The sequence below is a fragment of the Pseudomonas sp. Pseu.R1 genome, assembly GCF_045764065.1.
Classification (GTDB): Bacteria; Pseudomonadota; Gammaproteobacteria; order Pseudomonadales; family Pseudomonadaceae; genus Aquipseudomonas.
This window is the reverse complement of record NZ_JBJGEE020000001.1, coordinates 1306143-1536828: the sequence shown is the minus strand read 5'-3', so window position 1 is coordinate 1536828 and position 230686 is coordinate 1306143. Positions and strand designations below refer to the sequence as shown.

General features: G+C 57.7%; 197 protein-coding genes, 3 tRNA genes and 5 pseudogenes (2 of these 205 only partly in view). 107 read left to right on the top strand and 98 right to left on the bottom strand.

What is annotated here, in order from left to right; genetic code table 11:
• Together ACI5GA_RS07220 and ACI5GA_RS07215 are read left to right on the top strand one after the other, a co-directional pair.
• Positions 1-1929 carry the 3' portion of an ATP-binding protein gene (locus tag ACI5GA_RS07220; protein ID WP_421422382.1) on the top strand. The gene continues 672 nt to the left of window position 1, outside the view, so 1929 of the gene's 2601 nt are visible here — the last part of the coding sequence; its start codon lies beyond the left edge, outside the window; the stop codon is at positions 1927-1929.
• 176 nt (positions 1930-2105) lie between these two features.
• Positions 2106-2432, top strand: a complete 327-nt coding sequence (locus ACI5GA_RS07215; RefSeq protein WP_421422381.1) for a DUF1652 domain-containing protein — start codon at positions 2106-2108, stop codon at positions 2430-2432.
• A 169-nt stretch (positions 2433-2601) separates the two neighbouring features.
• On the opposite strand, the gene ACI5GA_RS07210 is transcribed toward ACI5GA_RS07215, so the two are convergent.
• From ACI5GA_RS07210 to ACI5GA_RS07190, 5 genes are all read right to left on the bottom strand, one after another.
• Positions 2602-3045, bottom strand: coding sequence for a hypothetical protein (locus ACI5GA_RS07210; RefSeq protein WP_421422380.1), 444 nt, complete (start codon positions 3043-3045; stop codon positions 2602-2604).
• A 513-nt stretch (positions 3046-3558) separates the two neighbouring features.
• Positions 3559-3768, bottom strand: coding sequence for a hypothetical protein (locus ACI5GA_RS07205; RefSeq protein WP_421422379.1), 210 nt, complete (start codon positions 3766-3768; stop codon positions 3559-3561).
• A gap of 972 nt (positions 3769-4740) precedes the next feature.
• Positions 4741-5190 (bottom strand): carboxymuconolactone decarboxylase family protein, encoded by a 450-nt coding sequence (locus ACI5GA_RS07200; RefSeq protein WP_421422378.1) that lies wholly within the window; start codon positions 5188-5190, stop codon positions 4741-4743.
• A gap of 153 nt (positions 5191-5343) precedes the next feature.
• Positions 5344-6018: an FMN-dependent NADH-azoreductase gene (locus ACI5GA_RS07195; RefSeq protein WP_421422377.1), complete on the bottom strand. Its 675-nt coding sequence runs from the start codon at positions 6016-6018 to the stop codon at positions 5344-5346.
• Positions 6019-6046: 28 nt separating this feature from the next.
• Positions 6047-6529, bottom strand: a complete 483-nt coding sequence (locus ACI5GA_RS07190; protein WP_296179943.1) for a GNAT family N-acetyltransferase — start codon at positions 6527-6529, stop codon at positions 6047-6049.
• A gap of 89 nt (positions 6530-6618) precedes the next feature.
• On the opposite strand from ACI5GA_RS07190, the gene ACI5GA_RS07185 reads away from it, so the two are divergent.
• Entirely contained in the window at positions 6619-8055 is a 1437-nt protein-coding gene (locus ACI5GA_RS07185; RefSeq protein WP_421422376.1) for a PLP-dependent aminotransferase family protein, read from the top strand.
• On the opposite strand, the gene ACI5GA_RS07180 is transcribed toward ACI5GA_RS07185, so the two are convergent.
• Positions 8048-8527 carry a carboxymuconolactone decarboxylase family protein gene (locus ACI5GA_RS07180; protein ID WP_421422375.1) on the bottom strand — a complete coding sequence of 160 codons (480 nt, stop codon included), beginning with the start codon at positions 8525-8527 and terminating at the stop codon, positions 8048-8050. The two genes, ACI5GA_RS07185 and ACI5GA_RS07180, sit on opposite strands and share 8 nt — an antisense overlap.
• A 432-nt stretch (positions 8528-8959) precedes the next feature.
• Here ACI5GA_RS07180 and ACI5GA_RS07175 point away from each other — a divergent pair, with 432 nt between their 5' ends.
• Complete coding sequence (locus ACI5GA_RS07175) at positions 8960-9703, top strand: SDR family NAD(P)-dependent oxidoreductase (protein WP_421422374.1); 744 nt, start codon at positions 8960-8962, stop codon at positions 9701-9703.
• A gap of 62 nt (positions 9704-9765) precedes the next feature.
• On the opposite strand, the pseudogene ACI5GA_RS07170 reads toward ACI5GA_RS07175, so the two are convergent.
• Positions 9766-10038, bottom strand: a pseudogene (locus ACI5GA_RS07170) (SOS response-associated peptidase family protein); the annotation flags it as partial.
• Positions 10039-10345: 307 nt separating this feature from the next.
• Entirely contained in the window at positions 10346-11230 is an 885-nt protein-coding gene (locus ACI5GA_RS07165; RefSeq protein WP_421422373.1) for a LysR family transcriptional regulator, read from the bottom strand.
• 79 nt (positions 11231-11309) lie between these two features.
• On the opposite strand from ACI5GA_RS07165, the gene ACI5GA_RS07160 reads away from it, so the two are divergent.
• Both ACI5GA_RS07160 and ACI5GA_RS07155 read left to right on the top strand, forming a co-directional pair.
• Positions 11310-12020, top strand: coding sequence for an SDR family NAD(P)-dependent oxidoreductase (locus ACI5GA_RS07160; protein ID WP_421422372.1), 711 nt, complete (start codon positions 11310-11312; stop codon positions 12018-12020).
• 608 nt (positions 12021-12628) lie between these two features.
• Positions 12629-13450, top strand: coding sequence for an ATP-binding protein (locus ACI5GA_RS07155; RefSeq protein ID WP_421422371.1), 822 nt, complete (start codon positions 12629-12631; stop codon positions 13448-13450).
• A 259-nt stretch (positions 13451-13709) separates the two neighbouring features.
• Here the strand turns inward: ACI5GA_RS07155 and ACI5GA_RS07150 are convergent, their stop codons facing one another.
• Positions 13710-14648, bottom strand: a complete 939-nt coding sequence (locus tag ACI5GA_RS07150) for an AraC family transcriptional regulator (RefSeq protein WP_421422370.1) — start codon at positions 14646-14648, stop codon at positions 13710-13712.
• Positions 14649-14733: 85 nt separating this feature from the next.
• Here ACI5GA_RS07150 and ACI5GA_RS07145 point away from each other — a divergent pair, with 85 nt between their 5' ends.
• Together ACI5GA_RS07145 and ACI5GA_RS07140 are read left to right on the top strand one after the other, a co-directional pair.
• Positions 14734-15699 carry an oxidoreductase gene (locus ACI5GA_RS07145; RefSeq protein WP_421422369.1) on the top strand — a complete coding sequence of 322 codons (966 nt, stop codon included), beginning with the start codon at positions 14734-14736 and terminating at the stop codon, positions 15697-15699.
• 206 nt (positions 15700-15905) lie between these two features.
• A complete protein-coding gene (locus tag ACI5GA_RS07140; protein WP_421422368.1) occupies positions 15906-16142 on the top strand; it encodes a hypothetical protein in 237 nt (78 codons plus the stop codon).
• Positions 16143-16306: 164 nt separating this feature from the next.
• Here the strand turns inward: ACI5GA_RS07140 and ACI5GA_RS07135 are convergent, their stop codons facing one another.
• The gene (locus tag ACI5GA_RS07135; protein WP_421425450.1) at positions 16307-16633 is read right to left on the bottom strand and encodes a hypothetical protein; all 327 of its coding nucleotides are present in this window, start codon (positions 16631-16633) and stop codon (positions 16307-16309) included.
• Between the two features lie 37 nt (positions 16634-16670).
• Positions 16671-17381: an SOS response-associated peptidase gene (locus tag ACI5GA_RS07130; RefSeq protein ID WP_421422367.1), complete on the bottom strand. Its 711-nt coding sequence runs from the start codon at positions 17379-17381 to the stop codon at positions 16671-16673.
• Positions 17382-17480: 99 nt separating this feature from the next.
• Between ACI5GA_RS07130 and ACI5GA_RS07125 the strand changes: the two genes are divergently transcribed.
• From ACI5GA_RS07125 to ACI5GA_RS07115, 3 genes are all read left to right on the top strand, one after another.
• Entirely contained in the window at positions 17481-17912 is a 432-nt protein-coding gene (locus tag ACI5GA_RS07125; protein WP_421422366.1) for a LexA family protein, read from the top strand.
• Positions 17899-19179 carry a translesion error-prone DNA polymerase V subunit UmuC gene (gene umuC / locus ACI5GA_RS07120; protein ID WP_421422365.1) on the top strand — a complete coding sequence of 427 codons (1281 nt, stop codon included), beginning with the start codon at positions 17899-17901 and terminating at the stop codon, positions 19177-19179. Before ACI5GA_RS07125 ends, umuC begins: the two co-directional genes overlap by 14 nt.
• 149 nt (positions 19180-19328) lie before the next feature.
• Positions 19329-19835: a hypothetical protein gene (locus ACI5GA_RS07115; RefSeq protein WP_421422364.1), complete on the top strand. Its 507-nt coding sequence runs from the start codon at positions 19329-19331 to the stop codon at positions 19833-19835.
• 14 nt (positions 19836-19849) lie between these two features.
• Here ACI5GA_RS07115 and ACI5GA_RS07110 read toward each other — a convergent pair whose 3' ends face one another.
• The 16 genes and pseudogenes from ACI5GA_RS07110 to ACI5GA_RS07035 all read right to left on the bottom strand — a co-directional run bounded on the left by ACI5GA_RS07110 (position 19850) and on the right by ACI5GA_RS07035 (position 33317).
• A complete protein-coding gene (locus ACI5GA_RS07110; RefSeq protein ID WP_421422363.1) occupies positions 19850-20344 on the bottom strand; it encodes a hypothetical protein in 495 nt (164 codons plus the stop codon).
• Positions 20345-21213: 869 nt separating this feature from the next.
• A complete protein-coding gene (locus ACI5GA_RS07105; RefSeq protein ID WP_421422362.1) occupies positions 21214-21690 on the bottom strand; it encodes a hypothetical protein in 477 nt (158 codons plus the stop codon).
• Between the two features lie 771 nt (positions 21691-22461).
• Positions 22462-23478 (bottom strand): acetamidase/formamidase family protein, encoded by a 1017-nt coding sequence (locus ACI5GA_RS07100; RefSeq protein WP_421422361.1) that lies wholly within the window; start codon positions 23476-23478, stop codon positions 22462-22464.
• A gap of 116 nt (positions 23479-23594) precedes the next feature.
• Positions 23595-24206 (bottom strand): ANTAR domain-containing response regulator, encoded by a 612-nt coding sequence (locus ACI5GA_RS07095; RefSeq protein ID WP_421422360.1) that lies wholly within the window; start codon positions 24204-24206, stop codon positions 23595-23597.
• The gene (locus tag ACI5GA_RS07090; protein WP_421422359.1) at positions 24203-25396 is read right to left on the bottom strand and encodes a transporter substrate-binding domain-containing protein; all 1194 of its coding nucleotides are present in this window, start codon (positions 25394-25396) and stop codon (positions 24203-24205) included. Before ACI5GA_RS07090 ends, ACI5GA_RS07095 begins: the two co-directional genes overlap by 4 nt.
• Positions 25397-25405: 9 nt before the next feature.
• On the bottom strand, positions 25406-25936 hold the full coding sequence (locus ACI5GA_RS07085) for a DUF1097 domain-containing protein (protein ID WP_421422358.1): 531 nt from the start codon (positions 25934-25936) through the stop codon (positions 25406-25408).
• Positions 25936-26652 carry a CbtA family protein gene (locus ACI5GA_RS07080; protein WP_421422357.1) on the bottom strand — a complete coding sequence of 239 codons (717 nt, stop codon included), beginning with the start codon at positions 26650-26652 and terminating at the stop codon, positions 25936-25938. Before ACI5GA_RS07080 ends, ACI5GA_RS07085 begins: the two co-directional genes overlap by 1 nt.
• Before the next feature lie 12 nt (positions 26653-26664).
• Positions 26665-26859: a CbtB domain-containing protein gene (locus ACI5GA_RS07075; RefSeq protein ID WP_421422356.1), complete on the bottom strand. Its 195-nt coding sequence runs from the start codon at positions 26857-26859 to the stop codon at positions 26665-26667.
• Positions 26860-26914: 55 nt separating this feature from the next.
• Positions 26915-27265 (bottom strand): nitrile hydratase accessory protein, encoded by a 351-nt coding sequence (locus ACI5GA_RS07070; RefSeq protein ID WP_421422355.1) that lies wholly within the window; start codon positions 27263-27265, stop codon positions 26915-26917.
• A 2-nt stretch (positions 27266-27267) separates the two neighbouring features.
• Positions 27268-27930 carry a nitrile hydratase subunit alpha gene (nthA, locus tag ACI5GA_RS07065; RefSeq protein WP_421422354.1) on the bottom strand — a complete coding sequence of 221 codons (663 nt, stop codon included), beginning with the start codon at positions 27928-27930 and terminating at the stop codon, positions 27268-27270.
• A 52-nt stretch (positions 27931-27982) separates the two neighbouring features.
• Positions 27983-28666, bottom strand: coding sequence for a nitrile hydratase subunit beta (nthB, locus tag ACI5GA_RS07060; protein ID WP_421422352.1), 684 nt, complete (start codon positions 28664-28666; stop codon positions 27983-27985).
• Positions 28667-29295: 629 nt separating this feature from the next.
• Positions 29296-29757 (bottom strand): RidA family protein, encoded by a 462-nt coding sequence (locus ACI5GA_RS07055; protein ID WP_421422351.1) that lies wholly within the window; start codon positions 29755-29757, stop codon positions 29296-29298.
• 76 nt (positions 29758-29833) lie between these two features.
• Positions 29834-30565, bottom strand: a complete 732-nt coding sequence (locus ACI5GA_RS07050; protein ID WP_421425449.1) for a methyl-accepting chemotaxis protein — start codon at positions 30563-30565, stop codon at positions 29834-29836.
• A 126-nt stretch (positions 30566-30691) separates the two neighbouring features.
• Positions 30692-31744: pseudogene (locus ACI5GA_RS07045) on the bottom strand (methyl-accepting chemotaxis protein); the annotation flags it as partial.
• Positions 31741-32316: a chlorite dismutase family protein gene (locus ACI5GA_RS07040; RefSeq protein ID WP_421422350.1), complete on the bottom strand. Its 576-nt coding sequence runs from the start codon at positions 32314-32316 to the stop codon at positions 31741-31743. The gene ACI5GA_RS07040 and the pseudogene ACI5GA_RS07045, both read right to left, overlap by 4 nt.
• Before the next feature lie 86 nt (positions 32317-32402).
• Positions 32403-33317: an HD-GYP domain-containing protein gene (locus tag ACI5GA_RS07035; RefSeq protein WP_421422349.1), complete on the bottom strand. Its 915-nt coding sequence runs from the start codon at positions 33315-33317 to the stop codon at positions 32403-32405.
• Between the two features lie 511 nt (positions 33318-33828).
• On the opposite strand from ACI5GA_RS07035, the gene ACI5GA_RS07030 reads away from it, so the two are divergent.
• Genes ACI5GA_RS07030 through ACI5GA_RS07020 form a run of 3 tightly spaced genes read left to right on the top strand, consistent with a single transcriptional unit; the run spans position 33829 to position 36086 of the window.
• Positions 33829-34380 carry a sigma-70 family RNA polymerase sigma factor gene (locus ACI5GA_RS07030; protein ID WP_421422348.1) on the top strand — a complete coding sequence of 184 codons (552 nt, stop codon included), beginning with the start codon at positions 33829-33831 and terminating at the stop codon, positions 34378-34380.
• A gap of 32 nt (positions 34381-34412) precedes the next feature.
• Positions 34413-35063: a DUF1109 domain-containing protein gene (locus ACI5GA_RS07025; RefSeq protein WP_421422347.1), complete on the top strand. Its 651-nt coding sequence runs from the start codon at positions 34413-34415 to the stop codon at positions 35061-35063.
• 54 nt (positions 35064-35117) lie between these two features.
• Entirely contained in the window at positions 35118-36086 is a 969-nt protein-coding gene (locus ACI5GA_RS07020; protein ID WP_421422346.1) for a phosphoribosyltransferase family protein, read from the top strand.
• 227 nt (positions 36087-36313) lie between these two features.
• Here ACI5GA_RS07020 and ACI5GA_RS07015 read toward each other — a convergent pair whose 3' ends face one another.
• From ACI5GA_RS07015 to ACI5GA_RS06995, 5 genes are all read right to left on the bottom strand, one after another.
• Positions 36314-37522: an MFS transporter gene (locus ACI5GA_RS07015; protein ID WP_421422345.1), complete on the bottom strand. Its 1209-nt coding sequence runs from the start codon at positions 37520-37522 to the stop codon at positions 36314-36316.
• 50 nt (positions 37523-37572) lie between these two features.
• The gene (locus ACI5GA_RS07010; RefSeq protein WP_421422344.1) at positions 37573-38979 is read right to left on the bottom strand and encodes an aldehyde dehydrogenase family protein; all 1407 of its coding nucleotides are present in this window, start codon (positions 38977-38979) and stop codon (positions 37573-37575) included.
• Positions 38980-39060: 81 nt separating this feature from the next.
• Positions 39061-40791, bottom strand: a complete 1731-nt coding sequence (locus ACI5GA_RS07005) for a GMC family oxidoreductase (RefSeq protein WP_421422343.1) — start codon at positions 40789-40791, stop codon at positions 39061-39063.
• A 63-nt stretch (positions 40792-40854) separates the two neighbouring features.
• A complete protein-coding gene (locus tag ACI5GA_RS07000) occupies positions 40855-41544 on the bottom strand; it encodes an SDR family NAD(P)-dependent oxidoreductase (RefSeq protein ID WP_421422342.1) in 690 nt (229 codons plus the stop codon).
• Positions 41545-42483: 939 nt separating this feature from the next.
• A complete protein-coding gene (locus tag ACI5GA_RS06995) occupies positions 42484-43233 on the bottom strand; it encodes a YkgJ family cysteine cluster protein (protein ID WP_421422341.1) in 750 nt (249 codons plus the stop codon).
• Between the two features lie 273 nt (positions 43234-43506).
• Between ACI5GA_RS06995 and ACI5GA_RS06990 the strand changes: the two genes are divergently transcribed.
• Positions 43507-44412: a LysR family transcriptional regulator gene (locus ACI5GA_RS06990; protein WP_421422340.1), complete on the top strand. Its 906-nt coding sequence runs from the start codon at positions 43507-43509 to the stop codon at positions 44410-44412.
• Between the two features lie 635 nt (positions 44413-45047).
• On the opposite strand, the gene ACI5GA_RS06985 is transcribed toward ACI5GA_RS06990, so the two are convergent.
• The 8 genes from ACI5GA_RS06985 to ACI5GA_RS06950 form a co-directional block, all read right to left on the bottom strand.
• A complete protein-coding gene (locus tag ACI5GA_RS06985; RefSeq protein WP_421422339.1) occupies positions 45048-46145 on the bottom strand; it encodes an alkene reductase in 1098 nt (365 codons plus the stop codon).
• Between the two features lie 16 nt (positions 46146-46161).
• The gene (locus ACI5GA_RS06980; RefSeq protein WP_421422337.1) at positions 46162-46800 is read right to left on the bottom strand and encodes a glutathione S-transferase family protein; all 639 of its coding nucleotides are present in this window, start codon (positions 46798-46800) and stop codon (positions 46162-46164) included.
• A 788-nt stretch (positions 46801-47588) separates the two neighbouring features.
• The gene (locus tag ACI5GA_RS06975; RefSeq protein WP_421422335.1) at positions 47589-48311 is read right to left on the bottom strand and encodes an SDR family oxidoreductase; all 723 of its coding nucleotides are present in this window, start codon (positions 48309-48311) and stop codon (positions 47589-47591) included.
• A 57-nt stretch (positions 48312-48368) separates the two neighbouring features.
• Positions 48369-48923, bottom strand: coding sequence for a carboxymuconolactone decarboxylase family protein (locus ACI5GA_RS06970; protein ID WP_421422334.1), 555 nt, complete (start codon positions 48921-48923; stop codon positions 48369-48371).
• Between the two features lie 272 nt (positions 48924-49195).
• Complete coding sequence (locus tag ACI5GA_RS06965; protein WP_421422333.1) at positions 49196-49648, bottom strand: DoxX family protein; 453 nt, start codon at positions 49646-49648, stop codon at positions 49196-49198.
• Positions 49648-50415, bottom strand: a complete 768-nt coding sequence (locus ACI5GA_RS06960; RefSeq protein ID WP_421422332.1) for a DNA-binding domain-containing protein — start codon at positions 50413-50415, stop codon at positions 49648-49650. The genes ACI5GA_RS06965 and ACI5GA_RS06960 overlap by 1 nt, the downstream gene beginning before the upstream one ends.
• Positions 50412-51263, bottom strand: a complete 852-nt coding sequence (locus tag ACI5GA_RS06955) for a DUF692 domain-containing protein (RefSeq protein ID WP_421422331.1) — start codon at positions 51261-51263, stop codon at positions 50412-50414. Before ACI5GA_RS06955 ends, ACI5GA_RS06960 begins: the two co-directional genes overlap by 4 nt.
• Positions 51263-51538, bottom strand: coding sequence for a DUF2282 domain-containing protein (locus ACI5GA_RS06950; protein WP_421422330.1), 276 nt, complete (start codon positions 51536-51538; stop codon positions 51263-51265). Before ACI5GA_RS06950 ends, ACI5GA_RS06955 begins: the two co-directional genes overlap by 1 nt.
• A gap of 206 nt (positions 51539-51744) precedes the next feature.
• On the opposite strand from ACI5GA_RS06950, the gene ACI5GA_RS06945 reads away from it, so the two are divergent.
• Positions 51745-52332: a sigma-70 family RNA polymerase sigma factor gene (locus ACI5GA_RS06945; protein WP_421422329.1), complete on the top strand. Its 588-nt coding sequence runs from the start codon at positions 51745-51747 to the stop codon at positions 52330-52332.
• Positions 52319-52960 carry a DUF1109 domain-containing protein gene (locus ACI5GA_RS06940; RefSeq protein ID WP_421422328.1) on the top strand — a complete coding sequence of 214 codons (642 nt, stop codon included), beginning with the start codon at positions 52319-52321 and terminating at the stop codon, positions 52958-52960. Before ACI5GA_RS06945 ends, ACI5GA_RS06940 begins: the two co-directional genes overlap by 14 nt.
• Before the next feature lie 1126 nt (positions 52961-54086).
• Here the strand turns inward: ACI5GA_RS06940 and ACI5GA_RS06935 are convergent.
• On the bottom strand, positions 54087-55082 hold the full coding sequence (locus ACI5GA_RS06935) for an aldo/keto reductase (protein ID WP_421422327.1): 996 nt from the start codon (positions 55080-55082) through the stop codon (positions 54087-54089).
• A gap of 707 nt (positions 55083-55789) precedes the next feature.
• Between ACI5GA_RS06935 and ACI5GA_RS06930 the strand changes: the two genes are divergently transcribed.
• On the top strand, positions 55790-56158 hold the full coding sequence (locus ACI5GA_RS06930; protein WP_421422326.1) for a histone-like nucleoid-structuring protein, MvaT/MvaU family: 369 nt from the start codon (positions 55790-55792) through the stop codon (positions 56156-56158).
• A 207-nt stretch (positions 56159-56365) separates the two neighbouring features.
• Positions 56366-57613 (top strand): phospholipase D-like domain-containing protein, encoded by a 1248-nt coding sequence (locus tag ACI5GA_RS06925; protein ID WP_421422325.1) that lies wholly within the window; start codon positions 56366-56368, stop codon positions 57611-57613.
• A gap of 313 nt (positions 57614-57926) precedes the next feature.
• Here ACI5GA_RS06925 and ACI5GA_RS06920 read toward each other — a convergent pair whose 3' ends face one another.
• The 4 genes from ACI5GA_RS06920 to ACI5GA_RS06905 form a co-directional block, all read right to left on the bottom strand.
• On the bottom strand, positions 57927-58394 hold the full coding sequence (locus ACI5GA_RS06920) for a hypothetical protein (RefSeq protein ID WP_421422324.1): 468 nt from the start codon (positions 58392-58394) through the stop codon (positions 57927-57929).
• A gap of 264 nt (positions 58395-58658) precedes the next feature.
• Positions 58659-59528: a hypothetical protein gene (locus ACI5GA_RS06915; protein ID WP_421422323.1), complete on the bottom strand. Its 870-nt coding sequence runs from the start codon at positions 59526-59528 to the stop codon at positions 58659-58661.
• Positions 59529-59986: 458 nt separating this feature from the next.
• Positions 59987-60880, bottom strand: a complete 894-nt coding sequence (locus ACI5GA_RS06910; RefSeq protein ID WP_421422322.1) for an ImmA/IrrE family metallo-endopeptidase — start codon at positions 60878-60880, stop codon at positions 59987-59989.
• 1 nt (position 60881) lies between these two features.
• Positions 60882-61208: a helix-turn-helix domain-containing protein gene (locus ACI5GA_RS06905; protein WP_421422321.1), complete on the bottom strand. Its 327-nt coding sequence runs from the start codon at positions 61206-61208 to the stop codon at positions 60882-60884.
• A 180-nt stretch (positions 61209-61388) separates the two neighbouring features.
• On the opposite strand from ACI5GA_RS06905, the gene ACI5GA_RS06900 reads away from it, so the two are divergent.
• The 5 genes from ACI5GA_RS06900 to ACI5GA_RS06880 all read left to right on the top strand — a co-directional run bounded on the left by ACI5GA_RS06900 (position 61389) and on the right by ACI5GA_RS06880 (position 65642).
• Positions 61389-62354 (top strand): CBASS oligonucleotide cyclase, encoded by a 966-nt coding sequence (locus ACI5GA_RS06900; protein WP_421422320.1) that lies wholly within the window; start codon positions 61389-61391, stop codon positions 62352-62354.
• Positions 62355-62361: 7 nt separating this feature from the next.
• Positions 62362-62880 (top strand): hypothetical protein, encoded by a 519-nt coding sequence (locus ACI5GA_RS06895; protein WP_421422319.1) that lies wholly within the window; start codon positions 62362-62364, stop codon positions 62878-62880.
• Positions 62877-63809 (top strand): AAA family ATPase, encoded by a 933-nt coding sequence (locus tag ACI5GA_RS06890; RefSeq protein WP_421422318.1) that lies wholly within the window; start codon positions 62877-62879, stop codon positions 63807-63809. The genes ACI5GA_RS06895 and ACI5GA_RS06890 overlap by 4 nt, the downstream gene beginning before the upstream one ends.
• Positions 63810-63872: 63 nt before the next feature.
• A complete protein-coding gene (gene nucC / locus ACI5GA_RS06885; protein ID WP_421422317.1) occupies positions 63873-64598 on the top strand; it encodes a CBASS effector endonuclease NucC in 726 nt (241 codons plus the stop codon).
• A 447-nt stretch (positions 64599-65045) separates the two neighbouring features.
• Positions 65046-65642, top strand: a complete 597-nt coding sequence (locus tag ACI5GA_RS06880; protein WP_421422316.1) for a DUF6338 family protein — start codon at positions 65046-65048, stop codon at positions 65640-65642.
• 418 nt (positions 65643-66060) lie between these two features.
• On the opposite strand, the gene ACI5GA_RS06875 is transcribed toward ACI5GA_RS06880, so the two are convergent.
• On the bottom strand, positions 66061-66561 hold the full coding sequence (locus ACI5GA_RS06875; RefSeq protein ID WP_421422315.1) for a hypothetical protein: 501 nt from the start codon (positions 66559-66561) through the stop codon (positions 66061-66063).
• 127 nt (positions 66562-66688) lie between these two features.
• On the opposite strand from ACI5GA_RS06875, the gene ACI5GA_RS06870 reads away from it, so the two are divergent.
• Complete coding sequence (locus ACI5GA_RS06870; RefSeq protein ID WP_421422314.1) at positions 66689-67384, top strand: hypothetical protein; 696 nt, start codon at positions 66689-66691, stop codon at positions 67382-67384.
• Positions 67385-67528: 144 nt separating this feature from the next.
• Here ACI5GA_RS06870 and ACI5GA_RS06865 read toward each other — a convergent pair whose 3' ends face one another.
• Positions 67529-68185: a histidine phosphatase family protein gene (locus ACI5GA_RS06865; RefSeq protein WP_421425448.1), complete on the bottom strand. Its 657-nt coding sequence runs from the start codon at positions 68183-68185 to the stop codon at positions 67529-67531.
• Positions 68186-68326: 141 nt separating this feature from the next.
• Here ACI5GA_RS06865 and ACI5GA_RS06860 point away from each other — a divergent pair, with 141 nt between their 5' ends.
• On the top strand, positions 68327-68608 hold the full coding sequence (locus ACI5GA_RS06860) for a nucleotidyltransferase domain-containing protein (RefSeq protein ID WP_421422313.1): 282 nt from the start codon (positions 68327-68329) through the stop codon (positions 68606-68608).
• 210 nt (positions 68609-68818) lie between these two features.
• Here the strand turns inward: ACI5GA_RS06860 and ACI5GA_RS06855 are convergent, their stop codons facing one another.
• Entirely contained in the window at positions 68819-69157 is a 339-nt protein-coding gene (locus ACI5GA_RS06855) for a DUF7693 family protein (RefSeq protein ID WP_421422312.1), read from the bottom strand.
• Positions 69158-69563: 406 nt separating this feature from the next.
• On the opposite strand from ACI5GA_RS06855, the gene ACI5GA_RS06850 reads away from it, so the two are divergent.
• From ACI5GA_RS06850 to ACI5GA_RS06830, 5 genes are all read left to right on the top strand, one after another.
• A complete protein-coding gene (locus ACI5GA_RS06850; RefSeq protein ID WP_421422311.1) occupies positions 69564-69794 on the top strand; it encodes a hypothetical protein in 231 nt (76 codons plus the stop codon).
• 672 nt (positions 69795-70466) lie between these two features.
• Complete coding sequence (locus ACI5GA_RS06845) at positions 70467-71831, top strand: tyrosine-type recombinase/integrase (protein WP_421422310.1); 1365 nt, start codon at positions 70467-70469, stop codon at positions 71829-71831.
• Positions 71821-75060, top strand: a complete 3240-nt coding sequence (locus ACI5GA_RS06840) for a hypothetical protein (protein WP_421422309.1) — start codon at positions 71821-71823, stop codon at positions 75058-75060. The genes ACI5GA_RS06845 and ACI5GA_RS06840 overlap by 11 nt, the downstream gene beginning before the upstream one ends.
• Before the next feature lie 35 nt (positions 75061-75095).
• Positions 75096-75695 carry a hypothetical protein gene (locus ACI5GA_RS06835; protein ID WP_421422308.1) on the top strand — a complete coding sequence of 200 codons (600 nt, stop codon included), beginning with the start codon at positions 75096-75098 and terminating at the stop codon, positions 75693-75695.
• A 1008-nt stretch (positions 75696-76703) separates the two neighbouring features.
• Positions 76704-77198: a GNAT family N-acetyltransferase gene (locus ACI5GA_RS06830; protein ID WP_421422307.1), complete on the top strand. Its 495-nt coding sequence runs from the start codon at positions 76704-76706 to the stop codon at positions 77196-77198.
• Between the two features lie 147 nt (positions 77199-77345).
• Here the strand turns inward: ACI5GA_RS06830 and mqo are convergent, their stop codons facing one another.
• Positions 77346-78995, bottom strand: coding sequence for a malate dehydrogenase (quinone) (gene mqo, locus ACI5GA_RS06825; protein ID WP_404631325.1), 1650 nt, complete (start codon positions 78993-78995; stop codon positions 77346-77348).
• A gap of 502 nt (positions 78996-79497) precedes the next feature.
• Entirely contained in the window at positions 79498-81138 is a 1641-nt protein-coding gene (locus tag ACI5GA_RS06820; protein WP_421422306.1) for a methyl-accepting chemotaxis protein, read from the bottom strand.
• A gap of 449 nt (positions 81139-81587) precedes the next feature.
• On the opposite strand from ACI5GA_RS06820, the gene ACI5GA_RS06815 reads away from it, so the two are divergent.
• Together ACI5GA_RS06815 and ACI5GA_RS06810 are read left to right on the top strand one after the other, a co-directional pair.
• Positions 81588-83192: a response regulator gene (locus tag ACI5GA_RS06815; protein WP_421422305.1), complete on the top strand. Its 1605-nt coding sequence runs from the start codon at positions 81588-81590 to the stop codon at positions 83190-83192.
• Positions 83189-83881: a sensor histidine kinase gene (locus tag ACI5GA_RS06810; protein ID WP_404631319.1), complete on the top strand. Its 693-nt coding sequence runs from the start codon at positions 83189-83191 to the stop codon at positions 83879-83881. Before ACI5GA_RS06815 ends, ACI5GA_RS06810 begins: the two co-directional genes overlap by 4 nt.
• Before the next feature lie 136 nt (positions 83882-84017).
• On the opposite strand, the gene ACI5GA_RS06805 is transcribed toward ACI5GA_RS06810, so the two are convergent.
• The 7 genes from ACI5GA_RS06805 to ACI5GA_RS06775 all read right to left on the bottom strand — a co-directional run bounded on the left by ACI5GA_RS06805 (position 84018) and on the right by ACI5GA_RS06775 (position 94874).
• A complete protein-coding gene (locus tag ACI5GA_RS06805) occupies positions 84018-85463 on the bottom strand; it encodes an efflux transporter outer membrane subunit (RefSeq protein ID WP_421422304.1) in 1446 nt (481 codons plus the stop codon).
• A 203-nt stretch (positions 85464-85666) separates the two neighbouring features.
• Positions 85667-87826 (bottom strand): glycosyltransferase family 2 protein, encoded by a 2160-nt coding sequence (locus tag ACI5GA_RS06800; RefSeq protein ID WP_404631315.1) that lies wholly within the window; start codon positions 87824-87826, stop codon positions 85667-85669.
• A 2-nt stretch (positions 87827-87828) separates the two neighbouring features.
• A complete protein-coding gene (locus ACI5GA_RS06795; RefSeq protein WP_421422303.1) occupies positions 87829-89091 on the bottom strand; it encodes a hypothetical protein in 1263 nt (420 codons plus the stop codon).
• Positions 89088-90335, bottom strand: coding sequence for an HlyD family secretion protein (locus ACI5GA_RS06790; RefSeq protein WP_404631311.1), 1248 nt, complete (start codon positions 90333-90335; stop codon positions 89088-89090). Before ACI5GA_RS06790 ends, ACI5GA_RS06795 begins: the two co-directional genes overlap by 4 nt.
• A gap of 467 nt (positions 90336-90802) precedes the next feature.
• Positions 90803-92041 (bottom strand): alkaline phosphatase family protein, encoded by a 1239-nt coding sequence (locus ACI5GA_RS06785; RefSeq protein ID WP_421422302.1) that lies wholly within the window; start codon positions 92039-92041, stop codon positions 90803-90805.
• Positions 92042-92282: 241 nt separating this feature from the next.
• Entirely contained in the window at positions 92283-92999 is a 717-nt protein-coding gene (locus ACI5GA_RS06780; RefSeq protein ID WP_421422301.1) for a FadR/GntR family transcriptional regulator, read from the bottom strand.
• A 126-nt stretch (positions 93000-93125) separates the two neighbouring features.
• Entirely contained in the window at positions 93126-94874 is a 1749-nt protein-coding gene (locus tag ACI5GA_RS06775) for an IlvD/Edd family dehydratase (protein WP_404631305.1), read from the bottom strand.
• A 221-nt stretch (positions 94875-95095) separates the two neighbouring features.
• On the opposite strand from ACI5GA_RS06775, the gene ACI5GA_RS06770 reads away from it, so the two are divergent.
• From ACI5GA_RS06770 to ACI5GA_RS06730, 9 genes are all read left to right on the top strand, one after another.
• Positions 95096-96409 (top strand): MFS transporter, encoded by a 1314-nt coding sequence (locus ACI5GA_RS06770; RefSeq protein ID WP_421422300.1) that lies wholly within the window; start codon positions 95096-95098, stop codon positions 96407-96409.
• Between the two features lie 54 nt (positions 96410-96463).
• Complete coding sequence (araD1, locus tag ACI5GA_RS06765; protein ID WP_421422299.1) at positions 96464-97456, top strand: AraD1 family protein; 993 nt, start codon at positions 96464-96466, stop codon at positions 97454-97456.
• A 248-nt stretch (positions 97457-97704) separates the two neighbouring features.
• On the top strand, positions 97705-99285 hold the full coding sequence (locus tag ACI5GA_RS06760; RefSeq protein ID WP_421422298.1) for an aldehyde dehydrogenase (NADP(+)): 1581 nt from the start codon (positions 97705-97707) through the stop codon (positions 99283-99285).
• A gap of 166 nt (positions 99286-99451) precedes the next feature.
• A complete protein-coding gene (locus ACI5GA_RS06755; protein WP_404631297.1) occupies positions 99452-100777 on the top strand; it encodes an MFS transporter in 1326 nt (441 codons plus the stop codon).
• 89 nt (positions 100778-100866) lie between these two features.
• The gene (locus ACI5GA_RS06750; protein WP_404631295.1) at positions 100867-101157 is read left to right on the top strand and encodes a DUF5629 family protein; all 291 of its coding nucleotides are present in this window, start codon (positions 100867-100869) and stop codon (positions 101155-101157) included.
• A 254-nt stretch (positions 101158-101411) separates the two neighbouring features.
• The gene (locus tag ACI5GA_RS06745; protein WP_421422297.1) at positions 101412-102578 is read left to right on the top strand and encodes a lactonase family protein; all 1167 of its coding nucleotides are present in this window, start codon (positions 101412-101414) and stop codon (positions 102576-102578) included.
• 187 nt (positions 102579-102765) lie between these two features.
• Entirely contained in the window at positions 102766-102948 is a 183-nt protein-coding gene (locus ACI5GA_RS06740) for a hypothetical protein (RefSeq protein ID WP_404631291.1), read from the top strand.
• 429 nt (positions 102949-103377) lie between these two features.
• A complete protein-coding gene (locus ACI5GA_RS06735) occupies positions 103378-103569 on the top strand; it encodes a hypothetical protein (RefSeq protein WP_421422296.1) in 192 nt (63 codons plus the stop codon).
• Positions 103566-103796 (top strand): hypothetical protein, encoded by a 231-nt coding sequence (locus ACI5GA_RS06730; RefSeq protein ID WP_404631287.1) that lies wholly within the window; start codon positions 103566-103568, stop codon positions 103794-103796. The genes ACI5GA_RS06735 and ACI5GA_RS06730 overlap by 4 nt, the downstream gene beginning before the upstream one ends.
• A 179-nt stretch (positions 103797-103975) precedes the next feature.
• Here ACI5GA_RS06730 and ACI5GA_RS06725 read toward each other — a convergent pair whose 3' ends face one another.
• The 9 genes from ACI5GA_RS06725 to ACI5GA_RS06685 form a co-directional block, all read right to left on the bottom strand.
• Positions 103976-107617 (bottom strand): AAA family ATPase, encoded by a 3642-nt coding sequence (locus ACI5GA_RS06725; RefSeq protein WP_421422295.1) that lies wholly within the window; start codon positions 107615-107617, stop codon positions 103976-103978.
• Positions 107614-108870 (bottom strand): exonuclease SbcCD subunit D C-terminal domain-containing protein, encoded by a 1257-nt coding sequence (locus ACI5GA_RS06720; RefSeq protein ID WP_421422294.1) that lies wholly within the window; start codon positions 108868-108870, stop codon positions 107614-107616. The genes ACI5GA_RS06725 and ACI5GA_RS06720 overlap by 4 nt, the downstream gene beginning before the upstream one ends.
• 209 nt (positions 108871-109079) lie before the next feature.
• Positions 109080-110765: a BatD family protein gene (locus ACI5GA_RS06715; RefSeq protein WP_421422293.1), complete on the bottom strand. Its 1686-nt coding sequence runs from the start codon at positions 110763-110765 to the stop codon at positions 109080-109082.
• Complete coding sequence (locus tag ACI5GA_RS06710) at positions 110762-112501, bottom strand: VWA domain-containing protein (RefSeq protein ID WP_421422292.1); 1740 nt, start codon at positions 112499-112501, stop codon at positions 110762-110764. The genes ACI5GA_RS06715 and ACI5GA_RS06710 overlap by 4 nt, the downstream gene beginning before the upstream one ends.
• Positions 112498-113565, bottom strand: a complete 1068-nt coding sequence (locus ACI5GA_RS06705) for a vWA domain-containing protein (protein WP_404631277.1) — start codon at positions 113563-113565, stop codon at positions 112498-112500. The genes ACI5GA_RS06710 and ACI5GA_RS06705 overlap by 4 nt, the downstream gene beginning before the upstream one ends.
• Positions 113558-114052, bottom strand: a complete 495-nt coding sequence (locus ACI5GA_RS06700; RefSeq protein ID WP_421422291.1) for a DUF4381 domain-containing protein — start codon at positions 114050-114052, stop codon at positions 113558-113560. Before ACI5GA_RS06700 ends, ACI5GA_RS06705 begins: the two co-directional genes overlap by 8 nt.
• Complete coding sequence (locus ACI5GA_RS06695) at positions 114049-114993, bottom strand: DUF58 domain-containing protein (protein WP_404631273.1); 945 nt, start codon at positions 114991-114993, stop codon at positions 114049-114051. The genes ACI5GA_RS06700 and ACI5GA_RS06695 overlap by 4 nt, the downstream gene beginning before the upstream one ends.
• Before the next feature lie 4 nt (positions 114994-114997).
• Positions 114998-115957, bottom strand: coding sequence for an AAA family ATPase (locus ACI5GA_RS06690; protein WP_404631271.1), 960 nt, complete (start codon positions 115955-115957; stop codon positions 114998-115000).
• Between the two features lie 274 nt (positions 115958-116231).
• Positions 116232-116591: a hypothetical protein gene (locus ACI5GA_RS06685; protein ID WP_421422289.1), complete on the bottom strand. Its 360-nt coding sequence runs from the start codon at positions 116589-116591 to the stop codon at positions 116232-116234.
• Between the two features lie 470 nt (positions 116592-117061).
• Here ACI5GA_RS06685 and ACI5GA_RS06680 point away from each other — a divergent pair, with 470 nt between their 5' ends.
• From ACI5GA_RS06680 to ACI5GA_RS06660, 5 genes and pseudogenes are all read left to right on the top strand, one after another.
• Positions 117062-121918, top strand: coding sequence for an NAD-glutamate dehydrogenase (locus tag ACI5GA_RS06680; RefSeq protein ID WP_421422288.1), 4857 nt, complete (start codon positions 117062-117064; stop codon positions 121916-121918).
• Positions 121919-122190: 272 nt separating this feature from the next.
• Entirely contained in the window at positions 122191-125316 is a 3126-nt protein-coding gene (locus ACI5GA_RS06675) for an RHS repeat-associated core domain-containing protein (protein ID WP_421422287.1), read from the top strand.
• 10 nt (positions 125317-125326) lie between these two features.
• The gene (locus ACI5GA_RS06670) at positions 125327-125704 is read left to right on the top strand and encodes a hypothetical protein (RefSeq protein ID WP_421422286.1); all 378 of its coding nucleotides are present in this window, start codon (positions 125327-125329) and stop codon (positions 125702-125704) included.
• 101 nt (positions 125705-125805) lie between these two features.
• Positions 125806-126000 (top strand): annotated as a pseudogene (locus tag ACI5GA_RS06665) (RHS repeat-associated core domain-containing protein); the annotation flags it as partial.
• A 327-nt stretch (positions 126001-126327) separates the two neighbouring features.
• Positions 126328-126927 (top strand): hypothetical protein, encoded by a 600-nt coding sequence (locus ACI5GA_RS06660; RefSeq protein WP_421422285.1) that lies wholly within the window; start codon positions 126328-126330, stop codon positions 126925-126927.
• 99 nt (positions 126928-127026) lie between these two features.
• On the opposite strand, the gene acnB is transcribed toward ACI5GA_RS06660, so the two are convergent.
• Positions 127027-129627: a bifunctional aconitate hydratase 2/2-methylisocitrate dehydratase gene (gene acnB, locus ACI5GA_RS06655; protein ID WP_404631257.1), complete on the bottom strand. Its 2601-nt coding sequence runs from the start codon at positions 129625-129627 to the stop codon at positions 127027-127029.
• 396 nt (positions 129628-130023) lie between these two features.
• On the opposite strand from acnB, the gene ACI5GA_RS06650 reads away from it, so the two are divergent.
• Positions 130024-130491, top strand: coding sequence for a DUF1289 domain-containing protein (locus ACI5GA_RS06650; protein WP_421422284.1), 468 nt, complete (start codon positions 130024-130026; stop codon positions 130489-130491).
• A gap of 185 nt (positions 130492-130676) precedes the next feature.
• Here ACI5GA_RS06650 and ACI5GA_RS06645 read toward each other — a convergent pair whose 3' ends face one another.
• Complete coding sequence (locus ACI5GA_RS06645) at positions 130677-131552, bottom strand: universal stress protein (protein WP_421422283.1); 876 nt, start codon at positions 131550-131552, stop codon at positions 130677-130679.
• Between the two features lie 201 nt (positions 131553-131753).
• Between ACI5GA_RS06645 and ACI5GA_RS06640 the strand changes: the two genes are divergently transcribed.
• A complete protein-coding gene (locus ACI5GA_RS06640) occupies positions 131754-132353 on the top strand; it encodes a tRNA-(ms[2]io[6]A)-hydroxylase (RefSeq protein ID WP_404631735.1) in 600 nt (199 codons plus the stop codon).
• 51 nt (positions 132354-132404) lie between these two features.
• On the opposite strand, the gene ACI5GA_RS06635 is transcribed toward ACI5GA_RS06640, so the two are convergent.
• Positions 132405-133076 (bottom strand): class I SAM-dependent methyltransferase, encoded by a 672-nt coding sequence (locus ACI5GA_RS06635; protein WP_404631251.1) that lies wholly within the window; start codon positions 133074-133076, stop codon positions 132405-132407.
• 258 nt (positions 133077-133334) lie between these two features.
• Here ACI5GA_RS06635 and ACI5GA_RS06630 point away from each other — a divergent pair, with 258 nt between their 5' ends.
• The 4 genes from ACI5GA_RS06630 to ACI5GA_RS06615 all read left to right on the top strand — a co-directional run bounded on the left by ACI5GA_RS06630 (position 133335) and on the right by ACI5GA_RS06615 (position 138151).
• Positions 133335-133808, top strand: coding sequence for a MarR family winged helix-turn-helix transcriptional regulator (locus ACI5GA_RS06630; RefSeq protein WP_404631249.1), 474 nt, complete (start codon positions 133335-133337; stop codon positions 133806-133808).
• Positions 133805-135301, top strand: a complete 1497-nt coding sequence (locus tag ACI5GA_RS06625) for an efflux transporter outer membrane subunit (RefSeq protein WP_421422282.1) — start codon at positions 133805-133807, stop codon at positions 135299-135301. Before ACI5GA_RS06630 ends, ACI5GA_RS06625 begins: the two co-directional genes overlap by 4 nt.
• A 10-nt stretch (positions 135302-135311) precedes the next feature.
• A complete protein-coding gene (locus ACI5GA_RS06620; RefSeq protein ID WP_421422281.1) occupies positions 135312-136550 on the top strand; it encodes an HlyD family efflux transporter periplasmic adaptor subunit in 1239 nt (412 codons plus the stop codon).
• Between the two features lie 68 nt (positions 136551-136618).
• Complete coding sequence (locus ACI5GA_RS06615) at positions 136619-138151, top strand: DHA2 family efflux MFS transporter permease subunit (protein WP_421422280.1); 1533 nt, start codon at positions 136619-136621, stop codon at positions 138149-138151.
• A 54-nt stretch (positions 138152-138205) separates the two neighbouring features.
• Here ACI5GA_RS06615 and lpxH read toward each other — a convergent pair whose 3' ends face one another.
• The gene (gene lpxH / locus ACI5GA_RS06610; RefSeq protein ID WP_421422279.1) at positions 138206-138970 is read right to left on the bottom strand and encodes a UDP-2,3-diacylglucosamine diphosphatase; all 765 of its coding nucleotides are present in this window, start codon (positions 138968-138970) and stop codon (positions 138206-138208) included.
• Positions 138967-139470 carry a peptidylprolyl isomerase gene (locus ACI5GA_RS06605; protein WP_404631239.1) on the bottom strand — a complete coding sequence of 168 codons (504 nt, stop codon included), beginning with the start codon at positions 139468-139470 and terminating at the stop codon, positions 138967-138969. The genes lpxH and ACI5GA_RS06605 overlap by 4 nt, the downstream gene beginning before the upstream one ends.
• Before the next feature lie 314 nt (positions 139471-139784).
• Between ACI5GA_RS06605 and ACI5GA_RS06600 the strand changes: the two genes are divergently transcribed.
• The gene (locus tag ACI5GA_RS06600; RefSeq protein ID WP_421422278.1) at positions 139785-141482 is read left to right on the top strand and encodes a glutamine--tRNA ligase/YqeY domain fusion protein; all 1698 of its coding nucleotides are present in this window, start codon (positions 139785-139787) and stop codon (positions 141480-141482) included.
• 10 nt (positions 141483-141492) lie between these two features.
• Positions 141493-142875 carry a cysteine--tRNA ligase gene (gene cysS, locus ACI5GA_RS06595; RefSeq protein ID WP_404631235.1) on the top strand — a complete coding sequence of 461 codons (1383 nt, stop codon included), beginning with the start codon at positions 141493-141495 and terminating at the stop codon, positions 142873-142875.
• Positions 142876-143084: 209 nt separating this feature from the next.
• Here cysS and ACI5GA_RS06590 read toward each other — a convergent pair whose 3' ends face one another.
• Complete coding sequence (locus tag ACI5GA_RS06590; protein WP_421422277.1) at positions 143085-144911, bottom strand: sigma-54-dependent Fis family transcriptional regulator; 1827 nt, start codon at positions 144909-144911, stop codon at positions 143085-143087.
• 330 nt (positions 144912-145241) lie between these two features.
• Here ACI5GA_RS06590 and ACI5GA_RS06585 point away from each other — a divergent pair, with 330 nt between their 5' ends.
• Genes ACI5GA_RS06585 through ACI5GA_RS06560 form a run of 6 tightly spaced genes read left to right on the top strand, consistent with a single transcriptional unit; the run spans position 145242 to position 151272 of the window.
• Positions 145242-146336, top strand: a complete 1095-nt coding sequence (locus ACI5GA_RS06585; protein ID WP_404631231.1) for an ABC transporter ATP-binding protein — start codon at positions 145242-145244, stop codon at positions 146334-146336.
• Complete coding sequence (locus ACI5GA_RS06580) at positions 146336-147466, top strand: ABC transporter ATP-binding protein (protein ID WP_421422276.1); 1131 nt, start codon at positions 146336-146338, stop codon at positions 147464-147466. The genes ACI5GA_RS06585 and ACI5GA_RS06580 overlap by 1 nt, the downstream gene beginning before the upstream one ends.
• The gene (locus tag ACI5GA_RS06575) at positions 147459-148325 is read left to right on the top strand and encodes a carbohydrate ABC transporter permease (protein ID WP_404631227.1); all 867 of its coding nucleotides are present in this window, start codon (positions 147459-147461) and stop codon (positions 148323-148325) included. Before ACI5GA_RS06580 ends, ACI5GA_RS06575 begins: the two co-directional genes overlap by 8 nt.
• A gap of 9 nt (positions 148326-148334) precedes the next feature.
• Positions 148335-149135, top strand: coding sequence for a carbohydrate ABC transporter permease (locus tag ACI5GA_RS06570; protein ID WP_404631225.1), 801 nt, complete (start codon positions 148335-148337; stop codon positions 149133-149135).
• 12 nt (positions 149136-149147) lie between these two features.
• Positions 149148-149420 (top strand): DUF2160 domain-containing protein, encoded by a 273-nt coding sequence (locus ACI5GA_RS06565; RefSeq protein ID WP_421422274.1) that lies wholly within the window; start codon positions 149148-149150, stop codon positions 149418-149420.
• Positions 149421-149466: 46 nt separating this feature from the next.
• Positions 149467-151272, top strand: a complete 1806-nt coding sequence (locus tag ACI5GA_RS06560; RefSeq protein WP_404631221.1) for an ABC transporter substrate-binding protein — start codon at positions 149467-149469, stop codon at positions 151270-151272.
• A 240-nt stretch (positions 151273-151512) separates the two neighbouring features.
• Here the strand turns inward: ACI5GA_RS06560 and folD are convergent, their stop codons facing one another.
• A complete protein-coding gene (folD, locus tag ACI5GA_RS06555) occupies positions 151513-152367 on the bottom strand; it encodes a bifunctional methylenetetrahydrofolate dehydrogenase/methenyltetrahydrofolate cyclohydrolase FolD (protein WP_421422271.1) in 855 nt (284 codons plus the stop codon).
• A 310-nt stretch (positions 152368-152677) separates the two neighbouring features.
• On the opposite strand from folD, the gene ACI5GA_RS06550 reads away from it, so the two are divergent.
• From ACI5GA_RS06550 to ACI5GA_RS06540, 3 genes are all read left to right on the top strand, one after another.
• Positions 152678-152754, top strand: a tRNA-Arg gene (locus ACI5GA_RS06550).
• 41 nt (positions 152755-152795) lie between these two features.
• Positions 152796-152871: transfer RNA gene (locus ACI5GA_RS06545), tRNA-His, on the top strand.
• Positions 152872-152931: 60 nt separating this feature from the next.
• A tRNA-Leu gene (locus ACI5GA_RS06540) sits at positions 152932-153016 on the top strand.
• Position 153017: 1 nt separating this feature from the next.
• Here the strand turns inward: ACI5GA_RS06540 and ACI5GA_RS06535 are convergent.
• Positions 153018-153392, bottom strand: a complete 375-nt coding sequence (locus ACI5GA_RS06535) for a hypothetical protein (protein WP_404631217.1) — start codon at positions 153390-153392, stop codon at positions 153018-153020.
• Between ACI5GA_RS06535 and tig the strand changes: the two genes are divergently transcribed.
• The 6 genes from tig (at position 153391) to ACI5GA_RS06505 (ending at position 161949) form a co-directional block, all read left to right on the top strand.
• A complete protein-coding gene (tig, locus tag ACI5GA_RS06530) occupies positions 153391-154701 on the top strand; it encodes a trigger factor (protein WP_404631215.1) in 1311 nt (436 codons plus the stop codon). The two genes, ACI5GA_RS06535 and tig, sit on opposite strands and share 2 nt — an antisense overlap.
• A 91-nt stretch (positions 154702-154792) precedes the next feature.
• A complete protein-coding gene (clpP, locus tag ACI5GA_RS06525; RefSeq protein ID WP_404631213.1) occupies positions 154793-155434 on the top strand; it encodes an ATP-dependent Clp endopeptidase proteolytic subunit ClpP in 642 nt (213 codons plus the stop codon).
• Between the two features lie 115 nt (positions 155435-155549).
• On the top strand, positions 155550-156833 hold the full coding sequence (clpX, locus tag ACI5GA_RS06520) for an ATP-dependent Clp protease ATP-binding subunit ClpX (RefSeq protein WP_404631211.1): 1284 nt from the start codon (positions 155550-155552) through the stop codon (positions 156831-156833).
• 183 nt (positions 156834-157016) lie between these two features.
• Positions 157017-159413, top strand: a complete 2397-nt coding sequence (gene lon, locus ACI5GA_RS06515) for an endopeptidase La (protein WP_404631209.1) — start codon at positions 157017-157019, stop codon at positions 159411-159413.
• Between the two features lie 146 nt (positions 159414-159559).
• Positions 159560-159832 (top strand): HU family DNA-binding protein, encoded by a 273-nt coding sequence (locus ACI5GA_RS06510; protein ID WP_003183171.1) that lies wholly within the window; start codon positions 159560-159562, stop codon positions 159830-159832.
• A gap of 242 nt (positions 159833-160074) precedes the next feature.
• On the top strand, positions 160075-161949 hold the full coding sequence (locus ACI5GA_RS06505; protein ID WP_404631207.1) for a SurA N-terminal domain-containing protein: 1875 nt from the start codon (positions 160075-160077) through the stop codon (positions 161947-161949).
• 347 nt (positions 161950-162296) lie between these two features.
• Here ACI5GA_RS06505 and fabI read toward each other — a convergent pair whose 3' ends face one another.
• The 8 genes from fabI to gloB all read right to left on the bottom strand — a co-directional run bounded on the left by fabI (position 162297) and on the right by gloB (position 173230).
• Complete coding sequence (gene fabI, locus ACI5GA_RS06500; RefSeq protein ID WP_404631205.1) at positions 162297-163091, bottom strand: enoyl-ACP reductase FabI; 795 nt, start codon at positions 163089-163091, stop codon at positions 162297-162299.
• An 18-nt stretch (positions 163092-163109) separates the two neighbouring features.
• Positions 163110-164720 carry an ABC transporter ATP-binding protein gene (locus ACI5GA_RS06495; protein WP_404631203.1) on the bottom strand — a complete coding sequence of 537 codons (1611 nt, stop codon included), beginning with the start codon at positions 164718-164720 and terminating at the stop codon, positions 163110-163112.
• 1 nt (position 164721) lies between these two features.
• Positions 164722-165741 carry an ABC transporter permease gene (locus ACI5GA_RS06490; protein ID WP_404631201.1) on the bottom strand — a complete coding sequence of 340 codons (1020 nt, stop codon included), beginning with the start codon at positions 165739-165741 and terminating at the stop codon, positions 164722-164724.
• A gap of 1 nt (position 165742) precedes the next feature.
• Positions 165743-166816 carry a microcin C ABC transporter permease YejB gene (locus ACI5GA_RS06485; protein ID WP_093460355.1) on the bottom strand — a complete coding sequence of 358 codons (1074 nt, stop codon included), beginning with the start codon at positions 166814-166816 and terminating at the stop codon, positions 165743-165745.
• 1 nt (position 166817) lies between these two features.
• Positions 166818-168686: an extracellular solute-binding protein gene (locus tag ACI5GA_RS06480; RefSeq protein WP_421422263.1), complete on the bottom strand. Its 1869-nt coding sequence runs from the start codon at positions 168684-168686 to the stop codon at positions 166818-166820.
• A complete protein-coding gene (locus tag ACI5GA_RS06475; RefSeq protein ID WP_404631197.1) occupies positions 168683-170512 on the bottom strand; it encodes an extracellular solute-binding protein in 1830 nt (609 codons plus the stop codon). The genes ACI5GA_RS06480 and ACI5GA_RS06475 overlap by 4 nt, the downstream gene beginning before the upstream one ends.
• 228 nt (positions 170513-170740) lie before the next feature.
• Entirely contained in the window at positions 170741-172351 is a 1611-nt protein-coding gene (locus ACI5GA_RS06470; RefSeq protein ID WP_404631195.1) for a LysM peptidoglycan-binding domain-containing protein, read from the bottom strand.
• A 99-nt stretch (positions 172352-172450) separates the two neighbouring features.
• Positions 172451-173230 (bottom strand): hydroxyacylglutathione hydrolase, encoded by a 780-nt coding sequence (gloB, locus tag ACI5GA_RS06465; protein WP_421422260.1) that lies wholly within the window; start codon positions 173228-173230, stop codon positions 172451-172453.
• A gap of 95 nt (positions 173231-173325) precedes the next feature.
• Here gloB and ACI5GA_RS06460 point away from each other — a divergent pair, with 95 nt between their 5' ends.
• From ACI5GA_RS06460 to ACI5GA_RS06445, 4 genes are all read left to right on the top strand, one after another.
• Positions 173326-174084, top strand: coding sequence for a class I SAM-dependent methyltransferase (locus ACI5GA_RS06460; RefSeq protein ID WP_404631191.1), 759 nt, complete (start codon positions 173326-173328; stop codon positions 174082-174084).
• Positions 174085-174117: 33 nt separating this feature from the next.
• On the top strand, positions 174118-174570 hold the full coding sequence (gene rnhA / locus ACI5GA_RS06455) for a ribonuclease HI (RefSeq protein ID WP_404631189.1): 453 nt from the start codon (positions 174118-174120) through the stop codon (positions 174568-174570).
• A 176-nt stretch (positions 174571-174746) separates the two neighbouring features.
• Positions 174747-175508 carry a DNA polymerase III subunit epsilon gene (gene dnaQ / locus ACI5GA_RS06450; protein WP_421422258.1) on the top strand — a complete coding sequence of 254 codons (762 nt, stop codon included), beginning with the start codon at positions 174747-174749 and terminating at the stop codon, positions 175506-175508.
• A 59-nt stretch (positions 175509-175567) separates the two neighbouring features.
• Positions 175568-176134, top strand: coding sequence for a GNAT family N-acetyltransferase (locus tag ACI5GA_RS06445; protein ID WP_404631185.1), 567 nt, complete (start codon positions 175568-175570; stop codon positions 176132-176134).
• A 72-nt stretch (positions 176135-176206) separates the two neighbouring features.
• On the opposite strand, the gene ACI5GA_RS06440 is transcribed toward ACI5GA_RS06445, so the two are convergent.
• Positions 176207-176422: a hypothetical protein gene (locus tag ACI5GA_RS06440; RefSeq protein WP_421422256.1), complete on the bottom strand. Its 216-nt coding sequence runs from the start codon at positions 176420-176422 to the stop codon at positions 176207-176209.
• 315 nt (positions 176423-176737) lie between these two features.
• Between ACI5GA_RS06440 and ACI5GA_RS06435 the strand changes: the two genes are divergently transcribed.
• The gene (locus ACI5GA_RS06435; protein ID WP_404631181.1) at positions 176738-177301 is read left to right on the top strand and encodes an NADPH-dependent FMN reductase; all 564 of its coding nucleotides are present in this window, start codon (positions 176738-176740) and stop codon (positions 177299-177301) included.
• 33 nt (positions 177302-177334) lie between these two features.
• Positions 177335-177469: a hypothetical protein gene (locus tag ACI5GA_RS06430; protein ID WP_421422255.1), complete on the top strand. Its 135-nt coding sequence runs from the start codon at positions 177335-177337 to the stop codon at positions 177467-177469.
• A gap of 734 nt (positions 177470-178203) precedes the next feature.
• Here ACI5GA_RS06430 and ACI5GA_RS06425 read toward each other — a convergent pair.
• Positions 178204-178449 (bottom strand): hypothetical protein, encoded by a 246-nt coding sequence (locus ACI5GA_RS06425; protein WP_404631753.1) that lies wholly within the window; start codon positions 178447-178449, stop codon positions 178204-178206.
• Between ACI5GA_RS06425 and ACI5GA_RS06420 the strand changes: the two genes are divergently transcribed.
• Positions 178351-183165 carry a dermonecrotic toxin domain-containing protein gene (locus ACI5GA_RS06420; protein ID WP_421425447.1) on the top strand — a complete coding sequence of 1605 codons (4815 nt, stop codon included), beginning with the start codon at positions 178351-178353 and terminating at the stop codon, positions 183163-183165. The genes ACI5GA_RS06425 and ACI5GA_RS06420 overlap by 99 nt on opposite strands.
• A gap of 21 nt (positions 183166-183186) precedes the next feature.
• On the opposite strand, the gene ACI5GA_RS06415 is transcribed toward ACI5GA_RS06420, so the two are convergent.
• The 4 genes from ACI5GA_RS06415 to ACI5GA_RS06400 all read right to left on the bottom strand — a co-directional run bounded on the left by ACI5GA_RS06415 (position 183187) and on the right by ACI5GA_RS06400 (position 188263).
• A complete protein-coding gene (locus tag ACI5GA_RS06415; RefSeq protein ID WP_421422253.1) occupies positions 183187-184338 on the bottom strand; it encodes an acyl-CoA dehydrogenase family protein in 1152 nt (383 codons plus the stop codon).
• 3 nt (positions 184339-184341) lie between these two features.
• On the bottom strand, positions 184342-185439 hold the full coding sequence (locus tag ACI5GA_RS06410) for an enoyl-CoA hydratase/isomerase family protein (RefSeq protein ID WP_421422252.1): 1098 nt from the start codon (positions 185437-185439) through the stop codon (positions 184342-184344).
• Positions 185440-185707: 268 nt separating this feature from the next.
• Entirely contained in the window at positions 185708-187852 is a 2145-nt protein-coding gene (gene egtB, locus ACI5GA_RS06405; protein ID WP_421422250.1) for an ergothioneine biosynthesis protein EgtB, read from the bottom strand.
• 54 nt (positions 187853-187906) lie between these two features.
• Positions 187907-188263, bottom strand: a complete 357-nt coding sequence (locus ACI5GA_RS06400; protein WP_404631173.1) for a DUF427 domain-containing protein — start codon at positions 188261-188263, stop codon at positions 187907-187909.
• A gap of 262 nt (positions 188264-188525) precedes the next feature.
• On the opposite strand from ACI5GA_RS06400, the gene ACI5GA_RS06395 reads away from it, so the two are divergent.
• The 4 genes from ACI5GA_RS06395 to ACI5GA_RS06380 all read left to right on the top strand — a co-directional run bounded on the left by ACI5GA_RS06395 (position 188526) and on the right by ACI5GA_RS06380 (position 193264).
• Positions 188526-190196: an MFS transporter gene (locus ACI5GA_RS06395; protein WP_421422248.1), complete on the top strand. Its 1671-nt coding sequence runs from the start codon at positions 188526-188528 to the stop codon at positions 190194-190196.
• Positions 190197-190273: 77 nt separating this feature from the next.
• Positions 190274-191386: an HlyD family secretion protein gene (locus ACI5GA_RS06390; protein WP_404631731.1), complete on the top strand. Its 1113-nt coding sequence runs from the start codon at positions 190274-190276 to the stop codon at positions 191384-191386.
• Between the two features lie 326 nt (positions 191387-191712).
• A complete protein-coding gene (locus ACI5GA_RS06385; protein WP_421422247.1) occupies positions 191713-191973 on the top strand; it encodes a DUF2790 domain-containing protein in 261 nt (86 codons plus the stop codon).
• Between the two features lie 67 nt (positions 191974-192040).
• Positions 192041-193264, top strand: coding sequence for a cytochrome c biogenesis protein DipZ (locus ACI5GA_RS06380; protein WP_421422245.1), 1224 nt, complete (start codon positions 192041-192043; stop codon positions 193262-193264).
• On the opposite strand, the gene ACI5GA_RS06375 is transcribed toward ACI5GA_RS06380, so the two are convergent.
• Complete coding sequence (locus ACI5GA_RS06375) at positions 193261-193833, bottom strand: cytochrome b (RefSeq protein WP_421422242.1); 573 nt, start codon at positions 193831-193833, stop codon at positions 193261-193263. The two genes, ACI5GA_RS06380 and ACI5GA_RS06375, sit on opposite strands and share 4 nt — an antisense overlap.
• Before the next feature lie 498 nt (positions 193834-194331).
• Here ACI5GA_RS06375 and ACI5GA_RS06370 point away from each other — a divergent pair, with 498 nt between their 5' ends.
• From ACI5GA_RS06370 to ACI5GA_RS06335, 8 genes are all read left to right on the top strand, one after another.
• Entirely contained in the window at positions 194332-195582 is a 1251-nt protein-coding gene (locus ACI5GA_RS06370; RefSeq protein ID WP_421422240.1) for a transaldolase family protein, read from the top strand.
• Complete coding sequence (locus ACI5GA_RS06365; RefSeq protein ID WP_421422238.1) at positions 195579-196214, top strand: SDR family oxidoreductase; 636 nt, start codon at positions 195579-195581, stop codon at positions 196212-196214. Before ACI5GA_RS06370 ends, ACI5GA_RS06365 begins: the two co-directional genes overlap by 4 nt.
• 38 nt (positions 196215-196252) lie before the next feature.
• Positions 196253-197440: a hypothetical protein gene (locus ACI5GA_RS06360; protein WP_404631159.1), complete on the top strand. Its 1188-nt coding sequence runs from the start codon at positions 196253-196255 to the stop codon at positions 197438-197440.
• The gene (locus ACI5GA_RS06355) at positions 197400-198239 is read left to right on the top strand and encodes a class I SAM-dependent methyltransferase (RefSeq protein ID WP_421422236.1); all 840 of its coding nucleotides are present in this window, start codon (positions 197400-197402) and stop codon (positions 198237-198239) included. Before ACI5GA_RS06360 ends, ACI5GA_RS06355 begins: the two co-directional genes overlap by 41 nt.
• Positions 198236-198505, top strand: coding sequence for a CGNR zinc finger domain-containing protein (locus ACI5GA_RS06350; protein WP_404631729.1), 270 nt, complete (start codon positions 198236-198238; stop codon positions 198503-198505). Before ACI5GA_RS06355 ends, ACI5GA_RS06350 begins: the two co-directional genes overlap by 4 nt.
• A 165-nt stretch (positions 198506-198670) precedes the next feature.
• Entirely contained in the window at positions 198671-199384 is a 714-nt protein-coding gene (locus ACI5GA_RS06345; RefSeq protein WP_421425446.1) for an endonuclease/exonuclease/phosphatase family protein, read from the top strand.
• Complete coding sequence (clsB, locus tag ACI5GA_RS06340) at positions 199381-200631, top strand: cardiolipin synthase ClsB (protein ID WP_421422234.1); 1251 nt, start codon at positions 199381-199383, stop codon at positions 200629-200631. Before ACI5GA_RS06345 ends, clsB begins: the two co-directional genes overlap by 4 nt.
• Complete coding sequence (locus ACI5GA_RS06335) at positions 200628-201632, top strand: lysylphosphatidylglycerol synthase domain-containing protein (protein ID WP_404631153.1); 1005 nt, start codon at positions 200628-200630, stop codon at positions 201630-201632. Before clsB ends, ACI5GA_RS06335 begins: the two co-directional genes overlap by 4 nt.
• A 139-nt stretch (positions 201633-201771) precedes the next feature.
• Here the strand turns inward: ACI5GA_RS06335 and ACI5GA_RS06330 are convergent.
• The 3 genes and pseudogenes from ACI5GA_RS06330 to ACI5GA_RS06320 form a co-directional block, all read right to left on the bottom strand.
• Positions 201772-202203: pseudogene (locus tag ACI5GA_RS06330) on the bottom strand (methyl-accepting chemotaxis protein); the annotation flags it as partial.
• A 105-nt stretch (positions 202204-202308) separates the two neighbouring features.
• Positions 202309-202992 (bottom strand): annotated as a pseudogene (locus ACI5GA_RS06325) (PAS domain-containing protein); the annotation flags it as partial.
• A 290-nt stretch (positions 202993-203282) separates the two neighbouring features.
• Entirely contained in the window at positions 203283-204206 is a 924-nt protein-coding gene (locus ACI5GA_RS06320; RefSeq protein ID WP_404631151.1) for a MurR/RpiR family transcriptional regulator, read from the bottom strand.
• A 369-nt stretch (positions 204207-204575) separates the two neighbouring features.
• Between ACI5GA_RS06320 and ACI5GA_RS06315 the strand changes: the two genes are divergently transcribed.
• The 13 genes from ACI5GA_RS06315 to ACI5GA_RS06255 all read left to right on the top strand — a co-directional run bounded on the left by ACI5GA_RS06315 (position 204576) and on the right by ACI5GA_RS06255 (position 221799).
• Positions 204576-206513 carry a bifunctional 5-dehydro-2-deoxygluconokinase/5-dehydro-2-deoxyphosphogluconate aldolase gene (locus ACI5GA_RS06315; protein WP_421422232.1) on the top strand — a complete coding sequence of 646 codons (1938 nt, stop codon included), beginning with the start codon at positions 204576-204578 and terminating at the stop codon, positions 206511-206513.
• Positions 206514-206573: 60 nt separating this feature from the next.
• Positions 206574-207494 (top strand): myo-inosose-2 dehydratase, encoded by a 921-nt coding sequence (gene iolE, locus ACI5GA_RS06310; RefSeq protein WP_404631147.1) that lies wholly within the window; start codon positions 206574-206576, stop codon positions 207492-207494.
• 2 nt (positions 207495-207496) lie between these two features.
• Entirely contained in the window at positions 207497-208306 is an 810-nt protein-coding gene (iolB, locus tag ACI5GA_RS06305; RefSeq protein ID WP_421422229.1) for a 5-deoxy-glucuronate isomerase, read from the top strand.
• A 140-nt stretch (positions 208307-208446) separates the two neighbouring features.
• Positions 208447-209946 carry a CoA-acylating methylmalonate-semialdehyde dehydrogenase gene (locus ACI5GA_RS06300; protein ID WP_421422228.1) on the top strand — a complete coding sequence of 500 codons (1500 nt, stop codon included), beginning with the start codon at positions 208447-208449 and terminating at the stop codon, positions 209944-209946.
• 126 nt (positions 209947-210072) lie between these two features.
• Positions 210073-212004, top strand: a complete 1932-nt coding sequence (gene iolD / locus ACI5GA_RS06295; protein ID WP_421422227.1) for a 3D-(3,5/4)-trihydroxycyclohexane-1,2-dione acylhydrolase (decyclizing) — start codon at positions 210073-210075, stop codon at positions 212002-212004.
• 167 nt (positions 212005-212171) lie between these two features.
• The gene (locus ACI5GA_RS06290) at positions 212172-213191 is read left to right on the top strand and encodes a Gfo/Idh/MocA family protein (RefSeq protein ID WP_421422225.1); all 1020 of its coding nucleotides are present in this window, start codon (positions 212172-212174) and stop codon (positions 213189-213191) included.
• Positions 213192-213454: 263 nt separating this feature from the next.
• Entirely contained in the window at positions 213455-213676 is a 222-nt protein-coding gene (locus ACI5GA_RS06285) for a hypothetical protein (RefSeq protein WP_404631137.1), read from the top strand.
• 58 nt (positions 213677-213734) lie between these two features.
• Complete coding sequence (locus ACI5GA_RS06280) at positions 213735-214664, top strand: sugar ABC transporter substrate-binding protein (RefSeq protein ID WP_404631135.1); 930 nt, start codon at positions 213735-213737, stop codon at positions 214662-214664.
• A 72-nt stretch (positions 214665-214736) separates the two neighbouring features.
• Positions 214737-216305 carry a sugar ABC transporter ATP-binding protein gene (locus ACI5GA_RS06275; protein ID WP_404631133.1) on the top strand — a complete coding sequence of 523 codons (1569 nt, stop codon included), beginning with the start codon at positions 214737-214739 and terminating at the stop codon, positions 216303-216305.
• 73 nt (positions 216306-216378) lie between these two features.
• The gene (locus tag ACI5GA_RS06270; RefSeq protein WP_421425445.1) at positions 216379-217404 is read left to right on the top strand and encodes an ABC transporter permease; all 1026 of its coding nucleotides are present in this window, start codon (positions 216379-216381) and stop codon (positions 217402-217404) included.
• 369 nt (positions 217405-217773) lie between these two features.
• Entirely contained in the window at positions 217774-218178 is a 405-nt protein-coding gene (locus tag ACI5GA_RS06265) for a TraR/DksA family transcriptional regulator (RefSeq protein WP_404631131.1), read from the top strand.
• A 196-nt stretch (positions 218179-218374) separates the two neighbouring features.
• Positions 218375-220012, top strand: coding sequence for a methyl-accepting chemotaxis protein (locus ACI5GA_RS06260; RefSeq protein ID WP_421422222.1), 1638 nt, complete (start codon positions 218375-218377; stop codon positions 220010-220012).
• A gap of 320 nt (positions 220013-220332) precedes the next feature.
• Positions 220333-221799: a T6SS phospholipase effector Tle1-like catalytic domain-containing protein gene (locus tag ACI5GA_RS06255; protein WP_421422220.1), complete on the top strand. Its 1467-nt coding sequence runs from the start codon at positions 220333-220335 to the stop codon at positions 221797-221799.
• Between the two features lie 41 nt (positions 221800-221840).
• On the opposite strand, the gene ACI5GA_RS06250 is transcribed toward ACI5GA_RS06255, so the two are convergent.
• A complete protein-coding gene (locus ACI5GA_RS06250; RefSeq protein ID WP_404631125.1) occupies positions 221841-222083 on the bottom strand; it encodes a DUF2789 domain-containing protein in 243 nt (80 codons plus the stop codon).
• Positions 222084-222420: 337 nt separating this feature from the next.
• On the opposite strand from ACI5GA_RS06250, the gene ACI5GA_RS06245 reads away from it, so the two are divergent.
• Positions 222421-222888, top strand: coding sequence for a hypothetical protein (locus ACI5GA_RS06245; protein ID WP_404631123.1), 468 nt, complete (start codon positions 222421-222423; stop codon positions 222886-222888).
• A gap of 27 nt (positions 222889-222915) precedes the next feature.
• Here ACI5GA_RS06245 and ACI5GA_RS06240 read toward each other — a convergent pair whose 3' ends face one another.
• From ACI5GA_RS06240 to ACI5GA_RS06230, 3 genes are all read right to left on the bottom strand, one after another.
• Positions 222916-225051: a TonB-dependent receptor gene (locus ACI5GA_RS06240; protein WP_421422218.1), complete on the bottom strand. Its 2136-nt coding sequence runs from the start codon at positions 225049-225051 to the stop codon at positions 222916-222918.
• Between the two features lie 205 nt (positions 225052-225256).
• On the bottom strand, positions 225257-225643 hold the full coding sequence (locus ACI5GA_RS06235; protein WP_404631119.1) for a DUF2946 domain-containing protein: 387 nt from the start codon (positions 225641-225643) through the stop codon (positions 225257-225259).
• A gap of 174 nt (positions 225644-225817) precedes the next feature.
• A complete protein-coding gene (locus ACI5GA_RS06230; protein WP_404631117.1) occupies positions 225818-226711 on the bottom strand; it encodes a LysR family transcriptional regulator in 894 nt (297 codons plus the stop codon).
• A gap of 140 nt (positions 226712-226851) precedes the next feature.
• Between ACI5GA_RS06230 and ACI5GA_RS06225 the strand changes: the two genes are divergently transcribed.
• The 4 genes from ACI5GA_RS06225 (at position 226852) to ACI5GA_RS06210 (ending at position 230101) form a co-directional block, all read left to right on the top strand.
• Complete coding sequence (locus ACI5GA_RS06225; RefSeq protein WP_421422216.1) at positions 226852-227697, top strand: alpha/beta fold hydrolase; 846 nt, start codon at positions 226852-226854, stop codon at positions 227695-227697.
• A gap of 55 nt (positions 227698-227752) precedes the next feature.
• Complete coding sequence (locus ACI5GA_RS06220) at positions 227753-228499, top strand: SDR family NAD(P)-dependent oxidoreductase (protein ID WP_421422214.1); 747 nt, start codon at positions 227753-227755, stop codon at positions 228497-228499.
• Between the two features lie 66 nt (positions 228500-228565).
• A complete protein-coding gene (locus ACI5GA_RS06215; RefSeq protein ID WP_421422213.1) occupies positions 228566-229204 on the top strand; it encodes a glutathione S-transferase in 639 nt (212 codons plus the stop codon).
• Positions 229205-229348: 144 nt separating this feature from the next.
• Positions 229349-230101 carry a carbon-nitrogen hydrolase family protein gene (locus ACI5GA_RS06210; protein WP_404631109.1) on the top strand — a complete coding sequence of 251 codons (753 nt, stop codon included), beginning with the start codon at positions 229349-229351 and terminating at the stop codon, positions 230099-230101.
• An 18-nt stretch (positions 230102-230119) separates the two neighbouring features.
• Here the strand turns inward: ACI5GA_RS06210 and ACI5GA_RS06205 are convergent, their stop codons facing one another.
• Both ACI5GA_RS06205 and ACI5GA_RS06200 read right to left on the bottom strand, forming a co-directional pair.
• On the bottom strand, positions 230120-230443 hold the full coding sequence (locus tag ACI5GA_RS06205; protein WP_404631107.1) for a carboxymuconolactone decarboxylase family protein: 324 nt from the start codon (positions 230441-230443) through the stop codon (positions 230120-230122).
• An 81-nt stretch (positions 230444-230524) separates the two neighbouring features.
• Positions 230525-230686: the 3' portion of a LysR family transcriptional regulator gene (locus ACI5GA_RS06200; protein ID WP_404631105.1), read on the bottom strand. The gene runs 759 nt beyond the window's last position; 162 of the gene's 921 nt are visible here — the last part of the coding sequence; its start codon lies off the right edge, out of view; its stop codon occupies positions 230525-230527.

Here is a 230686-nt window from a genome sequence, read left to right as displayed (position 1 = left end):
CATTTGGAACACTGGTCAGGGCCTAGCCTTCCTGGCGCTTATAACGAAAGTGTCAAAGATATTACCCTCAAAACACGTTCGGACTCCTGTGCCGCTGACGCGTTGTTTGATCCACGCACTAATCTCCCCGAGATGTCGAGTGGGCCGCTCTGGGTCAAGCTCCACGCATTGGCCATGGAACAAGGTCTGCAAGTCTGCTGGTCAATCCCGATCCGCTCTGCGCAGGGCGCACTACTCGGTGCTTTTGTCCTGCACCACCCTGAGATGCGTGAGCCATCGCCAGCCGATACCGAGATCATCGACTTCGTCGCACAGACAGTGGCGCTCCTCGTGCATCGTGCTCGTACGGATGCCGAGATTCGCCGCAGTGAGGCTAGGCTGCGACTCGCGGTTGACCACGCCGACGTGGGGTTCTGGGACGTGGATTTCGTGCAGGACACACTGGTCTGGCCTTCGCAGACCAAAGCGATGTTCGGCATATCGGCTGACGTCCCCGTCACGCTTCAGGACTTCTATGATGGCTTGCACCCCGAGGATCATGAAGCGGCGATTGAGGCCTTTACTGCAGCTGTCGATCCTCAGCGTCGAGCGCTTTACGAAGTTGACTACCGTACGATTGGTCGGGAAGACGGCATTGTTCGCTGGGTAGCGGCAAAAGGTCGGGGTGTGTTCGATGCTGCCGGTCGCTGTCTACGGGTGACTGGCACTGCTATCGAGATCAGCGACCGCAAGGCTGCCGAGGAAGAACTGCGCGAGCTCAATGCCACCCTTGAAGGGCGGGTCTCTCAAGCCATCGCCGAGCGTGAAGAAGTCCAAAGAGCGCTGCGGCAGAGTCAGAAGATGGAGGCAATGGGTCAGCTTACTGGAGGTGTCGCCCATGACTTCAACAACTTGCTTACTCCTATTGTTGGGACGCTCGACTTGCTCCAACGACGAGGAGTCGGGGGAGACCGGGAGAAACGGCTCATCGCCGGTGCAATGCAGTCAGCCGAGCGCGCGAAGACGCTAGTGCAAAGGTTGCTTGCATTCGCCCGTCGCCAACCATTGCAACCGGTACCGGTCGACGTGGCACAATTAGTTCGCGATATGGGCGATCTTGTGGCCAGCACCACTGGCCCACAAATCAAGGTGGTCGTGGATTCACCGGATAATCTTCCGGCGGCGATTGCAGATCTGAATCAGCTAGAAATGGCGCTTCTGAATCTCTCTGTCAACGCACGCGATGCAATGGTGGAGGGAGGGACAATGCGCATCGCTGCCAGCACCGAATGGGTAGAGTCGGGGCATCGTTCTAGGCTGGCGACAGGCGAGTACTTGTGTCTGTCCGTGGCGGATACCGGCGTCGGCATGGATGCAGCAACACTCGCCCGGGCGGTTGAGCCATTCTTTTCAACCAAAGGCGTTGGCAAAGGGACTGGCTTGGGGCTTTCAATGGTGCACGGACTGGCATCACAGTTAAACGGTGCGCTGACTATCCGCAGCTCGCCAGGCCTGGGAACGAACGTGGAGTTGTGGCTTCCTCGCAGCATGACGGTGCCGACGGCGCCGTTGCGCATCATTGAAACGTCCGAGCCACGATTGACACGCGGAATCGCACTGTTGGTAGATGACGAAGAGGTGGTGCGTGCAAGCACTTCGTACATGCTGGCCGAGCTTGGTTACCGCGTGATTGAGGCCGCGTCAGGCGAGGAGGCACTGGAATTGGTTTCAACTGGGCAGCCACTGGATCTGCTCGTAACCGATCACCTCATGCCGGGTATCAGCGGCACCGTTTTGGCCAGTTTGATTCGAGACATTAGGCCTGGAGTGCCGATCCTGCTTGTTTCGGGTTATGCCGAAAGAGAGGGGCTCGATCCTAGCCTTCCGCGACTTGCCAAGCCATTCCGTAAAGACGAACTGGCATCAAGCTTGTCTCAACTCCAGAATTAGTGGGAGCTGAAGTTACGAGCGTCAGCTTTTTACTGTCAAAGGCCTCATCATGGCGTATGGTGCTGTGGAGGGCCCCGATTATCGAACCCATATCGCTAGCCGACCAACAAGTGATATGTCTAATTCAAGCGGCAGCCCCTCCATCTTCACCTAGCTGTTCTCGCGACTGATGTTACGTGGGACTGCAGAGAGCTTTCGGCCTACAATCTCATCGATCTGACTACATTGGGAGAACGCCCGTGCTCTCGGACTTAGAACTCAAACACTCACTGGAAACCGCATTTTTGCCGCAGAGATGTGTATGCACCTTGATTCCTTACGGCTCAATCAGCATCCAGATCTTTGATCATGGTTCGAGTGAGCCTCTGCTTACAATCGCAGGGATATCTCGGGTTGAGGTAACGTCGAGCCGTTCCCTAGCCAATCTTGTTGGCCAGATACGAGAGGAAATCCGCCTGAGGGAGCTTGTTGATGAGCGTAAGGTCGGCACAAGACAGAGATAGAGCGGTTTACATCGTCAGTATCCGTTTGAACAAGATTCTGTAATCGACCGGAAGCGGACTTCCAATTTCTGTCCGGGCTTGCACCAGTCCTTGCAGCAGTAAAGACAGGGGGCCGACGCCGATGGATCAGCAATATGCATTCTGGTTATAGGCCTGCTTCTGCGGCACATCATGGCCTGAACATTCCAGCAATTATCCTGGCGTCTAGCAGGGCATGGTGAGGCAGCATCGCCCCATCATTCGCAGGCGAAAGTGTCGTGGAATCGGTCGGATAATTTCGGACGTTCCTGGGCCATCGTCCGTTGTCGTAAGCGAGCTCGCAAAACAGCTCCCAGTCGTAGATAGGGGCGTCTGTGGCCACCTCGAGCTCTTCATCGAAGGTTGCCAAGAACTGGAGGAGTGCCTTCCTGGCCTCGAGTATTGGCATGGCGTACTCACCGCCCCAGAGCTGCGGCAGTACGATCTCTTTCACGAAATCACTGCAGTCATCTTCTCGCCAACCATCGAGCAATTCAACGTAGAATTCGCGACCGTTCTCCGCTACCAGTGCCAGCGATATCAGCTTCGCTGCAGATGAGAGCTGGGTAAATTCGCAATCCAGAAAGAGCCTCATGCTGTTGAAACTCCGTAATGACTAGGGCCCGTTTAAATATGGCGCATGAAGGTCAGCTGTGGGAGATGGCCCTCGAACATTTTGGCTCGGACAAACTGCTCCAAGTGGTTATAGAGATGTGGAGCCATGTCACTCCGGCCAGGTCAGTGGGGGAGCACCTGACCAACAAACAGGTTAGCCAGGATGTTCTGCTGGAAGCTTGCCAAGTTTCTATCAGATGCAGCCCCCAATTACGGACAGTGTCGACGTCCTTGCCAACTTTGTCCCGGTGAAAATCCTCGGCGGGGTGGCAACGCTCAATTGCGATCCATGCCGCACGCGCAGGTGACGTCCAAGAATCTACCCACTCGTCACATGCTCATGTTTGGTGGGCCGCTTTTGCGGACGGCTGTCGTGAACCGAGCCTACGCGTTACCGCTTTGTCTCGGCCCTGCCGGGCTTCCATCCTCCCACCTTCGGCCTGCTGGCCTGCGCGCTCCGCTTGCGCACGGCGAGGCCAGAGCACAGCCCCCGTCATCTGGGTTGCATCAGCGAGCTGATGCAGCTTCCAATGACATCTTGGTTGTTTTGGACTTTGTCTAAATGTTCTTTGACGGCACTGGCCACAAACGTCGAGCCTTGAGCTTCGGCCCAAGCCGCGAGCTCCCCTATAGCGCCAATGATCGCTGCCTGATTGCTGAGAATTGCACTAAGTAGGGTGGGGGTGACTTCAGATCGATCCATCGACTTCGCTCCTGCCAGGACGGCAAGCATGGAACTGGGCCAGATGGCTTCAGTTGGGCATGTCTCTGCACACCTAACGGTCTTATACAGAAGCCCAAAGAGCCGCCACAAGCGGTTTTGGCCAAGCCTCTGTTACCGAATGTCAGCTCTTGGATAGAGGTGGGCTTGAACACGCGTCTGGATGGGCTAGCCTGTTCATTCAGATTCAGCAAGGAGTGCTGTGGTGATGACCAGTGGAACGGTGAGCGCGTGGACTGCCACGTGGCAATTGATCGAGCATGAAATTGTTTGCGTTGGCCAAAAGTGAAGCCGAGTTTAAGCACTTCCCAGGATGTAACGCTGATTCGTTTGCTCGAAGCGATTCGGGTAGTCCAAGCCATGATGTGCGTTCAGCTAGCCGAGTGTAGTCTGCACACAGATAGCGAGCGCCTTGGCCGGGCCTCTACCTGAACGCCATTTCCAGTTTCAGTCTTTGTGGTCTGGCGGTGGGGCAATGGGCTCAACTAAATGCGGCCCCCCGATTACGCACATTGCCCACATCTTTGCCCTCCTCGTATCAATGAAATTCCGCAGTGGGGCCGGCAGTGCTGTACGGCGATCTTGTCGCTCGCTCGGGTCACGTCTGACAATCTACCCATCGCCGCGTACTTTCGGGTGCAATCACCAAAGCTTACATGCCCTGGTCGCTTGCTGCCGTGATGATGAAGAAGCCATTACGCACGGCGTGCTCAATGGTTGGTGTACCTCTGCCAGGCTAATGCTCGAACGAACATTTGACGACTATCAGGAATGCCTCTTCCACCAATTTGCGACAAACGTAAGAGAGGCCAACCCGCTAATGCCGGGTTACTGTTTGGTTGGCCCCTTTCGCGGACGACTCTCGTAAACTGAGCCTACGCTTCCACCAGCCTTGACGCATGGTCAGCAGAGGGATGTTGAAGTGCTACTTTCGAACTCATAGGATTTTCGCCATTAAGCTCTGGCAGCGGGCTTTAAACGAAAACTCACGCCCATGCGGTTGAAAGCGTTCATCGCAGCAATCGCTACTGTCAGGTCAACCAGATCCTTTTCCGCAAACACTGCCGAGGCGGCTGCGTACGCTTCGTCCGACACATGGGTCTCGCTTACGCGCGTGACCTCTTCTGCCCAAGCTAATGCCGAGCGCTCCTGATCCGAGAATAGGTGCTGTGCTTCATGCCATACCGGAACTAACACCAGCTTGTCCACCGACATGCCTTCTTTGATCAGATCTCGTGAATGCAGGTCAATACAGTGCGCGCAGCCGTTGATCTGCGACACCCTGAGAAACACCAGATGGATCAGTTGGGCTGGCAGATTGGTCGCAGTGGTCACAAAGTGATGCAAACCTCCAAGCGACTTAGCCGCACCTGGTGAAGCTTCAAACCAATTGAGGCGATTCATGATTAACTCCTTTCTGTAGGGCGGTATTGAGGGTGGGACAGTGAGGTACGCCGCTGCCGAGCCGGTCGAACGGCTTTCCCGAAATCAAAAAGCTAGGCCCAGCTCCAGGTATGGCTGCTGACCCTTGTACTTTGGCCACCTAGGACGCTGGCTTCAGGCAACTATTTCATGAGTCCTGGTTTCGATTTCCTCATGAAAGAACGCGTGCACATCGTCGTACCCAACTTTCTGCGCCGCTTTTAGCGCGTCCATCCCTTTTGCCGTGCCTTCGACGGTGAAGTAATGCACTTGATTGAGACCGATGGTTTTCAGCACTGCGCAAAGGTAGGGGCGAAGAAAGTCCGGTTGCCGTGCCCTCTCACCGCTAATGTAGCCACCGGTGGCTACGGCAACGTAGACGGGGCGCTCCGATAACGTTCCAACCTTACCTTTGGATGTGCTCAGAAAAGTTTTTCCGACGCGCACAACGTGGTCAATCCAGGCCTTGAGGGGCGCGGGCACGCTGTAGTTATGCATGGGAGTAGCGATCACCAGCACATCGCAGGCATTCAACTGGCTGATCAGTTGGTCGGAGCGACCTAATGCACCGTTCTGATCCTCGGTGGCTATTTCGCTCGGATGGGCCAAGGCATGGGCATAAGGCGCATCGACTGGCGATAATTCGTTTAGGTCTATATCCGTCAGCTCAATCCCGCGTATGCCAGCGCGTCCTGTCAGCGCGTGCAGAATCCGCTGAGACAGTTTTAAGCTTTCAGAGGCATCACCGTTTGGGCTGGCAATCAGGCGAAGGATGCGCAAAGGAGCGAGGGGCTGCTGAGACGGGTTCATGATCCTGCCTCCTTTATGGGTGATGCGGTCATGGGGTATCGAACTGTTTTTGAAAACGCAGCGCGCCGGTATAAAGGCCTTCGCGGAAGTAAAAGCGTTGAGCGCGCGCGTTGGCCAAACCCGTGTCAAGCACCAGGCGCGCGCAACCGCTGGCACGCGCCAGTCGTTCCAGGGCTCGCAATAACCGGGAGCCCCATTGGCCCCCGCGCTGGGCTTCATCGGTGACGAGGTCATCGACATACAGGAATGGGCCATAAATCAGATTCTCCTGAAGGCGGTACCCTGCAAGCGCCACCAGTGCCCCTGACTCGAAGGCTCCAACCAGGCGATAGCCGCCAGCTCGCATTCGTTCAAGGCGAGTCAAGAAATCGGCCTCGCTTATCAGGTGGGGCCGCAACTGTTGCATCACCGGGAAAGCGATTTTCAGGTCTTGGCGGCTGTCTAGAGGACGCAGGGCGGTGTCGGCCAGGTCGAGCACGCTGGGCACGTATTCTTGAAGATTGAACGTCATGAGAGAGGCCTGGATGTGTTGTGATAGTCGTATCTTGAACTACCATTGCCTCACTTCACTGAACCAAGAAGTGAGATATGAACTAGGCCATGATGACTTCCTATTCGCACCCTTTCACCGCCCTGGATGGGCAACTGGGTTCCCCTCTGTACCGTCAGATATATGACCGAGTACTCGCCGCCATCGCCGCTGAAACGCTTTGCTCTGGTGACCGATTGCCCTCGGCCAGAGCCCTCGCCAAGGAACTGGGTGTGGCTCGTGGCACCGTCGAGCTTGCCTATTCGCTGCTCACGAGCGAGGGCTACCTCTTGGCTCTGGGGCAGAAAGGCACCGTGGTCAATCCCGAATTGCAGAAGCCACCGATGTCCGGCACCACTTTACCCGTCAGCAGCGAAGTGATTGAAAACTCACCTGACGCACTCTGGCGTCCACCGCACCTGTTGCCGTTTCAGATGGGGGTGCCTGCGCTGGATGAGTTTCCACGCAAGATCTGGGCGCGCTTAGGTGCCCGCTATTTGCGTGGCATGCGTTCAGGGGATCTGGACTATCCGTCTCCACACGGCCTGCCCGCATTACGCAGTGCCATCGCCTCGTATCTGCAAGTGTCACGAGGCATCGATTGCGGCGCCCATCAGGTGTTCATCACCAGCGGCTGGCGTAGTAGTCTTTCGCTGGTCGCACATACTTTGCTGCACGCAGGGGAGCGTGCCTGGGTCGAAGATCCCGGCTATCCAACTACGCGTCAGGTGCTTCGCCAGTTCGGCATGGAGATTGAGGCAGTGCCAGTTGATGCCGAAGGGATGGATGTGGAGCAGGCCATCACCCGGCCTCATCCTGCACAGGTCGTCATGGTTACACCGGGCCATCAAAGTCCACTGTGTATGGCGCTGTCGTTGCCAAGGCGACAATTGTTACTGGATTGGGCCGCCCGGAATGGTGCCTGGGTTGTCGAGGATGATTACGACGGCGAGTATCGCTATGTCAGTCGCCCATTGCCGGCGTTGGCGAGCCTTGATCGCAATGGGCGCGTGCTGTATGCCGGGACTTTCAGTAAGGTGCTTTTTCCCGGTATCCGCCTTGCCTACTTGGTCGTGCCTCAGGGCAAAGTGGCAGCGTTTGAGCGGGTAGGTCGCGCGTTATTCTCCGCATGCTCGCCAGCGATTACTCAAGCGCTGGTTGCAGAGTTCATTGCCGAGGGGCATTTCACTCGGCACATTCAGCGCATGCGACGTCTCTACAGCGAACGACGTGATTGGACTATTCAGGCCCTGGAGCGGAGTTTGCCAAAAGGAATGCAGGTGGAACGCTCGCCAGGTGGCATGCACGTGGTACTGCGTTTGCCGGAGGGGGTAAGCGACACCGCCCTGGCTGAACAGCTTCTGGCCAAAGGCATGGCCGTGCAACCCTTGTCGCGATGGAGCGTGTCGTCGCGGCGTCAATCCGGGCTGCTGCTGAGCTTCACCAACTGCGCCTCTGCTGCCCAAGGCGAGCAGCTTGGCGCGTTGATAAACCATGCGCTCAGTTGAGGTTGGCCTTGGTCAGGCCGAACACCTCATCCGACGAACCAGGGACTGCCTGAAAAGCCACATTAAGGCGATTCCAACCATTGATGGCGACGATCAAGAACGACAAGTCCGACAAATCCTGTTCTGAAAACTGCTCACGCACATCCGCGTAGAGGCTTTCAGGAACACCATGGGATGGCAGGTGCGTTAGGGCTTCTGTCCAGGCGAGCGCCGCGCGCTCCACTGGCGAGAACAGCTGCGATTCACGCCAGACCGCAATGTGGTGGAGACGCAACTCGCGCTCGCCATGGATCTTGGCTTCCTTCACGTGCATATCCACGCAGAATGCACAGCCATTGAGTTGAGATGCCCGCAGCATGATGAGGTGGGCAAGGTCAGCCAGCAGCGGCTTCTTGCTCAGCTGCATCGTCAGCTCCACCAGCTTATTGGAAGCCTGAGGGGACAGTTTGAAGTAATCAAGACGGTTGTTCATGGCGGTCACTCGCGGTGGGTTAGGTATGTTGGAGCCACTGTAGTCACGCGTGGTCTAGCCACACAGGGCCAAGAAAAGACCTTTCAACTAAGCCATGTAGTTCTGAGTCGCGATTAGCCGTTCGCCGATGTGCCAACCCGGTTGTCCGTAAACCTGTAGAACGCAACCCGAAGCTACTGTGGCGTGTTCACGAGGAGGGGACTGGGATTCCCTTTGAGGGAATTCGGTGCGGGTCGATTTTATGTCCCGTGAGGCACTCGCAAATACCGCCACTACTGCGAGTCAAAAAAACTCTTTCCAGTCATTTTGACAAGAATTTTTATGGTCAAATTGACTCTTGGCATCTTCAATAATCTGATTTAATTGATGTTTTAGGTTGGCATGAAATGTGTCAGTGATGGGTAGATCGTTTAATACCCAAGGAGCTGAAGCATGAAGAGTGAGTTTAACAATCGTGTGGCTGTGGTAACTGGCGCGAGTTCAGGCATCGGTCTGGCAGTCGTTCAACGGTTGCTCAGCCAAGAAGCGACAGTAGTGGCGATGTCCCGTAGCCGGGGCGGCCTGGCTGAACTCAAAGAGGTTCATGGTGATCGCCTTCATATTGTCAGGGGCGATGTAACGGTAAGTTCGGATCTTGAGCAGCTTGCACACTGCGCCTCCAGAATCGGGCCTGTGGATTTTCTCGTACCGAATGCTGGCGTCGCTGTGCTTGAAGACAGCCTGGAGAGTAAAGGATTCGAGCGAAACTGGGCCATCAACGGCGCTGGTGCGCTCAACACGCTTTCAGCTTTGCGAGGCCAATTGGCGAGACCCGCGTCAGTCGTCTTTGTGGGGACTTTCCTTTCCGCATTGGCCTTTCCTGGTTTAGCCGGCTATATCGCGTCGAAAGCAGCACTGACAGCGCATGCTCGAACCTTGGCCGTCGAACTGGCCGAGGCAGGAATCAGGGTGAACGTCGTATCGCCAGGGCCAACGGCTACGCCGATCTGGCGATCACTGGGTCTGGATAATGCGACGTTGTCCTCAGTCGCCGAAACCGTCAATCAGCGCTTGCTCAAGGGCAAGTTCCTCGACCCGGAAGCGGTGGCAGATGTGGTTCTTTTCCTGCTGTCCGAGCGAGCACGTAGCATTTACGGCCAGGATATTGTGGTAGATGGTGGGTATACCTTGCGATAGTCGCTAGAAACGCAGAGAGGTCGTGGAGACATGTATCGCGTGCGGATCGTGCACTCGGCCTCTCATTTGTTCTGCTCAGACGTTACGTCGATTGACGTGATCAACTCGGGCCCTTGATTTCGAACATTTCCCACATCCTTGCCCACCTTGTACCAGTGGAAATCTGCGACGGGACGGCAGTGCTCGACGGCAATCTCCGCCGCTCGCTCTGGTGAAGTCCCAGGGTCTACGCACTCCCTCGCATGCTCAGGGGCAAGCACCAGAGGCTTACGGTCATGGATATCGACCATGCCTTGGTCATTTGCTGCTGTGATGATGACGAAGCCATCGCGCTCGTCAGCTCACCGATATGCGAATTAGAGAGGAGGGATCCACTTTCCGATATTGACCACTGTTTGGTGGGCCGCGTTTGCGGACGGCTTTCGTGAACCGAGCCTTCGCGTTACCGCTTTGTCTCGGCCCTGCCGGGCTTCCATCCTCCCACCTTCGGCCAAGGCCTGCGCGCTCCGCTTGCGCTTGTCGTCGTCACTGTATTCAGAGGTTCATTGCTAGACAGGGCTTGGCAGGCTATCAAGCCTTGCGCCAGGAGCGGGCAATACGTAGCTCCTGACAACGCACAATAGCTTTGTCCTCTTCTGAGATTCACACGAACAAATCACGTTCCTGTTCGAACATATCAGCCACTGAGTCTGCGACTACTCGGATAGACGCATTTTTTCGATCGCGACTCCGGCTAAGCAGGTAGACATCTCTACTAGAAGGAAGCGCGCCGAGATCGCAGATCTGCAGTGCCGGATCACTCCTGCCAATGTAGTGCGGAATCAAAGCCAGTCCGATGCCGGAGCGTGCAGCCAAGGATTGCAAAAACTGATCCTTGGCACGAAATGCCATGCGCGCGCGTGGGAAGTGCTTCGTCATCCATGCCGCTTGCGTCAGGTAGGCATCGGCCTCGTTGAAACCGATGAGCACGAGATCGCTCCCTGCCTCAGCCGTGCGACAGGCTTCTTCAGTGCCGTAGAAACCATAGCCAATGGTGGTCAATGGCCGCGCAATGATGTCGCCGTCTCTGGGGACATCCACGCGAATCGCGATGTCGGCCTCGTGCCGTTCCAAGCTCACCGATCGAAGCGCAGGTGCAAGGTCGATGTTCAATCTGGGGTAACGGGCGGCTAATGCTGGAAGGCGGGTGATCAGAAAGCCGTTGGATAGGCCGGGGGATGAGCTGATCCGGATGAGGCCCGAGGGCGTTCCATCGTGCTTACCATTGGTGAGCGCCTGGGCTGCGTCTTCCATTTCGCTGGCCGCCTGCAACGCGTGCGTGCCTGCCATCGTCAGGACATACCCGTCTGGGCGTCGCTCGACGAGTTTTTCTCCAAGGCTGTCCTCAAGAGAGTGGATGCGCCGGGCGACCGTTGCGTGGCTGACAGAAAGCATCCGCGCAGCTGCGGAAAGGCTGCCATGCCGAGCGAGGGCCAGGAAGACGCTGACATCTTGCCAATCGAGAGCTGTTCGTTTTTGATCAGTCATTGATCGAAGATAGGGAATTTTTGAACAGCTGACAACGCTTTATCTTCTGCTCAACCAACGAGCATTAAGGAGTCGAGCCATGTCAGATTTCAAAAAAGTAGCCATCGTTACCGGCGCATCACAAGGGATGGGCGAAGCGATCGTGCAGGCGTACCGTGCGAGAGGTTACGGAGTCGTCGCCACGTCCCGCAAGATCCAGCCATCCCATGACGCAGGCCTGGTCACAGTCGCGGGAGATATTGGGGATCCGGAAACGAGCAAGCGTCTCGTGGCGGCGGCCACGGAGAGATTTGGCCGCATCGATACGCTTGTGAACAACGCCGGCATCTTCATTGGAAAGGCGTTTACAGACTACACAGAGGAAGATTACCGCCTGAAACTGAAGACCAACCTAGACGGTTTCTATTTCGCGACCCAAGCGGTCATTCCGGTGATGCTGAAACAAGGCACTGGTCACGTCGTGCAAATCACGGCCTCCACAGCCGAGTTTGCCAGTTCACTGTCCCCTGCCTTCATTGCCATGTTAACCAAAGGCGGCATGAACTCTGCCACTAAGAGCCTGGCCATCGAGTACGCCACAAAAGGGATTCGGGTCAATGCCGTTGCCCCCGGCGTTATTCGGACGCCGATGCACGACCCTGCAACTGTCGAGCAACTGGCAGCATTCCATCCCATGAAAAAGCTGGGCGAGGTTGAGGACATCGTCCGTGCCGTTCTTTATCTGGAGGATGCTGCCTTTTCGACCGGTGAAATCCTTCACGTTGACGGCGGCCTCATCGCCGGTCGTTGATCGTTGGCGCAGAGCGGTAATCCCTCTCTGCGCATCATTTCGGAGAACGCTTATGCCCATCGTAAACACCCTGGTCACCCGGGAAGGCACCGCACCGGGTGCAAACAGAACCACCGCAGATCAGAAAGCAGCTGTCTACGAAGGCATTGCCATTTACTGTTCAACGTCATGGGCAAAGCTCGTGAAGATACGACCGTGATTTTCCGTGAGCACGAGATAGAGGACATAAGCCAAGGTGGTGTGCCGTTGGAAATCTATCGTCAGCGGCGCAAGAAGGGAGTTGGGGCGATTGACGATAGCCTTTAACGGACGGCTGAATCGCGGAATGGGTGGGGTTAGAGATAACAGGCTTGGGCGTGCGAGCGCTGAGGCGCGGGGCAGGTGCGCAAACATTATGGAACGCGGGCTGGCGAATCCCCTCCAACGATCGGAGACAGGTGCGCGCATTACAATACAGTACCCAATGATTCGCGACCTTAGCTTGTAAGCCCGAAACCTCCTGAGTAGCCGTTGATGACGACATCCTCGCATTTCCAGTCTGGCTGTGCGGCCAGCAGAAACCTAATACCATTCCGTAGCTTCTGGCCAGCCCAGGGAGTTGGTCGAAGATGAGTTTAAACTTCCACACCAGTCTCACTCAGGTGTTGCTAATCGAAGATCGAACTCAGGCGTCGTATGCGACGCGGACAGTCCGGAGTGCGGCTGAGCGGGTTGGGTTTGATGCCAGTTACTCCTGCCGCGTTGAGCTCTGTGTTAATAAGCTCACTGAGACCATCCTCTCTTGCAAAAGGGGTGGTGAGTTGCACATCCGCATTCTGCCAGGGGGCAACCCCGGCGTTGAAATTGTCGCACTTTATCTCTCCCCAGCCCCAGAACTACAAAGCCCGATGCGCGACGGCCTTGATACGCGCATTCAGGGGGAAGTGGCACATTCGATCCAGAACAGCGCCGAAGTATTCGACACATATACCGACCATCGCGGCACGGTTATTCTGACGCGCTTATACCCCCGTTCAGCCAACACGACAGACGTGCGCTTCGGGATAAGTCAGCATGCTTTGCGCGACGATCCCGCATGTGGGGACATTTGGGAGGTAGCAATACAAGGTAAACGCCTGAGTATGCTGATGATTGACGGTCTAGGGCATGGGCCGGACGCCGAATCTGCGGCGATGGCCGGAGCAAGAGGATTCAACCGAGACCCCTTTGCCGAGCCAGTTTTGCTCCTTGAGGAAATTCACAACGAGATGTACGGCACGCGTGGGGGTGTCGTGGCCGTTGCCCAATTCGATGCTGCAGAGGACAGATTGCGCTTCTTGGGGATAGGCGATATCGGCGCAGTGCTGATCGGTCATGAAAAGCCGAGGGGACTGGCATCGTACCCTGGGATCGTCGGGAACCGTTACCGGAAGGGGGGGCGCGAATATTGAAGGGTGCGCGGGGCAGCTGCTGATCTTATACAGTGATGGTTTGAAATCACGCTGGAGTCTGCACGACTACCCGGGACTTTTGCATCGTCATCCGGCGGTGATCGCTGCCGTTCTGAACCGGGACTATAGGCGGGGCACCGATGATGTGACTGTCATGGTAATGACCCTAGAAGCGGTGGAGTGAGTATCAAGCATCCAAGCACATTGGATGTGGAGTTACTGTCGGAATCGCCTCTCAGAAAAGAAATACCGTGTGTGATTACGGCGATTGAACGTATTCACGTACCGCCTCTCGCCGATACTGCCCAGGCGATTTTCCGTGAACCCGGCGAAAGGCGACTCCAAAAGCAGCATCTGACAGATAACCCAAGGAGGCCGCCACGGTCGCCACACTTTCCCGGCTCGCATATAACCTAGAGGCGGCAACTTGCATGCGCCAGCGAGTCGCGTACTCAACAGGAGAATGTCCTACCCGGTGCTTGAACAGTGCTGCAAAGCTGGATCGCGACATGCAAGCGATCTCCGCCATCTGCGCCAATGTCCAGGATTTCTCCGGGGCACCATGAATGGCGCGCATCACGTTCGCGATAGCAGGGTCGCGTAGGCCTCCCAGCCAGGCAAGGTCGGCGACATCGGCTGTGCTGATGTGATGGCGCAATCCATGGAGGAAAATCAGACGAAGCAGGTCGTTGCACATGGCGTTGGCGCCTGGTTGCGCTGACTGCCATTCCCTGTCCAGTTCATCCAGCAACCAGGCAAACGACGAGGCGGCACCCGATGCTGCACTGATGATGATCGCAGGCGGCAGCAGCGACAGAAGCTGGCCGGCGCCGGCATTGATCAGCCTCACACTGCCACCCAGTAACTCCACATCGTCACCGGCCCCCAAGGTGGCGAGTGTGCTGAACTGCGCGAAGGCATCGGACGCGTTGACCGCATCGCCTTCCGGATCGCTCGCGAGGATAAACGGGGTGCGGGAAATCATGAAGCAGTCGCCCGCCCGCAAGTGACGCGGCTGGCTGCCTTCGATGCGCAGCCAGCACTGACCACGTCGCACGACGTTGAATTTGAGTTCAATCGGTCGAAAACGCAGGGCCCATTGCCCACCTGCCTGCAGGCGTACGGAGCATGCGGCGTGAAGCCCTGCCAGCGCGAGTACGTCGGATAAGGGATCTGAAACGGGATTTTGGATGATCAAGACAGAAACCTGGATTATCTGAACTGTTTCGTCCAGGCATCTTAAAGAACAATGGGCGCTCACGCCATCTAACTGGGAGCCCATCATGACAACGCCGCAGGAACCTATTTTTTCAACTTTCACCGCTGCCACTGCTGCGACTGAAGTCATGGCCGGGGTGGATCTAGCTGGGCATCTGGCCGTTGTCACCGGTGGATATTCCGGCTTAGGGCTGGTCACCGCTAAAAGCCTGGCCCGTGCAGGTGCTCAGGTCATCGTTCCGGCCAGAAACCCTGATCGTGCGCGCAAGGCCCTGGCGGGCGAAGAGGGTATCTCTGTCCACCCGATGGATCTGATCGATCCCGACTCCATTCAAGCTTTCACCGCTCAATTCGTTCGGCGCGGACAACCGCTTTCGTTGTTGATCAATTGTGCGGGCGTCATGGCCTCGCCTTTGGCACGAGATCTCGATGGTCACGAAAGTCAGTTCGCGATCAATCATCTGGGGCACTTTCGTCTGGTGTGTGGGTTGTGGCCAGCACTTGTAGCAGCTGGCACTGCCCGGGTGGTCTCGGTGTCATCGCGAGGTCATCAGATAGCCGGTGTCGACTTTGATGACATCGACTTCATTAGTCGTCCGTATGATAAATGGGCGGCGTATGGTCAGTCGAAAACAGCCAACGCGCTGTTCGCAATGGGTCTCGACAAGCGCGGTTCTAGCCTCGGCGTACGCGCGTTTTCACTTCACCCCGGTCAAATCCTAACTGACTTGGGACGTCACCTGACTAGCGCCGAGATCGATGCGTTTGACGTCTTTGATGAGAGCGGCCAGCAAAAAATCGCACCAGAGCTCGGCCTCAAAAATCTAGATCAGGGCGCGGCAACGGGACTGTGGTGCGCGACCAGCTCGGCATTGGAAGGTAAGGGCGGTGTCTATTGCGAAGACTGCGATATCGCGCCGATCAACAACCTCGAGATAGGTCGCAAGGGAGTGGCGCGATGGGCGGCCAATCCCGAGTTTGCAGAGCAGCTCTGGCACATTTCCGAGGCGTGGACGGGAGTTTCCCTGTGAACCAGAACAGGTTCATGCATTGGGCTGAAAGTCTTTCCACGACTAACTAGAAATTGTAAAACCGTAGGGCAATGTCCCGTAGTCACCAGTCACCCCCCAACGTCTAAACAGATTGAACCGCCTACGCAAGCGCTCGCCTAATAGTTAGCTTGTGGATATCTCTGCAGGCCACCTGCCAATCTAGGCAAATTCCGAGAGGTGTTGACGTGGCTAAAGACGACAAGAAAAGCAAAGGTGATGCTTCGAAGGCTAGCAAGGAATTGAAGGATAAAAAGGCATCACCGGCTAAGAAATCAGCTGCGGCATCCGCGCTTTCCAAGTCTTCCGAAAAGAAAGATAAGAAGGCCGCTGAGCCGAAAAAGTCAGCAAAAAAAGCTGATAGCAAGCCGGACAAGGCTAAGAAATCTGAGAAGGGTGATAAGCCTGCCAAAAAGAAAAAGTGACGGCAATGATCTGCTAGGGCTTCATGCCCTAGCTTTATCAAGCATTGTCAGCGCCCGTGACTATCGATATCCGTAATCCCCTTGAGTTTTCTGAGCAGTTTGGTCTTGTATCTACAATCGTTGTTGCTGGGCGGGTAGTAGTGACAGCGCTTGACCCAGAGTCGTTATCTTTCAGCCGGTGGTTCTAGCTGATGGTACCAATCCGAATATGGCGTGTTCTCCACCATATGCCTATTCAGATCCGGCGCTCCGTCACCCCACCAAACCGGCCCTCGTTCTCCTAACGCCTCCTTGGCTGCCTGTACAGCCCCACGGGCGGTCTTCATTTTGCCAGGATCACCTGAAGCCTTGGCGGCCTTCACAGCCCGCCTGGCGTCCATCAGCTCATTCACCAATCTCTGACGTTCGTCTTCATCAAGCGCCGGATTCGAACAACGCCACAGCCGTCCTTTGACAACGAAATAGCGACCGTCTGGGGTGGTTGGATTCATCATCTGACCTCCTAAGATACGACTGAACTCAGGTGCCTTAGTCGTCGACATCCGAGGGCCCAGACAGGGGGGTAATCAAATGCGGCCCTTGATTCCGCACATTCCCCACATCCTTGCCCACCTTGTACCAATGAAACTCCTCAGTGGGCCGACAATGCTCAATGGCGATCTCAGCCGCACGCTCGGGTGACGTCTCAGGGTCTACCCACTCCCTCGCATGCTCAGGGGCAAGCACCAACGGCTTACGGTCATGGATATCGACCATGCCTTGGTCACTTGCTGCCGTGATGATGACAAAGCCATCACGCTCGTCCGGCTCAATGGCCTGGTGCACCTCGGCCAAACCCGCGAAGAACATCGGAGTCTGGTCTGTCAAGGTGATGAAGTAGGGCTGCTTTTTTTTGGGATCAACTGGATCCTTGACCCATTCATACCAGCCATTTGCGGGAGCCAGGACTCGGCCATTGGGCCAAAGCTGCTTGAAAAATTTCCCGCTCATGACGGTCTCGACCCTAGCGTTGATCGGATCAGGTCGCTTGCCCTTGGCCCAGAACGGAGCCCATCCCCAGCGCACTTTGTCTACGCTCAAGCCATCCTCGACAGGGCGGATGATTTCAACGCGAGTGGTCGGTGCGACGTTGTAGCGCTCAATCGGCCACAGGTCGTATCCATTGATCACCAACTGCTTTGGAGCAAGCTCCTTGAGGTAGTGATCCATCGATTCGTAGATCGAGTAGCGTCCGCACATGATGTCACCTGTCGAATTTTCTCTCTTACGAGATTGACCGCAAGCCGAGTAGAACGTTAACTGTATATACGTACAGTAACCCACAACAAGGCTTGCACCATGAGCATCACTATCCTCGGCCCACTGGAAAACGGCGGCGAAAAGCTGCCTCTCTACTCGTTCAAGGTGCCGGCAGGCTTCCCATCGCCTGCCGCCGACCATATTGAAAAGCATATCTCGCTGGACGAGCTGTTCGATGTCCGTGCACCTCACGTTTACCTCGTCAAGATCGAGGGAGACAGCATGCAGGGGGCGGGGATCTACAACGGTGACATGGTGATCGTTGACCGCAGTCTGTATGCGGAGCATGGGGACATCGTCATCGCGGCCCTCAACACCGAGCCGGTCTGCAAGCGCCTGGACATGCACGGTAACTCGGTGATCCTGAGATCGGAGAACCCGAAGTACCCACCTCGGCACGTGATGGAAGGCGACGAGTTGGTGATCTGGGGCGTCGTGAAATACAGCATCCGCGATCATGACAACGCCTGAGCCTGTCTTTGCCCTGATCGACTGCAACAGCTTTTACGCGAGTTGCGAGCGCGTCTTCCGGCCAGATCTTGCACGCACCCCCATTGTTGTTCTCTCCAACAACGATGGGTGTGTGATTGCCCGCTCATACGACGCCAAGCCTTTCGTGAAAATGGGCCAGCCGTACTTTCAGATCAAAGACCATCTGCGACGAAACGGCGTGGTTGCCTTCAGCAGCAACTACGCGCTGTACGGCGATATGAGCGAGCGCGTGATGACCATCATCGAGTCCATGGTGCCGGCGCTCGAGGTCTACAGCATTGATGAAGCGTTCGCAGATTTGACCGGCATTCCGGGCGACCTGACGGCCTTTGGCCGGAATATCCGCGCGACGATTTTCAAGCACACTGGCATCCCGGTAGGGGTTGGGATCGCTCGAACCAAGACCTTGGCCAAGCTTGCGAATCACACCGCAAAACGCTTGATCGATCAGACTGGCGGTGTGGTGGATCTTTGCGACCAGTTCAAATGCGATTGGACGCTGCGCAACACCCTGGTTGGGGAGGTGTGGGGTGTCGGCAAGCGGATGAAAGCGCACCTTGAAGTTATGGGCATCAAGAGCGCGATGGACTTGGCCAAGGCCGATGCTTGGACGCTCAGGCAAAAATTCAGCGTGGTGATCGAGAAGACTGCTCGTGAGCTCGCCGGCACTTCATGCCTGGAACTGGGGGAAGCTGATCCGCCCAAGCAGGAAATCTGCTGCAGCCGAATGTTCGGCACTCGTCCGACCGACATCGAGCCGATCAAAGAGGCCGTGGCCACGTATACCCAGCGGGCGGCGGAAAAGCTTCGGGCGCAGAATTCACTGTGCAAGAAGATCCGCGTCAGCATACGTACCGGCATGTTCAATCCGGAAGAAGCCAAGTACGCCAATGGAGCACTGGTCGAGTTGCCGTATCCCACCAACGATGTGCGGCTGATGACCAAGGCTGCCACCGAGGCGGTAAATCGCCTCTTCATGGCGGGCTTCAAGTACAGCAAGGCCGAAGTACTTCTCCTGGATTTACGGCAGCCAAGCGAGTACACGGACGATCTGTTCGCGCATTCGCAGCCTGCTGTGGCTGATAAAGTGATGGGGGTTCTGGATGAGATCAATGCCCGCTGGGGGAGGGGAGTGCTTCGTTTGGCCAGCGTACCCAAAGACCCAGGGTGGGCGATGCGTCGGGATCTGATGAGTCAGAGTTTCACCACAAGGTTGGATCAGCTCTGGACGGTTAAAGCCAGGTGAGATCAGTGGGCTCCAGGTGTGGTCGATGTCGAACCCTTGCACAGGCAAGCTTCGTAGCACATGACCGTGGGCGCTCACGATGAGCTGTGACTGGCGAAGACGCCGGGCGGTGAGATTACTATCCGCTGTTAACACCTAGGAGGTAGACGATGTCCCACACGCAGGCTTCAGATTGGGAAGCATCCATCGTTGCGGCCATTACGGAAGAGCTGGATCAGCTCAAGTACCTGATCGAGGATAGGAGCGGCTCGACGGAGAAAAATGACATCCACGCTCAAGTCAGCCGGTTGTGTGGCCTGACGGATCTAGCGCACAACGACGCAATCCCTTTTTCCGCGTCGATCAGGCTTCAGCTCCATGAGTTGAATGAGATGGCGATGGGGATGGTTCGGAACACGGTCGACTTCAGCCCGCCAACTGAGGATTTTGTACAGAGCGTTGAGCGCGAGGCGGCACAGGGGCTTTTCGATGCGATTGCATTCAACATCCCCTACCTAGCTCAAGGTGAGACAAGCAAATACGCGATCGCTCTGTCGATGAATGCTTTCGACCTGATGCGAACGCACATGGGCGACCATCCAGATTTCGAGATGATGGAACGACTGGTGCTGGTACAGGACTACCGGGTGATGAAGCTGGCAGGGGACAACCGCTAAAAGAGCGATCATGCTCACGAGCGAGCCCAGCGTAACCGAGCGATCGCTTTGAATTGAGCGATCCCGACCGATCCTCTCTCGTTTCGTGCTTTCGAGCCTGGCCTTGTGAGTAATGTCTCCACAGCAAGTCGTTCGGCTTCATAGATCGCGAACGCATTGAGGTCGGAATCCAAGAGAATCAGCTGCACGACGTCGAACGGCTGCTTGAGGTCGATGGCGCCTATCCGGCCCGTGATCTTCTTCGGATTGTCTATCACGCGCCCTTTGATCTGCACGTGCACAGTCATTCCGTCCCTCATTTCTGTCGCGTCGTAGCCGGCGGTTCGGGCTGCGTGTAGATCCATTCCCAAGATTGCCGCAGCCTCGCACTCGGCGATCTCACCAGTGATGCCCAGCGGCTTTCCAGTCAGTTGTCGGTACCGGACAGCCAGTCGTTTGGCCTGCTCCACCAAATCATATAGCCGAGCACGTTCATCATCGGACGGCAACGTGGTGCAGGGGCTGGTCATCGTGAACTGCTCCATATTCTGCGGTTACGTGTCTGGGTTCCTGGGTGGTCTGCACCGGGAAAATGCTGAGAGAGACGGAGGTGGCCGCGGCGCAGCAAGGCAGTGCTCTCCAGCCAAATACTGCAGCTTTATTCGGACAATGTCAGACAAAGCGACCGTTCGTCGGGTATCAGCCCCTTTTGGGGCTTTTTTTCAAGTCGCCCCCTTAAAAAATTTTAAACGCGACGGAGCATATATATTTGAGAACAAAGAAAAAGCAGCGTAGCTCTGAACACCGCTGTCCTTTCAGGTACTCCACGGTTTTGCTTTGGCTTTTAAGGGTTTTTGCTTTTGAAGGGTTTAGGGTCACCGCGTGGGACAAGGGTGGTACCACAGGCCAGGGGAGCAGAAAGAAATCGCTTTGCTTCGCAGCCGTAGGCTGCTGCCTTAGCATTTGATTACAAACGAATGGAAAAATATTGTTTTTTTTTTGCAGAACCACTATATGTTGTGCCTTTGCAATGTTCAGCATAATTCTACGAGCTGCAGACATCCCCGCCTGCCCATGTAAACTAACGTGGTCTGGCGTCGATGGGCTTCACCCGTAGGTTCCGCAATTACAGGCTTGTGCAGCGTGGCTGAGGGGAAAGGATGGTAGCTGCCCACCTGCGCCACCCTTCATGATCAGGGGACACAGGTGAGCCATTGATTAAATGCTGCTAGTTTGAGACGAGTTAGACAACGATTTAAGGCCTTGAGCTTTTCTTACGCCATACAGCACCACTGAGAAAAGCAGAATGCCAACGCCCATCAGTAGCTCCTTAGTGCCACCGTAGCCTAGGAGTTTGGTCGAGGCGATACCTACCAGGGTGATTAACCCAGTTAGCAGACTAAGTACCCATGCTACAGGAATCCAGCCTTTGGAGAGGTGAACGAGGCGTTCTAGATGCGCAGCGTCTTTTCTCAACCGCAGTAAACGCTACGTGGGCCTGCGTGTAGCTGTCTCCGTAGGGAAACAGAGCCAGCGACCAAGCGGTGAACGCTACGGCTACAAACGGCGCGAGCAGATTCGTACGTTTAAGCGCTGCTAGCCTATGCGCCGGGCTCCGCGTCCGGCTACGCGTGCGAATCCACTCTGCCGCTCGAATCGCTCCGAACACCGTCATAACCAGCGGACAATACAAAACCAGCCAGCGTGGCGCGACGGAGAGGTGAGTTCCTGCCAGCATCAAGGTGTTGGTCAGCAGGATGAAATACATCATGGTTAATTGGCGCGCCAACGCGTTGTACTGCGCCTCGACCAGTTCAGTATTGTCCTTTGGGACGGACATCAACGCTCGCAAGCTGTTTACAAATTTATTTGTCATGCGCAGCTCTATAATGAGGCCAGAAAAGGAACTGATTGGTCTTATCGGATAGGATCAAGCGTGAGTAAACGCTGTGCTCATGGATCTATTCGGCCAGAATCCGGGGTTCTGCAAGATCTACGACCAGTGGCAGTTTGATTTCGTTCTGCCATCACCTCGTGAACCCCAGTCAAGCAATCGCCGTGACGAAGCATGAGTAGTTGTTCTCCAATCTCTGCACCTCTGTAACCCGGCTTGCTGCAGCGCGTGAGAAAGCGAAAGCGAAGACTCTCACCCCAAAATGAGCTTGGGCGTGAAAAAAGTGCGGCAGATGTTCTGGAAGCGGCACCTGGACGCCAGCGGCTTATCGTTTAGCGAGCCGTATTGAATCGTGGAGAGTACCTGTCCAGCCACTAACCCAAGCCCAGACATGATGGCCTGACCCGCTTACCTTGGGTAACTTCGGACGGGATGCCCTTGCATACCTATTCATGGCTCGAAGTGCATTTTCAGAGAGGTGGAAAGTCGAGTCGATTATGTTTGCCTGCGTGACAGCCATAGAAGTCGCTTGCAAGTTACGCTCTAGGGCGTCTTTTAAGTATGGCTGAGCCACAGGTGCGATGCGGTACGCTGCTTTCTCACAAGATTTTGGGCTCAAGGTCGAGGGGTCTCGCTCTGCTTTCCACTAATTCTCTGTGGAAGCGGCTGAAGACGCATTATTCAGAGATGCAGCCCGGGTATGGGCGCAATACCGAGACTACCGCGCCCTCAACGTGCCATGGACGTTGTGAATCAGGAAAGTACTTTGCTGGAAGCTAGCACAGGCCCGAGGTATTTCTTGTCGATAGCGGCGCCAACCGAATATTTGGGATCTACAAAATTACCCAGCCGCACCTTACCGCACTGACTTAGCATCATGTAGGCGTCCCAACGGTCAAAGCCGTACTCTTTTTCCAGCCAAAGAATCAGCTCGCAGTATGCGATGCGTGTGGCATCTTCAAGTGGGCGAGCGCTGCCGATTGCCATCAGCATCGACTCAGTTTCAAGGCGCGGCCAATCGATGCTCCAGTTCTTGATCAGCTCGACATGAATGGTCGTCGTGCTTTCGAACTCGACTGCTGTGCCACAGACCTCGCCATCTCCCTGGCACGCGTGAGCATCACCGATGAAGAGGCGCCCGCCTGCGGAGCGAACGGGCAGGTAGGTGATGCTGCCTGGGCCCATGTCAGGCAGATCCATGTTGCCACCATGGTTGTCAGGGGTGAGCGAGTTGATCGAGTCGATCTCAGGAGAGAGGCTCAGCGTGCCGATGTGAGGTTGGTAGGGCAACGTCACTCGGTCGCTCCAATGGACGTGCTTCTCGTCCACATGGATCTTGCGGGTGATCTCCGGCAAGGGGTCTGTCAGCATTGCGGTGAGGTCGGTGCCGGTCAGTGCACCGAAACGAGGGATCATGCAGCAGGTACCGCGCGGGTTTTCACCTCGTGGCAGTATCGATTCGATACGCACCGCCACGACGTCCCCCTTTTCAGCGCCTGCGATCATGATGGGCCCATTCTGCGGATTGAGAAATGGCATGCGCAGCAGTTGGCTCGGGCGATCATGCTCATGCTTGATCTTGCCTTCGAACGCATCGCTTGTTTCGACGATGACCCGATCACCTGGCTGAATATGTAGGACAGGGTCGGAGTAGGGGCCCATCGTGTAATGGAATTTCCCTTGGCGTTCAGTGGTTAACTCATGGGTTTCGCCTTGTTTTCCTTGGGCGACTCCACGCGTATACATAATGGAATTTTCCAACCAGCTCATGTGTTAACTCCTTTTTTGGACAAAAGTACCCTGAGGCACAGAAAAAATTGGGTGCCTTGATGGGTTTGAAAATTTATGGTCGGCGAGTGTTTATCTGGTCGACCTTGGTGTAAGTATTATCGCCTTCGCGTTTGTAATAGTTGGGTGAGCTCTGTTTTGCTCTCGCCTTGCAAGAAAATCAGGCACATTTCCTCCATGCTTAATTGATGGGTCATGCTTAATTTTCTTAATTGATCATATGCATCGTCTTCGTCGATGTTCGCCTGGGCCATCAGCTTGACCACGGCTTTAACCACGATGCGTTTGGCTTTTACACGCTCTTGCAAAGTATCGAGTTCGGCACTTGCCAGTTTTCGGGCGGAAAACTCATAGATCGCTTGCTGCAGGGCGAGAAATGTCCCACTTGAGCGAACCGGCTTGACCAGGAACGCGCACACCCTTTGGGTCAGCGACCAGTGGATCCGCTCAGGGGTTTCGGCGCTGAACATGGCGATGAGGGGAACTTGCGGTTCGCCGTCTGCCCACGGGAAGGTGTTTTTATGCGCCTGGTTCGCGTCGAAGAAACACACATCCACATCCGACCAAGGAACATCCTGGCCTTCGATGGGTACGATAATGTTGAGCCCCAGCCTCACAAGTTGACCGCTCAGAACCTCATAGTCACGATCCTGTTTATGAAGGATCAGGACTCGGTGGTCGCGCAGATTGGGAAGCCGAGTGTTCTTCATTTGATGATCCTCAAGCCAGGGTTGAGGCGACTGCCTTGCCCGCCCATCCATCCGCCGTCAGTCACCTTGCGCATGTCGACCCAGGTCAGGTAGGGATCTGGCTTTTGCGGTTCGTTCGCCGTGGCAAGGACTTCGAAATCGCCCTGCGAGTTGGAAATGCCAAGGCGAGGCGTGAGGTAGCAGTGGTAGTTGTCAGGGTCTATCCAAACTCGGCCCTGCGGGGCGTCGAGGCAGCATTCTGCTAATGCGATTTTCACCTCGTGAACATCATCGGAGCCCGCGCGATGTATCGCTTCGGCCAGGAGCAGAACGGCGATGAAAGAGGCCTCGGCATCCGCAGACGTCACTATTTCCGAGCCGAATCGCTCCTTGATCTCGTCGACGAATTGGGAGTTTTCTGCCGATTGGATGCTCTGGAAATAGACTGAGGAGCAGATGTGGCCAGCCCGGCATTCCTCATCCACTGCCTTTAGCTCCTCCTCCGACAGCGTGCAGCTCGCCAGTGGCACCGAGCGAGGTATTCGGCCTGAGTTCAGGGCCTGTCCGTACGCTGAAGCCAGTGCTCGTCCTGATTCACCTATGAGCGAGCTGAAGACGAAATCAGGCTTCAGTCGCTCAATCTCTTGGATAACTTGCTCGACGTCCGTGCTGCCGATCGGCAGGTACCGTTCGCACAGGACATCACCTGCGTTGACCTCCAGAATCTCACGCATGACACGGTTGCTTTCCCACGGCCATACGTAGTTGGAGCCAACGCAGTAGGCGCGTTTTCCCACGGCGTTCATCAGGTAGCTGATGAGTGGAATTATGTGCTGATTGGGTGATGCGCCTACATAGATGACGTTGTCGCTGCACTCGAAACCCTCGTAGTGGGAGGGGTACCAGAGCAACCCGTCTCTGCGCTCAAACAGCGGCAGGACTTCCTTTCGGCTTGACGATGTATAGCAGCCGACCACGTGCTTGATACCACTGTCCAGAAGGCCCTGAGACAGCGCGTAATACTGCGCCAGGTCGCCGGCAGGATTCACGATGTGGGGATCCAGCGAGAAACCAAAGCGCACATCTTCAGACACCCGCTGGATACCCAGCAGGGCACCGCAGAGCATCGCTGTACCGATGCTCTGATAGGGGCCCGTGGTCGAGCACATAAGGCCAATGGGGATGCTCTTCTTTTCACGAAGATTCGACATCATGCCCCCTTAGGACGCCATCGCTGGGCGACGTTGTAGCCGTGCTGCAAACCGAGCGGAGCCAAAGGCAAAGACAGCGCCAATGATCATCGATACCGGAACTACGATCAGTGCGTTGGAGAAGCTCAAGCTGGTCAGGCTCTCTGCGCTGAACTTACCAGGGGTCTGCAGCAGGAATGCGAAGGTGCACGCGTATCCGTAGGTGACAGCAGGGATCGAGGAGAACGACTTCAACCGCGCTGCCGATATGTAGCATGCGATGCTCAGGCAGACCACGAGGCTCGGCCAAAGTGGTTCACCCAGCAACTCAGCTCCAGGCACCGTTACGATCACCACGGCAGTCACCCAGGCGGTCAGCACCCCAAAACAGTTGGAGACGATGGTCGTGCGCAGTGCCTGCAGATCACCGCCCGAATGGAAGAAGCATGCCCAGGCTGCAAACGCAGCCCAGATCAGAAGCACTCCGACAGAGAGCGTGAACCACGTGCAGAGCCCTCCCAGGAGAGCGACGCTTATCGCAAGGCTGGTCAATTCCGACATCACGCATACTCCTGGGGTGGGGAGGCGAGAGGCACAGGGCGTTCAGCCCGGCGATAGAAGAGGGCGCTCAGCAGACCAAGGGTGACCCAGAACAAGGCGTCGGACACCAGTGAGGCCGCGACGAACTCATGATAGAGATCTTCCGGAGCTAGCATCTGGGCGGAGGCGAGATGAGGTGCACCGACGAGGTGAGGGGTCGCCATGAGCACCACTGCGGCGACTTTCGTCCAAAGCATGGGACTGAATGCCAGCAAGCCCAGTCCCATCGCTGTGGTGATTGCCGTGCCCACCCACCAGAGCTGCCTGGCGTGAAGATCTGCTGCCTGCGTGCCCGGCAACTCTGGAGGCAGGCCAGTTGCCGGTGCCAATACAAACACCGCGTATCCAGCCAGGCCCCACAACGCGGCAGTGAGCGGTTTACGTGGTGGCCGCAGGCTGATTGCACCTGCCAGGATCAGGCCGAAAGCAACGCCGACTACCAGGTTGGCACCTGCAGTCGCGGTAACGCGCTGCCAGCCATCCTCGGGCGTCCACCCTTCATCATCATGATGATGCTCACCGCCCTCATGCGTGTCAGCGTGGTGAGCGCTCGCTGCTTGCTCATAGGTTTCGGCCTTGAGGATCAGTGGAGATACCCAGACGGCCTGGATAAGCGTCAACATCAGGGCTGCACCCAGCCCCGCAAAGACGGCTGTTTGGAAAATGCGCTTGATCATGGATCACGCCTCTCAGTGGCAGGGAAAGCCGATGGTGTGGCGAGTGTCGTGCGCCGTGTTGTGCAGAGCGGGCATGCTGGAGAAACCCGCGAAGTACAACAGCACCGCCCCCATGGATACCGCGAAGCAAGCGCTGAGCACGCGCCGGGTGGTTTGAGTTGCTGAGGTCGTGGAAGAGGTGGTCGATACGGTCTGGACAGTGGACATGATGGTGCCTCTCGTGTGTTCTACAGGGTCGGTATTCAGGGTTCGGGTGTGTGGATCAGATGACTTCGTCGCGACGGCGCTCTAGAAACTCTTGCGTGCGTGCGTTCAAGGCATCCTCGGTGATCAGGGCTTTATCCATCGCCAGCTTTTCGAGCGATGCCAGCCAGTGCTCGTAGTAGTGCCAGTCAGGGTCGTCCGGGCTGTGGCTTTTGTCCCAGGCGCCGATGTTCGAAATCAGCGAGGCGCGGAACTCATCCCACTGATAAGAACCTTGTTCAGCCAAGGCCAACGCCAAACCGAATGCTCGACCCTGCCATGGCTCGTCGAACACGAGCCGTTCCTGATTCTTGGGTAGCGCGCTACGGTCACCGCACAGTTGGTCAACTTGGGTTTTGAGTGCGTCCATGATCAAGCTCCTGGCTGGGGTTGGCTGACCAGTCCCAAGCCCTGCATCGCTTCGGTCGATACAAGCGCCGCCAACTGCTCTTCGGAGAAATGCTCAGTGCCTTCAGGGCGCTCAGGGATTACGAAGAAACGCACTTGGGCGCTACTGTCCCAGATGGCCACTTTCTTTGCAGTTTCGAGTTCTACGCCGAAATCCTTGAGGACTGCCCTGGGTTCGCGTACGACCCGGGCGCGGAATACCGGATCTTTGAACCAGTACGGAGGTAGGCCCAGCAGAGGCCATGGCCAGCACGAGCAAAGGGTGCAGCACACGACGTTGTGGGTGGATGGTGTGTTCTCGACGACCTTGAGGTTTTCGCCCTCTATCCCTTCGCGCAGCCCCAATTCCTTGATGGCTTTGTTGGCATCCTCAAGCAGACGCTCCTTGAATGCCGCGTCAGTCCACGCCTTGGCAACCACGCGCGCGCCGTTGAACGGCCCCATTTCGTGGTCGAAGAAATGGATGACGCGATCTACGGTGTCGGTGCCAATCAGCCCTTTCTCCCGAAATAGAGATTCAAGGGCCTTGGTGCGCGCAGCGTAGTAGCTTTCGGGGCCCCGCTCATGGTGGTGATGGTGCTCGCCGTCTGCATGTTGATGGTCGTGATCGTGGTCATGAGTACTCATTAAGTCGGTTCCTTCAGGTGTCTAGTGGGCAACGGAATGCAGGTTGGGTGCGTTACTGGTTTTGAACCGCGTCCAAATAGACTTCGAAAAAATCGTTGTACAAAACATCGCCGTGGTCAGGGATGTCTGGCCAGATATCGGTGGTTTTGAAGCGCACGTTGTAGACTGGCTGTGGGGTACCTAGGCCATCAGTTGGGCCTTTGTCCCAGTACAGGTAAGCACCGTCGTAGACAACTTCCACAACGCCGACTTTGTTACGCAGATAACCTGGTAGGCGGGTATGAATGCCCAGTGGTACGTCCTTGACGCAAACCTTGTCCCCTACCTTGAAGCGCGGGGTGGTGGCGATGTTTCGATAGGGGTTATCCCCCGTCCACAGGTATTCAATGACGCGGTCGGTGATGAGTGGATTGCCTTTCTCCGGGAGCGGCGTTTCCGGGTTATCGAGAAAGTGCTGCGTAAGCGCATCCAGCTCTTTGGCCTCGATGTAGCCTCGCTCGATCAGGAACTCCGCCATCGCGCCTTGCCACTTGATGTAGTAGCGGTATTTGAAATAGTCGAGAGGGTTCATGCCTTCGGCTTTGACCCGCAAGTCGGGCCAAGCCCAGATACTGGTACCCATCATGGTGGCGTGGACGCCAAACAGTCGTGCCTCCCAAGGCTCGACGAACACCCGCTTTTCAACGGCTACAGGGCCCAATCCTTCGATTCCTCCCAAGAATTGCTGAAGCTTCATACGCGTGCTCCTTGAAAAAAAACCAAAAAAAAACCCTCCGAGCCATGAAGGCTTGAAGGGCTTATTTGCCGTTCTGGCAGCACTGAGCTGTCAGCGATGTAATGTCGACATCACCTCAATGAAGGTATGCGATGTCCAAGCAGGGGAGAGCATAAGGTGTGCCAAAAGAATCATTATTTGGTTAATTTCTCCTAACTTCATGATTTATATACGTCTTTTAGGATCATCAAGCGTTAGGATGTTTGGCGATTGTATATGAGTCTTCTATCAGATTGCACAGGAATGGCGCACGTGCCCTTTCAGTGCGCGTGTCGTTTCGTGAAGTTGACTAACGGGCACCCGATGCCCCTGTTAAACAGCACCTGCCTCGCATGCTAAATATCGTGCAACAAAATTCTCAAATCGTCAGCGCGTTCACCTCTTTATTGCTACCGGCGCAGCTCGGTTATCAGAGCTTTAGCCCCAATACACTGCAGCCTGCGTGGGGTACCCAACAGTCTGGATGACGCGGTAGGTCGGACGGAAGCGAGTGCGGTCGTGAGGATGGGTAGGGGAGGTGCAGGAGCGCTGCGGCTGTTCCACTAAGAGCGCGCCTTTTGGCTTGAGCCGCAGAGCAAACACAGCGTCCGTTAGGGCTTGAGTTGAAAAATGCTGTCGATTTCCACAGGGATTGCGAATGGTAACGTGTAGACACCGATTGCGCTTCGTGCGGGCAGCAGGTTCTCGCCGAAGACGTCTTTGAAGACTTCACTAGCACCATCTGCAACCTCTGGATGGCGAATGAAGTTCTCTTCAGCTCTGACATACACTGTCAAGCGGGTACAGCGCAGGACATTTTGCAGACCACAGTATTCTTCGAGAGCTGCAAGGATCAGCAGCGCGGTGACTCGCGCTGCATACTTCGCCTGTGTCAAGTTGACGTCCTTACCCACGATACCGGTCAGAGGTTTTCCGTCCACGATTGGCCCGAGGCCAGAGACGTAGAGCTCGCCATGTGTTTCAACCACGGAGTGGTAAAGCCCCTTCACTGGGAGTGCCGGTGGCAATACCAGTCCTGCCGTTTTCAATCGCTCCAGAACGTTTTTATCCATCGGGTTGGCTCTACTTTCGTAAGGTGAGTGAGGGTTTCCAGAAGACGGGCACGATTGTGCGTGCCCGCTTAAAGGTTCAAGCGACCTTGAAACGTTGCAGTAAGGTCGTGAGTTCGACGCTGAGGCGCGAAAGTTCTGTACTCGCGGCAGTAATTTTCACGCTGTTTTGGGCAGACTCATCGGCAATGCCACGAGCCTGAACCAGGTTGCTGCTGATTTGTTTCGACACTTCTGTCTGCTGATCCGCGGCAGCTGCGATGTTTAAGTTCATGCTGTGGATCGAGGCGACAGAACTTCTTATCTCACTCAGTATTTGGCCGGCGGCACGTGCCAGTCCCACACTGGAGATACTCATGTGTTCGCTTTGTACCATCAGCGTTGTTGCTTCCTTGGCGCCATCCTGCAGAGATACGATCAGTTTTTCGATCTCTTGCGTAGATCGCTGCGTTCGTTTGGCCAAACCGCGAACCTCATCGGCAACTACAGCAAAACCACGTCCACTTTCACCTGCTCTTGCTGCTTCGATCGCAGCGTTCAGTGCAAGCAGATTGGTTTGCTCTGCAACCGCCCGAATGACCCCGAGCACACCATCGATCTTCTCGCTGTCGTGCCTTAACCGCGTCATGGCCGAGCTACATTGTGCGACATTGGTTAACAGAAGATCGAAATGCACCAATGCTTGGGCGATTACCTGATCTCCTTCGATCGTACGTTGCTCAGTAAGATGGGTAGCGTTGGAAGTGTCTCTGGCGTTTTGAGCGACATGGTGTGCGCTGGCAACCATCTCAGCAACGGCCTCGGCTACCATTGACGTCTGCTTTCGTTGCTCGCCAATCCCCGCATTATTTTGGGTAGTAATAACGGACAACTCTTGGGCAGCAAAGGTCAGGCGCTCAGCACCGCCGCCTATGCCGCCGATAAGCTGGCGCAGCTGCAGTGTCATCTCCTGCATGGCCTGAATCATCTGCCCAATCTCGTCGCGCGTGCTGACCACCAAGTCGCCAGTAAGATCTCCAGATGCAATCTGGCGGGCGAGGAGGAGGGCCCTGTCCAATGGGGGGATGATTTGTCGTGTGATAGTCATCGATGCACCTAGACCCAGAAGCAGCGCAAGGATCGCGGTAGTGAACAGAACACTTTGCGCTATGCGGATATCTACCTGACGCCCTTCCACGTGTTGCCGGTAGATCGTCTTACCTAATGCCTGAAGCTCTAAGGCCTGGTTGAGCATCAGTTTCTTGGCGTCTAGGCTAGTGAGGATATCCTTTCGAAACTCTGCAATTTGATCCTGATAAACCAGTACGGTGCCTAGAGCGTCAACCAGCGGTTGCTGAAGTGATTCGGACGGCAACTGCTCCCACAGATCGTTGCCTTGCTGACGAATTCTGTCGGCGCTAGTGGACAATTGTTGATGGGCTTGATCTGTAGGATTTTCCACGTAGCCAAGCACTTGGTCTTGTAGGGTTGAACTCATGGCTTGCAGCCTTACGGCATCTTGTAGAGCCGCCCCCACAAGTGAGGGGTTGCTTGGCAACGCCGCGAATAATCCAGCGGTGACCTGCTCTAGCTTGTCTTTAATCATCTCTACGACAGGGGTCATTGCGCGCTGCGCCTCCTCGGCGCGTCTCCGGGCAGCGACGAAGCCTGTGAAGGTCTCTTGGTAGTTACGGCGTACCGTTTTGATCCTATCTATAGAGGATTGTGCATCCTGGCCGGAACCGCGTTGTACTTCAGCCAAGATCTCGTCGAACCGTTTGATCTCTGTGTGAAAGGCTTCGACTGCTGTGTCCTGGGTCGCTCGATCGAACTCGCTTTCCTGAAACCGTATCTTGGCGATCTGACTGTCCAGAGAAATGCTGTCTACCAGTGATTGACTTCTAGAGGCCAACTGATTGACGTTATAAACCGCACTCCATGTAAGCAATGCGGTTAGCAGCAGCACGGCTCCAAAACCCGCTACCAATTTGCCCCTCACTGATGTCTTCATATGGTGTCAACCTGCACCATTCGGATGTCGACCTCACGCTCGACAAAATGCCATTCGACTGAGCGACGCAGGGCTGTTAATAATTCGTCGAAGGCGTTGGTGTCTTGCGGTGCAAACTCGAACCAAGTAATGAAGTCAAAGGGCTGGGCGTCAGCGAGATCGCGGCAATGGTACAGACGTCGCGCGATGGTAGGCAGATACCTCATGCCTATGGCGATGTGATTTGACTGCTCTTCCAAGATGGCCCTACGCTCGTCTTGCGTCAGTTGCCACCAGGCGGGCTGCTTTCGCAGCGCGATGAGGGCCGCACAGGTCGCAGATGAGCGTCCTAACTCAGGCTGACGAGTGGCTAAGGCAATTTTTTCAGCTCGTGTTACGTAACGATCGTTGCTAGTAATACCTTGTAATCGCCATGCCGGGACGGATTGAGTTCTCTCTCTGCGATTGGCCGTCACTTCCAGCCTTGATGCACCTGGTAATGGTGACCCCGCTACATTCGTGGTGCTTTGTATTTGCCAAGGCCCCTGCTCTCCGGCGGTAAAATTGAATACCCGTTGCGACGTCACGGTCATCAGAAATGCTCTTAGGTGCTACACGGAATTCCGTGCATCGAGTGGATGGAAGTCGTATCTATTTCCTGACTTCGCCAGGCACGTCATCAACGCTGCGGGCTTGATGTGAACTGCCCTGCGAGATCCAAAATCAAAGATTTGTCGGGTAAGGGATTCAGCTGGCTGGCTGAGCCCCTTGCGCCAGTGGCGCGGACGCCTAAAGGGGCTGCTTCTTTAGGTCGATAGAGCTCGTAGCCCATTCCACAAGCAGCACAAAACACCACATCACCGACTTTGTTGTCTCGCGATACTGTTACGGTAGGGCCGCACCCCTCGCACCGGCGCAAGGGGATACCTACATCGGTATGGCCTAGTATGTGGTTCAGCTTGCCTTCACGTCCGATACGTGCAAACAGGTGTGCATAATCGTGATCGAACTGTGTTCCTGCTCCATCCTCGACAGCTTTCAAAGCGACAGTCGGGGACATCCCCTTGCGATAAGGACGGTCACTGGTCATTGCGTCGAAGGCATCGCAAATACCGGTTATCGCAGCCATTCGAGGAATCTGATCTCCGATTAATCCTCTGGGGTACCCTCGACCATTCGGCATCTCATGGTGAGCCCACACTGCATCCATTACTCTTTCTGCAAGCGGGTGACTTTCAAGAAGCCTTCTTCCAATGTCGGGGTGGGTTTTGATGACGTCGAATTCCTCCTCGTCGAGTGGCCCAGGCTTTCGTAACACAGCATCGGGAATCCCGACTTTTCCTAAGTCATGCACAAACCCTCCCAACGCGATGAGTTGCACTTCCTCAAGAGGAAGTCCGGCTCCTTGCGCTAGAAGCGTACAGTACTGAGACACTCTCCATAGATGTCCACCGGTGTATGGATCACGCGCTTCCACAAGCCAAGCCATGGATAGAAGGCTGGAGAGTAAGCGGGGATCAATGCCGATCGACGGTGACGCAGCGGTTGCAGGAGACGCGTGAAGCCAGTCACTCAACCTTTTCGTAAGTTTCATGGGGATTTGCATCCAAAAAGGAATTAGGAATGCTGGGTTTAGTCCATCACCCGTAAATTCGCTCTTGGCCCCACGTTTGTTACAACGACACAAAAAATTATGAGTTTCCAGGGCTTCGCCGGTCGAGCTGTGCAGGTATCAGTGGAAGGGATTTGCTCATCAGCGGTAGACGAATCGTTGGCAAGCCATTCTTTAGCCTGGCACCCAGCGACAGGATGACGATGGAGAAATTATCCGTTGCCATCGAACGTTTGAGGTGCCAAGCGTCCAAGCATGCGCTCTGGTTAGGTCATTGCCCGTGTGCGAAGCCAGTTACTAGCAGAAAAATTTATCAATCAACGTGTAACCAATTCAGGAGCTGAGACGAATTAGGTGATAACGGACAGCCCGTCCCAGCATTAGTGTTGCGGTAGTGGATGTTGAGGCGGTCGATTGATGGTTTTCCACTGCGATCTTCCGAGCCTCTCCCCGAACAAATCCCACAGCCCGTTTCGAAAACTAAAGGCGGAGCATGACCGAAAGCCTCGAAGACAATTGGAGCGTCCTACTGGCTCAAGGGAACGCCGGGGACGCAAATGCTTACAGGAAGTTTCTTGAATCAGTCACCCCTTATCTACGGGGGTTGGTGCGGTTTCGCTGCAATCAGGTTGGAGCGATGGATGATGCAGAGGATGTCGTTCAGGAAATCTTACTGGCGATCCATTTGAAGCGAGGTACATGGGACGCTAAGCGTCCAGTGAGCCCTTGGATTTCGGTAATCGCACGTAACAAGCTCATTGACTCAATGCGACGTCGTGGTCGACGTGTTGAGGTGCCTCTGGACGACGTGGTTGAGAGTCTTCCCGCGGAAGATAGCTTTGACCCCACATTGAGTCCCTCGCTGGAGGTGCTTCTGCGCCAACTTTCATCTGCGCAGCGGAACATTGTTGAATTGATATCCCTCGAGGGGGCCACTGTACGAGATACAGCCCAGCAGTTGGGCATGAGCGAAGGGGCAGTCCGCGTCGCGTTGCATCGAGCCCTCAAGATGCTAGCTGATGTGTACCAGAGGGGATTGAAGTGAAGATAGCTCGTCCCGACCCCGAGACTGTAGGCATGCAGAAAATGAAAACAAAACGGCTTATTGAGTATCTTGCAGATTCAGCTACTGCCATTGATCCACATGAAATCCGCAACCGGTTTGCCTATGCCATGTCTTGCGGATTGCTTAGCTCCACTGTGCTGCTTATCACTTTGCTTGGCATCCGCGCGGATATCTCTACTGCGATTCTGACCTATACGTTCTGGGCAAAACTCTTGTTCAGCTTCTCGGTAATGGCTGGCGGGCTATTTGTGGCAAGCCGCTTGTCTCAGCCGGGTCAGTCCGTAAGAGGGGCGTGGTTTGGCATTATCGTGCCTTTGAGCTGTATTGCCGCTGCCTTAGTGATTGAGCTCTATCACTCACCGAATGGCACCTTATGGAGTTTGGTGTCTGATCGACTTTGGCGCAGCTGCCCACTCGATATCGCCGCGCTCTCCCTTCCGGGGTTGGGAGCGCTATTGCATGCCATGAAGCGTTTGGCGCCTACGCATTTAAATTTGGCCGGTGCAGTGGCGGGTCTCATCGCCGGTGCGACCGCAGCGTTTGTCTACTGCCTACATTGCCCCGAAACGGAATTGGTGTTTTGGGCTGCTCGGTACGTCCTGGGAATAGCCATCTCTGCAGCCATTGGTGCAATTCTCGGCCCTAGCTTGCTCAGATGGTGATCTGCTGCAAGGGCGCCGGATTCAGCTTCGCATTCGCTACTGAGGTGCTATTGCGTGTTTAAGGGTAGTACAGAGCGTTTGGGCAGGCCCTTGATTGAGGTCTCATACCAAAAACTGGATCAGTGGATTTCCTCTTTGCAAGGGCATCTTCGCGCCGAACGTTTTCACCAAGTTGTTGGAGTTCTGCGTGGGGGCGCACCTTTAGCCTTGATGGTTTCCCACGCCACAGGGGTAGAGGTCACTTTTTTGCGCTATGAGCGATCCACGCGCACCGTGGCGTGGGACTCATCAGTTCCCATGCCAAAAGTTGGCTCAAAAGTATTGTTATGCGAAGACATCGCAGGCGCTGGTTTTACGCTCATCGACTGTGTTCGCTTTTTGGAGCAACACGGCATAATCGTGCACACGTTAACCGGCGTCTACGATGATCTCAGTCGAATCAGGCCTCACTATGCCTTGGACAGTCGAGGCTACTACTCCATATTCCCATGGGAGCGCCAGGCGCTAACTGACGATTACCGCGCCCAGTGGCAAGAGGCTTCAGCTGGTCTCCGCATGAGCGTTGATCAAGACCATACCTTTACCTATTACGGGATTGATCTGGATGGAGTGCTGGTTCCTGATCTGCCGTTAGATGTGTACGAGGAGTGTCTAGAGTCCGCACTTGCCACGAGGGATGAGTTATTGCCATTCGATACTTTGCCAACCCTAGAGAAGGTAACTGCAATTATCACCGGTAGGCCTGAAATGGATCGACAGCGGACTCAGTTCTGGCTGGATAGACACGGGTTCCGGGGACTGAAACTCGTGATGAGAGACTCGTCTTTATTCACTGATGCCCCCGCAGATGTCGCTCGGTTCAAGGCCACTTATGCGCGGCGACTAGGGTGCACCCACTACATTGAAAGCAATCCTGTCCAGGCTCTACATATCGCCCGAACTTTTCCTTTGCTTCATACCATCTGGTGGAACGCCGAAGCGAAAGAGGGGCACTGGGTGAGTGCTCAGTCATGGTCGGGATAGACCCGTGTTAGTCGCGCCTGCGAGCAGCGATGCACGGTTAGCCCAAAAGCACGGCTATCCTCAATCCAAAGCGACGGACGCGGGTAGGTTAGACGGTGTCCTTGAAGCACAGTTGGGGTAGGGGCGCTATCCGGTTTCCATACCGCCTAGCGCCGGCGCGCGGGCAGTTCATGTGTGCCAAATTCTTGAGTCGTTAAAAAGAGTGCCTTACCGCTAAGACCACTCACTTATTTCGCGTTTTTCAAGGGCAGGAACCAGCGAAGTAGTGGAATGCAGAGCAGCAAGATTGCAGCTATGCATACGCCGGCCCAGCCGGAGCTGCGCCATGCTAGTGTCCCAGTTGCAGCGCCTATTCCACCACCACCAAAGTAAGCGGTCATGTAGGCGGTCTGAATCCGGCTCTGAGCGTGGGGAGCCAAATGCAAGATCCTGCTCTGGTTCGCGACATGAGCCAATTGAACGCCCAAGTCCATCGCAAGTACGCCTACCCCGATGCCGATCAGGCTAGTCTTCCACTCCCAGAAAATACCAAAAGACAGAATCGTCAGCATGACCATCAAGCCTGCAAATCGTCGCGCGTAGCCTCGGTCTGCGATCCTTCCGGCGATCGGACTAAGGAGCGCCGCTCCCGCCCCAAGAATGCCGTACAGACCCACTGAGTTTGGGCCGAGATTGAATGGGGCAGCAGACATCAGGTGGATCAGGCTAGACCAGAACACCATAAAAGCGCCGAACAGTGTGGCACCGAAAAGGCAGGCCTCACGCAACACTGGCTGATCACGTAGCAGGTACATGATCGTCTTCAGCAGGTCGACGTAGCGGCCTGAGTACGAAGGTTGGTTTTCAGGCAGTGCCCGATATAACGCCACGAGCAGCATCGCTTGCAGTGCGGCTGCGCCGATGTATAGATAGCGCCATCCCCATTCAGATCCAACGAATCCTGCCACTGTTCTTGAGAGCAACACGCCGGCAAATGCACCACTGAGCATCACCCCTACGGCCTGACCTCGTTTATCAGGCGCAGCAAGTTGAGCTGCCAACGGAATGAGCAATTGTGGCGTCATGTTGAACAAGCCCAGCAAAACGCTAAAGACCAGGACTGCGTGTGCGCCCGAGCTGAAGGCGGTACCGAGCAGCATAGCCGTTGCTAGAGCAGCTGCGAGGATGACCAGTTTTCTGCGTGCGATCATGTCGCCCAGAGGTACGAGAAGAAGCATTCCAATCGCATAACCGGCTTGAGTGAGTGACGGTACTAGACCGATGCTGACAGGGTCGGACTCCAAGTCCTGAGTCATCTGATTGAGCAGCGGTTGGTTGTAATACAGATTGGCAATGCCCACGCCTGCAGCCGTGGCCATCAAGAGCAGGTGTGAGCGACTCAACGCCGCTGGATGTTCGCTGAAACTGCCAGCGGCAGATTGGTTCTTTATAGACATGGAAGCTCCTGCAATCGAGTCGGCCCCGAGTCATCGGGGCTGACTGTCGATCATTTGCGGATATCGAGGACGATCATTTGGGCAAAGTCTTTCAGCCCGTCTTGTGTCAGCTCAATGCCGACGCCCGACTGTTTGGCTGGTGACAACGGGATGTGCGGAGCCAGGCGCAGATGCTGGTTAATCCAAATATTCCCGGCCTCAAGACGTGCGGCAACTTTCGCGGCGCGATCAAGATTGCTCGACCAGACCGATCCTCCCAGCGCGTACTCGGAGGCGTTCGCGCGGCGCAGTCCATCTTCCTCATCCGTGATTTTCACGATGGGAAGAACTGGGCCAAACTGTTCTTCGGTCACCAGCGGGGACGTGTCATCAATATCCCTAACGACGGTAGGACGAATGAAGAAGCCTGGACGATCCATCTTCTCGCCGCCGGCAATGACACGGCCATCGCGCTTTGCGATATCCAGGTAATGCAGTGTGGTTTCATACTGCTTGAGGTTTTGCAGTGGGCCGTATTGGGTCGCTTCGTCCATGCCATCACCCACGACCGCCGCATCCGCCAGACGAGCGATTTGATCGCAGAATTCGTCGTAGATTTTTTCCTGCGCATAAACCCGTTTGATTGCGTAGCAGACTTGGCCAGTGTTGGCGAAGCTGGTCGCGAAAATGTAGGCAGCGGCCGCTTTTACATCCACGTCATCCAGCACGATTGCAGCGTCGTTGCCGCCCAGTTCGAGCGTGACTCGGCGCAGATCTTCAAGTGCTGCTTTGGCTACCGTTTTGCCTGTTGCGGTGGAGCCGGTGAAAGCGACTTTGTTGACATCAGGATGTTGGCTCAGCGGGCCACCCAGACCGCCGTTATCGGAAATCACGTTGACTGTGCCTGGTGGTACAACGTCTGCGATTACTTCACCCAATGCCAGCGCGGACAGTGGGGTAGATGAAGCCGGTTTGATGACAACGGTATTGCCCGCCAGAAGGGCAGGGGGCAGCTTGTTCCCGATCAAACCGAGCGGGAAGTTCCAGGGAACGATTGCTGCGACGACACCGTATGGGCGGTATTGGGCTTCGACACGGTTGGTTTCAGTGTCTTCGATCACCTCTGTCTCAAGTGACATGGTGGTGAACTGACGGATCGTGGCAACCAGAAGTCCAATCTCACCACGCGAATCACGCAGTGGTTTGCCTTGTTCAAGTGTCAGTACCTGAGCAAGCTTTTCCGTCGCGGCTTCAATGCGGTCAGCCATGCGGTGCAGTACTGCGTGGCGCTCTTCAATGGTGGTGGCTGCCCAGGCGGGCTGTGCATCACGTGCGGCCTTGACGGCTTGATTCAGTTGCGAGGTGGATGCGACTGGGCGCAGCGAAAACGGCTCGCCTGTAGCAGGGTTGAACACGGGGGCTACGCCGGCGCCTTGGACAGACTGGCCGTTGATCAGCATGGTGTATTCAGTAGTCATGGTCATTTCCTCTATTTCACAGATGTACGCAGGCCTCAAGTCGTTACTCGATCAAAGGACTTTTGGCGTTGAGTTCGTGGGTTAGGCGACGCGAGCAGTACGGGCTTTTTCTGCCAGCAGTTTGTCTGCGATGCGCTCCGCCAACATCAGTGTTGGAAGATTGGTATTGGTGGTCGGCACGCTTGGCATCGCGGAGGCATCCGCAATGATCAGCCGATCAATCCCGAAAACCTTACCCTGGTTGTCTGTTACGGCCAGCGGGTCATCCGCAGTTCCCATACGGCAAGTGCAGCTAGGGTGCCAAAGGCTTACCACCGCGTTGCAGACGTAATCCGTCATCGCCGCTTCGTCGTTCAGCAGGTCGATGAGTTGCGGCCCTTCGTTGACGAAATGATCCATCAAGAACGTACGCACTCCGCTCCCGATATCCAGCAGCGAAGCTGCGAGCTTGGTGACTGCACGATTCTTCATGTTCGGGATCGACAAGTTGACAACGCGCTCGGTAAACATCGACGGGAACGGGTTGTCGATGACTTTGGATAACGAACTGTGCATCAACAACTCGGCGCTCATGCGAAAGGCGCTGACCATCCTCTGACGATCCCGAATGTCGTCCAGAAAGTTGAAGCAAACGTCCGGCTCCTGTTGCCATTCTTTCGACTTCAGGCGCACGTATCCGCGCGAGAAAGGGATGCCGATGAAGGGCACCAGTGTTGCCAGTTGTCGACCCACGGCATGCCATCCTGAACGACCTGCCGAGATCATCACCATGTCAGACTCAGGGCAGCCTTCGACGCCTGACGAATAGCGTAGATAGCTGGCAGGGCCGATGTAGTGCGGGCCGGTACGGATATCCGTCGGCATGAAGCAGGATGCATAGATGCTGGGGTGATCCTGCAGGTTCGTGCCCACACCTGGTTTGTCCAGAACTACGGGGATCCCGACTTCTGCGAGGTGCTCCTTGGGCCCGATCCCCGACAGCATCAACAGTTTTGGAGTATGAATGCCGCCAGCAGACAGGATCACATGCTCTGCATTGATCGAGATCGCTTTCCCTTTGTGCTGCGCATCGACACCTACAGCCCGCTTCCCTTCAAACCGAACACGCGTGACTTCCGTGTTGGCCAGGATTCGCAGATTGGGACGGCTGCGCACATCGTTGGGGAGATAGCTGCGGGCCGCTGACCAACGAACGTGTCCGTCGTTGGAGAATGGCACCGAGCTGAAGCCATCGCTGGCATCGCCGTTCATGTCTTTGACATACGCATGGCCTTGTTCAGCCCATACATTTCCCACGGCTTGGGTGAAAGGATCCCACTTCGCTCGGGGAACGCGACGGACAATTACCGGGCCCGTGTCACCGTGCATATGGTTTTCGAAGTCCACGTCGGTTTCGAGTTTGCGAAAAAAGGGCAGTACCGACTCCCAATCCCAGCCCTTCGCACCTTGCTCGGCCCATGTATCGAAGTCACGTGGCAGGCCCCTCAACGCGATCTGAGCGTTGATGCTGGAACCCCCACCTATTACGCGTGCTTGGTGGAAGAAAGCTGGATTCTTGCCCGCAGTGGACAGATAGTCACCGTTTCCCCGACGCGCCTTGAGTGATGGCCAGAAATAATCCATGTTGGCCATGGCTCGACCAGGGTAAGTGTCGAGGATGTCTTCTGGCGTACTGTCGGGCAGGGTGTCGGGGCCTGCCTCAAGCAGCGTCACGTTGTTGGACGGATTACGCGAAAGCCGGTTGGCGAGCACGCAACCCGCTGCCCCACCTCCAACGATCAGATATTCAGTACTTTCGATCTGCAATGTCATGGGTTCACCTGCCAGATCCGGGAGTTGCCCCCGATGGTCATTCATCGGGGGAGTTCAGACTGCTTACCAAGGCAGTTGATTACCGTGGCGGTCGGTGAAGCGCAGGCCGGGAACACCGGCGTTGCGTGCGACAACGTCAACGACCAGCGGAATGCTTTCAGAAACGTCCAGCAGCGCATCCTGAGTACCCATATCGGTACGAACCCAACCCGGAGCGACGAGCAGCAGCGCGCGGGTGTCTTGAGCGTGACGGGCGTGGAAGCTTTTCATCAGCATGTTCAAGGCGGCTTTACTGGAGCTATAAAGCTCCCAGAAGCCAGTGCTGTCCGCGATGCTGCCCAGCTCCGAGGACATGACGGCTACGACGCCATTGGCTTTGACGCGGTCATGGAACAACTCGATGACGCGCATTGGGCTAAGTGCGTTGGTGAGCAACATGTCCAGGTAGTCTTTCTCTGCGACCTGAACAGGCGTCAGCTCGTTGGCCTTGCAGATGCCAGCGTTTACGAACAGGGTGTCCAGCTCACGTGCTTCGAGGCGGCTGCGCAGACTCTTGACGGACTCAAGGTCAACGACGTCGACTTGTTCGATCTCCAACGAAACGCCGAAGCGGCGTTGCAGTTTGTTCAAACCTTCAGAGCTGCTTCGAGTGGTAGCAATGACTTGCCAGCCACGCGTCAGGTATTCCTCGGCAAGCGCCAGACCCAGTCCGCGAGAAGCGCCTATCACCAAAGCGGTCGATTTATTGCTCATGTCCAACTCTCCTGATTGAGGCCCTTACCCGGCGTGGGACTGGGCTGTAACAATTGAGGTCAGGCTAACAACCGTGGTGGTCTTGATCGACACATCAACTGTCAAATGAGTGATGACATAAAGTCACTAATGGTTTTATCGATCATGTCGAACTTTCACGAGCTGACGAGATCATCGGTACGTTTGAGTTCAGGGAAGCGACGTACCGCGCCTGTGAATACGTGTAAACGACGTTCCACAGGGAGAGAGCGAACGAATCATCGAACGCTAGCGCGGGTTGTAAATTTGGGGGAGCGTTGAAGGGGCGTGCGAGAATGGTGGGAACGTGATGAACGTCAGACGAACAGCTTGGCGCAGGTATGTTCGTTAGCTCGTAATAAAGCTCTGACAAGATGCGAATTGATCTGTGCAGAGCGACCCCGGCTTCGACTTCTGTCATTTTCACGTCGCGCGGTAAGTCGCAGATGCTTTCACCTTCAATGCAAATCGATCAAACAACTTTGTCCTGTGAGGTGCTCATCTATTCGAACATGGCGTTGTTCACGTTCAAGTCCACGACATCAAGATCTCCATATACGGAGGCGTCACGGTGAGATCTTCGAGAGATAGGTAAGTCGCTATTGTCCACTGCGAACCGAGTCAATGAACGTATTGCGAGCAACCGGTAATGTCCACGGGGCCACTGGGCGCTTCGGCTTCCCGGATCAACGGTGCGGTAAAGCGTACTATCGCCCATTTCGCTGCGTGATAAGCCGTTCATCTCGGCGTACCCATGCGTCCGCCAACCGAGGATAACTGCAGAATGGTTTCGCTGCACTGAGCGCATGACTCTGTAGCTGCAAGCGCAAGGTGTACAACGCCTTGGAGGCAGGTGTCGAACAGAGCATTGAAGGCTTCCTGGGATAACCCTCAAAAGTGCGGATAGTTACGAAGCCTGCGTTATTGAGAGCTCGTGAGCGAATAATAGTGAGCGTTTTGGGGTAGCTTGTGAGAGGTCAGGATGCCCCTCTGGGTGAGCTCACGGGCCAGATTCTCGTTTTGGCTGTAAATGGCCCACGAGTTGGAGCTGTCGGTTGAGTCATCGAGCAGAAGGGCTCGAAGAACTTCAGCGGGATCTAGGTTCCAAGACATCAATCCATCACCCTTCCACGCAGCAGCATTGAGACCAAGCGATTGACTCAGGCGCGACTTCATTGATGCATCTCGTCGATCGGAGCTGCGCGAAGACGCGATCAGCAGTCGGTCGTTTTCGTCGACAGGTGTTTCATTTTCATAGATCACATTGCCGGAGCTCCAGGCCTCGGGAGGGCAGCATTTATTTTCCGGTCTCATTTGAATGAATGGATTGATTTCCAGCGGATATATCCTACAAACATGGGGTCGATCGGCATAAATGGCGCAACCGTTGTTCTCTTCCAGGTTAGGGCATTTCGTTAACGCATCAGCGGCAAGTATCACGATCACTCGAACAGAGCGGTCGTTTGATTTGACTTCAAAAGACCTCTGTAGTTGATGTCGATACTCTTCGCCCGTGCCCACCCACTGATCTTCACTGAATGCTTCAGTTAGAACGGCGACTCTGTGACCACGCTTCAGCCACTGAATGGACTCACTTACCGTGAGCGGGATGAGTCTGTTCCGACAGCAGGTGCCACACATCGTGCATTCAAACTGAATAGGGCTTTTCACGTTGAGTCTCGTCGCGGATAAGGTGGACTTCTGGCAGGGTTGCTACGCTCGGGCTAGAGGGTTTGTTACAGACATCTGGGCTGATTTTTTTTGCAGGTTTTTGGGCAACGAATCCCGATTTCGACGATCAAGGGATAAGATCTTGATAAAGGGGACTCTGTTGAGTGGAAGACCGCGGCAGCCTTTCAGCCTCGGATAATCGTGGTGCGCGCGACACAATTTTGCGTGCGACTGCTTAAAAGGGTCTCGAGTCTCAAACCGGAGTGGATGTGAATGCCTTTTGATGAACGAATCCTCAATGGCATGGGCGTGCTGGCTGCCGTGGTCAGCAACGGCAGCTTTGCCGCTGCAGCGCAGGCCTTGGATATGACTCCTTCGGGTGTAAGCAGGTCGATCTCACGTTTTGAGAGCCGTTTAGGGATCAGAATTTTTGATCGCACCACTCGTTCGGTCTCATTGACTGACGAGGGTAAACAACTGTTCGATCACATTTCGCCACTGCTGGAGGGGCTGGAGGAGGCGGCGACTCAGGCCTTGCAGGGTAAAGGTAACGTAGGGGGTAAGCTAAGGGTCAACGTGCATCCCTTCTTTTCCCAATTAGTGTTAGGGCCTCAGTTAGATAAATTTTTACGTGCCCATCCCACCCTCAAGGTAGACTTGGTAGCGCGGGAGCAGTTGGGCGATATAGTCGCAGACGGGTTTGATCTGGCGATACGATTCGGCGATCCAAAGCCGTCGCGGCTGGTCGCAAAGAAAATCCTCGAAACCCGGATCCTCACCGTGGCATCGCCAGCTTACCTTGCGCGTTGTGGAGTTCCCCAAACTCCTAGGGAGCTAGAGGAAGGACATCACAACTGCATCCAATTCCGAGATCCAGAAACTTCACGTCCGTTTACCTGGGGATTCACAAAAGGGCGTAAACAGTTCGAGATGACCTTACCGGGCCAGCTGTTGGTTAGTGATGTGGGGACGCTTCATGCGGCTTGTCTGGCCGGCTATGGTATAGCTCAAGTGATGGCCTTAGGTGTCGAGAAATGGTTAGCCAGCGGTGAACTGATTGACATTTTTCCTGGGTGGTCGGATGAACGATTTCCCCTTTATGCTCTTTACCCATCGCGCAAGCACTTGCCTGCTAAAACACAGGCATTTATTGCATTCGTAGCATCTATTGTTGACTGACGGGAGAGACCAAGCCGAAGTACAAGCTACGGGTATGTACAGCTGAGCAAAATTTGCGTGATAAATGGGCCTACCGCCAATGCAAATAAGCCAGTATGAGTTTTAAGCCTGTACCAATGGCATGCTAACTCATCTGACTATCCAGCGGGCCGGTGAGATCGAGCAGTTGCTGCTAGGTCGGGGGGACTGACCTGATTTAGGTAGAAGAAAGTCATCATCTGACCAGCGCCGTGCATTCCACTGACTGCTCATCCGCGTCCGCTTCGCCCATCTAAGCGTGTAGAGTTTACCCGGCGCTCAGGATGTACTTTACAGGGAGAGGTCTACCTATGAAAAGTAGATCAGGTCTAGCTCCTGCCGCCTTGGGCGGTGAAACCGCCGTGTTCAATCGTTGATGCGTCAAAGCAGAGAGCACAACCTTCCGCGCAAACCGCCAGTTCAGTCTCAGACATGTGCTTCTCTGCCGTGGAAATCGACGCCGAGCTTTTCGCCGGATTTCACAGACGAAGCCGTTATAAGCGCCCGCAATATTTGCGCCTCATAGTGGCTTCAACATGATTTCGTTGTTGAAAACATCGCTATACCGATTATCAGCACCAGCCTCGGCCTCGGCTACAAGGCGTCACGTATTGGTGTCAGCTGCCAGTAAATGGGTAGTCGGTGTAGCCAGCCGCATCGCCGCCATAGAACGTATCCCGGTCATAGGTATTTAGTGCGAGGTCATCCCGCAGGCGCCTCACGAGGTCAGGATTGGCTATGAATGCGCGTCCGAACGCGACCAGGTCGGCACTACCTTCGCTAATGAGCGCCTGCGCACTTGTCCCTTGAAATCCACCTGCCGCAATGATCGGCCCTTTGAAAAGCGTGCGCAGATACCGAGCTGCAACCGGTTCTGCTCTTTCGTCGATAGTTTCATTACCTTTGATTCTTGGTTCAACAACATGTAGATAACCTAGCCCCATCTTGTCGAGCTGCTGGGCGACATAACCAAAAGTCGCCTTTGGATCGCTGTCATGCATTGAGCCATAGCTGCTCGAAGGACTAAGGCGAACGCCGACTCGGCCTTCGCCCCAGACTGAAATCGCGGCTTGTGTAATTTCCAGCAAGAATCTGGCGCGGTTTTCGATGGGGCCGCCATATATATCAGTGCGCGTGTTGGTTCCGTCCTGCAAAAATTGGTCAGGAAGGTATCCATTAGCGCCGTGTATCTCGACACCATCAAAACCTGCCTCCTTAGCCAGTTCTGCGCCCCGGCGAAACGACTCGACGACGTCTGGTATCTCCGCAAGGGCCAAAGCGCGAGGCATGCCAAAAGCCACCGGCCCTGTTTTCGCGTAAGCCTCACCCTCAGCCCTGATTGCCGATGGAGCGACTGGGTCAATATTGCCAGGCTGCAGCAGTGGGTGGGACTGCCGGCCAACATGCCACAACTGCAGAAATATCAACCCCCCTTTTTTATGTACGGCGTCAACAACTTTGCGCCATCCGGCAACCTGCGCTTGAGTAAAGATTCCTGGCGAGCCCGCGTAACCAAAGCCATAAGGTGAAACCGGCGTGGCTTCGGCAATGATTAGCCCCCCCTGAGTAGCGCGCTGTGCGTAGTACTCGGCCATCAATTCGTTGGGGACATTGCCCTCGCTAGAGCGCATCCGCGTCAAGGGCGCCATGACAACCCGGTGCTCCAGTTTAAAGGGGCCCATTTTAGTTGGGGTGAACAGTGGCTGAGTGATCATGATTTAAAATCCTTTCTCAGGCTTGAGGGATGAGGGCATTGGTGCGTTCGATTCCGCGCAACACAGCTGGACGCTGGCTAACCGTGCGAAACCAGCGTTCAACGTGCGGGCTTTCAGCGAAATCCACCCCCGCAAACTCTTTACGCCACAGCCAGCCGAAGTGAGCGATATCGGCGATTGAAAAATCTTCCCCTGCGACGTACGCGTTGTTTGCCAGTACTCCATCGAGCACAGCAAGCGTACGTTTGGCTTCGCCATGGAATCGAGCAATCGCCGCAGGGTTTGGCTCACTCGCCAATTTTTGAAAGTAGCCGGACTGCCCAAATGCCGGGCTGAGTGCACTGGCATGGAAAAACAGTTGTTCGAAGACTCTGGCGCGCGCGACCCCCTCAAAAGGCAGTAGCTGCCCATATCGTTCTGCCAAGTAGACGAGGATGGCCGCGGATTCAGTCAGGACGATCGGTTGACCGTTATCACCCACAGGATCGGTCAATACCGGCACTTTCGCATTGGCGTTTAGCGCAATAAACGCTTTGTGTTTCTGCTCTCCCTGGCGAATGTTCACCGGTAGTAGTTGATAGTCGAGCCCGAGCTCTTCGAGAGCAATAGGGACTTTGACACTGTTGGGGGTGGCAAAAGCATGAACAGTCAACATGGAACAATTCCTCAATCGACGAGAGGCCAATGCGTTGCGTAGTCAGCAACGCAACGCCCGAGCTAAGTGGCTACGATGTAGGTCAGTCTGATCGGAACCGTTGAAGCGGAGAAGACGGAGTCCAGCGATATGACTCATGCCCGGTTGGAATAAACATCCAGTGCTGCATACCTCGATTGACGGCGACCTTGCTGAACATATTTCGACTACGGGTCAGCGCTTTATTGGTGGGCGTTCGAGACCTTGATCATGAGCGTCGACGGATTGGCCCGCCAACATCGAAATCAGCTTTCAATGCATCCAGTTTGCTTGGAGAATCATGAGTACTCTTCGTTTTGCTCAGGGGCGTGCGTCGATGAATGTGCCCAAGCTTGAAAATACATGTGCGAAGGCCATTGTCGCGTAGAATGCAAGAGGCCGCGCGATTTACTGCCTGCACTACACGCTTCGAGGTCGATCTCATTGAATTCCTCAACGGGATGGTTGGCACGGTGGTAGTAGGCGGTTACCGCTTGAGTCGGAACGAGGCCGCAGCGGCCGCACGTCGAGGCACTCGTCAAGTCTGTCCGCTGGTTTTCAATATTTCGTGCTCGCCAAGCTTGGGGCGCCACGCGGCTGCGGAAAATGTTCCCGTTTGAAGCACGCTGACGAAGATCTGCGTTGCAGCCAATCGACCTATCGTTTGTCCGATCTGAAATGGCAAGAAACGCATAGCAAAAAATGAGCGAAGCATAGGCTTCGCTCATTGCGGTGCTTATCTCAACCTGGAGGTTAAAACGCAAACCTGTCTAAAACGCAGCCTTGCCAATAGAGGCACCGCCATCGACGAACAATGTTTGGCCAGTGATGAAACCGCTGCCCTCGGACAGCAGGAATGCGATGGCCGCAGCGATCTCTTGCGGCTGGCCAAAGCGGCCGACAGGAAGGCTGGACAGGTAGCGGGCCTCGCCCTCGCTGCCCGGAGGGTTGTTCGCGCGGAACAATTCCGTTTCGGTCGGCCCAGGGGCCACTGCGTTGACGGTGACACCGGTCGTGGCCAGTTCCAGCGCCCAAGAGCGGGTAAAACTGATCAGTGCGGCCTTAGCAGCGGCGTAGGCCGTGCGATGAGTGACTCCAAGCACAGTCAGGCTAGAGATGTTGACGATTCGGCCCCACTGCCGCTCGCGCATTCCAGATAGAACGGCTTGAGTGGCGAGAATTGCCGAATGCAGATTCAGACGCATGACGGCATCAAAATCGTCGAGATGCACATCGTCCAGCATTTGCGGGCGAACCAACCCGACATTATTCACCAAGCCGTCAAATGTGTACTGTTCGGCCAGCGTAGCCAAGGCCTGCTCGGTCGCTGCGCGATCTTCAAGGTCAACCGAAACCAAAGTGCCAGGAAAATCCACTTTCTCCACGTGACGGGCAATGCCCACAACGCGGTGCCCGGCATCCGATAATGCCTGAGCTAGCGCAAGGCCTATTCCTTTGCTCGCGCCGGTGATCAAAAACGTTCGCATGGTCATGTGTGCTCCTGACGCCAGCCTATGCTGGGCTGGTTGAGTGAAGGTATGCAATGGCAATCAGACCGGCTTAGTCCATTCGTTCCCTTTCATGAACGGATCAAGCTGAGTGTGTACCAGGTGGTTGGTGTAGTTGCTCATGACCTTTGTGGCGACGCCCAGCACCACTTCCAGCACGTTCCGGCGCGTGAAGCCGGCAGCGAGAAATGCCTCAATGCCGTCGTCGTTAACAAAGCCGCGATCACGTACCACCGCAGTTGTAAACACATGCAAGGCTTCCAGACGGGGATCCGGAATAACGCTACCGGCACGCAATGCGTCTATCACCTCAGGCGCCATTTCAATCATCTTGGCCAGGGTGGTATGCCCGGCCATACAGTAATGACAATTGTTTTCATAATTGGCGGTGAGGTACACAACTTGCTGCTCGTGCGGGGTCAGCGTGCTCTTGCCAAACAGATCCCAGAGTTGGCTGTAGCCGGCCAAAAGTTCCGGCGATTCAGCCATGTTGCCTTGCAGATTAGGTACAAAGCTGAACGCTTTTTGCACCGCTTCCAGAACAGGTTTGGAGGCAGCCGGGGCAGTGTCAAGGGTATAACGGGTGAATGTGGTCATTACAATATTCCTTAAGTGGGTCAGCAAGAGTGCTGACGCTATCTTGCGGTTCTGTTACCGCCTGCGGAACGTATCGGGAGGCCATATGACTCATGCCCTACAGGAATGAGCAGATTTTTAAGCAATGAGATGCGTTGCTGTAATCGTCGAAGACATGACGACATGAAGCTAGCGAGATTTCAGTGTCGAGCTTCGTAAGGGCGGCATCAGATGAATGACATCGCCTTTAAATCTGGCATTTGAAAAGGTTGTTCCACAGACCCTTACAGTAATCATCCCCAGCCGATTTTCCGATCCACCGACCACGCGCCTGCTCCTCTCCCGGCGAGTAAGAGCAGCAAGCCTGCCCAGGTCAGGTGCGTGGGCCATGCGTCGGGATACACGAAAATTTCGATTACCAATGTCATCCCAAAGAGTGCCAAGGCAGATAGGCGAGTCGCGAAGCCAAGTACCAGCAATACAGGAAAGAGGTGCTCGGCATAAGCGGCCATGTGCGCAGCAATTGCTGGAGGAATGAGTGGAAGTGCGTATTCGCTACGAAACAGCTCGTAGGTGCTGGGTGTAATTGTCAGAAGGCCCTCTACCTTGGTACGCCCTGATAAGAAGAATACCGATGCGATACCTAATCGAGCGATGAGTAACAGAAGATTGTCTCCTATGCCCTTATTGAGCAGGGCAACTATCCTCTTGGAGCGGCAATTTTCTGATGACAAGTTAGAAAGCATTAGACCGACCTCGAAAGTGGGTGGAAATTAGTGAACGCTTGTGCGGCTAGCAGCCGCCCGATTAGGTCATTTAGATCTCTAGTTGGGTGAGAGCGCTGAACCAATTCGCAGGCCTGGTCTAAAGATAGCTGCTGACTACAGGCATAGAGAAAGCACGTTTCTGATTCGCACAAAGGGTAGGAGCTTACTCCATCAACATCTCCGATCAGCAATGCCCCTTCTCCCCGCCATTCAATTGGCTCAGGGAGAGTCCGGTCGTTACGGTTGTGGTACCAGAGAGTGTAAATTGGCTGGGACTCAAACCACTGCCAGCGGGTGCTGGATCGGAGTTGTAGGACTTGGTTTCCCAAATCTTCGGGGGGAACGGTGGCGAGCGCCGAAACTTCAAGTGGTGATTGGATCTGCGCACTGAAAGATTCGATCCAGAGGCGGTCTAAGCGCGCAACCTCCGGAAGGTAGGATAATTCTTGCGCAGGTTCGAAGTTGGCTAGAAAATCGGCGAACCCGTCACCATAAAAAATTAGACGTCCGTCAGCGGGCAGTTCTTTTCTCATATATTGATAGGCGGCGCTGGTGAACCAGTCAGCACCAACCAAGCGCTCAGTGCTAGGGTAATTTGCACGCAAAGCATCAAGGCAGGCCTTGATTACGCTATTGCGATATACAGCAAACCCCGGCTGCTCAAATACGTCCCTATGGCCTGCGTTCGGACGGTGGAAGAGGGCCTCTACAAATGCATCCTGAAATGAAGCGAGGCTACCTGTCATGACTTTTCCAGATTGACATCGAGAATACTTTGCGCTCTTGAACGTTCTGCCATCAGTTGCTCAAAGGCAGGTAGCTGATCGTCGCGCTCAATTAACGTCGGACAACGACCTATACGTTTCACAAGTCCCGTATACAGGGCCCATACCGGGTCGCTGACTGGCGAACAGTGAGAATCAATCAATAAGTCGCTTGGCTGGTCGAGGCTGTGACCTGCAAGGTGTATTTCCATAATTGCGTTGACAGGGAATTCTTTAAGGTACATGTCGGCGTCGTGGTTCAGATTATGACTGCTTACATAAACATTGTTGATGTCTAGTAGCAGACCACATCCTGTACGGTCTGTCATTTGAGCAAGGAAGTCTGGTTCATGTAGCTCATGTTCCTCCATCCGCAGATAGTGGCTGGGATTCTCGACTGCTATCCGGGTTCCTAAAAAATCTTGGGTTAACTTGATGTTGTCGGATATGCGCGACAGCGCGGACTTACTCCGAGGGCAGGGGAGCAAATCGGGAAAATACCTACCTTGCCAGGCTGACCACGCTAAATGCTCAGAAATCAGCGCAGGTTTGACTGTTTCCATGAGTGATTTCAAACGACGAAGATGGGTGATGTCAGGAGGACTGTCGGCCGCTAAGGATAAGCTCACGCCGTGCAGGGAAAGCGGATGTTTTTTAGCAATCCGCTCTAGCCATGCACGGCGTACGCCGCCGACCATATAGTTCTCGGGATGGACTTCAAACCAAAGTCCTGCCGCACAAGATGTTAGCGCGTCGGTAAAGTGTTCAGGCTTGAGGCTCAGGCCTGCACCCAACCCGACGTTGCGCGGTATAGCCGACGGCACCGACATCAGACGCCTTTGGGAGTCAGCGATCCATTTCCGTTTGGTGTCTTGATGCTGGTGCAGGTGCCAGCAGGAACCTGTTTCCAGGAGTTGCCTTGGTAGTCGACCTTCGAGGTGCCCGCACAGGTTGTACCTGCCCCGGCCTTGCAGTCATTCTTACCAGCGAGGGATACGCCGTAACACTTTTCCATCGCAGCGCCTTTGGACGCATCATCTGCCATAGCCGTGCTGGTAAGTGCTGCAAGTGCGATGGCTGCGGCAGTGAGGGTGAACGATTTCATCTGGTTATCTCCTAGTGAATGAGCGGTCGCCTGTGTAGGTGACGTATAGGTAATTCGCGCAAACACTCACATCGGTTACAGCGGTTGTATTTTTTTTTGCACACGAGCGTCAGCGCAGGGTGCTTGTCGGTTGCCAAGCTCGCCTGTAGGCTTGCGGCGCTGCCCCTCCCGTTGATTTTTTTGATGCGATGTAACCAGGACGCACCATGCAACGAAGTAGTACTCACGCGTATTTTCTGGCTTTGGAACAGCAATTAAAGACGCTGCTGGTTGATGCTCAACGGGGAGATCGTGCGAGCTATCAGGAGTTTTTACGAGTTGTGTCTGTCCACCTTCGCTCGTTTGTTCGGAGAAGACTTGAGCGCCGACCTGGCGATGCAGAAGATCTCGTCCAAGAGGTGTTATTGGCCGTTCATAATGCCCACCAGACTTACGATCCAGGCCAGCGTGTGACCGCTTGGATCCACGCGATTGCCCGCTACAAGCTTGCGGATTTTTTCCGCAACGCGGCACGGAGGGGTGACCGCGACGAATTTCTTGATGAACAGTCTGATCTATTCGCCCAAACTGATGAGAATCATGTGGAGGCAAAACGGGATATCGGGCGGCTGCTACAGCAGTTACCTGCTAGGGAGCGTTTGCCTATCATCCATGTGAAGCTTGAGGGTTTGTCAGTGCAAGAAACTGCCACTCTCATCGGGCAGTCCACCTCGGCGGTGAAAGTGAACATCCATAGAGGACTGAAAGCGCTAGCGGTGTTAATCAGAGGAACGCGAGACCATGAGAACGGATGATTTGATCGCTCTGTTAGCGACAGAGACTAGCAAAGTCGATGCGCATCTGCTTGCGCGCCGACTTACCATTGCCCTCCTGGTAGGCGCGGTCGGCGCCGCTCTGCTTACAAGCGTACTGTTTGGCATTCGGCCAGACCTCTGCATCGTTGCTCATACACTGATCTTTTGGGTAAAAGTCGCGTTCCCTACTTTTCTAGGAATTGGTGCGCTCTGGTTCACGGCAAAGCTTTCCCGGCCGGGAGTGGAACCAGGGGTGACGTGGTATTTACTCGCACTACCAATTTTGTTGATTTGGCTGGGCGGAGCGATTGCACTGGTCAAGGCGCCAGTAGGAGGGCAGATGCCTTTATTGCTGGGAAACTCCTGGCGGGTATGTCCGCTCAACATTGCACTACTCTCAATACCTAGTTTCATCGCAAATTTCTGGGCACTTAAGGCGATGTGCCCAACCCGTTTTCGCTTGGCCGGTGGCGGGGCAGGCTTGCTCTCGGGGGCGATCGCAACGCTTGCATACTGTTTGCACTGTCCAGAAATGGGCATACCTTTCTGGGGGATCTGGTATCTTTCCGGTATGCTGATTCCAGCTCTGATAGGTGCGGTTTTGGGGCCACGTCTACTCAGATGGTGATCGCCCCTCGAAGTGTGATTCTCAAAGCTATCGCTCCGATCAATGTTCTATGAAGGAACATTCAGGCGGGCACTGACCCCCTTTGGGAGCTCGGACTTAAAGGCGTGTTCACATACCGGTGACAGCTAAAAAAGGGCTTACAACTTCGGATCTTCCTGGTCAAACCTACGGGGCAATAGTTGGTTTGGGGCGATGGTTTCGAATAGCTAAGCCCTGATTTCATTACGAGTTCAATATGATGGTCAGGCGCGTTGGGCTGACCGAAGAAGCCTTCAAAAATAGCGTTACCGTCGCGAAGCTCAACAGCGCTTATCCTGCTTAATCCTATTTAGCAAGCGCTGATAGCCAGTACCGGCGAATTGGCGACCGCGATCCCAATGCAGCGTCACTGACCAATCACCCTGGCATGTCAATGGCGATCCCTACCGGGCAAGTCATCAACTGCCCAATCTACGCTGTTGCGCCCTAGGAGAGGGTCGCCAACTTGCCCAACAAGTTAAGCTCTACGAACCGCACGAGTTTGTCTTCCAGATTTGCTACGTAGGTGAGTCCTTCATTCCCATTCGCTCCGATTCCTGCACAGTGAAATCTCGAGCCAAAATGGTTTTCACGTCTGCTTGACGACTAACGACGGCTGTTGCATAGCCAAGTCGTTCCAGGCGTGGCCCGCGGTAGATTCGCTCTGCCGCACCCAAGCGTGCAGTGCGGTTCACGCTCACGGCTTAGCACTGCCGGTGCTCTGAACGCACTCCGGCTATCTTAGGGAATCTCCCGAATATGCTTGATTGGGTGCGCATACTTTTGAACAAGTGGGCTTGCCTTGCGATCCGGCGGAGCGTACTAGCCACTGGCGCAAACCCTCGGGCACTGATAAAGGCTTACCAGGTACTCATTACGGCAGCGTGGGATTACCGTCTTGCGCGCCTAGCTCCTTGGCAAACCAAGCTTCAGCGTCTCTTAAAAGGTCACGTTCAGTGGTTAGTCGAGCCATTCCTGTTACAGCCGGGACAGCTACATGGACACTTATTCAGCTTGGCGTAACCCTGCTCGAAAATGTTAATGGCGAGTTTCGATATCTCTACTCATCAGAGAGCGGTCACTACCCTGATGAATAGGCACACTTGATTTAGGAAAAGCCTGTGACACCGTGCGGAACATAGGGTGCTTCCAGACGTGCAATCTCCTCCTCGCTTAGCACTAGATTCAACGCGCTTATCGCGTCGTCAAGCTGAGCAGGTTTTGATGCCCCGACGATTGGTGCGGACACACCTTTCTTCCCTAGCACCCAGGCGAGCGCTACCTGAGCCATGGGCACTCCTTTCTCTTTCGAAATCTGTTCAACGATCGAGATAACTCGGCCGTCCTCTACCTCAGTTGCTTGGAAAAATGCCCGGCCTGAAATGTCTGTTCGGGTACGTTCCGTTTGCTCGCCATATGGCCGTGTCAGCCGGCCCCGGGCCAGTGGGCTCCATGGCATCAGACCGACACCTTGGTCAAGGCACAGTGGGATCATTTCTCGCTCTTCCTCCCGGTAGAGCAGGTTGACAAAATTTTGCATAGAAACGAATTTGCTCCAACCTCTGGATGCAGCTACATGCTGGGCTTTGGCAAACTGCCAAGCGTACATTGAGGACGCTCCGATGTAACGCGCTTTCCCAGATCTGACGACGTCGTTGAGCACTTCCATTGTTTCCTCGATAGGGGTGTCGTAATCCCATCGATGAATCTGATAAAGGTCAATGTAGTCAGTACCCAGGCGGCTCAAACTGGCGTCGATATTGGCCATGATGGCTTTGCGGGACAGTCCTTTTTCGTTCGCCTTTGATGAGCCCTCCCACATATTCGACGGATAGAACACCTTCGTGGCAATCACGATTTCTTCGCGGCGAGTGTATTCCTTGAGTAGCTTGCCCAAGATGATTTCCGACGTTCCGGCCGAATAGCTGTTTGCGGTGTCAAAGAAATTGATGCCTTGCTCGACGGCATGTTTGATGATCGGGCGGCTAGCTTCCTCACCCAGTGTCCATGGATGTGTGCCTGCGTCTGGCTCACCGAAGGTCATGCATCCCAAGCATAGCCTGGAGATATCGAGACCGGTCGTTCCTAGTTTGACGTACTGCATAAAGCCTCCGCTTTGTCGGTTAGGTTGGAGCATCTATAGCGTGTTAAAAAAATTGGCCGTTCATCTGGCATCTCAGGATGACCGCATCAGGAGCCAAAGGTTGGGATCATTTCAACAAAGCGCTGATTGGAAACAAAGGGTTGTTGACCTCGGGGCAGGTTGTGCCGCTCCTCTCGAACTCATTGCGATGCGGTGGGTAGCTTCCGTTAGGTTGATGTTCGACCACCTCGTCCTCACGAATAACTACCATGCGAAGCTCCTTCTCGTTTGCGTGATAGCCAGCATAATCAGTCGTCATTTCTGGATATTTTCATCGCGTGCCGCAGCTTTGCTCTTTTGACGTTATATCGAAACAAAAAAACGGCTTTGTTGACGGAGCATCACGACGTTTCAATCGTGGACGGGCAATGGCTCCTGGTAAGGGAGTTACGGACTGAAGCATCTTCAATATCTTAGGTTAAACTTGTGCCGGAAGACTTCCCCTCAAGCGTCGCTTGCAAATCTTTCACTCCCGCTGACGAGAAGCAGGATCATGACTGCAAAGATCCCTCACTGATGTCGTCAAAACCTACGGCGCTTCGGTCTACCATGCTAGCGGTACAGAGAAAGCTTGATGTCCCTAATCACTCGTTCGTGTCAAATAAGCAATGACTCTTGATTTGAGCTAGTATAACGTCTACGCCATTTATCCATTCATGGAGCAACCAATGTCCCGCCTCGCCGAATTCCGTAAGCTCGAACAACAGCTGGCTGCGCAGTTGGCCGAGCTGGAAACCCTGAAAAACGATGATGGCCTCAAAAAGGAAATCGAGTTTGAAACCAAATTGCGCGACCTCTTGGCCCAGTATGGCTGCAGCCTGAAGGACGTGATCAATATCCTGGATCCGCACGGTGCCAGCCGTAAGGGCGCGCCTGTTGCTCCTGAAAAAGCTGTTCGCCGTGCACGCACAGTGAAGGTTTATAAGAACCCGTTCAATGGTGAGATCGTCGAGACCAAGGGCGGCAACCACAAGACACTGAAGGCCTGGAAAGCTGAGCATGGCAGCGATGAGGTTGAGTCCTGGCTTGCTCAGTGATCTTCGCATTTGAATGAAAAAAGCCGCCTCGAAGGGCGGTTTTTCATTAGGTGTGCCATGACGCAAGCTTGGGCCGGAGCCAGCGCTTTCCACCAGCGTCCTGGGGGGGGGCGCAATGGTACTGTTGTCAGAAGCGCGGGTTTAAATCGTGCTCCAACGTCGCTGCTGAGCGCGCGCCGGCTTCCCAAAGTTTTTAAGGATGGATGAATGCTCGTAAAGACTGACATGACAGGCCGTTGGTTAAGGGATGCGAATCAGGCTGAGACGCCGATCATCGTTCTGTCACCCTACATTACGGGAGATACGGTGTCCTCGTTGGCAGATAGTCCAGCGGGCGCGAATATCTACACACTTTTTAACTCTGCTGTTTTTGCATCCAACTCTTCATCGCTCGCAGCAATCACAGCGCTCGTGAAGAAGGGCAGGCAGGTTTTCATGGTTGATAATCTCCACGCCAAAGTGGTCACGGATGGTAGCAGCTTCGTGACTATCGGTAGTCAAAACCTGACATCTAGGGGACATCGGCTAAACAAGGAGGTTACAGTGCATTTGACGGGTGAAAATGCGATAGCGAGTGTAGATACGCAAATCCAGCGTTGGATCGCCAGTTCAACCCGTATCACTGTAGCGATGGTTGAGGAAATGAGGAGAAATATGGCGGCTCTGCAGGAACAATACAAGCAGATGCAGGCATTGGTTAATGTTCACAATTTGGCGTTTGATAAGCGTGTTGAACAACGCATTCGCATTGAGTCTGCGAACGATAAGCTTCGTAGCTCTCTGAAGCGCCAGAAGAAAACCGAAATGGTCAAGCACGGAAAAGTTTGTCAGCCGGGAAACTATAGGGGGACTACACTGAAATTTTTATCCGATCTGACTCAATGGGGCAGCAATAGGGAACGTCTGGATCTGAACAAGCGCTATCTGTGTATTTTGGCTGACGGTAAACTCGGGTGGGCTAGGCTCACAGGTCGGCATCTTACTTTCATCGCTAGAACAATGTTTGTCGAGAGTGACATCTTCAACGATCTACCTGGATTGAGCGTAAGGTTGAGCTTCAACCCCCGCGCGCTGATGCAAATGACAGAGGAGTGCAACCTAGTCGTTGAATTCAAAAGTGGGACAACCTTCGTAAGTCGAGTACCCATGATCTTTACCGGTAAGAAGCTCATCATGGGGGAAGCAGTCCGTGGAACTGCAAGGGAGCCTAAAGGCATCCGGCAATATGCTCACAGGAGCAGTGAAGTTGTCAGGTGGGTCGCAAGAAATGAGGTGGAATTCAAGCGCCGGATTTTGCAGGAAATCATGACACCTTTCGAATATGTCGATGGTGACAAGCTGTTTGGTATTCGCGCTGGTAGTTTTTTTGGCGGGATAGGCACGCAATGTCAGCTTAGACTGGGAACGCTGAGTGGGCATACTTATTTTGACGTTGAGGTAAGTCCTCCAATCTAGTGAGTGGGAATATGGCCAGTGAAGTTAGGGATGATTTCCCTATTCTCGTGTCATTTCGAGTGCTCGACTTGATGGTGTCCGCTTGGTGCTCAGGGATGGAGTGGAGGCTTGATATGCGCGCGCGAGGACGGAATAGAAGTTCGCATAGGTACGATACTGATGACCCGATTCGGCTTTGTCGATACTGCCTTAAGATATTTGGATGGGAGTATTGCGCGTCGATACCGTTGGTAACGCGACGTAAAGAGTAGTGAGCCCACTGATCGGACGTGGGCTCAAGTCAAATTAGTCGCAGCGCCGGGGATGCATTAAATCAAAGCTTAATTGAGATCTCGACTTGGCTGGCCGCAACACCATAAGTCCAGGCCAAACGTGTTGCGGCTTCATTGGCAGTGAGAGCGCTAAAGCTCACATCTTCACTTGCTGTTATGAGGGTGCCAACCCTGAATAACGCTTCAACATCCATCTTGGTGATTTTGGCGTGGGTAAGGCGATGATTTTGAATGTGCTTAGATACTTGTGCGAATGACTCGAATAAAGATACGAGCTTACCTAGCCTGATTGTGATGTGCTTCTTGTTGCTACCAGGGCTTATGCTGAAATGTTCAATTTTTGCAACCCAGTATGGGATGCCATGATCGCCTACGATAAGCACATGCTCAGCCTGCGTGATGTCTTGTACAGTTCCTTCCGATGGATCCAGATTGAGGCTGATTTCACGTCGTGCTCGTATGTCGATCGAGCGTTCCGAGGTGTGATTAATCGTGAGTACGTCTTTCATGGGGGCTCCATCTTTCACGGTCGGACTGTTATTAGCTATGAAAAGTGATCTGTAGTTGGCGGTGCTCAGCGGTGTCGCGCCCGAGCTGCCTATAAAAAAGCCGCGAGGTGATCCGGGCTGTTCGTGAGGAAAATCGGACGGTTGACCTAACCATATCTGAGCAGGGGCGTCTCCGAGCCTGGAGGCGCCCTCGCGCATGCTTGACCTCAACTCGCGGCACACGGTGAGCCCATACACCTCTTGAGCAGCCTGGTCATCCCAAACTCAGGATCCATTGTTGGGATTGTGGACTGTGAATTGAGCAATCACGTCTGGGTATATTTTCTGATCTTCAGTGATCTTGAGATTAAATTGTCCAAGAGTGGTGTAAGGATATGGTTTGCTTATGCCTTCAAACCAGCTGATTACCAAAGGTGTATGAATTTTTAGGCTCGAATGACTTCCATCCGATTGAGTGATGGTGGCAAAGTTGTGATGCTCCAGGATTTTCCATTGCTGGGCAGTAATATCAAGAGTGGAAACCGTGTCCTGCTGAAATCCACCTGCCGCAAGGAACAATACTGAAAGCGCCTCGGGCGTCTGCGCCAAGTCGACTCCGTAATCTTCAGACGCCGCCTGCACAATGTCGGAAATTATCGCTGCGCCTTCCGGCGTGTATTCAACGACGTCAGGTTCATACGACAGGTTGTTGAAGAGTGGGTCGTGAAGAAGCCCCATCCGGATAAGGTCATGCTTGGCGCAATACAAGGCACCTTGCGATATATCGACCATGTGATACCGCATGACGCTGGAGTCCAAGCTGTAAAGCAGCAGTCCGAGAGCAAGGCAGGAAATCTCCTGCTTTGGAGGTGGCATTTTCACTCGATCACGCAGACCAGCATTAGGAAGGCGCTCTGGAGCAACGACTGAAAGGCTGGCGATGCCGCGTGCGCTGGGTCTAAAACGCCTACTGATCTGTGCGCCCTTGAAGCCTTCCCGTTCAAAATCTTTCCGGCCGTAAAGTGTCATCTCCATCAGACCGGCTTTCACCATGAACTGGAGTTCATCACCGTAATAGGAGGTAGCCGGGCCATGAGTGAGGATGTCAATCTGCGAATCGGTGAGCGGCTGAGTTTTGATGTAATGCTTGGTCATGCGCAGGAGTCCTTTGATATCTGATCATTGCAATGCAGAAGCTTTACTTCCTTGCCGCTCGATTGTCACTGACGTGGATTGTCCTGACAAATGAATCGCGCTTAACCGTGTCGTGCTCATCCTCGGTGCACCGTGGCTTCTGGGTGGCTGCTGCGCCCGTTGCGATTGTTGAATTTGCAAGGCTGTGCGTGCTGGTCGGCAGTTCGCCGCAAACCATTTGCTCCGCTGACTCTGTGTGCGGGATGCATGGGAACAGTCGCTGTTGAGTCAAATCAACCAAAGAGCGGTCGTCGAACAGCATGGGAGATCGATTACCCAGTTGACGCGTTCGATCTGGTGCCCAATGCTGCTCTGTCCAGCTCTGAATGCATCCCATGTTGCCGCTGGGATGCAGAGGAAAAGCGAAGCTTGAATTTCAGGCCATCAGGGGGGAGGGCAGCGGCTGCTGCATGCCGTATTTAGCGATCTTGGTACCAATGATTGCTTTCGTCTTCCAGGCGTTCAAACGGCGGCCATACGGAAGCGTTACGTGCGAGGCACAAGAGAGTGATCGTGTACTCGTATCTTTCGGATTGGATTTTCATCTCGCGCAAGCTTGCGTTGCGATCCGCGTGTGGAAACCAGAGCGAGGCTGGAAGCTCTATGCCTTTACGCTCTTGCGTGATGGAGAGCGCAGCTGCCAGTGAGCCTGCGGGAATTTCCACTGCGCCTTTGCGTGTGCGGAAGAACGCCCCATTTCTGTGTGCGGTGGCACTGGAAAATGCCCACTTCATGAAGCCATCCCGAGAAAGAATGAGCACTGCGCTTTCATCAGTGCACTGAATCCATTTCAAGGCAGCCGCCGTCAGTGAGACCCCATATCGCATGGCGCAATGACGCAGCACCTCGAAGTCGACGCTTGTAGTGAGCTGCTGGCGAAAATCATTGAGGGGCATGAGCAGAAAAGACGCAAACAGATCTGCTTCGGCCTCGATGTTTTTGTCTGCCCAGGACAGCATATCGTCACTGCTGCATCTGAATTCGTCTCGTTTGAGGCGATGCAAAATGTAATGGCCCAGCTCATGGGCCTGGGTGAAGCGAATACGTCCTGGCGATTCGAGCGCATTGTTATAGAGCAGCATCCAGCGGCTTCTTGCCTCGTTTGCAAAAAGCATCCCGTCGAATCCCTCGATATCGACGGACTCTACCTTTGCAATGGGATCAGGCCATCGGAAGACTTCGGCAGTGTCCAGAGCCAGCTGAGCTACATCCACGGGAAAGCGGGGAACCCCATGCGTCTGGCTGAAAAAATCACAGATCTTGGTCAGCCGGATGGCAGCTTTTTGCGGTGTCCATACCTCGGGGTCAGCCATTTCAAAAATCCTTTTTGAATGTATCGAGAATCTTTCTTAGCTGAGCCTTTGCATCGGGTTCAAGGTTCTTGTACCCACGAAAGAACGCCTCATCAAGGTGCTTTTCTTCAGGCTCTCTTAGGTCATCTTCAAAAAAATACGCTGTTCCAACGCCTAACACATCTGCCAAGGCAGTGAGCTTCTCGGCAGAAGGGCGCTGAGATTCCCGGTTCTCAAGCTCCCATAGATAGCTTTTGCTCAACCCTGCCATGTCTGCGAGTTTTTCTAACGTTAGCCCGCGCTGCTTACGCAGTTCGCGTAGCTTCTCGCCGAGATGGGTAGCCATCATCGTGTCTCCTCTAGATGGTCAAAATGTATCACGATTCCGAACAAACCGTTTGACAATGACGGTAGCCGGGCGCAGTCTGTCACAAAGTTCGCTACTCCGAACTTTTTTTCTGGCTGAACGGCATGCCTTGAGCTCCTTGATCGGCCACTACTGCTGTATAGAGTCCCAAAGGGGGATGAGATGTCGAAAGAGCATGTCGATCACAAAGATATAGCCCGGTTTGCCGAAGAAAAAGTGAACCTGCCCAAAGAAAAGGCGAAGGAGTATCGGGAGCAGGCTGGTCGCCTTCAGGACAAGCTGGAAGGCTATCTGTCAGACCATCCAGACTTTTCACTCAAGCGCATGATGGTGTCGGGGAGCTTGGCCAAAGGTACGGCGTTGCGCTCACTGAATGACATTGACGTTGCGGTTTACATCAGCGGCTCCGACGCTCCACACGATATCCGTGAACTGCTGAACTATTTGGCGGAACGGCTGCGTAAGGCGTTTCCAAATTTCACTGCAGATCAGGTTAAGCCTCAGACCTATTCGGTAACCGTATCGTTCAAAGGCTCTGGTCTGGATGTTGATGTCGTTCCGGTTTTGTACGCGGGGCTGCCGCAGTGGCGTGGGAACTTGGTCAGTCAGGAGGACGGCTCATTTCTTGAGACGAGCATCCCGCTTCACCTTGAGTTCGCCAAGGCCCGCAAGCGCGCTTCTCCAACGCATTTTGCCCAGGTTGTGCGACTGGCCAAGTACTGGGCACGCCTGATGAAGCAGGAACGCCAAGACTTCCGGTTCAAATCTTTCATGATCGAACTGATCCTGGCCAAGCTGTGCGACAACGGCGTGGACTTCTCAAACTACCCAGAAGCGCTGCAGGCGTTCTTTACCTACTTGGTCACCAGCGAACTGCGCCAGCGCATCGTTTTTGAGGACAACTACCCGGCCTCCAGAGTGGGTGCGTTGACCGACCTGGTTCAGATCATCGACCCGGTCAACCCCGATAACAACGTGGCCCGCTTATATAACCAACGCAACGTTGACGCGATCATCGACGCGGCCATGGACGCCGGCGACGCCATTGACGCTGCGTTTTATGCGCCGACTAAACAGCTGACGGTCGGCTACTGGCAGAAAGTCTTCGGTTCTTCTTTCCAGGGGTGAACACACTATGTCTTCCTACAGCTTCTCTCTTTCTGAATCGCAGACTTTTACCGTCACGCATGCCCGCCACATGGCAGCCAAAGTCGCAACAGATTTGCGTCGCATGCAGCGCTTCTACGGTCAACCATGCGATGCATGGATCGAGGAATACGAAGCAGAGCTGATCGTTCTGCTTAAGGCTGGGTACCTCGGGGAGGTTACCTATGGCTATAAACGGGGCAATGACTGGATCGAGCCCTCCTTGCGATACACCGCTGGAGATTTGGTTGGATCAGGGACAGATGATGATCCAGGACGCGTTCGGCAGGGGAAGGATATCTCGGGTGCATCGTTCTCCAGCTATCTGACCTACAGCCCGAAATATCGCAACGACTCATCGGCGAACAGGGAGGTTGCCCTCAAAGAGTTGCCGTTCTCTCGCGATGGTGCTCCAGAGCCCGGCATCAACGGCTATCTCGATAACGACAAAACCTACTCGGCGGGCAGTCGAGCCCTCACTCGTGCAAGCGTAAGGAGCTACTCATGAACGTGAAACCCTCCCTGGATGAGCTGTTTGAGCGGCGTGTTTCCTTCCCGGATTTTGAACCCAAGGAGCGTTTGGCGCGTCTTGTGGGGCTTGATGACCAGAAGGACAGGCTGGCCAAGGTTTTAGGATTACTGGTCAATCCTTTCGGTTTGCAGGAGTGGGCTGAAAAGCATCACCCCAACGCTCGTGCAGCGATTGACACCGTTTTGCGCCGGCCACCTCTCGCGGTACTGGCGGGAGATGTTGGATCTGGAAAAACAGAACTGGCCGAGACAATTGGCGATGCTGTTGCACGGCAAGAAGGGATCGACATCACTCTGTATCCGCTGAGCCTAGCGACTCGTGGGCAGGGGCGTGTGGGGGAGATGACTCAACTCGTTTCGGCTGCGTTTGACTACACGATCGAGGCCGCTGAAAAACTCAAGAGCAGCAGTGGTAAGGCTCGGGGGGCGGTGCTGTTGCTGATTGACGAGGCTGATGCCTTGGCGCAATCCCGAGAAAATGCCCAAATGCACCATGAGGATCGGGCAGGGGTTAACGCCTTTATTCGCGGTATTGATCGAATCGCGAATCAGAAGTTACCGGCAGCGGTACTGATGTGTACGAACCGTCTCAAGGCCTTGGATCCTGCAGTGCAGCGTCGCGCGGCTGAAGTGCTGACATTTGGTCGTCCTGACGATGCGCAGCGGCGGTACCTGCTGACGACCCGACTGGATGGTTTTGGACTGAATAAGCAAGTGGTCGAAGAGCTAGTGAAACTGACGGGGCCCCGCGCCGCAGGTGCGCCAGGATTTACATTCTCCGATATCAACCAGCGTCTGATTCCAGCCATTGTGCTTTCTGCGTATCCCCGCTCTGCAGTAGATGCGAGGACTGCATTGATGACAGCCGATGCGATGGTGCCAACCCCTGCTTTTCAAGACCGCTAACCCTCTGGATCGAGCAGGAACTACACACCTGCTCAATCCGATTCCATGCTTTCCGGAGGCATTATGTCAAACTGGTCACTGTCGATACTGCTCGCATCTCTGCATGAAGATATTCAGACTCGGCTGGGCACCGCTCGGAAGGCCTTTTCACACCCAGGTGCCAAAGGCGATGCGAGCGAGGGCGTGTGGCTCGATATGCTCAACACCTATCTTCCCAAGCGCTATGAAGCGGCCAACGCGTTTGTAGTCGATAGCTTGGGCAATTTTAGCGATCAGATCGATGTGGTGGTGTTTGATCGACAGTACTCACCCTTCATTTTCAAATTTGATAACCAGATCATCGTGCCGGCGGAGAGCGTTTACGCTGTGTTCGAGGCGAAGCAAACCGCGACGGCAGAGCTCGTTGGCTATGCCCAGCGAAAAGTGACAAGCGTGCGCAAGCTTCACCGCACCAGCCTGCCGATTCCGCACGCAGGTGGGACTTATCCGGCCAAACCACTGATTCCCATCCTTGGCGGCTTGTTGACGTTTGAGAGTGACTGGAGCCCTGCGCTAGGCGCATCGTTTGATAAAGCGCTGAAGGTGGATACCGATCAGGGGCGGTTGGATCTGGGCTGTGTGGCTTCGCATGGTCACTTTTTTTATGATGGGGACGGCAAAGCCTTCAAATTCGAGACTGAAAACAAGCCGGCAACGGCGTTCCTATTCAAGCTCATCGCGCTGCTCCAATTCAGCGGCACCGTTCCGATGATTGATATCGACGCCTACGGGAAGTGGCTGGCGCAATAGTGGTATCCCTATGATAGGAGGCAGGCGGGGATGTGGGCCGCTCCGTGCTCGCCCAGCTTTATCCCGCGAGCTGCTCGTCAGCGATGATGTGCAGCGTTATGTCACGCGCTACAACACCGTAAGGCCCCACAGCTACAACGGTTATCGGCCACCGGTAGCTGTGGAGAGATTGGGGGCTTGAAAACCTAAAACTGTGTCCAGATTACTTGACCAGTTCAGGTCTTGCGCACGAGATTCTCGGGCAAACTCATGAAACGATAGAAATTTATGAGGAGGCAATCATTCTGAACCCCAAAATAGGCGTGAAGCGCCGCTTGGATGCTCTCAAAAAAAGCAAAGCCAATCGAAAATAACAGCCTGAAGGATTGAGTGAGGCAAATGGTCAGGCTCCACCAAGCTTTAGGCTATTGCCGGCCGGAAAAGGCTATACAAAGGATATTTGCATCAATGGAAAGTTTGGTTAAGGACGTGATCCCGCTTTTGCAGTACCTGATCCCGGGATTTTTCACAGCGTGGATTTTTTATTCTCTAACTGCCTTCAAGCGGCCTGACACGTTTGGGCAAATTGTCCAGGCTCTCATATTCACCTTCGTTATACATGGGCTGGTCGTACTGGTCGGGATGGTGTGCCTCATGATTGGTGCACATGGCTATGTACTTGGCACTTGGGATAAAGGTGCGGAAGCAGTGTGGTCTGGGGTGTTATCCATATTTACGGGCTTATTCTCGTGCTACCTAGCCAACAATGACAATCTGCACGGCTGGCTGCGCAACCGAAAAATAACGCAACAGACGTCCTATCCTTCGGAGTGGTTCAGCGCATTTTCAGGACACAAACGATTTGTTGTGCTTCACCTAGTCGACGAAAGAAGGGTGTACGGATGGCCTTCAGAGTGGCCGTCGGAGCCGTCATCTGGTCAATTCGTTATTCGTGATCCGAGCTGGTTGGATGACACAGGAGGCGAGCTACCTCTTGCTGCCGAGCTATTTGTCATAGATGCTGCAAAAGTGCAGTGGGTCGAATTCACTCCAAAAACATGGTGAAAATATGTCTAGCAAAGCTCCAACCCCTATGCCGCCAAGGCTGATCCGTCCTAATCATGCACCAGGTCAAGCAAACGTAAATCCGCCGAGCCCTACGAGCGTCAGACCTCCAGCACCTGCTGCGCCACCTCCCAAGAAATAACTGGTTCAGCTATTCGGAAGCACCGTCTCATCCCGGAATCTTGTTTGATTATCAGGAAGCTCCAGTGGCGGAATTCCAGCCACAGTTTACAGAACTCGGTTCTGGGGGAGGGCGCTTCCAGAAAGGGCAGCGTGCCACCCGGATGCTGCTTGTGCAGGCTAAGGTCTAGGCTCACCCATTTCTTCGATCCCAAACCCGCCATCAATTCCAGCGTAGGCTGCTTGACGCTAGAGCGAATCTTTACGCATAGGCGCGGGGCTGGTTGGTGGTTAGTCTCTACGTCGGCTGCACTTTCCGATTCCAGCCGAGGCTACTAGCGCAGGGAGCCAACCACTGGCGTAGCTGCGGATTAGAGGCCAGTGTCTCAGGCTCCAACAGGCGCGCGCCTATATCTGCATGGGGCAAGAAACTTACCTCAAGAGTGCGCTCCAGCGGCTCAACCAATTGCGGAAAGTCCATGACGCTCGCCAGGCGCGGCCACTCCAAAAGCTTTCGATATCGCAGTTGCTGAGACTCAATTCTTAGATCGTCGCCGTGACGCCATTGAGCCCGGAACAGCTTGTCATGCCTTGCCAGGTCGACCCGCCAGCCGCCCGTGGAAGGGAGGAGCAACTCGAGCTTCAGGCTCTCAGGTCTCAATTTATTGCGCTTGTAAAACCAATGCTCGATGGGCTCGTTGCTGAGCGTGATGGAGATGACGCTGTAGTGTGGAACATCGCCCAAGCCGAGCATTGCGAACCATTGGGCAGTCTCTGACGGGGTTTGCGTTTCGGGCATGCTGGATCATCCTTGATGAGTAGGTAGGGATTGGCTCAATCCGTGTATCGAAAAAATATTTTCATTTTCGCTAAAGTTTTGCCTACAGAAAAACCGTTAGGTATAGAAACCTAATGAGAGTTCTTTCATGAGAGCAGTTGCAGCACCGGCGACCGATGTCGACGTCCCACACCGCGACCATTATGCGCACAAGGCAGTGAGCAACGCTTTGGCGTTCACTGAGGATGGCAGCTCCGCAGTGATGAGGCTGGGGGAAACTGATTACTCATTGAGTGCAAGGCAGGCCGATGCTATTGCTCAAGGATTGCTGATGGCGCTTCTGCGCAAAGGTCTCGACATCGATCAGATGCCCTGGGCTGGTGGCCTTGGGAAGGTGATGCATGATGATGCTCGTCGTCCGCTGATTTTCTCGGACGATACCTGGTATGGCGCGAACCCGGCATTCGCCTTCTTCGGCGTATGCTGGCTGTACGAAGGTATTGGCGAAGACCCTGACTATCCTGCTAATGCTTTGTGCATTCAGGGGCTGCACGATGGCGCGCTTCTGTTCAATAAAGGGAATGAGACCTTCCTTCTGACATTTGAACAGGCATTCGACCTTTGCGTCAGTCTCAGCGACTCTGCGTATTCACTTGAGCAGCGTGGATGGAGGATTTGGGACAGACTTATTGAGTGGCGCAAGCCAGCTGAGCAACCGACAGGTGAGCCGACAGAAGAAGAACGCGCACTTTTCAAGCTCCTCGAGGGTTACCCGAAACGAATGAGGCGTGAAAAGCGAAGGCAGCGAAAATCATTTGATCAGTTGTATAAAGCCGGTGGTTGATCGGTTTGATAGGGCGATCGTGCAACAAGCTCTACTGACAAGCGTGAGATGTTGAGCATGTGATGACGGACTGAACGCAAGCGGAGCGCGCAGACGCGAGGGTGTCCGCCCGCAGGGCCAAGACGCCCTTAGGGGCGGCTTGGTTTACGACAGCCGTGCTCCAAGAGCCGCGCCCTGAACACCTCTTGCCATCAGCCTCCATCTGTCATGACTCTGTTCGTACATGAGTTGGTACCCGCCACAATTCGCCACGTGATTTGCGATCTCGTACTCTCGCCAATCAGTCATCGTCCGGCTGTCGATCTCCGCAGGCTGTCGCTCGATCAACCACGCTACAGCATTGATGAACTGTCCATGCGAAAACACCACAATGTCCTTCGCCGGATGTACCGCAAGTCGCCTCAGAAATGCCTGTGCCCGCGATACAAACTCAAGGAATGACTCGGCTCCATCACCGTCTACAAACGTGGGATTGGCCTGGTTCCAATACTCCCGCACCCAGTCCCGCCGCTGAGCCACTGAAGTGTTTACGCACCTTGCCGGCTCCAGGTACGTGAACTCCTGAATGGGCCAAGTCTCCATGTGGACATACGGGAATGCGCTCGCCGTGAACTGAGCGGTGGCTAGAGCGCGAGAAAAGGGCGAAGTGACGATCAAGTCTGGAGCTGTGGCGAATGAAAGGGCGACTCGGCGAGCCTGATCAACGCCGTGCTTAGTGAGGGGTATGCTTTGGTGATCCTGAGTAGGAGCTCCGGCGTTTGCTGCACTTTCACCGTGTCGTATGAGCCTGACCAACTTCATCATTTGCCATATTCTCGGAGAGGCTGGGAGCGGGCCGACCTGCGCGAAAAGTCGATTCCAGTGCTGGGCGGCAGGCTAGATCCTAACATCCTCAATGCCAATGTTGGCCGGGTGCCTCAGGGACTTACAAAGAGCAAAATCATGAAACCGGCTCACGCGATCTACGGCAAAACTAGAGAGATCAAGCTCCTCATTGAGTCTTATGGATTCGTGTCGCGGGCCATCTTTGGATCGACCGCCAGAGGAACAGACGTAGATGGCAGTGACCTCGATATCTTGGCGACCATGCCCTGCCGGCATGCGAGGCAAAATCTCACTGTTCGACATCCAGCATCTCGAAGAGGCGTTGGAAGCCCGGACTGGATTAGCTGTCGATTTCAACCTAGAGAATGCCATGCCAGATCACTTGAGGCCGTCGATTGAGCGTGAAAAGGTCATGCTGTAGTTCGATGCTTCTGTAAATTGCTACGCCATGAAGAAGGCTCTCAATGACCTCAAAACGGCACCTTAGCGCTTGAAAGAGGGCTTAATGTGCCGTTTCAGGGACATTAGACAGCTGATATACATCAGAACCAAACATGAACGATCATGGAGTCAGCCGCCCCAGACGAGCGCGCATAGAGTCTCATTGTGTCAGAGAGCGTTGAGCATTCGCTCAAGAGTTTGATGTTCCCAGGTGCTGAGCAAGGCGACTGGATCTGTTCCGTACCGGTCACCTGGATCAAAGGCCCAGCGCCTGCCATCTGGGCACAGCGCTTTCTCGCAGTAGTCCAGGGTATCGCAGTCGTTGTGGAGGGTGACGTGCCACCCCTCGACGTCGACGATAAAGTGGCACGCATACACCTCATCCCAACTATGGCCACCAACTTTGCTGATTGTGCGCCGGCCAAACGTGACCTCGCGCAGCGCCTGACAAACCTCTCTCGCGGTCAGCTCTGGCAATGGGGCGCTGTCTCCAGTCATGGAAGTCATCTAAGGTACTCATGATCGAGGGCTGGTTCGTTTCTGCGCAATGCCGATGAATCCGCCAAGCAAATGCCTGCACTCGTACTTCTGCGTTGAGCAGCCAGGTGGTTTCATTCAAGCATGAAATCAGCTGATAAATCCCGAGGGCATTGGTACGAGGCCGGGCTAAATGGTTGTGGAGCAAGAGGGCAGGATTACGCAAGCGGAGCGCGCAGGCCCCAGGCCGAAGAAACGAGGATGGAAGCCCGCAGGGCCAAGATCGGCCATTTATGGCTGAGCTTGGTCTACGACAGCCGTCCCCGACAGGGGCGTTCCCGATGTCTTTATCTGATCCTGCAGGCCTTCAAGCCCAAGCCGGTAGTGTCGTATGATCCTCATACCCACCGATACCCGCTTCTACAGGAGAGCGCCCTTGAGCCTCCTTTCCCGCCTCTGGAACACCCTCTATCCCGACCGCCGATCCGAGTGGGAGAAGAAAACTGAGCGCGAGTTCATTGAGGCCATTGGCAAGATCAAGTCATTATCGGTGACTGACCGTGGCGGGGCGTCCTTCGACCTGGAAGAGATCCGCGAAAAAGTCATAGCATCTAGGGAGCAACTTAAGCAGTTCGTCCATAGACCTGCAGCGTGGCTAGATGATTGAAGCACCGGGCTAACGGAAGAGTACAAGAAGGGCCTAGGGCCCGAATGAGCACTCATCACTTGGCGGGTAATACCCAACGGCGCATGGTGCGCTACTTTTGCATCCCACCCACTAATGTCCCCCAATTCAAAGTTGCGACAGCTGCACTATGTGCCTACGGCGCCATGAGCATGCCGCCCTAGATGGACGGCATTGAACTGGCGGGCCGCTGTGGCCAACTGACATGCCGTACCGTTCGTCGTTTTTTTTTGGTTCCGGACACGCCCCTTCGAAGGGCTTGGGTCGAGAACATGGGAAAAAGCTGGCCAAAAATTCGCTTCACCATACCTTGCGGCGCTAGTTAGTCACTAGATGGGATTGAAGGGGGAAGGCACATCGTCGCTGAAAAACAAACGACGTGGAAATGTGCCGGAGCCCTGATGAGTAAAGGGGCGCGCAAAAGCAGCGGGCGCCATTGCCCCTAATTATCTATAAATTGAACTGTCAATATATAGTAAAGTTGGAGGCAGGCACTGGGACGGGATAGGGTCTTTAATTAAAGATATATTGTTAGCGGATATAATTTTATATATATTGACAGCGATGTCGCTTTGGTCGTGTCAAGGTTTTTTTTGTGATTGACGCTGGTTGTCGATGTCGATAGTGTGCCCGATTTTTTGGGGGGGCATACAAGTGAAAAACTTCAGATACAAAAAAGAGTTGATAGTAGGCCAGTCTATCAAGGTGTTGGAGTCGCTCGCAGGAGAACCTATCGAATGTGTGCGAGAGTATGTAAGAGTTCTGTTTCAAAACAATGCGCCATTAGGCACTGTGGAAACTTATACTCCATGCGTTTGTAAATATTTGGACTTTGCAGTTGAGGCAATGAAGCTTATTGAGATGTTGCCGGGGGCAGAAGACTGCAAGACGTCAATAGTCGATATTTTTTTTCAAGCAATCAGTTTTGGATGCGAATCTGAGCTGCCAATTGTACGTTTATTAGTAGAGCGGCTAGAATGGGAAGTTTTGTCCTCAAACAGCATTAGAATTCATCGTGCAGCGCTATTCTTGTTTTTTCAGCTATCTAACAAGTACTCAGCTTCTTCAGCTGGTGATTTGGGTGAGCATTACAATAATCCTAATGCTGGTGAAAAGCTGCAAGTGCTGAATAGCTATCTTCAAGAATGCTCAGTGTTTGATTACAAAAAGAGTACTTGGGGGAATCGTCGTATCAACTCCTATTTGTCCGAGTGCATAGCTGGTGGGATTGGCGTTAAGTCCATTAATAATCTGCCAGCTTATTTTTTAGGCGTCTCTTCACGCAATCTTGGAGAGTTGCAACTGTCCCTGGCTGATGTTGAGAAGCTCGTGCACAGTGCAAGAAATTTAAGAGATAAAGTATATTACGCATTGTTAGGCGCAGGCGGGGCCCGTGTGTCAGAGACATTGCAAGTGTTGAAGTGCGATATCGATGAGAAAAAGCGAAAAGTCTATATTGTCAATCCTAAAACTAGGAAGTCATTATATAAGCGGATGGGCCTCTCAATGGCACAGATAAACTCTTTAAGGTTTAAGGGGCGTGCGAATCAAGAGCTAACTCTCATAGAGCCATTTGCATCCATATTTTGGGATAGTCTTCAGAAATTTCTTAGCTCCTCTGCAATGCCCTTTTTTGACGCCCAAGGATTGTACATTGAACATGACTTTTTATTCTGTGTAAGCCGAGGGGCAACGAAAGGGATGCCACTTTGCTTGGTGGACAACTCACCTGTCTTGCGAACCCTTAAAGAGAATTTGAAGAGGGTTGGAATTCAAGCGGGTAATCAGCACGATATTCGGCATATGTATGTGTCTCATCTTTGTAATGACATTCCGACTGCAGATGGATTTGGTATTGGCGTTGAGCAGACTTCTAAGTATGTAGGGCATATCAATATCGAAAGTACGGAAGTTTATAATCACGTAACTTCAGCTGATGCACTGGCGATTGCCGAAAATTTTTATATTGAAAATGGCTACTATGACGACGTCCTGATGGGGGTGCTTGATGGACGTTAACTTCTCAGATAAGCCAGTTTTTCTCGTAAGTGATGAGAAAGTTAACAAGTGTGTGATTGAAAGCATTCCAGTTGTTAGTAAATGTTTGGACGATATATATGGGCCGATTTCTGCTGGCTACCAGAGCATAAACTCTGGTGTGAATACGAAGATGTACACCTTTAAAAAATTTTTTATGTTTTCACCTAATTCTAAGAAGCGGGTCTATGATTCTGCTTGGGTAAATGCAGTTTATGAGTACGTCTTGTTAGGTGATTTGCGTGCATCTTCAAAGTTGATAGAAGTATTATTGGGTGATGATAGTTGTGACTATTTGCATCCTACCCAGCCATCTTTAAGAAGACCCCTGTGGTTACTGTTGGTGCTTCTTTTTAAATCAGGTTGTTTGTTGCTGACCCCATTGCTCAAGGCGGCTCAGTTCAAATATGGTTCTCAAGTACTCAGGGAGTTCGGGTTTGATTACTATCCAGAGCTCATGGCCTTCACCCTGTCGGCCAGAGATAAGGAAGGGCTTCCTGCGTTCTGGGAAAGTGTTGATCGGCGTGTCCGGGAACGCGTCGCTCAATATGGCCCGCGTTTGTTCTGGATCATCGGTGCGTGCAGGCCGGAAGATTTGACTATTAGTTCATTAGTGGCTGTTCATAAAAAATATTACTATGAGGGTGAGCGGCTAACTGCAGAGCTTCCCGTGCATACAATTTTGACGTTCGTATGCGACTATTTCGGGGAGCGGGTGGGTTTTAAATATGATGAACTCTATCATGCCTTAAACGCTTTAAGGCCTGTCAAATATAAATCTGGTACCAGGGGGGAACTTACTGCGATTGACTTTTTTCCAATTATGGATAGGTCGGAATCCAGTGAAAAGCTGATTGATTATTGCCGGCTGTTAGTTCGCACACAATTTATGCCGCATAATATCATGGAGAACGACCTTCTGAGTGATACAAGCTTTATCAATCGGCCTGCTCTAATGCGGTGGGTAGCTGTTCAAAAAACATATGGTGAGTTTAAACCAGTAGAGGCTAAAAAGAATGCCTTAGGGATGGGTTTTTTAAATATATATCTATTTGTTTATCTGGAAAAATGGTTTTCTCTATTTGGTTGCGATGCGAAATGGTCGTATCCAGCATTTATTTCGCAACTCGATCTTAAGTTTGTAGCGCCATTAGATCATAAGTTGGATGCGCCGTTGCCGCTGAAGCAGTTTATTTCGAAAATGGCAGACCATGCGCCAACCGTTAAGTCTTCTGCTTTGTTGCAGTTGCGTTCGATATTTCAGTGGATGGAATCAAAGGAATATCGTGATGAGATGGGCGTGTTTCGGAATTCGCTCGACAAAGTCGATATGTTCTCTAGTCCAGGATTACCCACATCAGATAAGAGGCCATTCAAACGCTTGGAGTACAGTATTGCCATTAATTACCTTTATTGTATTTTCAAAGCCCTGGAAGTTCTCAATGAGGATTTGTTGACCAATAGTTATTCCGACATCCTATTCGGGAATTTGGAAAAAAGGGGTTTGGCGCTTGGATGGAATAATAGGTTTTTATGTGGTGGACGGTCGTATGTGGTTTCTCATTTGCCTAAGTGTTTTTTTAAGCGCTGGTTAGTGCCGCTGCAAAATGAAGGTCATAAGACTATTTTTACTCCACATCTTATAGTGCATGTGTTATGTGCGGTAGAAAGTGGCCTCAGGCATCAGTCAGTTCAGTGGTTATCATGTAACTTTGACAAGTATGTTGTCGGGCATGTAGAACTTAATAAGGCGTACTGGCTTCATGTAGTGGTAGATAAAGTTGCGAAAAAACCAATGAGAACAATTGTCAGTGGGCAGACAATTATTGCGCTGCGCTACCAGCAGAAAATTAGAGGCCTCATTGAATGTCAGGCTTTTGATAATCTCCAAAGTTATGAGGGGCGCGAGAATAACGTACGGGATGACTTTTTGCCACTTTTTTCCAAAGATATTTCATCCGGCAAGCCTCATTCTGATGCTTTTTATTCAACTGGATATCTTGATTTTTTGGTGGCTTTCCAATTTTTTCTTAGTGAGCATGGAGTTGTGGCAAAGTTTTACGAGATTAAACCCAATGGTTTTTCGTATGGCGAAACAGTATTGGCTGGTAAGGTTAAAGTTCTTAATGTGGAATCTCCTTACTGCCCAGTACGATTGGTCACAGATATGACTCCACACCATACTCGAAATAGCACCGTCAAAGTCTGGCAGCGAATCATGAGTGATAGTGCTGTAGGGCAATTCAAAACGGGGCAGGGAGTGAGAACGGTACGCTATTATGGAACCCTCATTGATGAAGATTATGACGAGATTGTCGAGCGAGTTAGTAGTGATTTATCCAAGATTTGGGAAGGACAGCGTATAGATACGGTCTTACCGTCTTCTAACCTTCAGACTGCGTTACGGTCTGACCCCATTCAAGCATTACGCGACTTCAACTGCATCACCACTACCCATACTGCTAGCGTTGAAGGTGACAACGCACTGCGTGACCTTCGAGATAAGTACGGCGATGGTATGCGACACCATCCGACGCATATCTGCACACTTGGTGACAACTGCACTCAGGAGATCATTGCAGAAGGTTTGGAAAAGCGTTGCGGCATATGCATATTTGGAGTCAAAACTCTCGATCACCTGCCAGCGATTGATGTCAAGGTATACAATCTTTCGCTTGAGGTTGAGGAGATCCATGCATACGCAGATTCTGTACCTGAAGGAAACCTTCCTTTATTGGAGGAGATTGATCGACGCCTCGAAACAGTCATCTCTGATCTTCTGGGTTGGACATGGTGCCGTGACTATCTTGTCGAGTGTTTTCGTCGTGATTCTAACGCCCGGGGTAAACTGATTTCTATTCAGCCTCAGCTCATGAGTAATCATATGCGAGAAGTGAAAATGGAAAGTTCCTCGTTGGAGCACGTTTTTGCAATGCTCTATGAAAACAGTCTGTACCCGGAACTTCAAACAGATGTGTCTAGAGCTAAATATAATTTTCTAAAAATGTGCCTGCAGGGTGGCGGTATCGATGTGTCTCAAATTTTTAAACCGGTTAGTGTTGATCCTTTGGCGGTTGTTGTTGGGCAGGTCAAATCGCTACTCAGACTAAATGGTATCTCGGTCGATGATGTCGTTCGTATGCTTTCTGTTGACAGGTATCCTAATTTTCTTAATTACGAGCCTATTATTCTGATTGATGGTGAGGAGTAGTTTTGGTATCTAACTGTTCTAAATGGCAGCAGAGCATGGTCAAGTCTCGTAAAGAGCTTGTGCTAGACACACTGGCGTCTTTGCGACGAAAAAAGAAAGAAAAATATGAGGTGACAGAACTGGCAGAGATGATCTGCGGAGTTATCCGAGTCGTGGAGCAAAGACAGTTCGATCTGGCAGGCAAGCCGTATCGGCCTATCAACAGTTCCACACTGCTCCGGCCTAAGGGGATATATCGACCGTTGATCGATGCCTTCTTGGTGGAAGGAAAAATTAGGGCAGGTGATCTTGATGCCGCGATCAAGGATCCTGTAGCAAAGCGCGCGCTACTATCTAAGTCGCTAGAAATTGCAAATCTAGAGGCTAAGCTGATTTCAGCTCATAAAAAAATCCAAAGCCTAGGGAAATCACAAGTTTCTACTGATCTGCCCCGGATGTCTGGTCAGGTATTAGTTGATGGGTTAGGTGAGGCCGCTGGAGTCCTATTCGATGCTTTGATTCATACCGGCCTGTTTAAGTTTGATGAGCGAACTGGCGATGTTTTGGTCATCGCTCGGTCAAGAAAGGTACTCATCAATGGGCGCGAAATCGCAGCCTTTTTGAATTGGCGCTTAACTCAGGGGAGCGAGAGCTAGTGAAGCGGGGAATGGCTGATACCTCAGTGCGTTTCTTGAGTCATCCTACCGCATACGGTCGTTATCCATCCAGTTTTCAACCTTTTAAGCACGTGCTCCATCAGCAGCGCTGAACGAGCAGTTCCTACTACAATTCATGTCTGAAGAATGCGCTATAGCCGGAGCCATTGGCAATACTGATAGCTGACTATTTCGATCCTTGATCGAAGCCTCACAACAGCGCTTGAGGCTTCCCACGCTGCTTGTCATCCATCCTGCGCTTTGACCACTAGAACCGCGTCAGGCTTGTTTGTTTACCACTCAGGCTACGGTGAGGTGGATGAAAATTTAGGCCACCACCAGTGGATGTGCCATTTCCATAAAGCCTACATTAGGTAATCTCGCCGCACTACGCCTGTTTGGGCGCTGGAAGTTTAAATTCACGATTCAAGATGTCCGAAACCTTAGATTGCTCGACCGTGACCTGTTTGTAGGCATGCGATACTGATTATTTGCTGACTCTCGCCAGTTCGTATAGGAGGCTACGCTTCCAGACGGCTGTAGCCTTGGATGTGAATCTTCCGGAAACGGCCTTTGTTGGTCATCTCACACCCTATAAGGTGGGGTAAGCATTTTTGCCTAGATGAGTACGGTCTCATCTGACCACTGCAGCCTACGCAGCATGCATTAACTGCATCTTCAAGAGTCAAGAATTTCGGGGCTTCGAGCAGTAGAGTGCGGCTGTTCTGTCGGATAAAGGTTCGAACCTCGCCTGGGACACCACCCTTTCTCCTGTTGACTTCTCTCGCCCATTTTCACGCCGACACCTCTGGCCTCTGCCCTTCAGTGATTCGCTCGATGGCCCTAAGTGGTCCAACCAGTTCAGTCAAGCCCAATCGGCTGCCCATCATTCGATTCGGCGGATCTACGCTGGTGCGAGGTGTCTAGATCATGCCTTTGCCCTATCGTTTTCAGGCTTGATCGCCGATGATAGGGCACTCACACGTGCCAACACTTCAAGGAAACTCCATGGCCTCGCCGAGCATTACGATCGAACGTTATTCCCCAGGCGACGAGCAGGGCATTGTCGCGCTCATCGTGCCCATTCAGCGCGAAGAGTTCGGCATTGCGATCTCGGCGGAAGATCAGCCGGATCTCATGGACATTCCGTCTTTTTACCAGGCGGGTGCTGGCGACTTCTGGGTGGCGCGTGCGCAAGGCGAAGTGATCGGCACCATCAGCATGAAAGACATCGGCAATGGCGACGTCGCCTTGCGCAAGATGTTTGTGGGGGCCGAGTGGCGTGGCCGGGAGTTTGGCGTGGCGAAGCGTTTGCTCGAATGCCTGATCGAGGCAGCGAAGGCACGCGGGGTGCGCGCGATCTATCTGGGCACGACGGCCAAATTCCTCGCGGCCCATCGTTTCTATGAAAAGCACGGATTCGAGTTGATCGACCCCGAACACCTGCCGTCCAGTTTTCCTCTCATGAAGGTCGATACCCGCTTTTACACCCTCGCGCTTTGATTCACCTCTCGGTGCGGTAGAAAGACTTCGGCAACCGATCCGGCACCGCGTGCAGGTGGAGGGCGTAGGCGATACCGATGCTCAAAAAAAAGCCACGGGGTTTGCGCCCCGTGGCTTCGCGTTCACTGCATCATCGATGCGGCGAGATCACAGCGCCATGTCGTTTGCAGGCTTGCTTTCCAGCGGCTTGGTCGAACCGGTGTCGTTGGAGATGCTGGTGCCAACGCTCTGGTCGATGACCGGCGGTTTTTCCAGTTGCAGGACTTCAGCGGTGTAGTTCCACTCCTGCTGAACAGCGGCCGGCGAGTCGTTCAGCTTGGTGCCGTAGCTCGGGATGATCTGGTGGATTTTGGCTTGCCACTCAGGGGTCGCGACCTTGTCCTTGAAGACCTTTTCCAGCACGTTCAGCATGATCGGCGCAGCGGTTGAAGCACCTGGCGATGCGCCCAGCAGTGCAGCGATGCTGCCGTCCTGAGAAGAAACGACTTCGGTGCCCAGTTTCAGCACGCCGCCTTTCTCGGCATCACGTTTGATGATCTGTACACGCTGACCGGCTTGCCACAGGCGCCAGTCTTCTTTCTTGGCGTGCGGGAAGTATTCCTGCAACGCTTTGAAGCGGTCGTCGTCAGACAGCATCAACTGACCGGCGAGGTACTCGACCAGCGGGTACTGCTCGATGCCTACTTTGGTCATTGGCCAGAAGTTGTGGGTGGTCATGCTGCTGAACAGGTCCAGGTACGAACCTTCTTTCAGGAACTTGGTGGAGAAGGTGGCGAATGGGCCAAACAGAATCACGCGCTTGCCGTCCAGCACGCGGGTGTCCAGGTGCGGAACCGACATGGGTGGCGCGCCGGTGGACGCGATGCCGTAGGCTTTGGCCATGTGTTGCAGGGCAACGTCCTGGTTATCGGTGACCAGGAACGAACCACCGACCGGGAAGCCCGCGTAGTCACGGCCTTCCGGAATGCCGGATTTCTGCAGCAGTTTCAGCGCGCCGCCGCCTGCACCGATGAACAGGAACTTGGCGTCGGTGCCGCTGGTGGTGCCGTCTTTCAGGTTCTTGTACGAGACGTGCCAGCTGCCGTCTTCGTTACGGGTGATGTCCTCGACCTCGGTGGAGAGCTTCAGGTTGAAGTTCGGGCGGGTCTGCAGGGCGCTCACGTATTGACGAGTGACTTCACCCCAGTTGACGTCGGTGCCGATTGGCGTCCAGGTGGTGGCCAGCTTCTGGTTAGGGTCGCGGCCTTCCATCATCAGCGGGACCCACTTGGCGATCTGCGCGTGGTCCTCGGAGAACTGCATCGGGCGGAACAGCGGGCTCGCTTGCAGGGCTTCGTAACGTTTTTTCAGGAATTTGATGTTGTCATCACCCCACACGAAGCTCATGTGCGGCGTGGTGTTGATGAACGAGTGCGGGTTCTTCAGCACGTCGCTGCGAACCTGCCAGGCCAGGAACTGACGGGTGACCTGAAACGCTTCGTTGATCTCGATGGCTTTGGAGATGTTGACTTTGCCGTCTTTGTCTTCCGGCGTGTAGTTCAGCTCGGCCAGGCCCGAGTGGCCGGTACCGGCGTTGTTCCAGCCGTTGGAGCTTTCTTCGGCGACGCCGTCCAGACGCTCGATCATTTCCATCGACCAGCCCGGCTCCAGTTCATTCAGCCAGACACCCAGGGTCGAACTCATGATGCCGCCGCCGATCAGCAGCACGTCCACTTTTTTGCTTTCAGCAGCGTGTGCCTGGAGCATCCCCAAAGAAATTGCCAGGCCCAGCAGCGCCTTGCTCGTCGTTTTGATCATTGCACGCATCCAGTTGATAGAACGTTATCCGCCTGCCGCTTGGTCGAGGCGATACCCGAGGCTTCACGTCTGCTCCGACGTATGAGAAGGCCCGGTGTCGCGCCCGGCGGGCGAGGGTAGGGTTCAAGGTCGATGGAAACGGACCTTGAGTTCTGTGTCCCTCCGCGCTGGCTTCTTGTTAGATCATTGGATTCAGCAGCTTGAGTAAACAACAAATATCCCGCAGGACTCGGTCATCAGGTCCAAGTGATCTGCGAGGGGCGGCGATTGTACCTGAAATGTTATTTACGACAAAACATGTGCCAATTTAGTCAATACGCCAATGTGTCACAGGTGGCAAACAGATGGCTTGCCCGGGTTGGATTGCCGACCGCGTTGTGGGAGCCGGCTTGCTGGCGAAGGCGTTTGAACATTCACATCTATCTGTGTGGGTTGAGTGAACGCATTCGCCAGCAAGCCGGCTCCCACGGCCTTCGGCCAGAAGCCAGGCCGAGCGCCTCAACTAAAGGGTGAACTTGCCCACCATCGAATTGAACGACACCGCCAGTCGCGACAGTTCCTGGCTCGATGCGCTGGTCTGATTGGCGCCCGCAGCGGTCTGCGCCGAGAGGTCCTGAATGTTGACCAGGTTACGGTCCACTTCACGGGCCACTTGCGCCTGTTCCTCGGCCGCGCTGGCGATCACCAGGTTGCGTTCGTTGATCTGGCTGACGCCCTCGCTGATGCGCTCCAGCGCAAGCCCCGCCTCGGTGGCCAGGCTCTGGGTGTTGACGGCAATCGCCTGGCTCTTGCCCATGGCCTGCACGGCTTCGTCGGCGCCCTTGCGCACCAGGGTGATCATCGATTCGATTTCACCGGTCGATGCCTGAGTGCGCGCGGCCAGAGCACGAACTTCGTCAGCCACCACCGCAAAACCACGGCCTTGCTCACCCGCGCGGGCAGCTTCGATGGCAGCGTTGAGCGCCAACAGGTTGGTTTGTTCGGCGATGCCGCGAATCACGTCCAGCACTTTGGTGATGTCGCGAATCTGCCCCGCCAGTGCTTCGACGCGCTGGGTCGAGTCGTTGATTTCCACGGTCATGGTGTTCATCGCCGCGACAGCCTGTTGCACCTGTTGTTGCCCTTTCTGTGCGTCATTGGCGGTCTGGGTCGAGACTTGCGAAGCGCTGGCGGCGTTGCGCGCCACTTCCTCGACCGCTGCGGTCATCTCGTTGACGGCGGTCGCGGCCTGCTGGATTTCGTCGTTCTGGCGCTGCAAGCCACGGCTGCTGTCGTCGGTCACGGCGGTCAGCTCTTCGGCGGCGGAGGCCAATTGGTCTGAGGCGTTGGCAATCTGCTGCACGGTGTTCTTCAGATTGCCCTGCATGTTCGACAGGGCTTTGAGCAGTTGACCGGTTTCATCCTCGCCGCCCGCCGCGATGGCCTGAGTCAAGTCACCGCTGGCCACCCGTGCGGCGCTGTCCACCGAGAGATAGATGGGGCGGGTGATCATTCGGGTCACGATCAATCCCAGTGCGATGGCGCAGATCACCGCGATCAGCGAACCGACGATCAGTATCCACGTGACCTGCTGATCCGTTTCGATACCTGCTTGCGCGGATTCGCGAGCCTGACGGGCGTTGGATTCGATGATGATCTTCAGCTCGCCCATGGTTTTGCGGTAGGTCGGGGTGACACTGCTGGCGGCCAGTTTGCTGGCCTGTTCGAGATCGCCGCTCTGAATGACGGCGAAGGTGTTCTGCGCAGCCGAGACGTAGGCTGCCCAATCCCGTTCGAAATCATCGCCCGCCGCTTTTTCGTCTGCTTCCAGCGGCGTATTGCGATAGGCCTTGAAATCGGTGTCTGCCTGGGCCTGGTTTTCCTTGAACGACTGAATGACCGCGTTGATTTCTTCCGGGCTGGCCTTGATGGCGCTCAGGCCGATGACTTTGAAAAAGTCGCGGTTGGTGGCGATCACGTTGGCTTTGACCGAGTCGACTTTGGTGATCGAAAACATGTTGTTTTCAACCGTGTCTTGAAACAGGTCGTACAGACGCGAAATACCAGCCTGGCCTAATACACCGACCACGACCGTGATCAGCGCACACAGACAAAAAGCGGACAACAGTTTGGTCTTGAGTTTCAGATGGGAGAGCCAGGACATGGGCAGTACTCGGGCAGGAGGAGATGTCGCGACGCAGGGGCCGCTTTCCTTGCGTATCGGCGGCGCCGTGATGGACTTTACACGTTTTGAAATAACTACGATGAACGCCATCATTTAACGCGCTATTTGCGGATTTTGGATCCACGATCACTGCGCAATCATCACCCCAGTAATGGCTTTTGACCTGCAAGAGAAGGTCTCGGCAGGAATCGGTAAATCTGTGTATGAAGGTCGCTTTTTCCCGCAACCATCACCTAAGCTTTACCCCATCGCCGCCGATAACCCGGACAAGCGGCGTCTCGTCGCACCGCAAGTGGCCAAAGCTGGTATGAAATAGCTTGATGGCAAATTGATGTTGGCTATCATCTGCCCCGCCGAAACGGGCAGCATGGCTGACCCGTTTTGTAATTGCCCCTGGGCTGATTTTTTCTCCCGTGACAGGAATCTCGATGCTGGCGTGGAACCAAAAAACCTTTCTGATCGTCGATGATTTCTCCGATTTTCGTAGCTCGGTCAGGTCGATGCTGCGCGAGTTGGGCGTCAAGGAAGTAGACACCGCAGACAACGGCGAGCAGGCGATCAAGGCCTGCTCGCAGAAGCGTTACGACTTTATTCTTCACGACTTCAACCTGGGGGATGGCAAGAAGAACGGTCAGCAAGTTCTGGAAGACCTGATGACCGACCGGCTCATCAGCCACGAAAGCGTGTTCGTCATGGTCACCGCCGAAAACAGCCAGGCGATGGTCATGAGTGCGCTGGAATGGGAGCCTGACGCCTACCTGACCAAGCCGTTCAACCGCGCGAGTCTGGCCCAGCGCCTGGAAAAGATCGTGCAGCGCAAGACCCTGCTCAAACCGATTCTTCAGGCACTGGATCGCGGCAAGCCTGCTGAAGTGCTGGCCGCGTGCGTCAACCTGACCAAACAGGACCCACGTTTCGCGCCGTTGTGCCTGCGTTACAAGGCTGATGCACTGCGAGATCTTAATCAGTTCGAACCGCTGGAAGCCTTTCTCAAATCGATTCTCGCCGACCGTCCACAGCCGTGGGCCTATTCGGCGTTGGGCAAGCTGTTGCTCAAGCGTGGGCGTAATGCCGAAGCGCAAACCGTTTATGAAGACGCGATTCGTGCCTTTAACACCATGCCCGTGTTGTTCGACGGCCTGGCCGATGTGCTGATCGCCAGCGGCGACAGCCGCCGTGCGCAGAAAATGCTGGAAGAGGCGGTGCGTCTATCGCCCTACGCGGTGCGTCGCCAGCGGCTGCTGGGCAAACTGGCGCTGGAAAATCAGGACTTCGACAGTGCCTCCAAAGCCTATCGTCAGGCGGTGTCGCAAGGTCAGTTCTCTCGCTTCAAGGACCCGGAAACCAATCTGGGGTTGGCGCAGGCGTTGATCAGCAAGGGCGGCGATCGCGGTCTGGATGCGCGCGCCCGTGTCGAGATCAACCAGACCTTGGGTGAGGTTGCCAAGGAATATACGGACGACGCGGGGCTTCAGGTCCGTGCACGCCTGATGAAAGCCACCAGTGTCGCCAGTTCCGACCCGGAAATGGCCGCCAAACTCACCGAGCAGGCCATGGCCCGGCTGGAGGGCATGGAACAGTTTCTCAGCGCCGATGCCGCGCTCGCGGTGGCGTCGCAGCTCAAACAGTTGGGGCAGGAATCAGCGGGCGCGGGCATTCTGAAAAGCTGCGCAGAGATTTACGGCGACGACCCGGTGGTCATGCAGAGCATCGCCAAACAGACCGACGACCCGGAAATCCTCAGTGCAGGCAAGGCGGCCATCGACCTGAACATGCAAGGCATTCGCAGTTATCGCGCAGGCAAACTGGGCGAGGCTCAGGACCTGTTCCGTCAGGGCCTGGCATTGCAACCGAAGAACATCAGTATCGCGCTGAACATGGCGCAATCGCTGTTGCACATGGGCGTGCAGAACCTCGACGCGGCGAGCCTGCAAGAGTGCCAGAACAGCCTGAAAATGGTGGGCAAAATGCCTGAGACCGATCCTCGGTACGAGCGTTATCAGAAATTGCGGCTCAAGGCGTTCGGCGGATGACGGATCAGGAACAGGGGCTGGATTTCTCAATGGTGATCGCCTCCACCGTCCACGACATGAAAAACTCGCTGGCCTCGCTGATTCAGGCCCATGGTCAATGGGTCAGGCAATTGCCAGAGGCCCAGCGTGGCACGGCAGAACAGGGCGTGATCGACTACGAATTCGCGCACCTGAACGGCATGCTGGTGCAGTTGCTGGGGCTGTACAAACTGGGCGTGAATCAACTGCCGCTGCGCCCGGACTACCACGAATTGGACGATTTCATCGAAGCGCAACTGGCGTTCCATGAGGAAGTGCTCGCCAGCCGTGGCATCGTGGCGCGTTACGAGGTGGAAGACTTCGGTCTGCCTGGTTTCTTCGACCGCGAGCTGATTGGCTCGGTGGTGTCGAACGTATTGATCAACGCCATTCGCTATGCGCGCAAGGACGTGTTGATTTCGGCGGGGCAGGTGGGTGAGCAGTTGGTGATCAGCATCAACGACGACGGCCCGGGCTTTCCCGAGCACATGATCGAGCGCCAGACCGACTACGTGCTGGGCATCAACCAGAGCAGTGGCAGCACCGGGCTGGGGTTGTATTTCGCAGCGAACATTGCTCGGCAGCATCAGCGCAAGGGCGTGCACGGCCATATCGAAATCGCCAATGGTGGAGAGTTGGGCGGCGGGTTGTTCAAGGTTTATTTGCCGTGATTGGGCGCGGTAGTACCGGGACTTGGTAATACGATCGCTGTGGGAGCCGGCTTGGTGCGGGCGGCGTTCCGACGAAAGCAGTTGATCAGCCAACATAGAATTTCCCACAGATCTGATTCCGGTGGCCGATCAGCCTTCACTTCGCATCCGCCACCTTCATTTTCGGTGGGAACCACCCGCCGCCAAGCGCCTTGTACAGTGTGACTTGATTGACCTCCCGCGCCAGTTCCAGATTCAGCCATTCCTGCTGCGCCGCAAACAGTGAGCGTTGGGCGTCCATGGTCGAGAAATAACTGTCCAGCCCGGCCTCGAAACGCAGGCGCGACTGGCGCCAGGCTTCTTGATAATCCTCAACCAGACGCTGCTGCGCCGCCACCTGCCCGAGCATTTCCTGTCGCGCGTTCAGGGCGTCGGCGGCCTCTCGAAAGGCATTCTGAATCGTGCCTTCATAGGCAGCGGTGCGTGCGTCATAGCGGGCGTGGGCGGCGTCCACCACGGCCCGTCGCTGGCCGCCGTCGATCAGGGTCATCGAGCCTGCCGCCGCCAGTTGCCAGAACTCGGCAGGCCCGGTCAGCAGTTTTGAAAAGTCCCCGCTGAGGCTGCCCAAGGCGCCGGTCAACGACAAGGTTGGAAAATACGCGCTGCGGGCCGCCCCGATGTCGGCATTGGCGGCGCGCAACGAGGCTTCGGCGGCCATGATGTCCGGGCGTCGCTGAATCAGGCTCGATGGCAAACCGGCAGGCACGTCAGCGGTGGCCAGGGTCTTGCCCAGATCACCGACGGGCAGTAAATGATCCGGGATCGGCTGGCCCACCAATACGCGCAAGGCGTTGAGGTTCTGCGCGACTTTCATGCGGTAGGTGTTGAGTTGCACGGCGGCGGTGTTGGTCATGGCATCGCCCTGATGCACATCGATGCGCGCCGTTGAGCCTGCGTTATAGCTGCTGCGCAGTAACTCTCCGTAGTGCTTTTGGGCCTCGAAGGTGCTTTGAGCCAGGTTGAGCAGGGTCTGGTTGGCCTTCAGTGTCAGCCAGGTGCTGGCCACTTCACCGATCAGGCCCAGGCGTGCGGTCTGGTAGTCCGCTTCGCTGGCTTCGAAGCGCGCATCGGCGGCATTGCGCTGGCTACGCAGGCGCCCGAACAGGTCTAGTTCGTACGAGGTAAAACCGGCAGTGGCCTGAAAGGTGTTGTCGATACTCCCCGAGCTGACGCCCCCGCCTTGTGTGCGCACCAGTGGCGGGATGTTGCTGCGCCCGGCGTAGGTGTTGACGCCGATGGAGGGGAAGAGCGAGGCGCGAGCACCGTCGGATCCGGCGCGGGACTCCTCAACCGACGCCGCGTATTGGCGCAGGCCGCGATTGTTTTCAAGGGCCAGATCGATGACCTGACGCAGACGAGGATCGGTGATGAAGGTGTGCCAGTCTTCTTGAAACGCCTGCTTCGATTCGCTGGCGCTACCGCCTTGGGTGTTGCTTGGCCATTGTTGGTCGATGGGGGTGTCAGGGCGTTCGTAGGTGGGTTCCAGCGAGCAGCCGGTGAGCAGGAGGAAGGTGAGGCAGGTGAGGGGCAATGGGCTGTTCATCGGCGTGTTCTCGTATGCATGACATACCTGCAATCTCAACGTGTGGCGTAGCGTTCGGCATTGCACTGAGCCCCTGTGGGAGCGAATCCATTCGCGATGCGGAGTGTCAGGCCAAGGTGTTGTTTAGTGTGCTGACGCCATCGCGAATGAATTCGCTCCCACAGGGGATCATCAGTGATCCGAAAAACGGTGACCCAGAATCTCTACAACCGCATCCCGAACAACGCCCGCAATGGCGCCAGCAGCAGCGACCAAAGATCGCCCCTTGGTGCCGACATCCTGGGTGCGGGCCCGTCGGGCAGGCGCATGTTTACAGTCTTGAAGCTGGGCATGGGCCTGCGCTGTTTGCGTTGCTGACGTCCGCGACGAGCGCGCAGTGACGCAGGTGGGCGTTTCTCACCAATCAACGAGCGCCGCAACAAGCTGCTGAACGCCACGGACGGCTGTGCCCTGCCCGCAACGTTAGTGTTGGCGTCGCTGAACAGGCGACCAACCAAGCGCTGGCGCAGCTTTTCATCCAGATCGACGAATTGCAGGCCCAAGCGCCCGTCCCCGGTCTGGCGTTTGACCTCCACCGGTACGCGCCCCACCTTGTTGACCCACACCGTGCCGCGTAGCCCCGGCCGGATCCGCGCCGCATGCTCACAGGCAAATGAAGCGCCGCTGATGGAAATGTCGGTCAGCTTCCCGGCGAACATCCGCCCGGCCAGGTGCAGCCCTGCCGGTTTGACGAACGGAAAGCGCTCCTCGCCATGCAGCCGTGGCCGGTCGACGCAGGCCACCAGCGTCGCCACGTTGTAGACCAGCGCCACCACCGTCCAGCACAGGTTGAACTGCACGTTGCCATCGAAGGTATCCGCCGTGGCAATCGCCGTGAACGCGCCGATCTGGGCAAACAGCGTGAGAAAGAAAAAGAACCCGAACAGCTTCCAGTGGACCATCGCTTTAGTGCGGTCCAGCCCCTTGGCCGTGACTTTGAAGGGCCGCCCGAAAGGGCGAATCATCGCGCTGACGATGGTTGCCGTGACCGCGAGCGACGCGACGATCTGCGTGACCTCGGTGAAAATGGGCAGGGTTCGTCGATCGGTCACCCAGGTGCCGTACCCCCAGAAGGCGATCAGTGCGGGCATGCCGAAGGCCAGAAAGTCCATCGGTTTGGCGTAGAACCCTGCGATGCCGAAGTACCAGTAGAGCATCGGCGAAATCAGCATCATCAAAATGAACGGCTTGGAAAACCAGTGCAGCATGCCGTGGATGTAATGCAGGCGATCGTTGAGCGTGTAGCCGCGCCCGCGCAACGGACCCTCTTCCAGTAACGCCACCTGAATCGTGCCCAGGCACCAGCGTCCTCGCTGGTTGATGTACTCGGTCAGGCCCTCGGCGGACAGGCCTATCGACAGCCGCTCATTGAGCCAACGAGTGACATAGCCGCGTTGCAACAGGCGGTAGGTGGTGTAGATGTCCTCGCAGACAGAGCCTGTGGGAAAACCGCCGATTTCGTTGATCCGGTCGCGTCGTACTACGAAGGACGTGCCCACGCAGAAAGCAGCATCCCAGCCATCCTTGGCCGGTTGGAAAACGTCGAAGAACACCCGCTGTTCGTCCACCCAACAGGTCGACGAGCCGAGGTTGTGCTGGATCGGGTCCGGGTTGTAGTAGAACTGCGGGGTCTGTACCAGTGCGACTTTCGGGTCTTCGAACAGCCCCAAGGTGCGCATCAGAATGGGCTGCTGCGGCGCGAAGTCGGCGTCCAGCACCAGAATGTAGGGCGCGTTGGTCGAGGCTTCGGACTGGCGCAGGCCGTTGTTCAGGTTGCCCGCCTTGGCGTGGCTGTTGTCCGGGCGTCGCGCGTAGTACACGCCCATCAGCGCGCAGTAATCGCGTAGCCAGTCGCGGCGGGTGTCATCCAGCACCCAGACGTTGAAGTTGGGGTAATCCATGGCCTTGGCCGCGATGATGGTTTTCTCCAGCACATCGAGGCCTTCGTTGTAGGTGCAGATGAACACGTCCACAGCGGGTACGTGCCGACCTGCGCTGCGCAACCGATTTTCTCCGGCGTCGGCGGTGGCCGTGTGATCGCTGCGCATCAACATGACGACAATGGACACCAGCGTGTAGGTAATCGCCAGCAATTCGAAGAACAGGAAGGTGTAGGACCATAGTGTGGCGAACCCCGAGTGAATGTCCGGCAACGTTTCCCGCACCCGCCAGACCACGTAATTGATCAGCAGTAGGCCGGTCATGATTCCGAACACCGCACGGGCGGGCCATTGGTCGCGGTGGGTCAGGCTGGCGAACAGCAGCACCATGGCCAGCGTGCCCAGATTCAGTTGCCACAGTTGCAGCGAATCCAGTGCGTGCATGATCAGTTCGCCTCCTGAGCGCCCGTGAATGGGTTGACGCCGCTGGCCGCGATGGCTGCCCATGCCGTGGCGCCCAGATGGGGCAGGTGGTAGTAGAAAAAGTCGTTGCTGGTGGAGTCCGGACCGATGGCAAGGCCCGTGCTGATTTGCGCTTGCGGGGTCGCGAACAGCCAGCCGTCGGCGGATCGCTGGGCCATCAATACCGGCCACAGCGGTTTGGCCTTGTCAGTGGCGCCGGTCAACTGTGCAACGGCGGCAGCTTGTGCGGTGCCTTCGGTCCACAGGCCATCGGGATCGCGACTGAAGCCATAGCCCGCGCCAAAGCGATGGGCCTGATCGATGAAGGTGAACACCCGCGCCCAGTCGGCGGGCGGGTTGCTCACCGCGATCAACGGCCAGATCTGCGCATCGAGGCCTGAGCGCTGGTGCTCGGCGGTGCGGCCATCGGACAGGGTGCCGATCAGAAAGCGGCCTTCGGTGGCGACCCATTGGCTGTCAACGAAATCCCTCGCGATCTGCGCCTGCGCGGCGCTGTCGGCACTGGCGTTGATGCGGTCCAGCGCCGCCCACGCAGCGGCGAGGTCGACGTTGTGTTCGGTGGATTTCCAGCCCTGGCGCAAGGGGTTGGGCGGGTAGCCGTAAAAGCCGCCGATGAAGCCCGCTGGCGACTGGCTGTCGTAGGTGTTGCGTTGCGTCCACAGCAGTACTCTTTCGGCGGCTTGCAGGTAGCGCGGGGCTTGGGTCTGACGGAACGCTTCGAGCAACGCCAGCGCAGCCCAGGCCTGGTTGCCGGTGGCGCTGCTCACTTGATAGGCGTCCTGATTCCAGGCATTGCGTTCCTGACTCCAATAGCCGGGCAGCAGAATCGGGCCATGGGGTTTGACCGGTCCCGCCGCGTATGCGTTACGCAGGCGTCCGTCGTGATAGTCGGGGTCATTGTCCGTCGCGTAGGCCAGTGCGTCGGCGATACGGCTGGCTGACAGCGCTTTGCCGCAGCCAAACAGGGCGATGCTGGCCAGTGCGTTGTCGTAGGTGAACGCCACACCGCGCAAGGCGATGATCGCCGGAGGATGGCCTTCGAACGCCGGGTAACTGGCCAGCAAAACCGGGCCGTCGGCGAGGGATTGCACGGCGCGGTCGAGGGCGGCGCAGGTCACCTGCTCCAGTTGCGGGCGGCTCTGTTCGGCGTGAGCTGGGGTGATGAAAAGCATCGACAGCAGTGGCCCGGACAGCATCCCGATTCGGGCGAGAGCAGCACGTCTCATCGCGACACCTCGACGGTTACCCAGTTGCCGGGATTGCAGGTACGCGCTCGCTCGTTTTCCGACAGGTCGTCATCAAACGCACCGACGACGTACACCGAATTCTGCTCGGCGAAGGGGAAGGGCACGCTGTAATTCGACGATAGCGTGTCGCTGGGTTTGGACAGTAATTGTGTCACGTGGGCCCGAAGCGGCTGGTTCAAGCCTGCGACGTCCACGGTCAGCACGGTGTCGCGCGTGATCTTGCTGGCCATGCGTTCCGGAAACACGGCAATGACGTTGCTTTGATTGCAATGGGTGGCCCTCACCAGCGTCGAGCCTGCGCGTACCAGCGTGCCTTCGGGGGCGACCAGTTCCTGTACGGTGCCGGGGGCGTAGGCGATCACGTTGTAGGCGGCCATGAGGCTGACCCGATTCTGCTCGGTCTCGATCAGGCGATTGAGGTTGTCCAGTTCTTCCTGTTGCGTCGCCTGATGCTTGGCCTGATTGGCCAAGCTCAGTTGCAGCGTGGTCATCTGAGTCTGCAGGTCGTAAAGGCGCAACTGATCGGGGTCGAGGTACACCTGCTCGCTGGCCGCCGAGGCATCGCCGCTGTTGATGCGCAACTGCGAGCGAACCGACTCCGCCGCCCCTTGCAACGACGCCAGTTGAGCCTTGGAGGAGGCGACTGTCGCCTCGCTCACCGCGCCTTGCCGGAACAGCTCTAGATTGCGCGCCACCGTTGATTGGGCGTCCTGTAGCCGAGCATCTGCGGCCGCGCTTTCCGCCCTCAAGGCCCGCTGTGTGAACTGTTGCCGGGTGCGATAGGCCTTCTGGTATTGCTGGCTGGTTTTCTCCAGCGCGTCGTAGAACTGTTGGTCGTGTTCTGCCTGGCCTTTGAGCGAGGCGAGTTGCTGTTCCAGCGTCAGGCGCCGGGTTTGCAGGGTCAGCAAGGTTTCCTGATTGGCCCGAGGGTTTTCGATGGTGGCGATGGTCTGGCCTTTCTCGAAGCCTTCGCCGGGCTTGATCGTCAGCGAACTGACCACGCCATCGATGGGGGTGGTCAGCAGAATCACCGGCGCATTGAGGATCGCCCGCGTAGCGGTGGACGACATCAGCGGCATGAACAAGGTGGAAAACAGCAGCCAGACGATGAAAAACAGCACGCTGAAACCCACGAGACGGGGAAGCAGCGACAGCGTGAAGAATTGCGGTTTGGCGGGCACGCCCGACGTCATCGCAATCGGTTCGACCGATAGGTTGGTCATCTCCAGCACCTCAAGGCCAAGCGTGTAGAAATCGGTTCGCAACCACGCGCACAGGCGTCATGAGTGCTTCAGTTAGACGACAGCTAAACCAGGGCATACGAAAACCTCGCCCGTTCAAAGGCGATGTACGACGTTCTTGAGTGAGGCGCAGGACTGAGAAGGCTGGGCAACGTCCCGTCTTGTTGAAATACAGCAGCAGTGATCCAGGCAGGAAAAAACGATCACAGGTCTACGCTAGGCGCCAAGCCTTTTAGTGTCAATGACCTGCGAGCGCTGAGAGATTGGCGTCGGTTAATCGACACGGGATTTTGACGCGATGAGTGGTCGGCACTTCAGGGAACGAAAACTAACCTGTTCATTTTTCAGCGTTTTTGCAGAGCGATTGGCGGCTGCAGCGACTGGCTATCAAGCGTTTTAAGGTTAATTGGCCTCGTGTTAAGCAGAAAATAATATAAGCACCCGGTCCGTTATTGCGCTTCTCCGCGCTTGGTCACCGGTTCAGAGACCAGCCTCGAAACAGGAACGTCATTGAGCACGACGGTGTAGTTCAACTGGCCAATGGGCTGCGGCAGGTCGCTGTCCAGGTATTCATGGGAGGAGTCGGTGAGTTTGGCGATCAACTGACCCGAGCGGTAGATGCGCAATGGCTGTTTGCTGCCTTCGTTGACCCGCCATTGCAACAGGACGCTGCGGTTGGCGCTGTTCAGCGTGGCCGTGAGTTGCCGCACGCCGAGCGGGCCGATCAGGGGCACACCATCAATGCCATAACGATCGATGTCGCTGTTGATACCCATGTGGGCAAGAATGGTGGGCGTAATGTCGGCCACACTGGCGACGCCGTACAAGCCGTCCAGCCCCGGCGCGATGGGGTCGGGAACGGGCTGTGCCAGTTCGGCGTTGGCGGGCTTGTTGAGGGCGATGAAGGTGGTCTTTTCGCTGCGGCTTTGCTCGCCGTGGTCGAAGCCGTCCGGTGGGCGTCTGCCGTGGTCGGTGGTCAGGATCACCAGCCAGTCTTCTTCAGGATTTTCCTTCTCTCGCTGACCCAGCGCGGCGAGTATCTGCGCGACTTGCTGATCCGAGTGGACGATCGCGTCCTGATAATGCGGCCCGAAACCGTTCTCGTGCCCGGCGCTGTCGGGTTGGTCGAGGTGCACAAAAATGAAATCGAAATTGCCGGTGCGCAGTTCCTGAACGGTGCGGTCAGTGGCGCACTGATCATCACCGCCGCACTTGACCCCCAGTTCGATGAAACCGGCGCTGATGTCGTCGACGAAGTTGTCGTTGATGGGGTTCCAGCTGACGATGCTCGCGCTGTGGCGAGTCGGCGAGGACAGGCTGATCAGCTTGAACAGGCTGTCCGTTTTGTTGCGCAGGCTGCTGTCATTGCTGGAGATGCGATGACGGTTGGCCCAGGCGCCGGTCAGCACCGTGGCCCAGCCAGGGCCGCTGAGGGTGGGTTGTTGCGTCGAACTGCCGACGATCCCGCCTGTGTAACTCATCGCCGGATGGAACTGGCCGATCACCGGAGCTTTGCCCGCCTCGATGGCGTGTTTGAGTTGTTCGTATTGCACGCCGTCGATGCCGATCAGCAAGGCTTTGTGCCGGTGAAAATCGACGTCATTGCCCATCAGCATGTTTTTGAGCAGCAGCGCGGCCAACAGCCCCAAAAGCAAGCCTATGCCGCACAGCCTGGCGATCGGATACATGTTGAGCCTCATTTTTTGCACTGAGGTCGCGAGCAATAAGGCATGGATAGGCGACGGGTCCGTGTCGATTGAAGATCGGGATCTATTGGTTATAGCGGAGATTTGGCGAGGTGGGAGGGCGGCAGCACTCTCCCCTGTAGGCGTGAGCTTGCTCACGATTAGGGATTGGCCGTCACGGAGGCAGTGACTGACCCTATGCCATCGTGAGCAAGCTCACGCCCACAAGTAATGTGTCGAGCGGCTACAAACCTTTCCCCAACACCACATTCAACGCATTGCGCGCATCGTCCAGCTGCACCAGCGTCGCATGATGGGCGCCGAGAGCGTCGCGGTTTTCGATAGCGGTGAGAATCGCCTTGTGTCGGGGCAGCGCCAGTTCGTGCAGGTTCGGCCGCTGATTGGAGTGTTTCAACGCCTCACGCAGTGCCAGCGACAGCATGTTGCACAGGTGCGCGAGCAGGTCATTGTGGGTGGCGTCGGCGATGCGGCTGTGGAAATCCAGGTCGGGTTGCAGCACGTCTTCAACGGTCGGCGCAGCGGCCATGCGATCGTAGGCCTCGCCAATGGCGGCGACTTCATCCGGGGTGGCGTGCTGAGCGGCGAGGGCAGCGGCAGCGGGTTCGATGATGCTGCGCACGCTGGTGAGCAGGGCGAAGAACTCGTTTTGCGGCGAGCTTTGCATCAGCCAGTGCAGCACGTCAGGGTCCAGGATGTGCCATTCGCGGCGCGGCTTGACCACGGTGCCGACGCGAGGACGCGAATACACCAGCCCCTTGGCCACCAACACCCGCGTCGCCTCGCGAAGAACCGGGCGACTGACCGCGTATTCCTCACACAACAGTGCTTCGGCGGGGAGCTTGTCGTCAGGCTTGAAGCGGCCTGAGACGATCTGCATGCCGATGTCCTGAACGATGCGCGAATGCATGCTTTTGCGGTCTGAGGGCTTACGGTAATCCATGGGGCGCGAGGCAATCCTGAGCGATGAGTGCGGCGCATCATAGCAAGTTACGGTGAGGGTGCGTTTGCGTGATAGCGGTGATCGTTCCCACGCTCTGCGTGGGAACGATCATTATCGGGCAGGTGATCAATGCGAATGCCGCGGCACTTCCGATCCGCGTGTGCCTACCAGGAAGTCGAAATCACAACCCTGATCGGCCTGCATCACATGGTCGATGTACAACTGGCGATAGCCACCGATCAGCGTGTTCTGCGGCGCTTGCCAGTCGGCCAGACGAGCGTCGAGCTCTTCCTGCGGAATGTCCAAATGCAGTCGGCCAGTTGCGCAGTCCAGTTCGATCCAGTCGCCTTCCCGCACCACCGCCAATGGACCGCCCGCTGCGGCTTCCGGCGCGACATGCAAGACCACGGTGCCGTACGCCGTGCCGCTCATGCGCGCGTCCGAAATCCGCACCATGTCTGTCACGCCTTGAGCCAGCAGCTTGGCAGGCAGGCCCATGTTGCCCACTTCGGCCATGCCCGGATATCCCTTCGGCCCGCAGTTCTTCATCACCAGAATGCTGTTGGCATCCACGTCCAGATCCGGGTCGTTGATTCGCTCTTTATAAATATCGAAGTTGTCGAACACCACCGCACGCCCGCGATGCTGCATCAGCGCAGGCGTTGCAGCGGACGGCTTCAGCACCGCGCCCAGCGGTGCGAGGTTACCGCGCAGCACGCAGATACCACCGTCGGCCACCAGTGGATTGTCGATGGCGCGGATGACTTCGTCGTCACCGTAGATCGGCGAGTTCTGCACGTTTTCCCACAGGGTTTTGCCGTTTACGGTCAGGGCTTCGGGGTTGGGAATCAGGTTGTTCTCACCCAAGCGACGCAGTACGGCAGGCAAGCCACCGGAGTAATAGAACTCCTCCATCAGGAAGCGCCCCGACGGTTGCAGGTCGACGAGGGTCGGCGTGCCGCGCCCGATGCGGGTCCAATCGTCCAGTTCCAGGTCGACGCCGATGCGCCCGGCAATGGCCTTCAAATGGATCACCGCGTTAGTCGAACCACCGATGGCGGCGTTCACGCGGATGGCGTTTTCGAAGGCTTGTTTGGTGAGGATCTTCGACAGGCGCAGGTCTTCGTTGACCATTTGCACGGCGCGCATGCCGGACATGTGGGCCAACACGTAACGGCGCGAATCCACGGCGGGAATGGCGGCGTTGTGCGGCAGCGAAGTGCCCAGCGCTTCAGCCATGCAGGCCATGGTCGAGGCGGTGCCCATGGTGTTACAGGTGCCCGCCGAGCGCGACATGCCCGCTTCGGCAGAGAGGAATTCGTCGAGGCTGATCTGGCCTGCCTTATAGGACTCGTGCATCTGCCAGACGATGGTCCCGGCGCCGATGTCCTTGCCTTTGTGCTTGCCGTTGAGCATCGGACCGCCGGTCACGACGATGGCCGGTACGTCACAGCTTGCCGCGCCCATCAGCAGGGCGGGGGTGGTTTTGTCGCAACCGGTCAGCAGGACCACGCCGTCGATGGGGTTGCCGCGAATCGCTTCTTCCACGTCCATGCTGGCCAAGTTACGCGTCAGCATGGCGGTCGGACGCAGGTTCGATTCGCCATTGGAGAAAACAGGGAATTCCACGGGGAAACCACCGGCTTCGATGACACCACGTTTGACGTGCTCGGCGATGGTGCGGAAATGGGCGTTGCACGGGGTCAGCTCGGACCAGGTGTTGCAAATGCCGATGATGGGCTTGCCCTGGAATTGATGGTCGGCGATGCCCTGGTTCTTCATCCAGCTGCGGTACATGAAGCCGTTCTTGTCAGCGGTCCCGAACCATTGGGCTGAACGCAGGACAGGTTTTTTGTTGGACTGGGAATCAGACATAAATCAGCACTCTTATTGTAAGACTTAATTTTTATCGTGCTGACTAAAATAGGCCTAAAAACGCTTGGTGTGAAGTGTTGAAACGTTAAATAGTAATACTATATAGTCGTCTACCATCGAGGGACGACCCTGCCAGCCGCGCATTGCTATTCACCGGCACACACGAAGTCAGAGGCGATCCCCGAGCCTTCCATAACAAAAACAACGTGGAGACCGCTTGCATGAGCCAGGAACTCAGGCTTATTCGCCGCATCACCTTGAAACTCATCCCGTTTCTGATCCTGCTGTACCTGATCGCGTACGTGGACCGCTCCGCCGTGGGCTTCGCCAAACTGCACATGGGCGCAGACGTCGGCATTGGCGACGCGGCCTACGGTCTGGGCGCGGGGCTGTTCTTCATTGGCTACTTTCTGCTGGAAATCCCCAGCAACCTGATGCTCGAACGCTTCGGCGCGCGGCGCTGGTTCGCGCGGATCATGATCACGTGGGGCGCGATCACCATGGGCATGGCCTTCATTCAAGGCCCGACCAGTTTCTATGTGATGCGCTTTCTGCTCGGCGCGGCCGAAGCGGGGTTCTTTCCCGGCGTCCTTTACTACATCACCCAATGGTTCCCGGTGCGCCATCGCGGCAAGATCCTGGGTCTGTTCATCCTCTCGCAACCCATCGCCATGATGATCACAGGTCCCATTTCCGGTGGCCTGTTGGGCATGGAAGGCATCGGCGGCCTGCACGGCTGGCAGTGGCTGTTCCTGTGCATCGGCGCGCCTGCGATCCTGCTGACCTGGCCAGTATTGCGCTGGCTGCCCGATGGCCCGAAAGACGTGAAATGGATGGACCCCGTCGAGAAGGACTGGCTGGCCGGTGAGCTGCAACGCGACTTGGCAGAGTACGGTCAGACCCGCCATGGCAACCCGCTGCATGCCTTGAAAGACTCGCGGGTTTTGCTGCTGGCGCTGTTCTATCTTCCGGTGACCCTGAGCATTTACGGCCTGGGCCTGTGGTTGCCGACCTTGATCAAACAGTTTGGCGGCAGCGATCTGGTGACCGGCTTCGTTTCCGCCGTGCCTTATATCTTCGGCATCGTCGGCCTGTTGATCGTGCCGCGCAGTTCCGACCGCCTGAATGACCGTTACGGCCACCTGGCTTTCCTTTATGTGATCGGCGCGTTGGGCCTGTTCTTCAGCGCCTTCCTGAATGCCCCGGTGTTGCAACTGGCGGCGCTGTGCCTGGTGGCATTCTCGCTGTTTTCCTGCACCGCGATTTTCTGGACGCTGCCGGGCCGCTTCTTCGCCGGGGCCAGTGCTGCTGCGGGCATCGCGCTGATCAACTCGGTGGGCAACCTGGGCGGCTACATTGGGCCGTTCGTCATCGGCTGGCTGAAGGAAATCACCGGCAATCTGGCTACCGGTCTGTACTTCCTCGCGGGCGTGATGGTGTTTGGGTTGATTTTGACCGGCGTGGTGTACCGCGTGTTGGAGCGCAAGCACGTATTGCCGGAAAGCGAATTTTCGTCCAGCGCCCGTTCGCGGTAACCGTGGTCCGCGCGTTGTAGGAGCGTGGCATAGCTCATAAAGAGGAGTCTTCACATGCATTTGGTTCAATTCGAATTGGGTAACGGCCAGCGTCGTGTCGGTCTGGTCGACGGTGCGCTGGTGCGGGAAATTCAGGGCGCGACCAGCACCCGCGAGCTGGCGCTGACGGCCATCGACAAAAAGATTTCCCTGGCCGAACAGGTCGACAGCCTGGGCCTTGGCGACAGCCACGATTACTCGCAACTGCGCGCTGACCTACGCATCCTGCCGCCGCTTGACCACCCGGACCCGGCGCACCTGCTGGTCAGCGGCACCGGTTTGACCCATCTGGGCAGTGCTTCCGCACGCGACAAGATGCACCAGCACGGCACTGACGAAGCAGCCATGACCGACACCATGCGCATCTTCAAATGGGGCATCGAAGGCGGCAAACCGACAGCGGGGCAAGCGGGGGTGCAGCCGGAGTGGTTCTACAAGGGCGACGGCAGCATTGTCGTGCGCCCGGGGGAGGCCTTCCCGCAACCGCCGTTCTCAGAAGACGCTGGTGAAGAACCCGAACTGAGCGGCCTCTACGTGATCGGCAACGACGGCAAACCGTATCGACTGGGCTTCGCCATCGGCAACGAATTTTCCGACCACGTCATGGAGCGCAAAAACTACCTCTACCTCGCCCATTCGAAACTGCGCGCCTGTTCGTTCGGCCCTGAGCTGCGCGTGGGCGATCTGCCGCAACATCTGGCGGGCACCAGTCGCATCCTGCGCGACGGCCAAGTGCTGTGGGAGAAGGAGTTCCTCAGCGGCGAGGCCAACATGTGCCACAGTCTGGAAAACCTCGAATACCACCACTTCAAATACCGCCAGTTCCTGCGTCCGGGGGACGTGCACGTGCATTTCTTCGGCACCGCGACGCTGTCCTTCGCGGATGGCATCAAGACCCAGCCGGGGGATCATTTCGAAATCAGCCAGAGCGAGTTCGGTGCCCCGCTGGTGAATGGCATTGCGGCGACCGAAGCGGTGTTTGAGCCGGGTGGGATTACCCAGCTTTAACACGTATGCGCGGGACCTGTGGGAGCCGACTTGCTGGCGAATGCGGCCGGCCCGTCGCGTTGACGGTGCCTGACACACCGCCTTCGCCAGCAAGCCGGCTCCCACAAAGTTCAGCGTCGAACTGGAGATTTGGATTCGGCGTAATCCTTGTGGGAGCCGCCTTGGTGGCGAAAGCGGTTGGCCAATCAACACGGAATCTCCCACAGACCGCCGTTTGCCTGACAACCTTGCATCGCAGGACCTGACCTATGTCTAAGATTCTTGGCCACAACTTCATCAACGGCACCCGCAGCGCTGCGGGCACCATCATCGTCTACAGCGTCGACGCCAGCACCGGCGAAAACCTGCCCTACGACTTCTATCAAGCGACGGTGGAGGAGGTGGACGCCGCCGCCAAAGCCGCCGCTGCTGCCTATCCGGCCTATCGCTCGCTGAGCGCAGAAAAGCGTGCGCACTTCCTCGACGCCATCGCCGACGAAATCGACGCGCTGGACGACGATTTCATCGCCACCGTGTGCCGTGAAACCGCGCTGCCCACCGCGCGCATTCAAGGTGAACGGGGGCGGGTGACCGGGCAAATGCGCCTGTTCGCCAAGGTGCTGCGTCGGGGCGATTTCTACGGTGCGCGCATCGACTTGCCGCTGCCGGACCGCAAGCCCGCCCCACGCCCTGATTTGCGTCAATACCGCATCGGCCTCGGTCCGGTCGCGGTGTTCGGCGCCAGTAACTTTCCACTGGCATTTTCCACGGCAGGCGGCGACACCGCATCAGCGCTGGCCGCTGGATGTCCAGTCGTGTTCAAGGCCCACAGCGGCCACATGGCAACAGCGGAAATCGTTGCGGGCGCCTTGCTGCGCGCCGCCGAAAAGACCGGCATGCCCAAAGGCGTGTTCAACATGATTTACGGCAGTGGGGTTGGCGAATGGCTGGTCAAGCACCCGGCGATTCAGGCGGTTGGCTTCACCGGTTCGCTCAAGGGGGGCCGCGCGCTGTGCGACATGGCCGCCGCGCGTCCGCAACCGATCCCGGTGTTCGCGGAAATGTCGAGCATCAATCCGGTGATCGTTCTGCCCCAGGCGTTGGGCCTGCGCAGCGAACACATCGCCACGGAACTGGCCGCTTCCATCGTGCAGGGCTGCGGGCAGTTTTGCACCAACCCCGGCCTGGTGATCGGCTTGCGCTCGCCTGCGTTCAGCGACTTCCAAAAACGCCTTGCCGATCAGATCAACGATCAGCCGCCGCAAACCATGCTCAATGCAGGCACGCTGGGCAGCTACAGCCGGGGTCTGAAAGCGCTGCATGCCCACTCAGGTATCGAGCATCTGGCAGGCAGCGAACAGCAGGGCGATCAGGCCCATCCACAGTTGTTCAAGGCGGATGTCAGCCTGTTGCTCGAAGGGGATGAATTGTTGCAAGAGGAAGTCTTCGGCCCGACGTCTATCGTCGTCGAAGTGGCCGATCAGGCCCAGCTCACTGAGGCCTTGCTCGGTCTGCATGGCCAGCTCACCGCGACCTTGTTGGTGGACGGCGATGACTTGCAGCGCTTCAGTGAACTGACTGGGCTATTGGAGCAGAAGGTAGGGCGCATCCTCATCAATGGCTACCCGACGGGCGTGGAAGTGGTGGACTCGATGGTTCATGGCGGCCCGTACCCGGCGACCTCCGATGCTCGGGGTACGTCGGTCGGCACGCTTGCCATCGACCGCTATTTGCGCCCGGTGTGCTTCCAGAACTACCCTGACAACGCCTTGCCCGACGCCCTGAAAAACGCCAACCCGCTGGGGATTCAGCGGTTGGTGGATGGGGTGAATACCACCGCCGCCATCTAGCGCCGCTACATGATCGTTCCCACGCTCCGCGTGGGAATGCCGCTCAGGATGCTCCGTGTCCCGGTGACGCAATGCGTTCCCACGCGGAGCGTGGGAACGATCATCAAACGATCATCAAGCGCTTGAAACACCGACACCCGCCATAACAATAACCGAGGTGCGCCCCATGACCGCCAACGCCATCCCGCTGGAACAGCTCGACTCCGACGCCCTGGAAGACCGCATCTACCGCAAAGTCAGTTGGCGCATCGTGCCGCTGTTCATCTGCTGCTTCCTGTTCGCCTACCTGGACCGGGTCAACATCAGTTTCGCCAAGCTGCAAATGGCCAGTGATCTGGGTTTCAGCGAAACCGTTTACGGTCTGGGCGCGAGCCTGTTTTTCGTCGGCTATTTCCTCTTCGAAGTCCCCAGCAACGTGCTGCTGCACAAGATCGGCGCGCGAATCTGGATCGCCCGGATCATGGTCTCCTGGGGCATCGCATCGGCGTGCATGATGTTCGTGCAGACTGAATTCTGGTTCTACACCCTGCGTTTTCTGATCGGTGTGATGGAAGCGGGCTTCGTTCCCGGCGTGCTGTATTTCTTCACCCAGTGGTACCCCAGTACGCGCCGGGCACGGGTCAATTCCTACTTCAAAAGCTCCATTTGCCTGTGTGGGATTGTGGGAGGTCCAATTGCCGGGCTGATACTCGGTCACTTCGATGGCGTGATGGGCATGGCCGGGTGGCGCTGGTTGTTTCTGCTGGAAGGCATTCCGTCTGTGCTGCTCGGCGGCGTGGTGTTCTGGCTGGTCAAAGACCGTATTGAAGACGCACCCTGGCTCAGCGCTCAGGAAAAACAGGTCGTGCTGTCGCGCATGGCCAGCGAGCCGCAGCCTGCTGCGTCGCAGAAGGTCAAAGACATCTGGAAACACCCGACCACCTACGTCATGTCGGCGATCTACCTGTGCCTGGTCATGGCCCTGACCGGCCTGTTGTTCTGGATGCCGCAACTGATCAAGAGCGCGGGTGTGGTGGACACCATGAACATCGGCCTGCTCACGGTCATCCCCTACGTGGGCGCGGTGATCGGCAACCTGCTGATTGGCGCCAGTTCTGACCGTCATGGCGAGCGCCGCTGGCACATGGCGGGCTGCGCGACTCTCACGGCGATCGGCTATCTGGTCTGCGCGCTGGCGCCAGCGCAACTGCTGCCGTTGATGATCGGTATGACCCTGATCATGACCGGCATCATCGCCTGGATGCCGATCTTCTGGACCATCCCGCCACGCTTCCTCACGGGCATCGCCGCCGCAGCGGGCATCGCCCTGATCAACTCGCTGGGCCAGCTCGGCGGCATCATCGCGCCGTTCATGGTGGGGCGGATCAAGGACCTGACCGGCACGGCAACGCCTGCTTTGTTCGCCCTGTTTGCCGTGAGCGTGCTGGCGATTGCCTTGATCGTCTGGGGGATTCCGGCTCGGTATTACGCCAAGGAGGCTGTGCAGGGCTGATCAACCGGTCAAGGTCATCGGGCGCCGGTCGTACACGGCGGCGTCTTTTGGCCTATCATTCGCGCTTTCAACCGATGCGAACTTCTGCCATGACCACCGCCTCCCAAACCCTCCGCGCCGCCCTGCAAACAGCCTTGACCTCCCACGGCATGCTGGAAATCGACGGTCTGCACGCCTTCGAATTCACGCTGGACGAGATGTTCCAGGTCGAGAGCATGGACGGTCGCGAGCGCAAAGTCTGGCGCTTCTCGCTGGCGCAGGTAGACGCCGCCGAATTCGATAGCACCTTGCAAAGCTGGGTCATCAACGATGGCAACGCCGACCACCGCATCGTGGTACTCGAAGCGTTCTCGGCGGGGGATGACGAGGAAGACGAATAAGCATCCGCCACCATTCCTGTAGGAGCGTGGCTTGCCCACGATCGGCGACGCAGTCGTCGTAAAAGCTACGCACGCGGTGTTTCAGGCACATCGAGTTCGATGATTTTGCGACTGCTTCGCAGCCGTCCGCGGGACAAGGCACGCTCCTACAGTTCCGCTGTGCCTGAATGGCAACTACCTTGCGCCAACCGCTGTCATACCCCTGATTCCCGCGTGAACCACGCGCCAACAACTCCAACAACGAGATCACTCCCATGACTCCCAAATTCCTGCCCTGGCTGGTGCTCGCCAGCAGCCTTACCGCTCTTTCCGTTCAGGCCAATACCATGACCGATTACGACGTGCTGGTCGGCGCCTACACCGCTGGCAAAAGCGAAGGCATCTATCGCTATGGCTTCAATACCCAGACCGGCCAGCTCGACGCCACGCCGCGTCAGGTGATCAAAAGCGAAAACCCCTCCTGGCTGACCCTCTCCAAAGACCAGCGCCATCTGTTCGCCGTCAATGAAAACGGCCCCGGCCAGACCGACGTGGTGGGCAAGGTCAGCAGTTTCGCCATCGACCCGAAAACCCACGCGGTCTCCTTCATCAACCAGATCGAGAGCAAAGGCGAGGAGCCGACGCATTCCAACCTGAGCGCTGACGGTCGTTTCCTGTTCGTCGCCAACTACGCCGTTCATCCCGATCCGGGCGGTTCGCTGGCGGTAGTGCCTGTAGGCAAAGACGGCAGACTCTCGCCCGTCGTGCAAACCGCGACTCATGAAGCCAGCAAGGTCAACCCGGAGCGTCAGGCGTCGTCTCATGTTCACTCAGCGGTCCCAACGCCTGACGGCAAATACCTGATCGCCATGGACCTGGGCGCCGACAAGATGTTTGTCTTCAGCTACGACGCCAAACAGACCCAGCCCCTCAAACCTGCGAAAGTGCCTTCGGTCGACCTGCCACCGGGCAGCGGCCCGCGCCATTTGCTGTTCAGCAAAGACGGCAAGCACGCCTGGCTGACCCTGGAAATGAGCGCGCAAGTGGCCGTGTTCGATTACAAGGACGGCGTGTTCAAACGCACGCAACTGGTGGATCTGGCAAAACAGGAGGGCCAGCAATACCGCGCAGCCGGTGGCCTGCACACCTCGCCAGACGGCAAATTCCTCTACGTCGCCAACCGTGGAGAGGTCAACGAACTGTTGGCGTTCAGCATCAACGCCGGCAATGGCCAATTGAAGGAAATTCAGCGGCGTTCTGTGGAGGGCAAGGAACCACGGGAATTCGCTTTCGACCCCAGCGGCCATTTCGTGCTGATCGCCAACCAGAAAAGCAACCAGATCGTCACCGTGCGTTTCGACCCTAAAACCGGTCTTCTGGGCGATACCGTGCAGAAAATCGACGTCGATTCCCCTTCGGATTTCCGTTTTCTAAGCCATTGAACACTGCCAGTGACACATTGACGCAGGCTGCAGCCCCCGAAAATCAAGGGCTGCAGCCATGTATTAATTGGCGTGATATGGGCTAGTGCCAGAAAAGATTTTTTCTGAAAGCGTCTCGGGCGTAACTTTCATTCCACGGCCACGACGGTCAAGACTTGAAACGAAACACGACACCGAGGTACGCATCATGAACTTCAATCTCTTCTCCATCATCGCCGCGTCTGCCATCTCCGCTTCGGTTGCATTGCCTGCCAGTGCCAGCGTTGAAGTTGCAGAAAAGAAAGTTGCATCGACCCAGAGCTACACCCCGAAATACCTGCAACAAAGTGCCAACTTCTACGCGGCTCTGGATCATAAGACTTCGCAATGAATCACTCTGAACCGATGAATCCATTCCCCAGCCACGACGTACACGGCACTGGGGAATGGATTTAAGAGAACGGAAGTTTCAATCGCTGCATGTTTCATCTTGCTCGATGGTGAAAGAACGCTTTCGCGAGCAAATTCGCCTTCTACAGGTTGATGCGACCCACTGACCACTGCGTGTCAGGCCATGCATCAAATGTCGGCGAGCTTGCTCGCGAAAGCGTTGAATTCCCTCCCTTTGATCCCCGTCTGCTGAATAAGCGACGGGGATTTTTTTATGCGCGGCGTTCCCTATGGGCATCAATCTATCGGGCTAATTGAAGTGCTAAATAATCAACGCGCCTAATGTTTTGAATCGCTCCACATCGTTTTTAATTAACAGTCACTCCGGGCATTCTGGCCGCCATTAAAGAAACATCCCGGAGCACTTACCATGGCCACTGCCATTCTTCATTCACTTAAACAAGGCGCTTATACCGCCATCGCGTTGTATGTCGTTTTCATCGCAGTGGTGACTGTCGTCAGTCTGAATCCACACCTGAGCGAGCCTTCATCGGTGTCCGAGCCTTCGTCGGTCGTTGCGCTGGAGCGTGCAGCGGATCAGGCGAAAGGACGGACGTCGTGAAAGGCATCAATTTCTGGGTGATTGTGTTCTTTGCCCTGATCAACAATGGCTGCTCGTTATTGGGGCATGGCGAGGGATCGGTGGGTGGGGTGGCGCGGAGCATGGAGTTCAAAACCGAAGTAGCGCAGGACATAGAAATGTTGCGCGCACAGCGGCTGACCGCGGGCAACCCGCCACCGAAGCATGGCGAACTGTTCTCGCCGATGTTCCAGTGGTCGGTGGTTTAGTTGTTCACCCAGGACCGCTTCTGGCCGAAGGCCGTAGGAGCGCGACTTGTCCGCGATCGGCTGCGCAGCAGTCGTAAAACCCGGCGGCTCAATTTGCCTGACGCTGCGGTGTAGCTGATTTTGCTGCCGATTCCCGGCAGATCGCGGGCAAGCGCCGCTCCTACGCCCTACGGGCAGAATCAAGTCACCTCCAGCGTACTCAACCCATTGCCCTGACGACGCACCTGAATCTGCACCGGAATCCGTTCATGCATTTCCTGAACGTGGGAAATGACTCCGACCTTACGGCCCTGGGCCTGCAAGCCGTCCAGTGCATCCATCGCCAGTTGTAGCGACTCGGGATCGAGGCTGCCGAAGCCTTCGTCGATGAACAGCGATTCGATGCGCAAGGTGCTCGACGCCATGGATGCCAGACCCAACGCCAATGCCAGCGACACCAGGAAGGTTTCACCACCGGACAGCGAATGGACCGAGCGCAGTTCGTCGCCCATTTCGGTGTCCATGACCAGCAGGCCCAGCAAGCTGCCGCCGCGCTTGAGGCGGTAGCGGCGCACCAGTTGCTTGAGCTGGGCGTTGGCGTGATGCACCAGCAAATCGAGGTTGTAGGTTTGGGCGATCTTGCGGAAGGTGTCGCCGTTGGCCGACCCCACCAGTGCACTGATGCGGCCCCAACGCTGATATTCGGATGAAGCGGCGGCGATGCGTTCCTGCAACTCGCTGCTGGCGTTGCGGCGACGATCATCCTCGCTGATGTGGGCGCGCAGGTCGGCGCAGGATTGGTCATGGGTTGCTGTGAGCGACTGAGCCTCGTCCAGCGCCGTCAGCAGTTGCTCGGCATCGCTGAAGTCGCTGTGTTGGGCCTGATGCTGTTGCACCTGCGCTTCGCGTTCCTGCACCAGTGTCTTCGCTTGCTCCAGTGCCTTTTCGCTCTGTTGCAGACGCTGGCGCAACTGCGTGACGTCGTCATCGCTCAGGTTCAACAGAGCGTCGAGCGCGGCGTCATCCAGCTCGCTGTGCTGAGCGCGCCACGCTGTGATCTGACCGTCAAGATCGGCGATTTCCTGTTCCAGCGAGCGCAGACGCTGTTGTTCGCCTTCCAGTTCAGCCGTCAATTTGATCAAGCCGCTACGAGCCTGCTGCAAGGCCTCGGCAGTGGCGGTCTGAGCCTGACGCGCCTGTTCGACCGCCTGTTCCAGATGCTGCTGCCACTGCTCGGCGCTGGCGTGTTCGCCCAGGATTTCTCGCAGGCGCTGCTGCACCGCGTGCTGTTGCTGTTGGCGGCTGTCGACCCGTTGTTGCAGGTCTTGGGTGTGCTGCTGACGGCCTTGCTGCGCGAACTGCTCGCGCTCGATTGTCTGCGCTCGCTCCGCATGTTCCTGTTGCTCGTCCTTCTGTTGGTCGAGCTGCCGAATGCGCTGGGCAATGTCGTTGTCCAGTTGAATGAAACTTTCGGTGGCCGACTCGCGCCATGCCGCCAGGCTCTCGCTCGGCAACAAGGGTTCAAACTCTTGAAGCGCCGTTTCGAAGGTCTGGTTATCCAGCGAAATGCTGCGCTGCTGATCATCCAGCAGTTTCATCGCTTGCTGACTGGCTTCACGGGCGTCCTGGACCTGCTGTTGCAGGGCTTCGGCGTCACGCTGCACTTTCAACAGTCGGGCCTGGCGTTGTTCGGCGGTGAGCACGTCTTGCGCCAGTTGATGCAGACGCTCGCTCAGCCAGTCGCTGCGTTGGTGCTCGGGTTGTTCGAGCAGGCGAGGGTACAGCGCATGGGCTTGCAGGTCCGGGGTCAGCTTCTGCAACTGCTCTGCGAGTTGATCGAGCTGCGGTTTGGATTGTTTGAGCCGATTGTTCAGTTCACTCACCTCGGCCCGCAATTCGGCGAGTTGTTCGCTGAGCTGGCTGACCCTCTGGCGCGCTGCGGTTTCTTCGCTGTCGTCGTGACCCGACAACGCTTGCAGCAACGCATCGGACTGGTGATACGGATGCTCCTCACTGCCGCAAACCGGGCAGGGCTGCTGATCCACCAGTTGCTCGCGCAATTGCTCGACGCTGGCGCTGCGGGCCAGTCGCTGACGTTGCAACAGCTCGAGCGTTACCTTGAGCGCCTGTTCGGCAGCTTCATGTTCGCTTTTGAGTTGAAGCCCTTTGGCGATGCCTTGGGCGCGGCGCTCGGTGGCCTGTTGCTGCTGCGTCTGCACGTCTTGCAACCGGATGGCGATGTCCTGATGCCGTTGCCACAGGCGTTCCAGCGCGTCACTGGCGCTGTGCTGCTGGCGGCTGTCTTGCAACAGTTGCCCGAGCCGTTCGATTTCCTGGCTCACCGCGTCGGCCTTGACTTCGGCATCGTCATACAGCGCCTGCAAGGCCGTGCGGCGTTCACTCAAGGCCTGTTCGGCACGGGTCGAGGCCTGTTCCAGGGCAGGCAGTTCTTCGCGGCCTTTGTTCAGGCGGGAACTGACCCGCACGATTTGTTGCAGGCGAGGGGCGTATGCGCTCCAGGATTTACTCAGCTCATCAAGCTCTCTGCTCTTTTGCAGTTGCTCGGCGATGGCTTGCAGGCGTGCTTCGACTTGGTGCTGTTTTTCGGTCAGTTGATCGAGCGCGAGTTGACCGTCCTGACTCGCTTGCCCGGCGACACGGGCCTGCTCATTGAGCTGTTGCAGCTCGTTGTTCAGGTGATTGAGCTGAACCTGCTGCTCAAACGCCTCGCTCAGCGTCGGTCTGGCGGCCTGTTGCTGCTCCTGAGCCTGTTGCAATGCGTCTTGATCGGCAGCGACTCTGGTTTCCAATTCCGAAAGATTTGCCTGCGTGCTGGATTGTTCCTGAATGTGCGTTTGAATCTGCACAGCCAGCGGTGAGCGCTGATTGTCGAGTTTCTGCCGCTGACCGAACAGGTGACGCTGCGGCGCGAGCCGTTCCAGGTGGGCCAACTGCCGCCGTTCGGCGCTTTGTTGATCCCAGGTCTGCTGCGCGCCGACGAGCTGCTCGTTGGCGGCCTGATGGCTGTCACGCAGGCGATTCAATTCGCTCAGCCATTGCTGTTTCAACTCCAATTGACGCAGTTGCGCTTGCGCCAGCTTCAGTTGCTGTTGCGCACCGGCGAAACGCTGCTCCAGTTCCGCGCGCTGTTCAGCGTCCAGCGGTGTCAGGTTGCCCGCCTGCGCATTGAGCATTTTCAGCGCCTCTTCGGCTTCCTTGCTTTTGCTGTAGGCGCGACGGCCCAACTGGCTGTAGATCGCGGTGTCGGTAAGCTTTTCCAGCAGTTCGCTGCGCTCGCGGTCATCGGCCTTGAGAAAGGCGCTGAATTCGCTCTGTGCCAGCATCACCGCACGGGTGAACTGCTCGAAGTTCAGGCCCAATCGGGCTTCGAGCAGGGTTTTGTATTCGGTTTTGTTCTGGCTGCTGAGGATTTGGTCGCTGTCCAGATCGGTGAGGGTCTGGCGACTCAGTTGCAGCTTTTTCGTGGCGTTGTCGCGGGCGCGGTTGGTTTCCCAGCGCGCGCGATAGCGACGTTTGTCGATGCCGACGAAATCCACTTCGGCATAACCGCTCCCCGTGCCGCGACGCAGCAGATTACGCGGGTCCGCAGTGCTGATGTCGCCGTCGATTTCCGGCACCCGGGACTGGCCGACATTGTTCAATCGCGGGATCGCGCCGAACAGCGCAAGACACAAGGCGTCGAGCAAGGTGCTCTTGCCCGCGCCCGTAGGGCCGGTGATGGCGAACAGGCCCGCACTGGCCAGTGGTTCGGCGGTGAAATCCAGTACGAACGGCCCTGCCAGCGAGGCCAGATTTTTCAGGCGAATGGCGAGGATTTTCATGGCTGTTCGCCCTCCGGTTGTCCGTCTGCCAGTTGCACCTCATGCAGCAGGGTAGCGAAGTCCTGCAGGGTCTGTTCGTCCACTTCGCTGCCGTAGCTGTCGAGCCAGGCGCGACTGAACAGTTCTTGCGGGCTGAGCTGATCCAGCTCGATCAGGTCGCGCTCATCCTCATCGTTGCGCGCGCCTTTACCGGCGTACTCGGCGCCGATGCGCACCAGCCGTACGGCCTTGTTCTCCAGTGCGGATTCGATCTGGTTGCGCAGGTCAGGTTGTGGCTCGTCCAGTTTCACCCGGACCTCAAGCCACGGCTGACGATCAACGTCGGCGAGCAGGTCGATGTCCGGCAACGCCTTGAGTTGCAGCAACAGATCAGCCAGTGGCGCCGGGCCGATGCGTTGCAGGTTGACTGCACGCGGGATCCGCATCGGCGTGACGCTGGCCAGCTTGTCGCCCTCGGTCTCGATTTCGAGGATCTGGTGCTGGTAGCCGATTTCCGAAAACGACAAGGGAATCGGCGAACCGCTGTAGCGAATCCGGTTTTCGCCGTTGACCTTCTGCGGCTTGTGCAGATGGCCAAGAGCGACGTAGGTGACGCTTTTGTCGAATAGGCTGGCGGGCAGGGCTTCGGCGTTGCCGATGATCAGGCTGCGTTCGGAATCCTCCGAGACCGAGCCTCCTGCCATGTGGGCATGGCTGATGGCGATCAGGGGCTGGCCTTTCTTGCGTTTTTCCAGGGCAGCGGCGATGAGCTTTTCATGCACCTGCGCGATGCCTCGCAGGTAGTTGTCACCCAGCGTCGGACCGGTGACTTCCGCAGGGCGCAGAAACGGCAGCGCCAGGCACCAGCCCAGCACTTTGCCCTTGAGGTTGGTCAACGGCAGCAGCAACCGGTCAACGTCGAGCACGCCGTCGTCCAGCCACAGCACACGGCCCAGCGCGTGGGTGCGCAAGCGGCGCATCAGCGGGGCGGGCAGTTCGATGCGCGAGCCGGAATCGTGGTTGCCCGCGATCATCACGATGGTCAGTTGCGGGTTCTGTTCGTGGGCGCTGACGATGAAGTCGTACAGCCGCTCCTGAGCTTTGACCGGTGGGTTGACGGTATCGAAGATGTCGCCTGCGATCAGCAGCACATCGGGGCTGCGTTCGAGCAGGCGGGCCAGCAGCCATTTCAGAAAACTTTCGTGTTCGAAGTCACGCTCCTGGCCATGGAGGTTCTGGCCCAAGTGCCAGTCGGAGGTGTGGAACAGACGCATTGAATTACCTTGTATAAAGCGGTCGTCGCGATGTTGTAGGAGCGCGCTTGCCCGCGACAGGGCCGTGTCAGGTCGTATTGATGTCACAGACAGACCGCAATCGCGGGCAAGCGCGCTCTTACAAAGAGCATGCGTCGATCAGATGTTCAGATCGTTCCCACGCTCCGCGTGGGAATGCCGTGTCGGCCGCTCTGCGGCCAGTTGTTCATTCACTTCGGGTACAACGGCGGCAAACTGTCCGCGCCGTTGGCATCCACGGGTTTTTCCACGGCAGGCAGTGCCTTGACCGCTTTCCATAATTCGTCGCCCAGCCACAGTTTGCCGGTTTCGCTGTAGAGCGCGCCGTTCAAGCCGTCCAGCGCATCGGACAGCGGCACGAAACGCGCCGCCATGTCGGCCAGGGTTTCCGGTTGCTGACGCGCCCAGGCGTCGAGGGCCTGACGGGTGGCTTGCGGGTCGTTGGCCGCGCTGGCGCGTTTGAGGTCATCCAGCACCGTGCGCGGGCTGGGGCCGGGCTGCGTGGTGCGGGTCAGCGCCGGTTGCCAGCGCGCCCGCCACCAGAGGCCGAAGCCCAGCAAGGTAGTGAACGCCAGCAGCACGGTGCTCAACTGCCACGGCCACACGGGCGGGCCAATGACCGTGACACCCGCATTGTCGCTGACCGGCATGTCCACGGCCAACGCCGGATTGGTGCTGACTTGCAGAGTTCGGGCAGGCAACGAGCTGTGTTCCAGATGATCTTCCAGCGTGTTCCACCAGACCACGTCCACCGCCGGAATGTCGATGGCGCCCGGACGATTGGGCACCAACGCCTCGCGTTCTTCGCGACTGCCCACCAGCCCCCGTTCGTTCGCCTGATTGCTCAATTGCGGCTGATCAGGGTAACGGCGCAGGGCGCTGACGTCGGTGGCGGGCAGCGGCGGCAGTTGCGCGCTGGACAGTCCTTCGGCAGTGACCACCAACGTGCGGGTCAGGGAGTCGCCAATCTGGGTATGCGCCGGGTCCGGGCTCCAGCTTTCGCTCAGGCTGATGCTGCGCGCGGGTAGCCAGGGCGTGTTGGCCGGGTAGTGCGCGGGTTGCGGCTTGACCTTCAACGTCAGTGGATCGGAAGTGACGCGCATCAGTTTGCCGGGTTTGGGACTGGTCGCCACGGCAGGCTGACTGGTGGCGGCCGCCTGACTGACTTCAGGGATGTCCTGCACCATGGTGGCGCTGAAGGCTTGCGGCGGGATGGTCAGATCGCCGCTTTGCTGTGGGTACAGCGCGTAACGCATTTCGATCACGCCATGGCGAATGCCGTTGATCTGTTTTTCATAGGTGCGCGTGTCGCCAAGCTTTTCGATGCGCACATCCGGTACTTGCAGTGGGCTGAGGTTGCTGTCATCGAACAACGAGACCGAGTGATAGACGCGCACGGTCAACACCGCCTGCGCCTGCACGTAGACGGTGTCCTGATCCAGACTCGCTTCCATGAATACTGGCGCCAGCTTCTGTTCCTGCGCCTGCCCGGACGCTTCGACCTCCACCACTTGCAGGGTGATCGGTTGGCTGACCAGTTCGCCGAGTTTGAGCGGGGGAATCTCGATGGAGCCGCTGTGACGCGGCATCAGGGTGATCAGCCAGCGCGTGGTGGCGTGAACATTGCCCTCCAGCGTGGTAAGGCTGTTGAGCTGTCGGGTGTCGCGGACTTCGAAGTCGGCGTCCAGCGCGCTCATGTCAGGTTTGCCGAACAGGGTCGCGTCGTCGGATTCCAGGGTCAGTTCGACGGTTTCCCCGGTGTTGACCCGCGTGCGATCAACGCTGGCCTGCAGCGTGTCGGCAGGCGTGTCGGCGCGCGCCACAAGGGCGAGCAGGCACAACAGCCCGGCGATAACCACAGAGTGCACACGATTCATCGGGTTTTTTCCTGATGTTGCTGTTGTTCATACCAGAATTTGCGCCGCAACAATTCGCCGGGCTCATCCGGGATCTGCCGCAACCACTGTTCAAGCGCCTGACGTTGTTCGCCGCTGATGTGACTGTCGGCGGGGCGCGTCGGTGCGCGGGTCGGTTCGTCTGCATCCGGCGATGTGTCTGCGGCATCGCTGGCGCCGTTGGCGGCAGACATCGCCTGCGAGCTGTTGGCGTTGTCGTCTTCGTCGTTTTGCACCGGGGCCTGTTGACTGGACGACGTTTGCTCGGCGTTGTCCGGGTTCGGCTTGTCGGCGGTCTCGTCGGTCTCGTTCTTGCCTTTGCTGGCATCCTCGGCGGCGGCCTGTTCGTTCTGTTGCTTCATTTCTTCGATCAGGGCCTTGTTCGCCGCGGCAGCCGGGAAATCCGGCTGGCGTTCGAGTGCCTGTTCGTAGGCGTCGATGGCCGCGTCCAGCTCGCCACTTTTGGCCAGCGCGTTGCCCCGATTGTAATGGTCGGCGGCGGTATTGCCCTGGGCAAAACGCTGAGCGGCAGCCGCGTAGTCACCCGCTTCATAGAGCGCGATGCCTTGCCACTGGATGTCCTCGAAACGCTGCGCCGCTTCGGCAGGGCGATGGCGTTGCAGCAGGCGTTGGCCTTGTTGGTCGGGGCGTCGCCATAAATCCTGAAACTCGAAGGCGTAGCTGGGCTGGGGCAAAAACATCAACAGCGGCAGGCACAGGATCCAGCCGCGACGACCCGCGCAGGCCGCCAGCAGCAATAACGGCAACAACAGCCAGTAGCCCTGATCGGCCCAACTGTCGAGTTGCAGCGTCTGACCCTGACTGCGAAGGTCTTTCGGGCCGTCGAGCAGGCCCAGTTCGCGCAGGTCTTCGTCGTCCAGACGCAGCGACGTGTAACGACCGCCTTCGGACTCGGCGAAGTCTTTGAGGCTGGCGCTGTCCAGACGCGGCACGATGATCCCGCCCTGAGCGTCCTTGAGGAAGCCGCCTTTTTCCTGAGTGACCGGCGCGCCTTCTGCTGTGCCGACCCCCAGCATCAGCAGTTGAGGTGCATGGCCGGTCATGGCCTGGCGGATGCCTTGCCGCTCGGTTTCGCTCAGCGACGAGCCGATCCATAGAATGCGGCCCAGCCCCAGATCGCCCTGTTTGAGCAGGTCCAGTGCCTTGGTCACCCCCAGATCTGCACGCTGACCGGCTTCGGGCATGATCGACGGACGGATCGCGTCCAGCAGGTTTTTGCTGGTGCCCAGATCGTCTGATAGCGGCACCAGTGTGTGGGCGCTGCCCGCGTAGACGATGATCGCCGTTTGCGAATCGCTGCGGGCCTGCAACAGATCCAGCAACTTGCGCCGAGCCTGCTCCAGGCGTGACGGTGGGCTGTCGGCGGCGAGCATTTCCGGTGTCAGTTCCAGCAGCACCACCACGGGGTCCACGGGGCGTTGACTGGTTTGTTCCACCCGTTGCCAGCTCGGCCCGAGCAGGGCGAGCAACGCCAGCAACCAGCCCAGCGCCAGCGCGATCCACGGCAATTTGCTTTCTCGCCCGTTACCGCCACTGAGCAGCACTGAATGAAAGGCGCTCGGTAGAATCATCTGCCAGCGACCGACCCGCTTTTGCCGATGCCACAGGCGCCAGATCAACCAACCCAGCAAGGGCAGAATCAACAGCCAGCCGGGGCGTAGCCAGTGTGGCCAGGCGGCAAACCACGAACTGATCATCGACGCCTCCGCAGCCGCTTGAAGCGTTGACGCCATTGTGGGCCTTGATGCAGCACCGGCTGGCGGGCGAGGAAACGGTACACGGGGTTGTGCGGCCAGCGCTCGTGAATGACCAACACAATGCTCAGCAGCAAGGCGATCGCCAGTGGCCAGTGATACAGCGCCAGGGCAGGACGGGCTTGGGTCGGTTGTTGAGTCACCGGTTCGAGGGCGTCGAGGGTCTTGCCGATCTGCGCCAGTTGCGCGCCGTCCCGAGCGCGGAAATATTGCCCGCCGGTGATTTCGGCGATTTCCCGCAGCGCAGGTTCATCCAGATCCAGGCTCGCGTTCAGCCCCAGAATGCTCGTTGCGCCCTTGTCGGGGTCGGCGCCGATGCCGATCGGGTAAATTTTCACGCCTTCGCCCGCCGCCAGGCGAGCGGCGGTTGCAGGGTCGATTTGCCCGGCGTTGTTGGCGCCGTCGGTGACCAGAATCAACACGCGACTTTGCGCCGGACGCAAACGCAGGCGCTTGAGGGCCAGGCCGATGGCGTCGCCGATAGCGGTGTTCTTGCCCGCGATGCCGATGCGTGCTTCGTCCAGCCAGGTGCGTACGGTCTTGCGGTCGAAGGTCAGTGGCGCCTGCAGATAGGCCTGACTGCCGAACAGGATCAGGCCCACGCGGTCGCCTTGTCGGTGTTCGAGGAAGTCCCCCAGCAATTGCTTGACCAGCGTCAGACGACTGACTTCGTCGCTTTGCCAGACCATATCCGGGTAGTCCATCGAGCCTGAGACATCCACCGCTACCAGCAGATCGCGCCCGCTGGCCGCGACGGGCAACGGATCGCCCAGCCATTGCGGGCGGGCGGCGGCCACGAGCAGCAACAGCCACAGGATCACGAATGGCAACTGCCGACGCCAGCCGGGCAGATGAGCGCGGGCACGGCGACCCGCCAGACCTTCCAGTTCATCGATAAAACTGACCTTGAGCGCGGCTTCGCCACTGTCGGCCACTGGCAGCACGAAGCGCAGCAGCCACGGCAATGGCAGCAAGGCAAACACCCACGACCAGGCGAACTCAAACATGTTTGCGAATCCAGGTTTCGACCGACTGGGTCAGGCCGTTAATGGCCTTGTCGTCGAGTTTGCATTCGGGTTTGTAGGCGCCTTCGACGAGCACCATCCAGCGCGTGAGGCCCGCCGCCGGGCAGCGGTTGTCAAGGAATGCCAGCCACTTGCGGCCGTTCAGGGTGTGACTCTGGGCATGAGGGTAATCGTTGCGGCACAGGCGTTTGAGCAGGCCGTTGATCTGTTGCAGCCAGGCGCCTGCCGGTGCGCCGTCATAGGGTTTGGGCATCTGCGCCAGTTCCTGAAGCGCGGCCTGACGGCGCGGGTCCAGTGGCTGCTCGGCCACTTCCTTTGCGGCTTTCTTCGGCAGCCACACCCGCGCGCGCCACACGCCGTAGCCGAGCAGCGGAATCAGGATCAGTAACATCCACCAACCGGGCGCAGGGGGCCAGGCACTCACGGGGGGCGGCAGGATCATCGGTTGCAACTGGTCCAACTGGCTCATTTCTGTTTCACCGGCTGGTTCGCGTTGAGGTAATCGCGCAGTTGCTCGACCATTTCCTGCTGGGTGTTCAGGGGGATCATCAGCACCCGCAGTTTCTGTGCCAGCAATTCCCAGCGCGCCTGACGGGCTTCGCCTTGAGCACGGTAGGTCTGACGGAGGTCCGAGTTGAGGGTGTCGAGTTCCAGCCGCGCGCCGCGATCATTGAAACGCAGCAGCCCGGCAGCGGGCAGCGCGTGATCCAGTGGGTCGGACAGAGGCAACAGCAGCAGGTCGCAATGGCGTGAAAGCAGCGCCAGTTGTTGCTCGGCGGAATCGGACAGCGTGCGCTCGTCACACAGGATGAACACCAGGCTGCCCGGTCGTAGCACTTCACGCGCCCGACGCAGCGCCACGCCGAAGGTGTCGCGGTCGGCCACGGCTTCGGTGTGCAGAGACTGATTGGCTCGCACCAGCCGGTTGAGCAGCTGCAACAGGCTTTGCTTGCTGCGTCGAGGCTTGATTTCGTAATGCTGGTTGTCACCGAACACCAGGCCACCCACTCGGTCGTTATGGCCCAGCGCTGCCCAGCCGATCAACGCCGCCGCCTGTGCCGCCAGCACTGACTTGAACATCAGCCCCGAGCCGAAGAACAGCCGACGGCTCTGCTCGACCATGATGAAGATCGGCCGCTCGCGTTCTTCATGGAACAGTTTGGTGTGCGGCTCTTGCGTGCGGGCGGTCACGCGCCAGTCGATGGTGCGTACGTCGTCGCCCGCCTGATACACCCGCACCTGATCGAAGTCGACACCTCGACCCCGCAGTTTGGAGTGGTGCAGGCCGATCAGCGGACTGCGTCGACCGGGGGATGAGAACAACTGGACTTCCCGCACGCGATGACGCATCTCGATCAGCTCGGCGAGGCTGATGCGGATGCCCGGTTGGGAAATCTGATAGGGCTGCATGGGGTCAGGCGACGGCGACGACGTCAAGAATGCGCTGGATGACGCGGTCCTGATCGATGCCCGCCGCCTCTGCCTCGAACGACAGAATGATGCGGTGGCGCAGCACGTCGAAGACCATCGCCTGAATGTCTTCGGGGCTGACGAAGTCACGACCGGCCAGCCACGCATGGGCGCGGGCGCAGCGGTCCAGGGAAATCGAGCCGCGAGGGCTGGCGCCGTAGCCGATCCACTCGGCCAGCTCGGCGTCGAACTTGGCCGGGGTGCGGGTGGCCATGACCAGTTGCACGAGGTATTCCTCCACCGCATCGGCCATGTACAGCCCGAGGATTTCCTTGCGCGCGGCGAAAATGGCTTGCTGGCTGACGCGACGGTCCGGCTTGGCTTCGCCGTGCAGTGCTTCACCACGGGCCTGTTGCAGAATCTTGCGTTCGACCGTGGCGTCCGGGAAGCCGATCTTCACGTGCATCAGGAAACGGTCAAGCTGGGCTTCGGGCAGCGGGTAGGTGCCTTCCTGTTCGATAGGGTTCTGGGTCGCCATCACCAGAAACAGCGGCGACAGGTCGTAGGTGCTGCGTCCGACGCTGACCTGTCGTTCGGCCATGGCTTCCAGTAACGCCGATTGCACCTTGGCAGGCGCCCGGTTGATTTCGTCCGCCAGCACCAGATTGTGGAAGATCGGCCCCTGCTGGAAGACGAAGCTGCCGGTTTCCGGACGATAGATCTCGGTACCGGTGATGTCGGCGGGCAGCAGGTCGGGGGTGAACTGGATGCGGTGGAACTGTGCTTCGATGCCTTCGGCCAGCTCCTTGATCGCTTTGGTCTTGGCCAGACCGGGAGCGCCTTCGACCAGCATGTGGCCGTCGGCGAGCAGCGCGATCAACAGGCGCTCGACCAGCTTCTCCTGCCCCAGAATCTGAGTGGAGAGAAAGGTTCGCAGCGCGATCAACGCTTCACGATGTTCCATCGGTGACGGTTCCTGACAGGGTAGGCAGCGGCGCCAAAACGGCTTCGAAGCTGGGGGCGTTACTTTAATCCATCCGAGGGGGTGGCGACTAACGGAGGAAGGGGTTTTTTCAGGGTTTGTCGATATTTGCGGGGTAAAAACGAGAAGTGTCTGACAGGTTGCGAGAAATCCTGTCGTCTGAGGACTGTCATCCCGTAGCTGCAAGGCTTGCCGGCGGTAGCGGTTTCAATGCCGCCACTGCCGGCAAGCCGTGCTGCTGCAGCGTGACGAGTGATCAGCTCAGTTCGCTGGTGTACGTCCCCACGTCTTTGAGCAGGATCTTCAAGGTGGCGTCAAGCTCGGTCAGTTCCTCGGCGGGCGTGCTGTGGGTGATTTCAAAGGTGTGCTCGCCGCCGAAGGGCTTGGCGTCGACGGCATCGATTTCGACGATCAATTGCACCGGTGTGAGGGTCACTTTCAGGTTGGCATCGACGTGAATGGTGTCGTCGCGAAAGGTGATGTCGACTTCGTCTTCGTCCGGAAAGCGCCCCAGCAGGAACAGGTCGCCGTTGCTGGCATGGCAACAGGCCAGCGCCATGTCATCTTCTTCCTCGTCGCAGGGGTTGTAGATGAAGCTGTCGGTGGTCATGTGCATGGCGGCATTCCTGTGGTTCGGTTCGGGACAAGGCCAAATTTTGCCAGTGTTTGGGGGGATTTGCCTGCCTTGGTTGGTTCGGGGCTCTTGTTTTGATGTCCGCGATAGCCCCGAAGGGCATCAAAATGATTATTCCTGTTCGGCATGGGCTATGCCGGTTCGCATGGCGATGTCCGAATATGTCGCAGGCCTGCAAGCAGCGCCGGGCTTGCTCTCGTTAAGCTTTCCGGCAGATGAACGAAGCCGGTTTGGGCGCAAGCCCCTCGCTCGTCATTCGGCTCGAATGATGTGACGACGCACACACGACGAGCGTTAGTACTAACGCATGTGGTCACGTACTGCGCCTTGTCACGATCTGCCGACTATCATCGAACAGGCGCACACCTGGCAGACACCCCTCACACATGCAGGCACGACCCCGAAACACGCATCTCTCCTATATAAAAGCCAAGCCAAGCGGAGTACCACAGATGGCGTTCTTCACCGCAGCCAGCAAGCCCGACTTCCAGCACCAACTGCGATCGGCACTGGCCCAGCACATCAGCGAACAGGCACTGCCACAAGTGGCGCTGTTCGCCGATCAATTCTTCGGCATCATTTCCCTTGATGAACTGACCCAGCGCAGGCTGTCCGACCTTGCCGGTTGCACCTTGTCAGCCTGGCGTCTGCTCGAACGTTTCGAACATGGCGCCCCGCAGGTTCGCGTCTACAATCCTGATTACGAGCGTCATGGCTGGCAATCCACCCATACGGCCGTTGAGGTGTTGCACCACGATTTGCCGTTTCTGGTGGACTCGGTCCGCACCGAGCTGAACCGCCGCGGCTACAGCATCCACACGCTGCAAACCACCGTGTTGAGTGTGCGCCGCGATGAAAAGGGCAACCTTGTCGAACTGCTGCCCAAAGGCACGACGGGCGAGGGTGTGCTGCAAGAATCGCTGATGTATCTGGAGATCGACCGCACCGCCAACGCCGCCGAGCTGAACGTGCTGGCCCGTGAGCTGGAGCAGGTGCTGGGCGAAGTGCGCGTTGCGGTGGAAGACTTCGAACCGATGAAAGCCAAGCTGCACGAGCTGCTGGCCGGTATCGATGCCATCGAATACGCCGTGGACCCGGACGAAAAGGCTGAAGTGAAGGTGTTCCTGGAGTGGCTGGTGAACAACCACTTTACCTTCCTTGGCTACGAAGAATTTACCGTCGACGGCGGCAGCGAAGGCGGCCAGTTGACCTACGACCCGTCGTCGTTCCTGGGCCTGACCAAACTGCTGCGCGCAGGCCTGACCCCGGAAGACCTGCACATCGAAGGCTATGCGGTGAATTACCTGCATGAGCCGACGCTGTTGTCGTTCGCCAAGGCTGCCGCGCCTAGCCGCGTGCATCGCCCGGCGTACCCGGATTACGTGTCGATCCGCCAGATCGATGCCAGCGGCAAGGTCATCAAGGAATGCCGCTTCATGGGCCTGTACACCTCGTCGGTGTATGGCGAGAGCGTGCGCAATATCCCTTACATTCGTCGCAAGGTTGCCGAAGTTGAGCGCCGTTCGGGCTTCGATGCCAAGGCCCATCTGGGCAAGGAACTGGCGCAGGTGGTCGAAGTGCTGCCCCGCGATGACCTGTTCCAGACCCCGGTGGACGAGCTGTTCAGCACCGTCATGTCCATCGTGCAGATTCAGGAACGCAACAAGATCCGCGTGTTCCTGCGCAAAGACCCCTATGGCCGTTTCTGCTACTGCCTGGCCTACGTGCCGCGTGACGTCTATTCCACCGAAACCCGGCAGAAAATCCAGCAAGTGCTGATGGAGCGTCTGAAGGCCAGCGACTGCGAATTCTGGACCTTCTTCTCCGAGTCGGTGCTGGCCCGTGTGCAGTTGATCCTGCGCGTGGACCCGAAAGTCACCCTCGACATCGACCCTCAGCAACTGGAAAACGAAGTCATCCAGGCCTGCCGTTCGTGGAAGGACGATTACGCCAGCCTGGTCGTCGAAAGCTTTGGCGAAGCCCAGGGCACCAACGTCCTGGCGGACTTCCCTAAAGGCTTCCCCGCCGGTTACCGCGAGCGCTTTGCCGCGCACTCGGCCGTGGTCGACATGCAGCACCTGCTGAACCTGACCGACGCCAAGCCGCTGGTCATGAGCTTCTACCAGCCGTTGTCGGGGGACAAGGCGCAGTTGCACTGCAAGCTGTACCACGCCGACACCCCGCTGGCGCTATCGGACGTGCTGCCGATCCTGGAAAACCTCGGCCTTCGCGTGCTGGGTGAATTCCCGTACCGCCTGCGTCACACCAATGGCCGCGAGTTCTGGATACACGACTTCGCCTTCACCTATGCCGAAGGTCTGAATCTGGACCTGCAACAGCTCAATGACACGCTGCAGGACGCCTTTGTCCACATTGTGCGTGGCGAGGCCGAGAACGACGCATTCAACCGTCTGGTGCTCACCGCTGGCCTGCCATGGCGTGATGTGGCGCTGCTGCGCGCCTACGCCCGTTACCTGAAACAGATTCGTCTGGGCTTCGATCTGGGCTACATCGCCAGTACCCTGAACAACCACGCCGATATCGCTCGCGAACTGACCCGTCTGTTCAAGACCCGTTTCTACTTGGCGCGCAAGCTGTCCGGTGGTGATCTGGACGACATGCAACAGCGTTTGGAACAGGCGATTCTCTCGGCGCTGGACGACGTTCAGGTGCTCAACGAAGACCGCATCCTGCGTCGCTACCTTGACCTGATCAAGGCGACCATGCGCACCAACTTCTACCAGACCGACGCCAACGGCCAGAACAAGAGCTACTTCAGCTTCAAGTTCAACCCGCGTCTGATCCCTGAACTGCCAAAGCCGGTGCCGAAGTTCGAAATCTTCGTCTACTCGCCGCGCGTCGAAGGCGTTCACCTGCGTTTCGGCAACGTCGCGCGCGGCGGCCTGCGCTGGTCGGACCGCGAAGAAGACTTCCGCACCGAAGTGCTGGGGCTGGTGAAAGCCCAGCAGGTGAAGAACTCGGTCATCGTGCCGGTCGGTGCGAAGGGCGGCTTTCTGCCGCGTCGCCTGCCGACCACCGGCACCCGCGACGAGATTCAGGCCGAAGCGATCGCCTGCTACCGCATCTTCATTTCGGGCCTGCTGGACATTACCGACAACCTGAAAGAAGGCGCTCTGGTGCCACCGGCCAACGTCGTGCGTCACGACGACGATGACCCGTACCTGGTCGTCGCGGCGGACAAGGGCACTGCGACCTTCTCCGACATTGCCAACGGCATCGCCATTGATTACGGCTTCTGGTTGGGTGACGCCTTCGCTTCCGGTGGTTCGGCCGGTTACGACCACAAGAAAATGGGCATCACCGCCAAAGGCGCGTGGGTCGGCGTACAGCGCCACTTCCGCGAGCGCGGCATCAACGTTCAGCAAGACAGCGTCACCGTGATCGGCGTCGGCGACATGGCCGGTGACGTGTTCGGTAACGGTTTGCTGATGTCCGACAAGCTGCAATTGGTGGCGGCGTTCAACCACCTGCACATCTTCATCGACCCGAATCCGGATCCGGCCACCAGCTTCGCCGAACGCAAGCGTCTGTTCGACCTGCCGCGTTCGGCCTGGACCGACTACGACACCAGCCTCATGTCCGAAGGCGGCGGCATCTTCCCGCGCAGCCTGAAGAGCATCACCATCACCCCGCAGATGAAGGCGCGCTTTGACATCACCGCCGACAAGCTGACCCCGACCGAGCTGATGCACGCGCTGCTCAAGGCGCCGGTGGACCTGCTGTGGAACGGCGGCATCGGCACCTACGTCAAGGCCAGCTCCGAGAGCCACGCTGACGTGGGCGACAAGGCCAACGACGCCCTGCGCGTCAACGGCAACCAGTTGCGCTGCAAAGTGGTGGGCGAGGGCGGTAACCTGGGTATGACCCAACTGGGCCGCGTTGAATTCGGCCTGCTGGGTGGGGCGACCAACACCGACTTCATCGACAACGCCGGTGGTGTGGACTGCTCCGACCACGAAGTGAACATCAAGATCCTGCTCAACGAAGTGGTGCAGGCCGGTGACATGACCGAGAAGCAGCGCAATCTGTTGCTCGAAAGCATGACCGACGACGTGGGCAATCTGGTCCTCGGCAACAACTACAAGCAGACCCAGGCCCTGTCGCTGGCGGCCCGTCGCGCTTACGAGCGCATTGCTGAATACAAGCGCCTGATGAACGACCTGGAATCCCGTGGCAAGCTGGACCGCGCCATCGAATTCCTGCCTGCCGAAGATCAACTGGCCGAACGCATCGCCGAGGAGAAAGGCCTGACCCGCGCCGAGCTGTCGGTGCTGATCTCCTACAGCAAGATCGACCTCAAGGAAGCGCTGCTCGAATCCCGCGTGCCGGATGACGACTACCTGGCTCGCGACATGGAAACCGCGTTCCCGCCATCGCTGGCGTCGAAGTTCTCCGACTCCATGCGTCGCCACCGTTTGAAGCGTGAAATCGTCAGCACCCAGATCGCCAATGACCTGGTCAACCACATGGGCATCACCTTCGTGCAGCGGCTCAAAGAGTCAACCGGCATGAGCGCAGCCAACGTGGCCGGTGCCTACGTGATCGTGCGGGACATCTTCCACCTGCCGCACTGGTTCCGTCAGATCGAGGCGCTGGACTACAAGGTCCCGGCCGAAATCCAGTTGGCCTTGATGGACGAACTGATGCGTCTGGGGCGCCGTGCCACCCGGTGGTTCCTGCGCAGCCGTCGCAACGAACTGGACGCGGCACGTGACGTTGCCCACTTCGGTCCGCACCTGGCGGCATTGGGTCTGAAACTGGACGAACTGCTGGAAGGTCCACCGCGTGAAGCCTGGCAGGCGCGCTATCAGGAATACGTTGCCGCTGGTGTGCCTGAATTGCTGGCACGCATGGTCGCGGGCACCGCGCACCTCTACACGCTGCTGCCGATCATCGAAGCGTCCGACGTCACCGGCCAGAACGCGGCTGACGTGGCCAAGGTCTACTTCGCCGTCGGCAGCTCGCTGGACGTGACCTGGTACCTGCAACAGATCAGCGCCTTGCCGGTGGAAAACAACTGGCAGGCTCTGGCTCGCGAAGCGTTCCGCGACGACATCGACTGGCAGCAACGGGCGATCACTGTGTCCGTTCTGCAAATGCCGAACGGTCCTGCGGACGTCGAAGAGCGCCTGAACCTGTGGCTGGAGCAGCACATGCCAATGGTCGAGCGCTGGCGCGCCATGTTGGTCGAGTTGCGTGCGGCAAGTGGTCATGACTACGCGATGTACGCGGTGGCCAACCGTGAATTGCTGGATCTGGCCATGAGTGGGCAGGTGGCGGTGGTTTGAGGCGTTAGCTTCAAGTTGTAAGCGTCAAGCTGCAAGAAAAAGCCCTGCGTCGAGAGATGTGGGGCTTTTTTGTTGGTTTTGGCTTAATGGCCCGAAGGGCATCCATGTGGCGTCCTCACGTCATCCACATTCCCATCCAAAGTAAGACTCAAAACCAAACCCCTGTAGTCCCTTTCCGAAAATCCCGTACCCCTCTCTTTTTGTGTTTCAGCGCTCAGACAACCGCGCATTAACCCCCTAAATTCCGCGCTTTTCTCAGCGCGGATCACGGAATGTCTGACGCCCATTGGGCCGCCCGTCAGGGTGATGCCCTTGCTCATAGCTCGGTCATGGCCGATGTGTTCGGTGGCGCCCTTGAGGTGGTCGCCACCGTGGCCGCGGGTGCTGCGGTGACGGCAGCGGTCGTCGCGGCGGCTGGTGTCACGGTGGCTACCGGTGGCCTCGGCGCTTGTGTGTTGGGCGCGGTCGTTGGCGCAGCGGTGACGGTCGGCATGGAACTCACTGGCGCCGACGATGCCTTGAGCACGTTCTGTCACGACCTGGCTGGCGACCTCTTTCCGCCCACGGTGTGTGCGCACATCACCAGCGGCTCACCCGACGTGTTCATCAATGGTTTGCCCGCTGCACGCGCGGCGGGGTCGATCGCTCAGTCGCCGGTCGAGTTGCCGGAAGACGAAGCCCCAGAGGGCACCTTTCTCGACATCGCCAAGGGCTTCTTCTCTGAGCTGTGGCGGCCCACGGTGGCGACGCCAGACCCACGCGCCATGCCGCAACCGCTGGATCGGATTCTGTGCGACAAGCACCCCGGCATGCCTGGGCAATACCTGGCTGAGGGTTCGAGCACGGTCTTCATCAATGGCCAGCCCGCCGTGCGTAGCGGTGATCGCAGTGCTTGCGATGCCGTCGTGGTGGCCTCGGGAAGTATTTCTCCGAATGTGCGAATCGGTGGCGGCAAAGCGGTCGTCAGGACCATTCGCAGTGGCAAGACACCGGGCGTCGGGCTGGCCGTATCGGCGTTGCTGATGCTGCGTGGCGGTCCGGCGAAGTTTGTCAGCAACCTGCCGTGTCTGCTGTTAGGCGGCGCGAGCGCTTACGTTGCTGGTGCTGTCGGTGGCGCGTTGGCGCGGGCGGTTTCCGGCTCACCGAATCCGGTGCATGCCGCGACGGGCGCGAAAGTGTTGGGCGGTGATGAGGATCTGGACTTTGTCCTTCCGGGCGTACTGCCGATCGAATGGCAGCGTTTCTACAGCAGTCGGGATGAGCGCCCGGACGGTCTGTTTGGCGTGGGCTGGAGCGTGCCGTTTGAGGTGTGCGTGCGCATCGACAGGCTTGCCGAGGGTGGCGAGCGGTTGATCTATATCGACGAACAGGCCCGACACATCGATATGGGATCAATTGCGCCGGGCAGCGCGGTGTTCAGTGCGGGTGAAGGGCTGACTGTCAAACGGCACACTGACGGGCGAGTGCTGATCGAGAGTGAAGAGGGCACGTACCGGCTGTTTGAGCCGACGCTATTGAGCGAGTCCTGTCTGCGACTCTCACAACTGGGCGATCGCAACGACAACCGCATTCATCTGATCTACGACGCTGAAGGTCGCCTGTGCCGGTTGCACGATACGCTGGATGTCGTGCGTGTGACGTTGGTGTACTCAGCACTCTGGCCGCGTCGGGTCGAACGGATCGAGCGTCTGTTTGACGATGACACTGCTGAGACGATGGCGCGTTATACCTATGACGATTCAGGCCAACTGACCGAGGTATACGATGCCCTCGGCAAGCTTCAGCGTCAGTTCGCTTACCACCTCTCACTGCGGATGGCCGAACACCGGCTCCCCACGGGGCTGCGCTGCTTCTACGAGTGGACGCTGATCGACGAACGCGAATGGCGAGTGGTCCGACACTGGACCGATGACGGCAGCGAATATCGCTTCGAATACGATCTCACCGCAGGTATCACGACCGTCGTCGATGGATTGAATCGCCGCAGCACCCGACGTTGGAATGCTCAGCACCAGATCACTGAATACACCGACAACCTTGAGGTTTTGCGCACACAATGGCAGCACGAAACCCGCAGCGAGTACGATCGTCATCGGCGCTTGAGCGCCCGGGAGCGCATGGGGCGCCGCGCATTTGCCGAACTGCCGGTACGCAGCGTCAGAACCTACGAATACGACCTGACCGACAACCTCATCGCCCGCGTCCACTCGCTTTCCCCGGGAGAACACCGCACCCAGTTGGGTTACGACTCCACCCATCGAGTCACGTTGGCCCAAAGCAACATGAACGGGCTGGTGGAGCGTTTCGCCTATGACCCGGCTGCCAACCTCCTGAGTGGCCCGCAAACCCCAGGGCGTCAGGTCGTTCATAACAAACTGCTGAATTTTCAAGACAAACACTACCGTTACGACAGCTTCGGCCGCTTGAGCGAAAAACGCAGTGATCGACGAGGGCGACAGCGCTTCGCCTACGATGCCGAAAGCCGCCTGATCGAAGTCCGGAACCCTGAAGGTCATGTCATACGCATGACCTACGACCCGCTCGGACGCCGAGTTGGCAAAACCCTCTTCCACCCCGACGGCCATATCCTCTGCGACACCACATTCGCCTGGGATGGCTTGCGCCTGCTGCGGGAAGAACAAAACGGCTTCCCGACCCTCTACCTCTACGCCGATCACGGCTACGAGCCTCTGGCCCGAATCGACGGCCGAGACGACCAGCAGAGAATCCGCTACTACCACAACGACTCCAGCGGCGTGCCCGAACAGCTCACCGAAGCCGACGGTTACCTCATCTGGCAAACCCGGTATGAAGTCTGGGGCAACACCGTTGGAGAAGACCGCGAGCGCTACTTCGTCGAAAACCAGAACTTGCGCTTCCAAGGCCAATACCTTGATCGCGAGACGGGACTGCACTACAACACCTTCAGGTACTACGACCCCGACATAGGCCGCTTCACCACCCCGGATCCGATTGGGCTGGCGGGTGGGCTGAATTTATATCAGTACGCGCCGAATCCGATTGGGTGGGTGGATCCTTGGGGGTGGAGTTGTACTCCCAACAAGAAAAGTTCGTACCAGGGGTCTAGTCGGAGAGATGCGTTTAGGCAGGCGCGTCTGGATGCAGGCGTCCCTTTGAGTCAACAGCCTTACGCGGTTTCAAAACCCTATCTGGAAGATGGATATGGTGGGTATGTCTATAAGGATTACAAAAAGATTCAGACTCGCAGTTATCATTTCATGACTAACGATGGAAAGAAATTGATAATCCAAGATCATAGCTATGGTCATGTTAAAGCGATGCCTAAGCACGGGGCAGAGCCGCATTTTAATGTTAGACCGATTGATAAGCCACAAAATGGATCAGTTGAGGGTACTTATGGGTACTATAACTACTGAGGTTAAAGAAATGGAGTTTGTAGATTGTGTTGACAATAACATCTTTCTAAAATCAATTTTTCCCTCAGGGGTTGGCGATGTATTAGTTGGTCAGTTTGGACTGGATCAGGGGCAGTTTTCACTGAATATTCATGTTTTCAAAAAACCTTTTAAAGAAGTTGCAAAGTGGGGTGTTTGGGGAGTTAATTACGATGCGATAGTGATTAAGCTGTTGGGCGCTGGGGTGTCAGACATAAAGATTGATAATTGGAATGGCTTTGTTCCTGCTCCACTAAAATGTTGGGTGAGAGGGGATAGATTGTTTTTGAGTTGCCAGACCGAGGAACAAGTGTTCGAGATATCGTGTTTTGGTTTGGCTTTTCAATCGGGAAGTACCTATATCAATTAGTTTTACGGTTTTGTTGTCGTGGTCTGCACGGTATTTTGAATAAGCGTTTTAGATTAGTGAGGCGCTTAGAGTGATACTGTATCCACGAGTTCCATGTCGTCGAGAACCAAAACCTGCGCTTCCAAGGCCAATACCTTGATCGCGAGACGGGACTGCACTACAACACCTTCAGGTACTACGACCCCGACATAGGCCGCTTCACCACCCCGGATCCGATTGGGCTGGCGGGTGGGCTGAATTTATATCAGTACGCGCCGAATCCGATTGGGTGGGTGGATCCTTGGGGGTGGAGTTGCACCGTCGTCAAAGCGCGCACACGTCGACACGCTTACTCATTGGCAAAAGAGCACGCACAAGTACCCAGGCTTTCCAGAGGTGGGCAAAACATTGAAATTGAGAGGCTGAATTCGTCGAGCAGGGGACAGAACTGGACGGAAATGAAGAAGAGCGGAGCACAATCGCTAGGCAGAGAACGTAAGGAGGGCAGGGAGCAGTATTTCGAACACCCGGATGGACACCCTGACGCGGGTATGCCCGGAGTTCCGAAGCATCACGAGTCAGGGCACATACATGCGGTCAATGCTAAGGGTGAGAAGATTGTGTTTACGTGGTAGGGAGGCGTGATGGAGCAGATAATAGAGTTTCCAATAGCGTACGAGGATATGTTCAACGGTGCGGCAGTGGCTAGAGAGGGCTACTGTATATGTTATCAACATGGGGTTGATAATTTTGGGTATGGACCATATGGCTTCGATACGAAAAAAGCGAGTGTCTGGCTGAAGCAAACGTTTCCAGCACTCGTATATTGGCAGTCTGATCGCCAAGAATTTATAGATGTAGATGTGCCGGTTGGGCGAGGCCTTTATCTTCTTAAGGATCAACCCTATGTGAGAAAGACGAGCCAAGAACTGGCAGCTTACAAAAGAGAGCAGAAACGAAGAGCACTGAGGTTAAGGTACAAAGGGGAACTGGAGGACAGTGGTAGTGGGCCAATTCCTGCCATTTTGATGGTCTCAGGCAAGCGTCTATTTCCGACTGATTTTTTAGCCGTTTTACTGGAAGAAATGTGTTCTTTTTTTATCTATTATTCATTGATCCCTTACACGGGGCAGACAATCGTATCGTTTGATTTTGCGATGCGTGAAAAGATGAAGGAAACTGCGGCAGTTGAAGGGATTTTATACCAGAGAATCGGATCGATTGACCAAGTTAAACCGTGGTGAGCCGAGTCTAAAACGGCCATGGGGCTGGAAACTTAAAGTGGTTTTAATTCTTCAATAAAAAACCCCGCCGAAGCGGGGTTCTTTCAAAGCATCAAAACCTTACGCCTGAACCACCGGAATCTTGGCGTTAGCCGCCGATTCACGGAATTCAGCGATCTGGTCGAAGCTCAGGTAGCGGTAGACATCGGCCGACATGCTGTCGATCTTGCCTGCGTACTCCATGTACTCCTCGACGGTCGGCAGGCGACCCAGGATCGATGCAACGGACGCCAGCTCAGCCGAGGCCAGGTAGACGTTCGCGCCGTCGCCCAGACGGTTCGGGAAGTTACGGGTCGAGGTCGAAACCACGGTCGCGTTCGGGTTCACACGTGCCTGGTTACCCATGCACAGCGAGCAGCCCGGCATTTCCATGCGTGCGCCAGCCTTGCCGTAGATGCCGTAGTAGCCTTCTTCGGTCAATTGGTGAGCGTCCATTTTGGTCGGCGGCGACAGCCACAGACGGGTTGGCAGTTGACCTTTGACCTGATCCAGCAACTTACCGGCAGCGCGGAAGTGACCGATGTTGGTCATGCACGAACCGATGAACACTTCGTCGATCTTCTCGCCAGCGACGCTGGACAGCAGACGGGCGTCGTCCGGGTCGTTCGGCGCGCAGAGCACAGGCTCTTTGACGTCGGCCAGGTCGATTTCGATGACTTCGGCGTACTCGGCGTCCTTGTCGGCTTCCAGCAGCTCTGGATTGGCAATCCAGGCTTCCATCGCCTTGGCGCGACGCTCCAGGGTGCGTGGGTCGCCGTAGCCTTCCGCGATCATCCAGCGCAGCAGGGTGATGTTGGAGTTCAGGTATTCGGCGATCGACTCTTTCGACAGCTTGATGGTGCAACCGGCCGCCGAGCGTTCTGCCGAGGCGTCGGACAGTTCGAAGGCTTGTTCGACGGTCAGGGTTTCCAGACCTTCGATTTCCAGGATGCGGCCGGAGAAGGCGTTTTTCTTGCCTTTCTTCTCGACGGTCAGCAGGCCTTTCTGGATCGCGTAGTAAGGGATGGCATGAACCAGGTCACGCAGGGTGACGCCCGGTTGCAGCTTGCCTTTGAAACGGACCAAGATCGATTCCGGCATGTCCAGCGGCATGACGCCAGTGGCTGCTGCGAACGCGACCAGACCGGAACCGGCCGGGAACGAGATGCCGATCGGGAAACGGGTGTGGGAGTCACCACCGGTGCCGACGGTGTCCGGCAGCAGCATGCGGTTCAGCCAACTGTGGATGATGCCGTCGCCCGGACGCAGCGAAACGCCGCCACGGGTCATGATGAAGTCAGGCAGGGTGTGGTGAGTCTTGACGTCGATCGGCTTTGGATAAGCGGCGGTATGGCAGAAGGACTGCATCACCAGATCGGCGGAGAAGCCCAGGCACGCCAGGTCTTTCAGTTCGTCACGGGTCATTGGACCGGTGGTGTCCTGAGAACCGACGGTGGTCATCTTCGGTTCGCAGTAGGTGCCCGGACGGATGCCGTCGGTGCCACAGGCCTTGCCGACCATCTTCTGCGCCAGAGTGAAGCCCTTGGTGCTGGCGGCTGGCGCTTCAGGGGTCTTGAACAGGGTCGAAGGCGGCAGGCCCAGCTCGGCGCGCGCCTTGCCGGTCAGACCACGGCCCACGATCAGCGGGATACGGCCGCCAGCGCGGACTTCATCCAGCAGAACCGGGGTTTTCAGTTCGAAAGTGGTGATCACTTCGTCGCTGTCGTGTTTGCACACTTTGCCTTCGTACGGGTAAACGTCGATGACGTCGCCCATGTTGATGTTCGAAACATCGAATTCGATGGGCAGAGCGCCGGCGTCTTCCATGGTGTTGTAGAAGATCGGAGCGATCTTGCTGCCGAAGCAGAAGCCGCCGCCGCGCTTGTTCGGCACGTAAGGGATGTCGTCACCGAAGAACCACAGCACCGAGTTGGTGGCGGATTTACGCGAGGAACCGGTACCGACCACGTCACCGACATAGGCGATAGGGAAGCCCTGGCCGCGCATTTCTTCGATTTGCTTCATCGGGCCGATGGAGCCTTGTACGTCAGGGACGATGCCGTCACGGGCCATTTTCAGCATGGCCAGGGCGTGCAGCGGGATGTCCGGACGGGACCAGGCGTCAGGCGCAGGCGACAGGTCGTCGGTGTTGGTTTCGCCGGTCACCTTGAAGACGCGGAGGCTGATCTTGTCGGCCAGGGTCGGACGCTTCTGGAACCACTCGCCGTCAGCCCAGGATTGCAGCACGCCTTTGGCATGTGCATTGCCGTTTTTGGCTTTTTCAGCGACGTCGTGGAAGGCATCGAACATCAGCAGGGTGTGCTTCAGTTGTTCTGCGGCTACCGGGGCCAGCTCGGCGTCGTCCAGCAGGTCAACCATGGTCACGATGTTGTAGCCGCCCTGCATGGTGCCGAGCAGTTCTACCGCGCGTTTTTTGTCCAGCAGTGGGGAGGAGACTTCGCCCTTGGCCAGAGCGGACAGGAAACCGGCCTTGACGTAGGCAGCTTCGTCAACGCCTGGCGGAACGCGATTGGTGATCAGGTCAAGCAGGACAGCTTCTTCGCCAGCCGGTGGGTTTTTCAGCAGCTCGACCAGGCCTGCGGTTTGTTCGGCGTTAAGCGGCTGGGGCACGATACCCTGGGCGGCACGCTCTTCGATGTGTTTACGGTAGGCTTCAAGCACAGTATTACCCTCATCAGTGGTCCCAATATGGGTGTCCGGGACGCTCATCCAGAGAAAGTCCGCATCCGTGCCCCTTAAAGACTTCTTGGGTCTTTGGGCAGCACGCTGACGATCTCCAACAGAAGCTGTTTTCAAAGTTTTACGCCTGCATGAGCGGTTCTTGAGGGGGGGACGCAGGGCGAACCTGCGTCGTAGAACCGTACTGCCGGGTAGACCTACTGTGCTCGTGACGCTTTGAAAACAGCTTCCAACGGACATTGGCGCCTTAAAAGGCCCGGTGATTCTACGGCAAAAAATGGCGAAAGGTAAGTTAGCCCCTACATCTTCAGGGGTGTACCCCGTTAGACAAAGGGCTAACATGCAGGCCTGTTTTGTCTGTTGCCGTGTCTTTGCGCCATGCCCAATCAAGTGATCAAGACGCCCTGCGTGGGCCTGTGCTCCACCGTTTACGGGGACCTCGTGTGCCGTGGCTGCAAGCGTTTTCACCATGAAGTGATCCACTGGAACGGTTACAACGAGGATGAAAAGCGCGCGGTCTGGTTGCGTCTTGAGCATTTGTTGGTGCAGGTGATGGCGGCGAAAGTCGAGGTATTCGACCCGGCCCTGCTGCGCCAGCAACTGGAGCAGCGCAAGATTCGTTTCGTGCCACAGCAGTCGGAATATTGCTGGGCCTATCAATTGATCGCCCGAGGGGCGCGGGTGATCAATAACGTTGAGGCCTACGGGATGGTGCTGCTGCCGGAGTTCCGTGATTGGACACTCCCCGACCTGCGCGATGCCATTGATCGGGAGTTTTTCCTGTTGTCGGAGGCGCATTACGAGCGTTACATCGCGCCGGGATTCCTGAAAGACGCGATGGGTTGAGCTAGAACGCGATTAATCCTGTGGGATGCCCCACCGCACCGGCACCGCGCTGTCGTGCAGCAAACACACAACCCTGTGGGAGCGAACTTATTCACGAGAGGCCGGTACATCCGACGCATTTCCGGCAGCCTCACCACCGCATCGCGAATGAATTCGCTCCCACAAAAAAGCCAGCGTGCGGTGCTTCACGCCCGTGCCAAATGCTCTTCCAGATGCGCCAGCGCCTCTTCGCTTTTCAGCACCAGCACATCACTTTCCAGCGAGTCGAGCACCACTTCGGCGGTGTTGCCGATCAATGCCCCCGAAATCCCGGTTCTCCCCACCGTTCCAATAACCGTCACGGCTGCTTGCAGATGGTGGGCGGTGAGCGGAATCAACACATCCGCTGGCCCTTCGGCGATGTGCAGGTGGGTGTCGTCGATATTGAACTCGGTCTGAAACGCCTTGCACTGCTCGCGGTATCTCCCTTCGATGGTGGACGACAATTGGTACACCGGATCCGCCGCCGACAGCATGGGGGAGGGGTGGGCGGTGATGACATGCAGCTCGCCTTTGGCCACATCAGCAATGTTGAAGCCATGCTTCACGATGCTGTAGTGCAGGGCTGTGTGTTCGCCATCCGGGTTGCCGACGTCGACGGCCGCCAGAATCGCGCCGCCTTTCCAGGGCCGGTCGGTTTTCACCATTAACACTGGGCATGGGCAGTAACGCAGGAGTTTCCAGTCAGCGGGTGTCAGCAGGGCTTTTTTCAGGGCGCTGTCGGGGAAATGCTGCTTGATGACCAGATCGGCGCCCTGAGCCTGTTGGACCTTGACGATGGTTTGATGGGTGCTGTCTTGCCAGTCCTGTTCGGCAGTGACGGCGAAGTCTTCCGCCTGCAAGTCATGTTTGAGGGTGGTCAGCAGCTCGGAATGATCCGCTTTACGGTCGCAGATCAGAAGATGCAGAGCCGCGCCGGTGGCATTGGCGATCAGGCATGCCCGCCGCATGGCCAGGCTTTCCACCTGATCGGTTTCGGCACTGGGTTCGATGACGACCAGAATCCTGCGAATCGATGACATGAGCGGATCTCCCTGCAAAGCGGCATGAAAGCTTCGACCATCGACGGTTGTTGAGTGTTCGCTGTTTAACTATAGATGGCCTCTGTTGAACGTCGCGTTGATCGGCGTCAGCGGTTTTACGCGTCGAGAGACTGGCCCTGCGCCGACAGGCCCGTATAATGCTGCGCCTTGCCTATCAGCCAGTTGTGACCCCTCATGCAGATGTATCCAGAAGTCGACGCTTTCCTGCTTTGCCCCACACCCGACAGTTGGGTCAAGGCTGCCCTGCAGAATCTGGACATTCTGCTGATCGATCACGCCAACAATGAAAAGAAAGCCGCAGGTGCGGCGTTTCAGTTCATGTTCCAGTACAACGACAAGTTCGACCTGCAAGCCAAGATGTCACGTCTGGCCCGTGAAGAATTGCGTCATTTCGAGCAAGTGATCAGCATCATCAAGAAGCGTGGCATTCCCATGGCCAACATCAGTTCGGCCCGCTATGCCGGGGCGCTGCGCAAACTCGTACGCAATCACAACCCCTATCGCCTGACCGATGCGCTGATCGTCGGAGCAATCGTCGAGGCCCGATCCTGCGAGCGTTTTGCAGCGCTGGTGCCGCATCTGGACGCTGATTTGTCGAAGTTCTACGCCAGCCTGCTCAAGTCCGAAGCGCGGCACTTTCAGGATTACCTCAAACTCGCCTACCTCTACGGTGAGGAGGCCGACGTTGACGCCAAGATCGAAGAAATTCGTCTGGCCGAGCGTGAACTGATCGAAAGCCCCGATGAAGACTTCCGTTTTCACAGCGGTGTGCCAGCCTGACACCGATGTGCTACGCCCGATGGCGGGGCGTAGCACATCCGGGAACGCTGTTCAGCGAACGCGCTGAATCACGTAGCTGTTTTCGAAACCCCGCACACAGCCCTGCACGTGAAAGTCCTTGAAATAGCCGGTGGCCCGTAGCAAGTCGACGGCGGGGCCGACCTCCGGCGAGTGCAGGTAATCGGCATAGTCGTCGAACACGATGAACCCGCCGGGTACCACGCTTGGCGAATACAGCAGGAAGTCCAGCAGCACATTGCGCCCGGCGTGACCGCCGTCGATGTGCAGCAGCGCCACCTTGGGGTTCAGGTGGTAGAAACGCTCGGCACACAGTTCCGAGTAGCCCCGCAAAATATGCGCATTGGGCAGCATCGCATCCTTGTAGTGGCTGAACTCTTCGAACTGATTGGGCAATTCGAACGGATCGATCCCGATGACGCGGCGTTCCCGGTTGCAGACTTCGTTCATCAGCACCAGTGATTTGCCTTTCCAGACGCCAATCTCCACCACATCCCCCGGAACCCCTTCGATCAGGAGCGAGAGATAGCCCAGCAAGCGCACGTGATCGTGAAAGGACAGCTCGCGACGTGGCATTGCGCGCTCGGGAGGCAGTGTGGCCTGGGCTTGCTCGAAGTGGGCGCCGATCAGGTCCCAGACCTGTGCAACGCTGTCGTTCAATTCCGGGTTACTGATGAATTCGTTGAGGTCCTGAAGAGTAATCATCTGTCTCGACTGCTTCGGATGAGAGTGCAGACGTGCGCAAGGCACGCCGGAGAGCCAATGCGAATGGCCGACTGATGATAGGCGCCGGGTCTGGAAAGTAAAAGTACGGAAAACCCTGATGCCCTCCTGAGCCCACCCATCCGACGGAGACGTTCGACCGGAACTCTGCATCCTAAAAATTGTTTCATTGTGTGTTTGCTGCTTAGGCAGTAGTATCACCCTCAAATCACTGCCTAGGCAGATAATGGGTGACTATCAATGGCACATTTCACGCCTGAGACCTTTCAGAACAGCCTATTGGGCATGCTGATCGGTCGCGCGGATTTGCTCAAAAACCGCATTCTCGACAAACACTTGGTGCCCTATGACCTGACCGCTCAGCAGTTCAAAGTGCTGGTGATCGTGGCGCTTTATGGTGCAGAAACCCCGGCGGATCTCTGCCGTTCGCTGTGCCTGGACAGCGGTTCGATGACCCGCATGCTTGACCGGCTGGAGCAGAAGGACCTGCTGGTGCGCACCCGGTCCGAATCCGACCGTCGTCAGGTGCGGCTGGTGTTGACCGATTCGGGCAAGGCGCTTTCCGACCTGTTGCCGCAAATCGGCGCCAAGGCCATGAACGAAATGGTCGGCGTGCTGGAAGACGGCGAACTGGCCACGCTGGAGAAGCTGCTGACCAAAGTGCTGGTCGCGGCAGCCGATCCGATCACCCTTGCGCGGATTGCAGCCAAATGAACATTCCACTCAAACGCAGCACTGCCTTGCGCACGTCATTGAGCCTGGTGTTCGTCGCGTTGGTCATGGCCGGTTGCGCCAACTCCAAAGGTCTTAACACTGAAGCGGTCGGTATTGACGCCAACAGCCTGCAAGCCGGGCAAAGCCTGACCGGCGTGACCCTTTCGCCTGCGGCCTGGCCGAAGCGCGATTGGTGGACGAGCCTGGGCGATCCTCAACTCAACGGCCTGATCACCGAAGCCCTGCACGACAGTCCTGACATGCAGATCGCCGCTGCGCGGACCCATCAGGCCAGTGCCGCCGCTTATGCGGCTGACGCCGAGCGCATGCCGACTGTCGATGCCAACGCCAGCGTCAGCCGTTCGCGGCTGGCCAAGGATCAGGACCCACTGGGGCAGGGCGACCGTTACAGCACTCTGCGCAGCCTGGGCGCCAGCTTCAATTACACCTTCGACCTGTGGGGCGGCCAGCGGGCTGCCTGGGAAGCGGCGCTGGGTCAGGCTCGGGCGTACGAGGTCGACCAGCGTGCGGCGCAACTGACCCTCGCCGCTGACGTGGCGCGCGCTTACAGCGATCTCGGTCAGGCCTACATCGTGCGCGATCTGGCCGCCGAAGACCTGAAACGTACACGCCAATTGCTGGAACTGGGCGCCCGTCGTTTCAAATCCGGTATCGACAGCGAATACCAGTATCAGCAAACCGAGAGCCTGGAAGCCAGCTCCCGCGAGTCGCTGGTGGACGCCGACAAACGCCTGCGCAGTGCGAAGATTGCGCTGGCCGTATTGATGGGCAAAGGGCCGGATCGCGGCGAAGCGCTGGCGCGGCCTGAAGTGCTCAAACCCGCCGCTGTCGCGCTGCCATCGGTGGTGCCTGCCGAATTGCTCGGTCGCCGTCCGGATCTGGTAGCGGCGCGCTGGCGGGTCGAGGCTGCGAGCAAGAACATCGCGGCCAGCAAAACTACCTTCTACCCGAACCTGAATCTCAGTGCGTCGGCGGGTGTGGAGTCGTTGCTGGGCGATGCGATGCTCGGTTCGGCCAGCCGCTTCTTCAATGTGGCGCCGACTGTTTCGCTGCCGATTTTCGACGGCGGTCGTCGTCGCGCCGATCTCGATGCGCGGGATGCCGACTACGACCTCGCGGTCGCGCAGTACAACAAGAGCCTGGTCCGTGCCTTGGGCGATGTCAGCGACAACATCGGCCAGTTGCATTCGATCAGCGGCCAGATCGACGCCCGCCAACAGGCGACCGACGTCATTCAGAAGTCCTACAACACCGTGGTTCAGCGTTACTCGTCGGGGATCGGCAATTACCTCGACGTGCTGATCATCGAACAGCAATTGCTGCAGTCGCAACGCCAACTGGCTGATCTCAACGCAGAACGCATCGATCTTTCGATCCAGTTGATGCAGGCCCTCGGGGGAGGCTTCGAAGAAAGCCCATCCGGCAAAAACGCCGCCCCGGCCGTCCCGTCAACTGCTTCGCTGACTCATTAAGGTACTCGTCATGGCCACTGCCACTACTCCTGAAAACACCGCTGCAAATGAGCCCAAAGATCAGAAGGGCGCCGCCCCCGGCCAGCCTCAAAAGAACCCACGCAAGCGCAAGCTGTTGATGTTCGGCTTGTTGATTATCGTGATCCTGGCCGGGATCGGGGTCTGGGGCTGGTATGAAGTCTACGGTCAGTGGAACGAAAGCACCGACGACGCCTACGTCAATGGCAACGTGGTGGAGATCACTCCGCAAACCACGGGCACTGTCGTGAGCATTGGCGCCGATGATGGCGATCTGGTCCGTGAAGGCCAGGTGCTGGTGCAGTTCGACCCGAACGACGCCGAAGTGGCGTTGCAGAGTGCCGAGGCCAATCTGGGCAAAGTGGTGCGTCAGGTGCGCGGCTTGTACAGCAGCGTCGACGGCATCAAGGCGCAACTGGCTGCCCAGCGCGCTGAAGTGCAAAAGGCGCAGGACAACTATAACCGTCGTCGCAATCTCGCAGCAGGCGGGGCGATTTCTCAGGAAGAGCTGTCCCACGCCAAGGACGACCTGACCAGTGCTCAGAACGCCCTGAACAACATTCAGCAGCAACTGGCCACCAGCACAGCGCTGATCGACGACACCCAAGTCTCGTCGCATCCGGACGTGAAGGCTGCCGCCGCGCAATTGCGTCAGGCCTACCTGAACAGCGCCCGCAGCACCTTGATCGCGCCGGTCACAGGCTACGTCGCCAAGCGTACCGTGCAACTGGGCCAGCGCGTGCAGCCGGGCACTGCGTTGATGGCGGTGATTCCGTTGGACCAACTGTGGATCGATGCCAACTTCAAGGAAACCCAACTGGGCAAGATGCGCATCGGCCAGCCGGTGGACATCGAAGCGGATCTTTACGGCAGCGATGTGAAGTACAGCGGCACCGTCGACAGCGTCGGCGCCGGGACCGGCAGTGCGTTCGCGCTGCTGCCTGCGCAGAACGCCACGGGTAACTGGATCAAGATCGTCCAGCGTGTGCCGGTGCGGATTCACATCAACCCGGACGAACTGGCGAAGAACCCGCTGCGCATCGGCCTGTCGACTGTGGTCGATGTGAACCTGCACGACCAGAGCGGCCCGGTGCTGGCGCAACAGCCGCCCAAACAGGCCTCGTTCACCACCGACGTTTACGTTAAGCAACTGGCGGAAGCGGACACGCTGATCGCCCGTCTGATTCACGAAAACAGCGCGTCGGCTTCGGGCAAGACCGCCCAGCGCTGATTCGTCAGTCCCTACGATAAGCTCCGGCCTGCGGGCCGGGGCGTTCTTCGAGTGTCAAAGGATTCGCGATGAGTCAGAACGCTCCCGCTTCGTTCACGCCGCCCAGCCTGCTGCTGACCACCATCGGCCTGTCGCTGGCGACTTTCATGCAGGTGCTCGACACCACCATTGCCAACGTCGCGCTGCCGACCATTTCCGGCAATCTGGGGGTGAGTTCCGAGCAAGGTACGTGGGTCATCACCTCGTTTGCGGTGAGTAACGCCATCGCGTTGCCGCTGACTGGCTGGCTGAGCCGCCGGTTTGGTGAAGTGAAGCTCTTTATATGGGCCACGCTGTTGTTCGTGATGGCCTCGTTTCTGTGCGGTATTTCCACGTCGATGCCTGAGTTGGTGGGCTTTCGCGTGCTGCAGGGTGTGGTCGCCGGCCCGCTGTACCCGATGACCCAGACGCTGTTGATCGCGGTCTACCCCCCGGCGAAAAGGGGGATGGCACTGGCACTGCTGGCGATGGTGACGGTTGTCGCGCCGATTGCCGGGCCGATTCTCGGTGGCTGGATCACCGACAGTTACACCTGGCCGTGGATCTTCTTCATCAACGTGCCCATCGGCCTGTTCGCCGCGTTCGTGGTGCGCACGCAGATGGCGGCACGTCCCGTGACCACCAGTCGTCAGCCGATGGATTATATGGGCTTGATCACCTTGATTATCGGTGTGGGCGCCTTGCAGATCGTGCTCGACAAGGGCAACGATCTGGACTGGTTCTCGTCGAACTTCATCATCATCGGCACGGTGATTTCGGTGATCGGGCTGGCGGCGTTTGTGATTTGGGAGATGACTGACGCGCATCCGGTGGTCAACTTAAGGCTATTCAGCTTCCGCAATTTCCGGGTCGGGACGATTTGTCTGGTATTGGGTTATGCAGGCTTCTTCGGCATCAACCTGATTCTGCCGCAATGGTTACAGACCCAAATGGGCTATACGCCGACGTATGCGGGGCTGGCGGTGGCGCCGATTGGCATTCTGCCGGTGATCCTGTCACCGTTCGTGGGTAAATACGCACCCAAGTTCGACCTGCGCATGCTGGCCGGGTTGGCGTTTCTGGGCATTGGCATGAGCTGCTTCATGCGCTCGAACTTCACCAGCCAGGTAGATTTCGAACACATCGCGCTGGTGCAGTTGTTCATGGGGGCGGGGATTGCGTTGTTCTTCATGCCGACGTTGAGCATTCTGCTTTCGGACTTGCCACCGTCGCAGATCGCCGACGGTTCAGGGCTGGCTACCTTCTTGCGTAACCTGGGCGGTAGCTTCGCCGCGTCGCTCACTACCTGGATCTGGATTCGCCGTGCCGAGATGCACCACGCCTACCTCAGCGAAAACGTGAACGTCTATGACTCGACCACGCGGCATGCCATCGAAACGTTAGGCGGCGCGAGCAATCAGACCTACGCCCAGCTCGACAGCATGGTCACCAGCCAGGCGTACATGATGTCCACTGTGGATTATTTCTACATGATGGGCTGGCTGTTCATGGCGCTGATTCTGATCATCTGGCTGGCCAAACCGCCGTTCGTGGCCAAGGCCGGGCCTGGGGCGGGGCATTGATCGCCGTTGGCTTAAGATTGTTGATGATCGTTCCCACGCTCCGCGTGGGAACGATCAAGGCGTCTGAGGGCTGTGCGGCAACGCCAACGGCTGCTCCGGCACAAACCCGAACGAGGTCAGTTCAAAGCCCTGTTCATCGGCCTGCAACGCCCAGCCCTCGCGGTCCCAATCTCCCAATACGATGCGCTGCGCGGTGTCGTCGCCGATTTGCAGCTTGTGGATGGCGGGCCGGTGGGTGTGGCCGTGGATCAGGGTTTTGACCCCGAATTCGGACATGACCCGTGGCACTTCTTCAGGGGTGACATCAACGATGTCGTTGGCTTTCATGCGGGTCTGCGCGCGGCTTTCGTTGCGCAACTTGCGCGCCAGTTTATGGCGGGTGCTCAAGGGCAGATGGCTCAGAACCCATAACGTCAGTGGATTGCGCAGATAGCGGCGCAAACGCATGTAGGCTTCGTCGCGGGTGCACAGGCTGTCTCCGTGCATCAACAACACGGGTTCACCATTGAAGTGCACGACACTCGGGTCGCGCAGCAGGGTGCAGCCCGCCGCCTTGCAAAAGGCTTTGCCAATCAAAAAGTCGCGATTGCCGTGCATCAGGAACACCTGCGTGCCGCTGTCGCTCAAGGCGCGCAGGGCTTCGCAGATCGAGCGCTGGAACGGCGACATCGCGTCATCGCCGATCCAGACCTCGAAAAAATCCCCGAGGATATACAGCGACTCGGCGCCACGCGCCCGGTCACTCAGCAGATCCAGAAACGCCCGGGTAATGTCCGGGCGTCCTTCTTCCAGATGCAGATCGGAGATCAGCAGTATCACTCAACGATCTCGGCTTTCTCGATGATCACGTCGTCAGCCGGTACGTCCTGGTGGCCCGCTTTGGAGGTGGTGGCGACGCCTTTGATCTTGTCGACCACGTCCGAACCTTCTACCACTTCGCCGAACACTGCGTAGCCCCAGCCTTGAACGGTCTTGGCGCTGTGGTTCAGGAAGCTGTTGTCGGCGACGTTGATGAAGAACTGCGCCGAGGCCGAATGCGGCTCCATGGTACGGGCCATGGCCACCGAGTACTTCTTGTTCGGCAGGCCGTTGTCGGCTTCGTTCTGGATGCTTGGGCGCTTGTCTTTCTTCTCTTTCATGCCTGGCTCGAAACCGCCGCCCTGGATCATGAAGTTGCCGATGACGCGGTGGAATACGGTGTTGCTGTAGTGGCCGGCTTTTACGTATTCGATGAAGTTGGCGACAGTGATCGGCGCTTTTTCAGCGTTCAGTTCCAGGACGATGTCACCGTGGTTGGTGGTCAGCTTTACTTTGGACATTGTTCGGTCGCTCTATTGAAATGCGTGGTTGGACGTGTCAATCGCACAGCGCAACACAGCACAGCGTAGTGGCTGGCTGCGGGGGCCATGGGTTTCACCCAGGCGCGCAGTTTACAGAGGCCGGCCCTACAAACGAAAGTCACGATTGAGGTCGCTGCGCTGCGAGCGGTGTCACGGGGCTGAGCCAAGGGCTTTGGCGCATCTGGGCAGTTTTGTCACGCCACGCTGTCAGGGGCTTGACAGGTTCGGCTATGATAGGCGCTTTGATTTATTCGGCCTACCCTGGCCGCGACTGTCAGGTTTTCAAGGATCCTATGAGCAAGCCCACTCAAGACGCTGCTGCCAACACCAAGGCAGGCCCTGCCATTCCGACCAACTTCCTGCGCCCGATCGTGCAGGCGGATCTGGATTCCGGCAAGCACACCAAGATCGTGACCCGCTTCCCGCCGGAGCCCAACGGCTACCTGCACATCGGTCATGCCAAGTCGATCTGCGTCAACTTTGGTCTGGCTCAGGAGTTCGGCGGCGTCACGCACCTGCGTTTCGACGACACCAACCCGGCCAAGGAAGACCAGGAATACATCGACGCCATCGAGCGCGACGTCAAATGGCTGGGCTTCGAATGGTCCGGAGAAGTGCGCTACGCCTCCCAGTACTTCGACCAGCTCTACCTGTGGGCGGTCGAGCTGATCAAGTCTGGCAAGGCCTATGTTGACGACCTGACCCCCGAACAGGCTCGCGAATACCGTGGCACCCTGACCGAGCCGGGCAAGAACAGCCCGTTCCGTGACCGCTCGGTCGAGGAAAACCTGGACCTGTTCACCCGCATGAAGGACGGCGAGTTCGAAGACGGCGCTCGCGTGCTGCGCGCCAAGATCGACATGGCCTCGCCGAACATGAACCTGCGCGACCCGATCCTGTACCGTATTCGCCACGCCCATCACCACCAGACCGGTGACAAGTGGTGCATCTACCCGATCTACGATTTCACTCACGGTCAGTCGGACGCCATCGAAGGCATCACCCACTCGATCTGCACCCTGGAATTCGAAAGCCATCGTCCGCTGTACGACTGGTTCCTCGACAACCTGCCGGTGCCGTGCAAGCCGCGCCAGTACGAGTTCTCGCGTTTGAACCTGAACTACACCATCACCAGCAAGCGCAAGCTCAAGCAATTGGTCGATGAACAGCACGTCAACGGCTGGGACGACCCGCGCATGTCGACCCTGTCGGGCTTCCGGCGTCGCGGCTACACCCCGGCGTCGATCCGCAACTTCTGCGAAATGATCGGCACCAACCGCTCTGATGGTGTGGTCGATTTCGGCATGCTGGAATTCAGCATCCGTCAGGACCTGGACGCCAACGCCCCGCGCGCCATGTGCGTGCTGCGCCCGTTGAAAGTCGTGATCACCAACTACCCGGAAGACAAGGTCGATCATCTGGAACTGCCGCGTCATCCGCAGAAAGAAGAGCTGGGCGTGCGCAAACTGCCGTTCTCCCGTGAAATCTACATCGACCGCGATGACTTCATGGAGGAGCCGCCGAAGGGCTACAAGCGTCTGGAGCCAAACGGCGAAGTGCGCCTGCGTGGCAGCTACGTGATTCGCGCGGACGAGGCGATCAAGGACGCTGCCGGCAACATCGTCGAGCTGCGTTGCTCGTACGACCCGGACACCCTGGGCAAGAACCCGGAAGGCCGCAAGGTCAAAGGCGTGATCCACTGGGTGCCTGCGGCTGAAAGCATTGAGTGCGAAGTGCGTCTGTACGACCGCCTGTTCCTGTCCGCCAACCCGGAAAAGGCTGAAGAGGGCAAGACCTTCCTGGACAACATCAACCCAGGCTCCTTGCAGGTGCTGACCGGTTGTCGTGCCGAACCATCGTTGGGTGAAGCAGCGCCGGAAGACCGTTTCCAGTTCGAACGCGAAGGCTATTTCTGCGCGGATCTGAAGGACTCGAAACCGGGCAAGCCGGTATTTAACCGCACAGTGACACTGCGGGATTCCTGGACGTAAGGTAGGCAACGTGCTTTCGATCTACAACACGCTCACCAAGAGCAAAGAAATCTTCAAGCCGCTGGACGGCAACAAGGTGCGCATGTACGTCTGCGGCATGACCGTGTACGACTACTGCCACCTGGGCCATGGCCGCAGCATGGTCGCGTTCGATCTGGTCACTCGCTGGCTGCGTTTCAGCGGCTACGACCTGACCTACGTGCGCAACATCACCGACATCGACGACAAGATCATCAATCGCGCCCGTGAAAACGGCGAGTCGTTCGATGCCCTGACCGCGCGCATGATCGACGCGATGCACGAGGACGAAGCGCGCCTCAATATCCTCAAGCCGGACATGGAGCCGCGCGCCACCGATTACATCGGCGGCATGCACGACATGATCCAGCGCCTGATCGACAAGGGCTACGCCTACGCACCGGGCAACGGCGACGTGTACTACCGCGTCGGCAAGTTCCTGGGCTACGGCAAGCTGTCGCGCAAGAAGATCGAAGATCTGCGCATCGGTGCGCGGATCGAGGTCGACGAATCCAAGGACGACCCGCTGGACTTCGTGCTGTGGAAAGGCGTCAAGCCGGGCGAGCCGAGCTGGGAGTCGCCATGGGGTCCGGGCCGCCCGGGCTGGCACATCGAGTGCTCGGTGATGTCCACCTGCTGCCTGGGCGAGACCTTCGACATTCATGGCGGCGGCTCCGATCTGGAATTCCCGCACCACGAAAACGAAATCGCCCAGAGCGAAGCGGCCACCGGCAAGACCTACGCCAATGCCTGGATGCATTGCGGCATGATCCGCATCAATGGCGAGAAGATGTCCAAGTCCTTGAACAACTTCTTCACCATTCGCGACGTGCTGGATAAATACCACCCGGAAGTGGTGCGTTACCTGCTGGTGTCGAGCCACTACCGCAGCGCGATCAACTACTCCGAAGACAGCCTGAAAGAGTCCAAAGGTGCGCTGGAGCGTTTCTACCACGCGCTCAAAGGCCTGCCAGCGGCGGAGCCAGCGGGTGGAGAAGCGTTCGTTGAACGTTTCTCGGTAGCGATGGACGATGACTTCGGTACACCGGAAGCCTGTGCCGTGCTGTTCGAGATGGTGCGTGAGATCAACCGCCTGCGTGACAGCGATGTCGCGGCAGCGGCCGGTCTGGCGGCGCGTTTGAAGCAACTGGCCAGCGTGCTGGGCGTGTTGCAGCTGGAAGCCGATGACTTCCTGCGTGCCGGTGCCGAAGGGCGTGTCGATGCGGCTGAAGTGGAAGCGTTGATTGCCGCTCGCCTGCAAGCCCGCGCCGACAAGAACTGGGCCGAATCGGACCGCATCCGCGACCAGATCACCGCCATGGGCGTGGTGCTGGAAGATGGCAAGGGCGGTACGACCTGGCGTTTGGCGGATTGATATCCAGGCGGTGATAAACGCCTTTGTGAGAGCCAGCATCCTGGCGAATGCGGAGAGTCGGCCAGCACATCTGTGACTGATACACCGCGTTCGCCAGCAAGCCGGCTCCCACAGGGTTCGGCGTCGAACAAATAATCTGGATTCGGCGCGGTCATTGTGGGAGCCGGCTTGCTGGCGATGGCGTCAGGTCAAACACTGCAATTATCTAATCAAAACCCCTGCTCCCGCAGCCGCTTATATAGCGTATTCCGACTCACCCCCAACCGCTTGGCCAACTGCGAAATATTCCCTCCGGCCGCCTGCAGCAATTCGTTCAATTCCTCGGGTGTGTCCAGCGCCGCCTTGCGGTTGAACACGATCCCCGGCTCCTGGCTTTCCATTTCCAGAGCGGCCAGTTCCAAATCCGCAAAAAAGTCCTCCGGTAAATGCTCAGTAGAGATCCTCTGATCATCCGCCAACGCCAACGCCACCTGAATCACGTTGCTCAATTGACGCAAATTCCCAGGCCACGGGTGCCGTTCGAACAGTGCCAGCACCGACGACTCAAACCCTGCTGTCTGCTGCGGCTCACGATGTTGCTCCCAGATGGCTTGCACCAATTCGGCTTTGTCGGTGCGCTCTCGCAAAGGTGGCAGTTCAAGGTTCAGCCCACTGATGCGGTAATACAAATCCTGCCGGAAACGTCCGCTTTGCACCTGTTCACGCAATGAGCAGTGGGTCGCGGAGATGACCCTGATATCCACGGGGAACAACTCACTGCTGCCCAACGGCTGCACGCAACGTTCCTGCAAAACCCGCAGAAGACGCGCCTGAACAGGTAGCGGCATGTCGCCAATCTCGTCGAGAAACAACGTGCCTTTGTCAGCCTTTCGAATCAGCCCGATGCTGCCTTTGTGGTGAGCGCCGGTGAACGCTCCTTTTTCATAGCCAAACAGTTCCGCTTCCACCAACTCCGAAGGAATGGCGGCGCAGTTCACGGCAATGAAAGGTTGATCGGCCCTGGAACTTGCCTGATGCAGATTCTTGACGAACACCTCTTTGCCTGCGCCGGTCTCGCCAAGGATCAGCAGCGGCACGTTTTTCTCCAGCAAGCGCTGAGCCTGACGTGCGGCTTTGGCGACTTTTTCATCCCCGATAGCGGGTGTTTGAGGCTGCGGTCTGGGGGTCGCCACGTTGTGGAATTTCAATACCGACGCGCCGGGACGTTTGATCAGGCCATGAAAGCGGTTATGTCCCGCTGCCTGAAGCGCAAAGGGCTGGCCTTCCTGCTGATTGAGCAACTGAGCGACAGGCGCCTTGAACAGGTTCTGGATATTGGCATGCAGCAGGCTGACTCCCAGCAAACTGTCGGCCCGGCGATTGGCACACAGGATCCGCCCACTCTCATCGAACACCAGCAACCCGGCCCATTGGCTGTCCAGATTGTTCAGGCCGGTGTTGAAGGTCAGCTGAAAATAACCGTTCTGGAATTGATCGAGAATGAGCCGGTTCTCGATGGTCTGGCTCATCATCTTCACCATCCCCAAGGTGTGCGAGGGCGGCAGGAAACTGTCGCTGGACACATCGAGCACCGCGATCATACGCCGCGAGGCATCGAAGATTGGCGCCGCAGAGCCGGTCATGAAGCGATTGGCCTTGAGAAAGTGTTCATCGTGTTCAATGTGAACAGCCTGTTCACAGGCCAGTGCGGTGCCAATCGCGTTGGTGCCCACCCCTTGCTCCAGCCAACTGGCCCCGGCGACGAAACCCCGTTGCTGATCCGGCTCGACGAAGCGCTTGGTGCCCCAGGAGTTCAGCACCTGGCCTTGCTGATCGGCCAGCAGAATCAAGCAGTTCGAGTTGCTGAGGATGTTTTCGTAGAAGGGCAGGACTTGCTGATGGGTGGTCTGCACCAGTGCGTGATGGCGCTCCAGCAGTTGCGAAACCTGCCGTTCCGGTAGCCGGTTGAAAGCGGGGCGGGATTGATGATCCAGGCCAAATTCGCGGCAGCGGGCCCAGGAATCGCGAATGATCGTGTCGTGCGCTGTGGCGGCCATAGGCTGGCTCCGTCCTGATGCTTTTATTGTTGTTGGGGTAACGCTTTGGCGGAGCATCCGTGCTCGAAACGTTCAGCCATTGTTGTTCAGCTGTGTTCAAAGTCAATGTTCATTTTGTTCAGGTGTTCAGTCTTTCCTGTTCATTTATGTTCACCAACGAATGCTGTGTTCAGTGCGTTTTTGAGCTGACAGCTCTAAATCAATGGTTTTGGCGCTTAGTTCGTTTGCGAAGGTGAATTGGCACGATTGTCGCTATCCAACAAACGGTCGACGAATGTCACGACCCGAACACGTTTCACCCCGAACAAGACAAATAACAAAGGGCACGCCATGTCTCTCACGCTTGAGCACGTCAGCCGCACGGTTGACGGCCAGATCTGGATCGATGACGCCTCGCTGAGCTTCGAACCCGGCTCATTCAACGTATTGCTGGGGCGCACCTTATCAGGCAAAACCAGCCTGATGCGCTTGATGGCTGGTCTGGACAAGCCAGACAGCGGCCGAGTCCTGATGAATGGCAAAGATGTCACTCAGGTCGCGGTGCGCCATCGCAACGTTTCGATGGTTTATCAGCAGTTCATCAACTACCCGAGCATGACCGTCTTCGACAACATCGCCTCGCCGCTGCGTCAGGCCAAAATGTCGAAAGATGAAATCGAAAGCCGCGTGCGGGAAACCGCGAAAATGCTGCGTATCGAGAAGTTTCTTACGCGCTACCCCCTTGAACTCTCCGGCGGCCAGCAGCAACGCACGGCGATGGCGCGGGCGTTGGTCAAGGACGCCGAGCTGATCCTGTTCGACGAGCCGCTGGTCAACCTCGACTACAAGCTGCGCGAAGAACTGCGCCAGGAAATGCGCCAGTTGTTCGAAACCCGTAACACCATCGCCGTGTACGCCACCACTGAGCCAAACGAGGCGTTGGCCCTCGGCGGGACCACGACCATTCTTCACGAAGGTCGTCTGATCCAGAGTGGCAAGACTCCCGAGGTCTATCACCAGCCGAAAACCGTGCTGGCGGCTGAGCTGTTCTCCGAGCCGCCGATCAATCTGATGCCCGGTCGCATCGACGGCAATGAAGTCAGTTTTGCCAACTTCGTGCACTTTCCGCTCAACGTCGACCTGCGCAAGATCGGCGACGGCGACTACCGCTTTGGCGTGCGCCCCAGCCACCTGAGCCTGGTGCCGTCCAACGACGACGACCTGGAACTGGCAGTGACCGTGGAGCTGGCGGAAATCAGTGGCTCGGAAACCTTTCTGCATGTGCGCAACGAACACTTCTCGCTGGTGCTGCACCTGCCGGGGGTTCACGAATACGACGTCGATACGCCGATTCGCGTGTACATCCCCACTCATAAATTATTCGTGTTCGATCAGCAGGGCGGCCTGATTCAAGCGCCGGGCCTGCGCATGGCGAGGGTTGCCTGATGGCCGAGATCCGTTTGCAACAGCTGGCCCACAGCTACAACGCCAACCCGACAAGCCCCGAAGACTATGCCATTCGCGAGATGACCCACATCTGGGAGCAGGGCGGGGCGTACGCCTTGCTCGGGCCGTCCGGGTGTGGCAAATCGACCTTGCTCAACATTATTTCCGGCCTGCTCAGCCCCTCGGAAGGCAAAGTCATGTTCGACAGCACCGTGGTCAACGACCTGTCGCCGGAGCAGCGCAACATCGCCCAGGTTTTCCAGTTTCCGGTGGTCTACGACACCATGACGGTGTACGACAACCTCGCTTTCCCCCTGCGCAATCAGGGCATGGCCGAGGCGAAGATTCAGACCAAGGTGCAGGAAATCGCCGAGGTGCTGGATTTGCAGCCGCTGCTGAAAAAGAAAGCCAAGGGTCTGACCGCTGACGAGAAGCAGAAAGTCTCCATGGGTCGTGGGCTGGTGCGTGATGACGTGTCGGCGATCCTGTTCGACGAGCCGCTCACCGTGATCGATCCACACCTGAAGTGGAAGCTGCGGCGCAAGCTCAAGCAGATCCACGAGCAGTTCAACATCACCATGGTCTACGTCACCCACGATCAACTGGAGGCCTCGACCTTCGCCGACAAGATCGCGGTGATGTACGGCGGCCAGATCGTGCAGTTCGGCACGCCGCGTGAGCTGTTCGAAAAACCTCGTCACACCTTTGTCGGCTACTTCATTGGCAGCCCCGGCATGAACCTGATTGAGGTCAAGCCAGAGGCGGGTGGTGTGGGCTTTGGCGGTATTCATTTGCCACTGTCCGAGGCCTTGCAGCAGACGTTGGCCTCGACGAAGTGGAGCAACCTCAAAGTCGGCATTCGGCCGGAGTTCGTCCACGTCTGGGACGGCCCGTTCGATGACGCTATGTGCGCCGACGTGACCTACGTCGAAGACCTGGGGACCTACAAGATCCTCACGCTGAACCTGGCGGGCCAGTCGTTGAAAGTCCGTTTGCAGGAAGACAAGCCGGTGCCGCAAGGCCAGGCCTGGATCAGCTTCCCGGCCCAATGGCTGATGCTCTACGCCGACGAATTTCTGCTGGAGGCTACGACGGAACACGCCCCGGCCCGTGAGGTGCCCCATGAGTAAAGTGCAGAACAACAAGGCCTGGTGGCTGGTGCTGCCGGTGTTTCTGCTGGTGGCGTTCAGCGCCATCATTCCGATGATGACCGTGGTCAACTATTCGGTGCAGGACATTTTCGATCAGTCCAGCCGCTATTTCGTCGGCGCTGACTGGTTCAAGCAAGTGTTGCAGGACCCTCGCCTGCACGATTCGCTGCTGCGCCAGTTCATCTATTCGGGCTGCGTGCTGCTGATTGAAATCCCGCTGGGCATCGCCATCGCCCTGACCATGCCGACCAAAGGTCGTTGGTCGTCGGTATGCCTGATCGTCATGACCCTTCCGCTGCTGATCCCATGGAACGTGGTCGGCACCATCTGGCAGATCTTCGGCCGTGGTGACATTGGCCTGCTGGGCTGGTTTCTCAACAATGTGCTGCACATCAACTACAACTATGCCGCCAATGCTTCGGATGCCTGGGTAACGGTGCTGATCATCGACGTCTGGCACTGGACCTCGCTGGTGGCGCTACTGTGCTACTCGGGGCTGCGGGCGATTCCGGACGTGTACTATCAGGCGGCGCGTATTGATCGGGCCTCTCATTGGGCCGTTTTCCGACACATCCAGTTGCCAAAGATGAAAAGCGTGCTGCTGATCGCCGTGATGCTGCGCTTCATGGACAGCTTCATGATCTACACCGAACCCTTCGTATTGACCGGTGGCGGGCCGGGCAACTCGACCACTTTCCTCAGTCAGACCCTGACCACCATGGCGCTCGGCCAGTTTGACCTGGGGCCTGCGGCGGCATTCTCGCTGGTGTATTTCCTGATCATTCTGTTGGTGTCGTGGGTGTTCTACACCGCCATGACCCACGGCGAAAAGAACTGAGGAGCGGCCATGAATCTTCGTAAAGTCGTGCCGTTGTGGGTCTACCTGTTGTTTTTGCTGGTGCCTATCTACTGGCTGATCAACATGTCCTTCAAAACCAATACTGAAATCCTCGGCGGACTGACTTTGTGGCCGCAGGATTTCACCCTGGCCAACTACAAGGTGATCTTCACCGACGAGAGCTGGTACAGCGGCTACATCAATTCGCTGTACTACGTGTGCCTGAACACTGTGATTTCGCTGAGCGTGGCGTTGCCTGCCGCGTATGCGTTTTCCCGCTATCGGTTCCTCGGCGACAAGCACCTGTTCTTCTGGCTGCTGACCAACCGCATGGCGCCACCGGCCGTGTTTCTGCTGCCGTTCTTCCAGTTGTATTCCTCCATCGGCCTGTTCGATACCCACATTGCCGTTGCGCTGGCACATTGCCTGTTCAACGTACCGTTGGCGGTGTGGATTCTGGAAGGCTTCATGTCGGGCGTTCCGAAGGAAATTGACGAAACCGCCTACATTGATGGTTACAGCTTTCCCAAGTTCTTCGGGAAGATTTTCATCCCGTTGATTGGTTCGGGCATCGGCGTGACGGCGTTCTTCTGCTTCATGTTCTCCTGGGTCGAGCTGCTGTTGGCGCGGACCCTGACGTCGGTCAACGCCAAACCGATTGCGGCGGTCATGACCCGCACGGTGTCGGCTTCGGGTATCGACTGGGGCGTGCTGGCGGCAGCGGGGGTGTTGACCATCCTGCCGGGCATGCTGGTGATCTGGTTCGTTCGCAACCATGTGGTCAAGGGTTTTGCCCTTGGTCGTGTCTGAGGAGTCGAAAAAATGGAGTGGATGTCCTGGACACTGCCGACTGCGCTGTTTTTTGGATCGATCGCTGCCGTGCTGGTGGCAATGACGGTCTGGGAGCTGCGCTCGGCGAGCATCGAACGTCGCGGGTTTCTGCTGATGGCCACCACCCGTGGCGACCGGCTGTTCATCGGTCTTCTCGGCAGCGCCTACCTGCATTTGCTGGTCATTGGCGCGACCGACTGGAGCATCTGGGTCGCCTCCGGGCTGTCCCTGGTCTGGCTGTTGGTTGTGATGCGGTGGGGTTGAAGGTTTGAAATGTGGGAATACATAAGAATCAACACTGGAGGTGTCTATGTTCAATAAGAAAAACAAGCTGCGACATAGTGTGACGGTAGCGACGATGGTGATGCTCAGTGGCTTGAGCGTTTCGGCGTGGGCGGATCAGTACGAGGACGCCGCGAAGAAGTGGGCGGCCAGCGAGTTCAAGCCTACGACCCTGTCCGACGCTGACCAGCTCAAGGAATTGGAGTGGTTCATCAAAGCGGCCGAGCCGTTCCGTGGCATGGACATCAAAGTGGTGTCCGAGACCCTGACCACCCATGAATACGAGTCCAAAACCCTCGCCAAGGCCTTCACCGAAATCACTGGCATCAAGGTGACCCACGACCTGCTGCAAGAGGGCGACGTCATCGAGAAACTGCAAACGGCCATGCAGTCGGACAAGAGTATTTATGACGGCTGGGTCAATGACTCCGACCTTATCGGTACCCATTTCCGTTATGGCAAGGCGCTGTCTCTGACCGACCTGATGGCAAGCCCCGAAGGCGCGAAAGTCACGTCTCCTACGTTGGATATCAAGGACTTCATCGGTACCTCGTTTACCACCTCTCCAGAGGTCAAGGACGCGTCGGGCAAAGTCATCACCCCGGCCAAGCTGTACCAACTGCCTGACCAGCAGTTCGCGAACCTGTACTGGTTCCGCGCCGACTGGTTCGAGCGTCCTGATCTGAAAGAGAAGTTCAAGGCCAAATATGGCTATGAGCTGGGCGTGCCGGTTAACTGGTCGGCCTATGAAGACATCGCCAAATTCTTTAGCGAAGACGTGAAGGAAATCGACGGCAAGAAAGTCTACGGCCACATGGACTACGGCAAGAAAGACCCGTCCTTGGGCTGGCGCTTTACTGACGCCTGGTTCTCCATGGCAGGCAGTGGCGACAAAGGCCTGCCGAACGGCCTGCCGGTGGACGAGTGGGGCATTCGCGTCGAAGATTGTCATCCGGTTGGTTCCAGTATCACCCGCGGCGGCGACACCAACGGTCCGGCCGCAGTGTATGCCACCCAGAAATACATCGACTGGCTGAAAGCCTACGCGCCGCCAGAGGCTGCGGGCATGACCTTCTCCGAGTCGGGGCCGGTGCCTTCGCAGGGTAACGTTGCGCAGCAAATCTTCTGGTACACCGCGTTTACGGCTGACATGACCAAGCCAGGTCTGCCGGTGATGAACGCCGACGGCACGCCGAAATGGCGGATGGCGCCGTCGCCGAAAGGGCCGTACTGGAAGGAAGGCATGAAGCTGGGCTATCAGGACGTGGGGTCGTGGACGTTCCTGAAGTCGGCTGACGAGAAGAAGCGCCTTGCGGCCTGGCTCTATGCGCAGTTCGTGACTTCGAAGTCGGTGTCGCTGAAGAAAACCATCGTCGGCCTGACGCCGATTCGTGAGTCGGACATCAACTCCAAAGAGATGACCGCGCTGGCGCCGAAGCTGGGTGGTCTGGTGGAGTTCTACCGCAGCCCGGCCCGCGTTCAGTGGTCGCCGACCGGCACCAACGTCCCGGATTATCCGAAACTGGCGCAACTGTGGTGGAGTCACGTGGCTGAGGCCGTTACTGGCGAGAAATCTGCGCAAGCGGCACTGGACGGTCTGGCCAAGGATCAGGACGCCATCATGACCCGCATCGAACGCTCCAAGGTTCAGGACGCCAGTGGTTGTGCACCGAAGATGAACCCGGAAACCTCGGCTGAAGAGTGGTACACCAAAGCCGAGAAGAGCAACGGCGCGTTCCTCGCACCGCAACGCAAGCTGGCCAACGAGAAGCCGAAGGGTGAGACCATTGCCTATTCGGATCTGTTGAAGAGCTGGGAGGCTGCGAAGAAGTAAGGGCTCTTGATTCTTTCTGGCCGGAGGCCGTAGGAGCCTAGCTTGCTGACGATCTGTCGGGGAGCGGCAGTAAATCCGGATAACGCGGTGCGTCTGATGCTACCGGTTTGAATGGTTTCGCTGCCGCTCCGCGCCAGATCGCTTGCAAGCAAAGCTCCTACGCCTTCGGCAGAAGCAGTCAGTCTTTGGCAATAAAAAACGGCACCTCAGGGTGCCGTTTTCATGAGCGCGGTGTACCGATCAGTTGTGCAGCTCTTCCGCCGCGTACAGCGTATTCTCGAGCAGGCACGCGCGGGTCATCGGGCCAACGCCACCGGGGACTGGAGTGATCCAGCCTGCGCGGGGCAGGGCAGTCTCGTACACCACATCGCCAACCAGCTTGCCGTCTTCCTGACGGTTGATGCCAACGTCGATCACGATGGCGCCTTCCTTGATCCATTCGCCTTTGACCAGGCCCGGCTTGCCCGCCGCCACCACCACCAGATCAGCACGGCCAACATGGCCCGCCAGATCCTGGGTGAAGCGGTGAGTGACGGTCACGGTGCAACCGGCCAGCAGCAGTTCCATGGCCATCGGGCGGCCAACGATGTTGGACGCGCCGACCACCACGGCGTCTTTGCCGTACAGGTCCACGCCGGTGCTTTCCAGCAGGGTCATGATGCCTTTTGGGGTGCACGGGCGCAGCAGCGGGATGCGCTGAGCCAGGCGGCCGACGTTATAAGGATGGAAGCCGTCGACGTCCTTATCGGGACGAATGCGCTCCAGCAACGGCGAAGAATCCAGATGCTCCGGCAGCGGCAGTTGCAGCAGGATGCCGTCGATGGCCGGATCTTCATTGAGGCTGTCGATCAGATCGGTCAGTTCGGTCTGGGTGGTGGCAGCGGGCAGGTCGTAGGCCCGGGAAATGAAACCGACCTCTTCACAGTCTTTGCGTTTGTGCGAGACGTAAACCTGAGAGGCGGGGTCGCTGCCGACCAGAATCACCGCGAGGCCCGGCGTGCGCAGCCCTTGCTCGCGACGTTCGGCGACTCGTTGGGCGATCTGCTGGCGCAGGTGGGCTGCGATCGCTTTGCCGTCTATTAGTTTTGCAGTCATTACGCGTGATTAACCATCGGAAGGGAGGGAAAAAGAGCGCGCATTCTCGCATGACATGGGCCAAGGGCAAAGGCGGTTGGTCTGCTTAATAAGCTAAGCCCTTTAATTAACTGAATTTTTTAGAAAAAAGTGTTGACGCCCCTCAAGGTCGTCTATAAGATTCGTCGCACTTGTCGGGCACAACCCCACACAGGATAAGCCGGAAGCGGTGAATCAAGTCGAAAGGTTGGTAAAGTCAGGTGGAGTTTAAATCGACTCAGCGTGATTGAAAGCTCTTAATTTGCAGGTCGAAAGATTGCAGATTAACCAAGCGCCCGTAGCTCAGCTGGATAGAGCATCCGCCTTCTAAGCGGATGGTCGCAGGTTCGAGTCCTGCCGGGTGCGCCACTAAAGGCAGCTTTGGCACAAGTAGGTTACAACGCAATATGGTGGGCGTAGCTCAGTTGGTAGAGCACAGGATTGTGACTCCTGTTGTCGTGGGTTCGATCCCCATCGTCCACCCCATATTCGAAAAGGCGCCAGACTGATAATCTGGCGCCTTTGCTTTAAGAAGCGGTTCAAAACGCGGACGTGGTGGAATTGGTAGACACACTGGATTTAGGTTCCAGCGCCGCGAGGCGTAAGAGTTCGAGTCTCTTCGTCCGCACCAGTTACAACCCCTGAACAATGCCGGTTGGCTTTTCAGGGATCGAAAAAGCCGCCCAGTGCGGCTTTTTTTGTTTCAGCGTATTGGTTTCACGCTGGAACGAGCCTGTCGTGTCTTCATTGGCGGGCTTTTCCGGAGTGTTTCCAGGGATTGGATCGACATTCGGTCGTGCTTCGCTTCCTATATATAGAAGGGTGCGAAGCCCGTTCCAGACCGCTTGCGAAGGTTTGAACCTTCGTCCTTTTCCCTTTGGTTGCATTCCATCGTGTTTACCCTTCTTCAGTAGGGTGACTTCTTGAGATTGACCCACTAGAATGCTTGCCCTTGATTCTGGGGTCGGAAACGGCCGGCTAACGTCTGTGCAACGAGGAATATCCATGCAAGTTTCTGTTGAAAACACTTCCGCTCTCGAGCGCCGCATGACCATTGGCGTGCCAGCTGAGCGCATCGAGACCGAAGTCAACAAGCGTCTGCAGCAGACCGCACGTAAAGCCAAGATCCCGGGCTTCCGCCCAGGCAAAGTGCCTATGAGCGTGATCCGCCAGCGTTATGAAGACGGCGCCCGTCAGGAAGCCCTGGGCGACCTGATCCAGGCAACTTTCTACGAAGCCGTCGTAGAGCAAAAGCTGAACCCGGCCGGCGCACCTTCCGTCGAGCCAAAATCCTTCGAAAAGGGCAAGGACCTCGAATACGTCGCCACTTTCGAAGTGTTCCCTGAATTCTCCGTTGCCGGTTTCGAGTCTGTTTCTGTCGAGCGGCTGTCGGCTGACGTCGCGGACTCCGATCTGGACAACATGCTGGAAATCCTGCGCAAGCAGAACGTTCGTTACGAAGCCGCTGACCGCGCTGCTGCCAACGAAGACCAACTGACCATCGATTTCGTTGGCAAGATCGACGGCGAAGCGTTCGCTGGCGGTTCGGCCACTGGTACTCAGCTGGTGCTGGGTTCGGGTCGCATGATCCCTGGTTTCGAAGACGGTCTGGTCGGCGCCAAAGCCGGTGAAGAGCGCGTTCTGAGCCTGACTTTCCCTGAGGACTACCAGAACCTGGAACTGGCTGGCAAGGCCGCCGAGTTCACCGTCACCGTGACTTCGGTGTCGGCTCCGGTCCTGCCAGAACTGAACGAGGCGTTCTTCAATCAGTTCGGTATCAAGGAAGCGACTCTGGAAGGTTTCCGCACCGAAGTTCGCAAGAACATGGAGCGTGAACTGCGTCAGGCCATCAAGTCCAAGGTCAAGAACCAGGTCATGGACGGTCTGCTGGCGGCCAACCCGATCGAAGTGCCAAAAGCACTGCTAGAAAACGAAGTGAACCGTCTGCGTGTTCAGGCCGTTCAACAGTTCGGTGGCAATATCAAGCCTGACCAACTGCCAGCCGAGCTGTTCGAAGAGCAAGCCAAGCGCCGCGTCGAGCTGGGTCTGATCGTTGCTGAAGTGGTCAAGCAGTTCGACCTGAAGCCTGATGAAGCCCGCGTTCGTGAGCTGATCCAGGAAATGGCTTCCGCTTACCAGGAGCCAGAGCAGGTTGTGGCCTGGTACTACAAGAACGAACAGCAAATGAACGAAGTCCGTTCGGTTGTGCTGGAAGAGCAAGTTGTGGATACTGTTTTGCAGAAAGCGAGCGTGACCGATAAAGCGGTCTCGTACGAAGAAGCCGTCAAGCCGGTAGAAGCTCCAAAAGCCGACTGATTTCTTTCTCTCGTTCGAAAACACCATAAGCCAGCCTTCGTGCTGGCTTATGCGTATTCAAGACATGACTATTTGGGAGTGAATGCGAGACATGTCCCGCAATTCTTATATTCAGCAGCACTCTGACATCCAGGCCGCTGGCGGCTTGGTCCCGATGGTTATCGAGCAGTCCGCCCGTGGCGAACGCGCCTATGACATCTACTCGCGTCTGCTCAAGGAACGCGTCATTTTCCTGGTCGGCCCGGTTGAAGACTACATGGCCAACCTGATCTCGGCGCAATTGCTCTTCCTTGAAGCGGAAAACCCGGACAAGGACATCCATCTCTACATCAACTCCCCAGGCGGTTCGGTGACTGCGGGCATGGCGATCTACGACACCATGCAGTTCATCAAGCCTGACGTATCGACCACCGTCATGGGCCAGGCTTGCAGCATGGGCGCGTTCCTGCTGGCGGGCGGTGCCAAGGGCAAACGTTTCGCCCTGCCCAATTCCCGCGTGATGATTCACCAGCCACTGGGCGGTTTCCAGGGGCAGGCGTCGGACATCGACATTCACGCCAAGGAAATCCTGTACATTCGCCAACGGCTGAACGAGCTGCTGGCTCACCACACCGGCCAGTCGCTGGAAGCCATCGAGCGTGACACCAACCGCGACAACTTCATGAGCGCCGAGCGCGCTGCTGAGTACGGTCTGGTGGACTCGGTGCTCGACAAACGTCAGATGATCAAATGATTGCCTGACAGGCAGTAATCCCGGGTGGTCGGGACTTCCGTACCACCTGCGGACTTGAAAAAGCCCGCAATTGCCTTCATCTTGTGTTGCAAGCCTACCGGATTGGATCGATCGAATGACTGACACCCGCAACGGCGAGGACAACGGCAAACTGCTTTATTGCTCCTTCTGCGGCAAAAGCCAGCATGAAGTGCGCAAATTGATTGCCGGCCCCTCGGTATTTATCTGTGACGAGTGCGTCGACCTGTGCAATGACATCATCCGCGAGGAGGTGCAGGAAGCACAGGCAGAAAGCAGCGCGCATAAACTGCCATCGCCGAAAGAAATCAGCGGCATCCTTGACCAGTACGTCATTGGTCAGGAGCGTGCCAAGAAGGTTCTAGCTGTAGCGGTGTACAACCACTACAAGCGCTTGAACCAGCGTGACAAGAAAAATGACGACGTTGAACTGGGCAAGAGCAACATCCTGCTGATCGGCCCCACGGGTTCCGGCAAGACCCTGCTGGCCGAAACGTTGGCCCGTTTGCTCAACGTACCGTTCACCATCGCCGACGCCACCACCCTGACCGAAGCCGGTTATGTGGGTGAGGACGTGGAAAACATCATCCAGAAGCTGTTGCAGAAGTGCGATTACGATGTCGAAAAGGCCCAGATGGGTATCGTCTACATCGACGAAATCGACAAGATTTCCCGCAAGTCCGACAACCCTTCGATCACCCGTGACGTCTCGGGTGAGGGTGTGCAGCAGGCCTTGCTGAAGCTGATCGAGGGCACCGTGGCTTCCGTTCCGCCTCAAGGTGGCCGCAAGCACCCACAGCAGGAGTTCCTGCAGGTGGACACGCGCAATATCCTGTTCATCTGTGGCGGTGCATTCTCTGGCCTGGAAAAGGTCATCCAGAATCGCTCCACCAAGGGCGGCATCGGTTTCAACGCCGAAGTGCGCAGCAAGGAAGAAGGCAAGAAAGTGGGCGAGTCCCTGCGTGAAGTCGAGCCTGACGATCTGGTCAAGTTCGGTCTCATTCCGGAATTCGTTGGCCGTCTGCCTGTTCTGGCTACGCTGGACGAGCTGGACGAAGCTGCGCTGATGCAGATTCTGACCGAACCAAAGAACGCCCTGACCAAGCAGTACGCCAAGCTGTTCGAAATGGAAGGTGTGGACCTCGAATTCCGCGCCGACGCACTCAACTCGGTTGCTCGTCGCGCGCTGGAGCGCAAGACTGGTGCTCGTGGTTTGCGGTCCATTCTCGAAGGCATTCTGCTCGATACCATGTATGAAATCCCGTCAGAGCCTGACGTGAGCAAAGTGGTGATCGACGAGAGCGTCATTGAAGGATCGTCCAAGCCGCTGTTGATTTACGAAAACAGTGAGCCACCTGCCAAGGCGGCTCCGGACGCGTAAGCCTCGCGGCATACGCACCGGGCGACTGGAAAGCAAAAAGGGCCCTCGGGCCCTTTTTGCGTTTCAGCGGCGCTTTCGCATTAACTCAAACCGACGCTTGTTTTTTTGCAAAGCTACCCCCATCTTGGTTTTCAGCTTATTTCTATCTGTCCATGGCCTTAAGGCCGCCGTAGAGGCGAAATCATGAAGACGACCATTGAACTGCCTCTTTTGCCATTGCGCGATGTCGTGGTGTATCCGCACATGGTGATCCCACTGTTCGTGGGTCGCGAAAAATCCATCGAGGCCCTTGAGTCCGCGATGACCGGTGACAAGCAGATTTTGCTGCTTGCCCAGCGTAACCCCGCAGACGATGATCCGGGCGAAGACGCCCTTTATAGCGTGGGTACGATTGCAACCGTATTGCAGCTGCTGAAACTGCCGGACGGCACCGTCAAGGTGCTGGTTGAGGGCGAGCAGCGTGGTTCCGTCGAGCGCTTTATCGAAGTGGATGACCACTGCCGCGCCGAAGTTGCGCTGATCGATGAATCGGACGCGCCTGATCGCGAATCCGAAGTGTTCGTGCGCAGCCTGTTGGCTCAGTTCGAACAATACGTCCAGTTGGGCAAGAAAGTCCCGGCTGAAGTCCTGTCTTCGCTCAACAGCATCGATGAGCCAGGTCGTCTGGTCGACACCATGGCGGCTCACATGGCGCTGAAAATCGAGCAGAAGCAGGAAATCCTTGAAATCATTGACCTGGGTGCCCGTGTCGAACACGTGTTGGCCCTGCTGGATGCCGAAATCGATCTGTTGCAGGTCGAGAAGCGCATTCGCGGCCGCGTGAAGAAACAAATGGAGCGCAGCCAGCGCGAGTACTACCTGAATGAGCAGATGAAGGCCATTCAGAAGGAATTGGGGGACAGCGACGAAGGCCATAACGAGATCGAAGAGCTGAAAAAACGCATCGATGCCGCAGGCCTGCCGAAAGACGCCATGACCAAGGCCACGGCCGAACTGAACAAACTCAAGCAAATGTCGCCGATGTCGGCTGAAGCCACTGTCGTGCGCTCCTACATTGACTGGCTGGTTCAGGTGCCGTGGAAGGCCCAGAGCAAGGTACGTCTGGATCTGGCCCGCGCCGAGGACATTCTTGATGCCGACCACTACGGTCTGGAAGAAGTCAAAGAGCGGATCCTTGAATACCTCGCCGTGCAGAAGCGTGTGAAGAAAATCCGTGGCCCGGTGTTGTGCCTGGTCGGTCCTCCTGGTGTGGGTAAGACCTCGCTGGCGGAGTCGATTGCCCATGCGACCAACCGCAAGTTCGTGCGCATGGCCTTGGGTGGCGTGCGTGACGAGGCTGAAATCCGTGGGCACCGCCGCACCTACATCGGTTCGATGCCAGGTCGCCTGATCCAGAAGATGACCAAGGTCGGTGTGCGCAACCCGCTGTTCCTGCTCGACGAAATCGACAAGATGGGCAGCGACATGCGTGGCGATCCTGCGTCCGCGTTGCTCGAAGTGCTCGACCCCGAGCAGAACCACAACTTCAACGATCACTATCTGGAGGTCGATTACGACCTGTCGGACGTGATGTTCCTTTGCACTGCCAACTCGATGAATATTCCCGCGGCCCTGTTGGACCGTATGGAAGTCATCCGTCTGCCGGGTTACACCGAAGACGAGAAGATCAACATCGCCACCAAGTACCTCTCGCCCAAGCAGATCGCTGCCAACGGCTTGAAAAAAGGCGAAATCGAGTTCGAAGAAGAGGCCATTCGCGACATTATCCGGTACTACACGCGTGAAGCGGGTGTACGTAGCCTGGAACGGCAGATCGCCAAGGTCTGCCGCAAGGCGGTCAAGGAGCATGCGGGCGAGAAGCATTTTACCGTCAAGGTGACGGCGACGATGCTGGAAGGCTTCCTGGGTGTGCGCAAATTCCGTTACGGTCTGGCTGAGCAACAAGATCAGATCGGTCAGGTGACAGGTCTTGCGTGGACGCAAGTGGGCGGTGAGTTACTGACCATCGAAGCAGCCGTGGTGCCAGGTAAAGGGCAACTGATCAAGACCGGTTCGTTGGGTGACGTGATGGTCGAATCGATCACCGCTGCACAGACGGTAGTCCGCAGCCGCGCCAAGAGCCTGGGCATCCCTCTGGACTTCCATGAGAAGCGCGACACGCACATCCACATGCCGGAAGGGGCGACGCCCAAAGACGGCCCGAGCGCGGGTGTAGGCATGTGCACGGCACTGGTTTCAGCATTGACGCAGATTCCGGTGCGTGCCGATGTCGCCATGACCGGTGAAATTACCCTGCGCGGACAAGTGCTGGCGATTGGCGGTTTGAAGGAAAAACTGCTGGCCGCTCACCGCGGTGGAATTAAAACGGTGATCATCCCGGAAGAAAACGTACGTGATTTGAAGGAAATCCCGGACAATATCAAGGCCGATCTGCAAATCAAACCTGTTAAATGGATTGACGAAGTCCTGCAAATTGCGCTGCAATACGCGCCGGAGCCCTTGCCGGATGTGGCTCCGGAGATGGTTGCAAAGGATGAAAAACGCGAGTCTGACTCTAAGGAAAGAATTAGCACGCATTAGTCTGGGGGGCCTTCCTTGACAGCTTTTTAGAGCCCTTGTTATAAAGCGGCTCTTTCCAGCGTCAGCCAGGCCATTCAGCGTTTGTTTGGCTTCACCAGAAAACTTAGAAAATATACTCAATATAGATAGATATAAGGGGACTTAGAGTGAACAAGTCGGAACTGATTGATGCTATCGCCGCATCCGCTGACATCCCGAAAGCTGCTGCTGGCCGTGCGCTGGACGCAGTAATCGAATCCGTCACTGGCGCTCTGAAGGCTGGCGACTCCGTTGTACTGGTTGGCTTCGGTACTTTCTCTGTCACTGACCGTCCTGCCCGTACCGGCCGTAACCCACAGACCGGTAAGACTCTGGAAATTCCAGCGGCCAAGAAGCCAGGCTTCAAAGCCGGTAAAGCTCTGAAAGAAGCGGTCAACTAAGTTTCTTTGTTACCTTTGCCTACCGCCAGGGCAGCGTCAACGCTGGTCTGGTCGTAAAGCGGCAAGTGCGGTTGGTCAAGCGCTGGCCTGTCACCTCAGGGGACGCACACTCGAACCCTGTCCGCTTTGCACGTTACGAGAAGGCGCATCCTCGGATGCGCCTTTCTTCTATCCGGAATACACCCACGCTCCGCTCCGTGTGTCGCAGCTTGGTGAGTTGAGTAAAGCCCTCTGGGGGACGCATGCTGCAGAATATCAGGGACAATTCACAAGGCTGGATTGCCAAGACCATCATCGGCGTTGTCATCGCACTGATGGCCCTGACCGGTTTCGATGCCATTTTCAGGGCCACCAGCCATAGCCAGGACGCGGCGAAGGTCAACGGTGACGAAATCAGTCAAAACGATTTGAGCCAGGCCGTTGAAATGCAACGCCGCCAGCTCATGCAACAGTTGGGCAAGGATTTCGATCCGGCAATGCTCAACGAGAAAATGCTGCGCGATTCGGCACTCAAGGGCCTGATTGACCGCAAGTTGCTGCTGCAAGGGGCCGCCGATTCCAAATTCGGTTTCTCCGAAGCCGCACTGGACCAACAGATTCTGCTGACTCCTGAATTCCAGGTGGACGGCAAATTCAACGCTGACCGTTTCGATCAGGTCGTTCGCCAGTTGGGCTACACCCGCATGCAGTTCCGCCAGATTCTGGGTCAGGAAATGCTGATCGGTCAGATTCGTGCGGGCATTGGTGGTAGTGCATTCGTCACCGATGCGCAGGTTGATGCCTTCGCCCGTCTGGAGAAGCAGACCCGCGATTTCGCCACGCTCTCGCTGCCGGCTGACCCGAGTAACGTCAAAGTCAGCGACGATGAAGTCAAGGCGCACTATGACGAGCACGCCAAGGAATTCCTCAGCCCTGAGCAAGTGGTGCTGGACTACATCGAACTGAAGAAGTCCGCGTTCTTCGACAAGGTGTCGGTGAAGGACGAAGACCTTCAGGCCGCGTACCAGAAAGAGATTTCCAATCTGGCCGAGCAGCGTCGCGCTGCTCACATCCTGATCGAAGTCAACGACAAGACCACCGACGCACAGGCCAAGGCGAAGATCGAAGAGATCCAGCAGCGTCTGGCCAAGGGCGAAGACTTCGCGGCGCTGGCCAAGGAGTTCTCGCAGGATCCTGGCTCGTCGAGCAAGGGCGGTGATCTGGGTTACGCCGGCAAGGGCGTTTATGACGAAGCCTTCGAAGACGCGTTGTATGCGTTGAACAAGGATCAGGTCTCGGCACCGGTCAAAACCCAGTTTGGCTGGCACTTGATCAAGCTGCTGGGCGTGGAAGCACCGTCGGTACCGACCTTCGCCAGCCTGAAAGACAAACTGACCCACGACCTGAAATCGCAACTGGTCGAGCAGAAGTACGTCGATGCCAGCAAAAAATTGCAAGACGCCGCGTATGAAGCGTCCGACCTGACGCAACCTGCGTCGGACCTGGGCCTGAAAGTCCAGACCACCGCGCCGTTCGGTCGTGAAGGTGGCGAGGGCATCGCTGCCAACCGTGCCGTGGTTCAGGCCGCATTCAGCACTGAAGTGATGGAAGAGGGTTCCAACAGCTCGGCGCTGGAACTCGATCCGGACACCACCGTTGTGGTGCACGTGAAAGAGCACCGTCAGCCAGAGCAACTGCCGCTGGAAGCGGTTTCTGACGCGATTCGTGCGCAACTGGTGAAGAACCACGCCACCGACGCGATCAAGGCCAAGGGCGATACGCTGTTGGCGGGCCTGCGCGATGGCAAGGTGCCGTACACCGCCACCAAGCAAGAAGGTCAAAACTGGAAGGTGGTGGAAGCAGCGTCCCGTGGTCAGGAGGGTGTTGACCCTCAAGTGCTGCAGACGCTGTTCCGCATGCCGAAGCCTGAAGGCAAGGACAAGCCGGTCTATGCCAGCCTGACCGCAGCCGATGGCAGTTACGTGATTGTTCGTCTGAACGGTGTGAATCAGGCCGCTCCGGCGACCGATGCCGAGAAGACCCAGTACCGTCGCTTCCTGGCGTCGCGTGAGGGCCGTCAGGACTTCGAGTCGTATCAGGCGCAGTTGCAGTCCGCGGCGAAGATCGAGAAGTATTGATCTGCATTAAACGCTGAACACAAAAAAGCCCCGGTTCGAGAGAATCGGGGCTTTTTTGTTTTTCAGGGTTGGATTGGGAAGGGGTGTATATCCGTTGTTGCGACACCGGATATACACCTAAACCCCAAGCGCAAAAAAACGGTGAATCATTCAGCGCATGGCTGCCTGATCCACCGCCTTCGCCACCAAGGCGGCTCCCACAGTTTCTGTGTCGACCACAAATCCATGATCCGACACAAATCTGTGTGGGAGCCGCCTTGGTGGCGAAAAGACTGGCCAGCCACCCTAGAGTCTCGCATAGGGGGGCTCCTAAAGGGGCTACGCCAGTCCACAGACCAGCGAAGTCGTCAGTCCTGCAGATCACCCATCGCCGTGGTATTGAAACCACCGTCGACGTACATGATTTCACCGCTCACACCCGAAGCCAGGTCCGAGCACAGGAACGCGCCAGCGTTGCCGACTTCCTCGATGGTTACATTACGACGCAGTGGGGTCTGGGCTTCGTTGGCGTCCAGCATCTTGCGGAAGTTCTTGATACCGGAAGCGGCCAGCGTACGGATCGGGCCTGCCGATACCGCGTTGACGCGAGTGCCATCCGGGCCCAGGCTGCGCGCCAGGTAACGAACACCCGCTTCAAGGCTCGCCTTGGCCATGCCCATCACGTTGTAGTTCGGCATGGTGCGCTCTGCGCCCAGATACGACAGGGTCAGCAGGCTGCCATTGCGGCCTTTCATCATTTCGCGACCGGCTTTGGCCAGGGCCACGAAGCTGTAGGCGCTGATGTCGTGGGCGATGCGGAAACCGTCACGGGTGGTGGCTTCAGTGAAGTCGCCGTCCAATTGGTCGCCTGGGGCGAAGCCCACGGAGTGCACGATGCAGTCCAGGCCGTCCCACTTCTTGCTCAGCTCCTCGAAGACCTTGGCGATTTCTTCATCGCTGGCCACGTCGCACGGGAAGCACAATTCGGCGCTCGAACCCCAGCCTGCCGCGAACTCTTCAACGCGACCCTTGAGTTTTTCGTTCTGGTAGGTGAAAGCAAGTTCAGCGCCTTCACGGTGCATGGCGGCAGCGATACCGGATGCGATGGACAGTTTACTGGCGACACCGACGATCAGGACGCGCTTACCGGCGAGAAAACCCATGGTTTTTTCCTCTTCAGGTTAATCGACAGTTGCCGGTGCCAGAAACGCGGCCTCCAGCAACTGCTGTGTATAAGGATGTTGCGGTGCGGCGAAGATGTCTTCTGCCACACCCTGTTCGACCACTTGGCCTTGCTTGACCACCATCAACTGGTGGCTCAGCGCTTTGACTACCGCCAGGTCATGGCTGATAAACAAATACGTCAGGTTGTACTTGGCTTGCAGCGAGCGTAAAAGCTCCACCACTTGGCGCTGGACGGTCCGGTCGAGAGCCGAAGTCGGCTCGTCCAGCAAAATCAGCGCCGGTTTTAACACTAATGCCCGTGCGATGGCGATCCTTTGCCGCTGTCCGCCGGAAAACTCATGGGGGTAGCGGTGCCGGGTTTCCGGGTCCAGCCCCACCTCCTTGAGCGCTTCCACCACCGCAGCTTCCTGCTCGACCGGTGTACCGATCTTGTGAATCCGCAGGCCTTCGCCAACGATGTCACACACCGACATGCGCGGACTCAGGCTGCCAAACGGGTCCTGGAAGACCACCTGCATCTGGCGCCGCAACGGCCGCACCTGGTCCTGCTTGAGACAGGCCAGTGAATCGCCCTGAAAGCGTATCTCGCCTTCGCTACGAATCAACCTCAGAATCGCCAGGCCCAACGTCGATTTGCCTGAGCCGCTTTCACCGACGATCCCCAGCGTCTGGCCCTTGGGCAGACTGAAGTGGATGCCGTCTACGGCCTTGACGTGATCGACGGTGCGCTTGAACACGCCTTTCTTGATCGGAAACCAGACCTTGAGGTTGTTGACTTCCAGCATCGGCGCGCCGGGAACGTTGTTCGCCGGGCCGCCTTTTGGCTCGGCTGCGATCAATTCTTTGGTGTACGGATGGTGCGGCGCACGGAACAGTTGTTCGCACGATGCCTGTTCGACGATGCAACCGCGCTGCATGACACATACTCGGTTGGCAATTTGTCGAACCACGTTCAAATCATGGCTGATCAGCAGCAACGCCATGCCCAGTCGGGCCTGCAATTCCTTCAACAGTTTGAGGATTTTCAGCTGTACGGTGACGTCCAGCGCCGTGGTCGGCTCGTCGGCGATCAGCAGCTCAGGCTCGTTGGCCAGCGCCATGGCGATCATCACGCGCTGGCGTTGGCCGCCTGAGAGCTCGTGTGGCAGGGCTTTGAGGCGCTTGAGTGGCTCGGGGATGCCGACCAGTTCCAACAGTTCCAGCGTACGCCGTGTGGCGGCCTTGCCGGTCAGGCCTTTGTGCAGGCCGAGCACTTCGTTGATCTGCTTTTCCACCGATTGCAGTGGGTTCAGCGAGGTCATGGGCTCCTGGAAAATCATCGCGATGCGGTTGCCACGGATGGCGCGCATGCGTTTCTCGCTGACCGTCAGCAGTTCATTCCCTGCGTATTGAATGGTGCCGGTGGGGTGCCGTGCCAGCGGGTAGGGCAAAAGTCGCAGAATCGAGTGGGCGGTGACGGACTTGCCCGAGCCGCTTTCGCCCACCAGCGCCAGGGTCTCGCCCTTGCGAATGTCGAAGCTGATGCCTTCGACCACGCGCTGCACCTTCTGGCCGGTGACGAACTCGACGGACAGGTTGCGGATTTCGATCAGATTGTCCTGATTCATCTCATTTCCTCGGGTCGAATGCGTCACGGGCGGACTCGCCGATGAACACCAGCAAACTCAACATCAGCGCCAGCACGGCGAAGGCGCTGATGCCCAGCCACGGCGCTTGCAGGTTGGATTTGCCCTGTGCGACCAGTTCGCCCAGCGAAGGGGAACCTGCGGGCAGGCCGAAGCCCAGAAAGTCCAGCGCGGTCAGGGTGCCGATCGCGCCAGTGAGGATGAACGGCATGAAGGTCATGGTCGAGACCATGGCGTTGGGCAGGATGTGGCGAAACATGATCGCGCCATTCTGCATGCCCAGTGCGCGGGCGGCGCGCACGTATTCCAGGTTGCGGCCGCGCAGGAATTCAGCACGGACCACGTCCACCAGACTCATCCACGAGAACAGCAGCATGATGCCCAGCAGCCACCAGAAATTGGGCTGCACGAAGCTGGCGAGGATGATCAGCAGATACAGCACCGGAAGGCCCGACCAGATTTCCAGGAAGCGTTGACCCACCAGATCGACCCAGCCGCCATAGAAACCCTGCAAGGCACCTGCGATGACGCCGATGATTGAGCTGAGCACGGTCAGGGTCAGGGCGAACAGCACGGAAATGCGGAAGCCATAAATGACCCGCGCCAGCACGTCGCGGCCCTGATCATCGGTGCCGAGCAGATTGTCGCGGGAGGGCGGGGCAGGGGCCGGGACTTTCAGGTCGTAGTTGATGCTCTGGTAGCTGAACGGAATCGGCGCCCACAGGGTCCAGCCGTTTTTGGCGGCGATCAGTTCCTTGATGTACGGGCTCTTGTAGTTGGCTTCCAGCGGGAATTCGCCGCCGAAGGTAGTTTCCGGGTAGCGCTCGAAGACCGGGAAGTACCAGTGGCCGTCGTATTTGACGATCAGTGGCTTGTCGTTGGCGATCAGTTCGGCGCCCAGGCTCAGGCAGAACAAGATCAGGAACAGCCACAACGACCACCAGCCACGCTTGTTGGCTTTGAAACGTTCGAAACGGCGTCGATTGAGAGGGGACAACGTCATATCAATGATCCCTGCGGTCGAAGTCGATACGTGGGTCAACCAGCGTGTAGGTCAGGTCGCCGATCAGTTTCACCACCAGCCCCAGCAGGGTGAAGATGAACAGGGTGCCGAACACCACCGGATAGTCGCGGTTGATCGCCGCTTCGAAACTCATCAGGCCCAGGCCGTCGAGGGAGAAAATCACTTCGACCAGCAACGAGCCGGTGAAGAAGATGCCAATGAATGCGGATGGGAAACCGGCGATCACCAGCAGCATCGCGTTGCGGAACACGTGGCCGTAGAGCACGCGGCGCTGTGTCAGCCCCTTGGCTTTCGCGGTAATGACGTACTGCTTGCCGATTTCATCGAGGAAGCTGTTCTTGGTCAGCAGGGTCATGGTGGCGAAGTTGCCGATCACCAGTGCTGTGATCGGCAGTACCAGGTGCCAGAAGTAATCACCCACTTTGCCCAGCCAGCTCAGTTCGTCGAAGTTGCTGGAGGTCAGACCTCGCAGCGGGAACCAGTCGAAATAGCTGCCCCCGGCGAACACCACGATCAACAGGATGGCGAACAGGAACGCCGGAATCGCATAGCCGACGATGATCGCCGAACTGGTCCAGACGTCGAAGTGGCTGCCGTGGCGTGTGGCCTTGGCGATCCCCAGCGGGATCGACACCAGGTACATGATCAGGGTGCTCCACAGCCCCAGCGAGATCGACACCGGCATTTTCTCCACGATCAGGTCGATGACCTTGGCGTCGCGAAAGAAACTGTCGCCGAAATCCAGGCGCGCGTAATTTTTGACCATGATCCACAAGCGTTCCGGCGCCGACTTGTCGAAACCGTACATGTGCTCGATTTCCTTGATCAGCGCCGGGTCCAGGCCCTGCGCGCCGCGGTAGGTCGACCCCGCTACGGAGACTTCCGCGCCGCCCCCGGCAATGCGGCTGGTGGCGCCTTCGAAGCCTTCCAGCTTGGCGATCATTTGTTCCACCGGGCCGCCGGGCGCGGCCTGGATGATCACGAAGTTGATGAGCAGGATGCCGAACAGGGTCGGCACGATCAGCAGCAAGCGCCGCAGAATGTACGCCAGCATGTTATTGCTCCGAATCCTTGGAAGGTGCGGCTTCTGGCGCGTCGGTATCCGACGCCGGTTGCACGGAAATCGCAGGTGTAGTGTCCGGCTTGACCCACCAGGTCATGGCGCCAATGTCGTAAAGCGGCGATTTTTTTGGATGGCCCAGATGATTCCAGTAGGCCAGACGCCAGGTCTTGATGTGCCAGTTAGGGATCACGTAATAGCCCCACAGCAGTGCGCGGTCGAGGGCGCGGGTGTGGTCGATCAGGCTCTGGCGTGAGTCAGCGTTGATCAGTCCGCTGACCAGTTGATCGACCGCCGGATCCTTCAATCCGATCAGGTTGTAGCTGCCCGGTTTGTCCGCTGCTGACGATTCCCAGTATTCGCGTTGTTCATTACCCGGCGAACTGGACTGCGGAAAACTGCCGACGATCATGTCGTAATCCCGCGAACGGCGGCGAGTGATGTATTGCGACACGTCGACCCGGCGAATCTCCAGATTGATGCCGATGTCGGCCAGGTTGCGTTTGAACGGCAATAAAACGCGCTCGAACTCGGTCTGCGCCAGCAGGAATTCGATGGTCACTGGCTTGCCTTCGGCGTCGACCATTTTGTCGCCGACGATCTTCCAGCCCGCCTCTTTGAGCAGTGCGAAGGCTTTGCGTTGTTGCTCACGAATGATGCCGCTGCCATCGGTGACCGGTAGTTTGAATTCATCGGTAAACAGCGCAGGCGGCAGTTTGTCGCGCAGCGGCTCAAGGATTTTCAGCTCAGCCTCGGACGGCAGGCCGTGAGAAGCCATGTCCGAGTTGTCGAAATAACTTTTGGTCCGCGTGTACATGCCAAAGAACAGCTGCTTGTTGGTCCATTCAAAGTCCAGCAACAGGCTCAGGGCCTGTCGCACGCGCACGTCCTGGAACATCGGCTTGCGCAGGTTGAAGATAAAGCCCTGCATGCCCTGCGGGTTGCCGTTGGGGATTTCTTCCTTGATCAGCTTGCCCTCGCGTACGGCGGGCACGTCGTAGGCGGTGGCCCAGTTTTTCGCGGTCATTTCCTGCCAGTAGTCGAACGCGCCGGCCTTAAGGGCCTCAAGGGCGACGGTGTTGTCGCGGTAGTAGTCGGTGGACAGTTTGTCGAAGTTGTAGAAACCCTTGTTGACCGGCAGGTCCTTGCCCCAGTAATCCTTGACCCGCTCGTAGCGCACCGAACGCCCGGCCTTCACTTCGCTGACTTTGTAGGGGCCGCTGCCCAGCGGGATTTCTAGGTTGCCTTTGTTGAAATCCCGGGTGGCCCACCAGTGTTTCGGCAGCACCGGTAACTGGCCGATGATCAGCGGCAACTCGCGGTTGTTGGTGTGCTTGAAGGTGAACAGCACGGTCAGCGGGTCTTCGGCGACGGCCTTGTCGACGTCTGCGTAGTAACTGCGGTACAGAGGCGAGCCGTCCTTGATCAGCGTGTCGAAGCTGAATACCACGTCTTCGGCGCGCACCGGATGGCCGTCGTTGAAGCGCGCTTCGGGGCGCAGGTAGAAACGCACCCAACTGTTGTCCGGGGCTTTCTCGATCTTGCTCGCGATCAGGCCGTATTCGGTGAATGGCTCGTCCAGGCCCTGACGCATCAGGGTGTCGTAGATCAGGCCGATGTCATCGGCAGGCACGCCCTTGCTGATGAACGGGTTGAGGCTGTCGAAGCTGCCGAAACCGGCGCTGCGCAGAATGCCACCCTTGGGCGCGTCCGGGTTCACGTAATCGAAATGTTTGAAGTCGGCCGGGTATTTCGGTGGCTCGTTGTACAGCGTGATGGCGTGTTGCGGAGCAGCGTGGACTGAACAGGCCAGGCCGAACAGGAACAGGCCGCCAGCCCGCGTCAGGGAGCGGAGGGCAGTCATGGGGTTTTCTCCGAAGGCTTGAGCCACCACGCGCGCAGGCCCAGGGTGTAGGGCGGGGTGGTGACGAAGGCGAAGCGATTGCGGTACGCCAGGCGATGGTTGCTCAGGTACCAGTTGGGAATCATGTAGTGCTGCCAGAGCAGGACGCGGTCCAGCGCTTTGGTGATGGCGACCTGATCGTCCCGGGTTTTCGCCGAAAGCAACTGGCTCAACAGGTTGTCCACCACGGGGTTGGCCACGCCCGCATAGTTTTTGCTGCCCTTGATGCCGGCCTGGCTGGAGTGGAAGTACTGCCACTGCTCCAGGCCCGGACTCAATGTCTGGCTGAGGGTCATCAGAATCATGTCGAAATCGAACTGGTCCAGGCGCTGCTTGTACTGGGCGCGATCCACGGTGCGCAGACGCGCGTCGATGCCGATGCGCGTGAGGTCTTCGATGTAGGGTTGCAGGATTCGTTCAAGACTCGGGTTGACCAGCAGTATTTCAAAACGCAACGGCTGACCTGCACTGTTTAACAGCCCGCGATCAGTGAATTTCCACCCCGCTTCAGCGAGCAGTCCGAGGGCTTTGCGCAGCGTGTCGCGAGGCACGCCGCCGCCGTCGGTCTTCGACACGCTGAATGGCTGGGTGAACAACTGGGCGGGCAGTTGATCGCGATAGGGCGACAGCACCAGGAATTCACGACCGGACGGGATGTTCGCTGCCGAGAATTCGCTGTTGGGGTAGTAGCTGGTCGAACGCTGATAGGCGTCGTTGAACAACGTGCGGTTGGTCCATTCGAAGTTGAACATCAAACCCAGCGCCTCGCGCACCCGAATGTCCGCAAAGGTGTTGCGGCGGGTGTTCATGAACAGGCCTTGGGTCTGCGTCGGGATCTGGTGCGGGATCTGCGCCTTGATCACCTTGCCTTCGTTCACGGCGGGGTAGTCGTAGCCAGTGGACCAGTTTTTCGCCTGATGCTCGATGTAGATGTCGAACTCGCCTGCCTTGAAGGCTTCGAAGGCGACGTCGGCGTCCCGATAGAACTCGACTTCCACGCGGTTGAAGTTGTACTTGCCGCGATTGACCGGTAGGTCCTTGCCCCAGTAATCCTTGACCCGCTCAAACACCAGGCTACGCCCCGGTCTTACCTGCGTGATGCGATACGGCCCGCTGCCCAGTGGCGCCTCGAAGGTCGTGGCCTTGAAATCGCGGCCCTTCCAGTAATGTTGCGGCAACACGGGCAGTTCACCGAGGCGCAGAATCAGTAATGGATTGCCGGACCGCTTGAACACGAAGCGGATGCGATGGCGATTGAGGATATCCACGCGCTGCACTTCCTGAAGCGCGGTGCGGTATTGCGGGTGACCGTCCCTGAGCAGGGTTCTGTAGGAAAACGCCACGTCATAGGCGGTAATTGGCTTACCGTCGTGAAAGCGTGCTTCCGGGCGCAGGTTGAACACCACCCAGCTTCGGTCCTCGCTGTACTCCACCGTTTTGGCGATCAGGCCGTAGCTCGACGTGGGTTCGTCGCCGGATGGGTCGTATTGGCCGGTGCCGGCCATCAATGGCTCGTTCAGCTCGCTGACGCCGTACTGGCCGAAGTTGGGGGTGGAAATCGGGCTGCTGCCCTTGAAGGTGTAGGGGTTCAGGGTGTCGAACGTGCCGTTGGCCATGATTCGCAAGGTGCCAGCCTTCGGCGCCTCGGGATTGACCCAGTCGAAATGGGTGAAGCTGGCCGGATACTTGAGGACGCCGAACTGGGCGTAACCATGGCTTTCGCTGATGGTCGCGGCGGCTGTCGTGCTCAAGGCCAGGCTGATGGTCAGCAGCAAGGGGCGTATCAAATCGGTGTTCGATCCAGGCAGCGGTCGGTCACAGTAACAGCTTGTATGGGCTGGAAAAAGGGTGGGGTAGAGGGGCTGTCAGTGTTACTGCCGGCATGATCGTACCCACGCTCCGCGTGGGAATACCGCTCTCGACGCTCCGCGTCGACCCGCTAAATGACGCAGAGCGTCAGCGGTGGTGTTCCCATGCGGAGCGTGGGGACAATCAGATGAACCGCTCAATGCCGATCAATGCGGCAAATACACCGTCAACGTCTGCCCCGGCTTTAGCGCCTGTCCGCTGCGTGGGTTCCAGCGTTTGAGGTGTTGCATTTCGACGTTGAAACGTTTGGCAACCAGATACATCGAGTCGCCTTTCTGGATTTTGTACTGCATCGGCTTGCCGTCGGCGTTTTTGGCGCTGCTGTCGGCCTTGGCCACGGCACGGGAGCTGGCTTTGACGGCAGGCTTGCTGTTGTCCTGCATGACCAGAGTCTGGCCGACTTTCAGGTTGTAGCCGGACAGCTTGTTCCAGTGCTGCAAATCCTTGACTTCAACCTTGTTGAGGCGGGCGATCTGCCCCAGGTTGTCGCCTTTTTTCACCTTATAGGTGCGGATGCGCGCCGGTTTTTCATCGACCTCGGCCACTTCTTCGAACACCGGCATGGCGGTCTTCATGCCCGGTTGAACGGGAATGGTCAGTGCCTGGCCGCGTTTGAGGTGGTTGCTGGACAGCTTGTTCAAATCCTTGAGCGTGCTGGTCGAAACTTTGTAGCGGCTGGCGATGCTGGCCAGGCTATCGCCCGGACGCACGCGGTATTGCTGCCAATCGACCAACTCTTCGGGCTTCATGTTCGACAGGCTGGCGGTCAGCAATTGTGACTTGGAGGTGGGCACCAGCAGGTGCTGAGGGCCGTCGATGGTCAGGCGCTTCTTGAAGGCCGGGTTGAGTTGCATCAACTCGTCTTCGTCGATATTGGCCATCTGCGCGACTTTGGTCAGGTCCATGCGCTGGTTCAGCTCGACGACTTCAAAGTATGGTTTGTTGTCGATCGGGCTGAGGTTGACGCCATAGGCTTCAGGCGACATGACCACTTGCGACAACGCCAGCAGTTTGGGCACGTAATCGCGGGTTTCCTGCGGCAGTGGCAGGTTCCAGTAATCGGTTGGCAGGTTGAGCTTTTCGTTGCGTTCGATCGCGCGGCTGACCGTGCCCTCACCGGCGTTGTAGGCCGCCAGGGCCAGCAACCAGTCACCGTTGAACATGTCGTGCAGCTTGGTCAGGTAATCAAGGGCTGCAGTGGTGGACGCGGTGATGTCACGGCGGCCGTCGTAGAAACTGGTTTGACGCAGGTTGAAGTAGCGCCCGGTGGACGGGATGAACTGCCAGATCCCGGCGGCGTCGCTGCGGGACAGGGCCATCGGGTTGTAAGCGCTTTCGATCACCGGCAGCAGGGCCAGCTCCAGCGGCATGTTGCGTTCTTCCAGGCGCTCGACGATGTAGTGCATGTAGAGGCTGCCACGCTCACCGGCCGTTTCGAGGAACGACGGGTTGTTGGCGAACCACAGACGCTGCTGTTCGATACGCGGGTTGAGGTCGTTGCCGTCCTGCAACTGGAAGCCCTGACGCATGCGCTCCCAGACATCATGGGGCGGGGCGAGCGGGGTCGGTTTGCGGGCGACGAATGCGGGTTTGGGTTTGACACTGGCCGGCGTTTGCGTGGCATTGGCCGAAGCGCCAGCGTCCAGGCTGCCGGTGGTCTGGCAGCCTGCCAACGTTGCGCTCGCGACCACCGCGATTGCCTGTGCCAACCGAGTCAATGCGTCGGAATTAAAGGGTTTGCGTGTAAATGACGACATTGGCTGGTGGGGGTATCCAGTCGAAAATGTCGGGCGATTCTAGAAAGCGTCTCAAGAACGGTCAACCTTTCAGAATTTTCGTGTGCATTCCCCACCGGTTTAGAACTTATCTTTCCATGCTCGCAATGCGGCAAAAACGGCCACCGGCGTTGCGTTGTCAGTGCCTGTCCGTTCGTCCGCCTTTTGTTTGACGCAGGGTTGCGAGGCCCGCAAAAACGGGTTGGTCCGGTGTTCCAACGCCAGGCTGGATGGGAGGCTGATGCGGTTCTCCTCGCGCCAGCGGGTGACTTGTTCGAAACGCTCGGTGACGTCCGGGTTGTTTGGCTCCACTGCGACTGCAAACCGCAGGTTGCTCAGGGTGTATTCGTGGGTGCAATAGATCAATGTGTTGTCCGGCAAGGCCCCCAGACGGCTCAGCGAGTGATGCATCTGCTCGGGCGTGCCCTCGAACAGGCGACCGCATCCCGCCGCAAACAGCGTATCGCCACAGAACAGCAGCGGCGCCTGGGCGTCGGCGTGGTAATAGGCGATGTGGCCCAGGGTGTGGCCCGGCACGGCGAACAGGGTGAAGTCCAGTCCGAGCACCGTGATCTGCTCGTTGTCGGTGAGGCCCACGTCACGGGCCGGAATCTTTTCGTTGGCCGGGCCGTAGACCCGGGCGTCGGTGGCATTTTTCAGTTCGGCGACGCCACCGGTATGATCGGCATGGTGGTGGGTGACCAGGATATCGGTCAGCGTCCAGCCGGGGTTCGCGCTCAGCCAGGCCAGGACCGGCGCCGCCTCACCCGGATCGACGACCGCGCAACGCTTGTTGGCATTGTCTTGTAACAACCAGATGTAGTTATCGGTGAAAGCATGCAGGGCATCGATCTGTATCATGGCGCGATTCACTTGTCTGGAAACAAAGCGCAATCTTAGAGTCTGAACAGGTTCCAGGCGAGCACCTCTCGCGGGACTTCTCATGGAGACCGGAAATGACCGATGAAGCGTTCGCCCAGGCCGACCCCGAATGGCTTGAGCTGATCAGCTCTGCCCGTGAGTGGTTGTCCGGGCCTGTTGGGCAGTTATTGCTGGAAGAAGAGCGCCAGGTGTTGGAAGAGGAACTCGAACGTTTCTTTGGTGGCTATCTGGTGCATTACGGTCCGTCAGCGCAGACCCCGCCTGCCGCCAAGCAGGTCCAGCGCAACGTGCGTCTGGGCGCGCCGCTGCCAGGGGTCGAGATTGTCTGTGAGGAACAGGCTTGGCCCCTGAGCGAGCACGCCGCCGACGTGGTGGTCATGCAGCACGGCCTGGACTTTTGTCTGTCGCCCCACGGCTTGCTGCGCGAAGCGGCAAGCGCCGTACGCCCGGGCGGTCATCTGGTGATCGTCGGTATCAACCCGTGGAGCACTTGGGGCATTCGGCATTATTTCGCCAATGACGCGTTGCGCCGGGCGCGCTGCATTTCGCCATCGCGGGTTGGCGACTGGCTCAACCTGCTGGGCTTCGCGCTGGAGAAACGCCGGTTCGGGTGCTATCGTCCGCCGCTTGCGTCGCCTGCCTGGCAGAGCCGCTTGTCGGGCCTGGAGCGTTTGGGCGACGGCTGGCAGAGTCCGGGGGGCGGCTTTTATTTATTAGTGGCACGCAAACTCGTGTCGGGACTTCGCCCGCTGCGTATGCCCCGTCGCGAGCCGATGGGCAAACTGCTGCCATTGCCGATGGCCAAGGTCAATCGGCACCCCCCCGAGCCTTGATTGCCGGGCTTCTTTATTTCTGGAACGAACGTAATGAGCGATACCGTAGAACTCTTTTCCGATGGCGCCTGCAAGGGCAATCCCGGCCCCGGCGGCTGGGGCGCGTTGTTGGTGTGCAAAGGTGTGGAAAAGGAACTTTGGGGTGGGGAGGCCAATACCACCAACAACCGCATGGAACTGATGGCGGCGATTCGGGGCCTTGAAGAGCTCAAGCGCCCGTGTGAAGTCACCTTGGTGACCGACTCGCAATATGTGATGAAAGGCATCACCGAGTGGATGACCAACTGGAAGAAACGCGGCTGGAAGACCGCCGCGAAAGAGCCGGTCAAGAACGCCGACCTGTGGATGCAACTGGACGAGCAGGTCAACCGCCACAACGTCACTTGGAAATGGGTACGCGGACATATAGGCCATCATGGCAACGAACGGGCGGATCAGTTGGCCAATCGTGGGGTGGATGAGGTGCGTAAGGGTAAACACGGTTAAACAGCTTGCACGCATTCCTTCTGTAGGAGTGAGCTTGCTCGCGATAACTGTGTGTCAGACGCCAGATATGTAGCCGAAAAACCGTAATCGCGAGCAAGCTCACTCCTACAGGCTTGGTGTCCTCCATTTCTGTCCGCCCATGTTAATATCCGCGCCTGAAACCGAGGCGCCAGGCTATGACTGCAGAAAACATCATCACTGAAAGACGGGTCGTGCTCGACACCGAAACCACCGGTATGCCCGTCACCGACGGCCACCGCGTGATCGAGATCGGTTGTGTGGAAGTGATCGGTCGGCGATTGACCGGGCGCCATTTTCACGTCTATCTGCAGCCGGATCGCGAGAGCGACGAGGGCGCCATCGGCGTTCACGGCATCACGGATCAGTTCCTGGTCGGCAAGCCTCGTTTTGCCGAAGTTGCCGATGAGTTCTATGAATTCATCAAAGGCGCGCAACTGATCATCCACAACGCGCCCTTCGACGTTGGCTTCCTCAATAACGAATTCGCCCTGGTCGGTCAGCAGGATCGCGCCAATCTGGCGAGCTATTGCTCGGTGCTCGACACCCTGGCGATGGCCCGTGAACGCCATCCGGGCCAGCGCAACAGCCTTGATGCGTTGTGCAAACGCTACGACGTCGACAACTCCGGCCGTGAGCTGCACGGCGCGTTGCTCGACTCGGAGATTCTGGCGGACGTCTATCTGGCGATGACGGGTGGTCAGACGATGTTGTCGCTGGCTGGTAACGGTGATGGTGAGGGTGGCGTGGAGCGGCCTTCGGAAGTGCGCCGTATCCTCAACCGTACGCCGGGCCGGATTATCGCAGCCACCGAGGCGGAAATCGCCGAGCACGAAGCGCGTCTGGCGATCATCGCCAAGTCGGCGGGCGCTCCTGCACTCTGGACGCAGTTGGCGCAAGCGCACGCTCAGCAAGGCTAGTTGGCTTTGGCTGCTTCACTGGAGGCAGCCCTTTCATCAATGGCGCAGGAGGCACCAGGGTGGCAACGCTGAGTCCGACACTGAGCATTCGTGTCGCCGACGAATGCTTCGAGGATTACCTCCTCAATTGCGAATTCACTTTCACGGTCACAGGTTTCGCTCGCGTGCAGATTGGCCAGCCCGTGGCGCAGTGGCACGTCGAAACGGTCGAGCCTTATCTGAAGGACTACGACATCGATTCAGAAGCGTTCTGCAATGACCGCGACAGCGGCGAGGGCACCGTGCTGGTGGCGTGGGCGGGCGAGGACCCGGTGGGGCACATCGTGATCAGCAAGCACTGGAACGGTTTTGCCCACATTGATGAGCTGGCGGTGGACACGGTTGCGCGAGGCAATGGCGTGGCGCGGCAGTTGCTCGACGTCGCGCAGGCCTGGAGTCGTGAGCGCAACCTGCCGGGCATCATGCTGGAAACCCAGAACAACAACCTTGCGGCGTGTCGGTTGTATGAGCGCTGTGGGTTCGTGGTGGGCGGGGTGGATCATTTGCGTTATAGGGCGATTGATCCGGGCACGCAGGAGTCGGCGATCTTCTGGTATCTGTTTTTTGATGACCCAAACCCTCTGTAGCCGCCCGGTCGACTGCTACAGAAAGCTCGCGTACCGCCAATTAAGCCGGTTTTTTGACGAGCCACGCCCGGATCAACTGACGCGCGTCAGCTTGATTCCGGACTGGACCAGTTCGAATTCGTCGCCGCCCAAATGGTTCACACGGTCGCCAATGACCAGGCGGTAGGTAATGACCTGCTTCATTTCGCCCGTTTCATCTGGCTTGAAATCATGAAACTCCCGCACGGGGTAGATGCGTCCCTCGGCATCGCGTGCGTGAAATTGGGTGACATGATCATGTGAAGCCATCTGCTTTGTAACCTCTGAAAAACCTGCTCGTTTTCGCTCGCATCGTATCACCGCGAGCTGTGTATCCCTGTCCGTTCGTAAGGTCGTGCTGTCAGACCTTTCAGGCGCCTCCCGCGCTCAACGCCTTCAGACCGTGATTTTCGAGGGGAGTTTGCGATTGAGGTAAAAAAATGTGTCGACGGGTGGTGGTCAGAAATGAACCATTACGACCTGGTAGATCGGTTGATTCGATCAAAGACAACAAAAAACAGCGCTGAACAAACGGCGTCTTTCATCTATAACTGTGTATTCCTCCCACACAAGAAGGTCAGGTTCATGAGCCAGGTTCATTCAATCGCAGTCATCGTCGGCAGCTTGAGAAAAGACTCCATCAACCGCAAAGTCGCCCACGCACTGGCCGAGCTGGCCCCTCCCAGCCTGAAACTGAGCATCGTCGAGATTGGCGATTTGCCGCTGTACAACGAAGACATCGATCTTGATTCGCCACCCGCCGCTTACACCGCTTTCCGTCAGGCCCTGCAAGGTGCGGACGGCTTCTTGTTCGTGACCCCGGAATACAACCGTTCGGTGCCCGGTGCGTTGAAAAACGCCATCGACGTGGGATCGCGCCCTTATGGCAAAAGCTCTTGGGGCAAGGCCAAGCCTGCGGCGGTGATCAGCGTCTCGCCGGGGGCGATCGGTGGTTTTGGTGCCAACCAGCACCTGCGCCAGAGTTTCGTGTTCCTCGACGTGCTGTGCATGCAGCAGCCCGAGGCGTATCTGGGCAATGCGGGGACGTTTTTCGATGAACAGGGCAAGCTGAGCGAGAAGACCAAGCCGTTCTTGCAAAGCATCATTGATGCGTTTGCGGCGCATGTGGCGCGGACCATCAAGGCCTGACGTTCCACGAGGCCGGCTCCCAGAGTTACAGCGTTGAACACGCGATTTGGGGTCGGCGCGATACTTGTGGGAGCCGCCTTGGTGCTGGATCAGCAGATCATGGTGCTGCGTGAGCCGACCTCGATTACCCGTCGCACCTTCTGGAGCGACGCCGGGAGTCGCGGTTGATCAAGGCGTTTTTCGAATTGGCGACGGGGTAAAACCTGCCACCCGGTTGCAACGTGGTTGTGAATCCTGTGGGAGATCTCCCGTCGGTCAGATGCCGGGCTGCAAACACGGTCTCCTGTGGGGGGTGAGCTTGCTCACGAAGTTTTTTTAACCGGCACAGAAAATGTGTCGCTAGCGCTGAGGTCTTCGTGAGCCCGTTCACTACTGGAGCGGTCGCCCGTTGGCGGTGGACATTCCCGAAAAAACAGACGTGCCCCACGACCTGAACGTGCTGCGCACCTGATCCAGTCAATCTGAAATTTCAGCAGCCATGTACAGCATTATGTAGCGCAGTTGGCCTGATATTTCTCCATACGCTCCTTGCCATGTCACCCATGCCCGGTTGATCGCCGGGCTGGGTTTTTCGCGAATAAGGAGCATGTATGTCCAATCCGCTTTCCAGTTACTTTCACAGCGCTTCCCTGCGGACGCGCTACACCGATGAATTGAATGACGCATTGAAGGAAAAGCGTATCGATGCCCAGGAGCAGTCCTGGTTATTGGGTGTCGCCAGTCCCAGGGGGGCGACTGATCCGGATCCGGTCAGGGTCGACCGGTTGTTGCTGGATGACGGTGCCGCCAACCCCTTCGAACTCGCGGCGGCCTTGTTACTGAGCCATACCGATATGGATGTCACCGAGGTTTATCTCTACACGTTGGCAGGTGGCATTGAAACGTTCGACACTCGAGAAGCACTATCGATCACGTTGGCCAGTCGCTATGCGCCGACACGTGAGCGTGCGCAGTTCGAGTTCGAGAAAGTTGAAGGTGATGCTTTCAAGGCTCAGATGCTGGCGATCATTGACCATCAGGTCGAGCATCTGACGCACCTGACCACAGAATTGCGGTTGACCCCGACCTTGCTGGATGCAACGAACGCGTCCCTTGGCCTGCGATTGCGCGAGACGCTGCCGCAATGGCAGATTGACCCACAGAAGCATCTCCTACAGGTCGTCTCCTCTTCGGCGAGCGATGACCTGATTCCGTTTACCCAGACGCTGGCTCAGGCGGCATTCGAGGACTTCTGCGGTCTGGGAATTGAAGAGGGTGGTCTACGTCAGTTTCTGGATGCGCAAGGGCGTGTGGCGACCCCGACGGATCAGGCCTTGTGTGCGCTAGCGTTGTCCAACGCTGTGGCGAGTGCCGCCGAGCAGTACGGTAAGTTGCTCAAAGCGTTCTGGAGAGCCCCATGGCGGGATCAGCGAACCCGTCGCGATCTGGCCATCGAGAGTTTCAAGAACAGCCTGCATGTCGAGATTTACGCACGCCTGCACGACGGCTCGCTCGACGCTGAACACTTGAGGGCTTCGCTGACACTATTGGAATTGGCGCCGGGCTCATTGCCGAATGGCAGCCCGTTACGCTGCCAGCGGTTGAGCCTCAAGGTCGGTAGCAGTACGTCAATGGCGTTGGCGGGTACGTTTGTCATTCAAACCGGGAAGGCTGACACTGCGCTGCTGTGGTTTTCGCCGCAGCACCAGCTTCTCGCGTTCAAGGATCCGTCGGCTTTTGTCATGCACCTGACGACAACGGCAGGACGCCGGCAGTTGCGTCCCGCATTGACACTTCAGGATCAACCCATTCTGCTGAGTGAGGGAGCCCTGCAAGTCGATCTGGATGACTTGGGCGACTCACCGTTTGCCGATCGCATCGATTCGATCCTTGAATTGCAACGGCGCAACCTTGTTTACGCTGCCGGTTTGTCCAGCGAGGCCGAAGCGCGCGCGGTCATGATCGATGACGCGCTGGATATCCGCCAACTGATTGATCCCCGGCAATTGCAGTTCAGCGCAGGACGCTGGCGTCAGTCAGCTCCGTTCGAATTTGGCAGCGTATGGAGCGGGACTTCCGTTCCGGCTCAGACAGGCGAGCAAGGCTCGGTCAGCACCTTCGCGCAAAATGCCGATGGCGCCACGAGCACGCAGCCGTTGTCATGGATCGAACAGACACAGGATTTCGACACTCGCTGTGAGCGCTTGAGACAGTTGGATAACGTACTGCGGGAGTTTGCAGAACAGGCACTGCAGCAGTATCTCTGTGTACTGACGCGCGGACCGATAAAGGCGTCCGATGTTCAGGTCAGGTGGCTGGAGTCCCGGCCTTTCGACACGAGTGATGTCGAGGCCACGACAGTTGCGGTCAGTGAAACCCAAGAGGTCGTTTCAAAGGATCTGGTGACCTGCCTGCTCGAATGCGTCAGCGGGCATCTCTCTGGCAGCCTGCCCAGCGGTGCGCAGGTGTTTCTGGGGGCTTCGACGTCTTGGGCAGGTGTCGAAATCGCTTTGCTGAATCACGCACTGAGTAAGCTTACAGCGAACTTCGCCGAGCGCTATGTCGCGCGGTTCAAGCAAGATCGTATTGACTTCATGCGCAAGGATGACCGTTGCGTGCAGCCTTTCAGGGAGGCGCAACTCCTGCGCGAAGACGCCATGCGCCTTGATCTGACACTGGCCAGGCGTCAGGACTGGCTGGACGAGGCCGCCAGTGACATGGCCTGGCAAATGCTGAACCGTCCTGTGCGTGCGCTGCGTCTTTCGTTGGGGGAGACCGTCACGGAGGTGTTTAGCGTAGCGCTGAGTTATGGAGATAGCGTGACCTCGGCGCTGGGTGACACCCTGATACTCAGACAGACCCTCAGCGATGATGCGCCAGCCTTGATCTGGTCCTGCACATCGGGCTGGGCGCAGTTTGCATCGTTCAAGCGCCTGCAGGACGTGTTGCTGAGAAACTTTCACGGCAGGCATCGCGAGCGTTGGCTTGAGTTGTTGAGTGACTTTGATGGTGCGCAAGTGCGCAGGCACCTGCTTAAAGAACGAGATAATCAAGTCCAGCTACGTTTGAACAGAATCGATGGGCATGTTGCTGAGGCCTTGCAACAGCACGTCTTGTCACGCCAGCAAGAAGACGTGCGGCAATTGTGTCAGCGGGCAGCGCGTTGCGGTTTTGAAGGGCAGTTGTTTTCCCGGCTTGCTTTGGAGGCAGAGCTGGATGGTTCGTTGACGGGGATGCTCGACGAACTGTCGATACGCATCCGCGACAGTCTGTTCAACGAATTGTTGCCGCCCTGGATGAAGTCGGCGTCGCTCAATGACATGCGTATGTATTACGACATCTTCAAGCGTTACTACCTCGCCAGTGACGGGGGGAAGAGTTTTCTGTTCGACATTCCTTCCTTGGGTAGCTACGCACGTAGCCAGTTACTGGCAGAGTTGAAGAAGGATTTCCCCGCTCACGCTCTGGATCCTGACCGGATAAACGTCATCGCCAGGCATTACGTCAGCGCTTTTCCTCCTCCGGGGCAATTACCGTCGGCGACAGCGGCAGCGACGGTGCGCCGCAGCGAGTCACTGACTGATTACGCCATCAATCGTTTCGTGACTGATCAGGAGGTCGCGATCAGCGTGGAGTCAACCGAGCAGCCAGAGGCGGTCAGGCTGTTGACGCTGGATTATCTGCGAGGACTGGTCAGAAAAATCGACATTGGCGCAGGGTATCAGGCGCTACTGAACAAGGCCTTGAACTCAGAGAACGCCGATTACGCAACACGTAAACGATTATTTTTCGAACAGTTGCCTCCCATGATGCTGGCCATCGCCATGCCGGAGAAGCTGAAAGGAAAGCTGAGCGCCCAGGCCTACGATTTCATTACCAGCGTGTTCGACATGCCAGATGGTCTGGCGCGTGAGCCGGTGGGGAGCGATCGGATCATCATCAGCCCGCTGCAACTGGTCGCTGATTCCGGCATGACGCCAGATCCGGTGAGAGGGGTATATCTGATCTGTACGGCGGCGAAGAACAAGGGGCCGATGGTGCTGTGCTCCCTTCACCACACGGCGTTCGTATTTCGCGAATACGCGAGCGAGAAAGCGCTGCTGGAGGATATCCGCAAGGACGAAGACCTGCAGCAGTTGCTGCTGGGCCGCCTCGATCCGGAAATACATCGTCGCTATGCCAACGGCGGCTTCATCGAGCCCCATTTGCCGTTCTTCACGGGAGGATTCGGTGACGTTCCACCGCGTGCCCCGGGACCTGTGACGGTGAGCCTTTCCGAGATCAAAGGCAATGCGCTGCAGCATCTGTTCGATGACACGATGCGCCTGCTGATGGATTCCGGTGTGAGCAATGCGGTGACCAACGAACAGGTTGACCAGGCCGGCCGGTCTTTTTTGGCCACGCTGGGTTTTGAACAAGTGCTGACGTTACTGCCAGGCAAGTTGTCAGCACTGGTCGTGCTCTGGCAAAGCCAGGGTTTGTTCCGCGCGTCTGTCACGTCGGCGTCAGAGCGGCATTGGGGCCAGGCACTCTCTGAGTTTTCTGCGGCGTTAGGCGTCATGGTCGGTGCCAAGGAGCGCAGGCTCGAAGATACGAGCGCCGAGGAAGCGTCTGAATCGGCGGTAAAAAGTGGAAATGAGGCGACGAAAACGAGTACGCCGGTTTCCGGTTGGCACAGTGGCTCGTTGACGGCTGAACAGCGTTTGCAATTGCAACACCTTGAGGCCAATGACGTTGCGTTGGAGAGCATGCTTCACGACAAGCTGCTCAACCTCTATAGAACCAGCGACAGCGGCACCCCTTATGCGGTCGTCCGCGGCAAAGTATATCGGGTTCAACTCATGCCCGACGACGGCGATTGGATGATCGTTGGCGCAAACGGTGAACCGGGCCCGAAGCTAACGCTCGATGACACCCAGCACTGGCAATTCGAGTTGGGTCTGCGGCTACGCGGCGGGGGCTCGATTCCAGGGCGATACCGGCTGGCCAGGGTCGACCAGAGTGCCGAGAACACGATCACCATCGAGGCCAGCGGGATGCAGCAGATCCGCCTGCTGTACCGTGACCGGGCCCGACGCATCGGGCAGGCCCATCTTAAAGCCAAGCGGTATCTGGAAAATTCGCTGGATAACCTGCATGCGCATCAACGTCGGACCCCACTGGATCCTCGGGTCTTGAACATCATTGGTGATTTTTTTGGTACTACCAGCCCGAACAGCGCACTGGTTGCAGACGTCGAGAAAGCGGTGAAATCGCTGTTCAGCGCGGTGATGGATCCGTCGTTGTCACCGTTTTCTTCTTCCCGCTATGTGGTGGGTTCTACCCGTCCAGGCAACCAAACGGTCACGGCATTCATCATCAAAAAGGACCCGAAGCAACGTATTTTTCTTACCGAGCGTTTCTTCAACGTGCCGTATTTTGCGCTCAAGCCTGCGGCGAGGGCGGAGGGGTTCGATGCGCACGTGCATTATCGAGCGGCAAATCTGATTCATGAACTGTCTCACCTGATACTCGATACCCATGACATCGCGTATATGGAATCCATGGCGCCTTATGCTGATCTCCTGGCAGAAGATACGCCCGATAATATTGATCTGAAACTGACGATAGATCGCTTCCACACAGGGCGTCTGTCTCATCGCAGCTCGCGTGCCAGTCTGTTCACGGTGTTCGAAAACGGGCGCCGACGGGATCTGACACCTCTTGATGGCCGAGGGTATGAGGTCATCCTGCGGCTGGCGGACAGAAATAATCTGGATGATGCACGGGATGTGTTTTTGACGGACCTTCAGAAGCGCAGTCGGATCATGCTCAGCAACGCCGACTCGCTGACCTTGCTGATACTGAAACTGGGCCGTCGCAATTTCACCGTACCGGCTCCATGACGAAGCCGGTGTGGCAGTGGATTACAGGTCGTAGTGGCGCAATTCACGGGCGATCAGCAGGCGCTGGATTTCGCTGGAGCCTTCGTAAATCTGGGTGATTCGCGCGTCCCGGTAGTATTTTTCCACGGGATAATCTTCCAGATAGCCGTAGCCGCCGTGGATCTGGACCGCCTTGGAGCAGACCCATTCGGCCGTCTCTGACGCGAACAGTTTGGCCTGCGAGGCCTCTGACAGGCAGGGCTTGCCCGCCGTGCGCAAGCGTGCGGCGTGCAGGACCATCAGTCGGGTAGCATTGATTCGGGTGTGCATGTCGGCCAGCAGATTGGAAACACTCTGGTGCTCGATGATCGGCTTGTCGAACTGCACCCGCTCGCGGGCGTAAACCAGAGCCGCTTCGAACGCGGCGCGGGCGATGCCCAATGCCTGTGCCGCAATCCCGATCCGACCACCTTCGAGGTTGGACAGGGCAATGGCCAGGCCCTTGCCCCGTTCGCCCAGTAGATTGGCCTCGGGAATACGGCATTCACTCAAGGTCACCGCACAGGTGTCCGAGGCGCGAATGCCCATTTTGTGTTCCATGCGGTCGACGGTGTAACCGGGGTTGTCGGTGGGCACCAGAAACGCGGAAATCCCTTTCTTGCCCAGTTCCGGGTCGGTCACGGCAAAGACAATTGCCAACTGCGCACGCTTGCCGTTGCTGACGAACTGCTTGGCGCCATTGAGCACCCATTCGCCCTGCTTGAGTTCGGCGCGGGTCTTGAGGTTATGGGCCTCGGAACCCGCCTGGGGTTCGGTCAGGCAAAAGCAGCCGATGGCTTTACCGGTCGCCAGTTTTTCCAGCCACTGGTTTTTTTGTGCGTCGGTGCCGTAATTGAGAATCGGGCCGCAACCCACCGAGCTGTGCACACTCATCAAGGTGCCGGTGGCGGCGTCGCCTGCCGAGATTTCCTCGACCGCCAGCGCGTAGGCCACGTAGTCGATGTAGGTGCCGCCCCATTGCTCCGGGACGATCATCCCCAACAGGCCCAACTCGCCCAGCTTTTCGATCAGTGCGTCATCGATCCAGCCATTCTGCTCCCAGGTTCGGGCATGGGGCGCGATCTCGTTGCGCGCGAAATCCCGCGCCATGTCGCGGATCATGATCTGTTCTTCGGTCAGTTCAAGGTCTTGCATGGGTCATGCCTCATGACCGCTGAAGAAGCTCGCCACGTGCTCGGCATCCAGTGCCTGAACGGTAAACGGGTTCCAGTGCGGTTTCTTGTCTTTGTCTACGATCAGGGCACGAACGCCCTCGATCAGGTCGCCCCGTTCGAACCACTGACGATCCAGATGCAGCTCCAGGTCGAAACAGGTTTCCAGCGGCAGATGACGGCCTCGGCGCAGCAGCTCCAGGGTCACGGCCATGGCCAGCGGTGAACGGGTTTTCATCAGGTTGGCGGTGTCGACGGCCCAGTGATGGGTGTCGATGACCGTCACTTCAAGCAACTGTTCGATGATGCTAGGGATGTCCGGCAGGGCAAAGAAGTGGTCGATGGCCGGGCGCAGTTTTTCCAGTGGCGCGTCGGGCAATTGCTGCACGCCGACTTTCGCCAATACGCCTTGCAGATCCTTGAGCGGGGTCAGCGTCCATTTCAAGTGATCCAGCTGGCGATCCAGGTCGGCCAGTCGCGCGCTTTGCAGGTACCAATCGGCCAGGCCGCAATAGAGGGCATCGGCGGCCTGGATCTGCACGCCGGTCACGCCCAGATAAATACCCAGTTCACCCGGTACGCGGGGCAGAAAATAACTGCCGCCGACGTCGGGGAAATAACCGATGGCCACCTCCGGCATGGCCAGACGGCTGCGTTCGGTCACCACACGCAGGTCGACGCCTTGTGCCAGGCCCATGCCGCCGCCCAGCACGAAGCCGTCCATCAGGGCCACGACGGGTTTGCGGTAGTGATGGAGGGTCAGGTCCAGTGCGTATTCTTCGACGAAGAATTGTTGATGGTGGGTTTGGCCGTTCTTGAAACTGTCGTAGAGCGCGCGGATGTCACCTCCGGCGCAGAAGGCTTTTTCCCCAGCCCCGCGCAGAACGACGGCATACACCTTGTCATCCTGAGCCCAGAGATCCAGTTGGCGCTGAATCTGGCGAACCATCTCCAGATCGATGGCGTTCAGCCCTTGCGGGCGATTGAGGGTGATGTGGCCAATGTGATTGCGTACCTCGGACAGAACGGTGTCGCAGGCCGGTTCCTGACCTTTGGACGTGGCCGATACTACCTGTGCCGTCATTGCTGCCTCCCTGTGGCTTTTGTTCTTTTTGCTCGTTCAGGCGACCGCAAAAGGGCCGCACTCCGTGAGATGCCCTCGGGATGCTAACAGCGCAATTTTGCAAATGACAATGAAGAATCGTGCACCTTCAGTGTGCAAGTTTGCATGGGTGGTGCCTGGATCGATGAATAAGCGGTATTACTCTGTCGCCGCTCGGCCTGCCTGCGGCGGCGATTTTGAGGATGCCACCTTTGGCAAGCCGGACGGCTAAACCTGCGCGCAGACGTTTTCATGCCCGCAAACTGAACAACGCCATCTGTGGCGCATCGCTGAGCCAGTGTCGCTCTACTGTCCATCCCGCTTCGGCGGCCAGTTCGGTAAACGACTCGACCGTGAATTTGTGCGAGTTCTCGGTGTGCAACCGTTCACCTGCCGCGAAATGGAAACGCTGGCCCGCCACATTCACCACCTGCTCGGTTTGGCTGACGAGGTGCATCTGCATACGGGCCTGTTCGGCATTCCAGACCGCTTCATGCCGGAACGCGCCAATGTCGAAGTCCGCGCCCAGTTCCCGGTTGATGCGCACCAGCAGGTTCTTGTTGAACCGCGCCGTGACACCTTCGGCATCGTCATAGGCCGCGACCAGTGTTTTCGGGTCCTTGACCATGTCCACGCCCACAATGAAGTGCGCCTGTTCGCCCAGCACTTCATGGGCGGCGTGCAGAAACGCCACCGCTTCGTCGTGGGTGAAGTTGCCGATGGTCGAACCCGGAAAGAACCCGACGCGGGTGTGGCCATCGGCCTCCTCGGGCAACGTCACCACATGCGTGAAGTCGTCCACCTGCGGTGCAACCATCAGTGTCGGGTATTTCTGACGCAAGGACTTGGCCGCCTTGTTCAACGCCGCCGCGCTGATGTCGATCGGCACATACACCGCAATGTGCGGTGCGGCATCCAGCACCAGGCAGGTCTTGTCACTGGCACCGCTGCCAAACTCCACCAGCGCGGCGCCCTTGGGAATCAACGCGGCAATGTCCCTGGCGATGCCCTTGAGCAAGCCGGTTTCCGCGCGAGTGGGGTAATACTCGGCGGTTTCGCAAATGGCCTCGAACAGGTCGGACCCCGTAGCATCGTAGAAATACTTGGGCGGCAGGGACTTGTGCTCAGCGGACAACCCGGCAATCACATCCCGGGCGAATTCGCTGTCGTGTGGGTTGACCACGCCGGGCTGGCGACTGTCCCGGGCCAGGCGCACGCCTGCGACCATCCAGCGTTTGTCGGTCTGGAAGAAATTGCGATAGGTCAGGCGGCAGTGATCGGGAGAGGTCACGCTGGCGCCGCCGCGCAGCACCATCTGATTGACCATGAACTTGCCGTTGTACTCGCCCACCGCACCGGCAGACGGTTTAAAGCCGGGGTAGGCGCTGTAGGCGCTTTGCGTCCACTGCCAGGCCACATCGTCCACCTGTTCCAGCAGGCCTGCGCGGGCGGCGGCTTCCCACTCGGCTTCGGTGGGCAGGCGCGCATCGGCCCACGTGGCGAACGCGGCGGCCTCGTAATAGCTGATGTGGGTCACTGGCCCGGCCGGGTCGATGTCTTCCAGCCCGCGCAGGGTCATGCGTTTCCAGCCGTTGTCGTCGTGTTGCCAGTACAGCGGCGCATTCCAGCCTTGTTCCTGAATCAGCGTCCAGCCTTCGGACAGCCACAGTGCGGCGGTGTGATAGCCGCCGTCGGCAATGAAACTCAGCCATTCGCCATTGGTTACCAAACGGTCGCTGATTTCGAACGATTGCAGATACGTGGTGTGGCGCGGGCCTTCATGGTCAAACGCAAACGAAGGGCCGCTGTGGCCGATCTGGGTCAACCCCCCGCTCAGCGGCTTGAACTGGCCGCGTCGCCCGCTGGCATCTTTGGGCCAGTCGGCGCTGTAAGCCGGTTTGAGCGACGACAGGCTGAACAGGTGCAGGATGTCCATCAACAACAGTTCCTGGTGCTGTTCTTCATGGGCCAGCCCCAGTTCGATCAGGCTCGATATGTCCTCGGACAACGGACCCATCAGCAGCGTCGCCATGTGCTCGTCCACATGGCGACGGTAGGCCCTGACCTGATCAACGCCCGGACGCGTCACCAGCCCACGTTGCGGGCGAGGGTGGCGGGGGCCTACGGCTTCGTAATAGGAGTTGAAGAGGTAGCCGAACGTCGGGTCGAACACCTGGTAGCCCGCCAGATTCGGCAACAAGAGGAAGGTTTCGAAAAACCAGGTGGTGTGCGCCATGTGCCATTTGGCGGGACTGGCGTCAGGCATCGACTGCACGACCATGTCCTCCGGGCTGAGCGGCGCGACAAGCTGCTCGGTGTGACGACGAACGCTCTGATAGCGCTGGCACAGCGGTTCCGTGGCGGGGGTGTCGCGTAGCTGGCGTGAATGACGCATCGGTTCTCTCCGGATTCGTATTGCGAAAACGTTTCGAGCGGTCCAGTGCCGAGGTCAGTGCACTTCCAGGGTCACCTTGTCCGGGTAGAACGCGACATGACCCTCGATGGCCTTGACCGACGGGTAGGCTTCTTCATACGTCCACACTGCATTTTCAGCGGATTCGCCGTTGGCCACCAGGCTGAAATAAGACGCGTCGCCCTTGTAGGGGCAATGGGTTCGATGGTCGGTACTTTGGTAATGTTCCATCGAAATATCCGAACGGGGCACGTAGATCACTGGCGGATAGTTCGCCTCCTTCAGCTCCAGTGCCTTGTCGCTCTGGGCAACACGCACGCCTTTGAACTGAACTGTGACCCGGCCTTTGGCCGGCGTGATGGAAATGGGGTGATCGGGACCTGGAATTTTCATGGCGATCAATCCTGTTGATCCGAGAAGAATGCCCGGTTATTACGACCGACACCGGGGGGTAGTGGAGTGTAGACGCAACAGTCGGGGAGAGGATTCGATAGGGATGATAAGTATCATCGAACGCGATCATTGGCAGTTTGGCAATCATCGGGTGATTGGCGCCGACAATTCTGGCCCTTTCACTAAACTCCCTGACATGCTCACCCTGTGAGTAATATTGTTCCGGTCATGGTCTCAGCCTCGCATTCTTCAGGTCAGCTCGATGAACGACAAATACACACCCCATGACTGGGCACCCCATGAGCGACCGACGATTCCGGGCTCGCCATCCACGCCTTTGCACCCGACGCCCAAGCGTCTGGCATTCGCGATTGTCGGGGTGATCGTGGCGTTGACTGGCGGGTTGGGCAATGCGCTGGTGGTCGCCAATCTGCAATACCTGCAAGGCGCGTTGGGGGCGACGCAGGCGGAAATCGCCTGGCTGCCTGCTGCGTATGTCATGACGAACGTGTCGATCAACCTGTTGTTGGTGAAGTTTCGCCAGCAGTTCGGCCTGCGGGCGTTCACCGAAGTGTTTTTGGTGTTGTATGCGCTGGTGACCTTTGCCCACCTGTTCGTCAACGATATCGAGTCGGCCATCGCGGTGCGGGCGGCACACGGTATGGTGGGGGCAGCGCTCAGTTCATTGGGGCTGTATTACATGATTCAGGCCTTCCCGCAGAAATGGCGGATGAAGGCGCTGGTGCTTGGGTTGGGCACCGCACAGTTGGCGACGCCACTGGCGCGGCTGGTCTCCGAAGACCTGTTGCAGATTGCCGAATGGCGCGGGCTGTACCTGTTCGAGTTGGGCATGTGCCTGTTGTCGCTGGGCTGTGTGCTGATCCTGAAACTGCCGCCGGGTGACCGTTTTAAGGCGTTCGAAAAGCTCGATTTCCTGACCTTCGCCTTGCTCTCGACGGGCTTCGCGGCGTTGTGTGCGGCGCTGTCGTTGGGGCGGATCGAGTGGTGGCTGGAAGAACCGTGGATTGGCCTGGCGCTGGCCTATTCCATTGCCTCGATTCTGGCGGGCTTGTGCATCGAACATAACCGCACTCGGCCGTTGTTGATCACCCGCTGGCTGGGCAGCGGGCGGATGATTCGTTTTGCCCTCGGTGTATTGCTCACGCGGATTGTCCTGTCCGAGCAGGCCACTGGCGCGGTGGGCTTTTTGCAGGGATTGAACCAAGGCACCGAGCAACTGCACACGCTGTATTTCTTCATGCTGTTGGGCAGTGTCGCGGGACTGGCTGTCAGCGCGATGACAATCAATCCGCAGCACCTGTTCAAGCCGCTGATCATCTCGCTGGCGCTGATGGCGGTGGGGTCGATCATGGACAGTTTTTCCACCAGCATCACCCGTGGCCCGCAGATGTATTTCAGTCAGTTTCTGCTGGCATTCGGCGGCACGTTCTTTCTGGGGCCGACCCTGGTGCTGGGCATGAGCGGGGTGATCAGCAACCCGCGCAACATGGTCAGTTTTTCGGTGATGTTCGGGATCTGCCAGAACGTCGGCAGCCTGATCGGCTCGGCGTTACTGGGCACCTTTCAGGTGTGGCGCGAGAAGTTTCATTCGGCCCACATCGTCGAGCACGTCACGCTGCTTGACCCGCAAGTGCAGAGCCGTCTGCAAAGCTCGGCAGGTTCATACATTTCTGCGATTGCCGATCCGTCTGCGCGCACCAATCAAGGCATTCGTGCGTTGGCCACGGCGGCCACCCGCGAGGCGAACACGCTGGCGTACAACGATGTGTTCATGCTCATCGCGTTGATCGCGATCGTGACCGCGATCTGGATCACCAGCCGTGCGACCTGGCTGTGGATCACCACCGAGCCTGTCGCACCGTTCACACCGACGATCCCTTCCGTTCTACCTTCGGGCGCCCAACCTTCATGACTGAACCCGGTAAACCTTCTGCCAGTAACCCTAACACCCCCTCTGCGCCACAAGCTGCTGCGCCTGCTCCAGCGGTCATGCCCGCCACCACGCAACCCCGTTCGGCGCGCATCCGGCTGGTGTCGTCGATCATCTTTGGCAGCATCGCGCTGGCGGGGGTGTTGATCGTGCTGTACGCCTGGCAATTGCCGCCATTCAGCAGCCCGATCGAGAGCACCGAAAACGCGCAGGTGAGGGGGCAGACCACGATCATCGGACCGCAGCTGAGTGGCTACGTCTATGAAGTGCCTGTGCAGGATTTTCAGTGGGTCAAGCAGGGCGATCTGCTGGTGCGCATCGATGACCGCATCTATCAGCAGCATCTGGATCAGGGGCTGGCGCAACTGGGGATTCAAAAGGCTGCGCTGGAGAACAATCTGCAACAACGGCGCAGCGCCGAAGCGACCATCGTCCAGCGTCAGGCTGCTGTGGCCAGCGCCCAGGCCCAGAGCGAAAAGGCTGCAGCAGATCTGCGACGCAGCACGGCACTGGTGACTGACGGCTCGGTTTCGAAGAGCGAGCTGGACGTGACTCGTGCCGCCGACGCTCAGGCGAAAGCCGCGTTGGCCGAAGCCAAAGCCACGCTGGAAATCGCCCGGCAGGACTTGCAAACCGTGATCGTCAATCGTGGCTCTTTGGAGGCGTCAGTGAAGAACGCCGAAGCGGCCATTGAACTGGCCCGCATCGACCTGACCAATACTCGCATCACAGCCCCTCGCGATGGTCAGTTGGGGCAGATTGGCACGCGACTGGGCGCCTATGTGAACTCCGGTGCGCAGTTGATGGCGCTGGTGCCGCGCCCACGCTGGATCATCGCCAACATGAAAGAGACCCAGATGGCCAACGTGCGGCTGGGGCAGCCGGTCAGTTTCACGGTCGATGCGCTGGAAAACCGCAAGATGCGCGGGCGGGTGCAGCGCATTTCGCCAGCGGCGGGGTCGGAATTCAGCTTGCTGCCCGCCGATAATGCCACCGGCAACTTCGTCAAAATCGCCCAGCGCATTCCGGTGCGGATTACGGTGGACGATGATCAGGATGATGTCGACCGTTTGCGTCCGGGGATGTCGGTGGTGGTGAGCATCGACACCAGTCAGGACGGTCCCGTGCCCCCTGATCCGGTGGATGGGAGTGTTGATACACAGCATCACTGAAGTGATCGGTTTTCACCGAGAGCGCTAACGCGCTCCACTTGCACTTGCTCTTCTTACGCGATGGCTCAGACGCCGCCGAACGCGACTTGGGTGCTGTCTGGACCATCGCGTTCGAAGAGCAAGATCAAATCAACGGCAACGGCACGAGCACGCAAAACAGGCGGGCTTTGTATCCTTCTGTATCCAGCCCGGATCCAGACACGTACTGAGTCAAACGCCCCGTCTCGCCGACACATCCGCGATACCTCCAGACCGTTCAATAGGCTCCATCGAGACACAACGTCTCGGCCACTTTGAACACTCACTCAACGTCTCGGAGCATTGCCATGAACTGGAAAAACCTGACCCTCGCCACCCTGTTTGCAGTCCTCAGTGTCGGTGCCCTGTCTGCCCAGGCCCAAGAGGTGGCGCAGCCGCAAACCTACATGTACGGCCAGCACCTGGACATCAAAAAAGTGCTGTCCTCGAAAGAAGGCACAACCCCGGCGTGCAGCGTCGTCACCTCGCAACTGACCTACCTGGATTCGATGGACCAGACCCGCGTGCTCAACTACCAGAGCTTCTCTGGCGGCTGCCACGACAACTGACTCATTCCTCCTTTTTCACGGGGTGCTGCACACCGATGCCGCCCCGTTCCGACCAGCAGGTAGCACCATGTTTCTGATCGCTTTTCTGGGCGGGATCGTCACGATCTTAAGCCCCTGCATCCTTCCGGTGGTTCCGTTTCTGTTCGCCCGCGCTGATCGTTCGGTCGCTTCGGTGCTGTGGACGCTGGCGGGCCTGGTCCTGACGTTCGCACTGGTGTCCAGCCTGGCAGTGGTCAGCAGCGACTGGGTCGTCACCGCCAACGGCGTAGGGCGTGACATCGCGCTGGTGGTGCTGGTGCTGTTTGCCCTGTCGCTGCTCTCGGCACGGCTCGGCCAGTGGCTGATGTGGCCACTGGTGACGCTGGGCAACCGACTGGACCCGGCGACCCGTCGCCTGTCCGGCCCGTCGGGCTCGCTGCTGATCGGTATCGCTACGGGGTTGCTGTGGGCGCCATGCGCCGGTCCCATTCTGGGGATCATCCTGACCAGCGCCATGTTGCAAGGGCCGAGCGCACAGACCAGCCTGCTGTTGTTGGCCTACGGCCTGGGCAGTGCCGTGTCGCTGGGTGCCTTGATCTTTGCCGGGCGCGGGCTGGTGGCCCGGATGAAACTGTCGCTGCCGGTCACCGCCTGGTTGCGCAGAATCGCCGGGGGGGCAGCGCTGGGTGTCGCCGTGTTGATCGGCAGCGGGGCGCAGAGTGCGCTGCTGGCGGGCACCTCATCCCAAGGGGCTGCGGCGGTAGAGCAAAGCCTGCTGAGCGGGGTGCCGAAGGTCATCGACTATCTGGTGGACAGCGTCAAGGCTGCGACGGCCCCGGATGTCAGCGTCAAAGGCGAGATGCCTTCGTTGTCCGGCGCTGTCGAGTGGCTGAACTCGCCGGCCCTGAGCAACGCGTCATTGAAGGGAAAGGTCGTGCTGGTGGACTTCTGGACGTTTGACTGCATCAACTGCCAGCACAGCATTCCCTACGTTAACGCCTGGGCGAAGAAGTACGAGAAAGACGGTCTGGTGGTGATCGGTGTGCACACCCCGGAATACCCGTGTGAGCGGGTCATCGACAACGTGCGCAAGAATGTGGAGAAGCTGGGGCTCAATTACCCGATTGCCATCGACAACGACTATGCGATCTGGCGTGCATTCGGCAATCAATACTGGCCTGCGCATTACCTCATCGATGCGCAGGGCCAGATTCGTTACACCCACTTTGGCGAAGGCAACTACGACACCCAGGAACACGTGATCAAGCAGTTGCTCGACGAAGCCAAAGCCGGCGGGCAGGTCAAGGGCTAGACCATGCGCCGTACGGTATTGTCCTTGCGCACAAAGTGATGCCAGACCGCGGCCACCACATGCAGCCCGATGACGTAATAGAAGATCGTACCCAGTAACACATGGAAGTGTTCCAGGGTTTCGGCGGTCTCCTTGGAAATCGCGAACGGTGCGGGGATGCTCAGGGAAGTCAGCGGAACGGGCAGGGCGCCACGCTCCAGCAGTACGGTGAACAGGCCCAGCAGCGGTTGGGCGAACAGGAAGGCATACAGCGCGTAGTGCGAAAGATTCGCCGCCAGATGCAACGCTCCTTGCAGCGGTGGGGTAATGGCGGGTGGGGAATGCCGACGCCGCTCTGCAACACGGAAAAAGGCCATGACCAGCACCACGATTCCCACCCAGAAGTGACTCTGCACCACAAAGGTTCGTAAATCAGTGCCCCGAGCGAACTGGCTTCGGCTGAGGATCAGCCCATACGCCAACACGATCAGAATGGCCATCACCCAGTGCAGCCATCGGGCTCTGTAGCTGAAGCGTTCGGTATTCAACGGTGTACTCACGGTCAGGCTCCTTGGTTTTTGATTTTTCATGCCCCGTTCGGACGGGGCTTTGCGTTATGAACACTATGATCGTCGCAGGTTTCGACGGAACTCAATAACCCCACACGTTCAACCCTTCAATTTACGTGCCGCCCAACAGTATTACGCCGGTGGCTCGCCTCTTCTATTACCTGGCGATCATTATGAATTGTCGCTATTCATTGTTTGAACGATCGCGTCGGCGCATGAAAAACGTTTAAACACTTAAACGAGGAAGTTTATTCATGGTCGTGTGTTGTTTTTTTTCAGGGCTCCTTCATTCGAAGAGCCTCATATGAATATGAAAACCGACGTTGAGGGTATTTGTTTTTTTAATTATTAAAGTGCATAGCGTTATGAGGATTGGTGATGAGGAATCCATTAAAACGCGTTTGACAGGTTATTCGTACGGATCCATCTTTACCCCCGATGGTTCAGAGCTGCTGACTATCAGTCTGATTGGACTGGCCTTTTGCCCGGTTTGCCCACAACCCTCGTTTGTTTTCATCGATGACTGCGCAAAGGACTCTGCCCATGGATGTCCCCGGATTCGCTCGCCTGTTGAAACATAAAAATGTGGACTCTGAAGTCTGGTGGGATGCAGCGCCCCTGAGTTATGAATCATTCAAGCAAACACTGATTGTCAAATACCCGGATGCCTTCGATTGTATTGAAAGTCTGTTACCCGACACGTTCAGTGGAAGTCGTTTTGGTATAAGCGGTGCCACCACCAGTCCGCGATCAATTGCTCAGGAAGTGCTGAGAAATCCTCGACCATCGCAGGAGGTGATCAATCATCTTGCGGCGGATATGTCGGATGACGAAGCGGTGCGTTGTGTGCATGACCGCGTCATCGTTGAAAGCGCCAGGTTGTTATACCCCTTGTGGGAAGCTTCTCAAGGCGCGCGTGGCTGGCTGTCGGCGCAGGTGGATCGCACGGAGCGAGTGAGCACCGAAGCCATTGTCACCCGTGGTTTGCATCTGGCAGGTCTGGCGCCGAATGTCATGGTCAAGGTGCCTGGCAGCGAGCAGGGTTACCAGGCCATTGAATCGTTGGTTGCGCACGGCTGCTCGGTGAACAACACGTTCTGTTTCACGGTTTCCCAGGCGGCGGCTTGTCTGAAAGCCATCCACAACGGTCGATTGCGTGCTCAGGTGCTGGGTGTGGACACCGACCGTGCCCGTTATGTCATCAGTTTCATGATCGGCAGGCTGGGCAATGAGGCCGAGTTCGAGCGTCAGGCGCGGCAACGGCGCTTGTGCCTGACGGCAACGGATCGACGCTGGGCGGAGCTGGCGGTCTACCAGGCCATTCAGGCTCTGATGCGCCGTTGGCAAACGCCGGCTCGGCTGCTGTTGTGCAGTTTGAAAACCGACATCGATGTGCGTGGGCGCGAGCATTGCTGGCACCTTCAGCGCACGGGGGCGGACACGACCCTGTACACTCTGACGCCCTTGATCATCGAATTCATCGTACGCCGCCACCAACAGCGGCATCCCGTGGTCCCGGCGTCCGATTGGGTGCAACTGCCCAGCCGCGTATTGAATCGACTGATGGCGATTCCGTACTTCAACCAAGCGTACTTCGAAGGGGATCTGGCCCCGTTCGATTTCGCTCGCCATCCGGCGTTCGTCCAGGCCGCGCATGATGCACGCGAGGGGCTGGAGCGCTTGTCCGCCTTCGTCAAAAGCTGTGGCTCGCGTAGCCGTGCGCCAAGCGTCAGGGCTCAAAGCCCGCTGTCCATGGGGCACTGGTCATGAATCGCATGGTTGCGTTGCGGATGCATGACCGTTCGTGCTCGGCGGAGTTTGAGCGGGGCTTTATCGAGCGGGGCGATTTCGCGGAGTTTGCGCAGAGGCCGTTGGTCACCAAGCGTTTCACGAAATCTTCTGTCGGGTCACCCCACTCATCGGAAAAGCCCCCTGCGTCGTCAATGGCGATGATCTGGCCAGTCGCCCGGAAGAAACCGTGCGCCAATTGTGTGATCACTTGCAGCTGGAATTTTTGCCTCACGCGATGCGCTGGGAAGCTGCATGCCCTGATCAATGGAAGGCCAGGCGTAGCGGGTATCGGGCAGCGGAACGCAGCACCCAGCATAGACGCGCTGTACGGCGCAACCAAGGCCGGAGTGATTGGACTGACCAAGGCCAATGCCTGGAATTTCGCCCCGCGGGTTCGCGTCAACGCGGTGTCCCCTACATTGGTACGAGACACGTTCATTCACGACCGAACTCCCGAACATCGCCGCAAAGCGTATGAGCGGCAGGAGATTATCGATGACCCCATAGAGCCCAAAGGCGTGGCCGACGTGATCATGTTCCTGTTGTCTGACCAGAGTCGGCATCTGACCGGAAAAGTCGTCCCGGTGGATAACGGTGCTTATCCCCGTTAACGGCATTGGTCGTCACATCGACAACACGGAGAAGTGTCATGCAACGGAAAAAGCTGCTTATCGTGGGCGGCGGTAATCTGTGCCTGCAGATTCTGCAAATTCTGGTCCCTCGCAATCAGTTCGAGTTTCATGTCGCCAGCCGTCATCGGGAGCACACCTTGCGCCTGTGCAACCTGGTCAGACTGGGCGCGCTGCAACAAAATGTGCCCGCCCGGATCGAGTGCTGGGAAATGGACCTGGTCGAATCCCGGATCGAACGCAACGCCGAGACGCTGGCGCGGATCAAGCCCGACATCATCCTCAACTGTGCGACGCTGCAATCCTGGCGAGTGATCACGCAACTGCCCAAGGAAGCCTTCGACGCGCTTGATCAGGCTCAGCTCGGCCCTTGGCTGCCCATGCATCTGGCCCCCGCGTATGCCCTGATGCGCGCAGTCAAACGGGCCTGCCCGAAAGCCCTGGTGGTCAATGCCGCGTTCCCTGATGCCGTGAATGCTGTGCTGTTCAAAGTCGGCATGGCCCCGGACGTGGGGGTTGGCAATATCGCCAATCTGGTGCCGGCCACCCGTTGCGCGATTGCACGTCTGGCCCGCTGTGAACCGCTGCGGGTGTGCGTGAAACTGGTCGGGCAGCATCATTTCAGTCACGTCGTGCCGCGTTACGGCCTGCCGCCTCAAGTGCCCTTCGATCTGTCGTACTGGATCGACGGGCAGGAGTGCAGCGACGAGTTCAATGCCGACGAGATTTTTGGCAGTGTTGCCGATCACTTCCGGCGTCTGGGAGGCGTCGATGGTCAATACCTGACGGCGATGTCCGCGGTCTCGGTATTGGAGAATCTGTTCGCCAACGAAGAAGTCCACGTTCATGCGCCCGGCCCCCATGGCTTGCCCGGTGGCTACCCGGTGAAGGTGGGTATGGGGCAGGTGCTCTTGGGGTTGCCTTACGGATTGCGCCGCGAGGAGGCCATCGCCATCAACGAGGCGGGTCAGCGTCAGGACGGTATTCAAAGCATTCTGGCGGACGGCACGGTCGTGTTCGCGCGCCAGCAGATGGACGTCATGGAGCAACTGATGGGGTTCTCCATGGCCACCATGAAAGTACAGGAGGTCGCCGACCGTGCCTCTGAATTGGGGCGCAAATACCAGGCCTTCGCCGATGCCATCCGCCAACAGGGAGTGAGCCACCATGCTATCCGACAGCACGCCGTTGATCGTCGCTTCGGGTGAGCGCCCCGATCAGGATTACGTCCGGCAATACAGCGCGGACTTTGTCAGCCGCTGGGATGAACTGATCGACTGGAACAAGCGCGCAGAGAGCGAGGGGGCATTTTTCACGGACCTGTTATTGCGCACGGGGGCTTGCCGGGTGTTCGATGCGTCCACCGGCAGTGGCTTTCACGCCGTGCAATTGCGTCGTGCCGGATTCGACGTGACCGCCTGTGACGGCAGCCCGACCATGGTGCGCCGGGCCAAGGCCAACTTTGCCAGTCGGGGGCTGGACATCCCGATCATTTGCCAGGACTGGCGTGATCTGGACCCGCAACGGCTGGGCGCCTTCGACGCAGTGCTCTGTCTGGGCAGTTCACTCTGTCATCTGTTTCAGCAAAGCGAACGTGTCGAGGTGCTCCAACGGTTTGGGCAGTTGCTTCGACCCGGCGGGATGCTGCTGATCGATCAGCGCAATTTTCAGGCGATTCTGGCCGGGTACTTCTCGTCGTCGGGGCGGTATGACTCCTGTGGCAAGACCGCCAGCGTGACGTTGGGAGAACTGAGCCCGTCGCTGTGCGAATTCGTTTACACCTTTGCCGACGGTGTTCGGCACTCCTTGAGTGTTTTCCCCATTTTGCCGGGCGTGTTGCGTGAAGAGTTGGCGCTGGCCGGGTTCGTCGTGGACAGCAGCTACGGCGATTTCAAACGAGTCTATGACCCGCTGCGTGCCGATTTCATCATTCATCAGGCCACGGCAGCGGGGGGGCTGAATCAAGAAGGAGGTGTCCATGAACGTTCAGGGCCGCAACGCTTCTGACCTCACCTGACCGGCTACGCCTGAAGGCCTGTGCGACGCCGGATTGTGACTGGCTGTTTCTCGACACCTCGAAAAACGGACGACGGCGCTGGTGTCAGATGAACGTCTGTGGGCAAGGGAAAAGGCCAGGCGTTCAGCGGGCAGTTTCAATTGACGCTCGTGCACCCTCGGTCGCACGTGTAGCACGCCAACCCAAAAAAGCGGGAACCTGTCCGGACCTCAAGCTTCATATCTCTTGTCCCGAGCGGTCATGGCATCGGCCATGACGGGAGCACAGAGAGGCTGTTCATGAGCGATTTCCGGCACGGCACCACGGCGCGGCCGCTCTGCGATCAGCGAGGAGCAACGCATTGACTCAGGTTCTGACCCCCAACGACATCGCGGGACGACGGCAGACAGCGTCGGCAGAGATCACCCTGCATGTGCTGACCATGAACATGCACATGGGCTTCGGTTTTCTCAACCGCCGTTTCATCCTGCCCGAACTGCGTGATGCGGTTCGCAGTGTTTCCGCAGACGTGGTGTTTTTGCAGGAAGTTCACGGCGAGCATCAGAACCACGCCCGGCGCGTGAAGGGCTGGCCCACGATTTCGCAGTATGAATTCCTCGCCGACAGCATGTGGAACGACTTTGCCTATGGGCGCAATGCTGTCTACCCCCATGGCCATCACGGCAATGCGCTGCTGTCGAAATACCCCATCGTGCGCCACGAAAACCTCGATATTTCGATTCTGGGCACTGAACAGCGCGGTTTGCTGCATTGTGTGCTGGATGTGCCACGTTTTGGCGAAGTTCATGTGATTTGCGTGCACCTTGGCCTCAAGGAGGTGCATCGCCAGCAGCAATTGGCGTTGCTGGCGGATCGGGTCATGACCCTGCCGTCTGACGCGCCTGTGATCATCGCCGGGGACTTCAACGACTGGCGCCTCAAGGCAGACGATGTGCTGGGGGCGACCGGATTGCGCGAGGTGTTTGTCGACGCGTTCGGCGCACCGGCCAAGAGTTTTCCGGCGCGCTTCCCCCTGCTGCGACTGGACCGAATTTACGTGCGCAACGCCAGGGCCGGGGCGCCCAAGGTGTTGTCCAATCGACCTTGGTCGCACCTGTCCGATCATGCGCCGCTGGCGGTGGAGGTGACGTTATGAAGGCCTTCAGCGATCGCTGCGGTGTCTGGCAGGACGGCAATTCGGTGGAATTGCTGATCAACGGCGAAGACTTTTTCAGCAAGGTATTCGAATGTATCCGCGCGGCACGGCAAGAGGTGTTGATTGAAACGTTCATCATTTTCGAAGACCGGGTGGGCGAGGGGTTGCAACGGGCGGTGATCGAAGCAGCGAGCCGGGGTGTGCGCGTGGTGATCACCGTGGACGACTACGGCACCAGCGATTTGAGCACCGCGTTCGTCCAGGAAATGATCTCGGCAGGGGTGCAAATTCAGCTGTTCGACCCGCGCCCCAAATTCATGGGCATGCGCACCAACCTGTTTCGTCGCCTGCACCGCAAAGTGGTGGTCATCGACGGGGAATTGGCTTTCATGGGCGGGATCAATTACAGCGTCGATCACATGGCCGACACGGGCATCACCGCCAAGCAAGACTACGCCGTGCTGGTGCGCGGACCGATTGTTGCGGACATCTACCGCTCGACCCTGAACATGCTCGGCCCGATGCTGCGGACCTCGTTCAAACCCCTTGATGTGATCACGCGCCACGCGGGGAGCGCCCGAATGCTGCTCGCCGAGCGTGACAACCGACGCCACACCACTGACATCGAAGAGCAGTATTTGCTGGCCATGCGCAGCGCTCATCAGCGCATCACCATCGCCAATGCCTATTTCTTTCCCAGCTATCGGTTCCTGCGGGAACTGCGCAATGCGGCGCGAAGGGGCGTAAAGGTCACGCTGATTTTGCAGGGCCAGCCGGACATGCCGTTCGTGCGCATGTGTTCGCGCCTGACCTACACGTGGCTGCTGCGCGAGGGTGTGGTGATTCACGAATACAAGCAGCGCGCGCTGCACGGCAAGGTCGCGCTGATCGATCAGGAGTGGTCGACGGTGGGGTCCAGCAACCTTGATCCGCTGAGCCTGGCGCTGAATCTGGAAGCCAACCTGTTCATACGTGATCGCGCGCTGAATCAGCAATTGCACGATCATTTGCAGGAGTTGGCGGCGGCCCACAGCAAGCAGGTCAATCTCAAGGGCTTGGCGAAAGGGCAGTGGTGGCGGGCGCCGATGATCTTTCTCAGTTTTCACTTCCTGCGCCACTTTCCGGCCATTGCCGGGCTGTTTCCCGTGCATGGGCCGCGTCTGAAACCAGTGCGCGCCCCGGAGGTGCTGCCCGAAGCACAGGCGCTCAAAGGCCAACTGTCGGCGGATCAGGAGAAGTCGCTATGAGTGCGTCTCACGTGTCCTCTCATCAACGCTCCGCGTCAGCACCCACGCAGCGCAGGGTCTGGCTGACCTGGGCCAAACGGCTGTTTACCTTGTTCTTTTTCATTGCTGTGCCGGTGCTGTTGTTCATGCTGGTGAAGAATCTGGATTGGAACGAGGTGACGCATGCACTGGAGTCGTACAAGCCCAGCACCCTTGCGCTGGGTTTTCTGGTGGCGACGGGCAGTTACCTGACCTACTGCGGATTCGATGTGCTGGCCCGGCGTTACACTGCGCACAAACTGTCGGTGAAGCAGATCGTGCCCGTGACCTTCGTCTGCTACGCCTTCAATCTCAACCTGAGTTCCTGGGTCGGCGGCATTGCCCTGCGATATCGGTTGTATTCGCGACTGGGGCTGGACGTGCCGACCATCACCCGGATTCTCAGTTTGAGTCTGATCACCAACTGGCTGGGCTACATGCTGCTGGCGGGGTTCGTGTTCGCGGGCGGGTTCATCGACCTGCCGGAGGGCTGGAAAATCGGCGACACCACACTGCAACTGATCGGCGTCGTACTGCTGGTGGTGTGCTTTGGGTATTTCCTCGCCTGCCGTTTTTCAACACGCCGGACCTGGACCATTCGTCAGCAGAAGCTGGTGCTGCCGTCGTTGAATCAAGCGTTGCGCCAGGCCTTGTTGGGCGCCCTGAACTGGGGGCTGATGGCACTGTTGATCTATGTGCTGTTGCCGGAAAAAGCATCTTATCCCGCGGTGCTGGGCATCCTGCTGATCAGCAGCATCGCTGGCGTCATCGCCCACATCCCGGCGGGGCTGGGGGTGCTGGAGACGGTGTTCATCACCTTGATGCAGCATCAGTTCAGCAAGGGTCAGTTGCTGGCGGCGCTGATCGGGTATCGGGTGATTTACTTTTTGATCCCGCTGCTGCTGGCCGTGATCGTTTATCTCGTACTGGAAAAACGCGCCAAGGCGATGCGCCTGCAAAATGAGGCGCGTAAGGCGGGCTGAGCTGCCTACACGCTGGACCAATGTGGGAGCCGCCTTGGTGGCGAAAGCGGTGTGTCATAAACGTATTCGTCACTGATGCACTGCATTCGCCAGCAAGCCGGCTCCCACAAAGATAGTGGTGCGGCCCGAAGGCTTCTGATCAATCCCGTCCCGCAAACACCCTTACCGCATCCACTGCATCGTTGGTCCCGTTGCTGATCTGCACGATCGCCGACCCCGCCTGATCCGCCAGATCCACACCTTTCACCGCGTTGGTGCGGGTGTTGTCCATGCTGATGATGGCCTGGCGGGTTTCGGTCTGGATCAACTGGATCATCTCGGAAATTTCCTGGGTCGAGCGGCTGGTGCGTCCGGCCAGTTGCCGCACCTCATCGGCCACCACGGCGAAACCCCGGCCCTGATCCCCGGCACGGGCCGCTTCGATGGCGGCGTTGAGCGCGAGCAGGTTGGTCTGGTCGGCAATGCTGTGGATGGTGTTGACGATGGCGGTTATCTGCTCCGAGCGCTCGCCCAGTTGGCCGATGATTCGTGACGAATCGTCGATATTGCGTGAAATCTGACGCATTTCGCTGGCCGCTTGCTGGATCACCTGAGTGCCTTGTTCGGCGACTTTCTGCGTCTGCACCGAGATGTGATACGCCTGCGCGGCGCTGTGGGCATCCTGCTCGTGCTTCTCGATGCGCGCGGTGACGTCGGAGGCGAATTTCACCACTTTGCTCAGTTTGCCGCAGGCGTCGTACACCGGGTTATAGGACGCCTCCAGCCAGAGGGTCTGGCCGTGCTTGCCCACGCGCTTGAACTGGCCGCTGAAAAATTCACCTTTGTTCAGGCGCCGCCAGAAATCCTGATAGTCACTGCCGCTGGTCAAATCGGCAGGGCAAAGCAGCTTGTGGTGCTTGCCCAGCAATTCCTGACGGCTGTAACCCAACAGGCGCAACAGATTGTCGTTGGCCGCAATGATGCGACCGTCCAGATCGAATTCGATGACGGCCATGGCCCGGTCGATGGCCTGCAACTTGTTGCGGGTTTCGCTCTCTGCCTGCAACTTGGCCGTGACGTCGGTGGCATATTTGACGACCTTCACCACCTTGCCGCTGGCGTCGCGTACCGGGTTGTAGCTGGCCTCCAGCCACACGGTGCTGCCGTCGCCCGCGACCCGTTGAAAGGTCGCGGAAACGAATTCGCCGTTGCGCAAGCGTGACCAGAGTTGCGTGTAGTCGTTACTGCGCGCGTATTCAGGCGTGCAGAAGGTGCGATGTTCCTTGCCGATCACCTGTTCGGGGCGATAGCGCATGGTCTTGAAGAAATTGTCGTTGGCACTGAGCACGACGCCATTGAGGTCGAACTCGATGCTCGCCATGGAACGGCTGATGGCTTCCAGCAAGCTGGCCTGATGGGAGACGGTCAGTTGCAGGTCCTGAATGACTTTGTTCTTGGACGAGTCGAAAAACATGATGGCGGCCCAGGCAAATGAAACGACAAAGGGATCCCGTTCCATGGCCTCTAGGGCGAGTATTTTGATGCCCGGCTGCGATTCCGTCTGCAGTGCAGAGATCATCACAAAGGTGATATCAAAAAGCTACACATTGTGTTGTACAGCTCGTCGGTTTTGTACAAGGTTTTCAGAAAAAGCCTCTCAACCCCGTATGACTAGTCCTCGAAGCCCACCTGTTCCGCAATCTCATCCACTTTCAGTTCCAATCGGTACGCCACGGCAATGAACAGCGCTTGACACAGACACAGCGTGGCGCTGAGCGAGCGGAAGGCGAACGAGCTGCCCTCATTGACCAACAACACCGCATTGGCGCGCTTGGCCAGCGGGGAGAGGTTGCTGTCGGTAATGATCAACGTCTTGGCCTGATGATGCTGGGCGATGCGCAGGCAGTGCTGGGTTTCCTTACCGTAGGGCGTGAAGCTGATGGCGATCACCAGATCATTGGCGCGCACGCTGCGCATCTGCTCGCGATAACTGCCGCCCAGCCCCGAAATCAGGTGAATGCGTTTGTTGGTGTGCTGCAGGTTGTAGACCAGATAGTCGGCGACGGCGAACGAGCGGCGCACGCCCACCACATAGATGTTGTCCGCGTTGACGACCAGGTCGACGGCCTTTTCGAACGCCTCGTCATCCAGTTCCAGCGCCAGCCGTTCAAGCCCCGACAACGTGGCGTTCACGCATTCACGCGCCAGATCGCCGCCACTGGCTTTCTGCGACTTGTTGGCGATCATGCTGCGAATGCGCTGCTGGTAGTTTTGTACCGGTGTGGCTTTGTGGGTGTAGGCCTCGCGGAATAGCGCCTGCATTTCGCTGAAGCCGCTGAAACCGAAGCGCTGGGAAAAACGCACGATGGCCGATGGGTGCACTTCGCATTCGCGGGCGATGTCGCTGATGCGGTCGACCATGATTCGGTCGCTCTGCTGGCTCATGTAGCTGGCGATGCGCTTGAGCTGGCGCGGCAGGCTTTCGTATTCGGTGGTGATCAGCTTGAGCAGGGCTTCGGCCGTTTCCGGCGCGGCGATGGGCGACGCGGTGCTGTCGTCGGTGTCGGGCAAAGACGGCTGATCGGTGTTGGACATGCAGGTGAATCCTCTGACTCGTTCAAGTGAAGCGCGGATGGCCGGTTCAGCAGGGTCCCTGTGGGAGCGAATTCATTCGCGAAAGGCCTGCCCAGGCGCTAGTTATGTGTCAGTTGGTACGCCGTCTCGCGAAAAAATTCGCTCCCACAATTGGAGGCCGCGCTCAACTGCGCGCAGAGTTTAGCGTGGATCGTGCCTTGATCGCTTCTGTTTAGCACGATATGCCCCCAATTGCTAAAAATAGAAAAAAAGTTCCACATGAAAATAAATTAGAAAAAAATCGTTGATCCTGCGCGCAGAGCGTTCTAGTCTGCATCCACGAACAGGGCTTCTCGAAAGCCCAGGCTTATAAAAATAAGAGGAGCCAGCATGGGCCAGACTCGTTTTGCCAGTGGACGTCCCTTGGACGTCGTGTGTCTCGGACGCCTGGGCGTCGATCTTTATGCGCAGCAGGTAGGGGCGCGGCTCGAAGACGTCAGCAGTTTCGCCAAATACCTGGGCGGGTCGTCCGCCAATATCGCTTTTGGCACCGCCCGGCTGGGCGTGAAGTCGGCCATGCTGACCCGCGTCGGCAATGACCACATGGGCCGTTTCCTCACAGAGTCCCTGGCTCGCGAAGGCTGTGATGTCAGCGGGATCAAGGTCGATGCCGAGCGCCTGACCGCCATGGTGCTGCTGGGCATCAAGGACCGCGAAACCTTCCCGCTGGTGTTCTACCGGGAAGACTGTGCCGACATGGCGCTGAACGCCGAAGACATCGACGAAGCGCAGATTGCCTCAAGCAAGGCGCTGCTGATCACTGGCACCCATTTCTCCACCGATCAAGTGTTCAAGGCCAGCAGCCAGGCGCTGGAGTATGCCGAGAAGCACAACGTCAAACGCGTACTGGACATCGATTACCGCCCAGTGCTCTGGGGCCTGACCGGCAAGGCCGACGGAGAAACCCGTTTTGTGGCTGATCAGGGCGTCAGCCAGCACGTGCAGCGCATCCTGCCTCGCTTCGACCTGATCGTCGGTACCGAAGAAGAGTTTCTCATCGCAGGCGGTTCGACCGACCTGCTCAGCGCCTTGCGCAAGGTCCGCGAGCTGACCGCTGCGACGCTGGTGGTCAAGCTCGGCCCGCAAGGTTGCACAGTGATTCATGGCGCCATTCCGGCACGCCTCGAGGACGGCGCGATCTACCCCGGCGTGCGGGTCGAAGTGTTGAATGTGCTGGGCGCGGGCGATGCCTTCATGTCGGGATTTCTCAAAGGCTGGCTCAATGATGAAAGTGACGAGCGCTGCTGCCAGTTGGCCAATGCCTGCGGCGGCCTTGTGGTGTCGCGTCATGCGTGCGCCCCGGCGATGCCGACCCTGGCCGAGCTGGATTACTTGTTCAGCAGCCCGGTGCCGATTACCCGGCCCGATCAGGACGTGACGTTGCAACGGCTGCATCAGGTCAGCGTGCCGCGCAAGGACTGGAAACAGTTGTTCATTTTTGCCTTCGATCATCGCGGGCAGCTGGTAGAGCTGGCGCAGAAGGCCGGTCGCGATCTGGCCTGCATTCCTCAGCTCAAGCAACTGTTCATTCAGGCAGTAGAGCGGGTCGAAGCGGATCTGGCAAAACGTGGCATCGAGGCGGACGTGGGGTTGCTGGCCGATCAGCGCTTTGGTCAGGACGCGCTCAACGCAGCCACCGGACGGGACTGCTGGATCGCCCGTCCTGTGGAAGTGCAGGGTTCGCGTCCGTTGGCGTTCGAGCACGGCCGCTCCATTGGCAGCAATCTGGTGGCCTGGCCGAAAGAACAGATCATCAAGTGCCTGGTGCAATACCACCCGGACGACGAGCCGATGCTGCGTCTGGAGCAGGAGGCGCAATTGATGGGGCTGTATCAGGCGTCTCAGGCCAGCGGCCATGAACTGCTGCTGGAAGTCATTCCGCCGAAAGTTCATCCCTCGACTCACCCGGACGTGATCTACCGCTCGCTGAAACGCCTGTACAACCTCGGGATTTACCCGGCGTGGTGGAAGATCGAAACCCAGCCCGCCGAGGTGTGGGAAAAACTCGACGCGCTGATTCAGGAACGTGACCCGTACTGCCGTGGCGTGGTGCTGTTGGGCCTTAACGCTCCGGCCGAGACCTTGGCTGCGGGATTCCGCGAAGCAGGCAAAAGCACGACCTGCCGTGGGTTCGCGGTCGGGCGCACGATTTTCCATGAACCGAGCCGTGCCTGGCTGGAAGGCGAAATCGACGATGCTGGATTAATCAGTCGGGTGAAAAGCACGTTTGAGTTTCTGATCGAGTCCTGGCGTGACGCCCGCGCTTGAATCAGGCCTGTTTATCGTTAGTCACGACCCTTTAGAGAAAAGAACAAGAAAGGTGCAGCCATGCCCGCTTCCGCAATCCGAATTGGCATCAACCCGATTTCCTGGAGCAACGACGACCTGCCCGCGCTGGGCGGCGAAACCCCGCTGAGCACAGCGCTCAGTGAAGGCAAGGACATCGGTTACGAAGGTTTCGAACTCAACGGCAAGTTTCCCAAAGACGCCAAAGGCGTGGCCGATGTGCTTAAACCTTACGATCTGGCACTGGTCTCGGGCTGGTATTCCAGCCGTCTGGCCCAACGTTCCGTGGCCGAAGAGATTGACGCCATTGCCAGCCATGTCGAACTGCTCAAACACAACGGCGCCAAGGTGCTGGTCTACGGCGAGGTGGCCGACTCGATTCAGGGCCAGCGCATTCGCTTGGTCGAGCGTCCGCGTTTTCACAGCGACAGCGCCTGGCAGGAATACGCCGACAAGCTCACGGAGCTGGCGCGGTTTACCCTGTCTCAAGGCGTGCGTCTGGCCTACCACCACCACATGGGCGCTTACGTCGAGGCCCCGGACGACATCGACAAACTGATGGCCCTGACGGGCAGCGAAGTGGGCCTGCTGTTCGATTCGGGCCACTGTTACATGGGCGGCGGTGACCCGTTGCAAGTGCTGCGCAAACACATCGACCGTGTTTGCCACGTGCATTTCAAGGACGTGCGCAAACCGGTGGTGCAACTGGCGCGCAACAACCTGTGGAGCTTCCCGGACTGCATCGTCAATGGCACCTTCACTGTGCCGGGCGATGGCGACATCGATTTCGCCGCGTTGCTGGACGTGTTGATGCAAGCGCGCTACGAAGGCTGGCTGGTGGTCGAGGCCGAGCAGGATCCGGCCGTGGCGCCGAGCTATGTTTACGCCAAAAAGGGCTATGACACATTGCGCAATCTGCTGGCTGCCGCGCAAGAAGCGAACCCTTCACAAAGGAGCCTGTGAACATGAACCTCCTGGTCAAAAGCAAAGCCGAGGGCCGCGATGTCGTGGCGTTGGACGAAGGGGTGTTGGAATACGTGGGCTTTTCGGCCCACCGGTTGACCGTCGGCGAGCGTCTGCCGGTCAATGCGGGGGACAAGGAGCTGTGCCTGGTGTTGCTCAGTGGTCGCGTCAGTGTCAGCGGCGAAGCGCCGGGGCAGGGCGCGTTCAACTGGGAAAACATCGGCGACCGGCAATCGGTGTTCGAAGACAAATCACCATTCGCGGTGTACCTGCCGCCCAACAGTCAGGCCCAGGTCACAGCGCTGAGTGCGGTGCAAATCGCAGTCTGCGCAGCGCCAGGCGATGCCTCGAAAGACTTGCCCGCACGCCTGATCAAACCCGAAACCATGAAACGCAGCGTGCGCGGCAAGGCGGCGAACACCCGTTACGTTTGCGACATCCTGCCGGACTCCGAGCCCGCTCATTCGTTGCTGGTGGTGGAAGTGCGCACACCGTCCGGGCATTCGTCCAGCTACCCGCCGCACAAACACGACAAGGATGACCTGCCGCACGAGAGCTTTCTCGAAGAGACCTATTACCACCAGATCAACCCGCCGCAGGGCTTCATCTTTCAGCGGGTCTACACGGACGATCGCAGCATCGATCAGGCCATGGCGGTGGAAAACAACGATCTGGTGACCGTGCCCGAGGGGTACCACCCGGTCAGCGTGCCCTACGGCTACGAGTCCTATTACCTGAATGTCATGGCCGGGCCGAAACGCGCCTGGCAATTCCACAACGACCCGCAGCATGAGTGGTTGTTGGATCTCTAAACCCGAATCCAGCGCTCAATCCTGTGGGAGCCGGTTTGCTGGCGAATGCGGTGGGTCAGTCATAGATGAGTTGGCTGACACTCCTTATTCGCCAGCAAGCCGGCTCCCACAGAGGCGTAACCCATTTGAAGGAACTGAACATGAGCTACACCCCGATCATCGGCCATTACATCAACGGCCAGGTACAGGACGCCGCCGAGCGTTTCAGCGATGTTTTCAACCCGGCGACCGGTGCCGTGCAGGCCCGGGTTGCGCTGGCCGAACTGAAAACCATCGACGAGGCTGTGGCCGCCGCGCAGGCCGCCTTTCCGGCGTGGGCCGATCAATCGTCGCTGCGTCGCGCACGGGTGATGTTCAAGTTCAAGGAACTGCTCGACCAACACCATGATGAACTGGCCGAAATCATCTGCCGCGAACACGGCAAGGTGTTTTCCGACGCCAAGGGCGAAGTGGTGCGTGGCATCGAAATCGTCGAGTTCGCTTGCGGTGCCCCGAGCCTGTTGAAAAGCGATTACAGCGACAACATTGGTGGCGGCATCGACAACTGGAACCTGCGTCAGCCATTAGGCGTGTGCGCAGGCGTCACGCCGTTCAACTTCCCGGTCATGGTGCCGCTGTGGATGATTCCCATGGCGCTGGTCACCGGTAACTGCTTCATCCTCAAGCCGTCCGAGCGCGACCCTTCGGCGTCATTGCTGATGGCCCGTCTGCTGAAACAGGCCGGTCTGCCGGACGGCGTGTTCAACGTCGTACAAGGCGACAAAGTGGCGGTGGATGCACTGCTGCAACACCCCGGCATCGAGGCGATTTCTTTCGTTGGTTCGACGCCGATTGCCGAATACATCTACCAGCAAGGCACCGCAGCCGGTAAGCGTGTTCAGGCATTGGGCGGGGCGAAGAACCACATGATCGTCATGCCGGATGCGGATCTGGATCAGGCCGCCGACGCTTTGATCGGCGCGGCTTACGGTTCGGCAGGCGAGCGCTGCATGGCGATTTCCATCGCCGTGGTGGTGGGCGATGTGGGCCAGAAACTCATCGACAAACTGCTGCCGCGCATCGACTCGCTGAAAGTCGGCAACGGCATGAACAAGGACTCGGACATGGGGCCGCTGGTGACGGCGGTGCACAAGGCCAAGGTTGAGGGTTATATCGATCAGGGCGTCAAAGAGGGCGCGAAGCTGATCGTCGATGGTCGCAACTTCAAAGTACCGGGCGCCGAGGGTGGTTTCTTTGTTGGCGCGACGCTGTTCGATGACGTCACCGCTGACATGACCATTTATAAAGAAGAGATTTTCGGCCCGGTGCTGGGCATCGTCCACGTGCCAGATTTTGCTGCGGCTGTGGCGCTGATCAACGCCCATGAGTTCGGCAATGGCGTGTCCTGCTTCACCAGCGACGGCGGTATTGCCCGCGCCTTCGCGCGCAACATCAAGGTGGGCATGGTTGGCATCAACGTGCCGATTCCGGTGCCGATGGCCTGGCATTCGTTCGGCGGCTGGAAGCGCTCGTTGTTTGGCGATCACCATGCGTATGGCGATGAAGGGCTGCGGTTCTACAGCCGCTACAAGAGTGTGATGCAGCGCTGGCCGGACAGCATCACGAAAGGTGCGGAGTTCAGCATGCCGACGGCGAAGTAATGCGATCTCCCTGTTGAAATATGATCGTTCCCACCCTCCGCGTGGGAACGATCATTCGCCAGCAGGCCGGCTCCCACAATGAGCCTCACCGATTCAGGACACCTCCAATAACAACAAGGTGCAAGCATGACCACGACACGATTGACCATGGCCCAGGCTTTGGTGAAGTTTCTCGATAACCAGTACGTCGAAGTCGACGGCGTGCAGAGCAAATTCGTCGCCGGAGTGTTCACCATTTTTGGCCACGGCAACGTTTTGGGGCTGGGCCAGGCGCTGGAACAGGATAGCGGCGAGCTGATCGTGCATCAGGGCCGCAACGAGCAGGGCATGTGCCACGCCGCCATGGGCTTCGCCAAGCAGCACCTGCGGCGCAAGATTTACGCCTGCACCTCATCGGTGGGACCGGGCGCGGCGAACATGATCACTGCCGCAGCCACGGCGTCCGCCAACCGCATCCCGTTGTTGCTGCTGCCGGGTGATGTCTACGCGACCCGCCAGCCGGACCCGGTGCTGCAACAGATCGAACAATCCCACGACCTGAGCATCAGCACCAACGATGCCTTCAAGGCGGTGAGCAAATACTGGGACCGGGTCAACCGCCCCGAGCAATTGATGAGCGCCGCGCTGAACGCCATGCGCGTGCTCACCGACCCGGCCGAAACCGGCGCGGTCACCCTGGCCTTGCCGCAAGACGTGCAAGGCGAGGCTTACGACTACCCCGATTCGTTCCTGCAAAAGCGCGTGCACCGCATCGACCGTCGCCCGCCGACCAAAGCGATGTTGAACGACGCGCTGACCCTGCTCACAGGTAAACGCAAACCGTTGCTGATCTGTGGCGGCGGCGTACGTTATTCCGGCGCGGCGGCGCAACTGCAAGCCTTCGCAGAGCGCTTCGGCATCCCGTTCAGCGAAACCCAGGCGGGCAAGAGCGCCATTGTCTCGGCCCACCCGCTGAACATGGGCGGGGTCGGCGAAACCGGCTCGCTGGCGGCCAATACGTTGGCGCGCGAGGCCGACTTGATCATCGGCGTCGGCACTCGCTACAGCGACTTCACCACCGGTTCCAAATCACTGTTCCAGAACCCGGACGTGCAATTCCTCAACCTCAACGTCGGCGCGTTCGACGTGCAGAAACTCGATGGCGTGCAAGTGCTGGCCGATGCGCAGTTGGCGTTGCAGGAATTGGCGGACGGGTTGGGTGACTATCGCGCGCAATGGGGCGATGCGCCTCGCCAGGCTCGTGCGGCGCTGGATGCCGAGGTGGATCGTCTGTATGCCGTCGAGTATCAGACTCAGGATTTCGAGCCTGAAGTCCCCGGTCATCTGGATCCACAAGTGCTGCGTGACTTCATCGAGATGACCGGTTCGTGCCTGACCCAAAGTCGCGTGCTGGGTTTGCTCAATCAGCAATTGCCGCAAGACGCGGTGATCGTCGCCGCCGCGGGCAGCCTGCCCGGCGATTTGCAGCGTGCCTGGCGCAGCACCAGTGTGGACAGCTACCACGTCGAGTACGGTTATTCGTGCATGGGTTACGAAGTGAACGCTGCCCTGGGCGCGAAGATGGCCGCGCCTGAGCGTGAGGTCTACGCGCTGGTCGGCGACGGCTCCTACATGATGCTGCACTCGGAGCTGGCCACTTCGATTCAGGAGCGACGCAAGATCAATGTGGTGCTGCTGGACAACATGGCGTTTGGTTGCATCAACAACCTGCAGATGGGCAACGGCATGGGCAGCTTTGGCACCGAGTTTCGCTATCGCAATCCCGAAACCGGCTTGCTGGACGGCGAGTTTGTGCCGGTGGATTTCGCCATGAGCGCGGCAGCCTATGGCTGCAAGACCTACAAGGTGAAAACCGTCGAAGAGCTGGAAGCGGCGCTGGCCGATGCGCGCAAGCAAACCGTGTCGACGCTGATCGACATCAAGGTGCTGCCCAAAACCATGATTCACGGCTACCTGTCGTGGTGGCGTGTGGGTGTGGCCGAGGTGTCGACCAGCGAGAAGACGGCTGAGGCGTATCAGCGGCAGGTGGCGATGTTGGGCAGGGCCCGAAAGTACTGACTTGCGCATTTCTGCATGAAACCGAACGGCATTGGTAAACGCGATTCGTGGTGGGAGCCGGCTTGCTGGCGAAGGCGATTGTTCAGATATTTCGATGTTGAATGGCACACCGCATTCGCCAGCAAGCCGGCTCCCACAACGAGTCGCGTATGGGTAAAGGACTGTTTATGAAAATCGGACTCATCGGCTACGGCAAAGGCGGGCGCTTCTTTCATGCGCCGTTGCTGGCCAGCCTTGCGGGCGCGACGTTTGCCGGGGTGGTGACAGCCTCCACCGAACGTCGCCAGCAACTGCATCAGGACTACCCCAAAGTCCCGGCCTTCGACACCCTGGCTGATATGGTGGCCGCAGGCGTCGACGCGGTGGTGATCTCCACGCCGCTGGCCTCCCGCCGCTCGCTGATCCTTGAAGCCATCGAACTGGGCGTCCCCGTGGTCAGCGACAAACCTTTCGCCCCCAGCGCCCAGGACGCCCAAGCGCTGGTGGACGCCGCCGAAAGCAGAGGCGTGCTGCTGGGCGTGTACCAGAACCGCCGCTGGGACTCGGATTTCCTCACCGTGCGCAAACTGATCGAGCAGGGTGTGCTGGGCGACATCACGCGGTTCGAGTCCCGGGTCGAGCGCTATTCGCCCTCGTCGGTGGGCAAGGAAAGCGGCGGCGGGATTCTTCGCGATCTGGGCAGCCACCTGGTGGATCAGGCGCTGTTGCTGTTCGGCCCGGTGAAGCGGGTGTACGCCGAACTGGAATTTGCCACGCCTGAACAGAAGGTCGATCACGGCTTTTTTGTGTCGCTGATTCATGCCAGCGGTGTCACCTCGCACCTGTGGGGCAATTGCCTGCAAAACGCTCAAGGACCACGGTTTCGGGTCAATGGTGCAAAGGGCTGCTATACCGTTGAAGGCCTCGATGGTCAGGAAGCCCAGGCGCTGGCCGGACTCTCGCCCAAATCAGAAGGCGAGCGCTGGGGCGTTGAGGAGCATCGGCGTTGGGGCTGGTTCGAACAGGGTGAGCATCGCGAGCGTGTGCCGTCCGAGCGTGGCTGTTGGCCGCAGTTCTATCGCCAGTGGCAGGCCGCGGTGATGAATCAGGGGCCAAATCCCGTGGATGCGCGGGATGCGGTGGCCTCGGCCAGAGTGCTGGATGCGGCACGAACCAGCGCGTTAGAGGGCCGGGTGATCGAGATCTAGCAGGCACACCAGCGATTTAAATTGTGGGAGCGAATGAATTCGCTCCCACAGGACTGTGATCCGTCTGTTTATAAGTGGCAATGCGCGGAGAAACAATCAAAATAGAAATAAATTCTAAAATTGGTTGAAGTAGAAATTATTTTCCAATAGAGTCGTTTTCAGGTTGCCGATGCTCGACGTCCAGACCTGCTGTCGGACCTTTCCGACACCGAGTCTGGCGAACGAAACAAAAAACAAGAAAGCCAAAAAGACAGGTACCGTCGATGAACATTTTCAACAAAGCCGCCAAGGTTTGCCGTTCCGCATCACGTTCTCTGCTTGCTCCCACCCGCGCCTTGTCGCGTCTGACCCCTGATCGCTTCCTGGAAATCGCTGCCCGCGTGCTGTGCGTCGAGAGCCGTGGCGTGATGGTCTGCGGTTCAGCGGGCGCGTCGGTGGCCCATTTCCCCAGCCCACAGTTTTCCAGTCAACACACCAGCCTTTGAACACTTGCAGTCGTTAGCCAATTCACTACAACAACAAGAATTTGGAGAAAGACCGTTCATGAACACCAAAGCCCGTTTTACCTCTCTGGCACTGGCCCTGATGCTCGGCAGCGGCGCCACACTGGCCGCTGACCTGAAAATCGGTGTGGCCATGTCGCAATTCGACGACACCTACCTGACCTACATGCGCGAAGACATGAGCAAGAAGGCCAAGGACATGGGGGATGTCGACTTGCAGTACGTCGATGCTCGCAACGACGTCAACAAACAGCTCGACCAGATTCAAGAGCTGATCGGCAAGAAAGTCGACGCCCTGATCGTCAACCCTGTGGACACCGCTGCCACGGCCCGCATCACCAAAGCCGCCACCGCTGCAGGCATTCCGCTGGTCTACGTCAACCGCCGTCCGGATGATCCGAAACTGCCCGCAGGCGTTGCCTCGGTGACCTCCGACGACAAGGAAGCAGGACGCCTTCAGGCGCAGTACATCGCCGACAAACTCGGTGGCAAGGGCAGTGTGGTGATTCTGCTGGGCGAGCTGTCGAACAACTCCACCCGTGACCGCACCGAAGGTGTCAAAGAGGTGCTGAAAAAATACCCCGATATCAAAATCGCCGAAGAACAGGAAGGCGCCTGGGGTCGGCAGAAAGGCATGGACATCACCAACAACTGGCTGACCCAGGGGCGTGACTTCAGCGCGGTGCTGTCCAACAACGACGAAATGGCCATTGGCGCGTCCATGGCGTTGAAACAGGCAGGCAAAAAGTCGGGCGACGTGCTGGTAGCGGGTGTCGACGGCACGCCGGATGGCCTGGCGGCAGTGAAGAAGGGCGATCTGACCGTTTCAGTATTCCAGGACGCCAAAGGGCAGGGCGAAGGCTCCATCGATGCGGCTGTGAAGATGGCCAAGAAGGAAGCGCTGCCTCAGCAGGCCATCGTGATTCCTTTCAAGCTGATCACGCCGGACAACGTCAGCACCTTCAAATAACGTTCACATCACGACAACTGACCGGTTGCAGAGCACGTCTCTGCCGCCGCGTCACTTGAGGAGCCTGTGACCATGTTCGCTTCCGCTACTGCGACAACCGCCACCGTATCTGACACCCCGCCTGATCGCGCTGCGACCGCTGCCGAGAATCCCTACCTGCTGGAAATTACCAACATCAGCAAAGGCTTTCCGGGCGTGGTCGCGCTGGACAATGTAGAACTGCGCGTACGGCCTGGCAGCGTGCTGGCGCTGATGGGCGAGAACGGGGCGGGCAAGTCCACCTTGATGAAGATCATCGCGGGCATTTACCAGCCTGACACCGGCGAGATTCGCCTGCGCGGCAAACCGGTGGTGTTCGACACCCCGCTGTCGGCGCTGCAATCGGGCATCGCGATGATTCACCAGGAACTCAACCTGATGCCGCACATGAGCATCGCCGAGAACATCTGGATCGGCCGCGAGCAGCTCAACGGGCTGCACATGGTCGATCACCGCGCCATGCATCGCTGCACCCAGGAATTGCTGGACCGTCTGCGCATCGACCTCGATCCCGAAGAGCACGTGGGCAATCTGAGCATTGCCGAACGGCAGATGGTCGAGATCGCCAAAGCGGTGTCCTACGACTCCGATGTGCTGATCATGGACGAGCCGACCTCGGCCATTACCGAGAAAGAAGTGGCCCACCTGTTTTCGATCATCGCCGACCTGCGTGCGCAGGGTAAGGGCATCATCTACATCACGCATAAAATGAACGAAGTGTTCGCCATCGCCGACGAAGTGGCGGTGTTTCGCGACGGGTCCTACATCGGCCTTCAACGCGCCGACAGCATGGACGGCGACAGCCTGATCTCGATGATGGTGGGGCGTGAGCTGACCCAGTTGTTTCCGGAGCGCACCTCGCCGATTGGCGATCTGTTGCTGTCGGTACGCGACCTGACGCTGGACGGGGTTTTCAAGGACGTGTCGTTCGATCTGCACGCTGGGGAGGTGTTGGGCATCGCCGGGCTGATGGGTTCGGGCCGCACCAACGTGGCCGAAACCATTTTCGGGATTACGCCGTGCACTCGGGGCGAGATTCGTCTGGACGGCGCACCGATCAACGTGGTCGATCCGCACTTCGCCATCGAAAAAGGCTTCGCGCTGCTGACCGAGGACCGCAAGCTGACGGGCCTGTTTCCGTGTCTGTCGGTGTTGGAAAACATGGAAATGGCCGTGCTGCCACATTACGTCGGCAAAGGCTTCGTGCATCAGAAAGCGTTGCGCGCGTTGTGCGAGGACATGTGCAAGAAACTGCGGGTCAAGACGCCGTCGCTGGAGCAATGCATCGACACGCTCTCAGGCGGTAACCAGCAGAAAGCCCTGATTGCCCGCTGGCTGATGACCAACCCGCGCATCCTGATTCTCGACGAGCCGACCCGGGGTATTGACGTCGGCGCCAAGGCGGAGATTTACCGCTTGATTTCCCTGCTGGCCAGCGAAGGCATGGCGGTGATTATGATTTCGTCGGAGCTGCCAGAAGTATTGGGCATGAGCGACCGGGTCATGGTCATGCACGAAGGCGAAATGATGGGCACCCTCGACCGGGCCGACGCGACGCAGGAACGCGTCATGCACCTGGCGTCGGGCAATTCGATTCACTGATGATCCGCTTGCCAACGGCCTGGCCTTCCGACAGGAAGCAGGGTCGGAACAAGAATAAGAGGCACGTATGAAGATGAACGCGATTCTGGACAACAACAAACCCGCTGCGGCACCGACCCGGCACAAACGGCGGATGCCGACGGAACTGAGCATCTTTCTGGTGCTGATCGGTATCGGCCTGATCTTCGAGATTTTTGGCTGGGTCGTGCGTGACCAGAGCTTTCTGCTGAACTCCCAGCGTCTGGTGCTGATGATTTTGCAGGTGTCGATCATCGGTCTGATCGCCATCGGTGTGACGCAAGTGATCATCACCACGGGGATCGACCTGTCTTCGGGTTCTGTGCTGGCGCTGACCGCCATGATTGCTGCCAGCCTCGCGCAGTCGTCGGATTACACCCGAGCGGTGTTCCCCTCGCTGACCGATTTGCCGGTGTGGATACCGGTCATCGCGGGGTTGGGCGTCGGGTTGCTCGCAGGGGCGATCAACGGCAGCATCATCGCCATCACCGGGATTCCTCCCTTCATCGCGACGCTGGGCATGATGGTGTCGGCCCGTGGCCTGGCGCGTTACTACACGGGCGGCCAGCCGGTGAGTATGCTCAATGATTCGTACACGGCCATCGGGCAGGGCGCGATGCCGGTCGTCATCTTTCTGGTGGTCGCGGTGATCTTCCACATCGCCTTGCGTTACACCAAGTACGGCAAATACACCTACGCCATCGGCGGCAACATGCAGGCGGCACGCACCTCCGGGATCAACGTCAAGCGTCATTTGGTGATCGTGTACAGTATCGCCGGGCTTCTGGCCGGTCTGGCGGGGGTGGTCGCTTCGGCCCGGGCTGCCACGGGGCAGGCGGGGATGGGGGTATCGTATGAACTGGACGCCATCGCGGCGGCAGTGATCGGCGGCACCAGTCTGGCCGGTGGGGTGGGCCGTATTACCGGCACGGTGATCGGTGCGCTCATCCTCGGTGTGATGGCCAGCGGCTTTACCTTCGTTGGCGTCGACGCCTACGTGCAGGACATCATCAAGGGCCTGATCATTGTCGTTGCGGTGGTGATCGACCAGTACCGCAACAAGCGCAAGCTCAAACGCTAGCCTCTGTGTCGTATGCGAAAAGGGCCTGATTTCAGGCCCTTTTCGTTTTTTGGTCCGGTTGAACCGATGGGAATAGGGACGGTCAGACGTCACCACAAATTTAAGTGACTGCTACAGGGGAATGCGTCGGCGCTAAGACACAGGTTGAAACACCGGTTTGGCTCAACGCCACCGGGGATTTGGGGGCTTGTTGAGCGAATCTTGTTCAATTATGTTGCCGAGTACGACACCCGGCCTTAGACTGCCGCCCCTCGTAAATTGAGTGCCAAGTGGCGCCTGGAGACGATGGCGCTGGCGATCTCGCTTTTACAATCGGGCCAAGGCGCTCCCTTGATTCGCCTTAATGCACGTTTTTTTATAGAGAAATCAATGACCAAGGAAAAGTTGCTGGCGATGCCGGCCGATGACTACATGAACGCCGAGCAGCACGCCTTCTTTCAGGCCCTGCTGCAGTCCATGAAGGTGGAAACCCACGAGCGCATCGAGCAGAGCCGTATCGCTATCGAAAGCCTGGACAGCCCGGCTGATCCGGCCGACGCCGCCTCTGTGGAAGAAGAGCGTCACTGGTTGGTCAATGCGATCGAACGCGATCAGCGCCTTTTGCCTCAACTGGAAATGGCCCTGGCCCGTATTGCGGACGACACGTTCGGCTGGTGCGACGACAGCGGTGAGCCTATCGGACTGAAGCGCCTGCTGATCAGCCCGACCACCAAATACTGCATCGAAGCCCAGGAACGTCACGAACAGATTGATCGCCACCAGCGTCAAGCCTGATTCGTACACCCGATGCACCAGCCCGGCTGTCTTGAACGAGACAGTCGGGCTTTTTGTCGCCTGTGATTTGCCATGCGCTTGCGAGACTGACGGATGCGCTGAAATCCGACCGACTACCACCAAGGGCTCATGGCGCATGGCCGCTATCTGACGTTTAATGCTTTCAAAATAATGATAAGCAGGGTGGGTCAAGGATATGGCGATCAATGGCAGTCACACAGGGGCGCTCCCTTCGTACGCAGAACCGGTGAGCGCCGCGTCGTCGCGTGCTTCTTCGGGCTGGTGGACACCCGCGTTGCAGAGTCTTGCGCTATGTCTGCTGTTTGCGGCCATGGCGTGGGGCGAGGTTCCGGTCTACGGGTGCCTGCCTCTGGCACTGTTGAGCCTGTGGCTGCCTCGCGTGCTGGTTTCCCGTTCGATCCCCACCCCTGTCGAGAAACAGGACGACGCCCTTGAGCGGCTGACCCGTGACCTGTCGCGCAGCACCAGCCATAACGCATTGTCGGCGGCTGCCGTGGCTTTTTCGGTCAAGCAGTTGGCGAGCCGCTTGCAATCCCAGGTGAACGCCGCCGAGCAGATCGTCAGCAGTGCCGACGTGATGATCACCACCGAACGGGCCACATCCTCTCTCAGTCAGCAAGCGCTTGGCGCCGCCAGCGGAGTGCGACAGAGCAGCGACTCGGGTCTGGTGGTGTTGAACGAGTCCATCGCCCTGATGCATCAGCTCAGCGAGCGCGCCGACAGCAGCCGACAACTGATCGAGGCCCTGAGCCAGCGCAGTGAAGATATTCAGCGAGTCACGGCGGTCATTCAGTCGATTGCCAGCCAGACCAATCTGTTGGCGCTCAACGCCGCCATCGAAGCGGCTCGGGCGGGCGAGCATGGCCGGGGATTTGCCGTGGTCGCCGACGAAGTGCGTGGTTTGGCAGGGCGTACGGCAACCGCTACCGGAGAAGTGGGCGAAATGGTCGCGGACATCCAGCAGCGCACCGCGCAAGTGGTCGAGCAGATTCGCCAGCTTTCCGGGGATCTGAACGGCGGTGTCGAGCAGGTCGAGATGACCGGGCGGCAACTGGCGAACATTGCGCAACTGGCGGCAGGTGTCGAAGGGCAGGTGGGTGAAATCGCCACGGGGGCCGAGACCAACCAGACGCAATTGAGCAGCCTGTTCGTCGCTGTCGAGCAGATGCGCAGCGACCTGGCCATCAGCGATGACCAGACCCGCCACCTGGCGCAATCGGCGGTGCAGATGGAAGGGCAGGCGGAAACCATCAGTGAGCGTCTGGCGCAAGTGGGGCTGGATGACTACCACCAGCGCGTCTACGATCTGGCGCGCGAGGGGGCTGCTCAGATCGCGCGGCAATTCGAGCATGACATCGATCAGCGGCGCGTCAGCCTTGACGACCTGTTCGACCGTCACTATCAAACGATCCCCAACACGTCTCCGGCCAAATATCAGACCCGCTTCGATCGGTACACCGATCAGGTGCTTCCGGCCATTCAAGAGCCGTTGCTCAAACGCCACGAAGGTCTGGTATTCGCCATTGCCTGTACGCAGCAGGGCTATGTACCCACGCACAATCAGGCCTTCAGCCAGCCGCTGACGGGCGACGTTGCAATCGACACCGTGCATAACCGTACCAAGCGCAAGTTTGACGACCGTACGGGCATTCGTTGTGGCAGCCATCAGCAACCGGTGCTGTTGCAAACCTACACGCGGGACACGGGTGAGTTGATGCACGATTTATCCGTGCCAATTCTGGTCAAGGGCAGGCATTGGGGTGGCTTGCGGCTGGGCTACAAGCCCGACAGTACGCGCCCGCGGTCCGCTTGAATAGTTTCGGAATGTGACCAGGAGCAGGGTACGCCCCTGCTCTTTCGTTATGTCGGGTTACGAATAATTGAGGAGAAACAATATTTAATTATTGTTTTAACGCATCTTTTTAGTTTATGTGTGCCAGACATCTGCAGCGATTTGATGGTTTGTTGTAGGAGATTTTTGTTGAGGATGCTGGCCGGTCTGATATTTGAGTAGGTCTTTTCTGAAAGTGTGAAGCCTGTATTGACGAAGTCGTATGTGCACGCATTCTGTGAGTTATATGACCAGATATTAATTATCTGGGCTTCAAATGAAACTCGCAGGTGAATTTATTTATGACGACATTGCATTCGGTAACAGGCTCTAGCGGCGTCATCGGGGCGCTGGATGTGACCGTTCGAATCGGTGTGTTTTTCGACGGCACGGGTAATAACCGCATTAACAGTCAGATCGGTGCTGACTGTCAGGCCATGGCTGAAGTTTACAATGGCGCGCATATCAAAGAATGCGGCGGCCGACACACTGATCCTGGCAGCAGCTACAGCAACGACTTGACCAACATCGCCAGACTCGCAGACCTCTATCGCGATCAGCCTGTCGCCCGAAACGACGGACAGGGCCTCAAGGTGTATCGAGCCGTTTATGTCAGTGGCATCGGCACTAAGTCAGGGGGGCGAGATTCCCGTGTTTCAGGGCAGGGGTTCGGGCGTGGAAATACTGGCGTCGTCGCCAAGGTGTCCCGGTGCATCAAGAAGATCGATGACGTGCTCAAGGCATTTGAAGATTGCAATCCGGGTTGCGTGATAGGCGCTCTGGAGTTTGATCTGTTCGGGTTCAGTCGGGGGGCCGCGGCGGCGCGTCATATGGCCAATGAAGTACTCAAACAAACGGGAGGTGCGTTGGACCCGTTGCTAAGAAAACGTCGGTCACTGTTAGCTGCGGGGTTTTCCTGGGCTTCCCACTGTGTACGTTTGAAGGTGATCGGGCTGTTCGACACCGTCGCGGCGGTCGGTGGATGGTCCGATCTGGGCAATGTGCGGGACGAGATGAATGCGCGGGTTAACCTGTTCCTGCCTCCCGGGTGTGCGCAACAGGTGCTGCATCTGGTGGCGGGGGATGAGCATCGACGCAACTTTGCCTTGAACCGCGTCGCACCTGACTGGCCTCGGGAGGTTGTCCTGCCCGGCAGTCACTCGGACATCGGTGGAGGCTATCACCCGCAGAGCGTGGAATCCGTCTCGTTGACCCGCCCCCGGCGCAGCCTGGTCAGCGCCAATACGCCCTATGACGCCACGGACGCCTGGCTTCAGACGCATGCCGAACTCGATTCGCTGGACGCGCAGCGCTGGATCGACCCGCAGGACGAAAACGCCTCCATCGGTATCGAGTGTTTTGAACGAATGGCCCAACGTGGGCGCGGGATGAAGACTGTCGTGGCAAGTGTGAAGCTGGAGCGCCGTGTGTTCGGGCATTTGTCACGGGTCTATTTACGGGTCATGCATGCTTTGGCGTGTGATGAAGGGGTGCCATTTCGACCGATTCCCGACGTGGCCGATCTGAACGTACCGTTGGAGTTGAAAAGCATTGCTGAAAAATTGCTGGCGTACGCGCGCGGTCTGGATGTGTCGTTGACTGCCGATGAAATGCAGATGCTGTATCGGCGTTACATCCATTGTTCAGCGCACTGGAACGCATTCATCGGGCGGAGTGGGGCCCTGGTGGACAGCCCGTTTATCCATGCTCCGGCCGTTGGCGGTCGCCAGCGCTTTGCGCATGTGAGTCAGCCGGGCTACCCACTCTGACGACAGGCGACCCGGGGGAAGGTCGCCTTGTCAGACGGCTCTCATCGTTGGCTGGCGGGATGCAAGCGCTCGTTAAGGTCGTCCACCACAGGTGCCCATTCAGCATCGACTTGCAGTTCTTCTTTAAGAAAGCGTGCCTGCTGAGGCGTCCAGAACTCGGCATCGATCAGTTTTACATCGGCGGGCAGCCTGTGCTGGCTGATGAACGCATCGATACTGGCTTCGTCTGACGCCAGCCCCAATTGCTCGAACAGTGTAGCGAGTGTGGGTGCGGTGGTTTCCATGTCATCTCCCGGTGGGTCTGTGACCCCGTCTGATGGGGTGAGTTGTCAATGCTGTGTTGCATGTGAGTCGTTTTATCGTGCGAGAGTTCGCGACATTTGCCTGAACGATTCAGCGTACGTGTTTCGGGTGCAGGAACGATTGCACACAGATTTTGCAGCCATGTCGTGTACAAATAACGCGGGATTGCGGACGAAAGGCATATATCCCGTATAGACTCTCAGCCGGTAGAATCCATGTTCATGCCCGCGCCCGGCTTCCGGGGCGCACCGTTTTCTTGTCTTTATCCTTGCCTGGCCGGTTGCCGGGCGAGTTCATATCAGGTTGGGAGTTTGTACATTGGCCGTCAGTAATCTGGATACCCATGCGTTATTCGTGCTTGGAGACTTGCGCGCGAAGCTGGTGAAGCAGTTCCAGGCACGTTTCGTTTACATCATCGAGCAATCCCCTGAAGGCATTTACATGTCTGAAATCGACACCGAAGCTGCGATGGTGGTCGATGACAAGCCGCGTCTGGAGCTCAAGGTCGGCGATCATTTTCGCGCTGCCGTGTTGCCGAGCCGTGAAGGCGGCAAGTTCGAGATTCGCTTTCGTGAAATCAGGATGACCATCTACGGCCTGGGCGAATATGCCTTTGTCGATGTCCCGGAAGGTCATGGCATCGTGTTCAAGGAATCCAATACGGTGTTCATGGTGTTCGCCGCTCATGAGCAGATTCAACAGGGTCTGAGCAAAGTCCTCAAAGCCGCCACTGCGAAGGCTGCGAAATGGCGCAAGGGCGAACTGGTGTTCAAGGCCAGCGAGTGATTCGCCAGCCCTGAAACGTCATCAGGTTCAGAATCGCGTCTGTACCGCCAGCTCGAACGTCCGGGGCTCGCCCAGGTAGTACGCCGGTGATACGTGGGCGAAACGGGCATAGACCTCGTCAGTCAGGTTCCTTATCCGTCCGGTCACCGATGTGTGGGCATCGACCTTGAACGTCAGAAAGCTCCCGTACAGCGTGTAGGACGGAACGGTTTGCGTATTGGCATTGTCGGCGTAAACCGAGGCCACGTAGCGCGCGTCCACGCCGCCTTGCCAGCGTGGTGTGAAGTCATACGTCAGCCACAGATTGGCGACCCGGTCCGGCACGTTGGTGGGGGTATTGCCCTTGCGCGAGACCACGACCCCGGCGGCGTTCTTTTCGTTGAAGTCGTCATACTGCGCGTCGACCCAGGCGACGTTGCCTTCCAGCAGCAACGCAGGCGTGACGCGCAAGGCGCTCGCCAGTTCGATACCCCGCGATGACTGTTGGCCCACCGGAACGGTGTTGGTCGGGTCCAGCGGGTCGGTCACGGCAAAGTCTTTGCGTTCGAGGGTATAGGCCGCAAGGGTTCCCGAACCCCGGCCTTGCAGGTAATCGAACTTGCTGCCGATTTCCCACTGCTTGCCTGTCGAGACATCGAAGTTCTGCGTCCCGCTGGGCTGCTCGGCGGCCGTGCTGTATTGCACGTAGACGTTGGCATTGGGGATGAATTGCCAGGTCAGTCCGGCACGGCCCGTGACCGGCTGCCAGTCACGACGCAAGTGGCGCGGATTACTGGCCGTCACCACACGATGGTTGGTCACGTCCAGGTCGATGTCGTCGTAGCGCAGGCCGGTTACCAGCGACCATTGTTCGTTCAGGGCCAGGCGGTTTTCCACGAATACGGCTTTGGTCGTCACTTCATTGGTTTTGTCCTTGACGAAACCCTGTCGAGTGCCGGGCAGGTCGTAGAAATGGCCGGGGTCGAAATGGTCCGGGTCCACGCTGTTATTGGCCGCAACGTTCCACGGGTTGTTCGTCGTGCTGTTGACCTTGTATTCGAAGCCTGTGGCCCAGGTCGTGGCCATGCCCAGCAGGTAGCCTTCATGCCGCAACTCGAACTGGTCGCCGCCTTGCGTGCCTTCGTGACGCACCAGATAGGCCGTCGAGCGGTTGATCGCGCTGTTGTCGGCGTTGTACTGGTAAGTCTCCAGGTTGCGGTAGTCACGCTGGCTGTCCAGGTGATACAGCGTGTTGCGTAAGGTCGTGGTGTCGTTGAGGCGGTAGTCGATGATCGAGCGAATCCACTTTGTGCGCTGTTCGTACAGGCCATCCTCGACGTTGTAGTTGCGAAAGCGATTGTGTTTATCGATCTTCAATTCGCCCGCTTTGGGGTTGAGCACTGGCGTGCCCCAGTACGGACTGTTTTCGTGTTCGTCCTGATATTCCAGCGCAAGGGTGTGGGACAGATTCGGCGTGATGTCGCTGAGCAGGGAAAAGGCGACGTTCCATGCATCGTTTTCCTGACGGTCGATGTAGCCGTTACTGGTCGTGTGGCTGACGTCCAGCCGGGCGTAATGCTGAATGTCCGAGGTCGGATCGCTCAGGGCGTGGTTCACGCCAAAGGCGGTTTGCGTGGTGTCGAAACTGCCGTAGCTGACCCGGCCCTCAGCCGATTGTTCTTCGCGGGTCGCCAGCTTGGTGACGTAGTTCAACGAGCCGCCCACCGAGCCTGCGCCGTTCATCACCGATGACGGGCCACCGAGCAATTCGACGCGGTCGTAGATCCAACTGTTGACCGGACGGGCGAGGCCGGTGGCGACGTTGATGCCGTTGAACATCTGCGTCACCTGGCTGCTGGTGAAGCCACGGTAGGAAATGAATCCGCCGAAACCGGGCGGTGCGCTGGCGTTGACGCCGGGCAGCGCGTTGGCGGCGTCCTGAAAGTTCTGTGCGCCGTGGCGCTCGATGTCCGCGCGGTGGGCGACGGCGATGGAGGCCGGGGTTTCACGCAGGCTCAGCCCCAAGTGGGTAGCGCTGGCAGCGTGTTGTTCAAGGTCCAGGCCGGTGGGTTCGGCGCTTTGTTCGTCGTTGATGGTGACCGGCGCCAGATCGATGGCTGATTGCGCGTAGACGAGCGGGGACAGGCTGCCGATCAGACCGGCGAGCAGGGGGATGCGTTTCATGGTGAAGACCTGAAAGGAAGGCGAATACGGCCCCGGCTTTGCGGATGGCTGATCTACCGCATGGTGAGCAAGCTCACTCCCACAGGGATTGCGCATACCCGTGGGAGTGAGCTTGCTCACCATGAGGGCAGAACAGACACCCACGAACCATCTGTAGGCCGCGATCAGACGGCCGCAGAGAAGGGCATGTCGTAGCTGAATCAGATCAGGCGAAGGGCGGTGCGCGCGGGTTGGCCGTGGGCCAATGGACAGCGGAAGGGATTTGAGTGGCCGTCACGACCGCAGGCGGCGGACTGTGGGTTTCCGGCAGGATCGCCAGCGTCAGGCTGGAGCTCAGCGCCGGGCCCATGCCGCCGGTGGAGCACAACGGGCAACCGAAGGCTGCGGACAGGGTGGGCAACTTCTGATCGCCCGGTTTGAACGCTTCGACCGTCAGCGCCCGGCCATCGGTGGAGCAGAACTCGCCGCCAATGCCGTTGAGCTGCATCCCGACCATTTGGCCATGGCCGATGCTGCAGGCGAACACGTTGAACAGGACGCAGCAATAGAGCATCCAGGCGATCAGGTGTCGGTCCGAGCGGTTCAGTTTCATGGCGCGGGAATGTATCAGAAGTGATGCGATGAACGGGGTGCGGCAAAAGGGCGCAATCTGTCGCGACCGCCATCTCCGCTTTTGCTCTTGTTTTTGATCCACGATGGCCCGAACGCAACCCCAGTCACGTTCGGCGGTGTCTGGCCGCGATGAAACATCCCGACAAGTGCTGAGTTATCTGGCCGCTCGCTTGATCAGTTCGTCCACTCGGGACAGAAACAGCCTGACCAGCGCCGAACTGTTGTCGCGGCGATAGCCGATCATCAGGTCGATGGTCGGTGGCTCACCGCGCAGAGGACGGCTGGTGACCGACCACGGCAAAAAGTGCTCGGCGTAGGCGGGCAGCAACGCGACGCCGCGCGTCGAGGCGATCAGCGACATGGCCATCGTCAGGTTGTGGATGCGGTGGCTGGGCGTGATGTCGAGACCGGACGCCACGAGGTACTTTTCGATGGCCAGGCGCATCGGGTAGGCGATGTCCGAAGCACCGATGAACACCTCTCCCGCCAAGTCACGCACATCAACGTCCTGGCCGGCGGCCAGCCGATGGTCGCTGGGCATGATCACCACGAAATGCTCTTTGGCGACGCTGATGTAGTTCAGCTCGGGTGTGTTGTGCTCTTCACGTAAAAACGCGATGTCCAGCTTGCCGCGCACCAGTGCTTCGGCAAGGTCAGGGGAATATTGGCTGGACACGGTCATGTCCATGTTTGGCAATTGGTCGAGTAACAGCCGGGTGGTTTCGGGCAGCCAGTCCACTTCGTGTCCGGTGAGAAAGCCCACGGCGAAGACCGGCTTGCCCGGATGTGCGGCCTGGCGTGCCGCTTCGACACCGGTTTCAACCTGTGCCAACGCCAGTCGCGCGTGCTCCAGAAAGGCCGCGCCCGCAGCCGTCAGTTCGATGCCGCGTGCACTGCGCAACAGCAACCGCGCGCCCACCTCATCTTCCAGATCCTTGATCTGCCGACTCAGCGATGGCTGCGAAGTGAACAGGCGCTTTTGCGCTGCCACCGTGACGCTGCCTTCTTCTGCTACCGCGATGAAATAACGCAGATGGCGCAGTTCCATGTTTACGATTCTCGTATGAGTCATGCTTTAAAAGCATGAGGTGGCAGCTTACAAAGTCTTATTCAGCCGAACAAGCGAGGAATAGATTGGCTTCAACGGCAGCGAAACAGCGCTGCACCCTCTGACCAGCGAGGCCTGTCATGCATACCCATCAGACCGCTCCGACTCACTATATCGATGCCAACGGCATCCGTTTCGCGTATCGCCGCTTCGGCAACCCGCAAGGCATTCCTGTCGTATTGAACATGCACTTCACCGGCACCATGGATCACTGGGACCCACTGGTCACCGATGGCCTGGCGCAAGACCGCGAAGTGATCCTGTTCAACAACGCAGGGGTCTCCAGCACCTCCGGCGAAGTGCCTGCTTCGGTGGAGGAGATGGCGGCCAACGCCGCGCACTTCATCAAGGCGTTGGGCTTGAAGCAGGTCGACGTGTTGGGCTTTTCGCTCGGCGGTCTGGTCGCTCAGACACTGGCGATTGCCGAGCCTGCATTGGTTCGTCGGCTGGTGCTGGTCGGGACCGGCCCGCGCAGCGGAGACGTCATGGCATCGCTGACGCCGGAAGCCGTCGAGGTCTTCACGGCGACGTATGCCCATCCCGATGACCTGTGGCTGGGCGTGTTCTTTACACCGTCCGAGGCCAGTCAGGCGGCCGGTCGCGCCTTTCTCAAGCGCTTCCGCTTGCGCAGCGAAGGCCGCGACCCCGAGGTGAACGAGCGTGTCGCACCGGCCCAGTTGGCCGCGCTGGCCAAGTGGGGCGCTCCCCAAGACACGCCTTTCGACTACCTGGCGGCGCTCCGGCAGCCGACGCTGGTCATCAATGGTGACCACGACGTGATCATTTACTCGATCAATTCCTGGCACCTGCAACAGCACATTCCCAACGCTCAGCTGCTGATTTACCCCGACGCCAATCATGGCTCGCAGTACCAGTACCCCGAGCGTTTCGTGAAGCACGTCTCGATGTTTCTGACCGAGCAGTGATTCGCCGTTTTACCCCGATCCTGATTTTTATCGCGTTCAATTCGAGGAACACATCATGAGCAATCTGACTGGAAAAACCGCGCTGGTCACTGGCGCTTCTCGTGGTATTGGTCGTGCCAGTGCGCTGGCCTTGGCCAAGGCGGGCGCACAGGTGCTGGTGCATTACAGCAGCGGCGCGACAGAAGCTCAGGCGGTCGTCGCCCAGATTCGCGCTGAGGGTGGTCGCGCCGAAGCGGTGAGTGCCGACCTGTCCAAAGCGGACGGGCCCCATGCGCTGGCAAAGCGGGTCATCGATATCGTCGGTGCCAGGCTGGATATTCTGGTGGCCAATGCAGGCGTGGCGAGTGCTGCGAGCATCGAAGACACCACGGTCGAGGATTTTGACCGGTTGTTCGCCGTCAACGTCCGCGCCCCGTTCTTCCTGGTGCAGCAGTTGCTGCCGGTCATGCGTGAAGGCAGCAGCATTGTCTTGCTGTCTTCATTGGCCGCTCGTTCCGCAGTGGGCAACCTGGCGGCATACGCCTCGACCAAAGGCGCCATCGATACGCTGGTCACCCATTTCGCAGCAGCCCTTGGCGGGCGAGGCATTCGAGTCAATGCCGTCGCTCCGGGCGTGGTCGACACCGACATGTCGAGCTTCGCCCGCACCGATGCCGGTCGCGAGATGACCCTTTCCATGCAGGCCCTGCAACGGGTAGCGCAACCGGACGATATTGGCGGAACCATCGCCTTTCTGGCCTCCGATGCCGCGCGCTGGATCACCGGTGACACCCTGCGGGTCGACGGCGGTTCCAAACTCTGAATCGACTTTCCCTACGCCGAACAGCAACACGCCATCTGATTTTCAATCATTGAAGAGGAACCGATCATGACCACCACGCTTTATCACGCCGCTGGCTCTCCCAACGCGCGCCGCGTTCGTATCTTTATCGCTGAGAAGGGCCTTCACGTTCCGCTGGTGCCGGTGGATCTGGGCAGCAAGGAGCAATTCTCCGACGCCTACAAAACCATCAATCCACGCAGCATGGTGCCGACATTGGTGCTTGCTGACGGCACGTCGATTGCCGAGGTGCCTGCCATCTGGCGCTATCTGGAAGAGGCCCATCCTGAACATCCGCTGCTGGGCAGCACGCCCACGGAAAAAGCGCTGATTGCCATGTGGGAGCGGCGCGTGGAACTGGACGGCTTTGCGGCCGTGATGGAGGCCGTGCGCAATGCCGTACCGGGTCTCGCAGGTCGCGCGTTGGCCGGTCCGCATTTTTACGAGCAGATTCCGGATCTGGCAGCCCGCAGCCGTTTGCGCGTAGTCAACTTCTACGCAGACCTGAACCAGCGTTTGCAGACCGTGCCCTTCGTGGCAGGCGAGCACTTCAGCGCCGCTGACATCACGGCGTTGGCCACCCTGGACTTCGCCAAAGGCGCCCTGAAAATGGCGATTGCCGAGGATCAGACCGCCTTGCAGGCCTGGTACGACACACTGGCTGCTCGACCGTCTGCATCGGCGTGAATCGTGTTCGACCACCCCTCCGAGACCTGGCGCATGCGTCAGGTCTCGCTCGTGTGTCAGTGCGCGTAATGCAGTCCTTGCCTGTAGCGGCGCATTGAGCGAAAGCGTGATTTACTTCGCTCACATTTCCTGCGCTGATGCCCCATGACCCCTCTCAATCTTTGCGCCGCTCAATACACCTCTATCGCAGGCGATCTCGATGCCAACATCGAGCGCCATCTTCACTTCATGCAATGCGCCGCCCGACAAGGCGTCGAGTTTCTGTTGTTCCCGGAGCTGTCGTTAACCGGCTACGAGCCTGCTTTCGCTCGCGAACTCGCGCAAGGGCCGGATGCCGAGTGCTTACGCCCCTTGCACGAACTGGCGAAAGAAACGGGGATGACGACTGTCGTGGGCCTGCCGCTGCGTCAGCCGGACAGCGAGGCGATCCTGATCGGCGCGTGGGTGTTCGCAGCAGACGGCACGCAGGCGACGTACACCAAACAGCATTTGCATCCGGGCGAAGAAGTGGTTTTCAGCCCAGGTCATGGCGGGTCATTGTTGGCGATGGGGACGGAGCAGATCGCGCTGTCCGTCTGTGCAGACTTCACCCACGCCAGCCACGCGCAAGCGGCCAGGCAAGCAGGCGCCGGAATTTACGCTACCAGCGTGTTGATCAGTGAAAACGGCTACGCCCACGACAGCGCAATGCTGCAAGGCTATGCCCGCGAGCAGGGGTTCGGGGTGTTGATGGCCAACCATGGCGGGCCGTCCGGTGGCTGGGCCTGTGCGGGGCGCAGTGCGTTCTGGTCGCCGCAAGGGGAACGGGTTATCAGCGCTGCCGGGACGGGCGATTGTCTGGTCATCGCCCGTCGACGTCAGGGTGTTTGGGAAGGAGAGGTGGTCCAGGGAGGATAGACACATCTGGGTACGGCATCAGATCTCATTCAACGTTGCATTGGCAATGGCCGATGCGCTGATCGCAGCAGGAAAACCAACGTAGAACGCCAGGTGAGTGATCGCCGTCGACAGTTCTTCAGGCGTGACACCGTTGCTGATCGCCCGACGCAAATGCGCGGGCAATTCGTCGGCATGACCCGCTGCGATCAGCGTGGCGACGGTGATCAGGCTTCTGTCGCGCGGGGAGAGTGCGGGGTCGCTCCAGATCTGTGGATAGAGCGTCGAATCGACGAACGCCGACAGTTTCGGGGTGAAGGCGCGGGCAGCTTCGCGAGGGCTGCTGAAGTTGATGTTCGACATGTGGGTGTGTCCTTTGAGGCGGTGGGTGTGCTGCCGAGTCTAGGGACGATAGCCCGTTTAATTGAGCGGGCCGGGAGGGAATCACTGTTGTCTGGGGAGGAAATATTGCCCTTCCCGATGGTGTTCGACGAGGAAGTCCACGAACACCCGGACCCGTGCGTTCATCGTCGCGCCGCCGACGAACACCGCGTGAATCGGCTCCTTGTCGTCGGGGTTGAACGCTTCCAGCAGCGGGACCAAGGT

Bases quoted from the DNA above. Each gene is read 5' to 3' on its own strand.
- ACI5GA_RS07210 (WP_421422380.1), bottom strand. From the start codon at position 3,045: ATGAGGCTCTTTCTGGATTGCGAATTTACCCAGCTCTCATCTGCAGCG.
- ACI5GA_RS07205 (WP_421422379.1), bottom strand. From the start codon at position 3,768: ATGGATCGATCTGAAGTCACCCCCACCCTACTTAGTGCAATTCTCAGC.
- ACI5GA_RS07200 (WP_421422378.1), bottom strand. From the start codon at position 5,190: ATGAATCGCCTCAATTGGTTTGAAGCTTCACCAGGTGCGGCTAAGTCG.
- ACI5GA_RS07195 (WP_421422377.1), bottom strand. From the start codon at position 6,018: ATGAACCCGTCTCAGCAGCCCCTCGCTCCTTTGCGCATCCTTCGCCTG.
- ACI5GA_RS07190 (WP_296179943.1), bottom strand. From the start codon at position 6,529: ATGACGTTCAATCTTCAAGAATACGTGCCCAGCGTGCTCGACCTGGCC.
- ACI5GA_RS07185 (WP_421422376.1), top strand. From the start codon at position 6,619: ATGATGACTTCCTATTCGCACCCTTTCACCGCCCTGGATGGGCAACTG.
- ACI5GA_RS07180 (WP_421422375.1), bottom strand. From the start codon at position 8,527: ATGAACAACCGTCTTGATTACTTCAAACTGTCCCCTCAGGCTTCCAAT.
- ACI5GA_RS07175 (WP_421422374.1), top strand. From the start codon at position 8,960: ATGAAGAGTGAGTTTAACAATCGTGTGGCTGTGGTAACTGGCGCGAGT.
- ACI5GA_RS07165 (WP_421422373.1), bottom strand. From the start codon at position 11,230: ATGACTGATCAAAAACGAACAGCTCTCGATTGGCAAGATGTCAGCGTC.
- ACI5GA_RS07160 (WP_421422372.1), top strand. From the start codon at position 11,310: ATGTCAGATTTCAAAAAAGTAGCCATCGTTACCGGCGCATCACAAGGG.
- ACI5GA_RS07155 (WP_421422371.1), top strand. From the start codon at position 12,629: ATGAGTTTAAACTTCCACACCAGTCTCACTCAGGTGTTGCTAATCGAA.
- ACI5GA_RS07145 (WP_421422369.1), top strand. From the start codon at position 14,734: ATGACAACGCCGCAGGAACCTATTTTTTCAACTTTCACCGCTGCCACT.
- ACI5GA_RS07135 (WP_421425450.1), bottom strand. From the start codon at position 16,633: ATGAATCCAACCACCCCAGACGGTCGCTATTTCGTTGTCAAAGGACGG.
- ACI5GA_RS07130 (WP_421422367.1), bottom strand. From the start codon at position 17,381: ATGTGCGGACGCTACTCGATCTACGAATCGATGGATCACTACCTCAAG.
- ACI5GA_RS07125 (WP_421422366.1), top strand. From the start codon at position 17,481: ATGAGCATCACTATCCTCGGCCCACTGGAAAACGGCGGCGAAAAGCTG.
- umuC (WP_421422365.1), top strand. From the start codon at position 17,899: ATGACAACGCCTGAGCCTGTCTTTGCCCTGATCGACTGCAACAGCTTT.
- ACI5GA_RS07115 (WP_421422364.1), top strand. From the start codon at position 19,329: ATGTCCCACACGCAGGCTTCAGATTGGGAAGCATCCATCGTTGCGGCC.
- ACI5GA_RS07110 (WP_421422363.1), bottom strand. From the start codon at position 20,344: ATGACCAGCCCCTGCACCACGTTGCCGTCCGATGATGAACGTGCTCGG.
- ACI5GA_RS07105 (WP_421422362.1), bottom strand. From the start codon at position 21,690: ATGACAAATAAATTTGTAAACAGCTTGCGAGCGTTGATGTCCGTCCCA.
- ACI5GA_RS07100 (WP_421422361.1), bottom strand. From the start codon at position 23,478: ATGAGCTGGTTGGAAAATTCCATTATGTATACGCGTGGAGTCGCCCAA.
- ACI5GA_RS07095 (WP_421422360.1), bottom strand. From the start codon at position 24,206: ATGAAGAACACTCGGCTTCCCAATCTGCGCGACCACCGAGTCCTGATC.
- ACI5GA_RS07090 (WP_421422359.1), bottom strand. From the start codon at position 25,396: ATGTCGAATCTTCGTGAAAAGAAGAGCATCCCCATTGGCCTTATGTGC.
- ACI5GA_RS07085 (WP_421422358.1), bottom strand. From the start codon at position 25,936: ATGTCGGAATTGACCAGCCTTGCGATAAGCGTCGCTCTCCTGGGAGGG.
- ACI5GA_RS07080 (WP_421422357.1), bottom strand. From the start codon at position 26,652: ATGATCAAGCGCATTTTCCAAACAGCCGTCTTTGCGGGGCTGGGTGCA.
- ACI5GA_RS07075 (WP_421422356.1), bottom strand. From the start codon at position 26,859: ATGTCCACTGTCCAGACCGTATCGACCACCTCTTCCACGACCTCAGCA.
- ACI5GA_RS07070 (WP_421422355.1), bottom strand. From the start codon at position 27,265: ATGGACGCACTCAAAACCCAAGTTGACCAACTGTGCGGTGACCGTAGC.
- nthA (WP_421422354.1), bottom strand. From the start codon at position 27,930: ATGAGTACTCATGACCACGATCACGACCATCAACATGCAGACGGCGAG.
- nthB (WP_421422352.1), bottom strand. From the start codon at position 28,666: ATGAAGCTTCAGCAATTCTTGGGAGGAATCGAAGGATTGGGCCCTGTA.
- ACI5GA_RS07055 (WP_421422351.1), bottom strand. From the start codon at position 29,757: ATGGATAAAAACGTTCTGGAGCGATTGAAAACGGCAGGACTGGTATTG.
- ACI5GA_RS07050 (WP_421425449.1), bottom strand. From the start codon at position 30,565: ATGGTAGCCGAGGCCGTTGCTGAGATGGTTGCCAGCGCACACCATGTC.
- ACI5GA_RS07040 (WP_421422350.1), bottom strand. From the start codon at position 32,316: ATGACCGTGACGTCGCAACGGGTATTCAATTTTACCGCCGGAGAGCAG.
- ACI5GA_RS07035 (WP_421422349.1), bottom strand. From the start codon at position 33,317: ATGAAACTTACGAAAAGGTTGAGTGACTGGCTTCACGCGTCTCCTGCA.
- ACI5GA_RS07030 (WP_421422348.1), top strand. From the start codon at position 33,829: ATGACCGAAAGCCTCGAAGACAATTGGAGCGTCCTACTGGCTCAAGGG.
- ACI5GA_RS07025 (WP_421422347.1), top strand. From the start codon at position 34,413: ATGCAGAAAATGAAAACAAAACGGCTTATTGAGTATCTTGCAGATTCA.
- ACI5GA_RS07015 (WP_421422345.1), bottom strand. From the start codon at position 37,522: ATGTCTATAAAGAACCAATCTGCCGCTGGCAGTTTCAGCGAACATCCA.
- ACI5GA_RS07010 (WP_421422344.1), bottom strand. From the start codon at position 38,979: ATGACTACTGAATACACCATGCTGATCAACGGCCAGTCTGTCCAAGGC.
- ACI5GA_RS07005 (WP_421422343.1), bottom strand. From the start codon at position 40,791: ATGACATTGCAGATCGAAAGTACTGAATATCTGATCGTTGGAGGTGGG.
- ACI5GA_RS07000 (WP_421422342.1), bottom strand. From the start codon at position 41,544: ATGAGCAATAAATCGACCGCTTTGGTGATAGGCGCTTCTCGCGGACTG.
- ACI5GA_RS06990 (WP_421422340.1), top strand. From the start codon at position 43,507: ATGCCTTTTGATGAACGAATCCTCAATGGCATGGGCGTGCTGGCTGCC.
- ACI5GA_RS06985 (WP_421422339.1), bottom strand. From the start codon at position 46,145: ATGATCACTCAGCCACTGTTCACCCCAACTAAAATGGGCCCCTTTAAA.
- ACI5GA_RS06980 (WP_421422337.1), bottom strand. From the start codon at position 46,800: ATGTTGACTGTTCATGCTTTTGCCACCCCCAACAGTGTCAAAGTCCCT.
- ACI5GA_RS06975 (WP_421422335.1), bottom strand. From the start codon at position 48,311: ATGACCATGCGAACGTTTTTGATCACCGGCGCGAGCAAAGGAATAGGC.
- ACI5GA_RS06970 (WP_421422334.1), bottom strand. From the start codon at position 48,923: ATGACCACATTCACCCGTTATACCCTTGACACTGCCCCGGCTGCCTCC.
- ACI5GA_RS06965 (WP_421422333.1), bottom strand. From the start codon at position 49,648: ATGCTTTCTAACTTGTCATCAGAAAATTGCCGCTCCAAGAGGATAGTT.
- ACI5GA_RS06960 (WP_421422332.1), bottom strand. From the start codon at position 50,415: ATGACAGGTAGCCTCGCTTCATTTCAGGATGCATTTGTAGAGGCCCTC.
- ACI5GA_RS06955 (WP_421422331.1), bottom strand. From the start codon at position 51,263: ATGTCGGTGCCGTCGGCTATACCGCGCAACGTCGGGTTGGGTGCAGGC.
- ACI5GA_RS06950 (WP_421422330.1), bottom strand. From the start codon at position 51,538: ATGAAATCGTTCACCCTCACTGCCGCAGCCATCGCACTTGCAGCACTT.
- ACI5GA_RS06945 (WP_421422329.1), top strand. From the start codon at position 51,745: ATGCAACGAAGTAGTACTCACGCGTATTTTCTGGCTTTGGAACAGCAA.
- ACI5GA_RS06940 (WP_421422328.1), top strand. From the start codon at position 52,319: ATGAGAACGGATGATTTGATCGCTCTGTTAGCGACAGAGACTAGCAAA.
- ACI5GA_RS06935 (WP_421422327.1), bottom strand. From the start codon at position 55,082: ATGCAGTACGTCAAACTAGGAACGACCGGTCTCGATATCTCCAGGCTA.
- ACI5GA_RS06930 (WP_421422326.1), top strand. From the start codon at position 55,790: ATGTCCCGCCTCGCCGAATTCCGTAAGCTCGAACAACAGCTGGCTGCG.
- ACI5GA_RS06925 (WP_421422325.1), top strand. From the start codon at position 56,366: ATGCTCGTAAAGACTGACATGACAGGCCGTTGGTTAAGGGATGCGAAT.
- ACI5GA_RS06920 (WP_421422324.1), bottom strand. From the start codon at position 58,394: ATGAAAGACGTACTCACGATTAATCACACCTCGGAACGCTCGATCGAC.
- ACI5GA_RS06915 (WP_421422323.1), bottom strand. From the start codon at position 59,528: ATGACCAAGCATTACATCAAAACTCAGCCGCTCACCGATTCGCAGATT.
- ACI5GA_RS06910 (WP_421422322.1), bottom strand. From the start codon at position 60,880: ATGGCTGACCCCGAGGTATGGACACCGCAAAAAGCTGCCATCCGGCTG.
- ACI5GA_RS06905 (WP_421422321.1), bottom strand. From the start codon at position 61,208: ATGATGGCTACCCATCTCGGCGAGAAGCTACGCGAACTGCGTAAGCAG.
- ACI5GA_RS06900 (WP_421422320.1), top strand. From the start codon at position 61,389: ATGTCGAAAGAGCATGTCGATCACAAAGATATAGCCCGGTTTGCCGAA.
- ACI5GA_RS06895 (WP_421422319.1), top strand. From the start codon at position 62,362: ATGTCTTCCTACAGCTTCTCTCTTTCTGAATCGCAGACTTTTACCGTC.
- ACI5GA_RS06890 (WP_421422318.1), top strand. From the start codon at position 62,877: ATGAACGTGAAACCCTCCCTGGATGAGCTGTTTGAGCGGCGTGTTTCC.
- nucC (WP_421422317.1), top strand. From the start codon at position 63,873: ATGTCAAACTGGTCACTGTCGATACTGCTCGCATCTCTGCATGAAGAT.
- ACI5GA_RS06880 (WP_421422316.1), top strand. From the start codon at position 65,046: ATGGAAAGTTTGGTTAAGGACGTGATCCCGCTTTTGCAGTACCTGATC.
- ACI5GA_RS06875 (WP_421422315.1), bottom strand. From the start codon at position 66,561: ATGCCCGAAACGCAAACCCCGTCAGAGACTGCCCAATGGTTCGCAATG.
- ACI5GA_RS06870 (WP_421422314.1), top strand. From the start codon at position 66,689: ATGAGAGCAGTTGCAGCACCGGCGACCGATGTCGACGTCCCACACCGC.
- ACI5GA_RS06865 (WP_421425448.1), bottom strand. From the start codon at position 68,185: ATGAAGTTGGTCAGGCTCATACGACACGGTGAAAGTGCAGCAAACGCC.
- ACI5GA_RS06860 (WP_421422313.1), top strand. From the start codon at position 68,327: ATGAAACCGGCTCACGCGATCTACGGCAAAACTAGAGAGATCAAGCTC.
- ACI5GA_RS06855 (WP_421422312.1), bottom strand. From the start codon at position 69,157: ATGACTTCCATGACTGGAGACAGCGCCCCATTGCCAGAGCTGACCGCG.
- ACI5GA_RS06840 (WP_421422309.1), top strand. From the start codon at position 71,821: ATGGACGTTAACTTCTCAGATAAGCCAGTTTTTCTCGTAAGTGATGAG.
- ACI5GA_RS06835 (WP_421422308.1), top strand. From the start codon at position 75,096: ATGGTCAAGTCTCGTAAAGAGCTTGTGCTAGACACACTGGCGTCTTTG.
- ACI5GA_RS06830 (WP_421422307.1), top strand. From the start codon at position 76,704: ATGGCCTCGCCGAGCATTACGATCGAACGTTATTCCCCAGGCGACGAG.
- mqo (WP_404631325.1), bottom strand. From the start codon at position 78,995: ATGATCAAAACGACGAGCAAGGCGCTGCTGGGCCTGGCAATTTCTTTG.
- ACI5GA_RS06820 (WP_421422306.1), bottom strand. From the start codon at position 81,138: ATGTCCTGGCTCTCCCATCTGAAACTCAAGACCAAACTGTTGTCCGCT.
- ACI5GA_RS06815 (WP_421422305.1), top strand. From the start codon at position 81,588: ATGCTGGCGTGGAACCAAAAAACCTTTCTGATCGTCGATGATTTCTCC.
- ACI5GA_RS06810 (WP_404631319.1), top strand. From the start codon at position 83,189: ATGACGGATCAGGAACAGGGGCTGGATTTCTCAATGGTGATCGCCTCC.
- ACI5GA_RS06805 (WP_421422304.1), bottom strand. From the start codon at position 85,463: ATGAACAGCCCATTGCCCCTCACCTGCCTCACCTTCCTCCTGCTCACC.
- ACI5GA_RS06800 (WP_404631315.1), bottom strand. From the start codon at position 87,826: ATGCACGCACTGGATTCGCTGCAACTGTGGCAACTGAATCTGGGCACG.
- ACI5GA_RS06795 (WP_421422303.1), bottom strand. From the start codon at position 89,091: ATGAGACGTGCTGCTCTCGCCCGAATCGGGATGCTGTCCGGGCCACTG.
- ACI5GA_RS06790 (WP_404631311.1), bottom strand. From the start codon at position 90,335: ATGACCAACCTATCGGTCGAACCGATTGCGATGACGTCGGGCGTGCCC.
- ACI5GA_RS06785 (WP_421422302.1), bottom strand. From the start codon at position 92,041: ATGTATCCGATCGCCAGGCTGTGCGGCATAGGCTTGCTTTTGGGGCTG.
- ACI5GA_RS06780 (WP_421422301.1), bottom strand. From the start codon at position 92,999: ATGGATTACCGTAAGCCCTCAGACCGCAAAAGCATGCATTCGCGCATC.
- ACI5GA_RS06775 (WP_404631305.1), bottom strand. From the start codon at position 94,874: ATGTCTGATTCCCAGTCCAACAAAAAACCTGTCCTGCGTTCAGCCCAA.
- ACI5GA_RS06770 (WP_421422300.1), top strand. From the start codon at position 95,096: ATGAGCCAGGAACTCAGGCTTATTCGCCGCATCACCTTGAAACTCATC.
- araD1 (WP_421422299.1), top strand. From the start codon at position 96,464: ATGCATTTGGTTCAATTCGAATTGGGTAACGGCCAGCGTCGTGTCGGT.
- ACI5GA_RS06760 (WP_421422298.1), top strand. From the start codon at position 97,705: ATGTCTAAGATTCTTGGCCACAACTTCATCAACGGCACCCGCAGCGCT.
- ACI5GA_RS06755 (WP_404631297.1), top strand. From the start codon at position 99,452: ATGACCGCCAACGCCATCCCGCTGGAACAGCTCGACTCCGACGCCCTG.
- ACI5GA_RS06750 (WP_404631295.1), top strand. From the start codon at position 100,867: ATGACCACCGCCTCCCAAACCCTCCGCGCCGCCCTGCAAACAGCCTTG.
- ACI5GA_RS06745 (WP_421422297.1), top strand. From the start codon at position 101,412: ATGACTCCCAAATTCCTGCCCTGGCTGGTGCTCGCCAGCAGCCTTACC.
- ACI5GA_RS06740 (WP_404631291.1), top strand. From the start codon at position 102,766: ATGAACTTCAATCTCTTCTCCATCATCGCCGCGTCTGCCATCTCCGCT.
- ACI5GA_RS06735 (WP_421422296.1), top strand. From the start codon at position 103,378: ATGGCCACTGCCATTCTTCATTCACTTAAACAAGGCGCTTATACCGCC.
- ACI5GA_RS06725 (WP_421422295.1), bottom strand. From the start codon at position 107,617: ATGAAAATCCTCGCCATTCGCCTGAAAAATCTGGCCTCGCTGGCAGGG.
- ACI5GA_RS06720 (WP_421422294.1), bottom strand. From the start codon at position 108,870: ATGCGTCTGTTCCACACCTCCGACTGGCACTTGGGCCAGAACCTCCAT.
- ACI5GA_RS06715 (WP_421422293.1), bottom strand. From the start codon at position 110,765: ATGAATCGTGTGCACTCTGTGGTTATCGCCGGGCTGTTGTGCCTGCTC.
- ACI5GA_RS06710 (WP_421422292.1), bottom strand. From the start codon at position 112,501: ATGATCAGTTCGTGGTTTGCCGCCTGGCCACACTGGCTACGCCCCGGC.
- ACI5GA_RS06705 (WP_404631277.1), bottom strand. From the start codon at position 113,565: ATGTTTGAGTTCGCCTGGTCGTGGGTGTTTGCCTTGCTGCCATTGCCG.
- ACI5GA_RS06700 (WP_421422291.1), bottom strand. From the start codon at position 114,052: ATGAGCCAGTTGGACCAGTTGCAACCGATGATCCTGCCGCCCCCCGTG.
- ACI5GA_RS06695 (WP_404631273.1), bottom strand. From the start codon at position 114,993: ATGCAGCCCTATCAGATTTCCCAACCGGGCATCCGCATCAGCCTCGCC.
- ACI5GA_RS06690 (WP_404631271.1), bottom strand. From the start codon at position 115,957: ATGGAACATCGTGAAGCGTTGATCGCGCTGCGAACCTTTCTCTCCACT.
- ACI5GA_RS06685 (WP_421422289.1), bottom strand. From the start codon at position 116,591: ATGCACATGACCACCGACAGCTTCATCTACAACCCCTGCGACGAGGAA.
- ACI5GA_RS06680 (WP_421422288.1), top strand. From the start codon at position 117,062: ATGGCGTTCTTCACCGCAGCCAGCAAGCCCGACTTCCAGCACCAACTG.
- ACI5GA_RS06675 (WP_421422287.1), top strand. From the start codon at position 122,191: ATGTCTGACGCCCATTGGGCCGCCCGTCAGGGTGATGCCCTTGCTCAT.
- ACI5GA_RS06670 (WP_421422286.1), top strand. From the start codon at position 125,327: ATGGAGTTTGTAGATTGTGTTGACAATAACATCTTTCTAAAATCAATT.
- ACI5GA_RS06660 (WP_421422285.1), top strand. From the start codon at position 126,328: ATGGAGCAGATAATAGAGTTTCCAATAGCGTACGAGGATATGTTCAAC.
- ACI5GA_RS06650 (WP_421422284.1), top strand. From the start codon at position 130,024: ATGCCCAATCAAGTGATCAAGACGCCCTGCGTGGGCCTGTGCTCCACC.
- ACI5GA_RS06645 (WP_421422283.1), bottom strand. From the start codon at position 131,552: ATGTCATCGATTCGCAGGATTCTGGTCGTCATCGAACCCAGTGCCGAA.
- ACI5GA_RS06640 (WP_404631735.1), top strand. From the start codon at position 131,754: ATGTATCCAGAAGTCGACGCTTTCCTGCTTTGCCCCACACCCGACAGT.
- ACI5GA_RS06635 (WP_404631251.1), bottom strand. From the start codon at position 133,076: ATGATTACTCTTCAGGACCTCAACGAATTCATCAGTAACCCGGAATTG.
- ACI5GA_RS06630 (WP_404631249.1), top strand. From the start codon at position 133,335: ATGGCACATTTCACGCCTGAGACCTTTCAGAACAGCCTATTGGGCATG.
- ACI5GA_RS06625 (WP_421422282.1), top strand. From the start codon at position 133,805: ATGAACATTCCACTCAAACGCAGCACTGCCTTGCGCACGTCATTGAGC.
- ACI5GA_RS06620 (WP_421422281.1), top strand. From the start codon at position 135,312: ATGGCCACTGCCACTACTCCTGAAAACACCGCTGCAAATGAGCCCAAA.
- ACI5GA_RS06615 (WP_421422280.1), top strand. From the start codon at position 136,619: ATGAGTCAGAACGCTCCCGCTTCGTTCACGCCGCCCAGCCTGCTGCTG.
- ACI5GA_RS06605 (WP_404631239.1), bottom strand. From the start codon at position 139,470: ATGTCCAAAGTAAAGCTGACCACCAACCACGGTGACATCGTCCTGGAA.
- ACI5GA_RS06600 (WP_421422278.1), top strand. From the start codon at position 139,785: ATGAGCAAGCCCACTCAAGACGCTGCTGCCAACACCAAGGCAGGCCCT.
- ACI5GA_RS06590 (WP_421422277.1), bottom strand. From the start codon at position 144,911: ATGGCCGCCACAGCGCACGACACGATCATTCGCGATTCCTGGGCCCGC.
- ACI5GA_RS06585 (WP_404631231.1), top strand. From the start codon at position 145,242: ATGTCTCTCACGCTTGAGCACGTCAGCCGCACGGTTGACGGCCAGATC.
- ACI5GA_RS06580 (WP_421422276.1), top strand. From the start codon at position 146,336: ATGGCCGAGATCCGTTTGCAACAGCTGGCCCACAGCTACAACGCCAAC.
- ACI5GA_RS06575 (WP_404631227.1), top strand. From the start codon at position 147,459: ATGAGTAAAGTGCAGAACAACAAGGCCTGGTGGCTGGTGCTGCCGGTG.
- ACI5GA_RS06570 (WP_404631225.1), top strand. From the start codon at position 148,335: ATGAATCTTCGTAAAGTCGTGCCGTTGTGGGTCTACCTGTTGTTTTTG.
- ACI5GA_RS06565 (WP_421422274.1), top strand. From the start codon at position 149,148: ATGGAGTGGATGTCCTGGACACTGCCGACTGCGCTGTTTTTTGGATCG.
- ACI5GA_RS06560 (WP_404631221.1), top strand. From the start codon at position 149,467: ATGTTCAATAAGAAAAACAAGCTGCGACATAGTGTGACGGTAGCGACG.
- folD (WP_421422271.1), bottom strand. From the start codon at position 152,367: ATGACTGCAAAACTAATAGACGGCAAAGCGATCGCAGCCCACCTGCGC.
- tig (WP_404631215.1), top strand. From the start codon at position 153,391: ATGCAAGTTTCTGTTGAAAACACTTCCGCTCTCGAGCGCCGCATGACC.
- ACI5GA_RS06535 (WP_404631217.1), bottom strand. From the start codon at position 153,392: ATGGATATTCCTCGTTGCACAGACGTTAGCCGGCCGTTTCCGACCCCA.
- clpP (WP_404631213.1), top strand. From the start codon at position 154,793: ATGTCCCGCAATTCTTATATTCAGCAGCACTCTGACATCCAGGCCGCT.
- clpX (WP_404631211.1), top strand. From the start codon at position 155,550: ATGACTGACACCCGCAACGGCGAGGACAACGGCAAACTGCTTTATTGC.
- lon (WP_404631209.1), top strand. From the start codon at position 157,017: ATGAAGACGACCATTGAACTGCCTCTTTTGCCATTGCGCGATGTCGTG.
- ACI5GA_RS06505 (WP_404631207.1), top strand. From the start codon at position 160,075: ATGCTGCAGAATATCAGGGACAATTCACAAGGCTGGATTGCCAAGACC.
- fabI (WP_404631205.1), bottom strand. From the start codon at position 163,091: ATGGGTTTTCTCGCCGGTAAGCGCGTCCTGATCGTCGGTGTCGCCAGT.
- ACI5GA_RS06495 (WP_404631203.1), bottom strand. From the start codon at position 164,720: ATGAATCAGGACAATCTGATCGAAATCCGCAACCTGTCCGTCGAGTTC.
- ACI5GA_RS06490 (WP_404631201.1), bottom strand. From the start codon at position 165,741: ATGACGTTGTCCCCTCTCAATCGACGCCGTTTCGAACGTTTCAAAGCC.
- ACI5GA_RS06485 (WP_093460355.1), bottom strand. From the start codon at position 166,816: ATGCTGGCGTACATTCTGCGGCGCTTGCTGCTGATCGTGCCGACCCTG.
- ACI5GA_RS06480 (WP_421422263.1), bottom strand. From the start codon at position 168,686: ATGACTGCCCTCCGCTCCCTGACGCGGGCTGGCGGCCTGTTCCTGTTC.
- ACI5GA_RS06470 (WP_404631195.1), bottom strand. From the start codon at position 172,351: ATGTCGTCATTTACACGCAAACCCTTTAATTCCGACGCATTGACTCGG.
- gloB (WP_421422260.1), bottom strand. From the start codon at position 173,230: ATGATACAGATCGATGCCCTGCATGCTTTCACCGATAACTACATCTGG.
- ACI5GA_RS06460 (WP_404631191.1), top strand. From the start codon at position 173,326: ATGACCGATGAAGCGTTCGCCCAGGCCGACCCCGAATGGCTTGAGCTG.
- rnhA (WP_404631189.1), top strand. From the start codon at position 174,118: ATGAGCGATACCGTAGAACTCTTTTCCGATGGCGCCTGCAAGGGCAAT.
- dnaQ (WP_421422258.1), top strand. From the start codon at position 174,747: ATGACTGCAGAAAACATCATCACTGAAAGACGGGTCGTGCTCGACACC.
- ACI5GA_RS06440 (WP_421422256.1), bottom strand. From the start codon at position 176,422: ATGGCTTCACATGATCATGTCACCCAATTTCACGCACGCGATGCCGAG.
- ACI5GA_RS06435 (WP_404631181.1), top strand. From the start codon at position 176,738: ATGAGCCAGGTTCATTCAATCGCAGTCATCGTCGGCAGCTTGAGAAAA.
- ACI5GA_RS06425 (WP_404631753.1), bottom strand. From the start codon at position 178,449: ATGCTTCTGTGGGTCAATCTGCCATTGCGGCAGCGTCTCGCGCAATCG.
- ACI5GA_RS06415 (WP_421422253.1), bottom strand. From the start codon at position 184,338: ATGCAAGACCTTGAACTGACCGAAGAACAGATCATGATCCGCGACATG.
- ACI5GA_RS06410 (WP_421422252.1), bottom strand. From the start codon at position 185,439: ATGACGGCACAGGTAGTATCGGCCACGTCCAAAGGTCAGGAACCGGCC.
- egtB (WP_421422250.1), bottom strand. From the start codon at position 187,852: ATGCGTCATTCACGCCAGCTACGCGACACCCCCGCCACGGAACCGCTG.
- ACI5GA_RS06400 (WP_404631173.1), bottom strand. From the start codon at position 188,263: ATGAAAATTCCAGGTCCCGATCACCCCATTTCCATCACGCCGGCCAAA.
- ACI5GA_RS06395 (WP_421422248.1), top strand. From the start codon at position 188,526: ATGAACGACAAATACACACCCCATGACTGGGCACCCCATGAGCGACCG.
- ACI5GA_RS06390 (WP_404631731.1), top strand. From the start codon at position 190,274: ATGCCCGCCACCACGCAACCCCGTTCGGCGCGCATCCGGCTGGTGTCG.
- ACI5GA_RS06385 (WP_421422247.1), top strand. From the start codon at position 191,713: ATGAACTGGAAAAACCTGACCCTCGCCACCCTGTTTGCAGTCCTCAGT.
- ACI5GA_RS06380 (WP_421422245.1), top strand. From the start codon at position 192,041: ATGTTTCTGATCGCTTTTCTGGGCGGGATCGTCACGATCTTAAGCCCC.
- ACI5GA_RS06375 (WP_421422242.1), bottom strand. From the start codon at position 193,833: ATGAAAAATCAAAAACCAAGGAGCCTGACCGTGAGTACACCGTTGAAT.
- ACI5GA_RS06370 (WP_421422240.1), top strand. From the start codon at position 194,332: ATGACTGCGCAAAGGACTCTGCCCATGGATGTCCCCGGATTCGCTCGC.
- ACI5GA_RS06365 (WP_421422238.1), top strand. From the start codon at position 195,579: ATGAATCGCATGGTTGCGTTGCGGATGCATGACCGTTCGTGCTCGGCG.
- ACI5GA_RS06360 (WP_404631159.1), top strand. From the start codon at position 196,253: ATGCAACGGAAAAAGCTGCTTATCGTGGGCGGCGGTAATCTGTGCCTG.
- ACI5GA_RS06355 (WP_421422236.1), top strand. From the start codon at position 197,400: ATGCTATCCGACAGCACGCCGTTGATCGTCGCTTCGGGTGAGCGCCCC.
- ACI5GA_RS06345 (WP_421425446.1), top strand. From the start codon at position 198,671: ATGAACATGCACATGGGCTTCGGTTTTCTCAACCGCCGTTTCATCCTG.
- clsB (WP_421422234.1), top strand. From the start codon at position 199,381: ATGAAGGCCTTCAGCGATCGCTGCGGTGTCTGGCAGGACGGCAATTCG.
- ACI5GA_RS06335 (WP_404631153.1), top strand. From the start codon at position 200,628: ATGAGTGCGTCTCACGTGTCCTCTCATCAACGCTCCGCGTCAGCACCC.
- ACI5GA_RS06320 (WP_404631151.1), bottom strand. From the start codon at position 204,206: ATGTCCAACACCGATCAGCCGTCTTTGCCCGACACCGACGACAGCACC.
- ACI5GA_RS06315 (WP_421422232.1), top strand. From the start codon at position 204,576: ATGGGCCAGACTCGTTTTGCCAGTGGACGTCCCTTGGACGTCGTGTGT.
- iolE (WP_404631147.1), top strand. From the start codon at position 206,574: ATGCCCGCTTCCGCAATCCGAATTGGCATCAACCCGATTTCCTGGAGC.
- iolB (WP_421422229.1), top strand. From the start codon at position 207,497: ATGAACCTCCTGGTCAAAAGCAAAGCCGAGGGCCGCGATGTCGTGGCG.
- ACI5GA_RS06300 (WP_421422228.1), top strand. From the start codon at position 208,447: ATGAGCTACACCCCGATCATCGGCCATTACATCAACGGCCAGGTACAG.
- iolD (WP_421422227.1), top strand. From the start codon at position 210,073: ATGACCACGACACGATTGACCATGGCCCAGGCTTTGGTGAAGTTTCTC.
- ACI5GA_RS06290 (WP_421422225.1), top strand. From the start codon at position 212,172: ATGAAAATCGGACTCATCGGCTACGGCAAAGGCGGGCGCTTCTTTCAT.
- ACI5GA_RS06285 (WP_404631137.1), top strand. From the start codon at position 213,455: ATGAACATTTTCAACAAAGCCGCCAAGGTTTGCCGTTCCGCATCACGT.
- ACI5GA_RS06280 (WP_404631135.1), top strand. From the start codon at position 213,735: ATGAACACCAAAGCCCGTTTTACCTCTCTGGCACTGGCCCTGATGCTC.
- ACI5GA_RS06275 (WP_404631133.1), top strand. From the start codon at position 214,737: ATGTTCGCTTCCGCTACTGCGACAACCGCCACCGTATCTGACACCCCG.
- ACI5GA_RS06270 (WP_421425445.1), top strand. From the start codon at position 216,379: ATGAACGCGATTCTGGACAACAACAAACCCGCTGCGGCACCGACCCGG.
- ACI5GA_RS06265 (WP_404631131.1), top strand. From the start codon at position 217,774: ATGACCAAGGAAAAGTTGCTGGCGATGCCGGCCGATGACTACATGAAC.
- ACI5GA_RS06260 (WP_421422222.1), top strand. From the start codon at position 218,375: ATGGCGATCAATGGCAGTCACACAGGGGCGCTCCCTTCGTACGCAGAA.
- ACI5GA_RS06255 (WP_421422220.1), top strand. From the start codon at position 220,333: ATGACGACATTGCATTCGGTAACAGGCTCTAGCGGCGTCATCGGGGCG.
- ACI5GA_RS06250 (WP_404631125.1), bottom strand. From the start codon at position 222,083: ATGGAAACCACCGCACCCACACTCGCTACACTGTTCGAGCAATTGGGG.
- ACI5GA_RS06240 (WP_421422218.1), bottom strand. From the start codon at position 225,051: ATGAAACGCATCCCCCTGCTCGCCGGTCTGATCGGCAGCCTGTCCCCG.
- ACI5GA_RS06235 (WP_404631119.1), bottom strand. From the start codon at position 225,643: ATGAAACTGAACCGCTCGGACCGACACCTGATCGCCTGGATGCTCTAT.
- ACI5GA_RS06230 (WP_404631117.1), bottom strand. From the start codon at position 226,711: ATGGAACTGCGCCATCTGCGTTATTTCATCGCGGTAGCAGAAGAAGGC.
- ACI5GA_RS06225 (WP_421422216.1), top strand. From the start codon at position 226,852: ATGCATACCCATCAGACCGCTCCGACTCACTATATCGATGCCAACGGC.
- ACI5GA_RS06220 (WP_421422214.1), top strand. From the start codon at position 227,753: ATGAGCAATCTGACTGGAAAAACCGCGCTGGTCACTGGCGCTTCTCGT.
- ACI5GA_RS06215 (WP_421422213.1), top strand. From the start codon at position 228,566: ATGACCACCACGCTTTATCACGCCGCTGGCTCTCCCAACGCGCGCCGC.
- ACI5GA_RS06210 (WP_404631109.1), top strand. From the start codon at position 229,349: ATGACCCCTCTCAATCTTTGCGCCGCTCAATACACCTCTATCGCAGGC.
- ACI5GA_RS06205 (WP_404631107.1), bottom strand. From the start codon at position 230,443: ATGTCGAACATCAACTTCAGCAGCCCTCGCGAAGCTGCCCGCGCCTTC.